Source organism: Brevundimonas sp. Soil_N_31 (genome assembly GCF_057655995.1).
In genome coordinates this window covers 264,946-487,439 of record NZ_JBDGLE010000001.1, presented here as the reverse complement: position 1 = coordinate 487,439, position 222,494 = coordinate 264,946, and the positions used below count along the sequence as shown (strand labels likewise).

217 protein-coding genes and 2 pseudogenes (1 of these 219 running past the window's edge) are annotated in these 222,494 nt (G+C 67.2%); 132 read left to right on the top strand and 87 right to left on the bottom strand.

Going from position 1 to position 222,494, the window contains the following annotated elements:
- From AC3A3G_RS02385 to AC3A3G_RS02360, 6 genes are all read left to right on the top strand, one after another.
- Positions 1-882 carry the 3' portion of an MBL fold metallo-hydrolase gene (locus tag AC3A3G_RS02385; RefSeq protein WP_487487445.1) on the top strand. 192 nt of this gene lie to the left of the window's left edge, so only the last 882 of its 1,074 coding nucleotides appear in the window; its start codon lies off the left edge, out of view; its stop codon occupies positions 880-882.
- Positions 879-1,652: an enoyl-CoA hydratase gene (locus AC3A3G_RS02380; protein WP_368923975.1), complete on the top strand. Its 774-nt coding sequence runs from the start codon at positions 879-881 to the stop codon at positions 1,650-1,652. Before AC3A3G_RS02385 ends, AC3A3G_RS02380 begins: the two co-directional genes overlap by 4 nt.
- A 63-nt stretch (positions 1,653-1,715) precedes the next feature.
- A complete protein-coding gene (locus tag AC3A3G_RS02375; protein WP_368923973.1) occupies positions 1,716-2,228 on the top strand; it encodes a GNAT family N-acetyltransferase in 513 nt (170 codons plus the stop codon).
- Between the two features lie 48 nt (positions 2,229-2,276).
- Complete coding sequence (locus tag AC3A3G_RS02370) at positions 2,277-2,837, top strand: DUF1285 domain-containing protein (protein ID WP_368923971.1); 561 nt, start codon at positions 2,277-2,279, stop codon at positions 2,835-2,837.
- Positions 2,834-3,508 carry an NUDIX hydrolase gene (locus AC3A3G_RS02365; RefSeq protein WP_200168828.1) on the top strand — a complete coding sequence of 225 codons (675 nt, stop codon included), beginning with the start codon at positions 2,834-2,836 and terminating at the stop codon, positions 3,506-3,508. Before AC3A3G_RS02370 ends, AC3A3G_RS02365 begins: the two co-directional genes overlap by 4 nt.
- A complete protein-coding gene (locus AC3A3G_RS02360) occupies positions 3,505-4,713 on the top strand; it encodes a CCA tRNA nucleotidyltransferase (protein ID WP_487487444.1) in 1,209 nt (402 codons plus the stop codon). Before AC3A3G_RS02365 ends, AC3A3G_RS02360 begins: the two co-directional genes overlap by 4 nt.
- On the opposite strand, the gene AC3A3G_RS02355 is transcribed toward AC3A3G_RS02360, so the two are convergent.
- Positions 4,694-5,641, bottom strand: a complete 948-nt coding sequence (locus tag AC3A3G_RS02355) for an endonuclease/exonuclease/phosphatase family protein (RefSeq protein WP_487487443.1) — start codon at positions 5,639-5,641, stop codon at positions 4,694-4,696. The two genes, AC3A3G_RS02360 and AC3A3G_RS02355, sit on opposite strands and share 20 nt — an antisense overlap.
- Positions 5,642-5,865: 224 nt before the next feature.
- Here AC3A3G_RS02355 and AC3A3G_RS02350 point away from each other — a divergent pair, with 224 nt between their 5' ends.
- The 13 genes from AC3A3G_RS02350 (at position 5,866) to ssb (ending at position 16,923) form a co-directional block, all read left to right on the top strand.
- A complete protein-coding gene (locus AC3A3G_RS02350; protein WP_487487442.1) occupies positions 5,866-7,353 on the top strand; it encodes a DUF2793 domain-containing protein in 1,488 nt (495 codons plus the stop codon).
- A 4-nt stretch (positions 7,354-7,357) separates the two neighbouring features.
- Complete coding sequence (locus AC3A3G_RS02345; protein ID WP_200168788.1) at positions 7,358-7,558, top strand: hypothetical protein; 201 nt, start codon at positions 7,358-7,360, stop codon at positions 7,556-7,558.
- Entirely contained in the window at positions 7,555-7,821 is a 267-nt protein-coding gene (locus AC3A3G_RS02340) for a hypothetical protein (protein ID WP_487487441.1), read from the top strand. Before AC3A3G_RS02345 ends, AC3A3G_RS02340 begins: the two co-directional genes overlap by 4 nt.
- On the top strand, positions 7,818-8,201 hold the full coding sequence (locus AC3A3G_RS02335; RefSeq protein WP_368923959.1) for a M15 family metallopeptidase: 384 nt from the start codon (positions 7,818-7,820) through the stop codon (positions 8,199-8,201). Before AC3A3G_RS02340 ends, AC3A3G_RS02335 begins: the two co-directional genes overlap by 4 nt.
- The gene (locus AC3A3G_RS02330) at positions 8,198-8,677 is read left to right on the top strand and encodes a hypothetical protein (RefSeq protein ID WP_487487440.1); all 480 of its coding nucleotides are present in this window, start codon (positions 8,198-8,200) and stop codon (positions 8,675-8,677) included. The genes AC3A3G_RS02335 and AC3A3G_RS02330 overlap by 4 nt, the downstream gene beginning before the upstream one ends.
- Before the next feature lie 348 nt (positions 8,678-9,025).
- Positions 9,026-9,832, top strand: a complete 807-nt coding sequence (locus tag AC3A3G_RS02325) for a flagellin (protein WP_125899723.1) — start codon at positions 9,026-9,028, stop codon at positions 9,830-9,832.
- Positions 9,833-9,943: 111 nt separating this feature from the next.
- Positions 9,944-10,747, top strand: a complete 804-nt coding sequence (locus AC3A3G_RS02320) for a flagellin (protein ID WP_200216580.1) — start codon at positions 9,944-9,946, stop codon at positions 10,745-10,747.
- Positions 10,748-10,837: 90 nt separating this feature from the next.
- Complete coding sequence (locus tag AC3A3G_RS02315) at positions 10,838-11,119, top strand: flagellar protein FlaG (protein ID WP_487487439.1); 282 nt, start codon at positions 10,838-10,840, stop codon at positions 11,117-11,119.
- Positions 11,120-11,256: 137 nt separating this feature from the next.
- Entirely contained in the window at positions 11,257-12,198 is a 942-nt protein-coding gene (locus AC3A3G_RS02310) for a flagellin N-terminal helical domain-containing protein (RefSeq protein ID WP_200168792.1), read from the top strand.
- A gap of 246 nt (positions 12,199-12,444) precedes the next feature.
- Positions 12,445-15,162, top strand: a complete 2,718-nt coding sequence (locus AC3A3G_RS02305) for an NHL repeat-containing protein (RefSeq protein WP_487487438.1) — start codon at positions 12,445-12,447, stop codon at positions 15,160-15,162.
- 82 nt (positions 15,163-15,244) lie between these two features.
- Positions 15,245-15,913, top strand: coding sequence for a hypothetical protein (locus tag AC3A3G_RS02300; protein ID WP_368923952.1), 669 nt, complete (start codon positions 15,245-15,247; stop codon positions 15,911-15,913).
- A gap of 26 nt (positions 15,914-15,939) precedes the next feature.
- Positions 15,940-16,335: a hypothetical protein gene (locus AC3A3G_RS02295; protein ID WP_234288064.1), complete on the top strand. Its 396-nt coding sequence runs from the start codon at positions 15,940-15,942 to the stop codon at positions 16,333-16,335.
- Positions 16,336-16,425: 90 nt separating this feature from the next.
- A complete protein-coding gene (gene ssb / locus AC3A3G_RS02290; protein WP_125899729.1) occupies positions 16,426-16,923 on the top strand; it encodes a single-stranded DNA-binding protein in 498 nt (165 codons plus the stop codon).
- A 64-nt stretch (positions 16,924-16,987) separates the two neighbouring features.
- On the opposite strand, the gene AC3A3G_RS02285 is transcribed toward ssb, so the two are convergent.
- Positions 16,988-17,554, bottom strand: a complete 567-nt coding sequence (locus tag AC3A3G_RS02285; protein ID WP_200216583.1) for a nucleoside 2-deoxyribosyltransferase domain-containing protein — start codon at positions 17,552-17,554, stop codon at positions 16,988-16,990.
- 52 nt (positions 17,555-17,606) lie between these two features.
- Between AC3A3G_RS02285 and AC3A3G_RS02280 the strand changes: the two genes are divergently transcribed.
- Entirely contained in the window at positions 17,607-18,563 is a 957-nt protein-coding gene (locus AC3A3G_RS02280; RefSeq protein ID WP_409516167.1) for a DMT family transporter, read from the top strand.
- Between the two features lie 5 nt (positions 18,564-18,568).
- Here AC3A3G_RS02280 and AC3A3G_RS02275 read toward each other — a convergent pair whose 3' ends face one another.
- On the bottom strand, positions 18,569-19,054 hold the full coding sequence (locus AC3A3G_RS02275; RefSeq protein WP_412878706.1) for a superoxide dismutase family protein: 486 nt from the start codon (positions 19,052-19,054) through the stop codon (positions 18,569-18,571).
- A 249-nt stretch (positions 19,055-19,303) separates the two neighbouring features.
- Here AC3A3G_RS02275 and gyrA point away from each other — a divergent pair, with 249 nt between their 5' ends.
- The 5 genes from gyrA to AC3A3G_RS02250 all read left to right on the top strand — a co-directional run bounded on the left by gyrA (position 19,304) and on the right by AC3A3G_RS02250 (position 25,328).
- Positions 19,304-22,078 carry a DNA gyrase subunit A gene (gene gyrA, locus AC3A3G_RS02270; RefSeq protein WP_200168799.1) on the top strand — a complete coding sequence of 925 codons (2,775 nt, stop codon included), beginning with the start codon at positions 19,304-19,306 and terminating at the stop codon, positions 22,076-22,078.
- Positions 22,079-22,225: 147 nt separating this feature from the next.
- Entirely contained in the window at positions 22,226-23,020 is a 795-nt protein-coding gene (locus AC3A3G_RS02265) for an aminotransferase class IV (protein WP_200168800.1), read from the top strand.
- 54 nt (positions 23,021-23,074) lie between these two features.
- Positions 23,075-23,560, top strand: a complete 486-nt coding sequence (gene coaD / locus AC3A3G_RS02260; protein ID WP_200168801.1) for a pantetheine-phosphate adenylyltransferase — start codon at positions 23,075-23,077, stop codon at positions 23,558-23,560.
- A gap of 26 nt (positions 23,561-23,586) precedes the next feature.
- Positions 23,587-24,408 (top strand): peptidylprolyl isomerase, encoded by an 822-nt coding sequence (locus tag AC3A3G_RS02255; RefSeq protein WP_200168806.1) that lies wholly within the window; start codon positions 23,587-23,589, stop codon positions 24,406-24,408.
- 35 nt (positions 24,409-24,443) lie between these two features.
- A complete protein-coding gene (locus AC3A3G_RS02250; protein WP_487487437.1) occupies positions 24,444-25,328 on the top strand; it encodes a peptidylprolyl isomerase in 885 nt (294 codons plus the stop codon).
- On the opposite strand, the gene AC3A3G_RS02245 is transcribed toward AC3A3G_RS02250, so the two are convergent.
- A complete protein-coding gene (locus tag AC3A3G_RS02245) occupies positions 25,325-26,434 on the bottom strand; it encodes a Ppx/GppA phosphatase family protein (protein WP_200216591.1) in 1,110 nt (369 codons plus the stop codon). The two genes, AC3A3G_RS02250 and AC3A3G_RS02245, sit on opposite strands and share 4 nt — an antisense overlap.
- Positions 26,435-26,634: 200 nt before the next feature.
- On the opposite strand from AC3A3G_RS02245, the gene phhA reads away from it, so the two are divergent.
- The gene (gene phhA / locus AC3A3G_RS02240) at positions 26,635-27,510 is read left to right on the top strand and encodes a phenylalanine 4-monooxygenase (RefSeq protein ID WP_200168804.1); all 876 of its coding nucleotides are present in this window, start codon (positions 26,635-26,637) and stop codon (positions 27,508-27,510) included.
- 463 nt (positions 27,511-27,973) lie between these two features.
- On the opposite strand, the gene AC3A3G_RS02235 is transcribed toward phhA, so the two are convergent.
- The 6 genes from AC3A3G_RS02235 to AC3A3G_RS02210 all read right to left on the bottom strand — a co-directional run bounded on the left by AC3A3G_RS02235 (position 27,974) and on the right by AC3A3G_RS02210 (position 35,429).
- Positions 27,974-29,404, bottom strand: coding sequence for an alkaline phosphatase PhoX (locus AC3A3G_RS02235; RefSeq protein ID WP_200216593.1), 1,431 nt, complete (start codon positions 29,402-29,404; stop codon positions 27,974-27,976).
- A 91-nt stretch (positions 29,405-29,495) separates the two neighbouring features.
- Positions 29,496-30,830 (bottom strand): N-succinylarginine dihydrolase, encoded by a 1,335-nt coding sequence (gene astB, locus AC3A3G_RS02230; RefSeq protein WP_487487491.1) that lies wholly within the window; start codon positions 30,828-30,830, stop codon positions 29,496-29,498.
- A 5-nt stretch (positions 30,831-30,835) separates the two neighbouring features.
- Positions 30,836-31,369, bottom strand: coding sequence for an endonuclease domain-containing protein (locus tag AC3A3G_RS02225; protein ID WP_487487436.1), 534 nt, complete (start codon positions 31,367-31,369; stop codon positions 30,836-30,838).
- Positions 31,366-32,784 (bottom strand): succinylglutamate-semialdehyde dehydrogenase, encoded by a 1,419-nt coding sequence (astD, locus tag AC3A3G_RS02220; protein ID WP_487487435.1) that lies wholly within the window; start codon positions 32,782-32,784, stop codon positions 31,366-31,368. Before astD ends, AC3A3G_RS02225 begins: the two co-directional genes overlap by 4 nt.
- Before the next feature lie 220 nt (positions 32,785-33,004).
- Complete coding sequence (locus tag AC3A3G_RS02215) at positions 33,005-34,012, bottom strand: arginine N-succinyltransferase (RefSeq protein ID WP_487487434.1); 1,008 nt, start codon at positions 34,010-34,012, stop codon at positions 33,005-33,007.
- Between the two features lie 160 nt (positions 34,013-34,172).
- Positions 34,173-35,429, bottom strand: coding sequence for a hydrolase (locus AC3A3G_RS02210; protein WP_200166776.1), 1,257 nt, complete (start codon positions 35,427-35,429; stop codon positions 34,173-34,175).
- A 117-nt stretch (positions 35,430-35,546) separates the two neighbouring features.
- Here AC3A3G_RS02210 and AC3A3G_RS02205 point away from each other — a divergent pair, with 117 nt between their 5' ends.
- Positions 35,547-36,005 (top strand): hypothetical protein, encoded by a 459-nt coding sequence (locus tag AC3A3G_RS02205; RefSeq protein WP_200166778.1) that lies wholly within the window; start codon positions 35,547-35,549, stop codon positions 36,003-36,005.
- A gap of 26 nt (positions 36,006-36,031) precedes the next feature.
- Positions 36,032-36,373 (top strand): arsenate reductase (glutaredoxin), encoded by a 342-nt coding sequence (gene arsC, locus AC3A3G_RS02200; protein ID WP_200166780.1) that lies wholly within the window; start codon positions 36,032-36,034, stop codon positions 36,371-36,373.
- On the opposite strand, the gene AC3A3G_RS02195 is transcribed toward arsC, so the two are convergent.
- On the bottom strand, positions 36,370-36,594 hold the full coding sequence (locus AC3A3G_RS02195) for a hypothetical protein (RefSeq protein WP_200166782.1): 225 nt from the start codon (positions 36,592-36,594) through the stop codon (positions 36,370-36,372). The genes arsC and AC3A3G_RS02195 overlap by 4 nt on opposite strands.
- Before the next feature lie 139 nt (positions 36,595-36,733).
- Between AC3A3G_RS02195 and AC3A3G_RS02190 the strand changes: the two genes are divergently transcribed.
- Entirely contained in the window at positions 36,734-37,087 is a 354-nt protein-coding gene (locus AC3A3G_RS02190) for an ArsC family reductase (protein ID WP_200215853.1), read from the top strand.
- Positions 37,088-37,090: 3 nt separating this feature from the next.
- On the opposite strand, the gene AC3A3G_RS02185 is transcribed toward AC3A3G_RS02190, so the two are convergent.
- On the bottom strand, positions 37,091-37,327 hold the full coding sequence (locus tag AC3A3G_RS02185) for a DUF2188 domain-containing protein (RefSeq protein ID WP_200166786.1): 237 nt from the start codon (positions 37,325-37,327) through the stop codon (positions 37,091-37,093).
- A gap of 176 nt (positions 37,328-37,503) precedes the next feature.
- On the opposite strand from AC3A3G_RS02185, the gene AC3A3G_RS02180 reads away from it, so the two are divergent.
- The 6 genes from AC3A3G_RS02180 (at position 37,504) to der (ending at position 42,911) form a co-directional block, all read left to right on the top strand.
- Positions 37,504-37,881 (top strand): DUF6249 domain-containing protein, encoded by a 378-nt coding sequence (locus AC3A3G_RS02180; protein WP_200166788.1) that lies wholly within the window; start codon positions 37,504-37,506, stop codon positions 37,879-37,881.
- Positions 37,882-37,906: 25 nt separating this feature from the next.
- Entirely contained in the window at positions 37,907-38,464 is a 558-nt protein-coding gene (locus tag AC3A3G_RS02175) for an RNA polymerase sigma factor (RefSeq protein ID WP_128720270.1), read from the top strand.
- On the top strand, positions 38,454-38,888 hold the full coding sequence (locus AC3A3G_RS02170) for a hypothetical protein (RefSeq protein ID WP_200215854.1): 435 nt from the start codon (positions 38,454-38,456) through the stop codon (positions 38,886-38,888). Before AC3A3G_RS02175 ends, AC3A3G_RS02170 begins: the two co-directional genes overlap by 11 nt.
- Before the next feature lie 118 nt (positions 38,889-39,006).
- Complete coding sequence (locus tag AC3A3G_RS02165) at positions 39,007-39,813, top strand: tetratricopeptide repeat protein (RefSeq protein WP_234287743.1); 807 nt, start codon at positions 39,007-39,009, stop codon at positions 39,811-39,813.
- A gap of 19 nt (positions 39,814-39,832) precedes the next feature.
- Positions 39,833-41,254 (top strand): PQQ-like beta-propeller repeat protein, encoded by a 1,422-nt coding sequence (locus AC3A3G_RS02160; RefSeq protein ID WP_125899753.1) that lies wholly within the window; start codon positions 39,833-39,835, stop codon positions 41,252-41,254.
- A 31-nt stretch (positions 41,255-41,285) separates the two neighbouring features.
- On the top strand, positions 41,286-42,911 hold the full coding sequence (gene der / locus AC3A3G_RS02155; RefSeq protein ID WP_125899754.1) for a ribosome biogenesis GTPase Der: 1,626 nt from the start codon (positions 41,286-41,288) through the stop codon (positions 42,909-42,911).
- A gap of 6 nt (positions 42,912-42,917) precedes the next feature.
- Here der and AC3A3G_RS02150 read toward each other — a convergent pair whose 3' ends face one another.
- From AC3A3G_RS02150 to radA, 6 genes are all read right to left on the bottom strand, one after another.
- Complete coding sequence (locus tag AC3A3G_RS02150; protein WP_487487433.1) at positions 42,918-44,249, bottom strand: O-antigen ligase family protein; 1,332 nt, start codon at positions 44,247-44,249, stop codon at positions 42,918-42,920.
- Between the two features lie 7 nt (positions 44,250-44,256).
- Entirely contained in the window at positions 44,257-45,018 is a 762-nt protein-coding gene (locus AC3A3G_RS02145) for an SDR family NAD(P)-dependent oxidoreductase (RefSeq protein WP_200166791.1), read from the bottom strand.
- A 39-nt stretch (positions 45,019-45,057) separates the two neighbouring features.
- Positions 45,058-45,399 (bottom strand): VOC family protein, encoded by a 342-nt coding sequence (locus tag AC3A3G_RS02140; protein WP_200166793.1) that lies wholly within the window; start codon positions 45,397-45,399, stop codon positions 45,058-45,060.
- A gap of 6 nt (positions 45,400-45,405) precedes the next feature.
- Positions 45,406-46,911: an amidophosphoribosyltransferase gene (gene purF, locus AC3A3G_RS02135; RefSeq protein WP_487487432.1), complete on the bottom strand. Its 1,506-nt coding sequence runs from the start codon at positions 46,909-46,911 to the stop codon at positions 45,406-45,408.
- Between the two features lie 81 nt (positions 46,912-46,992).
- Positions 46,993-47,529 carry a CvpA family protein gene (locus AC3A3G_RS02130; RefSeq protein WP_487487431.1) on the bottom strand — a complete coding sequence of 179 codons (537 nt, stop codon included), beginning with the start codon at positions 47,527-47,529 and terminating at the stop codon, positions 46,993-46,995.
- Positions 47,530-47,563: 34 nt separating this feature from the next.
- Positions 47,564-48,937: a DNA repair protein RadA gene (gene radA / locus AC3A3G_RS02125; protein WP_487487430.1), complete on the bottom strand. Its 1,374-nt coding sequence runs from the start codon at positions 48,935-48,937 to the stop codon at positions 47,564-47,566.
- 161 nt (positions 48,938-49,098) lie between these two features.
- On the opposite strand from radA, the gene AC3A3G_RS02120 reads away from it, so the two are divergent.
- Positions 49,099-49,716 carry a Yip1 family protein gene (locus AC3A3G_RS02120; RefSeq protein WP_200166797.1) on the top strand — a complete coding sequence of 206 codons (618 nt, stop codon included), beginning with the start codon at positions 49,099-49,101 and terminating at the stop codon, positions 49,714-49,716.
- A gap of 30 nt (positions 49,717-49,746) precedes the next feature.
- On the opposite strand, the gene alr is transcribed toward AC3A3G_RS02120, so the two are convergent.
- The 8 genes from alr to rpsF all read right to left on the bottom strand — a co-directional run bounded on the left by alr (position 49,747) and on the right by rpsF (position 57,694).
- Positions 49,747-50,811 carry an alanine racemase gene (gene alr, locus AC3A3G_RS02115; RefSeq protein ID WP_487487429.1) on the bottom strand — a complete coding sequence of 355 codons (1,065 nt, stop codon included), beginning with the start codon at positions 50,809-50,811 and terminating at the stop codon, positions 49,747-49,749.
- A gap of 178 nt (positions 50,812-50,989) precedes the next feature.
- A complete protein-coding gene (locus tag AC3A3G_RS02110) occupies positions 50,990-52,492 on the bottom strand; it encodes a replicative DNA helicase (protein WP_200215857.1) in 1,503 nt (500 codons plus the stop codon).
- 119 nt (positions 52,493-52,611) lie between these two features.
- Positions 52,612-53,013 (bottom strand): hypothetical protein, encoded by a 402-nt coding sequence (locus AC3A3G_RS02105; RefSeq protein WP_200166803.1) that lies wholly within the window; start codon positions 53,011-53,013, stop codon positions 52,612-52,614.
- Between the two features lie 50 nt (positions 53,014-53,063).
- The gene (locus AC3A3G_RS02100) at positions 53,064-53,441 is read right to left on the bottom strand and encodes a hypothetical protein (protein WP_200166805.1); all 378 of its coding nucleotides are present in this window, start codon (positions 53,439-53,441) and stop codon (positions 53,064-53,066) included.
- A gap of 183 nt (positions 53,442-53,624) precedes the next feature.
- Positions 53,625-56,033: a TonB-dependent receptor plug domain-containing protein gene (locus AC3A3G_RS02095; RefSeq protein WP_200215858.1), complete on the bottom strand. Its 2,409-nt coding sequence runs from the start codon at positions 56,031-56,033 to the stop codon at positions 53,625-53,627.
- Positions 56,034-56,443: 410 nt separating this feature from the next.
- On the bottom strand, positions 56,444-57,028 hold the full coding sequence (rplI, locus tag AC3A3G_RS02090; RefSeq protein WP_125899765.1) for a 50S ribosomal protein L9: 585 nt from the start codon (positions 57,026-57,028) through the stop codon (positions 56,444-56,446).
- A 1-nt stretch (position 57,029) separates the two neighbouring features.
- A complete protein-coding gene (gene rpsR / locus AC3A3G_RS02085) occupies positions 57,030-57,305 on the bottom strand; it encodes a 30S ribosomal protein S18 (protein ID WP_003167100.1) in 276 nt (91 codons plus the stop codon).
- A gap of 11 nt (positions 57,306-57,316) precedes the next feature.
- Complete coding sequence (gene rpsF, locus AC3A3G_RS02080) at positions 57,317-57,694, bottom strand: 30S ribosomal protein S6 (protein ID WP_087139219.1); 378 nt, start codon at positions 57,692-57,694, stop codon at positions 57,317-57,319.
- A gap of 245 nt (positions 57,695-57,939) precedes the next feature.
- Between rpsF and AC3A3G_RS02075 the strand changes: the two genes are divergently transcribed.
- The 11 genes from AC3A3G_RS02075 (at position 57,940) to AC3A3G_RS02025 (ending at position 68,225) form a co-directional block, all read left to right on the top strand.
- Positions 57,940-59,223, top strand: coding sequence for an Nramp family divalent metal transporter (locus AC3A3G_RS02075; protein ID WP_487487428.1), 1,284 nt, complete (start codon positions 57,940-57,942; stop codon positions 59,221-59,223).
- A 101-nt stretch (positions 59,224-59,324) separates the two neighbouring features.
- Positions 59,325-60,755, top strand: coding sequence for a purple acid phosphatase family protein (locus AC3A3G_RS02070; RefSeq protein ID WP_368923907.1), 1,431 nt, complete (start codon positions 59,325-59,327; stop codon positions 60,753-60,755).
- 77 nt (positions 60,756-60,832) lie between these two features.
- Positions 60,833-61,201, top strand: coding sequence for a hypothetical protein (locus AC3A3G_RS02065; RefSeq protein ID WP_200215860.1), 369 nt, complete (start codon positions 60,833-60,835; stop codon positions 61,199-61,201).
- Positions 61,202-61,379: 178 nt separating this feature from the next.
- Entirely contained in the window at positions 61,380-62,324 is a 945-nt protein-coding gene (fabD, locus tag AC3A3G_RS02060) for an ACP S-malonyltransferase (RefSeq protein ID WP_200215862.1), read from the top strand.
- Positions 62,325-62,486: 162 nt separating this feature from the next.
- Positions 62,487-63,227: a 3-oxoacyl-[acyl-carrier-protein] reductase gene (fabG, locus tag AC3A3G_RS02055; protein WP_200166814.1), complete on the top strand. Its 741-nt coding sequence runs from the start codon at positions 62,487-62,489 to the stop codon at positions 63,225-63,227.
- 186 nt (positions 63,228-63,413) lie between these two features.
- The gene (locus AC3A3G_RS02050) at positions 63,414-63,653 is read left to right on the top strand and encodes an acyl carrier protein (protein ID WP_003165440.1); all 240 of its coding nucleotides are present in this window, start codon (positions 63,414-63,416) and stop codon (positions 63,651-63,653) included.
- 120 nt (positions 63,654-63,773) lie between these two features.
- The gene (fabF, locus tag AC3A3G_RS02045) at positions 63,774-65,054 is read left to right on the top strand and encodes a beta-ketoacyl-ACP synthase II (protein WP_200215864.1); all 1,281 of its coding nucleotides are present in this window, start codon (positions 63,774-63,776) and stop codon (positions 65,052-65,054) included.
- 1 nt (position 65,055) lies between these two features.
- On the top strand, positions 65,056-66,252 hold the full coding sequence (gene mltG / locus AC3A3G_RS02040; RefSeq protein ID WP_487487427.1) for an endolytic transglycosylase MltG: 1,197 nt from the start codon (positions 65,056-65,058) through the stop codon (positions 66,250-66,252).
- Complete coding sequence (locus AC3A3G_RS02035) at positions 66,249-67,136, top strand: YicC/YloC family endoribonuclease (RefSeq protein WP_487487426.1); 888 nt, start codon at positions 66,249-66,251, stop codon at positions 67,134-67,136. Before mltG ends, AC3A3G_RS02035 begins: the two co-directional genes overlap by 4 nt.
- Positions 67,126-67,767, top strand: a complete 642-nt coding sequence (gene gmk, locus AC3A3G_RS02030; RefSeq protein ID WP_200166821.1) for a guanylate kinase — start codon at positions 67,126-67,128, stop codon at positions 67,765-67,767. The genes AC3A3G_RS02035 and gmk overlap by 11 nt, the downstream gene beginning before the upstream one ends.
- Positions 67,768-67,772: 5 nt before the next feature.
- Entirely contained in the window at positions 67,773-68,225 is a 453-nt protein-coding gene (locus AC3A3G_RS02025) for a nucleoside deaminase (RefSeq protein ID WP_200166823.1), read from the top strand.
- Here the strand turns inward: AC3A3G_RS02025 and AC3A3G_RS02020 are convergent.
- From AC3A3G_RS02020 to AC3A3G_RS01985, 8 genes are all read right to left on the bottom strand, one after another.
- Positions 68,222-69,262 (bottom strand): L,D-transpeptidase family protein, encoded by a 1,041-nt coding sequence (locus tag AC3A3G_RS02020; RefSeq protein ID WP_487487425.1) that lies wholly within the window; start codon positions 69,260-69,262, stop codon positions 68,222-68,224. The two genes, AC3A3G_RS02025 and AC3A3G_RS02020, sit on opposite strands and share 4 nt — an antisense overlap.
- 36 nt (positions 69,263-69,298) lie before the next feature.
- Complete coding sequence (locus AC3A3G_RS02015) at positions 69,299-70,456, bottom strand: pyridoxal phosphate-dependent aminotransferase (protein ID WP_487487424.1); 1,158 nt, start codon at positions 70,454-70,456, stop codon at positions 69,299-69,301.
- A complete protein-coding gene (gene rsmA, locus AC3A3G_RS02010) occupies positions 70,453-71,265 on the bottom strand; it encodes a 16S rRNA (adenine(1518)-N(6)/adenine(1519)-N(6))-dimethyltransferase RsmA (RefSeq protein WP_487487423.1) in 813 nt (270 codons plus the stop codon). The genes AC3A3G_RS02015 and rsmA overlap by 4 nt, the downstream gene beginning before the upstream one ends.
- A gap of 8 nt (positions 71,266-71,273) precedes the next feature.
- Positions 71,274-72,293 carry a 4-hydroxythreonine-4-phosphate dehydrogenase PdxA gene (pdxA, locus tag AC3A3G_RS02005; RefSeq protein WP_487487422.1) on the bottom strand — a complete coding sequence of 340 codons (1,020 nt, stop codon included), beginning with the start codon at positions 72,291-72,293 and terminating at the stop codon, positions 71,274-71,276.
- A complete protein-coding gene (locus tag AC3A3G_RS02000) occupies positions 72,290-73,666 on the bottom strand; it encodes a peptidylprolyl isomerase (RefSeq protein WP_487487421.1) in 1,377 nt (458 codons plus the stop codon). Before AC3A3G_RS02000 ends, pdxA begins: the two co-directional genes overlap by 4 nt.
- 102 nt (positions 73,667-73,768) lie before the next feature.
- Positions 73,769-76,243 carry an LPS-assembly protein LptD gene (locus AC3A3G_RS01995; protein ID WP_412877810.1) on the bottom strand — a complete coding sequence of 825 codons (2,475 nt, stop codon included), beginning with the start codon at positions 76,241-76,243 and terminating at the stop codon, positions 73,769-73,771.
- A gap of 56 nt (positions 76,244-76,299) precedes the next feature.
- Entirely contained in the window at positions 76,300-77,403 is a 1,104-nt protein-coding gene (gene lptG / locus AC3A3G_RS01990; RefSeq protein WP_200166834.1) for an LPS export ABC transporter permease LptG, read from the bottom strand.
- Positions 77,400-78,533 carry an LptF/LptG family permease gene (locus AC3A3G_RS01985; RefSeq protein ID WP_487487420.1) on the bottom strand — a complete coding sequence of 378 codons (1,134 nt, stop codon included), beginning with the start codon at positions 78,531-78,533 and terminating at the stop codon, positions 77,400-77,402. The genes lptG and AC3A3G_RS01985 overlap by 4 nt, the downstream gene beginning before the upstream one ends.
- Before the next feature lie 157 nt (positions 78,534-78,690).
- On the opposite strand from AC3A3G_RS01985, the gene AC3A3G_RS01980 reads away from it, so the two are divergent.
- Genes AC3A3G_RS01980 through AC3A3G_RS01965 form a run of 4 tightly spaced genes read left to right on the top strand, consistent with a single transcriptional unit; the run spans position 78,691 to position 81,313 of the window.
- Positions 78,691-80,166, top strand: a complete 1,476-nt coding sequence (locus AC3A3G_RS01980; protein ID WP_200166838.1) for a leucyl aminopeptidase — start codon at positions 78,691-78,693, stop codon at positions 80,164-80,166.
- 27 nt (positions 80,167-80,193) lie between these two features.
- Positions 80,194-80,655, top strand: coding sequence for a DNA polymerase III subunit chi (locus AC3A3G_RS01975; protein ID WP_125899776.1), 462 nt, complete (start codon positions 80,194-80,196; stop codon positions 80,653-80,655).
- A gap of 8 nt (positions 80,656-80,663) precedes the next feature.
- Positions 80,664-80,993: a hypothetical protein gene (locus AC3A3G_RS01970; RefSeq protein ID WP_289647657.1), complete on the top strand. Its 330-nt coding sequence runs from the start codon at positions 80,664-80,666 to the stop codon at positions 80,991-80,993.
- A gap of 17 nt (positions 80,994-81,010) precedes the next feature.
- On the top strand, positions 81,011-81,313 hold the full coding sequence (locus AC3A3G_RS01965) for a hemolysin (RefSeq protein WP_125899777.1): 303 nt from the start codon (positions 81,011-81,013) through the stop codon (positions 81,311-81,313).
- 125 nt (positions 81,314-81,438) lie between these two features.
- Here the strand turns inward: AC3A3G_RS01965 and AC3A3G_RS01960 are convergent, their stop codons facing one another.
- Both AC3A3G_RS01960 and AC3A3G_RS01955 read right to left on the bottom strand, forming a co-directional pair.
- Positions 81,439-81,681 carry a DUF2164 family protein gene (locus AC3A3G_RS01960; protein WP_003165418.1) on the bottom strand — a complete coding sequence of 81 codons (243 nt, stop codon included), beginning with the start codon at positions 81,679-81,681 and terminating at the stop codon, positions 81,439-81,441.
- Entirely contained in the window at positions 81,681-83,561 is a 1,881-nt protein-coding gene (locus AC3A3G_RS01955) for an ABC-F family ATP-binding cassette domain-containing protein (RefSeq protein WP_487487419.1), read from the bottom strand. The genes AC3A3G_RS01960 and AC3A3G_RS01955 overlap by 1 nt, the downstream gene beginning before the upstream one ends.
- A 103-nt stretch (positions 83,562-83,664) precedes the next feature.
- Here AC3A3G_RS01955 and ndk point away from each other — a divergent pair, with 103 nt between their 5' ends.
- Positions 83,665-84,084, top strand: coding sequence for a nucleoside-diphosphate kinase (gene ndk, locus AC3A3G_RS01950; RefSeq protein WP_087139197.1), 420 nt, complete (start codon positions 83,665-83,667; stop codon positions 84,082-84,084).
- Positions 84,085-84,209: 125 nt separating this feature from the next.
- Entirely contained in the window at positions 84,210-84,422 is a 213-nt protein-coding gene (locus AC3A3G_RS01945; RefSeq protein WP_487487418.1) for a YMGG-like glycine zipper-containing protein, read from the top strand.
- A gap of 83 nt (positions 84,423-84,505) precedes the next feature.
- On the opposite strand, the gene AC3A3G_RS01940 is transcribed toward AC3A3G_RS01945, so the two are convergent.
- Complete coding sequence (locus tag AC3A3G_RS01940) at positions 84,506-86,563, bottom strand: M13 family metallopeptidase (RefSeq protein ID WP_200215870.1); 2,058 nt, start codon at positions 86,561-86,563, stop codon at positions 84,506-84,508.
- A gap of 115 nt (positions 86,564-86,678) precedes the next feature.
- A complete protein-coding gene (purN, locus tag AC3A3G_RS01935; RefSeq protein ID WP_200166844.1) occupies positions 86,679-87,263 on the bottom strand; it encodes a phosphoribosylglycinamide formyltransferase in 585 nt (194 codons plus the stop codon).
- Between the two features lie 204 nt (positions 87,264-87,467).
- Here purN and AC3A3G_RS01930 point away from each other — a divergent pair, with 204 nt between their 5' ends.
- Positions 87,468-89,060, top strand: a complete 1,593-nt coding sequence (locus AC3A3G_RS01930) for a S10 family peptidase (RefSeq protein WP_200215872.1) — start codon at positions 87,468-87,470, stop codon at positions 89,058-89,060.
- Positions 89,061-89,244: 184 nt separating this feature from the next.
- On the opposite strand, the gene purM is transcribed toward AC3A3G_RS01930, so the two are convergent.
- Positions 89,245-90,282, bottom strand: coding sequence for a phosphoribosylformylglycinamidine cyclo-ligase (gene purM / locus AC3A3G_RS01925; RefSeq protein WP_200166848.1), 1,038 nt, complete (start codon positions 90,280-90,282; stop codon positions 89,245-89,247).
- A gap of 81 nt (positions 90,283-90,363) precedes the next feature.
- Here purM and rnd point away from each other — a divergent pair, with 81 nt between their 5' ends.
- On the top strand, positions 90,364-91,518 hold the full coding sequence (gene rnd, locus AC3A3G_RS01920) for a ribonuclease D (protein ID WP_125899783.1): 1,155 nt from the start codon (positions 90,364-90,366) through the stop codon (positions 91,516-91,518).
- Between the two features lie 6 nt (positions 91,519-91,524).
- On the opposite strand, the gene AC3A3G_RS01915 is transcribed toward rnd, so the two are convergent.
- The 4 genes from AC3A3G_RS01915 to AC3A3G_RS01900 all read right to left on the bottom strand — a co-directional run bounded on the left by AC3A3G_RS01915 (position 91,525) and on the right by AC3A3G_RS01900 (position 96,500).
- On the bottom strand, positions 91,525-91,890 hold the full coding sequence (locus AC3A3G_RS01915) for a VOC family protein (protein ID WP_487487417.1): 366 nt from the start codon (positions 91,888-91,890) through the stop codon (positions 91,525-91,527).
- A 12-nt stretch (positions 91,891-91,902) separates the two neighbouring features.
- Positions 91,903-93,393, bottom strand: coding sequence for a Ppx/GppA phosphatase family protein (locus AC3A3G_RS01910; RefSeq protein WP_487487416.1), 1,491 nt, complete (start codon positions 93,391-93,393; stop codon positions 91,903-91,905).
- A complete protein-coding gene (locus AC3A3G_RS01905) occupies positions 93,393-95,624 on the bottom strand; it encodes an RNA degradosome polyphosphate kinase (protein ID WP_487487415.1) in 2,232 nt (743 codons plus the stop codon). The genes AC3A3G_RS01910 and AC3A3G_RS01905 overlap by 1 nt, the downstream gene beginning before the upstream one ends.
- Before the next feature lie 213 nt (positions 95,625-95,837).
- Positions 95,838-96,500, bottom strand: coding sequence for a P-loop NTPase family protein (locus tag AC3A3G_RS01900; RefSeq protein WP_087140319.1), 663 nt, complete (start codon positions 96,498-96,500; stop codon positions 95,838-95,840).
- A gap of 196 nt (positions 96,501-96,696) precedes the next feature.
- Here AC3A3G_RS01900 and aspS point away from each other — a divergent pair, with 196 nt between their 5' ends.
- Positions 96,697-98,739 (top strand): aspartate--tRNA ligase, encoded by a 2,043-nt coding sequence (aspS, locus tag AC3A3G_RS01895; protein WP_487487414.1) that lies wholly within the window; start codon positions 96,697-96,699, stop codon positions 98,737-98,739.
- Positions 98,740-98,803: 64 nt separating this feature from the next.
- Here the strand turns inward: aspS and AC3A3G_RS01890 are convergent, their stop codons facing one another.
- The 3 genes from AC3A3G_RS01890 to AC3A3G_RS01880 form a co-directional block, all read right to left on the bottom strand.
- Positions 98,804-99,703, bottom strand: a complete 900-nt coding sequence (locus AC3A3G_RS01890) for a pentapeptide repeat-containing protein (protein ID WP_368923873.1) — start codon at positions 99,701-99,703, stop codon at positions 98,804-98,806.
- Positions 99,704-99,768: 65 nt separating this feature from the next.
- A complete protein-coding gene (locus AC3A3G_RS01885) occupies positions 99,769-100,263 on the bottom strand; it encodes a pentapeptide repeat-containing protein (RefSeq protein WP_087140316.1) in 495 nt (164 codons plus the stop codon).
- An 85-nt stretch (positions 100,264-100,348) separates the two neighbouring features.
- Positions 100,349-102,958, bottom strand: coding sequence for a TSCPD domain-containing protein (locus AC3A3G_RS01880; RefSeq protein WP_487487413.1), 2,610 nt, complete (start codon positions 102,956-102,958; stop codon positions 100,349-100,351).
- 207 nt (positions 102,959-103,165) lie between these two features.
- On the opposite strand from AC3A3G_RS01880, the gene AC3A3G_RS01875 reads away from it, so the two are divergent.
- From AC3A3G_RS01875 to AC3A3G_RS01865, 3 genes are read left to right on the top strand one after another with little or no spacing between them, the layout of a single operon-like run.
- Positions 103,166-103,558, top strand: coding sequence for an NADH:ubiquinone oxidoreductase subunit NDUFA12 (locus AC3A3G_RS01875; RefSeq protein WP_040346802.1), 393 nt, complete (start codon positions 103,166-103,168; stop codon positions 103,556-103,558).
- Positions 103,555-104,253 carry a DUF2155 domain-containing protein gene (locus AC3A3G_RS01870; RefSeq protein ID WP_200166863.1) on the top strand — a complete coding sequence of 233 codons (699 nt, stop codon included), beginning with the start codon at positions 103,555-103,557 and terminating at the stop codon, positions 104,251-104,253. Before AC3A3G_RS01875 ends, AC3A3G_RS01870 begins: the two co-directional genes overlap by 4 nt.
- A gap of 11 nt (positions 104,254-104,264) precedes the next feature.
- Positions 104,265-104,588, top strand: a complete 324-nt coding sequence (locus tag AC3A3G_RS01865; RefSeq protein ID WP_368923869.1) for an EF-hand domain-containing protein — start codon at positions 104,265-104,267, stop codon at positions 104,586-104,588.
- A gap of 121 nt (positions 104,589-104,709) precedes the next feature.
- On the opposite strand, the gene lepB (AC3A3G_RS01860) is transcribed toward AC3A3G_RS01865, so the two are convergent.
- The 6 genes from lepB (AC3A3G_RS01860) to AC3A3G_RS01835 form a co-directional block, all read right to left on the bottom strand.
- A complete protein-coding gene (lepB, locus tag AC3A3G_RS01860) occupies positions 104,710-105,483 on the bottom strand; it encodes a signal peptidase I (protein WP_487487412.1) in 774 nt (257 codons plus the stop codon).
- A gap of 55 nt (positions 105,484-105,538) precedes the next feature.
- Positions 105,539-106,228 carry a leucyl/phenylalanyl-tRNA--protein transferase gene (gene aat, locus AC3A3G_RS01855; protein WP_487487411.1) on the bottom strand — a complete coding sequence of 230 codons (690 nt, stop codon included), beginning with the start codon at positions 106,226-106,228 and terminating at the stop codon, positions 105,539-105,541.
- A 7-nt stretch (positions 106,229-106,235) separates the two neighbouring features.
- The gene (gene accC, locus AC3A3G_RS01850; protein WP_125899796.1) at positions 106,236-107,588 is read right to left on the bottom strand and encodes an acetyl-CoA carboxylase biotin carboxylase subunit; all 1,353 of its coding nucleotides are present in this window, start codon (positions 107,586-107,588) and stop codon (positions 106,236-106,238) included.
- Positions 107,589-107,593: 5 nt separating this feature from the next.
- Positions 107,594-108,082 carry an acetyl-CoA carboxylase biotin carboxyl carrier protein gene (accB, locus tag AC3A3G_RS01845; protein WP_487487410.1) on the bottom strand — a complete coding sequence of 163 codons (489 nt, stop codon included), beginning with the start codon at positions 108,080-108,082 and terminating at the stop codon, positions 107,594-107,596.
- A 40-nt stretch (positions 108,083-108,122) separates the two neighbouring features.
- A complete protein-coding gene (gene aroQ / locus AC3A3G_RS01840) occupies positions 108,123-108,578 on the bottom strand; it encodes a type II 3-dehydroquinate dehydratase (protein WP_487487409.1) in 456 nt (151 codons plus the stop codon).
- A gap of 146 nt (positions 108,579-108,724) precedes the next feature.
- Entirely contained in the window at positions 108,725-109,075 is a 351-nt protein-coding gene (locus tag AC3A3G_RS01835; RefSeq protein WP_368923860.1) for a DUF1493 family protein, read from the bottom strand.
- Between the two features lie 147 nt (positions 109,076-109,222).
- On the opposite strand from AC3A3G_RS01835, the gene thiS reads away from it, so the two are divergent.
- Together thiS and AC3A3G_RS01825 are read left to right on the top strand one after the other, a co-directional pair.
- Complete coding sequence (gene thiS / locus AC3A3G_RS01830; RefSeq protein ID WP_400544732.1) at positions 109,223-109,420, top strand: sulfur carrier protein ThiS; 198 nt, start codon at positions 109,223-109,225, stop codon at positions 109,418-109,420.
- Between the two features lie 120 nt (positions 109,421-109,540).
- Complete coding sequence (locus AC3A3G_RS01825; RefSeq protein WP_003168099.1) at positions 109,541-110,329, top strand: thiazole synthase; 789 nt, start codon at positions 109,541-109,543, stop codon at positions 110,327-110,329.
- 25 nt (positions 110,330-110,354) lie between these two features.
- Here the strand turns inward: AC3A3G_RS01825 and AC3A3G_RS01820 are convergent, their stop codons facing one another.
- Genes AC3A3G_RS01820 through AC3A3G_RS01810 form a run of 3 tightly spaced genes read right to left on the bottom strand, consistent with a single transcriptional unit; the run spans position 110,355 to position 115,347 of the window.
- Entirely contained in the window at positions 110,355-111,152 is a 798-nt protein-coding gene (locus tag AC3A3G_RS01820; protein ID WP_487487408.1) for a DsbA family protein, read from the bottom strand.
- Positions 111,153-111,195: 43 nt separating this feature from the next.
- Positions 111,196-112,620, bottom strand: coding sequence for a M48 family metalloprotease (locus tag AC3A3G_RS01815; RefSeq protein ID WP_200166879.1), 1,425 nt, complete (start codon positions 112,618-112,620; stop codon positions 111,196-111,198).
- A gap of 54 nt (positions 112,621-112,674) precedes the next feature.
- Positions 112,675-115,347, bottom strand: coding sequence for an Rne/Rng family ribonuclease (locus AC3A3G_RS01810; protein WP_200166881.1), 2,673 nt, complete (start codon positions 115,345-115,347; stop codon positions 112,675-112,677).
- Positions 115,348-115,796: 449 nt separating this feature from the next.
- On the opposite strand from AC3A3G_RS01810, the gene AC3A3G_RS01805 reads away from it, so the two are divergent.
- Positions 115,797-117,008 (top strand): N-acetylmuramoyl-L-alanine amidase, encoded by a 1,212-nt coding sequence (locus tag AC3A3G_RS01805; RefSeq protein ID WP_412877788.1) that lies wholly within the window; start codon positions 115,797-115,799, stop codon positions 117,006-117,008.
- A 136-nt stretch (positions 117,009-117,144) separates the two neighbouring features.
- On the opposite strand, the gene AC3A3G_RS01800 is transcribed toward AC3A3G_RS01805, so the two are convergent.
- Positions 117,145-117,789 (bottom strand): uracil-DNA glycosylase, encoded by a 645-nt coding sequence (locus tag AC3A3G_RS01800; RefSeq protein ID WP_368925403.1) that lies wholly within the window; start codon positions 117,787-117,789, stop codon positions 117,145-117,147.
- A complete protein-coding gene (locus AC3A3G_RS01795; RefSeq protein WP_368925401.1) occupies positions 117,786-118,367 on the bottom strand; it encodes a LabA-like NYN domain-containing protein in 582 nt (193 codons plus the stop codon). Before AC3A3G_RS01795 ends, AC3A3G_RS01800 begins: the two co-directional genes overlap by 4 nt.
- 35 nt (positions 118,368-118,402) lie before the next feature.
- Here AC3A3G_RS01795 and folK point away from each other — a divergent pair, with 35 nt between their 5' ends.
- From folK to AC3A3G_RS01740, 11 genes are all read left to right on the top strand, one after another.
- The gene (gene folK, locus AC3A3G_RS01790) at positions 118,403-118,945 is read left to right on the top strand and encodes a 2-amino-4-hydroxy-6-hydroxymethyldihydropteridine diphosphokinase (RefSeq protein WP_368925400.1); all 543 of its coding nucleotides are present in this window, start codon (positions 118,403-118,405) and stop codon (positions 118,943-118,945) included.
- Positions 118,946-119,073: 128 nt separating this feature from the next.
- Positions 119,074-119,433, top strand: coding sequence for a DNA-directed RNA polymerase subunit omega (rpoZ, locus tag AC3A3G_RS01785; RefSeq protein ID WP_003165386.1), 360 nt, complete (start codon positions 119,074-119,076; stop codon positions 119,431-119,433).
- 59 nt (positions 119,434-119,492) lie between these two features.
- Positions 119,493-121,754 carry a RelA/SpoT family protein gene (locus AC3A3G_RS01780; protein WP_487487407.1) on the top strand — a complete coding sequence of 754 codons (2,262 nt, stop codon included), beginning with the start codon at positions 119,493-119,495 and terminating at the stop codon, positions 121,752-121,754.
- Positions 121,755-121,791: 37 nt separating this feature from the next.
- On the top strand, positions 121,792-122,571 hold the full coding sequence (locus tag AC3A3G_RS01775) for an LOG family protein (protein ID WP_487487406.1): 780 nt from the start codon (positions 121,792-121,794) through the stop codon (positions 122,569-122,571).
- Between the two features lie 45 nt (positions 122,572-122,616).
- Positions 122,617-123,201 carry an orotate phosphoribosyltransferase gene (gene pyrE / locus AC3A3G_RS01770; protein ID WP_313575135.1) on the top strand — a complete coding sequence of 195 codons (585 nt, stop codon included), beginning with the start codon at positions 122,617-122,619 and terminating at the stop codon, positions 123,199-123,201.
- A gap of 15 nt (positions 123,202-123,216) precedes the next feature.
- Positions 123,217-123,975 carry a pyridoxine 5'-phosphate synthase gene (locus AC3A3G_RS01765; protein ID WP_487487405.1) on the top strand — a complete coding sequence of 253 codons (759 nt, stop codon included), beginning with the start codon at positions 123,217-123,219 and terminating at the stop codon, positions 123,973-123,975.
- Positions 123,972-124,373, top strand: a complete 402-nt coding sequence (gene acpS, locus AC3A3G_RS01760; RefSeq protein WP_128116208.1) for a holo-ACP synthase — start codon at positions 123,972-123,974, stop codon at positions 124,371-124,373. The genes AC3A3G_RS01765 and acpS overlap by 4 nt, the downstream gene beginning before the upstream one ends.
- A 112-nt stretch (positions 124,374-124,485) precedes the next feature.
- Positions 124,486-125,412 carry a signal peptidase I gene (gene lepB / locus AC3A3G_RS01755; RefSeq protein WP_200166895.1) on the top strand — a complete coding sequence of 309 codons (927 nt, stop codon included), beginning with the start codon at positions 124,486-124,488 and terminating at the stop codon, positions 125,410-125,412.
- On the top strand, positions 125,412-126,128 hold the full coding sequence (rnc, locus tag AC3A3G_RS01750) for a ribonuclease III (RefSeq protein WP_289647658.1): 717 nt from the start codon (positions 125,412-125,414) through the stop codon (positions 126,126-126,128). Before lepB (AC3A3G_RS01755) ends, rnc begins: the two co-directional genes overlap by 1 nt.
- Positions 126,125-127,090 carry a GTPase Era gene (era, locus tag AC3A3G_RS01745; protein ID WP_289647659.1) on the top strand — a complete coding sequence of 322 codons (966 nt, stop codon included), beginning with the start codon at positions 126,125-126,127 and terminating at the stop codon, positions 127,088-127,090. Before rnc ends, era begins: the two co-directional genes overlap by 4 nt.
- Before the next feature lie 4 nt (positions 127,091-127,094).
- On the top strand, positions 127,095-128,333 hold the full coding sequence (locus AC3A3G_RS01740) for a serine hydrolase domain-containing protein (protein WP_487487404.1): 1,239 nt from the start codon (positions 127,095-127,097) through the stop codon (positions 128,331-128,333).
- Positions 128,334-128,339: 6 nt separating this feature from the next.
- Here AC3A3G_RS01740 and scpC read toward each other — a convergent pair whose 3' ends face one another.
- Both scpC and AC3A3G_RS01730 read right to left on the bottom strand, forming a co-directional pair.
- Complete coding sequence (scpC, locus tag AC3A3G_RS01735; protein WP_487487403.1) at positions 128,340-129,848, bottom strand: succinyl-CoA:acetate CoA-transferase ScpC; 1,509 nt, start codon at positions 129,846-129,848, stop codon at positions 128,340-128,342.
- 114 nt (positions 129,849-129,962) lie between these two features.
- Entirely contained in the window at positions 129,963-130,403 is a 441-nt protein-coding gene (locus tag AC3A3G_RS01730) for a VOC family protein (RefSeq protein WP_487487402.1), read from the bottom strand.
- 91 nt (positions 130,404-130,494) lie between these two features.
- Here AC3A3G_RS01730 and AC3A3G_RS01725 point away from each other — a divergent pair, with 91 nt between their 5' ends.
- Together AC3A3G_RS01725 and recO are read left to right on the top strand one after the other, a co-directional pair.
- Positions 130,495-130,950 (top strand): nuclear transport factor 2 family protein, encoded by a 456-nt coding sequence (locus AC3A3G_RS01725; protein WP_487487401.1) that lies wholly within the window; start codon positions 130,495-130,497, stop codon positions 130,948-130,950.
- The gene (gene recO, locus AC3A3G_RS01720; protein WP_088491459.1) at positions 130,950-131,681 is read left to right on the top strand and encodes a DNA repair protein RecO; all 732 of its coding nucleotides are present in this window, start codon (positions 130,950-130,952) and stop codon (positions 131,679-131,681) included. Before AC3A3G_RS01725 ends, recO begins: the two co-directional genes overlap by 1 nt.
- Positions 131,682-131,756: 75 nt before the next feature.
- On the opposite strand, the gene AC3A3G_RS01715 is transcribed toward recO, so the two are convergent.
- Positions 131,757-132,830, bottom strand: a complete 1,074-nt coding sequence (locus tag AC3A3G_RS01715) for an NAD(P)H-dependent flavin oxidoreductase (RefSeq protein WP_487487400.1) — start codon at positions 132,828-132,830, stop codon at positions 131,757-131,759.
- A 103-nt stretch (positions 132,831-132,933) separates the two neighbouring features.
- On the opposite strand from AC3A3G_RS01715, the gene parC reads away from it, so the two are divergent.
- Complete coding sequence (gene parC / locus AC3A3G_RS01710) at positions 132,934-135,135, top strand: DNA topoisomerase IV subunit A (RefSeq protein ID WP_487487399.1); 2,202 nt, start codon at positions 132,934-132,936, stop codon at positions 135,133-135,135.
- Positions 135,136-135,562: 427 nt separating this feature from the next.
- A complete protein-coding gene (locus tag AC3A3G_RS01705; RefSeq protein WP_487487398.1) occupies positions 135,563-136,891 on the top strand; it encodes a tyrosine-type recombinase/integrase in 1,329 nt (442 codons plus the stop codon).
- Positions 136,892-137,136: 245 nt separating this feature from the next.
- Here the strand turns inward: AC3A3G_RS01705 and AC3A3G_RS01700 are convergent, their stop codons facing one another.
- Together AC3A3G_RS01700 and AC3A3G_RS01695 are read right to left on the bottom strand one after the other, a co-directional pair.
- Complete coding sequence (locus AC3A3G_RS01700; protein WP_487487397.1) at positions 137,137-137,532, bottom strand: helix-turn-helix domain-containing protein; 396 nt, start codon at positions 137,530-137,532, stop codon at positions 137,137-137,139.
- 164 nt (positions 137,533-137,696) lie between these two features.
- Positions 137,697-138,026, bottom strand: a complete 330-nt coding sequence (locus AC3A3G_RS01695) for a hypothetical protein (protein ID WP_487487396.1) — start codon at positions 138,024-138,026, stop codon at positions 137,697-137,699.
- A gap of 389 nt (positions 138,027-138,415) precedes the next feature.
- Here AC3A3G_RS01695 and AC3A3G_RS01690 point away from each other — a divergent pair, with 389 nt between their 5' ends.
- The 7 genes from AC3A3G_RS01690 (at position 138,416) to AC3A3G_RS01660 (ending at position 146,480) form a co-directional block, all read left to right on the top strand.
- Complete coding sequence (locus AC3A3G_RS01690; protein ID WP_232464046.1) at positions 138,416-138,643, top strand: hypothetical protein; 228 nt, start codon at positions 138,416-138,418, stop codon at positions 138,641-138,643.
- An 87-nt stretch (positions 138,644-138,730) separates the two neighbouring features.
- On the top strand, positions 138,731-139,144 hold the full coding sequence (locus AC3A3G_RS01685; RefSeq protein WP_487487395.1) for a hypothetical protein: 414 nt from the start codon (positions 138,731-138,733) through the stop codon (positions 139,142-139,144).
- A 61-nt stretch (positions 139,145-139,205) separates the two neighbouring features.
- A complete protein-coding gene (locus AC3A3G_RS01680) occupies positions 139,206-140,525 on the top strand; it encodes a TolC family protein (protein ID WP_487487394.1) in 1,320 nt (439 codons plus the stop codon).
- Positions 140,522-141,781, top strand: coding sequence for an efflux RND transporter periplasmic adaptor subunit (locus AC3A3G_RS01675; RefSeq protein WP_487487393.1), 1,260 nt, complete (start codon positions 140,522-140,524; stop codon positions 141,779-141,781). Before AC3A3G_RS01680 ends, AC3A3G_RS01675 begins: the two co-directional genes overlap by 4 nt.
- A 14-nt stretch (positions 141,782-141,795) precedes the next feature.
- Positions 141,796-144,981 (top strand): efflux RND transporter permease subunit, encoded by a 3,186-nt coding sequence (locus tag AC3A3G_RS01670; protein ID WP_487487392.1) that lies wholly within the window; start codon positions 141,796-141,798, stop codon positions 144,979-144,981.
- A gap of 111 nt (positions 144,982-145,092) precedes the next feature.
- Positions 145,093-145,824 carry a HupE/UreJ family protein gene (locus AC3A3G_RS01665; protein WP_487487391.1) on the top strand — a complete coding sequence of 244 codons (732 nt, stop codon included), beginning with the start codon at positions 145,093-145,095 and terminating at the stop codon, positions 145,822-145,824.
- 14 nt (positions 145,825-145,838) lie between these two features.
- Positions 145,839-146,480 carry a transmembrane anchor protein gene (locus AC3A3G_RS01660; RefSeq protein ID WP_487487390.1) on the top strand — a complete coding sequence of 214 codons (642 nt, stop codon included), beginning with the start codon at positions 145,839-145,841 and terminating at the stop codon, positions 146,478-146,480.
- A gap of 65 nt (positions 146,481-146,545) precedes the next feature.
- Here AC3A3G_RS01660 and AC3A3G_RS01655 read toward each other — a convergent pair whose 3' ends face one another.
- On the bottom strand, positions 146,546-147,877 hold the full coding sequence (locus AC3A3G_RS01655; protein WP_487487389.1) for an MFS transporter: 1,332 nt from the start codon (positions 147,875-147,877) through the stop codon (positions 146,546-146,548).
- Between the two features lie 66 nt (positions 147,878-147,943).
- Here AC3A3G_RS01655 and AC3A3G_RS01650 point away from each other — a divergent pair, with 66 nt between their 5' ends.
- The 6 genes from AC3A3G_RS01650 (at position 147,944) to AC3A3G_RS01625 (ending at position 153,443) form a co-directional block, all read left to right on the top strand.
- Entirely contained in the window at positions 147,944-148,219 is a 276-nt protein-coding gene (locus AC3A3G_RS01650) for a metal-sensing transcriptional repressor (RefSeq protein ID WP_046653321.1), read from the top strand.
- Positions 148,220-148,368: 149 nt separating this feature from the next.
- On the top strand, positions 148,369-149,559 hold the full coding sequence (gene chrA, locus AC3A3G_RS01645) for a chromate efflux transporter (RefSeq protein ID WP_487487388.1): 1,191 nt from the start codon (positions 148,369-148,371) through the stop codon (positions 149,557-149,559).
- 132 nt (positions 149,560-149,691) lie between these two features.
- The gene (locus AC3A3G_RS01640) at positions 149,692-150,264 is read left to right on the top strand and encodes a hypothetical protein (RefSeq protein ID WP_125901475.1); all 573 of its coding nucleotides are present in this window, start codon (positions 149,692-149,694) and stop codon (positions 150,262-150,264) included.
- Positions 150,261-151,643 carry a 7-cyano-7-deazaguanine synthase gene (locus AC3A3G_RS01635; protein ID WP_125901476.1) on the top strand — a complete coding sequence of 461 codons (1,383 nt, stop codon included), beginning with the start codon at positions 150,261-150,263 and terminating at the stop codon, positions 151,641-151,643. Before AC3A3G_RS01640 ends, AC3A3G_RS01635 begins: the two co-directional genes overlap by 4 nt.
- Positions 151,643-152,821 carry a helix-turn-helix domain-containing protein gene (locus AC3A3G_RS01630; RefSeq protein ID WP_125901477.1) on the top strand — a complete coding sequence of 393 codons (1,179 nt, stop codon included), beginning with the start codon at positions 151,643-151,645 and terminating at the stop codon, positions 152,819-152,821. Before AC3A3G_RS01635 ends, AC3A3G_RS01630 begins: the two co-directional genes overlap by 1 nt.
- Positions 152,796-153,443 carry a PIN domain-containing protein gene (locus AC3A3G_RS01625; RefSeq protein ID WP_487487387.1) on the top strand — a complete coding sequence of 216 codons (648 nt, stop codon included), beginning with the start codon at positions 152,796-152,798 and terminating at the stop codon, positions 153,441-153,443. Before AC3A3G_RS01630 ends, AC3A3G_RS01625 begins: the two co-directional genes overlap by 26 nt.
- On the opposite strand, the gene AC3A3G_RS01620 is transcribed toward AC3A3G_RS01625, so the two are convergent.
- Positions 153,440-153,649 (bottom strand): helix-turn-helix domain-containing protein, encoded by a 210-nt coding sequence (locus AC3A3G_RS01620; protein ID WP_125901479.1) that lies wholly within the window; start codon positions 153,647-153,649, stop codon positions 153,440-153,442. The genes AC3A3G_RS01625 and AC3A3G_RS01620 overlap by 4 nt on opposite strands.
- A gap of 44 nt (positions 153,650-153,693) precedes the next feature.
- On the opposite strand from AC3A3G_RS01620, the gene AC3A3G_RS01615 reads away from it, so the two are divergent.
- The 4 genes from AC3A3G_RS01615 to AC3A3G_RS01600 all read left to right on the top strand — a co-directional run bounded on the left by AC3A3G_RS01615 (position 153,694) and on the right by AC3A3G_RS01600 (position 156,553).
- Positions 153,694-153,840 (top strand): hypothetical protein, encoded by a 147-nt coding sequence (locus tag AC3A3G_RS01615; RefSeq protein ID WP_165906582.1) that lies wholly within the window; start codon positions 153,694-153,696, stop codon positions 153,838-153,840.
- Positions 153,837-154,664: a hypothetical protein gene (locus AC3A3G_RS01610; RefSeq protein ID WP_487487386.1), complete on the top strand. Its 828-nt coding sequence runs from the start codon at positions 153,837-153,839 to the stop codon at positions 154,662-154,664. Before AC3A3G_RS01615 ends, AC3A3G_RS01610 begins: the two co-directional genes overlap by 4 nt.
- 284 nt (positions 154,665-154,948) lie before the next feature.
- Positions 154,949-155,518: a LemA family protein gene (locus tag AC3A3G_RS01605; RefSeq protein ID WP_046654201.1), complete on the top strand. Its 570-nt coding sequence runs from the start codon at positions 154,949-154,951 to the stop codon at positions 155,516-155,518.
- A gap of 6 nt (positions 155,519-155,524) precedes the next feature.
- Positions 155,525-156,553, top strand: a complete 1,029-nt coding sequence (locus AC3A3G_RS01600) for a M48 family metallopeptidase (protein WP_487487385.1) — start codon at positions 155,525-155,527, stop codon at positions 156,551-156,553.
- Between the two features lie 164 nt (positions 156,554-156,717).
- Here the strand turns inward: AC3A3G_RS01600 and AC3A3G_RS01595 are convergent, their stop codons facing one another.
- On the bottom strand, positions 156,718-157,455 hold the full coding sequence (locus AC3A3G_RS01595; RefSeq protein WP_412878433.1) for an arginyltransferase: 738 nt from the start codon (positions 157,453-157,455) through the stop codon (positions 156,718-156,720).
- 133 nt (positions 157,456-157,588) lie between these two features.
- Entirely contained in the window at positions 157,589-158,491 is a 903-nt protein-coding gene (locus tag AC3A3G_RS01590; RefSeq protein ID WP_412878434.1) for a flagellar motor protein MotB, read from the bottom strand.
- 128 nt (positions 158,492-158,619) lie between these two features.
- Between AC3A3G_RS01590 and AC3A3G_RS01585 the strand changes: the two genes are divergently transcribed.
- Complete coding sequence (locus AC3A3G_RS01585; RefSeq protein WP_315026054.1) at positions 158,620-159,126, top strand: flavin reductase family protein; 507 nt, start codon at positions 158,620-158,622, stop codon at positions 159,124-159,126.
- A 160-nt stretch (positions 159,127-159,286) separates the two neighbouring features.
- Here AC3A3G_RS01585 and hemB read toward each other — a convergent pair whose 3' ends face one another.
- The gene (gene hemB, locus AC3A3G_RS01580; RefSeq protein WP_487487384.1) at positions 159,287-160,288 is read right to left on the bottom strand and encodes a porphobilinogen synthase; all 1,002 of its coding nucleotides are present in this window, start codon (positions 160,286-160,288) and stop codon (positions 159,287-159,289) included.
- A gap of 302 nt (positions 160,289-160,590) precedes the next feature.
- Here hemB and AC3A3G_RS01575 point away from each other — a divergent pair, with 302 nt between their 5' ends.
- The gene (locus AC3A3G_RS01575; RefSeq protein WP_200166944.1) at positions 160,591-161,727 is read left to right on the top strand and encodes an isobutyryl-CoA dehydrogenase; all 1,137 of its coding nucleotides are present in this window, start codon (positions 160,591-160,593) and stop codon (positions 161,725-161,727) included.
- Between the two features lie 3 nt (positions 161,728-161,730).
- Here AC3A3G_RS01575 and AC3A3G_RS01570 read toward each other — a convergent pair whose 3' ends face one another.
- Entirely contained in the window at positions 161,731-162,162 is a 432-nt protein-coding gene (locus AC3A3G_RS01570) for a hypothetical protein (RefSeq protein ID WP_200166946.1), read from the bottom strand.
- 110 nt (positions 162,163-162,272) lie between these two features.
- On the opposite strand from AC3A3G_RS01570, the gene AC3A3G_RS01565 reads away from it, so the two are divergent.
- The 7 genes from AC3A3G_RS01565 to AC3A3G_RS01535 all read left to right on the top strand — a co-directional run bounded on the left by AC3A3G_RS01565 (position 162,273) and on the right by AC3A3G_RS01535 (position 168,435).
- Positions 162,273-163,328: an enoyl-CoA hydratase/isomerase family protein gene (locus tag AC3A3G_RS01565; protein ID WP_487487383.1), complete on the top strand. Its 1,056-nt coding sequence runs from the start codon at positions 162,273-162,275 to the stop codon at positions 163,326-163,328.
- Positions 163,329-163,379: 51 nt separating this feature from the next.
- Positions 163,380-164,750: a class II 3-deoxy-7-phosphoheptulonate synthase gene (locus AC3A3G_RS01560; protein WP_087140277.1), complete on the top strand. Its 1,371-nt coding sequence runs from the start codon at positions 163,380-163,382 to the stop codon at positions 164,748-164,750.
- Entirely contained in the window at positions 164,747-165,313 is a 567-nt protein-coding gene (locus AC3A3G_RS01555; RefSeq protein WP_200166950.1) for a prephenate dehydratase domain-containing protein, read from the top strand. The genes AC3A3G_RS01560 and AC3A3G_RS01555 overlap by 4 nt, the downstream gene beginning before the upstream one ends.
- Positions 165,314-165,622: 309 nt before the next feature.
- Positions 165,623-166,384, top strand: coding sequence for a chorismate mutase (locus tag AC3A3G_RS01550; protein ID WP_487487382.1), 762 nt, complete (start codon positions 165,623-165,625; stop codon positions 166,382-166,384).
- A gap of 49 nt (positions 166,385-166,433) precedes the next feature.
- Complete coding sequence (locus AC3A3G_RS01545; RefSeq protein ID WP_200166954.1) at positions 166,434-167,045, top strand: SPOR domain-containing protein; 612 nt, start codon at positions 166,434-166,436, stop codon at positions 167,043-167,045.
- Positions 167,046-167,165: 120 nt separating this feature from the next.
- The gene (locus AC3A3G_RS01540) at positions 167,166-167,999 is read left to right on the top strand and encodes a division plane positioning ATPase MipZ (RefSeq protein ID WP_200166956.1); all 834 of its coding nucleotides are present in this window, start codon (positions 167,166-167,168) and stop codon (positions 167,997-167,999) included.
- 7 nt (positions 168,000-168,006) lie between these two features.
- A complete protein-coding gene (locus AC3A3G_RS01535; RefSeq protein ID WP_487487381.1) occupies positions 168,007-168,435 on the top strand; it encodes a J domain-containing protein in 429 nt (142 codons plus the stop codon).
- Positions 168,436-168,447: 12 nt separating this feature from the next.
- On the opposite strand, the gene AC3A3G_RS01530 is transcribed toward AC3A3G_RS01535, so the two are convergent.
- On the bottom strand, positions 168,448-169,218 hold the full coding sequence (locus AC3A3G_RS01530) for a tRNA1(Val) (adenine(37)-N6)-methyltransferase (protein WP_368922380.1): 771 nt from the start codon (positions 169,216-169,218) through the stop codon (positions 168,448-168,450).
- A 142-nt stretch (positions 169,219-169,360) separates the two neighbouring features.
- On the opposite strand from AC3A3G_RS01530, the gene AC3A3G_RS01525 reads away from it, so the two are divergent.
- Both AC3A3G_RS01525 and AC3A3G_RS01520 read left to right on the top strand, forming a co-directional pair.
- Positions 169,361-170,335 (top strand): polyprenyl synthetase family protein, encoded by a 975-nt coding sequence (locus AC3A3G_RS01525; protein ID WP_197733873.1) that lies wholly within the window; start codon positions 169,361-169,363, stop codon positions 170,333-170,335.
- Positions 170,335-170,748, top strand: a complete 414-nt coding sequence (locus AC3A3G_RS01520; RefSeq protein ID WP_487487380.1) for a hypothetical protein — start codon at positions 170,335-170,337, stop codon at positions 170,746-170,748. The genes AC3A3G_RS01525 and AC3A3G_RS01520 overlap by 1 nt, the downstream gene beginning before the upstream one ends.
- A 4-nt stretch (positions 170,749-170,752) precedes the next feature.
- Here AC3A3G_RS01520 and AC3A3G_RS01515 read toward each other — a convergent pair whose 3' ends face one another.
- Positions 170,753-171,958: a pyridoxal phosphate-dependent aminotransferase gene (locus tag AC3A3G_RS01515; RefSeq protein ID WP_289647662.1), complete on the bottom strand. Its 1,206-nt coding sequence runs from the start codon at positions 171,956-171,958 to the stop codon at positions 170,753-170,755.
- Positions 171,959-172,079: 121 nt separating this feature from the next.
- Between AC3A3G_RS01515 and AC3A3G_RS01510 the strand changes: the two genes are divergently transcribed.
- The 8 genes from AC3A3G_RS01510 to AC3A3G_RS01475 all read left to right on the top strand — a co-directional run bounded on the left by AC3A3G_RS01510 (position 172,080) and on the right by AC3A3G_RS01475 (position 180,167).
- Entirely contained in the window at positions 172,080-172,802 is a 723-nt protein-coding gene (locus AC3A3G_RS01510) for a TVP38/TMEM64 family protein (RefSeq protein ID WP_165906513.1), read from the top strand.
- A gap of 13 nt (positions 172,803-172,815) precedes the next feature.
- Positions 172,816-173,433 (top strand): glutathione S-transferase family protein, encoded by a 618-nt coding sequence (locus AC3A3G_RS01505; protein WP_289647663.1) that lies wholly within the window; start codon positions 172,816-172,818, stop codon positions 173,431-173,433.
- A gap of 252 nt (positions 173,434-173,685) precedes the next feature.
- Positions 173,686-174,726 carry a rod shape-determining protein gene (locus tag AC3A3G_RS01500; RefSeq protein ID WP_003164688.1) on the top strand — a complete coding sequence of 347 codons (1,041 nt, stop codon included), beginning with the start codon at positions 173,686-173,688 and terminating at the stop codon, positions 174,724-174,726.
- 118 nt (positions 174,727-174,844) lie between these two features.
- Entirely contained in the window at positions 174,845-175,996 is a 1,152-nt protein-coding gene (mreC, locus tag AC3A3G_RS01495) for a rod shape-determining protein MreC (protein WP_487487379.1), read from the top strand.
- Positions 175,997-176,016: 20 nt separating this feature from the next.
- On the top strand, positions 176,017-176,511 hold the full coding sequence (locus AC3A3G_RS01490) for a hypothetical protein (protein ID WP_003164690.1): 495 nt from the start codon (positions 176,017-176,019) through the stop codon (positions 176,509-176,511).
- Positions 176,508-178,508: a penicillin-binding protein 2 gene (gene mrdA / locus AC3A3G_RS01485; RefSeq protein ID WP_487487378.1), complete on the top strand. Its 2,001-nt coding sequence runs from the start codon at positions 176,508-176,510 to the stop codon at positions 178,506-178,508. Before AC3A3G_RS01490 ends, mrdA begins: the two co-directional genes overlap by 4 nt.
- The gene (rodA, locus tag AC3A3G_RS01480) at positions 178,505-179,662 is read left to right on the top strand and encodes a rod shape-determining protein RodA (RefSeq protein ID WP_046653517.1); all 1,158 of its coding nucleotides are present in this window, start codon (positions 178,505-178,507) and stop codon (positions 179,660-179,662) included. The genes mrdA and rodA overlap by 4 nt, the downstream gene beginning before the upstream one ends.
- A gap of 28 nt (positions 179,663-179,690) precedes the next feature.
- Positions 179,691-180,167: a DUF6173 family protein gene (locus tag AC3A3G_RS01475; RefSeq protein WP_487487377.1), complete on the top strand. Its 477-nt coding sequence runs from the start codon at positions 179,691-179,693 to the stop codon at positions 180,165-180,167.
- Positions 180,168-180,188: 21 nt separating this feature from the next.
- Here AC3A3G_RS01475 and pip read toward each other — a convergent pair whose 3' ends face one another.
- Positions 180,189-181,160 (bottom strand): prolyl aminopeptidase, encoded by a 972-nt coding sequence (gene pip, locus AC3A3G_RS01470; protein WP_487487376.1) that lies wholly within the window; start codon positions 181,158-181,160, stop codon positions 180,189-180,191.
- 24 nt (positions 181,161-181,184) lie between these two features.
- Positions 181,185-181,556 carry a DUF423 domain-containing protein gene (locus AC3A3G_RS01465; RefSeq protein ID WP_125899846.1) on the bottom strand — a complete coding sequence of 124 codons (372 nt, stop codon included), beginning with the start codon at positions 181,554-181,556 and terminating at the stop codon, positions 181,185-181,187.
- Positions 181,557-181,603: 47 nt separating this feature from the next.
- Between AC3A3G_RS01465 and AC3A3G_RS01460 the strand changes: the two genes are divergently transcribed.
- On the top strand, positions 181,604-182,773 hold the full coding sequence (locus AC3A3G_RS01460; protein ID WP_200166979.1) for an MFS transporter: 1,170 nt from the start codon (positions 181,604-181,606) through the stop codon (positions 182,771-182,773).
- Here AC3A3G_RS01460 and AC3A3G_RS01455 read toward each other — a convergent pair.
- The 3 genes from AC3A3G_RS01455 to AC3A3G_RS01445 form a co-directional block, all read right to left on the bottom strand.
- On the bottom strand, positions 182,759-183,358 hold the full coding sequence (locus AC3A3G_RS01455; protein WP_125899920.1) for a hypothetical protein: 600 nt from the start codon (positions 183,356-183,358) through the stop codon (positions 182,759-182,761). The two genes, AC3A3G_RS01460 and AC3A3G_RS01455, sit on opposite strands and share 15 nt — an antisense overlap.
- Positions 183,359-183,454: 96 nt before the next feature.
- Positions 183,455-186,040, bottom strand: coding sequence for a tipN (locus AC3A3G_RS01450; protein WP_487487375.1), 2,586 nt, complete (start codon positions 186,038-186,040; stop codon positions 183,455-183,457).
- 145 nt (positions 186,041-186,185) lie between these two features.
- A complete protein-coding gene (locus tag AC3A3G_RS01445; protein ID WP_125899849.1) occupies positions 186,186-186,368 on the bottom strand; it encodes a hypothetical protein in 183 nt (60 codons plus the stop codon).
- A 253-nt stretch (positions 186,369-186,621) separates the two neighbouring features.
- Between AC3A3G_RS01445 and AC3A3G_RS01440 the strand changes: the two genes are divergently transcribed.
- Positions 186,622-188,010, top strand: coding sequence for a phospholipase D-like domain-containing protein (locus AC3A3G_RS01440; RefSeq protein WP_234287752.1), 1,389 nt, complete (start codon positions 186,622-186,624; stop codon positions 188,008-188,010).
- Here the strand turns inward: AC3A3G_RS01440 and AC3A3G_RS01435 are convergent.
- The 5 genes from AC3A3G_RS01435 to AC3A3G_RS01415 form a co-directional block, all read right to left on the bottom strand.
- A complete protein-coding gene (locus tag AC3A3G_RS01435; protein ID WP_125899851.1) occupies positions 187,995-188,750 on the bottom strand; it encodes an endonuclease/exonuclease/phosphatase family protein in 756 nt (251 codons plus the stop codon). The two genes, AC3A3G_RS01440 and AC3A3G_RS01435, sit on opposite strands and share 16 nt — an antisense overlap.
- Positions 188,751-188,832: 82 nt before the next feature.
- Positions 188,833-189,516 (bottom strand): TPM domain-containing protein, encoded by a 684-nt coding sequence (locus AC3A3G_RS01430; protein WP_487487374.1) that lies wholly within the window; start codon positions 189,514-189,516, stop codon positions 188,833-188,835.
- On the bottom strand, positions 189,516-190,379 hold the full coding sequence (locus AC3A3G_RS01425) for a TPM domain-containing protein (RefSeq protein ID WP_487487373.1): 864 nt from the start codon (positions 190,377-190,379) through the stop codon (positions 189,516-189,518). The genes AC3A3G_RS01430 and AC3A3G_RS01425 overlap by 1 nt, the downstream gene beginning before the upstream one ends.
- A 6-nt stretch (positions 190,380-190,385) precedes the next feature.
- Complete coding sequence (locus AC3A3G_RS01420; RefSeq protein ID WP_487487372.1) at positions 190,386-191,078, bottom strand: LemA family protein; 693 nt, start codon at positions 191,076-191,078, stop codon at positions 190,386-190,388.
- Between the two features lie 247 nt (positions 191,079-191,325).
- Complete coding sequence (locus AC3A3G_RS01415) at positions 191,326-192,249, bottom strand: bifunctional methylenetetrahydrofolate dehydrogenase/methenyltetrahydrofolate cyclohydrolase (RefSeq protein WP_487487371.1); 924 nt, start codon at positions 192,247-192,249, stop codon at positions 191,326-191,328.
- Positions 192,250-192,342: 93 nt separating this feature from the next.
- Between AC3A3G_RS01415 and AC3A3G_RS01410 the strand changes: the two genes are divergently transcribed.
- The 3 genes from AC3A3G_RS01410 to AC3A3G_RS01400 are packed head-to-tail and all read left to right on the top strand — an operon-like array spanning position 192,343 to position 196,019.
- A complete protein-coding gene (locus AC3A3G_RS01410) occupies positions 192,343-194,157 on the top strand; it encodes a PPC domain-containing protein (protein WP_412878437.1) in 1,815 nt (604 codons plus the stop codon).
- Entirely contained in the window at positions 194,154-195,206 is a 1,053-nt protein-coding gene (gene fni, locus AC3A3G_RS01405) for a type 2 isopentenyl-diphosphate Delta-isomerase (protein WP_308446942.1), read from the top strand. Before AC3A3G_RS01410 ends, fni begins: the two co-directional genes overlap by 4 nt.
- A gap of 51 nt (positions 195,207-195,257) precedes the next feature.
- Complete coding sequence (locus AC3A3G_RS01400) at positions 195,258-196,019, top strand: peptidase (RefSeq protein WP_200167502.1); 762 nt, start codon at positions 195,258-195,260, stop codon at positions 196,017-196,019.
- Between the two features lie 34 nt (positions 196,020-196,053).
- Here AC3A3G_RS01400 and AC3A3G_RS01395 read toward each other — a convergent pair whose 3' ends face one another.
- Genes AC3A3G_RS01395 through hutU form a run of 3 tightly spaced genes read right to left on the bottom strand, consistent with a single transcriptional unit; the run spans position 196,054 to position 199,794 of the window.
- Positions 196,054-196,536, bottom strand: coding sequence for a hypothetical protein (locus AC3A3G_RS01395; RefSeq protein ID WP_200167504.1), 483 nt, complete (start codon positions 196,534-196,536; stop codon positions 196,054-196,056).
- A gap of 56 nt (positions 196,537-196,592) precedes the next feature.
- Positions 196,593-198,125 carry a histidine ammonia-lyase gene (gene hutH, locus AC3A3G_RS01390; RefSeq protein WP_487487370.1) on the bottom strand — a complete coding sequence of 511 codons (1,533 nt, stop codon included), beginning with the start codon at positions 198,123-198,125 and terminating at the stop codon, positions 196,593-196,595.
- Positions 198,126-198,129: 4 nt separating this feature from the next.
- Entirely contained in the window at positions 198,130-199,794 is a 1,665-nt protein-coding gene (gene hutU, locus AC3A3G_RS01385; RefSeq protein WP_487487369.1) for a urocanate hydratase, read from the bottom strand.
- Between the two features lie 89 nt (positions 199,795-199,883).
- On the opposite strand from hutU, the gene hutC reads away from it, so the two are divergent.
- The 7 genes from hutC to AC3A3G_RS01350 all read left to right on the top strand — a co-directional run bounded on the left by hutC (position 199,884) and on the right by AC3A3G_RS01350 (position 211,491).
- Positions 199,884-200,585: a histidine utilization transcriptional repressor HutC gene (gene hutC / locus AC3A3G_RS01380; RefSeq protein WP_487487368.1), complete on the top strand. Its 702-nt coding sequence runs from the start codon at positions 199,884-199,886 to the stop codon at positions 200,583-200,585.
- Between the two features lie 5 nt (positions 200,586-200,590).
- Positions 200,591-201,481, top strand: coding sequence for an agmatinase family protein (locus AC3A3G_RS01375; RefSeq protein ID WP_487487367.1), 891 nt, complete (start codon positions 200,591-200,593; stop codon positions 201,479-201,481).
- Complete coding sequence (gene hutI / locus AC3A3G_RS01370; RefSeq protein WP_487487490.1) at positions 201,481-202,692, top strand: imidazolonepropionase; 1,212 nt, start codon at positions 201,481-201,483, stop codon at positions 202,690-202,692. The genes AC3A3G_RS01375 and hutI overlap by 1 nt, the downstream gene beginning before the upstream one ends.
- Positions 202,693-202,728: 36 nt before the next feature.
- On the top strand, positions 202,729-204,315 hold the full coding sequence (locus AC3A3G_RS01365; RefSeq protein ID WP_487487366.1) for a phytoene desaturase family protein: 1,587 nt from the start codon (positions 202,729-202,731) through the stop codon (positions 204,313-204,315).
- Between the two features lie 96 nt (positions 204,316-204,411).
- Complete coding sequence (locus AC3A3G_RS01360; protein WP_487487365.1) at positions 204,412-207,879, top strand: class I SAM-dependent DNA methyltransferase; 3,468 nt, start codon at positions 204,412-204,414, stop codon at positions 207,877-207,879.
- 136 nt (positions 207,880-208,015) lie between these two features.
- Complete coding sequence (locus AC3A3G_RS01355) at positions 208,016-210,760, top strand: valine--tRNA ligase (protein ID WP_487487364.1); 2,745 nt, start codon at positions 208,016-208,018, stop codon at positions 210,758-210,760.
- Positions 210,757-211,491, top strand: a complete 735-nt coding sequence (locus AC3A3G_RS01350; protein WP_487487363.1) for a TlyA family RNA methyltransferase — start codon at positions 210,757-210,759, stop codon at positions 211,489-211,491. Before AC3A3G_RS01355 ends, AC3A3G_RS01350 begins: the two co-directional genes overlap by 4 nt.
- Positions 211,492-211,564: 73 nt before the next feature.
- Here AC3A3G_RS01350 and AC3A3G_RS01345 read toward each other — a convergent pair whose 3' ends face one another.
- Positions 211,565-212,218 (bottom strand): YMGG-like glycine zipper-containing protein, encoded by a 654-nt coding sequence (locus AC3A3G_RS01345; RefSeq protein ID WP_487487362.1) that lies wholly within the window; start codon positions 212,216-212,218, stop codon positions 211,565-211,567.
- Positions 212,219-212,371: 153 nt separating this feature from the next.
- Here AC3A3G_RS01345 and AC3A3G_RS01340 point away from each other — a divergent pair, with 153 nt between their 5' ends.
- The gene (locus tag AC3A3G_RS01340) at positions 212,372-213,616 is read left to right on the top strand and encodes a class I SAM-dependent RNA methyltransferase (RefSeq protein WP_487487361.1); all 1,245 of its coding nucleotides are present in this window, start codon (positions 212,372-212,374) and stop codon (positions 213,614-213,616) included.
- A 6-nt stretch (positions 213,617-213,622) separates the two neighbouring features.
- Here AC3A3G_RS01340 and AC3A3G_RS01335 read toward each other — a convergent pair whose 3' ends face one another.
- Positions 213,623-214,453: an alpha/beta hydrolase gene (locus tag AC3A3G_RS01335; protein ID WP_487487360.1), complete on the bottom strand. Its 831-nt coding sequence runs from the start codon at positions 214,451-214,453 to the stop codon at positions 213,623-213,625.
- A gap of 61 nt (positions 214,454-214,514) precedes the next feature.
- Positions 214,515-215,369 (bottom strand): annotated as a pseudogene (locus AC3A3G_RS01330) (PA0069 family radical SAM protein); the annotation flags it as partial.
- Between the two features lie 67 nt (positions 215,370-215,436).
- On the opposite strand from AC3A3G_RS01330, the gene AC3A3G_RS01325 reads away from it, so the two are divergent.
- Positions 215,437-217,206: a recombinase family protein gene (locus AC3A3G_RS01325; RefSeq protein ID WP_487487359.1), complete on the top strand. Its 1,770-nt coding sequence runs from the start codon at positions 215,437-215,439 to the stop codon at positions 217,204-217,206.
- Between the two features lie 9 nt (positions 217,207-217,215).
- Here AC3A3G_RS01325 and AC3A3G_RS01320 read toward each other — a convergent pair whose 3' ends face one another.
- Entirely contained in the window at positions 217,216-217,785 is a 570-nt protein-coding gene (locus AC3A3G_RS01320; RefSeq protein WP_487487358.1) for a MerR family transcriptional regulator, read from the bottom strand.
- 99 nt (positions 217,786-217,884) lie between these two features.
- On the opposite strand from AC3A3G_RS01320, the gene AC3A3G_RS01315 reads away from it, so the two are divergent.
- From AC3A3G_RS01315 to AC3A3G_RS01295, 5 genes and pseudogenes are all read left to right on the top strand, one after another.
- The gene (locus AC3A3G_RS01315; RefSeq protein ID WP_487487357.1) at positions 217,885-218,127 is read left to right on the top strand and encodes a hypothetical protein; all 243 of its coding nucleotides are present in this window, start codon (positions 217,885-217,887) and stop codon (positions 218,125-218,127) included.
- Positions 218,124-218,753 carry a recombinase family protein gene (locus AC3A3G_RS01310; protein WP_487487356.1) on the top strand — a complete coding sequence of 210 codons (630 nt, stop codon included), beginning with the start codon at positions 218,124-218,126 and terminating at the stop codon, positions 218,751-218,753. The genes AC3A3G_RS01315 and AC3A3G_RS01310 overlap by 4 nt, the downstream gene beginning before the upstream one ends.
- Positions 218,750-220,855, top strand: a complete 2,106-nt coding sequence (locus AC3A3G_RS01305) for a recombinase family protein (protein WP_487487355.1) — start codon at positions 218,750-218,752, stop codon at positions 220,853-220,855. The genes AC3A3G_RS01310 and AC3A3G_RS01305 overlap by 4 nt, the downstream gene beginning before the upstream one ends.
- Before the next feature lie 215 nt (positions 220,856-221,070).
- Positions 221,071-221,415 (top strand): annotated as a pseudogene (locus AC3A3G_RS01300) (integrase core domain-containing protein); the annotation flags it as partial.
- Between the two features lie 179 nt (positions 221,416-221,594).
- A partial coding sequence (locus tag AC3A3G_RS01295) for a BapA prefix-like domain-containing protein (RefSeq protein WP_487487354.1) occupies positions 221,595-222,494 on the top strand: 900 nt, incomplete at its 3' end.

The window sequence follows — 222,494 nt, the reverse complement described above, 5'->3', positions numbered from 1 at the left end:
GACGCCGGGCTGGCGACGAAGGTTTCGCGGACGGGGTGGGACCAGGCTCTGGCAGGGGCCTTTGGCGGCCGCCCGATCACGCGCGTCGTCTGCACCCATATGCACCCTGATCACATCGGTCTGGCGGGCTGGCTGTGCGAGCGGTTCGACGCGCCCTTGCTGATGTCGCGCACCGAATATGTGACGGCGCGGATGTTGATCGGCGACGAAGCCCTGGGGCCGCCGGCGGGGGCCGAGGCCTTCTATCGTGCGGCGGGCTGGTCGGACGCGCAGATCACGCACTGGCGCGCCGGTTATGGCGGCTTCAGCCGCATGGTTCAGGATTTCCCGCGCGATTATCGTCGGCTGCAGGAAGACGATGTCCTGAGCATCGGCGGAGACGACTGGCGCGTGGTCATCGGCGAGGGACACAGTCCAGAACACGTCTGTCTGTGGCGCGAGAAGGACGGCGTCTTCATTGCGGGCGATCAGATCCTGCCGCGAATTTCCTCCAACATCTCGATCTGGCCGACGGAGCCGCAGGCCGATCCGCTGGGCGATTGGTTGCGGTCGCTGGCGGCGCTGAAGGAACGCCTGCCGTGCGATTTGCTGGTACTGCCGTCGCACGGGGAGCCGTTCCACGGCGTAACACTGCGGCTGGAGGCGTTGATGCGCGGGCATGAGGTGGCGCTGAAGCGCCTGGAGAAGACGCTGCGGACGCCGTGCCGCGCCGTGGATGTGTTCGGCGCCCTGTTCGCCCGCCCGGTGGGCGACGCCGTGCTGGGCATGGCGACCGGCGAGGCGCTGGCGCATCTGAACTATCTTGAACGCCAGGGACGGGTCCGCCGCGCGCGGGACGAGGACGGCGTCGACTGGTGGAGCCTTTTGGAGACAGGCCAATGAGCGAACATATTCGGACCCAACTGGACGGCGGCGTCCTGACGGTCGTCTTCGACCGCGCGGACAAGAAAAACGCCATCACCCAGGCCATGTACACGGCCCTGGCCGACGCGACCGAGAAGGCGAAGGCGGACGACGCCGTGCGCGTCATCCTGTTTCGCAGCGAGGGGGATTCCTTCTCGGCGGGCAATGATATCGCCGACTTCATCGCCCTGGGTCAGACGCAGGGCGATCTGGTCGAGATGGGGGTGTTCCGTTTCCTGAAGGCCTTGGCCGACCTGGACAAGCCCGCCGTCGCGGCTGTGCGTGGCCGGGCGGTGGGTATCGGCCTGACGCTGCTGTTGCACTGCGACATGGTGGTGGTGGCCGAGGACGCCCTGCTGTCCGTGCCCTTCGTCAACCTGGCCCTGGCCCCGGAGGCTGCGTCTTCGCTGCTGCTGGGCGCCAATATCGGCCATCAGCGCGCCTTTGAACTGTTCGCCCTGGGAGAGGCGATCGACGGCAGGACGGCGCTGGCCTGGGGCCTGGCCAACCGCGCGGTTCCGGCCGAGCAGGTCGAGGCGACGGCGGCCGACCTGGCGGCCAAGCTGGCGGCGCGTGCGCCCAACTCCATCCGCAAGACCAAGGCGTTGATGCGCAACGCGGAGCTGTTGTGGACGGTGATGCAGCGCGAGGCCGAGGCCTTTGGTTCGCAGATGCGCAGCCCCGAGGCGATGGAGGCCTTCATGGCCTTCAGCCAGAAGCGGGCGCCGGACTTCTCCAAGCAGGGCTGATTTCCCGCCGTTTCGCCGAAAATCGCGATTGATTCGAGGGGCGCGGGGGACTAGGGGCCGCGCATGAACGCCGCGCCTGCTTCCGCCCCTGAAAACGACCCGCAGATCGCGGGGGCGATCACGCGTGAGACGACGGCGGATGCGACCGCCGTCGACGCCCTGGTCATCGCCGCCTTCGGTCCCGGCCGTTTCGCCAAGACGGCCGAGCGTCTGCGCGAGCGCGCGCCGCTGGCGGCCGGGTTCTGCCTGCATGAAGACGGCCGTCTGATCGGTTCGGTGCGGCTGTGGTCGATCCTGACGGGCGAGGCGCGTTCGGTCTTTCTGGGGCCGATCGCCGTGGACAAGGCCAGCCGCAGCACCGGGCTGGGCGGCGAACTGGTGCGGGCCTGCATCGCAGAGGCGAAGGCCCTGGGGCTGGACGGCGTCCTGCTGGTCGGTGATCCGCCTTATTTCTCGCGTTTCGGATTCGTGCCTGCGCCCGACGCCGTGCTGCCGGGGCCGGTGGATCAGCGGCGAGTGATGTGGCTGCCCTTCACCGCAGCGGCGCCGGTCGGAGCGGTTCGACCCGACGCCTGAGCCGGGCGCAGCCTTCCTTTGCGAGGCGACCCATCCCATAGTTCGGATATGACAAACCCACCGACATCCTCGGGTCTGACAGGCGTGGCCGAGGCTGCCCGTCAGGCGCCGGGGCGTGGCCTGCCGCCGGTGCATCTGTGGCATCCGGAACATTGCGGCGAGATCGACATCCTGATCCGCGCCGATGGCGTGTGGATGCATGAGGGCTCGCCCATCGGTCGGGCTGAACTGGTGCGGCTGTTCTCGACGGTGCTGAGGAAAGACCCGGACGGCTATCATCTGGTCACGCCAGTCGAGAAGCTGAAGATCGCGGTCGAAGACCTGCCGTTCCGCGCCGTGGCCGTGCGCAAAGAGGGTGAGGCGCTGGTATTCACCACGGATCAGGGCGACGAGGCCGCCGCAGGCCCCGACCACGCCATCGTCGTCGAGACGGACGCGAGGACCGGCGAGCCTGCGCCGCGTGTCCATGTGCGGGGCGACCTGTGGGCGCGGATCGCGCGGCCGGTCTTCTATGAACTGGTCGAACGGGCGCAGGAGGCGGACGGGCGCTTGGCCGTGCGGTCGGGCGGGATGACGTTTCCGCTGGGGCCGGAAGGGGCGGGCCTGTGACGTGCAACAGCTTGAAGGCGCGTCTTCAGGCGCGGCTGGACCCGGTGTCCGACTGGTCGCCCGAGCGTGTGGCGGTGCGGTCCGACTATGACCTGAACCCCGATTTCAGTCGCCCGAAGGTCAAGCTGAGGCCCGCGGCGGTGCTGATCCCCATCATCGCGCGTGACGATGGTCCCAGCGTGCTGCTGACCCGGCGATCCGACAGTCTGGCCAGCCATACGGGGCAGATCGCCTTTGCGGGCGGGCGGCTCGATCCCGGCGAGACGGCGCTGGACGCGGCCCTGCGCGAGGCGTGGGAGGAGATCGCGCTGGACCCTGCCGTGGTCGAGCCTGTGGGGCTGGGCGATCCCTATGAGACGGGCACCGGCTTTCTGGTGACGCCGGTGGTGGGCTGGCTGACGGCGCCACCGGTCGTCACCGCCTCGCCCGCCGAGGTGGCCGAGGTGTTCGAGGCGCCGTGGGACTTCCTGATGGACCCGGTGAACCATCGACGCGACTATTATGATCAGGAGAACGGGCCGCGCCGCTGGTTCTGGGCCATGCCCTATCGCGAGCGCTACATCTGGGGCGCGACGGCGGGCATTCTGAAGGGGCTGTTCAACCGCCTCTATGGCGAAGAGGCTGCGCCGCATCAGGCCGCCGAGGCCGATGCGACCGAGAGCGTCGAATGAGTCGTGTCCTTGGGGGCCAGGACTGGCTGACCGCGAGCGCTACCCGCGCGGTGATGGCGGCGCTGGCGGCGGCGGGCGGGGCGGATTGCGCCCGCTTCGTCGGCGGCTGCGTGCGCAACGCCGTGCTGGGCGCGCCGATCGACGACGTGGACATCGCCACCGTGCTGACGCCCGAGGCGGTGGTGAAGGCGTTGAAGGCGGCGGGCCTGAAGAGCGTGCCGACCGGCATGGAGCACGGCACGGTGACGGCCATATCGGAGCGCCAGCCGTTCGAGATCACCACCCTGCGCCGGGACGTCTCGACCGACGGGCGCCGCGCCACGGTGGCCTTCACCGACGACTGGGCGGAGGATGCGGCGCGGCGGGATTTCCGCCTGAACGCCCTCTATGCCGATGCGGACGGGCTGATCCTCGACCCGACCGGCGCGGGGTATGAGGACGCTCTGGCTGGACGGATCGTCTTCGTCGGTGAGCCGGAGCAGCGCATCCGCGAGGACTATCTGCGCATCCTGCGCTTCTATCGCTTTTTCGCCTGGTATGGGCGCGGCGCGCCGGATGCGGCGGCGGTGGAAGCCTGCGCGGCTCTGGCGGATGGCGTGGGGCAACTTTCGGCCGAGCGGGTGTCGAAGGAGCTTCTAAAGCTGCTGACCGCGCCCGATCCGCGCGCGGCGGTGCGGCTGATGGATCATGCGGGCGTGCTGTGTCGGGTGATGCCGCAACCGGAAAGCCTGAGGTTGTTCGAGGCGATGGTTGAGGTCAGCATGGACCCGGTGCTGCGTCTGTCGGCCCTGTTGCCGCATGATGCGGAAGCCGTGCGTGCGGCGGCGCTGAAGCTGCGACTGTCGAACGCCCAGAGGGACCGGCTGGTCGAGGCGGTCGCCGAACGGATCGACCCGGCGATGAGCGAGGCCGAGACGCGCGCCGTCATCTGGCGCGCCGGGCGTCAGGCGGTGGAGGATCAGCTTTATCGCGCCTGGGCTTCGGGCGCGGACGCCGGGGCGGTGCGGCGTCTGTTGGCGCTGGCGGCGGACTGGACGCCGCCGAAGCTGCCGGTGGGGGGCAAGGATCTGGCGCGGCTGGGCCTGTCTCCGGGGCCGGAGACGGGGCGGTTGCTCAAGGCTTTCGAGCAGAGCTGGATCGCCGACGACTTCCCCGACCACGGACATGAGGCGCGGCTGAAGGCCCTTATGGCTCGGCCCGACTGAGGCGCACGATCACCGGGCGGTGGTCCGAGCCTGTCTTCTGGCCCAGCCGTCGTTCGACCAAGGCCAGATCGGGCGAGCGCCAGACGTGGTCGATGGTGATGCCGAGGAAGGCGGGCAGGGCCGAAGGCCAGGTGCCCGGCCGGGCGGGAGCGGGGATCAGGCCGGTTTGGGCCTTGATCTGACGACCGATGCGGCCGCTGGAGACGGTATTGAAATCGCCCGCCACGACGACTGGGCCTTCCAGCCCGGCGCGCAGTCCGGCCAGCCGCTGCGCCTGACTGATCTGGCCGTAGGGATGCTGGAAGGGCCAGGGCCGCGTCATGTGGACGGCGATCAGGCTGATCGGTCCCAGTGGCGTCTCGGCCTGGGCGACCAGGGCGGCCAGGCCCTGACCGTCGACGTCGCGCACACGACGTAGGGGCAGACGCGAGGCGATCACTGAGCGCGCGGCGCCGCTGGGCCGCTCCTTGCGCGGCGTGCTGACCCGGTGGGGATAGGCGGCCAGGATGGCGTCCAGTTGCGCGGCGGGGGCGTCGCCCAGTTCGATCAGCATGACCACATCGGCGTCGGCCTGTTCGATGGAGCGGGCGATGGCCGCCACGTCCTCGTTCCGCGCCCACAGGTTGGCGGAATAGACACTCAGGGTGTCCGGCCTGGCCGGGCGGCCCCGATCCGGCGCCCACTGCGGCCAGACGGCCAGAAGCAGCAGCCCCGCCACGCCTGCGCCCAGCGCCGCCATGTCCCACAGCCGGAACAGCAGGAAGAGGCCGCACAGCACGACGGTCGCAACCAGGGCGGGCGCTGTGAACTGGGTCAGCAGATCGGGCAGGCGGTGGCCGATGCGGCTGAGCGCCGAGACGGCGACGAGGCCGGGCGGCGCCAGCAGGGCCAGGGCGGCCAGCCGCATCAGGGCCTGGGTCAGGGTCATGCAGCGACCTTTGAAGAGAGCGTGTGGGCCCCCCGGTTAGCGCGTCGGCGCAGCGCCTGTCGAGCGGGCGTCATGCGTGCAAATGCGCGGGCGGGGCGCGTGTCGATAGCGCGTCCGACGCGACCAATCCCAGAAAATTCCCGGCTTTGGCGCTGTGTGAAGCGGATCGGCGCGCCGGGGCTCGGCGCCTAACCAGACTGCGGTCTCAACCTTTGGAGACCGCCATGAGCGATGACGCCAGCGCGCGACTGGGCCTGCCTTATCTGGCGGCCGGACAGCTGCAGAAACACGTGACCCTGAACGAGGCCCTGACCCGTCTGGACGCTCTGATCCAGACGGCGGTGGTCAGCCGCACGGTCAGCGATCAGCCCGCCGATCCGGCCGAAGGCGCGCTCTACATCCTGCCGGAGGCGGCGACGGGCGCGGACTGGGCGACGCATCCGGCAGGCCGTCTGCTGCGGCATGAGCGGGGCGGCTGGCTGCCGGTTCCGGCGCCGGACGGTCTGCTGGCCGTGGTGCTGGACAGCGAGGAGATCCTGGTCCGCCGCGCAGGCGTCTGGACGCCCCTGTCCTTCGGCCTGCCGCAGGAGATCCAGCAGATCACCCGCCTGGGCGTGAACGCCACGGCGGACGCGACGAACGTGGTCGCCGTGCGGGCGAATAAGGCCCTGTGGACCGCGCTGGAAAGCGAGAGCGGCGGCGACGGCGATCTGCGCTTCACCTTCAACAAGCAGACGGCGGGCGACGTCCTTTCCCTGCTGTTCCAGAGCGGCTGGGGCGGGCGGGCCGAGCTGGGTCTGGTCGGGGACGACGACCTGCGGCTGAAGGTCAGCCCCGACGGCGGCGCCTGGCGCGAGGTGCTGATGGCCGACCGTCACACGGGCCGGGCCTGGTTCGCCAAAGGCGCGACGCGGCGCGAGACGACGACCCTGACGACGGGCGGCGCCTGGTCTCCGCCTGAATGGGCGCGGTGGGTCGAGGCGGTCTGCGTCGGCGGCGGCGGAGGCGGCGGCGCCGGTCTGGCCGGTACGGCGGGAACCGTCCGCCACGGCGGTGGAGGCGGGGGCGCGGGCGGGGTGATGAGCGCCCTTTGGCCTGCCGAGGCCCTCGGCGTCGGGCTGACGGTCGTCGTCGGCGCGGGCGGCGGCGGCGGTCCCGGCTCGGGCGCAGCGGGCGCGTCGGGGGCGGACAGCCGCATCGCCCTGGACGGCTTGACGCTGCTGACCGGCGAGGGCGGGCGCGGCGGGGCGGGGGGCTCTGCGGCGTCCGGGCTCGGCGGGGCGGGCGGCGGGGGCCTGCCTTCATCAAACGCGGGCGGCGCATCCGCCGCCACGCTTGCGGGCGGCGGCGGACAGTCGGGCGCCCGCCCAGACGGCGCGGGCGGCGGCGGGGCCGGGGGCGGGCTCAGCGCGGCTGACGTCGCCCAGTCCGGCGGAGCGGGCGGTGATGGCGGCATTCTGTCCGTGAAGGCGCTTGGCGGCGCGGCCGGTTCAGGCGTCGGCGCGACGGGGCAGGGCGCGCCTGTCGGCGGCCTGCACTGGGCGGGCGGCGGCGGCTCCGGCGGCGGCGCGCAGGCCTCTGGCGCGGGAAGCGCGGGCGGCGACGGCGGTCTCTATGGCGCAGGCGGCGGCGGCGGCGGGGCCGGCGTCACCGTGGCGGGCGTCGGCGGGGCGGGCGCGGCCGGCGTAGTCCTGCTGACGGCGATCGGGTGATCCGATGACACGACGCCTGCACCGCATCTTTGAGGCCGTGGAGCCTTGGGAAGACGCCGCGTCCGCTCTGTCGGCACTACCGGAACTGCCGGACCAGGAGATCTGGTCCGCGCCTGACCGCCTCAGCGCCGACGACTGTTTCGACCACCTGGGCTCCGACTGGCGAGGGCCGATCCGTCCACATGATCCAGAGGATGAGCAATGATGTCAGAACATCACGACAAGCCCGCCCCCGCTGAAATGGCCGAAGGCCGCTGGCTGTGGCGCCGCCTCTATGTCTATGGCGCCAGTCTGGCGCTGTGGCTGCTGTTGCGCCTGGCCGTGAACCGGGCCGAGGCTGCGGACCTGCCGCGCATCGCCGAGGGGCTGATGGGGCTGATCGCCCTGATGCTGCTGCTCTATCTGGTGGCGCCCAGCGCCCAGCAGATCGTCAACATGATGCGCCTGCGCGTGGGCGGTCGGCCATGAGCTTTCGTCTGTCGCAACGCTCGCACGAGCGGCTGAAGGGCGTTCATCCCGATCTGGTCGCCGTGGTCGAGGCGGCGATCCGCCTGACGCCGGTGGACTTCATGATCACGGAGGGATTGCGCACGCCCGCGCGCCAGGCGGAACTGGTCCGCGCGGGGGCCAGCCGGACGCTGAACTCGCGCCACCTAACGGGGCATGCGGTGGATGTCGCCGCCTGGGTCGATGGCGGCGTGCGCTGGGACTGGCCGCTGTATCCGCGCATCGCCGAGGCGTTCAAGGCGGCGGCGAAGGATCGGGATGTGGCTCTGATCTGGGGCGGCGACTGGCCGCGCCTGCGCGACGGACCGCATTTCGAACTGGATCGGAGGGCCTACCCATGAGCGCGCGATTTCTGCGCGCGCTGACGCCTCTGGGGTGGCTGGTTGTGGCGGCTCTGGCGCTGGGTCTGATGCTGCTGATCGGCAAGGGAGCGGGGCTGAGCTGGGATCCGCTCGGCCTGGAGGCCCGGCGTCATGCCGAGACTGAGCGCCGCGCCGACCGGGCCGAACAGGACGCGGCCGCCCGCACGATCGAAGCGGAAGGGCGGGGGCGTCAGGTCGATCGCCTCCGCGATTTTCACGAACAGAGCCGGGCTGTCGATCGCGCGACGATCACGGCCGAACAGAAGGCGAGGAGCGCCGATGACGCCGACACACCCCTGGATGACGCTGTCGCTCGGCGTCTTGATGATCATGACCGCGAGCTGTGCCGTCTTTCGCCCCGTCTCGGCGGTTGCACCGCCTCGGCTGATGCTGCCGCCGGAAGCCGAGGCGCGGTGCGGCCTGGCGCGGTTGCCGCCCCAGGCGACGGCGGCTGATTTGGAGGCCGCCTATGTCCGGCGCGGCGCTCAGATCGCGGCCTGCGACGCGGCGCGACAGCTGGCGGTGGACACGCTGAGGGACGAACGCGCCCTTATCGACGTCTGGATGGAGTGCGTAGGGCGGCAAAAAATGCCTGCCAACTCGGTAAAAAATGCCGCCCATCGGTGCTGAGGGGAAGGAAGTGCCGAGTGTCCCGCAGGTCGAGATGGTTTGTTTTCAATGAGATACATGAGGCGGGGCGTCGGTGCGGCCTGGCCCGCGGCTTGCTGCGTAGGCGTCCGAGCAGAATGCTCCCGGCAGCCAAAATGGCGTCGGACATCGTCTGAAGACAAAGGACAGCCAAAATGGCTAACAGCATCAACACCAATGCTGGCGCTCTCATCGCCCTGCAAAACCTGAACGCGACGAATCGTGACCTGAACGTCGCGCAAAACCGCGTGAACACGGGTCTGAAGGTCTCCACGGCCAAGGACAACGGCGCCATCTTCGCCATCGCCACCGCACAGCGCGCCGAAATGGGCGCTCTGGACTCGGTGAAGCAGTCGATTCAGCGCGGTCAGTCGATCGTCGACGTGGCCCTGGCCGCCGGCGAGACCATCACCAAGGCCTTGGAAGAACAGAAGAGCCTGGCGGTCGCCATCGCTTCGTCGACCGGCGCGGCTCAAACGGCTTACTTGGCTGACTACAACGCCCTGGGTGGTGAAATCACCAAGGCCCTGGCCGGCGCGACCTTCGACGGCGTGAACCTGTTCTCCAACACCACGCAGCAGTCGGTTCTGACCAGCACCTCGGGCGCGACCCAGAACATCGGCACGGGCGCGGCGATCACGGTCGCCACCACGGCTACCCTGTCGGCTCCGGCGGACGCCACGGCCGCTCAGGCTGCGATCACGGCCGTCGACACCGCCATCAGCGGCTTCACCGCCGAACTCGGCAAGCTGGGCACCCAGTCGAAGTCGATGGAGCGTCAACTGACCTTCGTCAGCAAGATGCAGGACTCGCTTGAAGTCGGCATCGGCAACCTGGTCGACGCCGACCTGGCCAAGGAAAGCGCCCGCCTGACGGCTCTGCAGACCAAGCAGCAACTGGGCGTGCAGGCGCTGTCGATCGCGAACCAGTCCAGCTCGATCCTGCTGGGCCTGTTCCGCTAACACTGAAGGCGGCGGTTGAGGCCGCCGCCTGACCACCTCTCGCTACCGAGCAGAATGCTCACCGACGCCAAAACGGCGTCGGCCATCGTCTGAAGACAAAGGACAGCCAAAATGGCTAACAGCATCAACACCAATGCGGGCGCTCTCATCGCCCTGCAAAACCTGAACGCGACGAACCGCGACCTCAACGTCACGCAGAACCGCGTCAACACCGGCCTGAAGGTCTCCACGGCCAAGGACAACGGCGCCATCTTCGCCATCGCCACGTCGCAGCGCGCCGAAATGGGCGCTCTGGACTCGGTGAAGCAGTCGATCCAGCGCGGTCAGTCGATCGTCGATGTGGCCCTGGCCGCCGGCGAGATCGTCACCAAGGCTCTGGAAGAACAGAAGGGCCTGGCGGTCGCCATCGCTTCGTCGACCGGCGCAGCTCAAACGGCCTACCTGGCTGACTTCAACGCCCTGGGCAATGAAATCACCAAGGCCCTGGGCGGCGCGAGCTTCGACGGCGTGAACCTGTTCAAGGCCAACGCTGCGGCTGTCGACGTCCGCACCGGCACCGGCGCGGCCGACACCTTTACTGTGAAGGCGATCGCCGCGACGGATACCGCCGTCGCCACCGCCGGCGGCGCGGCGACCGTGGCTACCGCCACGACCGCTGCGGTCGAGGGCGCCATCACTGCGTTCACCGCCGTGCTGGGCGACCTTGGCACCAAGTCCAAGTCCATGGATCGTCAGCTAACCTTCGTCAGCAAGATGCAGGACTCGCTTGAAGTCGGCATCGGCAACCTGGTGGACGCCGACCTGGCCAAGGAAAGCGCCCGCCTGACGGCTCTGCAGACCAAGCAGCAGCTGGGCGTGCAGGCGCTGTCGATCGCGAACCAGTCCAGCTCGATCCTGCTGGGCCTGTTCCGCTAATCCGACGCGGTTAAGGAAGGGGCGGGCCGCTGGCTCGCCCCTTTCTCGTATCGTTGAGACGGGAGGCGCGGCAGGTCCGCGCAGAGGGATATGGCTGACAATGTCGCAGGCGTTTCCAGCGTAACCTATCTGGACCGCGAGCCGCAGGGCGTCGTGGTCGAGCCGAAAGCCGCTGCTCAGGCGTCTCAGGGCGCAGCCGATGACGCGGGCCGTTACCGACTGACGATCGAGCGCGAGTCGACGGGCTATGTCTACAAGACCCTGGATCGAGTGACCGGCGAGGTGATCCGCCAGTTCCCGCGCGAGGAAGTGCTGAAACTGTGCCAAAGCCCGGCCTACGACGTCGGGAAGATCATCAAGACCGAGGCCTGACCAGCCGCGCGTCCGAACCATGAAACGCCTCTCGGCATGGCCGGGCGGCGTTAATAGGCGTTGCGATGGCGTTAACCATACGCTCAGGAATCAGCGTCACTAATGCTCGCCAGAATCGGACTGAGGCGAGAACAGCCATGAGCAACAGCGTAATCACCAATGCGTCGGCGCTTGTCGCGCTTCAGAACCTGAACGCCACCAACTCCAAGCTGGCGGCGACCCAGAGCCGGGTGAACACGGGCCTGAAGGTGCAGGGCGCGCGCGACAACGCCGCCACCTGGGCCGTCGCCCAGAACCAGCGCGCCGACATGAATGCGCTGGAATCGGTCAAAACCAGCCTGAACCGCGCCACCTCCATCGCCGATGTCGCCCTGGCCGCCGGTCAGCAGATCTCCGACATTCTGGTGGAGCTGCGCCAGAAGGCCACGGCGGCGGCTGATCCGTCCGCTTCCGACGCGACCCGCAAGGCCTACAACGACGAGTTCCAGTCGCTGCTGAAGTCGCTGCAGTCGTTCGCGGACAACGCCGCCTTCGACGGCGAGAATATTTTGAACGGCAAGGTGGGCGGCACGCGACCCGCCACGCCTGCGGGTCTGACGCCGCTGAACTTCCTGGCCAATGCTGATGCGTCCGAGACGATCACCATGAACCGCCAGGACATGACGCTGGAGGGGCTTGGCCTGAATAACGTTTTCGGCGGCACCCCCGGCAATAACGGCCCGGATGGGGTTCCTGGGGGCGGGGACGATGTGGCGGCGGTGCCCGGAACGGCTGCGCCCAGCCTGCTGACGGAAGCGAATGCGACTGAGGTGCTGGCCGCCGTCGAGACCGCGCTGGCGACGGCCAACTCCAGGCTGGCTGAACTGGGCGCACAGTCCAAGCAGATCGAGAAGCACACCCAGTTCGTCACCAAGCTGATGGACTCGCTGGAGGTCGGCGTCGGCAACCTGGTCGATGCGGACATGGCCCGTGAAAGCGCGCGACTGCAGGCCCTGCAGGTTCAGCAGCAACTGGGCGCTCAGGCGCTGTCGATCGCCAACCAGGCGCCGCAGATCATCCTGTCGCTGTTCAAGGGCTGATCGCGGCCTTAGCCCAGCCGCCGGTGCGCACCGTGTCCTAGCGACAGGGGAGGCGGCCGACGGCGGGTCGGTCGGGGGATCAGGCCATAGAGGCTCATCAGCCTCATCAATATCCAGCGCACGCGTGACATGGGTGGTCTCACCTCGGCTGTGGCGAGGCGAAAACGACGCCGTCGGGCGCCGGTTCCTGGCGACGGTTAAACAGTTCGTTACCGCAGTGAGCGATGCTGACGGGCGGAGGTTTGCGTGGCGGCGATCAACAACAGCTATCTGCTCGGTCTTTTCGGCGCGGGGACGGATCTCGGCGGCCTGCCTTCGGCTGCGCCTGCGCCAAAGCCCAAGACGCAGCCGACCGCGCCCTGGACCCTGACTCCCAAGGAAAAGCCGAGCCAATCGGACCTGCTGCGCTCGGCGCTGAGCGGGCGCAAACTCGTCAACGAAGAGAATGCGGTCCTTGACGTCAAAGGGGCCTCGTCCGGCGACTATCGCAAGATCTTCGCCATGTATCAGGGGCTGACCATGCTGGAAGCCCTGACGACGCGGGCGGGCGAGCGGGGCGTGGGCAGGCTGGAGGCGGACCAGTTGTCGCGCCGTTTCGCCTCGGGCGTGGCCGAGATGACGGACTTCCTGGCCTCGGCCCAGTTCGACGGCGTGCGTATCGTGCAGGGCGTTTCGGCCTCGCAGAGCCAGTCCACGGCGGCCGTCGCACGCGACAATTCCAAATATCTGACCGGCCCGATCCATGACGGCGCCCTGACCGACCCGGTCGCGGCCTTTCAGGGCGACGTGCGCTTCGGCGTCACGGTGAAGACCCTGACGGGAACCCAGACGGTCAACATCGACCTGGCCGAGATGGGGACGACGCCGCGCACCATGGATGCGGTGCTGGAGCACATCAACGGCAAGCTGGAAGCGGCGGGCGTGCAGACCCGCATCCACCGCCAGATGATCGAGGCCGAGCCGCGAACCGTGAAGGCGGGCGACAAGACCATCACCCTGCCGGCCGGGCCGACGCGCTGGGGGCTGACGGTCAGCGGAACCTCGGCGGAGACGATCAGCTTCGTTCCCGCAGAGGCGCGCGATTCGATCCAGGTGGTGCAGGGCGTCGGGACCAAGGGCGGTCACGAAGTGCTGAAGTTCGACCCGGACGGCAATCCGGTCGCCGGCGCGGGCGGCGAGAGTTTCTGGGTCGAGGGCCGCAGCGGCGTCTCCACCCTGCCGGACGGCGTCGAGACGGTGCGCGCCAGCGCCGCGGGGCCCGACGGCTCCATGTGGATCGTGGCCGATGTCAACGCCGGCTCCTCGACGCAGCCGATCAAGGGCCAGGCCGACGTCGTTCTGATGAAGCTGGATTCGGCGGGCAATGTGGTGGTCAGCCGGGCTCTGGGCGCGGCCTCTAAGGCCAGCGGCTACGCCATCGCCGTGGATGCGGACGGACGGGTGGCGGTGGCCGGCTCAGTGGTCGGCGCCTTGGTTCCTGGCGAGGCCGGAGCCTCGGCCACCACGGCGGACAGCTTCGTCACCGTCTTCGACGCCGAGGGCCGTGAGCAGTGGACCCAGAGGCGCGGCGCCAGGGCCGAGGATGAGGCGACGGCGGTCTCCTTCGGAGCGGACGGCCGGGTCTATGTGGCGGGGCGCGCCAAGTCGGCCATGCCGGGAACCTCGGCGGTGGGCGGCTGGGACGGCTACGTCCAGGCCTTCAGCGAAAGCCAGATCCACAGCCTGGCGCCGATCAAGGCGACGGCGACCGGCGCGGCCCAGTTCGGCACGGCGGGGGACGACAATGTCCAGGCCATGACCGTCGACGGCGACGATCTCTATACGGCGGGCGTCGAGAACGGCGCCTTCGTGCTGCGTCACTTCCGCGTCGGCCCGACGGGCGCGCCTGAACTCTTGAGCGTGCGCGACCTGGGCGCGTCCTCGGGCGGCGAGATCGCCGGTCTGGCGGTGGCGGATGGGCGGCTGATCGTGTCGGGCGCGACGGGCAACGGCGCCCTCAATGCGCGTCAGGCGGTCAACGCGCATGCGGGGGGGCAGGACGCCTTCGTCGCCACCCTGTCCACGGACCTGGCCGCCTCGGGCGCGGATCGGCTGACCTATTACGGCGGCGAGGGCGACGACACGGCCGCCGACGTCAAGGTGCATGACGGCAAGGTCTGGCTGACCGGCGTTTCGGACCGCCCTCTGGGCGCCAAGAAGGATGATCCCACGCGCGGTTATCTGGCGCGGCTGGACGCTCAGACCGGCCAGGTGGAATGGAGCCAGACCTGGACGGCGGCCGAGGGGCAGGCCAAGCCGCTGGCCCTGACGGTTTCCTCCGGCGGCGCCAGCGTTCTGGATCGCCTGGGGCTGCCGCAGGGCGAGATCGACCAGAGCGATTCCAAGGCCCTGGTGGACGCCACCGCCGTGCGCGCCGGCGATCGCTTCTATGTGCAGAACCCCGCGACCGGGCGGCAGACGGCTGTGACCATCGAGGCCAAGGACACGCTGCAGTCCCTGGCGCGCAAGATCGAACTGGCCTCGGGCCGCCATCTCAAGGTTACGATCAAGACGGACCGGGACTATCTGACGGGCATGGACGGCGACACGCGCGTGACCAGCGGCGGCGTCCAGCGTCTGTCGATCACCAGCGCTGACGGGCGGGCCGGGGCCGTGCTGATCCCTGGTGAAGGGGGACGCGACGCTCTGGCGGGGCTGGGCTTGACGCCCGGTTTCATCGGCAAGTCGGCGGACGACAAGAAGAAGACCTTCGGCGTCGACCTGTCGCCGCTGCTCAATCTGTCCAGCGCCGAGGCCATCGCCAAGTCAAAGGATCAGGTGCAACTGGCGATCAAGGCCATGCGCGACGCCTATCGCGCCCTGTCGCCCGAAGCGTCCAAGCCGCCGGTCACGGGACAGGCGCCGGCCTATCTGCAAGCTCAGCTGGCCAACTATCAGGCCGCCCTGGCGCGACTCACAGGCTAAGCCGGGATGAAAGGCGCTTTCGGTTGACGGCCGTAGGGCGGACGAGGTTAGTGGGGGCCTCCTTTGGCGCTTTGAGAGCTGCATGGCCCTTTCGAAAGATAATCGCATTGTCCTGATCGTCGGCGCCGGCCTGGCCGTCGTCGGCGCGGTGGCGGCCGCCCTGGTCTTCAGCGGCGGGCGCGACGGACCTGTCGAGGCGCCGCCGGCGTCCAAGGGGGGGCTGACCATCGACGTCGCCGAGGCCCCGACCTTGGAGCCGACGCGAGAGCTGCGTTGCTTCGTCAACGGACAGTTCGTCGGCCTGGCCACCCTGGCCGATTGCGCCCAGAAGAACGGCGTGGCCACCAGCGCCCTGGACGTCGGCCTGGACGCCTCCGGTTCCCTTGTCGCCGCTCCAACCGCGTCCTTTGCTCCGCCGCCTGAACTGCCTGCGGCCCCGATGGTCGAGCTCGCTCCCGCCGGTCAGCCTGGAACGGTTGAAGACACGCGCCCTGCGCCGGCGTTGTCAGGCTCGGCCTGTCTGCGCCACACCGGCTCGGAATGGCGTCAGATTTCGGGCAACATGAGCCTGGCCGCCTGCGTGCAGGCCCTCTATTCCGGTACCTGCGTTTCACCGGGTGAGGCGCGTTATGGCCGTTGGGGCGACTCCACCCTGCGCTTGGTGCCGCGTCGCGTCGAGCAGTCGACGGACAACAACCGCTTCCGCACGCTGGCCCAGCAGGATCGCCAATGTCAGTTCCCGGAGTTGTGAGCATGACGCGGTTTTCGATCGCGGCCATGGCCGTCGTGCTCGGCGGCGCGGGTCTCTCCGCTTGCGCCCAGAAGGTCGAGGCGCCGGCCGACAAGGGCGTCTGCTACCATGTGGGCGACGCCGACGACGGCGGCGCGCTTTTCAATGTCGTCGCTCGCGATCAGCCGCAGATTGAGTTCTGCGCGGCGAGGCTTGAGGAGATGCGTCTGCGCTTCCTGCGTATGGGCGGGAGCAAGACTGAATTGGTGGGCGCCTACCAGGGACAGTTCATCTTTATCGATCGCGCGGGCGTCAAGTTCGGAAAGAGCCTGGACGGCCCTCGCTTCTTCGCTCTGGCGCGCACTGGCGACGGCCGGCTGGCTATTCCGGGCGCTATTCAACGCCAGATGGACGGTCGCCCCATCGCCGTCGCACCGAACTAATTTCGCCGTCCTTCGCGGCGTGAACAAAACTGGAACATTTCGTCGATCTCCGCTAGGGATCGACGCAACGATATATAAAGGACATCGGTCATGGCGGGCAGCGTCAACAAGGTCATTCTGGTCGGCAACCTGGGTCGCGACCCGGAAATCCGCTCGCTGAACAACGGCGATCGCGTCGCCAACCTGCGTATCGCCACCTCGGAAACCTGGCGCGACAAGGCGACGGGCGAGCGCAAGGAAAAGACCGAGTGGCACTCGGTCGTCATCTTCAACGACAACATCGTCAAGGTGGCCGAGAACTATCTGAAGAAGGGCTCGACCGTTTACGTCGAAGGCGCGCTGCAGACCCGCAAATGGACCGATCAGCAGGGCGTCGAGAAATACTCGACCGAGATCGTCATCCAGCGTTTCAACGGCCAGCTGACCATGCTGGGCGGCCGCAGCGACAGCCAGGGCGGCGGCGGTGATCGCGGCGGCTACGGCGGCGGTCGCGACGACGACTATTCCTCGGGCTTCTCGACCGGCGGCGCCAACAAGCCCTCGGGTCCAAAGGAAAGCTACGACCTGAACGACGACATTCCGTTCTAAGGTTCGTTCAGCGGAACATGAAGGCCGCGCCTCTGCTGGGGGCGCGGCCTTTTTCAATGAAGGATCAGCGCGCGAAGCGGCTCTTCTCGGCGGCTTCGGTCAGGGCCTGGCGGACGGCGGCGGTCAGTTCGTCCATGGTCTGCACCTGACGCACGCCATAGGCGCGGGCGGTGATGTCGACGTTGCCCTTGCGCCAGAAGCCCTCGGGGGCCAGCACGATCAGCTTTCCGCCGCGCGCGTGCAGACCCATTTCCAGCAGGCTGATCGGGCTTTGCGTGCCGGGCGCGAAATACATGACGATGACGTCGGCGCTTTCCAGCGCGGCCAGCTCCCACTCGACCTGGCGGCGGAACTCCGGCTCGTCCGCCTCGGGTCGCCAGGCGGGGTTCCAGTCGGGGCGGCGCGGATTCAGCACCGTGACGTCCATGTCGCCCAGGGCTTGCGTCAGCGCCGCCTGCCAGTCGGGCGCGCCGCCCATGTCGATGCTGCCGCCTAGGAAGACGCGCGGACGGCTATTGTCGATCGGCAGGGGCTGGGGCGAGACGACGAGCGTCGGCTCGGCGGTTGCGGGCGCTGCGGCGATGCAGGCGGACACGACGGCGAGGGCGGACAGCAGGGCAGGGGTCTTCATGGCGGCCTCTATAGCCGACAGGGCGGGCGGTTGTGCAGGGTAACCTGCGGTCATGCTTCGTGAGAGGCCAATCGTCGCGCCCTGTGGCAAGCATGGGGGCGTGTCCAGTTCCTCCTCCTCCCCGCACGCGCTGACGCCGCTCGAGATCGCCGCCATCGTGGCCGTTCTGGTCATCTGGGGGGTGAACAACGCCGCCGCCAAGGTCGCCACCGAGGTGCTGCCGCCGCTGATGACGGGGGCGCTGCGTTTCGCCATCGCCGCCGCCTGCCTGGTCTGGTTCGTGCGGCCGCCGTTTCCGAACTGGAAGAGTCTGCTGATTATCGCCGTGGTGGGCGGGCCGATCCACTATGGCCTGATCTACCTGGCCTTCTGGCTGGCCAATGACGTCAGCCCGGTGACCGTAGCGACCCAGCTGTGGATTCCGCTGACGTCGCTGTTCGCCTTCCTGCTGCTGGGCGAGCGGATTTCGCGAATGGCGACGGTCGGCCTGGTGATCGCCTTCATGGGCGTGGCCTGGATGACGCTGGACCCTCATGCCTTGCAGGACTGGAAGGCCATTCTGGTGGGGGCGCTGGGCGCCTCGGCCTGGGCGCTGACGACGGTGATCGCGCGTCGCACGACCTCGATTCCGCCGCTGAAGATGCAGGGGCTGCTGGCGCTGATGGCGTTTCCGGCCCTGACCCTCGGCTCGGCCCTGTTCGAGACCGGACAGTGGGAGGCGGCCAAGGCGGCGACGCCGCTGGTGTGGGGCACGCTGGTCTGGGCGGGGGTGATCTCGTCCGTGTTCGCGACCAGTCTGATGTTCTGGCTGGTGCAGCGGCGCGAGGCCGGGCGGGTGACGCCCTATCTGCTGGGCTCGCCTCTGGTGTCGATCATGATCGGCGGCCTGTTCATGGGCGACGTGCTGACGCCGCAGATCCTGACGGGCGTGGCGATCGCCTTGGCGGGCGTGGTGACGGTGGCCCTGGGGGAGCGCGGCTTGCGCGCCGGCGCTCCCGCCAAGGTTTAAGCGGTTTACTGCGCCTTGATGACCGCGCAGGCCACGCGGTCGCCCGCGCCGCCGATCGGCTGGCTGGCGTGATCATCGGCGTTGGCGTGGATCACCAGGGCCGAGCCGTCGGCGTCCAGCAGCCACTGGCCGGGGCCGTTCTGCGACAGGCGGGCGTGGCTGGTGAAGACCTCGGCGTTCACGGCGCCGGCGGCGTCGGCGAAGACGTTGGGCAGGTCGCCGTCATCGGGGCCTTCAGCGTTCAGCAGGCCGTGGGGCTTTTTGGGATCGCCGTGATTGATGTGGGCGCCGGCCGAGGTGAAGGGCGCCTCGCACTGGCCCGTGGCGTGGATATGGATGCCGTGCCAGCCGGGCGTCAGGCCCGTGGCCTCGACCTTGATCAGCAGGCCGGTCGAGCCCTGCGTCAGGGTGGCCTTGCCGATGTCGGCGCCCTGGCCGTTGATGATGGCGACCTGCGAGGTCTGGCTCGGCGTGGCGCGCATCATGGCCATGTGCGAGGCGTGCTGATCCGGCGTATGGCCTGCATGGCCCGCGTGCTGCTGCGCCGAGGCGGCGCCGGCGGCGAGAGCGATCGCCAGAACGCTGGGAGCGATGAAAGCGGCTGGGGTCAAACGCATGAATTTCCTGTCCTTTTATGCGTGGGGATTTCAGCGGCGTTTCTTTGCCACCACGGCCCCCTGATGATAGAAACCTGAATAGCGGATCACGTTCCGATTCCGGCCATCTAAAGCCTGATTTCCTTGACCGACGACAGCTACCAAAACGCCGCCCCTTCGGCGCCGGGCGATATTTCGACCATCACCATCGAGGATGAGCTGAAACGCTCCTACCTCGACTACGCCATGAGCGTGATCGTCAGCCGCGCCCTGCCTGACGCGCGTGACGGTCTGAAGCCTGTTCACCGCCGCATCCTGTATTCGATGCACGACCTGAACATGACGCCCGAGCGGTCGTATTCGAAGTGCGCCCGCGTGGTCGGCGACGTGCTGGGCCGGTTCCACCCGCACGGCGACGCCTCGGTCTACATGGCCCTGGTCCGCATGGCCCAGGACTTCTCCATGGGGCTGATGCTGGTCGACGGCCAGGGCAACTTCGGCTCGGTCGACGGCGATATGCCGGCCTCCATGCGTTACACCGAGGCCAAGATGGCCCCGGCCGCCGTGGCCCTGCTGACCGATATTGAAAAAGACACGGTCGATTTTCAGCCGAACTACGACGAGAAGGAACTGGAGCCTGTCGTACTGCCGGCGCGGATTCCGAACCTGCTGGTCAACGGCGCGGGCGGCATCGCCGTCGGCATGGCGACCAACATCCCGCCGCACAACCTGCGCGAAGTGATCGACGCCGCGGTCGCCCTGCTGGACGACCCGGACGTGTCGGACGACGCCCTGCTGGACATCGTGCCGGGACCGGACTTCCCCACGGGCGGCGAGATCATGGGCCGCACGGCCCCGCGCAACGCCCTGCGTGACGGCCGCGGCTCGGTCATCGTGCGCGGCAAGGCGTCGATCGAAGAGATCCGCAAGGATCGCGACGCCATCATCATCACCGAACTGCCGTTCCAGGTGAACAAGCAGACCCTGATCGAGCGCATCGCCGAAATGGTGCGCGAGAAGCGTTTGGAAGGCATCGCCGACGTTCGCGACGAGTCCGACCGTCTGGGCATGCGCATCGTCATCGAGCTGAAGCGCGACGCTTCGGGCGATGTGATCCTGAACCAGCTGTATCGCTATACGGCGCTGCAATCCTCGTTCGGCGTCAACATGCTGGCGCTGAACCACGGCCGCCCCGAGCAGATGGGCCTGCGCAAGCTGCTGGAGCTCTTCCTCGACTTCCGTGAGGAAGTGGTGGTCCGCCGGGTCAAGTTCGAACTGGCCAAGGCCCGTGATCGCGGCCACGTCCTGGTCGGTCTGGCCGTCGCCGTCGCCAACATCGACGAGGTCATCCACATCATCCGCAGCTCGGCCGATCCGGCCGAGGCGCGCGAGCGGCTGCAGGCCAAGGCCTGGCCGGTCGGGGACATGATGGCCCTGGTCGAGCTGATCGCCGACCCGCGCACCGTCCTGGTCGAGGGCGACAAGATCCGCCTGACCGACGAGCAGGCCCGCGCCATCCTGGCCCTGACGCTGTCGCGTCTGACAGGCCTGGGCCGCGACGACATCTTCGGCGAGGCGCGCGCCCTGGCCGACACCATCCAGGGCCACCTGACCATCCTGTCGGATCGCAAGAACGTCCTGGCCATCATCCGCGAAGACCTGCTGCTGGTGAAGGATCAGTTCGGCGTCGATCGCCGCACCCTCATCGGCGAAGGCGACGCCGAGATGGAGGACGAAGACCTGATCCCGCGCGAGGACATGGTCGTGACCGTGACCCACTCGGGCTACGTCAAGCGCGTGGCGCTGAACGCCTATCGGACCCAGCATCGCGGCGGCAAGGGCCGCAGCGGCATGGCGATGAAGGACGAGGACGTCGTCACCAGCGTCTTCAGCGCCTCGACCCACACGCCGGTCCTGTTCTTCGCCACCAACGGCAAGGCCTATAAGCTGAAGACCTGGCGCCTGCCGCTGGGCAATCCGCAGTCGCGCGGCAAGGCCTTCGTCAACCTGCTGCCGATCGAGCCGGGCGACAGCATCATGAACGTGCTGCCCCTGCCGGAAGACGAAACGACCTGGGGCGACTACGACATCATGTTCGCCACCCAGTCGGGCGACGTGCGCCGCAACAAGCTCAGCGACTTCGCCACGGTGAACCGCGCGGGCAAGATCGCCATGAAGCTGGAAGACGGCGACGGCATGGTCGGCGTCGGCCTGTGCACGGCTGAGGACGACGTGCTGCTGACGACCGCTCTGGGCCGGGCCATCCGCTTCAAGGCCGACGACGTGCGCGTGTTCAAGGGCCGCGACTCCACCGGCGTGCGGGGTATCCGCCTGCAGGACGGCGACACGGTCATCTCCATGGCCATCCTGGGCCGCGTGGATGCGACCCCCGAAGAGCGCGCCGCCTATGTCAAACACGCCAACGCCATGCGTAAGGCGCTGGCTGGGGCCGATGCGGAAGAGGATGTCGTCACGGTCGAGGCGGATGACGAAGAGGCCGGCGACGCCGCCCTGTCCGTCGAGCGCATTGCGGAACTGGGTGCGGCCGAGCAGTTCATCCTGACTGTCACGGAAACCGGCTTCGGCAAGCGGTCCTCGGCCTATGAATATCGCCGCACGGGTCGCGGCGGACAGGGGCTGACGGCGCACGGTCTGGGCGGTCGCGCGGGCACGCGCCTGGCCGCCGCCTTCCCGGTCGAGGAGTCGGACGATCTGATGCTGGTCACGGACGGCGGCCAGATGATCCGCACCCCGGTCAGCCAGGTCCGCATCGTCGGCCGCTCCAGCCAGGGCGTGACCATCTTCCGCACCGGCAAGGACGAGAAGGTCGTTTCGGTCGAGCGTCTGGCCGATACGGGCGGCGACGATGAAGACGGCGACACAGGCGACGCCCCGGCGGTCGAGGGCGGCGAGGTCTAGGTTTCTCGCTGCTTTACGTCATCCCCGGGCTTGTCCCGGGGATCCATAACCGCCAGCGCACGCCATGTGAGCGCAGCGCCTGAACCTTAGCCGTTGTGTCTATGGATTCCCGGCACAAGGCCGGGAATGACGGGAAGGAAAGGCTGGATGGCGGCTGAACTCTGGATCGACGGCCGTCCCGCCGGACTTGAAGACCTGGGTCATCAGGCCCTGATCAACTACGGCGCCCTGACCTCCTTCGGCGTGGAGGAGGGGGGCGTGCGCGGGCTGGACCGGCATCTGGAACGCCTGAAAGTCTCAGCGCTCGAACTGTTCGGCGAGGCTGTGGTCGAGGATCGCTTGCGCGATCAGATGCGCACGGCGCTGGCCGGACGGGATGCGTGGCTACGCATCAGTCTATTTTCCAGCGAACTGTCGTTGCGTCAGCCGGACAGGATCGGCGCGCCGCAGGTGATGATCAGCGTCTCGGCCCCGCCGTCGCCCTTGCCGCACGGGGTCCGCCTGCAGAGCCAGGTCTATGCCCGCGAGGCGCCGCACCTGAAGCACGTCGCCACGATGGGCCTGTTGCGGGCGCGGCGCATGGCGCGGCTGGCGGGATTCGACGACGCCCTGTTCACCGACGCCGGCGGCCGGATTTCCGAAGGCTCGCTGTGGAATGTCGGCTTCATCGAGGGCGAGACGGTGGTCTGGCCTGAGGCGCCCATGCTGGACGGCGTGGCGCAGGCCCTGATCCGCGAGGCGCTGGACCGCGCCGGATCGCCGCAGCGGACCGAGGTCGTGCGCCTGTCGGACATCCCCCGGTTTGACAGGGCCTTCCTGTGCAACAGCGCCACCCCCGCGGCGGAAATCGCGGCCGTCGACGGCCATGTCTTCACCGGCGCGGCTGATGCGGTGCAGCAGATAGGCGCCCTTTGGCGATCACAGCCGCGTCAGAAAATCTAGGCCGTTCATTTCGCACCTGCTAAACGGACCCAAACGATGGGGAGGCCGCTGGCCATGCGTATCGGACTTTATCCGGGCACCTTCGATCCGGTCACCAACGGTCATCTCGATATCATCGGGCGGGCGGTCAAGCTGGTGGACCGGCTGGTCATCGGCGTCGCTCAGAACGACGACAAGGGCCCGCTGTTCTCGACCGCCGAGCGGGTCGAAATGCTCAAGGCCGAGGTGGCGCGTTTCAACGCCGACATCGAGGTGCGGCCTTTTTCCAGCCTGCTGATGCATTTCGCCGAGGAACTGAACGCCAATGTCATCGTGCGCGGGCTGCGCGCTGTGGCGGACTTCGAGTATGAGTTCCAGATGACGGCGATGAATCAGCGCCTGAACAGCGACATAGAGACGGTGTTCCTGATGGCCGATCCGCGCCACCAGGCCATCGCCTCGCGGCTGGTGAAGGAAATCGCCCGGCTGGACGGCCGGATCGACAGCTTCGTCAGCCCCGCCGTTGCGGTGCAGGTGATGGACAAGGTCAAGAAGGGTTGAGGTCGGGTTTGAAGATCAAGTCTGTGATGGCGCTGGCGGCGACCGCTGCCCTGTTGGCCGGCGGTGCGGCCGCTCAATCGAACGACTGGCGTACCGTGGCGCCTGAGAATTTGTGGGTGATCGACACGGCCAAGGGGCGTGTGCTGGTGGAGTTGGAGCCGCGCGCGGCGCCGAACCACATCGAGCGTATCCGCACCCTGACCAATCAGGGCTTCTATGACGGACTGAAATTCCACCGCGTCATTCCCGACTTCATGGCCCAGACCGGCGACCCCCAGGGCACCGGCGCGGGCGGCAGCGAACTGCCTGACTTGAAGGGCGAGTTCACCTTCCGTCGCGGACGCGACAGCGGCTTCGCGCCGGTCGAGAACAGCGGACCGGGCCTGCGCGGGATCATGGGCTCCATTCCGGTGGTGACGCAGCCCGACGCCCAGATGTTCGTCACGGCGGACTTCAAGACCTCGGCCCAAGGGCTGTTCTGCCCCGGCGTGGCGGGCATGGCGCGCGCCGGCTCGCCTGACAGCGCCAACAGCCAGTTCTTCCTGATGATGGGCCAGAACGACAATCTGAACGGCGGCTACACGGTCTTTGGCCGGGTGGTGCAGGGGATGGACGTGGTGCGCGCGCTCAAGGCTGGCAACGAAGCGCAGGACGGCGCCGTAGGGCCGGACGCCGATGTCATGACGCGCGCGCGGCTGGCCTCGGCCATGCCGGAAGCCGAGCGGCCGACGATCCGCGTGGCTGTGCCCGGATCTGCGCCGTTCAACGCCGCCGTCGAGGCGACGCGAGCCGAAAAGGGCGCATCCTTCAATATCTGCGACGTCCAGCCGCCCGTTCAGGGGGGGTGATCGACGTCTTTCGACACGCCGGGGAGGGCGGAGGAATGAGGCAAGGACTTCTGGCGACGCAGGCCGCCTTGATCGTGGCGTCGGCGCTGGCGGCATGGCCCGTCATGGCGCAGGAATCGGCTCCGGTCGCCCCGGCGGTCGCGGCTGCCGACTGGCGTGTTGTTCCAGCGGACAACCTTCTGGTGATCGATACCAGCAAGGGTCGTATCCTGGTCGAGATGGCGCCGGAGGTTGCTCCGGGACATGTCGCGCGCATCCGCATGCTGGCCAAGGCGGGTTTCTATGACGGCGTGCCGTGGCATCGTGTCATTGACGGCTTTATGGCTCAGACCGGCGACCCGCTGGGCACGGGCGAGGGTCAGAGCTGGCATCCCGACCTGAAGGCCGAGTTCACCTTCCGCCGCGACGCGCAGACGCCCTTCACCGCTGTCGCCGCGCCGGCGGGCGCCCAGGTCGGCTTCCTGCACTCCCTGCCGGTCCAGACTCAGCCTGACGCCGTCATGGCGACCATCGCGGATCGCAAGGTTCACGCCTGGGGTCTTTACTGCCCCGGTGTCGCAGGCATGGCGCGGGATGACGCTCCGGACAGCGCCAACAGTCAGTTCTTCCTGATGCGCCATCCCTACCCGGCGCTGGAAAAACGCTACACCGTCTGGGGTTCCGTGGTGTCAGGACTGGACGTCGTGCGCGCCCTGAAGTTCAGCCCCAATCCGGACGGCATTGTCAGCGAGCCTGACCGCATGACGCGCGTGCGCGTGGCGGGCGATCTGCCGGTCGCCGAACGGCCAACGGTGCGCGTCCTGAACACGACCTCGGCTGCTTTCCGCACCCTGGCGGACGGCGTGCGGGCGGCGCGTGGCGCGGACTTCTCGGCTTGCGATATCGCCTTGCCGGTCGAGGTGGACGCGCCAGGCGCCTAGGCCGTAACTGCGGCCCCGCCGTTGCGGCGGCGGCGGCGTTTCCGGCGGGGTTTCTGCTGGCGGTCCTCGCGCATTCTCTGCAGCAGAAGACCTTCGCGCAGGCCCCGGTCGGCGACGCGGACGCGTTCGCACGGCCAGGCGCGCTGGACGGCCTCGAGAATGGCTGCGCCGGCCAGGACCAGGTCGGCCCGATCCGGCCCGATGCAGCTTTCCGCCGCCCGACCTGCTGGACCCAGGGCGATCAGGCGGTCGGCCGCGCGCTCGCAATCGACCCGCGTCATCCACAGCCCGTCGACCAGATCGCGCTGATAGCGCCGCAAGCCCAGGTGGATGCCCGCCAGGCTGGTGATGGCGCCCGAGGTGCCGACCATGTGGCCGCGGCTGGTGCGGAACAGTTCGGCCAGGGCCGGGGCGTCCGGCGCCCCGGCGGCGATAGCGGCGCCGAAGTCGGCGACCATGGCTTCGTACCATGCCGGCGGGCTGCCCTCGGGTTCCGGGTGGCGTTCGGCCAGGGTGACGACGCCCAGCGGCGCCGACATCCAGGCTACGGTGTCGAAACCGGACGCGCCCTTGGTCAGCCAGGACAGTTCGGTCGAACCGCCGCCCACATCGATCACCAGCACGGCCTCGGCGCGCGGGTCGAACAGGTTGAGACAGCCGGAAACCGACAGGGCCGCTTCCTCGGACGGGTCGATGATCCGCAACCGCAGGCCCGTGCCGCGACGCACCCGCTCGATGAAGGCGGGGCCGTTCTCGGCCATGCGGCAGGCCTGGGTGGCGACGGCGGTCAGGCGCTGTGGATCCACGCCCTTGCGGGCCAGTCGTTCGGCGCACAGGGCCAGGGCGTCATAGGCCCGGTCCATCGCACGGTCGTCCAGACGGCCCGTGCGCGACAGGCTTTCGCCCAGACGCACGATGCGGCTGAAGGAATCCACCACGCGAAAGCCGTCACGCGCCGGACGCGCGATCAGCAGGCGGCAATTGTTGGTCCCCAGGTCGAGCGCGCCATAGAGAGGCGCATCTAGATCGACGCTCCCGCCGTTGCGGGAAGATCGAGGCAGGGACCGCGAGTCGCGCCGTCCGGGCGCGCCAGGGGTCTCCGGCATGGGCCGAGCTTTCATGTGGGCGGTCCGAAGCGGCGCCCGTCCCGCATAAGTTAGACCGCGACTCCCTGACGCGCCAGTCGTCATTGTCGGTGGTGACGAATGAGCGACCTCGCGTCAGCGTTGCAACAGTCATGCGTGACGACGATGAAAGAGCGCGCTAATCTGCCCTGAAAGGCCATCAGAGCCGTGAGGAGCGTTCCATGTCCGACTTCGAGCACGTTTTCGAGCAGCCGCCGGAAGGCGCCGCCGCCGACTGGACCATCCCCCAGAACTGGTCGGCCTATACCGAGGTCGAGCATCAGACCTGGAACACCCTGTACGAGCGGCAGATGAAGATCCTGCCCGGTCGCGCCAGCGAGGCCTTCCTGCGCGGGCTGGATGCGCTGGACCTGAACGCGGGCGGCATTCCCGACTTCGAGATCATCAACCCCAAGCTTCAGGCCCTGACCGGCTGGACCGTGGTCTGCGTGCCGGGGCTGGTGCCGGACGAGGTCTTCTTCGACCACCTGGCCAACCGCCGCTTCGTCTCGGGCCAGTTCATCCGCAAGCCGGATCAGTTGGACTACCTGCAGGAGCCGGACATCTTCCACGACGTGTTCGGCCATGTGCCGATGCTGACCGACCCCGACTTCGCCGCCTATATGGAGGCCTACGGCAAGGGCGGGCAGCGGGCGGCGTCGCTGGGGATGCTGCCGAATCTGGCGCGCCTGTACTGGTACACGGTCGAGTTCGGCCTGATGCAGGAAGCGGGCGAGCTTCGCATCTATGGCGCGGGCATCGTGTCGTCGGCGACCGAGAGCGTCTTCAGCCTGGAAGACCCTTCGCCGAACCGCCTGGGCTTCGACCTGGAGCGGGTGATGAAGACGCTGTACCGCATCGACGACTTCCAGCAGGTCTATTTCGTCATCGACAGCATCGAGGCGCTGAAGACGGTGACGTTGCAGGACTTCGGCCCCGTCTATGAGCGGCTGAAGGGCGCCGAGGCTTTGCCGATCGAGGCTGTCCTGCCGACGGATGATGTCTTCACGCGCGGCACCCAAGCCTATGCGGCCAAGGGTGGACGCTTCGCGGCATAGGCGGCGCATCGTCTCCCTCCCCTTTATGGGGAGGGTGGTCGCGCAGCGACCGGGTGGGGAGGCTGAGGTGATCCAAGAGCGGCGATCAGCTTGCTTCGACGCCCCCACCCGGCCTCGCCTGACGGCTCAGCCACCCTCCCCATGAAGGGGAGGGAGAAAAAACAGAGTCCAATTCGTCTGAATCTTCTGAATCTCTCCTCTGCGTTCTCGCGGGAGAGGGATGATGACATGCGTCTGGGCGAAGGTGTGAAAGCGCAGGTCTGCGCGCGCCGACGTCGGGAGTTTCCTGCGTTTGGACGGTGAGGATGCGCTGACGTTCCCTTCTTTCCGTCACCCTCGGGCTTGTCCCGAGGGCCCAGGCTTAGCTCACGCTCCCGAGCACGGAGTCTAATCGCCGCGCCTAACAGCTAACCGTAGCGGGTGAGGCCCCGTTGGGCCCTCGGGACAAGCCCGAGGGTGACGGTCAGACCCTGAACCGATCCCACGGGCCAGTGACGGCCAGGGTCATGCCGGGGGAATACAGGTTCACGAACATGGTCTGGCCGTCCGGCGCCCAGCAGACGCCGGCGAATTCGGTGTTCGACTCATCGGCGTCGTGGCGCATGGCGTTGCGGGCGATGGCGTAGACGCGGCCGTCGGGGGTGACGCCCTTCACATGCTGGGTGCCGACCTGCTTGTCCTCGCAGCCGATGACGTGGCCGTTCGGGGCGATGGCGATGTTGTCGACATAGTCCAGCACGGCGCGGTCGCCCGCCTCGACGAACAACTCCAGCATGCCGGGCTGGCTCGCCTCGTCCGACTGGCCCTCGCGCGGGCTGGGGACGTAGCGCATGATCTGGCCGTGGCGGCCGACGCCGCCCGAGGTGCAGGTGAAATAGAGGTGGTCGCCCGCCCAATGGACGCCTTCGCCGCGCGCGAACAGGGCCGCGCCCGAGGCGTGGCCGCGCAGGGACAGGTCGCCGTCGGGGCTTTCGACGTGATCCAGATCGACCCAGCGCACGGCCAGGCGCTGGCCCTGGCGCCACAAGACATCGTTCCAGTTGCGGGTGTCGCCGCGCGCCTGATCGACCAAGGCCAGGGCCTGAAGGCGGCCGCCGGCCTGCAGGCGGAGCGGGTCAGTCGGCAGGTAGCGGTAGAAGAGGCTCTCGGCCGTGTCCTCGGTCATGTAGGCGACGCCGGTGCGCGGATCGATGCAGGCGGCCTCGTGCTTGAAGCGGCCCATGGCGCGGATCGGCGTGGGGTCGACCAGGCCGGTGGCGCGCGACGGCACCTCGAACACCCAGCCGTGGTCCTGGGGCAGGCCGTCCTTGGTCCCGGCGACGATCTCCTCGCAGCTCAGCCACGAGCCCCAGGGGGTGACGCCGCCGGCGCAGTTGACCGCCGTGCCGCCCAGGCTGAGGTGCTGGCGTTCGGTGCGGCCGGTCCTGAGGTTGTAGACGACGGTGGTCGTGCCGCCGCCCAGCGGAGCGACCGCGCCGTCCTTGTCAGGATAGACGCCATAGACGCGGGCGCGGTCGAGGTCGCCGACCAGTCGGTGATTGGCGCCCCAGGCGCTGGCGTTGAACTCCAGCGGATTGACCTCATGGTTGCGGACCAGGATCACCCGATCCTCGTCCAGCCCGAAGCAGCCCATGCCGTCGAACTTGTCGGGGGTCAGCAGGCCGTCGGCCATGGTCTCGCCCGCCTGGGACACCACGCGGTAGGAGAAGCCCTCGGGCAGGTCCAGCAGGCCGTAGGGATCGGCCTTCATCGGGCCGTAGCCGAACACCTCGTTGCGCGAGGGCCCGTCGACGAAGCCGCCCGGCTCGGCGGCCATGGCCTGGGCGCGTTTGGCGTAGCCCGACAGGGCGAGGGCGGCGGCGGAGGCCATGAAGGCGCGGCGTGAAGCGATCATGCGCCGTGCTTACGAGCGGCGTATTACGGTCCGATGACGGCGGCTTGACCGCAGCGTGACGCGGGCTGCGGCCGATGGTCCTGTCTGACGGTCAGCCGCGCTGGAACGGATTGAAGCCGCCGCCGAGGTTCAGGATCTGCGTCAGCGCGTCAAGCGCGCCGCGCGTCTCGTCCAGCAGGGCGGGGTCGGCCAGGTCGTGCGCCGTCAGGCTGTCGCGATACCAGCGGCGGCCCCAGTCCGACAGACGGGCGTGAAGCGCGTCGGTCAGGCGCATGGCCGGATTAGTCGCCGCCAGCTCGGCCTCGGTCAGGACGACCCTGAGACGGAGACAGGCCGGGCCGCCGCCGTTGCGCATCGACTGACGCACGTCGACGTATTCGACATGGCCGATCGGGCCGTTGGAGGCGGCGAGCCCTTGCGCGACCGCATGGCTGCGCGGGTTGTCGCGCGTCTCGGTCGGGCAGATCAGGGTCAAGCGGTCCTGGCCCGGAACCCGGATCAGCATAGAGTTGAACAGATAGGAGCTGATGGCGTCGGCCAGCGGCAGGTCGGCGGCCGAAACCTCGACGAACTGCGGCTCGAAACCGTCGGCGGCGGCGCGGATGGCGGCCTTGGTCCCGTCCGTGTCTTCAAACGCCAGCTCATGGAAGAAGAGGGTGTCCAGGGCGCCGACGCAGACCACGTCGTTGTGGAAGGCGCCACCCGTGATGGCGGCCTTGCCCTGACGCGCCAGGACGGCGCCGGACGCTTCGTGGCGGCGCATGATCGCCTCGGACGCCTCGCGCGTCTGGCGGGCGGGGTAGGGACCATCCCAATGCTCCCAGGCCTCGCGGCCCCAGACCATCAGATTGACGCCCGTCTCGCCGTGATCGCGGCACAGGCGGACGTGGTTGGCCGCCCCCTCGTCCGCCAGGTGGGCGACCGAGGGCAGGGCGTCGTGGACGGCGAACCTGGCCGTGTCGGGGAAGAGAGCGTCCAGCGCGCGCTTGGTCTGATCGTGCTCCAGGCTGCGGTGCAGGTTGGTGATCAGATTGGCGGGGGTGAAGTGGACGCGGCCGTCACGTGCGTCGGCGCTGGGCGTCACCGTGGCGGCGTTGGCGGCCCACATGGGCGAGGCCGAACAGGCGGCGGCGGCGAAGGAGGGCGCGTCCTTCCATGCGCGCTCCAGCACCTGGGCGTCGGAGCCCGAGAAGCCGAGGTCGCGCAGGAAGGGGATATTCGGCCGCTCATGCGGAGGCAGGACGAACTGGGGCAGGCCCAGGTCGGCCAGGGTCTTCATCTTGTCGAGGCCCTGCAGCACGGCCGCGCGCGGGTTCGACGCCTCGCCCTTGTTCAGGCTGGACGCCAGATTGCCCGGCGACAGCCCGGCGTAGGAGTGGGTCGGCCCGATCAGGCCGTCGGCGTTGGCTTCAATGGCGCTCATAATCAAGCTCATGAGCCCTCCCCCTTGAGGGGGGAGGGTTGGGTGGGGGTGATGGCGGGCGGGTTGCTGGAGAGGCGCAGGAGGCGGGGCGGGGTCTCCTGCGTCACGTCGTCTTGCGGTGCGGCTTCACCCCATCCCCCGACCCCTTCCCCCTCGAGGGGAAGGGGGGCTTTGAGGCGGATGGCGCAGGTGATCTCCGCGATGACGGCGTTCAGGTCGTCGGGGATGCGGCGGCTGTTGATGCGAAGGACGCGGTAGCCCTCGCCAGCCAGCCATTCATCGCGCGCCAGATCGCGCAGGGCGACGTCGGTGCGATTGTGGACGCCGCCATCGACTTCGATCACCAGGCGAGCGCGCAGGCAGGCGAAGTCTACGACATAAGGCCCGATCGGCGCTTGACGCCGAATGCGGATGTCGAGTTGGCGTAGCCGCTCCCACAGCTTCGTTTCAGTCCAGGTCGGGAGTTTGCGAAGGCGCCGGGCGCGCGCATGGGCGCCCGGCTTGATCCGTTCTTTCTTGTTGAACGGACCCGTTTCGATCATCCTCGCAAGCCCTTGATCTCGCTTTCGATGTTCTTGACCGAACCGGCCTCGAAGCTGGCGACCGGATAGGCGCAGTAGTCGGCGGCGTAGTAGGCGCTGGGGCGGTGGTTGCCGCTGGCGCCCAGGCCGCCGAAGGGCATGTCGCCCGCCGCGCCCGTGGTCGGGCGGTTGAAGTTCACCACGCCCGCGCGGATGCGGTTGATGAAGCGGTCCCAGTTCTTCGCATCGTCGCTGACCAGGCCGGCCGACAGGCCGTATTTGGTGGCGTTGGCGGCGGCGATGGCGGCGTCGAAGGTCGGGACGCGCAGCACCTGCAGGAAGGGGGCGAACATCTCTTCGTCCTCGACCCCGACGCCGGTGATGTCGATGATCGCAGGCTTGACGAAGGCGCCCGGCAGATTGTCGACGGGGCCGGAGGCGCGGATCACCCTGGCGCCTGCGTCAATGCGCTGTTGCAGGGCGGCCAGCGCATTGCCGGCGGCCTTCTCCGAGATCAGCGGCCCGGCGTAGGGCTCGGGATCGCTGTCCCAGGGGGCGAAGTTCAGACGGTCCGACATGGCGGCCACGGCCTCGACGATGGCGTCGCCCTGGGCGCCTTCCGGCACGATCAGGCGGCGCGCGCACGAGCAGCGCTGACCCGTGGTGACGAAGGCGGACTGGACCACGATGCCCGCGACGGCCTCGGCGTCGGCGGCGTCCCAGACGACCAGGGGGTTGTTGCCGCCCAGCTCCAGCGCCAGGATGACGTGCGGGTCATCGGCGAACTTGCGACGGAAGTGCGCCCCGGCCGCACCCGAGCCGGTGAACATCAGGGCGTCGATGGGCTGATCCAGCAGGGCCGCGCCGGTGTCGCGTCCCCCTTGCACCATGTTGAACACGCCCTTGGGCAGGTCGGCGGCTTCCAGGCATTCGGCCATCAGCTGGCCGGTCAGGGGCGTTTCCTCGGACGGCTTGAACACGACCGTGTCGCCCGCCAGCAGGGCCGGGACGATGTGGCCGTTGGGCAGGTGACCGGGGAAGTTGAACGGGCCGAGCACCGCCGAGACGCCGTGCGGACGGTGACGCAGGGTCGCGCGGCCGAAGGCGGTCTCGCTGCTGCGCTCGCCGGTGCGCTCGTCATAGGCGCGGATCGAGATGTCGACCTTGCCCGCCATCGAGGCCAGTTCGGTCTTGGTCTCCCACAGGGCCTTGCCGGTTTCGCGGCTGATGGCCTCGGCCATTTCGGGGGCGCGCTCTTTGAGCACGGCCTGATAGCGTTTCACCGCGTCGATGCGGTCCTGACGCGGGCGGTCGGCCCAGCCGGGGAAGGCGGCGCGGGCGGCCTCGACGGCGGCGCCGACCTGTTCGGTCGTGGCGGCTTCGCCTTCCCAGACGGTTTCGCCGGTGGCGGGGTTGGTGGAGGTGAAACGGGTCATTTGAGTTCTCCCCTTCTCCCCTTGTGGGAGAAGGTGGTCGCGGCAGCGACCGGATGAGGGGTTGCGGCGACGTCTGACAGGGCGGCGCTGGGGTTAAGATAAGAGGCGGACGTCGCGACGACACCCCTCATCCGACCTGCTTCGCAGGCCACCTTCTCCCACAAGGGGAGAAGGGTGTTTTTGTGCGCTATCGCCTGCGGCTGCTTGAGCGCAGGGATCATTAGGACTTCACCCGCACCGTGGCGCCGTCCTTGATCTTCAGGGCGGCGGCGACGTCGGGCGTCATGTGAACGCTGTCGCCGTCCACCAGGACGCGGGCGCGGACGGCGCGGAAGGCGCTGACGCTGTCGGTCGAGACGAGGCTGGGCAGTTCGACCTCCACCTCCTTCATGATGCGGGCGGTCAGGACGCGGGCGTCGCGGACGGTGCGGATGTTGTCACGGCCGCAGGCCACGGTCGGACCGGCGTCGAAGATGTCGACTAGGCCGTTGGGGCGGAAGCCCTCGGATTCCAGCAGGGCCATGGCGGGCACGCCCTGGGGGTGGACCTTGCCGATCACGGCGCGGGCCGGTTCGGGCAGCAGGTCGATGTAGATGGGGTGGCGAGGGGCCAGGTCGAGGATGAACTGCTTGTCGGTCGAGCCGCTCATGCGGTCGGCGTCGTCGAAGTCCATCGGGAAGAATTTGTGCGCCACATGGTCCCAGAAGGGACAGTAGCCATCGGGCGTGAAGACGCCGCGCAGTTCGGCCAGGACGTTGTCGGCGAACAGGTCCGGCTGGGCCCCGATCAGCATGTAGCGCGACTGGCTGAGCAGGCGCCCGGCGCCGCCTTTGCGACGATCGGCCTTGAGGAACAGCGAGCCGACCTCGGTCCAGCCGGTGCACTCGTTCACTAGCACCAGGGTCTGATGGTTCAGCTTGATGCCCAGCGAAGGCGACTGGACCGTGTTGTTGACCACGCGGAAGCTGAAGAAGGGGCGCTTCAGCCCTACCGTCGCCTTGACCGAGCCGACGCCGTCGATGTCGCCCGTGTCGCCGTCTTCCAGCATCAGGGTGTACCAAGCTTCCTGCGGCGGGATGCGGCCTTCGAAGCTGGCCTGGCTCAGTTCCAGGCGCTCGCTGAGGACGTCGGCGTCCTCGGGCAGGCTGGTGAAGCCGGGGCCGGACAGGATGGCCAGTTCGAGCAGGTGATGAAGGTCGGCGGGGCCGGCGGGGCGAACAACGAGCACTAAATTCCTCCGTCACTCTCGGGCTTGTCCCGAGAGCCTATCGTTGGGCCGGACGCGAGGGTCGGCGTGAAGTTTCTTGAGCGGATCAGCAGTGATGGGCCAGTCCGTTCGACGATGGGCCCTCGGGACAAGCCCGAGGGTGACGATGAGGGCGTTATGCTCACATGGTCTCCAGTCGGAGCTGTTTCAGTTTGAGGGCGTCGATCTCGCCCGAGGCGATCTTGCACAGGATCAGGGCGGACAACTGCGCCCGTTCGACGAAGCTGGCGGGCCAGGCGAACTCCTGGTCCGAGTGAATCTCGCCGCCGACCACGCCCAGGGTGTCGACGTTGGGCAGGCCCGCGGCGTGCAGGTTGTTGCCCTCGCAGACGCCGCCCGAAGGCTTCCAGGCGATGGTCTGGCCCAGCAGGTCGCCGGCGTCGCGCACGGCGTGGAACAGGGCGGTCTGGCTGGCGTCCATCGGCTTGGGCGCGCGGGTCATGCCGCCGTGCAGGTCCAGCGTCAGGCCGGGGAAGGGCGGCTCGGCGGCGATGGCGCGCACTGTCTGGTCGATCCATGCGGCGCTTTGCGTGTCCGGCACGCGGACGTTGAAGCGGACCACGGCGTTGTCGGCCACGACGTTCAGGGGACCGCCGCCCGCGATCTTGGCCACGTTGACGGTGACGCCCTCGCGCTGGCCGTTCAGGCCGTGCAGGCGGGCGGCGATGATGGCGGCGCCCGCGACGGCGTTGGCCCCCTCATGGAAGGCGCGGCCCGCGTGGGCGGCCTTGCCGGTGACGATCAGGTGGAAGTTGCCGCTGCCCTTGCGCTCGCCCGCGAGCGTCCCATCGGACAGGGCGGGTTCATAGGTCAGGCCGACGTGGCCGCGCGCGCCCAGTTCCGCCAGCAGGGGCGCCGAGGCGGGCGAACCGATCTCTTCGTCGGGAGACAGCAGCACGGTCCAGCCGACGCGGGCCTTGTCCGGATGGGTCTCGAAGGCTTCCAGCGCGGCCAGCATGACGCTGATCCCGCCCTTCATGTCGGCGATGCCGGGGCCGTTCAGGGCGCCGTCGTCGCGCGTGACGACGGTCTGGAAGGCGCTGTCGGCGGGGAAGACGGTGTCGTAGTGGCCGGTCAGCACGACCTGAAGCGGGGCTTCGGGCCGGGCGACGATCTTCAGGCAGTCGGCGTAGCTCTCGGCGATCACCGCGCCGCTGTCGGCGACGGTGGTGGAGCCTTGGGTCGGCACGCGCACGATCGTCGCCTGGGTGAAGGCGGCGCGCGCCATGGCGTCCAGAACATCGAGAACCCGCGCCAGGCCTTCGGCGTGGCGGCTGCCTGAGTTGATGTTGGACCAGTTGACGGCGCGCTGAACAATGGCGTCGCCTTGGGCCGCGACGTGATCGAGCACGGCCTGATCTTGAGGTTCGATCCGCATGGCGGCGACCCTAGACGGGCGGAGGTCAAAGGTGAAGGCGGGGCGATATCTCTCTCACGCACTTGGGATTTCGGCCTTGAGCAGGATAGTTTCGCCGCCTCAGTCAGGGAGTCGCGCATGAACCATCGGATCGCACCGCCCCAACCCTTCGCCCCGGTCGATTCGACCGAGACGGCGACGGCGCTGGCGCGCGGCAGCGCCTGGGCCTTCTGGATCTGGGCGGCTGTGGGCCTGATGCAGGCCGGACTGGTCTGGTTCCTGAGCGCGCCCGAACAGGCGGAGTTCCGCGGGGCGACGACAGGCTTCGCCGTGGTCTTCTCGGGCGTGGCCGCCGTGCTGGGCCTGGTGCAGTGGCGCCGTCCCAACCGCATCCTGCCGGTCTTCGGCCTAGCCTGGGCGCTTTATGAACTGAGCGCGATGTCGGTCAGCCTGATGGTCGGGGCGTCGCCGGCCGCGCCGGGGCTGCCGGGCTGGAGCGTCGGCGTGGCGGGAGCCGGCATGGTGCTGTGCCTGCTGCTGCACATCGGCGGCCTGCGCGGGGCGGGGAAGCTGGCGCAAGACGGCCTCAAGGCCTAGGTGAGGGCGCAGACAGGAGCCTGACCATGACCGTCACCCTTTACCACAACCCGAAATGCTCGACGTCGCGCAAGGCGCTGGAGCTGCTGTGCGAACGCGGGGTCGAACCGACGGTGGTCGAGTATCTGAAGACCGGCTGGGACGCCGAGACCCTGAACCGCCTGGCGCGCGAGACGGGCGGCGGGCTGAAGGGACTGCTGCGCAAGAAGGAGGCCAAGGCCGCCGAACTTCTGGTCGCCGACGCGGATGACGCGACGGTCCTGGCCGCGATGATCGAGAGTCCGGTCCTGGTTGAACGCCCGATCGTCGAGACGCCCAAGGGCGCGGCGATCGGGCGGCCGGTCGAGGCGGTGCTGGAAGTTCTTTAGGGGCTCTTGGTTTTCTGAGCTTCAGGTTCCTGCGCTCGAATATGGGCTTCAACGGCCTCTGCCGCCTCTGCGGGGACTTCGACGCGGGCTTCAACAGATTGTTGGACGCCTGCGATCTTGCCCGTCTCAACAGGCGTCGTCACCTTTGCACTGACTTCATGACGGGGCTCGGAGCAGGCCGATATGAGCACCAGAGTCGTTAAGGCTGCTGCACGCTTCATGTTCGCCTCCGTTTGATAACGCGACTCTTTCAAGTGAAGGTTGGTTCGTCGAGTGAAGATTTCTTCATGCGACGAGAAAATTGACCCCTCCGCACTTCGATGCCAGATCCCGGCTGTCTGTCACGCTTGGAGTTCGCTCATGACCCGCGCCCTGTATGGCATCAAGGCCTGCGACACGATGAAGAAGGCGCGCGTCTGGCTGGATGAGAACGGCGTCGCCTATGACTTTCATGACTACAAGGCCGCAGGCGCGGATCGCGCCGAGGTGGAGCGTTGGGTCGCCGATCATGGCTGGGAGAAGGTGCTGAACCGGGCGGGCACGACCTTCCGCAAGCTGCCCGACGCCGACAAGGCCGATATCGACGCGGCCAAGGCGGTGGACCTGATGCTGGCCCAGCCGTCTATGATCAAGCGGCCGGTGCTGGACCTGGGCGACGGGCGGACGCTGCTGGGCTTCAAGCCCGAGATCTACGCCGCCGCCCTGAAGGGCTGAGGGTCAGTCCTCGACGGCGGTGGTCGGGCGGTCGTGGCCGTCGGCGCGTTCGGTGACCCACTGGCCCGAGGCGTCTTCATACTCGATCCAGGAGGTGCGGTCCGGCACGCGTTGCTCGCGCGCTGCGGCCGTGGCCGCCGCCAGCGCCGCCGCGTGGTTGGGGAAGGTCTCGGAAAAGCTGTCGCCGAGCTTGTAGGCCCAGCCGCCGTCATGCTGGACGATGCGATAGGTGATGTTCATGCGCGTCTCCGAAGGGGTCGGCGGCACCGTTGAACGCCGCTTCGGGCATGTCGAGTCACGCTGTGGTGACGCATTACGAAGAGTTCATGCGCGCAACTGCATCCATAGGCGATCATCGCCGCCTCTTGTGATCAGAAGGCCGCCGCATCAGGCTCGGCCGAACAGGGGTCAAACTCATGGATGAAGTTTTCATTCCGCTGGCGTTCTTTGCAATGATCGCGGCCATCGTCGTCGTGCCGTCATGGCTCAAGAGTCGTGAGCGCCGCGAGATGCAGGCCACGCTGAGGGCCTCCATCGAGAAAGGGCAGCCCCTTCCGCCGGAAGTGATTGAAGCCATCAGCAAGGAGAATACGAAGGAGCAGGCGACGGCTGCGCGCGATCTGCGGACAGGCGTAGTCCTGCTGGCAGTGGCGATCGGCATCGCCCTGTTCGGCTATGCGGTCAGCTTCGCCGAGATGGACGCCTTCTATCCCATAGCCGGCGGCGCCGCGATCCCAGGCATGATCGGCCTAGCCTTCATCGTCCTTAGCTTCTTCAACAAGAACAAGGACTAAGGCGAGGCGGAGCAGGGAAGCCGTTATGGCCCAAGCCTTACGTGATCTGCACGACGTCGAACTGGCCGGGCTTGCGGCCGGCGGCGGCCGCCGAGAGTTCGGCGAGTTGGTCCGTCGGCACGGCTCGGCGGTGCGGGGCCTGCTGCGCCGCATGGGCGCCCAGCCGGCCCTGGCCGACGACGTGGCCCAGGACGCCTTTCTTCTGGCGTTCGAGAAGTGCGCCGAGTTCCGGGGCGAGGGCACCTTCGCCGCCTGGATCAAGCGTATCGCCGCCCGCATGTATCTGAAGCGCATCTCGAAGGAGGCGCGCTATGTGGCGGAAAGCGAAACGGAAAACGTCGCGCCCGCCGTCGACAGCATCGGTCGCGTGGACCTGGACGAGGCCTTGAAGGGGCTCAGCGAGGTCGAACGCCTGTGCGTCTCCCTGTGTCATGGCGCCGGGCTGTCGCACCCGGAAATCGCCGCGGCCATGAATTTGCCGCTTGGAACGGTGAAATCTCATGTCAAGCGTGGTCTGGATAAACTTCGGGCCCGGCTCCAGCCGGGGCCGGTTGCAATCGGGAGCGCATCCCATGTCGGCTGACGAATTCGATCCCACGATTGAGCGCCTGTTCGCGCAGGCGCCGCACTTTCCCGATTCGGTCTTCTTTGAAGCGGACGTGGCCGCGAGGCTGCACAAGGCCTCGCGCGTGCGTTCCATCGCCCTGTCGGCGGCGGGGCTGATCGGCGGGCTGATCGCGGTGCGTGAACTGCTGGGCGTCAACTTTCATCTGGGGCCGGACGGCTTCACCGCCCAGGCGGGCGGGGGCGGGCTTGATTCGGCCGGCTCCCAGGCCGGGATGCAGGGCGGACTGGCGGTTCAGTCCCTGCTGGAGCGGAGCGGACTGGGCGATGCGGCCCTCAGCGCCATGGGCTCCATGGGCGGCATGCAGATGTTCTGGGCCACGGCCGGGGTGCTGGTCGCCCTGCTGGCGGCGGGCGTGGTGAAGCTGTCGCAACAGATCTAAGCGCCGTTTTCCCGCCCCAGTCCCGGCTTAGGGCTGGAAAAAGCCGTTTCGCGCCCAACGCCTGCGTTGCGGCCGTGACGCCGAACCTCTAGGGTCGCGGCGTTTTTAATGATCGGCCTTGGCTGCATTTTTGGGGCGACGCTTCGTGGTTGATGTCTTCGAACAGGTCGAGGAGGAGCTTCGCTCCGAACGCTATAAGCGTATGGCCCGTACCTGGCTGCCCATTCTGGGCGGCGTTCTGGCGGTGGCCCTGGTCGCCGCCCTGGCCTGGTGGGGCTGGCAGTCCTATGTGACGTCCCAGGCCGACAAGGCCTCGGCCGCCTATGAAAAGGGCGTCGAAGCCCTGCAGGGCGGAAAGACGGCGGAAGCTGACGCCGCCTTCGCCGAAGCCGTGAAGGCCGGCGGCGGATATAAGGTTTTGGCGCTGATGCAACAGGGGGGTCTGGCCTTAGCCGACAAGAAGACGACCGAAGCGGTCGCCCTGTTCGACGAAGCCTCCAAGGCGACGCGCGATCCGATTCTTTCAGACATGGCGGCGCTGAAGGCCGCCTTCCTGGTCATGGACACGGCGTCGCTGGAAGACGTGCAGAAGCGTCTGGAGCCGCTGACCGGCGACAAGCGTCCGCTGCAGGCTTTCGCCCAGGAAGCCCTGGCCATGGCTCAACTGCAACACGGCAAGACCGCCGAGGCGCGCCAGACTTTCGTTCAACTGCAACTGGGCCAGGACGTGCCTGATCCGGTGCGCCAACGCGCCCAGGCCGGCGTGCAGGCTATCGACAACGGTACGGCCGCCAACCTGGCCGCCATCGTCAAGGCCGCCGCCGCTCTGCCGACCCCGTCTCCGGCCGCTGCCCAGGCCGCCGCTGCGCCGGCCGCAACGGCCGAAGCTCCCGCCGCCCCCGCCGCTGCGCCGGCCGCGCTTTGACGCCTTCGGAACGACTCGCATGAACAAAACCCTGAAAGTCGCTCTGCTTTGCGGTTTGGCGATGACCGTCGCCTCCTGCGGCACCGTGCGCAACGCCCTGCCGTTCGGCCTAGGCGGCGACAAGGAGCCGGCGGCGACCGCCAGCGAAGGCGAGCGGATATCCATCCTCGAGTTCGAACAGCAGCTGGCGCCGTCGGCGGCTCTGTCGGGCCGTGATTTCTTCCTGCCGGGACCGCAAGCGGTCACCGCCTGGAGCCAGCCCGGCGGCAACGCCGAGAACGCTGTCGAACACGTCATCGCCGCGCCGGAGTTCACGGTCGCCTGGCGGCGTGACATCGGCGCCGGTTCCGGCGGCACCAATCAGGTGATGTCGCCGGTCGTCGCGGACGGCGGAAAGATCTTCGTGCTGGACGGCGAGGCGGGCGTGACCGCTGTCGATGCCGGCACCGGCCAGGTGGTCTGGAAGGCCAGCGTCAAGGTCGAGGAAGCGGATCGCGGTCGTCGCATCCTGGGCATCGGTCTCGGCGGCGGTTCGGGCGGCGGCGGTTTCGGCGGCGGCGTCACTGTCGGCGGCGGCAAGGTCTTCGTCGCGTCCGGTTATCGCGTCATGACGGCCTTTGACGCCAATACGGGCGCCGAGCTGTGGCGCTCGACCGTCGACCTGCCGATCCACGGCGCGCCGACGGTGGCGGGGCAACGCGTCTATGTCGTCGACGTGGACAACCAGTTGATCGCCTTCAACGTCAACACTGGCCAGCAGGACTGGTCCTATCGCGGCATCACCGAGCCGGCTCGTATCATGCGCGCCTCCAGCCCGGCGGTCAGCGGCGACACGGTGCTGGCGCCCTTCTCGTCGGGTCAGATCGTGGCTCTGCGCGCCTCGAACGGTCAACCGGTGTGGGAGCAGGTGCTGTCGCGCACCAGCCGCACCAGCGCTTTGTCGGAACTGCGCGACATCGCCGGTCGTCCGGTCGTCAGCCGCGGTCAAGTTTACGCCATCAGCCAGTCTGGCGTGATGCAGGCGATGGACCTTCGCAGCGGCCAGCCGAAATGGTCTCTGCCCGTTGCGGGCGTGAACGCGCCCCTGCCAGTCGGCGACGTGGTCTATGTGGTGTCTCAGTCTGGCGAACTGACGGTGGTCAACCGCGAGACGGGCCAGGTCTATTGGTCGCGCGATCTGAACGAGGGTCGCGTCCGCAAGGAAGGCGGCTTCCTGGGCTTCGGCAAGCGCACCGTGCGTCCGGTCTGGTCGGGGCCGATCCTGGCGTCCAACCGTCTGGTCCTGGTCAATTCGGACGGCGAGGCCGTGGCCTTCGATCCGAAGACCGGCGCGCAGACCGGCAGCCTGAAGCTGGGTTCGGCCGCCTATATCGCCCCGGCCGCCTATAACGGCGCCCTCTATGTCCTGACCGACAAGGGCCAACTGGTCAGCATCCGCTGACCTTTTCACCGATTTAAGCTAGAAGGCCGACATGGCTCTGAAGGTCGCCATCGTCGGCCGCCCCAATGTGGGCAAGTCGACACTGTTCAATCGCCTCGTCGGCAAGCGCCTTGCGCTGGTCGATGATCGCCCCGGCGTGACCCGTGACCGCCGCTACGCCGACGGCGTGATCGGCGACATGGATCTGACCCTGATCGACACCGCAGGGTATGAGGACGTCACCGACGAAAGCCTGGAAGCCCGGATGCGCGAGCAGACCGAGGCGGCGATCGAGGACGCGGACCTGATCATGTTCATGATGGACGCGCGCGAAGGCGTGACGTCGCTGGACCGCATCTTCGCCGATCGCCTGCGCAAGGTGCACAAGCCCATCGTCCTGCTGGCCAACAAGTCCGAGAGCCGCGAGAGCGGCGGCGGCGTGGGCGAGGCGCACGGCCTGGGCTTCGGCGAGCCGGTGCCGATCTCGGCCGAGCACGGCGAGGGCATGGCCGACCTGTATCAGGCCCTTCTGGCTGCGTCGGAAGACATCTTCATCGAAGAGATCGACGAGCCGGAAAAACCGATCCGCATCGCGGTCATTGGTCGCCCGAATGCGGGCAAGTCCACCCTGATCAACCGCCTGATCGGCGACGACCGCCTGTTGACCGGCCCGGAAGCCGGCATCACCCGCGACTCCATCTCGGTGGACTGGGTCTACGAAGACAAGAATATCCGTCTGGTCGACACCGCCGGGATGCGCCGCAAGGCGCGCGTCCAGGAAAAGCTGGAAAAGCTGTCGGTCGCCGACACCATCCGCGCCATCACCTTCGCCGAGGTGGTGATCATGGTGATGGACAAGGACGACGCCTTCGACACCCAAGACCTGCAGCTGGCCGATCTGGTCGAGCGGGAAGGGCGGGCGCTGGTCTATGTCGCGTCCAAATGGGATCTGGAGGAAGAGCCTCAGGCGCGTCTGGCCGAACTGAAGCGCCTGGCCGACGACAAGCTGCCGCAGCTGCGCGGCTCGCCCTTTGTGGCCCTGTCGTCGTTCAACGGGCGCGGCGTCGAGCGTCTGATGCCCGCCGTGCTTCAGGCCTATGACACCTGGTCGGTCAAGGTGAAGACCAAGGATCTGAACGACTGGCTGTCCCTGGCGACCCAGAGACACCCGCCGCCCGCCGTGGACGGCAAGCGCATCAAGCCGAAATACATGGCCCAGACCAAGGCGCGTCCTCCGACGTTCGTGCTGATGGCCAGCCGGGCTGAGGCCATGCCGGAGCACTACAAGCGCTATCTGGTCAACTCGCTGCGCGAGAGCTTCGACCTGCCGGGCACGCCGATCCGCCTGAACGTCAAGTCAGGCTCGGCCAACCCCTATGCGGATGGCGGGGCCAAGTCGGGGCCGGAACGCTTCAAGGGCGACGCCAAGACCGCGCCGCGCCGGGTGATCAAGGCCGAGAAGGCCGAGAAGCTGTCCAACCTGCCCGGCAAGGCGCTGGAGCAGAAGGCCAAGGCCGGCATCAAGCCCAAGGTGAAGCCCCTGGGCGGGCTGAAGGCCAGCGCCTCCAAGAAGGCGGGCTCCAACGCCTTCGTCGGCAAGGGCGCGCGCGGCGGCGCACGTCAGGTGTCCCGCTCGGGCCGCGTCCGTACGGGCCAGAAGGGCGGCGCCAAGCGCTGATTCACATCAGACCTGCCCGGTCGCGCTTCTCTTGAGACGCGGCCGGGATGGGGCTGTCGGTTCGTCCCCCAACGCCAGCTTCAGCGCCAGCGCCACCACGATCACCCAACGCAGTTCATGCCAGTTCATGGCGATGCTCTCGGTCAGCATCGTCACGGTGAAAGACGCGATGAGCGGCAGGGCCAGCCAGCCGCCGGGGCTGGTGTAGGCCGCCCACAGGGACTGCGCCCAGATCTGGGTCAGGAACAGGGCGAACAGGATGACGCCGCCCAGGCCCAGGGCGATGTACAGCTCCAGCCAGCCGCTGTGCGCATCGGCGGGCATGAAGTGCGCCTGATAGCCGATCCAGGCCTTGGGCCCGGTGAAGCTGGGATCGTCCCATACGGCGCCGTAGCCGAAGCCTTTCCAGGGGTGCTTGGCCATCTGCTGCATGATGCCTGACCAGATTTCGGTTCGCCCGGTCAGGGTCGCGTCCTTGCCGAGCAGGGCGAAGAAGGTGTCGGTTTCCATCGCGATCAGCAGACCCGCGCCGATGACGAAGACGACGGCCAGCCAGGTGGCGACGACCGCACGCAGCGGTCCAGACTTGACCACGGCGACGAAGCCCATGGACGCCAGAGACAGGACTAGGACGACCAGGGCGGTCTTCGACGTCGACAGCAGGATCAGCAAGACGGGGACGACGGCGAGGCCGAACCACAGCTTGCGCCGCTCCGGAGCCATCACGCCGGCCGCCAGCAGGAAGACGGTCGTCTTGACCATGACGTTGCCCATGGAGTTCTTCTCCAGCCACAGGCCGCGCCAGGCGCCGGGGAAGATTTCGTCCATCCGCCCCATCTGAGGCAGCAGCGCCCCGACAAGGAAGGACAGGATCGCCAGGACCGCCAGGGTTCCGGCGATGATTTCCGTCAGGCTGCGCCAGCTCCACCGCGAGGCCAGCGCGACGCCCGCCAGGGTGGTGAAGGCCAGGGCGGGTATGCGCCGTGCGGTCAGCTCCGGCATGATCGACCAGAAGTAGGTCGCCGCCGTCAGCAGCAGGAGCGCGATCAGAAGCGGCGATCGTATCAGGCCTTTGAGCGCGCGCTCAGGCCGCAGGCAGACCAGGATCAGCGCCAGCAGATAGGCCGGGTAGTAGAAGTTGCGCAGGAAGTCCGCGGACCTTGCGCCGTAGCCGGTCAGCGGCGCGCTCCAGAAACCGACGTAGGTGAGGATGAGCCCGACCGAAGCGACCACAGCGACGATGTCGGCCAGGGGAGCGGCGCGCACAAGTGGAAGCGAGGGGCGTTTCGCCGCCGGGTTCGCTAGCGACCGTGCGCCCGGATCCAGCCCCTCGATCACGCGCAGATCAGACCAGGGCGTCCGCCGACAGGCCTTGCTTCCATTCCTTGAAGCTGACCGTCAGCGGCGGGGTGAGATCGGGGCGGGCCAGTTCGACGATCAGGGGACCGATCTCCGAGGGATGCGGCAGAACGCTGGGATCTTCACCCGGAAACGCCTGGGCGCGCAACTGCGTCCGCATCCGGCCCGGATCGACGATGCAGGCGCGCACGGGCGTGCTCTCGATCTCGTCGGCCCAGCATTTGACCAGGGCCTCGGCGCCCGCCTTGGTCGCGGCGTACATGCCCCAGAAGGCGCGCGGCTGGCTGGCGACGCTGCTGGTCAGGTGGATGGCGCGTCCGGCGTCCGAGGCGCGCAGCAGCGGCTCCAGCGAGCGGATCAGGCGATAGACGCCGGTGAAGTTGATCTTCTCGACCTTGGCGAATTCGCGCGGTTCGGCGTGGGCGACCGGGGTCAGGCCCGACGGGCCCATGGTGGCCGCAGCCTGAACCCAGATGTCGAGCTTGCCGTAGCGTTGGAACAGGGCGCCGCCCAGGCGGTCGATGGCGCCGCCGTCCACCAGGTCGAACGGGACCAGGCTGGCGTGCTGGCCGGTGGCGGCGAAGATCTCGTCGTCCAGCTCCTCCAGGGCGCCCTGGGTGCGCGCGGCGGCGATGACGTGGGCGCCGGCCTTGGCCAGGGCCAGGGCGGATTCGCGGCCGATGCCGCGCGAGGCGCCGACGACCAGGGCGACGCGGTTGGCGAGGGGGAGGGAGGCGTGTTCGGACATGGGGCCGCTGATAGCGCGGCCGGACGCCGGGCGAAAGGCTCAGTAGCCCGGCGCAGCCTGCCATAGGCTGAAGCTGACGCCCTGGTCGTCGCTGACCACGACCGACAGGCCGGACGGGCTCTCGGCCGGCACGGCGGCGCGGCCGCCCAGCTCGGTCACGCGGGCGCAGGCGGCGTGGATGTCGTCCACGCGGAAATAGAGATTGGGGAAGGCCTTTTGCTCGCCCTTGGTGAGGCCGAAGGCGGGGTCGGACCCGGCCACATGGGCGTAGGTCGGGCTGGACGAGGCTTCGTCGAAGCGCCAGCCGAACAGGCCCGCGTAGAAGACGCGGGCCTTGTCGACGTCAGGAGTGTCGAGCGTGAAGTAGCCGAGCTGGATCATCCAGCCTTAAGCGGTCACCAGCAGAGAAAGTTGCTTCCCGCGCGGATCGCGGCCGCCTTCCTCGATCTCACGGTCCAGCAGGCGGGTCGGATAGTCGCCGGTGAAGTAGTGGTCGGTGTACTGCGGGCTGGCGGCGTTGCGCGGTCCGGCGCCCAGGGCGTCGTACAGGCCGTCGATGGACAGGAAGCCGAGGGAATCGACCTCCAGCACCGCGCGCATCTCTTCCATGCTGTGGGTGGCGGCCATCAGTTGCGACCGCTCGGGCATGTCGATGCCGTAGAAGTCGGGGAAGAGGATCTGCGGGCTGGCCGAGCGCAGGTGCACCTCCTTGGCGCCCGCCGCGCGCACGGCGCGGACCAGCTTCAGCGAGGTGGTGCCGCGCACGATGGAATCGTCGATCAGCACGACGCGCTTGCCTTCCAGGGCGGCGCGGTTGGGGCTGTGCTTCATCCGCACGCCCTTCTGACGGGCGCCCTGGCTGGGCTGGATGAAGGTGCGGCCGAGGTAGTGGCTGCGGATGATGCCCATTTCATAGGGCAGGCCGCTTTCCTGGGCGTAGCCGAGGGCGGCGGGGACGCCCGAGTCGGGCACCGGCACCACGATGTCGGCCTCGACCGTGTGCTCGCGCGCCAGGCGACGGCCCATCTCCTTGCGGACGTCATAGACCGACAGGCCGTTCACGACGGAATCGGGACGGGCGAAGTAGACGTATTCGAACAGGCAGGGGCGAGCGGCGCGTGCGGCGAAGGGCTTGATCGAGGTCAGGCCTTCCTCGTCGATGACTACGACCTCGCCGTGCTCGACGTCGCGCACGAAGGTGGCGCCGATGGTGTCCAGGGCGCAGGTTTCGGACGCCAGCACCCAGGCTTCGCCAACCTTGCCCAGCACCAGCGGGCGGATGCCCAGCGGGTCGCGCGCGCCGATCATCTTGAACCGGGTCTGGGCCACCAGGGCGTAGCCGCCTTCGATCCGGCTCAGGGCGTCGATGAAGCGGTCGACGATCTTGGCCTTACGGCTGCGGGCGATCAGGTGAAGGATGGCCTCGGAGTCCGAGGTGGACTGGAAAATCGCGCCTTCCGAGACAAGTTGCGCGTGCAGGTATTTGAAATTCGTCAGGTTGCCGTTGTGGGCGATGGCGATGCCGCCCTGGTCCAGATCGGCGAACATCGGCTGGATGTTGCGCAGGAAGCTGCCGCCGGCGGTGGAGTAGCGGGTGTGGCCGATGGAGGCCTGGCCCGGCAGGCGCTTCGTCAGTTCAGCGTTGCCGAAGGCGTCGCCGACAAGGCCCTGATGCCGTTCGGTGTAGAAGCGGTCGTCGTGGACGCTGGCGATGCCGCAGGCTTCCTGGCCGCGATGCTGCAGGGCGTGCAGGCCCAGCGCGACGATGGAGGACGCCTCGTTCTCGGGCGCGCCCCAGACGCCGCAGACGCCGCATTCCAGGCGCAGCTGATCGTCTTCCGGCTCACGCCAATGCTCACGGTGAACGACGGGTTCGGCGATATGGTGGCGCATCGTCAGGCTCCGATGACCGGGGAAGGATAACTCAAAGGGCGGCGCCGCGCACGTAAGCCGCCCAGGCGTCCGGGGCAAGCCTCATTGGTCGGAAAACCCTTCGCGAACGGAAGAACCGACGACGGGGGTCAGGGCGTCGGCGCCCTTTCCAAGCGTGGGCAGCACGATCTGGATGGCGCGCGCGGCGCCTTCGCTGACCGGGGCGGTGGCGGCTTCGGACAGCCAGGGCGGCGGGTTGTCCTGCATGGCGCCCATGATGATCAGGTGCACCGCCCCGATCAGGCCCAGGGCGCGGACGAGGCCCACCAACAGGCCCAGCATCTGGTCCAGCACGCCCAGCGCATGGCCGCGCGCGCCCTGCGAAATGGCCGAGCCGAGGAAACGCAGGCCGAAATAGAGGATGACGAAGACCAGCCCCACGGCCAGCACAGAGCCGGCCCAGTCGGGATCGACCAGATCGCGCCCGATCGGCGCCGTCCACGGCAGGGTGATCAACGCCAGCAGCGCCGCCAGCAGGAAGCTGAACAGGGCCGTGATCTCGCGCATGCCGCCCCGGAACCATCCGGCGGCGCCCGAGGCCAGCAGGGCCAGGATCACGAAGACGTCGTAGCCGGTCACGCGCTCTGCGGCCTCAAGGGATAGGGAACGCGCCTTAGTAGCGGTTCTGGGAGATTCGCTCGACCGCGTCGGTCAGGCGGGTGACGACGGTCAGGGCGACATCGCCCTTCTTCACCTTGCCATTGGCTTGTGGCGGCGCGAGGGCGCGCTCGAAGCCCAGCTTCTTGGCCTCGCGCAGACGGGCCTCGGCGCGGCCGACGGCGCGGACCTCGCCCGACAGGCCGATCTCGCCGAAGACGACGCATCCCTGCGGCAGGGGCATGTCCAGCGCCGAGGAGATCAGGGCGGCGGCGGCGGCCAGGTCGGCAGCGGGCTCGTTGATCCTCATGCCGCCCGCGACGTTCAGATAGACGTCCTTGTCGCCGAACCCCAGACCGCAGCGCGCCTCCAGCACCGCCAGCAGCATGGCCAGGCGGCCGGAGTCCCAGCCGACAACCGCGCGTCTTGGCGTTCCGTATGCGGAAGGCGCGACAAGCGCCTGAATTTCCACCAGAACGGGGCGCGATCCCTCGATCCCGGCGAAGACGGCGGCGCCGGGCGCCCGGTCCTTGCCTTCGCCCAGGAACAGGGCCGAAGGGTTGGGCACTTCGCGCAGGCCTGCGTCGCCCATCTCGAACACGCCGATCTCGTCGGTGGCGCCGAAACGGTTCTTGCCCGCGCGCAGGATGCGGAAGGGATAGCCGCGCTCGCCCTCGAAGCTGAGGACGGCGTCGACCATGTGTTCGACCACGCGCGGCCCGGCGATCTGGCCGTCCTTGGTGACGTGGCCGACCAGGACGATGGCCGGGCCGCCGTTCTTGGCCAGCCGCACCAGTTCGGCGGCGCAGGCGCGCACCTGGGTGATGGAGCCGGGACCGGCGTCGTGCGCGTCGCTCCATAGCGTCTGGATGGAATCGATGATGACGATGTCGAACGGGTCGCGCTTCAGCGTCGTCAGGATGTCGCGCAGGGCGGTGGCGGAGGCCAGCGACACGTCGGCGTCGGCCACGCCCATGCGTTTGGCGCGGGCGCGAATCTGCTCGATCGCCTCTTCGCCCGAGATATAGGCGGCCTTGGCGCCGTTGCGCGCCGCCTTGGCCGTGACCTCCAGCAGCAGGGTCGACTTGCCGACGCCGGGGTCGCCGCCCAGCAGGATGGCCGAACCCGGCACCACGCCGCCGCCGCAGACGCGATCGAACTCGGTCACGCCGGTAACGATGCGCGGCGGCTCGGGCGTGTCGGACTGAAGCGTCTCGAACCGCACCCCACGCCCGCGCGCGGTCGAGGCGGGCTTCATGGCGCCGGGCGGGGCCGCCTTGGATTCCTCAACCAGGGCGTTCCACTCGCCGCAGGCCGAGCATTGCCCGGCCCATTTGGAATGAACCGCCCCGCAGGATTTGCAGACGAAGAGAAGAGAGTCGCGCGCCATGCGTCAGACCTAGCAGATCAGACGGGCGAGGGCAGGCGGGTCGGAACGGCTTACGTCCGAAATTGTCATAGAGAGACTGCGGGGTTGCGTCGGCATCCACACAGCCGTCATTCTGACATGATAAGGCCGTGATCCGACTCAATCGCCCAGAAGGCTAACGAATGACCCTGGAAAATCCTCCCGCCGTCGATCCCTCGCTCGTCTCGCGGGTCAAATACATCCTGACACGGCCCAAGTTCGAATGGCCGGTGATCGACGCCGAGAGCGCCAGCATCAAGGGGCTGTTCACCAACTACGCCGTCATCCTGGCGGCCATTCCGGCGGTGGCGACCATCGTGGGACAGATCGCCTTCGGTCATCGCGGTCTGGTCGGACCGGTGCTGGCGGGCGCGCTCAGCTATGTGCTGAGCCTCCTGAGCGTCTACATTCTGGGCCTGATCATCGACGCCCTGGCGCCGACCTTCGGCGGGACCAAGAACCCGGTGAAGGCGATGCAGGTCGCCGTCTATTCCATGACCCCGATGTGGGTGGCGGGCGTGCTGAACGTCATCCCGACGCTGGGCTGGCTGGCTGGGCTGATCGGCCTTTACGGCTTCTATCTGATGTATCTGGGCCTGCCGGTGCTGATGAAGACGACGGCTGAAAAGGCGCTGGGCTACACCATCGTCGTGGTCGTGGCGGCCATCATCCTGTGGGCGATCGTCTGGTCGCTGGTCGCAGCGGTCATCGCCAGCTTCGTCATTGTCGGCGTGGGCGCCACGGCGTTCGCCCTGAGCTAAGTTGTAAGAGAAGGGCTGGGGCCCTGCGCCTCAGCTCTTTGCTGTTCGGCCCTGATAGACGCGCGGCACGCGCGGCGTGATCGAGGTCAGTAGCTCATAGCTGATGGTGCCCGCCGCCGCCGCCGCGTCGTCGATCAGGCGATTGGCGCCGAAGATCTCGACCGGATCGCCCGCCTTGACGTCGAGGCCGGTCACATCGACCGCCAGCACGTCCATCGACACCCGGCCGATGATGGGCCGCATCTCGCCCGCGATGAAAAGCTGCCCCTTGGGGCTGTAGGAGCGCAGCACGCCGTCGGCGTAGCCCGCGCCGCAGGTGGCCACGCGCATCGGCCGCTCCGCCTTATACCCTTGCGAATAGCCGACGGTTTCGCCTGCGGGCACGTCGCGCACCTGCACTGCCTGGGCGATCAGGCTGGCGACGGGCGCGATCTTATCATGTGGGCGGCCTTCCGGCCCGCCGCCGTAGAGGCAGATGCCCGGACGCACCACGTCGAAGGCGAAGTCCGGCCCCAGGAAGCAGCCCCCCGAGTTGGCGAAGGAGCGCGTCACGCCCGGATAGCGGGCCGCCGCCGCCGCATAGGCGTCGCGCTGGGCCCGGTTCAGCGGGTTCGACGGTTCGTCGGCGCAGGCCAGATGGGTCATCACCAGTTCGAGGCCCTCGAACGGTTCGGGCGCGTCCTCGACGCGGAAGCCCAGCCGGTTCATGCCGGTGTCGATCTGAAGCCCGCAAGCCCCGCCGCCCGCCGCCTGCCAGGTCTGAAGCTGGGTCGGGTGGTTGATGACGGGCCGCAGGTTCGAGGCCTTGAGCATGGCCGCCCCGTCGCCGTGGCAGCCGTCCAGAATATAGATGACCGGCTCGGGCCCGATCGCCTCGCGTAGGCGCACGCCCTCGGCCGCGCGGGCGACGAAGAAGGTGCGCGCGCCTTCGGCCATCAGGCGCCGGGTCACGGCGGCGGCGCCCAGGCCGTAGCCGTCGGCCTTCACGACCGGATTGACCGGCGCGCCGCTGACGGCGCCCAGGGTGCGATAGTTGCGGGCGAGCGCGTCCAGATCGACGTTGAGGACGGCGGGAGCGAGGACGGGGGAGGTCATGGCGACGGTTATAGGCCGCTGTTCAGGCGGCGCTAGCCTTTGCGCGACCATCCGCCCCTTCTATCGCCGTCATGCCCGGACTTGATCCGGGCATCCAGCAGACGCAGCCGGGGATGCGTCAGGCGTCGGCGCGGCTGGATCGTCGGGTCAAGCCCGACGATGACGGCAGGGGGCGTTCCTACTCCGGAATATCCGCATAGGCGCCGCCGTAGCGGCCGTCGTGGGCCAGGTTGCCGAAGCGGGTGGTGTTGGAATCGAACGCCAACTTGACGATGCCGATGGGACCGTGGCGCTGCTTGCCGATGACCACCTCGGCCTGATGCTGCAGGCGGTCCATGTCTTCCTGCCACTTCAGGTGTTCTTCGGTGCCTTCGCGCGGCTCGGCCCGGCCCAGGTAGTAGCTTTCGCGATAGACGAACATGACGCAGTCGGCGTCCTGCTCGATCGAGCCGGATTCACGCAGGTCGGACAACTGGGGCCGCTTGTCCTCGCGCTGCTCGACCTGACGCGACAGCTGCGACAGGGCGATGATGGGGACGTTCAGCTCCTTGGCCAGCGCCTTCAGGCCGCCGGTGATTTCGGACACTTCCTGCACCCGGTTCTTCTGGCTGTTGTCGCCGGTCGTCACGAGCTGGAGATAGTCGACCACGATCAGGTCCAGGCCGTTCTCCATCCGCTTCAGGCGTCGCGCGCGCGCCGCCAGCTTTGAGATGGACAGGCCGCCGGTGGCGTCGATGTAGAGCGGGCTTTCGCCGATCTCGATGGCGGCGTCGCGGATCTTGCCGAAATCCGAGGCGTCAATCTCGCCCTTTCTCAGCTTGTCCGAGGACACGCCCGACGCATCGGCCAGGATACGCATGGCCAGCTGTTCGGCGCTCATTTCCAGCGAGTAGAAGGCGACGACGCCGCCGTCGACGGTCTTGCGCCCGCCCTCCGGCGTCGGCTCCCAGCGATAGTTGCGCGCCACGTTGAAGGCGATGTTGGTGGCCAGCGCCGTCTTGCCCATCGACGGACGGCCCGCGAGGATCAGAAGGTCCGAGGGGTGCAGGCCGCCCAGCTTCTGGTCCAAATCGTCCAGGCGCGTGGCCAGACCGGCCAGCTTGCCCTCGCGCTGATAGGCCTCGCCCGCCATTTCGACGGCGCCCGACAGGGCGTGGGAGAAGCTGACGAAGCCCGACGACGGCTTGCCCGTCTCGGCCAGGGAGTAGAGGGTTTGCTCGGCCTGTTCGATCTGTTCGTCGGCGGGCGTTTCGGGGTTGGGCGCCTCCTTGATGATCTCGCCGCCGATGCGGATCAGGTCGCGGCGCAGGGCCAGGTCATAGACGACGCGGGCGTAGTCCGGGGCGTTGGCGGCGGGCGGCGCCCGGTCCACCAGATCAGCCAGATAGCGCAGGCCGCCGAACTCCTGAAACGCCGGATCCTGCTTGAATCGCTCCATCAGGATGGTCGGCTCGGCCAGCAGGCCCTGACGGATGTGGTCCTCGATCGCGTCGAACAGGCGCTGGTGGAAGGGCTCGTAGAAATGGCTGCCGCGCAGTCGGTCCGACAGGCGCTCGAACACGGCGTTGTCGAACATCAGCGAGCCCAGGAGGGCCTGCTCCGCCTCCAGGTTGTGGGGCATGGACGACACCTGCACGGCGTCGTTGGCGGAATCGTAGGGCATTGGGGCGAAGGCGTTCATCGACATCATCAATACGCATAGGCGCGCCCTACGTCAGACGCGGGCGGGGTCGTGGTCGTGGACAGTCGCCGACGCCTGTGGACGGGCCGGAAAACCGCTGTCGGATCAGTAGGAGGTCGTCAGGCGCGGCAGGGGTAGCGCTCGGCCATCCAGTCGCGCACGGCCTGGGTGACGGTGATGCGGCGACGCGATTCCGGCATGGTCTCGAAGCGCGCGACCAGAGCCTCGGGCGTGATGCCGGTGCCGGAGGCGGGGATGCAGTGCGCCGGCGTGCGGCCCGCCGAGACGGCCGAGGCCTGCTCGGCCTTCACCGTGCTGACGGCGCCGGTGACGACGCGGATCAGGCGGCGGGTGTCCGGGCGCATCATGGCCACGGCGCGGTTGCGCGGGATGTTCTGGCCGATCGTCAGAAACTGCTGGACGGTCATGTCGGACGACTGGGCCTGGGCCAGAGGCGCGGAGGCGAGCAGCGTCAGGGCGCCTAGCGACGAGGCGAATAGGATGTGAACGGAACGCGACATGGGGGCTAGATGCGCTCGCCTGCGCCGCTGTGCAAGGGTTCAGGAGCCGATCAGGCGGGGCAGGGGTATTCCTCGGCCATCCATTCGCGGACGGCCTGATTGACGCTGATGTTGCGTCGCTGGGCCGGGATGGCGTTGAAGCGATTCAGGATCATGTCGGGCGACAGGCTGATCTTGGCGCCTTCGGGGATGCAGGTCGCGGAGCGCCGTCCTGCGGCCTTGGCGGCGGCCTGATCGTCGCGCACCGCTTTGAAGGCCCCGTTCATCTCATTCATCAGCCGCCGCGTGTCCGACCGCAGCAGCGCCGTGGGATTGCGGGGGATGCGATTGGCGGAGGTCAGGAACTCCTGCACCGTCATGGCGGCGGCCGCGCTGGGCAGGGCGGACAGCGCCAGGGCGGCGACGGCGGCGAATGTGGCGGCTTTCATGGGCTTCCCTCCCGCGAGACGGTGAAGCCTAGCGCGCGGTTCGCGACCGAACCATGACCGGCGAACGTCGTATCACATTAAGTTTTCGTCAGACGCGGCGGCTCCCCGCGGGCCGCCGCGTCTGACGAGGGAGGCGCGCTCAAAGGACAGGGAGGAAGCCCCGATGCGCGCGCTCCAAGCCGATCACCACTTCACGTTCAGGCGGGCGTAACCGTAGCGGCCGTTGAACCCGAACGGCGAGTAGTAGGGGAAGCCCAGTACGCCGTTGTTGTTCAGGTTGGCGGGCACGAAGTCCGGGTACTCGTCGAAGACGTTGTCCACGCCGATGGCCAGGCCGACCCGGTCGGTGATCTGGAAGCGGCCTTCCAGGTCGATGGTGGTCTTGTCGCCGGTCGAATAGTCGTTGGCGGACGTCGAGCCGGGCTGCAGCACGCTGGCGTAATAGGTCGCCCGCGCGGTCGCGCCCCAACGGCCCTGGCTCCAGTCGGCCGAGGCCGCGACCTTGGTGTCCGGCGTGCCTTCCTCGATGGTCAGGATGCGCTGGCGCGCGAACAGGGTCGGGACCGGGTTCAGCACCGAGGAGGAGGTCGGGATCTTGGTCACGCTGACATCGTTGACGTTGGCGGCGACGGTGAAGTCCCAGTCGCCCGCCGCCTCGGTGCGCAGGCGATAGCGGCCGACGATGTCGACGCCTTCGGTCTCGGTCGACACCCCATTGAGGAAGAAGCGCGCAGCCTGGACGCCCAGCGGGTCCAGCAGGCCGGCGACCTGGGGCGAGAAGCTGCGGTTGATCAGTTCCGACAGGACGATCTGGTTCTCGATCTCAATGCGATAGGCGTCGATCGTCAGGTCGAAATTCCCCAGACGGATCACGGCGCCCAGGGTGTAGTTGGTCGAGGTCTCGGCCTTAAGCGGGCGGGCGCCCAGGACCGAGGCGACCTCGCTGGTGGCGGGGAAGGTGCCGGTTTCGACGAAGCCGCCGTTCTGGACGACCGAGGAGGTCGAGGTGAAGAAGCTCTGCTGCAGCGACGGGGCGCGGAAGCCGGTGGAAACCGAGCCGCGCAGGGCGAAGTTCGGATTGAAGTCGTAGCGGGCGGCGAACTTGCCCGTCTGGGCGTCGCCGAAGTCGGAATAGTCCTCGACGCGCAGCGCGCCCTCGACCGTCAGCTTCTCGGTCAGCGGGATTTCGACGTCGGCGTACAGGGCCACGGCGTCGCGGTCTTCATCGACCGCGTTCGAGGGCTGGAAGCCGGGGAAGCCCTGGGCACCGCCAGCCAGGGCGGTGTTCGATCCCAGCGGGCCGCGGTTCCACGATTCCGGCTGACCGGCGTCGATCTTGTAGTTCTCCTTGCGGGCCTCCAGACCCCAGGCGAAGTTCAACGGGCCGCCGTCCAGGCCGATCTCGAACTGACGGGTGAAGTCGGCGCCGAAGACCAGCTGGTCATAGGTCAGGCCGCCGGAATCGAAGCTGGTCAGGGAGTTGGCGCCATAGGTGGCGTTCAGCGAATCCTCAGCGCGGAATTCCAGGGCGTTGCGGCCATAGACCAGGCTGAAGTCCGCGTCCCATCCGGCCAGCGTCCCGCGCACGCCGCCGGCGGCGGAAACGTCCTGGGAGTTGATGGCGATCTTGGGCAGGAAGCCGTTAGGATAGATGGACGGCACGTTGTTGGGGTTGTCCGACAGGCGCGGGAAGGCGGCCGAGGCGCTGTCGCGCTCCTGATAGCCGGCCCAGCCGTAGGCCTCCCAATCGGCGTTCAGCGGCTTGCCCGCATTGGCGAAGACGCTCCACTGCTCGACCTTGGGATCGCCGAAGCGGGCGGTGATCGCGCCGTTGGCGGCGGCGCGCGGATCGTAGTCCGAACGGTTGGTCGGGTCGCGGTCGGAATATTCCGCCGACAGGGTCAGGAAGCCGTCCGAGCCCAGGCTGAAGCCCTGCCAGGCCGAGACGGTGACGGCGCGGCCGTCCTCTTCATCCCGCTCGCCGCGGGCAGTCTCTACGCTGGTGAAGTACTGGCCGTAGGTGACGCTGGCGCCGCCGCCCTCGCGGGCTTCCTTGAGGCGCAGGTTGACGACCCCGGCGATGGCGTCCGAGCCGTATTGCGCCGAGGCGCCGTCGCGCAGCACCTCGACCCGGTCCAGGGCGCCGCTGGGGATGGCGTTCAGATCGACGGCGGCCGAGCCGCGCCCGACCGTGCCGTTGACGTTGACCAGGGCCGAGGCGTGACGGCGCGTGCCGTTGACCAGCACCAGGGTCTGGTCCGGCGACAGGCCGCGAAGAGTGGCGGGACGGATCGAGTCCGTGCCGTCGTTGGCCGAGGGCCGCTGGAAGGTCAGGGACGGCACCGTCTGGGCCAAGGCGGCGGCGAACTCGGTCGTGCCGCGGTTCTGCAGGGCCTCGGCCGTCACCACGTCGACGGGGGCCAGGGTGTCCAGGCGCGAGCGGGCCGGGGCGCGGGTGCCCGTCACCACGATGTCGTCGACCGAGGTCGCGTCGTCAGGAACAGTTTGGGCCAAGGCGGCGCCGGCGATCAGCAGGGCGGCGCCGGATACGGCGGCCAGAAGGGCGGGGCGGCGGGGGAAGCGGGAGGTCATCTCGAGAGGTCGTCTTTTCTGATTGGACGCGCGTCAGGGCTCGCCGTCGCGGGAGGGCGAACGCCGGCTGCGTCTGGAAACGGAAGTCTGGAAGCGGATGGAAACCACGGACCGGCGGCGGACCGGTCGGAGGGGGTGGCTTCAGGGTCGCTGGCACGGACATCGCGCCGGTCGGATCACCGGGCGATGCAGTCGGGCGTAAAGGCCGGGGCGCATCATTATCTCCTGCCCGTCAACGGTGACGAGCCATGGCGATATTGCGGTGCGAAAGCGGCGACGCCTATCGAGATTATGTGTGGAGATGTTTAGGAAAGCTAAAGTGTGAGCGGAACAAGGGGGGTATTCAGCCCAAGAAAAAGGGGCGCTTCCTTGCGGAAACGCCCCTCGATCATCTCGCCGAAGCGACAGGATCAGGCTTCGTCGCCGAAGCCTTCCTGTTGGCCGGCGCCGCCTTCCAGCAGCTCCTGAGCGGCCTGGTCGGCGGCGTTACGCTCGTCGTCGAACTGAGCGCGGATCACGTCCTCGCCCTTCGCCTGACGCTCAGCTTCGTCGGCCGAACGGGCGATGTTGATCTTGACGGTGGCCGAGACCTCGGGGTGCAGGCGAACCAGCACTTCGTGGACGCCCAGCGTCTTGATCGCCGTGTTCAGCACGACCTGCGAGCGCTCGACCTTGCCGCCTTCGGCGCGAACGGCCTCAGCGACGTCGCGACCGGCGACCGAGCCGTACAGCTGGCCGGTTTCACCGGCCTGACGGATCATGACGTAGCTCTGACCGTCGATCTTGTCGGCGATCTTCTGAGCTTCAGCCTTGTTCTTGTCGTTGCGGGCCTCAATGGCGACGCGCTCGATTTCGAAGGCTTTCAGATTGGCTTCCGTGGCCCGACGCGCCTTGTCGCGCGGCAGGAGGAAGTTACGGGCGAAGCCGTCCTTGACGGTGACGACGTCGCCGATGGCGCCGAGGTTCTCGACGCGTTCCAGCAGAACGACCTTCATCTTACTTCACCACGTACGGCAGGAGGGCCAGGTAGCGGGCGCGCTTGATGGCCTTGGCCAGTTCGCGTTGCTTCTTGGCGGAAACGGCGGTGATGCGCGAAGGCACGATCTTGCCGCGTTCGGAGACGTAACGCTGCAGCAGCTTCACGTCCTTGTAGTCGATCTTCGGCGCGTTGGCGCCCGAGAACGGGCAGACCTTGCGGCGACGATAGAAGGGGCGACGGGCCGGGCCGGAGCCGGCCGGAGCGCCCGGGATGGGGGCAGTCGTATCGGTCATGATCCGGTTCCTTATTCCGAAGCCGCGGCGTCGTCGGTGCGCGGGCCGCTGCGGTCACGTTCGCGTTCGCGGCGAGCCAGCAGGGGCGACAGCTCCAGGTCGAGTTCCTCGACGCGGATGGTCAGCCAGCGCAGCACGTCTTCGTTGATCGACAGCTGACGCTCGACTTCGGCCATGGCGGCCGGCGGGCAATCAACGGCCATCAGCGAATAGTGAGCCTTGCGGTTCTTCTTGACCCGGTAGGTCAGGTTGCGCAGACCCCAGTACTCGATCTTGGCGACGGAGCCGCCGCCTTCTTCGATCAGAGCCTTGATGGTGTCGTTCAGCGCTTCGGCCTGTTGCGCCGAGATATCCTGGCGCGTCATGACCGTGTGCTCGTAAAGAGCCATGCGGCATTCTCCCTTGGCGGACATCGGCGCGGGCGAACCGGGTAGTTCGTCCACGATGGCTCCTGACGCGGCGGACGGGAGTTTCCCGACCCTTTGACATTCCGCAGCAGGACCGAAGCCCTGGAAAGGGCGCGCCTATACGGGAAAAACCCCGGCAGGGCAAGGCGCGGCGGCCTTTACGCCGGCGATTGGCAGGGGCGGCGAAGCGCGGCACGGTTGGGGATCACGCAACCGGAGCCTTCAGCATGACGCAAACGCCGACGCCGAGGAACCGCTGGTCGCTGATCGGGCCGGGAATCGTGGTGGCCGCGACCGGGGTGGGGGCGGGCGATCTGGTCGCCACCCTGATCGCCGGATCGCGCTTCGGCTACGCCCTGCTGTGGGCCGCCGTCGTCGGGACCGTGCTGAAGATCGCCCTGGCCGAGGCCGTGGGCCGGTGGACCCTGTCCAGCGAGCGGACGATGTTCGAAGGCTGGTCCAGCCTGGGGCGTTCTCGTTTGGGAGGCGGCTGGCTGGACGGGCGGCTGAACTGGGCCGGGCTCTATTTCGGCGTCTATGTGGTGGTGTGGGGCTTCGTCTATGGGGCGGCGGCCATGACCTCGACGGCGCTGCCGCTGGCGGCGCTGTTCCCCGTGCTGGATCTCAAGGCCTGGGGGATGTTGAGCGGGGTCGCCGGGCTGATCTTCGTCTGGTTCGGCGGCTACGGCCTGTTCGAGAAGGTGATGACGGCCTGCGTCGGGGTGATGTTCGTCACCGTCGTCGGCCTGGCCGTGATCGTCACGCCGAACCTGCCTGAACTGCTGACCGGCCTGTGGCCGAGCCTGCCGGAAGGATCCGTCTTCTACACCCTGGGCCTGATCGGCGGGGTGGGCGGCACCATCACCATGGCGGCCTACGGCTACTGGCTGAACGCCAAGGGCTGGAAGGGGCCGGGCTGGATGGCGGTCATGCGGCTGGACAATCGGGTGGCCTATATCGTCACCGGCGTCTTCGTGGTCGCCATGCTGATCGTCGGGGCCGAGCTGCTCTATAGCGCGGGCATCGCCTTGCAGGGCGGGGACCGGGGCCTGCTGGATCTGGACCAGGTGCTGCGCGAGCGGTTCGGGCGGACGATCTCCATCCTGTTCCTGGTCGGCTTCTGGGCCACCAGCTTCTCAAGCCTGCTGGGCGTGTGGCAGGGCGTCAGCCTCATGTTCGCCGACTTCACGGCCCATGTGCGCGGCCGCTCCAACGATCCCAAGGCGCGCGGCGACAAGAGCCGGGCGTTCCGCGCCTACGCCCTGTGGCTGACCTTCCCGCCGATGCTGCTGCTGTTCATGGATCGGCCGTTCGGGCTGATTGTCGCATATGGGGTGTTGGGCAGCCTGTTCATGCCCTTCCTGGCCGGGACGCTTCTGTGGCTGCTGAACAGCGCCCGGACGCCGCAGGAATGGCGCAGCGGCTGGATTTCCAACCTGTTGCTGGGGGCGGCGGCCCTGCTGTTCGCGGTGCTGGCGGGCAAGGAGCTGCTGGGCCTGATCCCGTCGTAGGCGGCCTATTCCTCGCAGGAGTTTCACAAAAGCCCCGGCGAACCGTCGCATTGGGCCGCTAGGCCTCGCCCTCGACCATATCGGTTCGGGGAAACATCGTCATGAAGCTGTCCGTCGCTTGTCTGGCCGCATCCGTCCTGCTGGCCGCCGCGCCTTCGATGGCTCAGGTCGTCGCGCCGCCGGACCCCGATCAGCCGCCGCCGCCGCTGCACGCGCCGAACGGCCGCTGGGCCGCCAAGGGCTGGGCCGACCGCATCGTGCTGAGCCCGGCCGCCGACGCCGCGCGCGGCGCCGCCGTCGCCTGGCGCACCGATGCGCGCCAGACCGCCGCCGAGGCCCAGATCGCCGAGGAGATCGACGGCCCCCTGCTGGGCTTCGCCGCCCGCACCGTGGCCGGGACCACGGCGCCGATCGAGAACGAGAACGGCCGCGCCCTCTATCATCAGGCGCGCTTCGACGGGCTGAAGCCGGACACGCGCTATGTCTATCGCGTGCGCGCCGCCGACGGCTGGAGCGAGTGGCTGCCGTTCCGCACGGCCAAGGCCGAGTTCGCGCCCTTCCGCTTCATCTATCTGGGGGACACCCAGAACGACATTCTGGAGATCGGTTCGCGCGTGATCCGCTCGGCCTTCAAGGAGGCGGGACCGGCGGCCCTGGTCGTCCACGCAGGCGATCTGGTGGCCCAACGCGAGGTCAAGGTTCACGACGACGAGTGGGGCGAATGGACCGAGGCCGGCGGGCGCGCCTTCGCCATGACGCCGCAGCTGCCCGCCAGCGGCAACCACGAGTACGTCGACCACATCCTGCCGAACGGCGAGGAATCGCGCGTCCTGGGCCCGCACTGGCCGCTGCAGTTCGCCCTGCCGAACAACGGCGCCGAGGGGGCCAAGGCGACCAGCTATTACGTCGACTATCAGGGCGTGCGCTTCATCGTGCTGGACGGCACGGCGGCGATCGACCTGGGCGCAGGGGAAAGCCAGACGCGTTGGCTGGACAAGGTGCTGGCCGAAAGCCCGGCGCGCTGGAACGTCGCCCTGTTCCACCAGCCGATCTACACCTGCGCCCGGCCTGAAGACACCGAAGCGCTGAAGGCCGCGTGGAAGCCGATCTTCGACGCCCGCAACATCGATCTGGTGCTGCAGGGGCATGACCATTGCTACGGCCGCGTCTCCAACCCCGCCGGGGCCGAGGCGTCGCGCGCCGACAGCGCGGCGGGCCGTCCGCAAGGGCCGGTCTATGTCGTCTCTGTCACGGGCTCCAAGATGTACGGGCTGAATGACAGGGCGGACACGCAGCCCGTGCGCGCGGCCGAAAACACCGAGCTGTATCAGCTGATCGACGTCGAGGCGGATCGCCTGTCGTTCCGCGCCTTCACGGCGACGGGCGGGCTGTATGACGCCTTCACGCTGGAGCGGCAGGCCGATGGGACCAAGCGGTTGATCGAGACGCAGGACACCCTGCTGGCCCTGCGTCGCTGCAACGGCGCGGCGGGGCCGGACGACCGCCCCTGCACGGCGGAAATCAAGGACTAACTGGGAACTTCGGCGCGAACAGCGGCATTGGCTTGATCAACGGCGACGCCAGTCGCCTCAATGTTCAAGGGGGATTTATGCGTATCACCATCCTGGCCAGCATGGCCGCCTTCGTCGCCCTGGCCGCCTGCGGCGACGCCGCCCAAAGTCAGTACGATCAAGGTCGCTCTCCTGGCGGAGCCTACAAGGTCACGATGATGGACGGGACTGTAGCCGACGTCGATCTGAAGGCCGACGGCTCCTTCACCATGTCGGAACCCGGCGGTCCGGTGGCGCGTGAAGGCACGTGGCGTCGCGCCGACGGGCAGTTCTGCCTGAATGATACGGCGCGCCCGCGCGAGGTCTGCATGGATGAAGCGCCTGTGGGCGACAATGGCGGCTTCGATCTCAGCGGGCGAGGCAAGGTGGTGATGCAGTTCCGTCCCATGGCGGCTGCAAGCCGCTGATTGAGATAGAGCGCCCGGCCTGAGCCGTGTCCTGTCGGCCTCAGCGCCTTGCAGCCAAGTACTGAATCCCGGCGCCCGCCGGGATGAGCGGGGGTGAAACGGCGGCGTTCTTCTTGCCGTAGGGGAGGGATTCGCCTACCCCTCGCGGCTTGATTCAACGGATGACGGACGATCCCGGATGAGCCTCGCGCTTCTCTTTCCCGGTCAGGGCAGCCAGTCGGTCGGCATGGGCTTCGCCCTGTCTGACGCCTTCGCCAGCGCGCGCGAGGTCTTCGCCGAGGTGGACGACGCCCTGAACCAGAAGCTGTTCGAGCTGATGCGCGAAGGGCCGGAAGATCAGCTGACCCTGACCGAGAACGCCCAGCCCGCCCTGATGGCCGTGTCGGTCGCCACGGCGCGGGTGCTGAAGGTCGAGTTCGGCGTCGACCTGGCGCGCGCCGCCTTCGTCGCTGGTCACTCGCTGGGCGAATATTCGGCCCTGGCGGCGGCGGGCGCGATCAGCCTGTCGGACACTGCGCGCCTGCTGAAGCTGCGCGGTCAGGCCATGCAGCGCGCCGTGCCGGTGGGCAAGGGCGCGATGGCCTCGCTGATCGGTCCCAAGACCGATCTGGCGCTGGCTGAAGAGGCCGCCAAGGCCGGTTCGGCGGCGGGCGTCTGTGTCGTCGCCAACGACAACAACAAGGGCAACGTCGTCATCTCGGGCGACAAGGCCGCCGTGGATCTGGCTATCGAGAAGGCCAAGGAACTGGGCGCGCGCGCCATTCCGCTGAACGTCTCGGCGCCTTTCCACTGTCCGCTGATGCAGCCCGCCGCCGATGAAATGGCCGCCGCTCTGGCGGACGCCAAGATCATCGCGCCCGTCGTGCCGGTGGTCGCCAACGTCACCGCCCGCCCGGAAACCGACGCCGAGGTCATCCGCCGCCTGCTGGTCGAGCAGGTCACGGGCCGTGTGCGCTGGCGCGAGAGCATGGAGTGGATGGCCTCTGAAGGCGGCGTGACCCGCTTCGTCGAAGTCGGCTCGGGCAAGGTGCTGACCGGCATGGCCAAGCGCATCGCCCCCGACGCCGAGGCTCTGGCGCTGAACACGGCCGAAGAGCTGGAAGCCTTCGCGAAAAGCCTTTGATCCTTCTCCCCTTGCGGGAGAAGGTGGCTGGCGCAGCCAGACGGATGAGGGGTCGCTGCGGCCTCTCAAGATTGAAGACACGGCAGGGGTCGGCAAGACCCCTCATCCGGCCCTGACGGGCCACCTTCTCCCGCAAGGGGAGAAGGAAGAGGAGAGACAGAGATGTTCAACCTTACCGGCAAGACCGCCCTCGTGACCGGCGCCACCGGCGGCATCGGCGGAGCCATCGCTCGCGCCCTGCACGCGCAAGGGGCGACCGTCGTCCTGTCCGGCACGCGCGAAGCCGTGCTGGCCGATCTGGCCAAGGAGCTGGGCGAGCGCGCCCACTTCGCCACGGCGAACCTTTCGGATCCGGAGTCGGTCGATAATCTGGTGAACGCGGCCGAGACGGCGGCGGGCGCTCCGCTGGACATCCTGGTCGCCAACGCGGGCATCACCAAGGACGGCCTGCTGATGCGGATGAAGGACGAGGACTTCCAGTCCGTCATCCAGATCAACCTCGAAAGCTATTTCCGCCTGACCCGCGCGGCGGTGAAGGGGATGATGAAGCGCCGTTCGGGCCGCATCATCGGCGTCACCTCGGTGGTCGGCGTCACCGGCAACCCCGGCCAGACCAACTATTCCGCCTCCAAGGCCGGGATGATCGGCTTCTCCAAGTCTCTGGCTCAGGAAGTCGGTTCGCGCGGGATCACGGTCAACTGCATCGCGCCGGGCTTCATCGCCTCGCCGATGACCGACGTGCTGAACGACCAGCAGCGCGAGGCCATCCTGTCTAAGATTCCGGCCGGGCGCCTGGGCGCGGGCGACGAGATCGCCTCGGCCGCCGTCTATCTGTCGTCGGATGAAGCGGCCTACGTCACGGGCCAGACGCTGCACGTCAACGGCGGCATGGCGATGATCTGAACCCGTTGCGCGGCGTCATCACGACGCGCAACAGACTATTTCCACGCCGTCACCCTGTGCTAAAGGGCACGAACGTCTTTCGGGGGTGAGTCTCATTGAGGCTTGATCCCGGCAGGCAGCCGTGACACGGCGAAACAACCCACGACCCGCCATCACGGCGATTTCAAACAGGCAAGAGAGACACTCATGTCCGACACCCTCGAACGCGTCCGCAAGATCGTGATCGACCACCTGGACGCCGATCCGGACAAGGTCACCGAGAAGGCTTCCTTCATCGACGACCTGGGCGCTGACTCGCTCGACAACGTCGAACTGGTCATGGCCTTCGAAGAAGAATTCGACGTCGAAATCCCGGATGACGCCGCTGAGCACATCCAGACCGTCGGCGACGCGGTGAAGTTCATCGACGAGAAGCTGGCCGCCTGATCCGGCTGCGATCCGTCGCACTTAACCAAGCTGATGGCCGCCGTGACGGGACCCTAGCGGGACCGTCCGGCGGCCATTAGTGTTTCTGGCTACGATTCTGACCAAGAAGGAGCGCGAACCATGCGCCGCGTCGTCATCACGGGCCTTGGCCTGGTCACTCCGCTCGGTTCGGGCGTCGAGCACGTCTGGCAGGGCATTCTGGACGGCCGGTCGGGCATTCGTCCGATCACCGCTTTTGACACCGAAGGCTATGGCTGCACCATCGCGGGCGAAGTCCCCAGCGTCGACGGACGCGGCGGCGGCGAGGCCGGGCAACCGGGCGTCTTCGATCCCGATCAGGTGATGTCGGCCAAGGACCGCAAGCGCGTCGACGATTTCATCCTGTACGCCATCGCGGCGGCGGACGAGGCGCTGGCTGACGCGAACTGGAAGCCGGAATCGGAAGACGACAAGGAAGCCACCGGCGTCATGGTCGGTTCCGGCATCGGCGGCCTGGGCCCCATCGCCGACACGGCCATCGTGCTGAAGGAACAGGGTGTTCGTCGCGTCAGCCCCTTCTTCATCCCCTCGGCCCTGATCAACCTGGCGTCGGGCCAGATCTCGATCCGCCACGGCCTGAAGGGCCCGAACCACTCGGTCGTCACCGCCTGCGCCACGGGCGCCCACGCCATCGGCGACGCGGCCCGGATGATCGCCCTGGGGGACGCCGACGTCATGGTGGCGGGCGGCGCCGAAAGCTCGGTCGTGCCGATCGGCATCGCGGGCTTCCTGGCCTGCAAGGCGCTTTGCACCGCCTATAACGACACGCCGGAGAAGGCCTCGCGTCCCTATGACCGCGGCCATGCGGGCTTCGTCATGGGCGAGGGCGCGGGCGTCATGGTTCTGGAAGAATACGAACACGCCAAGGCGCGCGGGGCCAAGATCTACGCCGAGGTCGTCGGCTACGGCATGAGCGGCGACGCCTATCACATCACCGCACCATCCGAAGACGGCGACGGCGGTCTGCGGGCCATGAAGGCGGCGCTGAAGCGCGCCGGGATGCAGCCGTCGGACCTCGACTACGTCAACACCCACGGCACCTCGACCATGGCCGACTGGATCGAGCTGAAGGCGGTCGAACGCCTGGTCGGCGATCACGCCAAGGATCTGGCCGTGTCGTCCACCAAGTCGATGACGGGCCACCTGCTGGGCGCCGCCGGGGCGATCGAGAGCATCTTCTCGGTCCTGGCCATCCGCGACCAGATGGCGCCGCCGACCATCAACCTGGACGACCCGGAGATGGAGACGCCGATCGACCTGATCCCGCACAAGGGCAAGGCCAAGAAGATCGACGTGGCGATGTCCAACAGCTTCGGCTTCGGCGGCACCAATGCGGCCGTGATCTTCAAGAAGGTCGACTGACTTGGCCAAGGCTCCGCCCCCCCGCACCCCCAAGGTTCGCATTCCCAAGTCGCGCGTTCCGAAAAAGGGCGGCGGGGGCGGGGCGGGGCGTTCCGGCCTCGGCGTCGGCCTGATCACAGCCGCCGGGACGCTGGGCCTGTTTCTGGTCGCGGCGCTGGTGGCGTTCTGGGCCATCTACTGGGGACCGGGGCCGAAGGCGGCGGAAGGGGAGGCGACCATCGTCACCCTGCCGTCCGGGGCGGGCGTTCCGGCTATCGCAGCCAATCTGAAATCGGCGGGGGTGATCCGCTCGACTGACCTGTTCCGGGCGGCGATCAGTCTGACGGGCGCCGACCGCAAGATCCGCGCGGGCGAATATGAGGTGCCGTCGGGCGCCTCTCTGGCGACGGTGGTGAGCCTGCTGGTCGACGGCAAGGCGGTGCGCCACTACGTGACCCTGCCCGAGGGCTGGTCCAGCGCCCAGGCGGTCGACATCCTGATGAAGCAGCCGGTCCTGACCGGCGAGGTCGAGGTTCCGCCCGAGGGCAGCCTGTGGCCCGAAACCTATGAGGTCACGCGCGGCGAGACCCGCGCCGCCGTCGTCGCCCGCATGCAGCGCGCCGCCAAAACCAAGCTGGAGACGCTGTGGGCCGCCCGCTCGCCCGCAACGGTGGTCACGACGCCGGAAGAGGCGGTCATCCTGGCCTCCATCGTCGAGAAGGAGACGGGCATCGCCTCCGAACGGCCCGAGGTGGCGGCCGTCTTCACCAACCGCCTGCGTCTGGGAATGCGGCTGGAGAGCGATCCGACCATCGTCTACGGCGTGACCAAGGGGCGGCCGCTGGGACGCGGCATCCTGTTGTCCGAGCTGCGCAATCCGACGCCGTGGAACACCTATCTGATCGACGGCCTGCCGCCGACGCCCATCGCCAATCCGGGCGAGGAGGCGCTGAAGGCCGTGCTGAACCCGCCGCGCTCGGAATACGTCTTCTTCGTCGCCGACGGTACGGGCGGCCACGTCTTCGCCCGCACCTATCAGGAGCACCTGCTGAACGTGGCCCGCTGGCGCGAGATCGAGCGCCGCAAGGCCGGTCTGGCGGCGGGCGAAACCGCGCCTGAAACCTCGCCTGCCCCGATGACGGATGAGGCCGTTGGCCCGGCCATCGCCATCCCGCCGGGCGCCAAGGTCATTCGCGTGCCGACGGAGGCCGGACGATGAACAAGTTGATTTCAGGCATGACCGGCTTCGGCCGGGCCGACGGGGCGCTGGACGGCTGGACCTGGACGGTCGAGGCGCGCTCGGTCAACGGGCGGACGCTGGAGATGCGCTATCGCGGCCCGCATGGCTTCGACAATCTGGAGCGGCTGGCCAAGGCGGCGGCTCAGGCGCGGCTGAACCGGGGGCAGGTGACGCTGGGCCTGCAGGCCAAGCGCGCCGAGGGAGCCGAGTCCGCGCCGCGCGTCAATGAGGCTGTGCTGGCGACCTATCTGCGGCTGGCGAACCAGTTGGCGGAGGAGGGGGCGACTCCGCCCTCGGCCGACGGCCTGCTGGCCCTGCGCGGCGTCATTGAAGTGGCGGAAGAGGATGAAGACGCCGAGGCCCGCGCCGCTCTGGAAACGGCCATGGCTGCCACGGTCGAACAGGCGCTGGATGCGCTGAAGGCCTCGCGTCAGCGCGAGGGCGAGCAACTGACGCCGGTGATCCACGACTTTGTCGGGACCATCGAGGCTCTGGTCGCCCGCGCCGAGCTTGAGGCGTCGGCGCAGGTCGAGGCCATCCGCGAACGCTTCACCCGCCGCATCAGCGAACTGGCGCCCGATGCGCCCGGCCTGGACGAGCGCGTCTTCCTTGAGGCCGCCGCCCTGGCGACCAAGGCCGATGTGCGCGAGGAGCTGGACCGGCTGACGGCCCACGTCGCCTCGGCCCGCGCACTGTTGCAGCAACCCCCCGCTGGTCGAAAACTCGACTTCCTGATGCAGGAATTCATGCGCGAGGCGAACACCCTCTGCTCGAAATCCGCTACGACCGCGCTCACCGGAATCGGCCTGGAGTTGAAGGCCGTCATCGAGCAGCTTCGAGAACAAGTTCAGAATGTCGAATAACCGCACCCCCCGCCGTGGCGTCCTGCTGATCGTGGCCAGTCCGTCGGGGGCCGGAAAGACCTCGCTGTGCCGCCGCCTGATGGCCGACCACAAGGGGCTGGAGCTGTCGGTCTCCATGACCACCCGCGACATCCGTCCGGGCGAGGTGGACGGCCGCGACTACAACTTCGTCAGCAAGGAGCAATTCCAGCGCCTGGTCGATGCCGACGCCTTTCTGGAATGGGCCGATGTGCACGGCAACCGCTACGGCAGCCCGGCCGCTCCGGTCGAACGCGCCCTGGCCGAAGGGCGTGACGTCCTGTTCGATATCGACTGGCAGGGCGCCCGCGACGTGGCCGCCAAATGCCCCGGCGACGCCGTGCGGGTCTTCATCCTGCCGCCCAGCCTTGAGGAGCTTCGCCGCCGTCTGGTGACGCGCTCTCAGGACGCCGAGGACGTGATCGAGCGCCGCGTCGCCAACGCCAAGGGCGAGATCGAGCACTGCGACGACTTCGACTATGTGCTGGTCAACGAGGACTTCGACCGGTCCTACGCCGAACTGGCCCACATCTATCACGCCGAGCGCAGCCGCCGTCACCGCAACCTGTGGGTCGACGGCTACAAGAGCGCGCTGCTGAAGGAAGTGGTCTGACGCCCGTGACCGAGGCCGAACACCGCCGCTGGCTGGGCCAGGCCGTCGATCTGGCGCTGGAGAATGTCAGGGCGGGCGGTCGGCCGTTCGGGGCGGTGCTGGTCAAGGATGGTGTCCTGATCGCCAGCGGCGTCAACCGGATGCTGGCGACCAACGATCCCAGCTCTCACGCTGAGATGGAGGCCCTGCGTCAGGCGGGGCCGGTGCTGGGCGGCGTCGATCTGTCGGGCGCGGTCCTCTACGCCAGCGGCCACCCTTGCCCCATGTGTCTGGCGGCGGCCGTGATGACGCGGGTCAGCGCCGTCTATTACGCCTTCAGCAATGCGGACGCCGAGCCCTACGGCTTCTCCAGCGCGGCGACCTATCAGGCGTTGGGCGTGACGCTGGACCCGCCGCCGTTGCCGCTGACGCAATTGGACGCGCCCCGTCGGACGGCGGCTGATCTTTACGGCGGCTAGCGGAAGGTCACGCGCACGCCCGGCTTGACCTTGGACGCCAACTGCTCGGCGTCCCAGTTGGTCAGGCGGACGCAGCCGCTGGAGAAGGTCTTGCCGACCTTGGACGGGTCCGGCGTGCCGTGGATGCCGTAGGTGTCGCGCGATAGGTCGATCCATACCGAGCCGACCGGATTGTTCGGTCCCGGCGGCACGATGACTTTGCGGTCGCCCCGATCATAGCTGACCCGATCGGGGTCGTAGGTGTAGTTGGGCTCGGGCGCGACGCCGACGACGGTCAGATCGCCCGAGGGCGCCGGACGCGCCGAACTGCCGATGGTGGCCGGATAGAAGGCCAGCAGCCTGTCCGCCGCGTCATAGACCCGCACCGACCGCTCGGCCTTGTCGACGACGATATGGGCCACGTCACCCGTCAGCTCGGTCTGGGCCACGGCGGCGACGACGATGCTCTGACCCGCCTTGCCGAAGTCGATGCCGGGGTTGAGCGCCTGCAGCAGGCCCTCGGTCATGTGGAATTTCTCGGCCAGCATCTCCAGCGGCGTGGCGTAGCCGACGGTCTGGAGCTTGGCCATGTCGGCCAGATCGGCCGGAACCTGGCCGATGAAGGGACCGGCCAGGTCAGCGGCGGTGATCGTATAGTCGGTCAGGACGCGGCCGTCGTCGCCGGCGGTCAGGCGGCGGAAGACCTCGGCGTCCAGCACCCCGTCCTGGGGCAGGCCGGCCGCCTTTTCGAAGGCGGCGATCGCCTGGCGGGTGTTGTCGCCGCCCAGGCCGTCGATCACGCCGGGCGAGAAATTGGCGCGGTCCAGCAAGATCTGGGCGCGCGCCGTCGCCGCGTCGGGCCGCGCGGGTTGACCCTCGACGGGGGTGACGACGGTCTCGAATACGGCCGCCTCGACCGCCTGTCGGGTCAGGGGCGCGGCGGCGCCTTGAGCGGCCGGGGGCTGTTCGGGCCTCGGCGTCTCGGCAGGCGATCCGCAGGCCGTGAGGACGGCCGCGACGAAGGGCAGGGCAGAGACGGCGAGGCGCGATTTCGACATGAAAGCTCCGAAGGTTCCGGGGCTTGTCGAACGCTTCTAGGCTGTCCGCTGTTCCTGCGCTTCCTCGGTGCGGGCGGCGAAGAAGGGCTTCATGCGGGCCAGGGCGTCCTCGATCTCGGGCGTCGAGACGGCGAAGCTGAAGCGGATGAAGCGGTGGCCGTTGACCGGATCGAAGTCGACGCCCGGCGCCGTGGCCACGCCCGTCTCGCGCACCAGCTTCTCGCAGAAGGCCATGCTGTCGTTGGTCAGGTGGCCGATGTCCGCATAGATGTAGAAGGCGCCGTCCGGCGGGGCGATCGAGCGCAGGCCCATGGCGGGCAGGGCCTTCAGCATCAGCTCGCGGTTGGCGCGATAGACGTCGATGTTGGCTTCCAGCTCTTCTTCGCAATCCATGGCGGCCAGGCCGGCGAACTGGCTGAGCGTCGGCGGCGTCAGGAACATGTTGCCCATACGCGCGCGGGCCTGCTGGACCTCTTCTTCCGGCAGGATCAGCCAGCCCAGGCGCCAGCCCGCCATGCTCCAGTATTTGGAGAAGCTGTTCACGATCATGGCCTTGTCGTCGAACTGCAGCATGCAGGGCGTGTCGTGGCCGTAGGTGATGCCGTGATAGATCTCGTCCGAGATGATGCTGATGTTGCGCTCGCGGCAGACCTCGACGATGGCCTTCAGTTCATCCTCGGCGATGACGGTGCCGGTCGGGTTGGCGGGGCTGGCGATGATGACGCCCTGAGGCGCGGGGTCCAGTTCGCGCAGGGCCTTGGCCGTCAACTGGAAGCGCACGTCGGGGCCGCAGTCGATCTCCTGCGGGACGATGTGCAGGGCCTTCATCGTGTTGCGATAGGCGACATAGCCGGGGCGGGCGATAGCTACGCGGTCGCCGGGGGCGAATCGCATGTTCAGCGCCACCACCAGGGCGGGCGAGGCGCCCGCTGTCATGATGACGCGCTCGGGATCGATGACGACGCCGTAGCGGTCCTTGTACAGCTTGGCCACGCGGGCGCGCAGGTTGGGGCTTTCCCAATAGCCGCCGGCCTCGGCGTCGACCACGCGGTGCGCCTCGGCGATGGCGCGGCTGGGGGCGCCGGTCGAGGGCTGGCCGAACTCCATATGGATGACTGACTGACCTTCAGCCTTCATCTCATGGGCGATGCGGCTGATGGCGATGGCGCGGAAGGGTTCGATTTCTACTGTCATGTCAAAGCGTCGGCCAATCTGAGGAAGCCCGCCACGTCGATGGTCTCGGCGCGGGCGTCGGGTTCGATTCCAGCGGCTTCGCACAGGGCGGCGCCGCCAAGTTGTTTCAGGCTGGAGCGCAGCATCTTGCGACGCTGGCCGAATGCGGCCGCCGTGACCCTTTCCAGCCGCTTCAGGCGGTCGGGGGCGGGGCGCTCGGTGAAGGGTATCAGATGCACCACGGCTGAGGCCACCTTGGGCGGCGGGGTGAAGGCGGCGGCGGGCAGGTGCATGACGATGCGCGCCTCGGCCACGGCCTGACTGATGACGGCCAGACGGCCATAGGCGTCCTCGCCCGGCTGGGCCACCACGCGCTCGGCGACTTCCTTCTGGAACATCAGGGTCAGGGCGCACGGCGTCCACGGCCCCGTCAGCCACTTGATCAGCAGCGGCGTGCCGACGTTGTAGGGCAGGTTGGAGACCAGATGCGCCGGTCCCTCGACCAGTTCGGCTTCCTTCACCTTCAGGGCGTCGGCCTCGACGATGGTCAGGCGGCCCGAACCGTCGTCCAGTTCGGACAGCAGGGGGATGAAGCGCGGATCCTTCTCGACCAGCACCACCTTGCCCGCATCGCTTTCCAGCAGGGCACGAGTCAGGCCGCCGGGGCCGGGACCGACCTCGATGACGGCGCGGCCGTCGAAGGGCCCGGCGTAGCGGACGATCTTCCGCGTGACGTTGAGGTCCAGCAGGAAGTGCTGGCCGAAGCTCTTTTTGGCCGACAGGCCGTGGGCGTCGAGCGTTTCACGCAGGGAGGGCAGATGATCGGTCACGAGGCCTGTTAGCGCGCCGCGCGGGCGGACGCCATCTCGGAAGCCAGGCGGACGGCGGCGATGAAGCTGTCGGCGCGGGCGACGCCCTTGCCGGCGATGTCAAAGCCGGTGCCGTGATCGGGAGAGGTGCGGACGATGGGCAGGCCCAGGGTGGCGTTGACTCCGCCCCAGAAGTCCAGCGTCTTCACCGGGATCAGCGCCTGATCGTGATAGAGGCAGACCACGGCGTCATACCGCGCGCGCGCCTCTTCGTGGAACAGGGTGTCGGCGGGCAGGGGATCGGTGATGTTCAGCCCTTCGGCGCGCAGGGCCTCGGCGGCGGGACGCAGCACCGTCACCTCCTGCAGGCCGATGGCGCCGCCTTCGCCCGCGTGCGGGTTCAGGGCGGCCAGGGCCAGGCGCGGGGCGCTGATGCCGAAATCGCGCTTCATCGATTCGTGGACGACGCGGGCGACGCGGGCGACGCGCTCGCCTGTCACCAGTTCGGGCAGCTGGTCGATCGGCACATGGATGGTGACGAGGCAGGCGCGCAGGTTCTGCGCCGTCAGCATCATCACCGGGCCGCGCGTGCCGCTGAACGGGACGTCGGCGGTCAGTTCGGCGATGAACTCGGTATGGCCCGGAAAACGGAAGCCGGATGCATACATCGGCGCTTTGGCGATCGGGGCGGTCACAAGGCCGCAGCCTTCACCCGACAACACCAGATCGACGCCACGCTCGATCCAATCCGCCACGGCGACGGCGTTGGCGGGCTCAGGCTGGCCCGCCGTCACGGGCGCGGGCGCCGGATGGTGCAGGACAGGGATGGCGCGGCCGAAGACACCGGCCGCATCGGCAGGGCTGATGACGGCTTCCACCGGCTGGCCCTGCGCCTTCAGAACATCGGCGTCGCCGACCACGACGAAGGGCACGACCGGCGGCAAGGGGCCGGGCGCGGAGCCCAGCACCGACCAGGCGCGGGCGATGATTTCCGGCCCCACCCCGGCGGGGTCGCCCATCGTGACGATGAGCGGCCGGATCATCGTCATTGCTTGATTTCGATCAGGGCGTCTTCGCGCAGATCACGCAGATAACGCCGGCCCAGCATGGCGTAGTTCTGATTCTGCAGACGCGCCTCGACCTGTTGCGACGAAGGGGCTTCCGGACCACCCAGGCGACGGTCGCAGACGGCCAGCAGGTGGACGCCCAGCGGGGTGCGGACGGGCGTGCTGATCGAGCCGAGTTCGGCAGAGCGGGCGACCTGTTGGAACTGCGGCGCCAGGTCATCGACGTCGCTTTCGCCCAGGTCCGCGCCCAGCAGGCCGGTTTCCGAACGGGCGCGCTCTAGAATGTTGTCGCAGGTCAGTTGGCCGCGCAGGGCTTCCAGGCGCTGGGTGGCGGCGGCTACCCGGGCGTCGTCAGCATTTTCCGGCACTTCGACCATGATCTGCTTCATCTTGACCATACTGGTCGAAGCGCCCGAACGCTTGTCGCGCATGTACAGGATGTAGACGCCGCCATCGACCGGGATGGGGTTCGACAGTTGGCCGACTTCCAGCGTGTCCATGACGGTTTGAAGCGCAGGCTGAACCGTGCCTTGAACCACCCAACCGGCGTCGCCGCCACGCGCGGCGGAAGGAGCCGCCGAGAATTGACGGGCAACGGCCATGAAGGGCGCGCCCTGGATCATCTGCTGCACCAGTTGGCGCGCGCCGTTCACGGCTTCCTGCATGCCGCCGACGCGAGCAGCCTCGATATAAATCTCACCAACCAGATATTGGGGCTTGGTGGCGGATTCCGTCAGCTGACGCATGGCCTGATCGACCTGGCTCTTGCTGACCCGCGCGCGGTCGCGGAAACGGCCGCCGACCAGATCGCGCCAGCCGACCTCGGTGCGAATCTGTTCGCGGAAGGCCGGAATGGCGATGCCGCCTTGCTGAAGGAAGGAGACGAAGGCGTCGGGGCTGGCGCCGGTCTGGCGCGCCATGTCCGCGATTTCGCGGTCGACTTCTTCGTCAGTGATCTTCAGTTGATCGAATTTGGCGATTTCCTGGGCCTGCAGATGCTGCTCGATCAGATCGTTGAGCGCCTGCTGCTGGATGGCGGCGATGTTCTCTTCGGTCGGCTGCATCTGCGACATGGCCATGACGACCAGCATCCGCTGACGCAGGTCGAAGCCGGTGATGATGCGGTCATTGACCGTGGCGATGATGCCATCGGCCATGCGGAACTGAGGCGCGGCGGTCGCGCGCTGGGGCGCTTCTTCCGCCGCTGGGTTCAGGGCGCCTGCGGCCGGTTGCGCCTGGGCGCCTTGCTGTTGAGGCGCGGGTGTCGAGGTCGCCTGAGCCCATGAAGGCTCCACGGCTGCAACGACCATCAGGGCGGCCAGTGCGGCTCCCGTAGAGTAACGCTTCAAACGCATCGTCAGTCCTGATTCCCTAAAGCGGTCCCAACCCGATGTGCGACGCCGTCAGCGCCGCCACGCCAGGGCGCACGTCCCCGTAAGCCGCAATGCACGCCATGCCTACCGCATATTGTTGCGATCATAGCCTGAACCTCCAAAAGTGGCGAGGTTAAGACGAATATAGACGCCCTCGGTGGGGCCGGTGGGGCGCACCCGAGTGTTGTCGCGACGCCAGCCCAGTTCGATTCGGAAGCAGTCGTCATCGAACAGAAGTCCGACTTCCGAACGAGTGATGATGTCTCGCTCCAGATCGGCGATGCCGGTCACCGCCACGCCCCAGTTGCCATAAACGAACTGGTGTCCCGAGAGCTGAACAAACTCGTAGTTGCGGTTCTCCGGACCGTTCAGCGGGTTGGAGTTGTCCACGATATAGCTCAGACTGGCCAGGTTGCGACGACCCCAGCGGCCATCGACCGTCGCCTCGGCGCGACGAATCTCTCCGTTGCCGTCGATCGTGGCGTGGAACCAGCCGCGCATGCGATCCGAGGGATTGAACGTGCCTTGCACCACCCAGTCCGACGTCCGTCCGGCCAGGCCAGAGGGGTCGTAGAGACGCGTCGGATCGTCAGGAATGGGCGTCAGATATTCGTCCTGGTCATCGGCGCGCATGCTGCGGCCGATGAAGAAGCTGGCTGAACGCACATCGTCCCAGCGCAAGGTCGCGCGGGCGCCCGCCGTAAAGCGCAGACCGCCTTCCAGCAGATCGTAACCAGGGAAGCGGTCCATGCGGAAAAGGGACAGGTGATCCAGTTCCGTGATCTGACTGTCCTCGTTCGGAATGCGCGGATCCAGGTCGGCCTTGTTGGAGATCGACATCTGGGCCATCGGCTCCAGAATCAGGTCCGACGAGGCGCTGAGACGACGGTACAGGGGATAGCTGATATCGACACCGGCGCTCGCCCGGGCGCGAGTGTAGGTCTCGGTTCCCACGCCCATGGCGGGCGGCAGGTCACTCACTGAGTAGAAGTCGGTACGCAGGTCGACGAAGGGCTCCCAACGCACGCCGATGGGGGAAATCATCGTCCGGCGCCATTCCGCCTGGCCGGTGACGCGACGGCTGTCGACGCCGGGCAGGCCGTCGGTGGGGCCGCCGGGAATCAACTCGGGCGCCAGGGTCGGGAAGCCGACATAGGCATCGCGAGTCAACGCCACGGCTGAGCCGCGCAGGCGCAGACGGCCGCCGAAGACGGGGCCGTCCGGTTCCCACCGGGCCTCGATCAGAGGCGCCACCAGCGGCAGAGTGTTGTCGTCCTCGAACACCAGATAGCCGTCGGCGTCACGGAAATCCGTGTCGGCATAGGACGGATCAAGCCGCAAGCTCTGCATGGAGAAGGCGGCGACCGACAGATAGGATCGTTCGGTCTGACGCTCTGCGTAGATCTGGCTGATCAGACGTCGGCTGTCGCCATAGTAAAGGCCGTTGTCCTGATAGGCGTTGCGCACGTCGTAACGGTCGAACAGCGTCTTGTCCGACACGCGCTCGGCCGTGAAGCCCCAGCGCCAGGGGCCTGCGGGATCGAACGCGCCGTGGGCCAGCAGATAGCTGCGGCTGGTCTTGTCGCCGAAGCGGACGTTGCTCTCGGCGTCGCCGTCGCCATCCAGATCAAAGTCGCCGAAGCTGCGGCCATAGGTATAGCCGCCGCGGGCCACGATCATGCCGTCGGCGAATCGCTTGCGCCATTGCAGGTTCAGCAGCGGCGCGACTTTGGTGTTGAATTGCGGGCTGAACAGCACGTCCTCGGATGGGGAAATGACGTGCAGATAGGGAATCTCCAGCGAGACCCCCCGACCTGCCTGGTAATCGCCCCAGGGGACCAGGAAGCCCGAGGCGCGATCAACGGTCGGGTCCGGGTGAGAGAAGGCCGGCAGGTAGAAGATCGGCACCCCGCCCACGCGGAACACCACGTCGCGATACAGGATCGCGCGCAGTTCTTCGTTCTGGACCGCCTTGGAGGCCTGGATGGAGACGCTGGGCGTCTTGCCGCCATCCGCCGCGCAGACGGGACAGGGCGTGAAGATAACCCGGTTTAACTCGCTGACGGTTTCAGAGCGCCGTACGGCGGTCGCCGCCATCAGGCTGGAGCCGTCGGCGAGGCGGGTCGCCAGATCGACGGCCACGCCGGCCTTGAGGTCGGAATCAAGCTCGATGCGCTCGGCGTGCACGACCGATCCGTCAGGCGCGGTCAGTTCGGCGTCGCCGGACGCCGTGGCGATACGGCTTTTCAGGTCGTAGGTGACGTCCTGGGCGCGCAGGCTGTGATCCTGAAAGCGCGCCAGCACGCGATCCTCGGCTGACCCCTGGGCGGAGACGACTTCGCCTTCACGCTGGGTTGCATCCGCGTCGACATAGACGGCTTCAGGCGTCAGGCCGTCGGCGTTGCGTGTCTGCGAAGGCGTCGCCGACGTCTGCGACGGGGCCTGAGCTTGCTGGGCTAAAACCGGGCTTGCGGCCAAGGGCGCGCCTATGACCAACGCCGCCCCGGTCAGCAACCGAAGGCGCAGGGCTCCCATGCGGGGGAGGCGGCGGTTGATCATGCACTATCCACTCTGTTGCCGGCTACTGTCATGCGAGGGCGGGCGAAACCGCTCGATTAGCCGTCTTCGGTATAGAACAGCAAGGTGAAGGCGGCGAGGGCCGTCAATACAGGCGGCAGCCAGGCGGCGATGATAGGCGGCACCACCTCAGCCGACCCCATGGCCGACGAGAACTGGTTCAGGAAGAAGAAGGCGAAGCCCAGCACCACGGCCGCGACCGTCATGCGCGCCAGATCGCCCAGGCGCATCAGTCGCAAGGAAAAAGCGGCGGCCAGGATCGACATGGCGCCGAACACCAGCGGCGTGGCCAGAAGTTGCTGCAGCCGCAGCCGATAGGCGGTGGAGGCGAACCCGGCGTCCTCGATCCGGCGAATCTGGTTGGGCAGGGACCAGAACGGCGTGGATTGCGGTCGGGCGAATCGCTGGAAGGCTTCCTTGTCGGCCAGGTTGGAGGGCAGATCCAGGGTGGCGTAGCGCACGGCCCGCTGTCCGGTCTGGGCGCCCCTGGCGTCGGTCAGGCGCCAGCGTCCGGCGTTCAGGGCGGCGGTGGCGGCGTCGATCCTTTCCGTGAAGACGCGCCGTCCCCCGGACGTCGTGGTGTAGATGAAGAAGGTCGGGTCCAGCAGACGGCCGGTGGCCTGTTCCTGGCGGCCGCCGCGAATGATCATCTGCCGGTTCTCGTCTCCTTCGCGAAGCCAGACCGACTCAGCGGTTTCTCCTCCGGGGACGGAACCGGAGATCCGACCGCGTTCGCGCTGCCAGATGCCGTCTCCGGCTGCGGCCATCGGGCCCAGAACCGTCACTGTGAGCGCGCCCATCAGCACGGCTGCGCCTGCCGCCGGAAGCACGAAGCGCCAGGCCGAGACGCCCGCCGCCCGCATGGCGATCAACTCGCTGCGCCGGTTCAGGCTGACGAAGGCGCCCAATGTCCCGAACAGGAAGACGAAGGGCAGAAGCTGGATGACGACGGATGGGGATTTGACCAGCACCAGGCCGAGGATCCGCGCGCTGGACAACTCGCCGGAAGAGTTCAGCCCGCGCGACACCTCGACGAAGTCGATCAACATGACCAGGGCGGCGATGACGGCCAGGGCCACGCCCAGCGACTTCATCTGCTGGATCAGCACATAGCGTTCGATGCGCCCGAGACGAAGCTTCATGCGGTCCTCGCCTTCACGCGGGCCAGCGGCGACAAGGCGCGGCGACGGCGCGGTTTGAGCGCGCGGAACAGGATGCGCAGGGCCAGGGCCGTGGCGGCCAAGGGCACGACGTATTGCAGGATGTTCAGCGCGCCGTTCCAGGCGCTGGCCGCGACCAGGCCGTAGCCGATAACGCGCAGGATCAAGAAGGCGCCCGCCGCCTTGGCGATTCGCCCTGTGTAGCCGGTCCGGCTGAAGGCGCCGCCCAGGATGGCCGCCAGCGCAAAGGCCATGGCCGCCAGGGCGTAGAGGGGCGAGGCCAGGCGCGAATGCCCCTCGGCCGCCAGTTCGCCGCGCGTTCCGGCGGTCTCAAGCAGGGCGGGGGTGGGGTCGAACAGGTCCGTCAGCCACAGGTCCGACGGCTTGAAGCGGATTCTTTCGTTTGTCTGGGCGTAGGGCGACAGGTCGAACACCTGCTGGTCGAACGACAGCTGGTTCAGCACCTCGCGCGAGGAATAGCGCTGCATCGACCCGTTCTGCATGGTCAGCACCGGCAGGCCGTCGACGCGGCCGAAGCGGGCGGTCTCGGCGTCCCAGGTCGTGACCGTCTTGCCGTTATCGAGATAGACGAAAAGATTCTTCATCAGGCCGTTCTGCTCGATCTGCTGGACGTAGACGGTCAGGCCGTCAGGGCCCTGGACGAAGCGGCCTTCCTCGACCAGCAGGGCGGCCAGGTCGGTGCGGATGGCGAAGGCCTGGCGGCGGCCCTCGCGTTGGGCCCAGGGCTGGACGAAGACGTTCACCAGCAGGGCGACGACCGTGACGATCAGGGCGATCTGCAGGGCGGGCCGGATCAGGGCCCAGCGGCTGACCCCGGCGGCGTAGGCGGCGGTCAGCTCCTGCTCACGCTGCAGCCGCGTCAGGGCGATCAGGGCGCCGACGAACAGGCCGATGGGCAGGATGACCGCGATCAGCTGCGGCAGGGCCAGCAGGGTCAATTTGACCATGACCCAGACGCTTTGGCCGCGCTCGACGATGACCTCCAATTGGTCAAGGCTCTGACTCAGCAGGCCTATCCCGGCCAGCGCCGCGACCGCCGCCACGATGGGCAGGCCGATCTGGCGGAAAAGATACCTCTGAATCAGGGTCATGCGGCGGGTAAGGTCGTATAATCGGCTGCGAACGTGTTGCAGCCCAGGGCGATGCGAGCCATGTAATACACATCCGGCCGCCCCGACGAAACCGTCGCCGCGACCATGGCAAATTCAAGCGTCACCGGGGCATGATTTCTCGGTCTGGAGTTAGTTTATGAAAATCGAATTCGTCGCTTCGTCGGGCGCAGCCGAAATTCTCGCCGTGCTGGCGCACGAAGGACGAGCCCTTGCGGGCGCCGGTTCGGCGCTGGATCAGGCCGCATCGGGCGCCCTGGCCAAGGCGATGAAGAACAGCCGCTTCACCGGCGCGGCGAACAGCACCCTGAACGTCGCGGCTCCGGCCGGGATCGACGCGAACGCCGTCCTGCTGGTCGGCGCGGGCGCGGCGGACAAGCTGGACGATCTGGCGGTCGAAACCGCCGCCGCCACCGCCTATCAGGCGACCAAGCTGTCGGGCGCCGAAGTCCTGACCATCGAGGCGTCGCACCTGTCGCCGGAACTGGCCGCCCGCGCCGGTTTCGCCGTGCGCCTGGCCGCCTATCGCTTCGCCAAATACCTGACCAAGCAGAAGGCCGACAAGATCCCGTCGGTGACGACCGTGCGCGTCGTGACCTCGGACGTGAAGGCCGCCGAGGCCGCCTTCCAACCGCTGTCGGCCGTGGCTGACGCCGTTCTGTTCTCGCGCGATCTGGTGTCGGAGCCCGCCAACATCCTGTACCCGGCCGAGTTCGCGCGCCGCGTGAAGGAGCTGGAGGCCCTCGGCGCCAAGGTCGAGATCCTGGGCGAGGCCGAGATGAAGAAGCTGGGCATGGGCTCGCTGCTCGGCGTCGGGCAGGGCTCGGTGCGTGAAAGCCAGCTGGCCGTCATCCAGTGGAACGGCGGCAAGGCGGGCGAGGCCCCCATCGCCTTCGTCGGCAAGGGCGTCTGCTTCGACACCGGCGGCATCAGCCTGAAGCCCGCCGACGGCATGGAAGAGATGAAGTGGGACATGGGCGGCGCCGCCGCCGTGGCCGGCCTCATGCACGCCCTGGTCGGCCGCAAGGCCAAGGTGAACGTCGTCGGCGTCCTGGGCCTGGTCGAGAACATGCCGGACGGAAACGCCCAGCGTCCGGGCGACGTCGTCACCTCCATGTCGGGTCAGACCATCGAGGTGCTGAACACCGACGCCGAGGGCCGCCTCGTGCTGGCCGACGCCCTCTGGTACACGCAGGACCGCTTCAAGCCGAAGTTCATGATCGACCTGGCCACCCTGACGGGCGCCATCATCATCTCGCTGGGCCTGGAATATGCGGGCGTCTTCACCAACAGCGACGAACTGGCCGCCAACATCGCCGACGCCGGCCCGAAGGTGGGCGAGAAGTCCTGGCGCCTGCCGATCCCGGCCGAATACGAGCGTCACATCGACAGCCCGATCGCCGATGTGAAGAACATGGGCAACGGCCGCGCCGGCGGCTCGATCACCGCCGCCCTGTTCCTGCAACGCTTCACCAACGGCACGCCGTGGGCGCACATCGACATCGCCTCGACCGCCTGGGTGAAGGACTCCAAGAACCCGACCGTACCGGACGGCGCCGTGGGCTATGGCGTGCGTCTGCTCGACCGCATGGTCGCCGACCACTACGAAGGCTGAAACACGTCCTTGAAAGGGTAGGGCCGGGTGTCTGACGCCAAGCCGGAAATCTGGTTCTACCACCTGGAGCGCTCGACGCTGGACCAGGTGCTGCCGACCCTGCTGGAGCGCACGCTTCAGCGGGGCTGGCGCGCCTTGATCCGGGGCGCGACCTCGCACCGGCTCGACGACATCGACGAGCTGTTGTGGACTTACCGCGACGACAGCTTCCTGCCTCACGGACGGGCCGATGGCGACCACGCCGCGCGCCAGCCTGTGCTTCTGTCCGAATCGGGCGAGAATCTGAATGGCGCTCAGGCGCTGTTCATCGTCGATGATTCAGAGCTTGGGGCCACGCAGGAGTTCGCACGTTGCTTCATCATCTTCGACGGTCGGGACGAGCAGGCGCTGCACCATGCGCGCGGGCGCTGGCGGACGCTGAAGGCGGACGGCGCCGACCTGGCCTACTGGAAACAATCGGACGAGGGCCGCTGGGAAAAGGCGGCCTGATCCTGGGCGTGGGCCTGGTCGCCCTGTCGGCCTGCGCTTCGCCGCCCGCCCGGCCCGCCGGCCAGCCGACCGCGCCCGTCCGGACGCCGGTCTCCTCGACCGAGCGGCCCTATCTTTCCGAACCGGGCGTTCGCACCATCGACGGCGATATGTGCAAGGCCGGCGAGCTTCAGTGGCTGGTCGGGAAACCGCGCAGCCAGATTCCCGTTCCGGTGGATGTGGTGAACCGTCGCGTCGCTTGCACGACCTGTCCCGTAACCGAAGACTATTCGCCTTACCGCTTGAATATTTTATATAATCAGCAGACGGGCCTGGTCGAGCAGGTTCGCTGCGGCTGATCGAAAAGGACGCCGCCATGAAGACGATTCTGACCCTGAGCGCCGCTGTGAGTTTCCTCGCCCTGGCCGCCTGCGCCCCGACCCAGGGCGGCGGCGCGACGCCGACGCCGGGCGGCGAGGCGACCCCCGTCGCCTGCAAGGCCAGCGACTATCAGGAGTATGTGGGCCGCAATCGCTCGACCATTCCGACCGCGCCGGAAGGCCGCATCTTCCGCGTTCTGTGCAGCAGCTGCGCGGCGACCATGGACTATCGCGAGAACCGCGTGACCTTCACCTACGACGACAAGACCAACGTCGTGACGCGCGTCAGCTGCGGCTGAGTTCAACCAATATCCGCTCATCCCGGCGGAGGCCGGGATCCAGTGCTTTGGCTGCAAACGCGGCGGATGAAGTTCTCACTGGGCCCCGGCGTCCGCCGGGGTGAGCGGAAAGCAGGGGCTGGGGCTTATCGCTCCAGGCCGTAGAGGGCGTCGGCGACGTCCTCTACCTTCTGGCGCACCACGGTCTCCGCGTCGCGCAGGCCGCGGTTGTAGAACAGGCGGCCGATGTCGCGGCCGATGAACTCCACCAGCATCTCGGCGGGCAACTGGCCGACCTCCACCTCCATCTCGTCGCGCAGGTAGGCGCGCAGACGGGCGGACGCCTCCTGCATCTCGTCCTTGGTCAGCAGGGGCGGGGTCTTGCTCATCAGGACACCTCGGCCAGGGCTTCTTCGGCGGCGATCCAGTCGATCTCGGCCTGATCCAGATCGGCCTGGGCCTTGGCGCGGGCGCGGGTCAGGCCTTCCAGCTTCTTCGGATCATTGACGGCGGCGTTGGCCAGATCGTCATCCAGACGCGCCAGATCGGCGGTAAGTTGGGCCATCTTCTCTTCCGCCTTCTTCACCGCATGGCGCAGGGTCGAGGGCGAGGGGCCCTTCTTCTTCTCAGCCTTGGGCGTGGGCGCGGGAGCCTCGGCCACAGCTTCCTCATGCTTGACCTGGCTGGGCTTCATCCCCGCCTGCTTGGCGCGGTCCAGGACGAACTTCTGATAGTCGTCCATGTCGCCGTCGAACGGCTTCACCGACCCGTCGGCGGCCAGCCACAGGCGGTCGGCCACCAGCTCCATCAGCGAGCGGTCGTGGGTGATCAGGATGACCGCGCCCGTATATTCGTTCAGCGCGTCCAGCAGGGCGCGGCGGCTGTCGATGTCCAGGTGGTTGGTCGGTTCGTCCAGGATCAGGATGTGCGGCGCATCCATCGCCACCAGATTCAGTAGCAGGCGCGCCCGCTCGCCGCCCGACAGGGACGCCACGGTGGTCTCCTGCTTCTCGAACGGCAGGCCGAACTGGGCCAGGCGGCTGCGACGGCTGCTTTCCGAGGCATCCGGCATGGCGCGGCGTATGATCTCCAGCGGCGTATCGGTCGGGTCCATCGCCTCGATCTGGTGCTGGTGGAACCAGCCCACGCGCATCTTGCCGTCGCGATGGAACTCGCCCGTCTCGACCGTCAGGGCCTTGGCGATCAGCTTGGCGAAGGTCGACTTGCCCGCCCCGTTGACGCCCAGCAGACCGATGCGGTCGTCCAGATCCATCCGCAGGTTCAGGTTCTTCAGGATCGGCTTGCCCGGTTCATAGCCGACGTTGGCCTTCTCCAGCCGGATCAGCGGCGGGGGCAGGGGGCGTTCGGGCGAAGGCAGGGTGAAGGGGGCGACGCGCTCTTCGGGCGGCAGTTCGATGCGCTGCATCTTCTCCAGCCGCTTGACGCGCGACTGGGCCTGCGTCGCCTTCGACGCCTTGGCCTTGAAGCGGTCGATGAACTTCTGCAGGTGGGCGCGCTCGGCGTCTTGCTTGGCCTGGGTCGACGCCATCAGGCGCAGTTTTTCGGCCCGCGTCTTTTCGAAGGTGTCGTAGTTGCCGGTGTAGAGGTCCAGCTTGCGGTTCGACAGTTGCAGGATGTGGGTGCAGACGCCGTTCAGCAGTTCGCGGTCGTGGCTGATGATCAGGGCCGTGTGCGGATAGCGTTTGAGCCGCTGCTCCAGCCACAGGGCGCCTTCCAGATCGAGGTAGTTGGTCGGTTCGTCCAGCAGCAGCATGTCCGGCTCGGCGAACAGGGCGGCGGCCAGGGCGACGCGCATCCGCCAGCCGCCCGAGAACTCGGCCATCGGGCGCAGGATGTCGTCGTGACTGAAACCCAGACCCGCCAGGACTTCGGACGCACGCGCAGGGGCGCTGTCGGCGTCGATCTCGATCAGGCGGCCCCAGATCTCGCCCATTTCCTCCGGCTCGGCGGTTTCCAGTCGGGTCAGCAGGTCGTGGCGCTCGACGTCGGCTTCCAGAATGGTGTCCAGAACGCTGACGGGCGTGGCCGGGTGTTCCTGATCGACCGAGCCGATGCGGGCTGTCTTGGGCAGGGAGATTTCGTCGCCGTTGGCGGCCAGTTCGCCCAGGATCAGCTTGAACAGGGTCGACTTGCCGATGCCGTTGCGGCCGACCAGGCCGACCTTGGCGCCCGGCGGCAGGCTGACGGAGGCGTCGTCCAGGAACTCGCGGCCCCAGGCGTTGTAGGTCAGGTTTTTGATCTGCAGCATGGGAACCGGAAAGAAAAAGGCTTACGCGCGGGGATATTGGAAAGATGTGCGGCGCTCGCTATAAGCCGCCGACCCTCAAACTCCCAAACAAGAAGTCACTCCCATGACCGAACGTACGTTCTCGATCATCAAGCCGGACGCCACCCGCCGTAACCTGACGGGCGCCATCAACGCCGTGATCGAAGGCGCTGGCCTGCGTATCGTGGCTCAACGCCGCGTCAAGCTGACCGAAGCCCAAGCCAAGAAATTCTACGAAGTGCACGCCGAGCGTCCCTTCTACGGCGAACTGGTCTCGCAGATGATCGCCGAGCCGGTCGTCGTCCAGGTGCTGGAAGCCGAAGGCGCCGTCGCCAAGTACCGCGAAGTCATGGGCGCCACCAACCCGAACGACGCCGCTGAAGGCACCATCCGCAAGCTGTTCGCCCTGTCGATCGGCGAGAACTCGGTCCACGGTTCGGACTCGCTGGAGAACGCCGGCATCGAGATCGCCCAGTTCTTCACGGACGCCGACATCGTCGGCTAAGGGTTGAGACAGGCCTCTCTGTGAGGTCTGACACAGCGATAAAGCGGCCCGCTCCCGGAACCGGGGGCGGGCCGTTTCGTTTTCATGGTCACGCTGTCTCTCGAAGAAGAACAAGGATGACCGCCATGAAGACGATGCTGAAGCTTGCCCCGATAATCGGCCTGACGGCCTTGCTGGCCGCCTGCGGCACCACGACGGAACAACGCGCCGCCACGGGCGCCCTGGGCGGCGCGGTCGCCGGTCAGGCGATCGGCGGCAACACCGGTGCGACGGTCGCCGGCGGCGTCATCGGCGCCGTCGCAGGCGCCGCCACCACGCCGAAGAAGCCGCACGAGTAAGGCTTTCTCCGCAAGGGGAAACAAAAAGGGCGTCGGCCGCGAAGCCGACGCCCTTTCCATTTGTCCGTCGCCGGACGCGCCGCTTACCAGATGCGGGCGCGCTTTTCGGGGGCGATGTACTCCGCCTGATCCGGGGTGACGCCGAAGGCGGCGTACCATGCGTCGATGTTGCGCGGCGGGGTGGCGGCGCGCGCCATGCCGGGCGAATGCGGGTCGGTGGTCAGCTGCTCTTTCAGAGCCTCTTCACGCGACTTCTCGCGCCACACCTGGGCCCAGCCCAGGAAGACGCGCTGTTCGCCGGTCAGACCGTCGATGACCGGGGCCGGCTGGCCGTTCAGGCTGCGCTTATAGGCGTCCAGCGCCATCAGCAGGCCGCCCAGATCGGCGATGTTTTCGCCCATCGTCAACTCGCCGTTGATGTGGGTGCCGGGGACTGGCTCTTCGGCGGCGTAGATGGCGCCCAGCGTCTTGGCGCGTTCCTCGAAACGGGCGGCGTCCTCGGGCGTCCACCAGTCGCGCAGCACGCCGTTGGCGTCGGTCTTGCGGCCCTGGTCGTCGAAGCCGTGGGTGATCTCGTGGCCGATCACGGCGCCGATGCCGCCGTAGTTGACCGCCGGATCGGCGTTCGGGTCGAAGAAGGGCGCCTGCAGGATGGCGGCCGGGAAGACGATCTCGTTGCGCGGCGGGTTGTAGTAGGCGTTCACCGTCTGGGGCGTCATGCCCCATTCCAGCGGATCGACCGGCTGGCCGATCTTGCTGCGGTTCCAGGCCCAGTCGAAGGCGGAGGCGCGCTCGACGTTGCCGTAGAGGTCGCCCGCCGTCAGCTCCAGCCCGTCATAGCTGCGCCATTTCTCGGGATAGCCGATCTTCACGCCGAACTTGGACATCTTCAGGATGGCCTGCTCGCGGGTGGCGTCGCTCATCCAGTCGAGAGCCTTCAGGCGCTCGGTCATGGCGGCGCTGAGATTGGCGACCAACTGCTCCATCTGCGTCTTGGACGAAGCCGGGAAGTGCAGGCGGACGTATTCCTGGCCCAGAACCTCGCCCAGCTGGCCGTCGACCAGGGCGACGCCGCGGTTCCAGCGCGGACGGTTCTCGGGCTGGCCGCGCAGGGTCTTGCCGCGGAACTCGAAGCGCGAGTCGACGAAGGCGTCGGACAGATAGGGGCTGGCCTGATCGACGGTCTGGAAGGCCTGCCAGGCCTTCAGCGTCTCGATCGGGGTGTCGGCGAACACCTGGGCGATGCCGGGGATGGCGGTGTTTTCCATCAGCACCAGGGTCGGCACGCTTTCGACCTTGGAGGCCTGCAGGAAGGCGGCCCAGTCGAAGCCCGGCGCGAAGGTCGACAGCTGCGCGGCCGGGGTCGGGTTGTAGATCTTGTCGATCTGGCGACGCTCGACCGTGGTCCAGTGCTTCTCGGCCACCCTGGTCTCGAAGGCCAGGATGTCGGCGGCGGCCTGGGCCGGGTTGCTCCAGCCGGCGGCGGTCAGGGCGCGCGTGACATAGACGACATAGGCTTCGCGCTGGGTGGCGAAGTCCGGCTTCAGATAATAGTCGCGGTCCGGCAGGCCCAGGCCGCCCTGGCCCAGATAGGCCGAGTTGACGTTGGGGTCTTGCAAGTCCTCGAACACGGCCACTCCGAACAGGGAGCCGCCGAAGCCTTCGTGGCTGGCGCCCATCAGGCGGGCCATGTCGCTGTGGTTCGACACGGCGCGGATGGCGGCCAGGTCTGCGGCCAGGGGCTGGGCGCCCAGCTGGTTCACGCGGGCCTCGTCCATGAAGCTGGCGTACAGGGCGCCGACCTTGCGGGCGTTGTCGTTGACCGGGTTGGCGGCGCTGGCCTCGATGATGGCGCGAAGCTGGGCCTGCGAGTTCTCATACAGGACGTCGAACGGGCCGAAGCGGGCCTTGTCGGCCGGAATCTCGGTATCGCGCAGATAGACGCCGTTGGCGTAGGCGTTGAAGTCGTCGCCCGGCTTCACCGTCAGGTCGCGGCCGTCCAGGTCGAAGCCCCAGGGCTTGATCTCGGGCGTGGTCGAGGCGGTCGCCGAGGCGTGGGCGTGTTGGGCCAAGGTCGGTTGAGCCGTGAAGGCGAGGGCGAGGGCCATGGCGGCGGCGCCCATCAGGCGAGTTTTCATCATCGGGTCTTTCCCAGTGGTGCAGACGTGCGCGATTGCGCCATCGGGACGGCGCATCCGTGCTTGCGGGCAACCTGCGCGGGCTGCGACCGGCTGTCGCATTAAAAATCGTTAAGGATCAGGCGCGGCGGATGAAATCGGCGAGCGCCTGGGGATAAAGGCCGTGCTCCGCCGCTTTGACCCGTTCGGCCAGGATGTCGGGCGTGTCGCCGGGCTGGATCGGCACGCGCGCCTGGCCCAGGATCGGGCCTTCATCGACGCCCTCGGTGACGATGTGGACGGTGCAGCCCGCCTCAAGGTCTCCGGCCTCGATGGCGCGGGCGTGGGTGTTCAGGCCGGGATAGAGCGGCAATAGCGACGGGTGGATGTTCAGCATCCGATCCGCCCATTTCCCGACCAGCCACGGGGTCAGCAGGCGCATGTATCCGGCCAGGGCCACCACCTGGACGCCGCGCTCGGTCAACAGGGCGTCGATGGCGCGTTCATGCGCCTCGCGGTCCTTGCCGAAGGGCTTGTGCTCGACGGTCAACGCCTCGACGCCCGCCGCCTCGGCCTTGGTCAGGCCGCCCGCGCCCGCGATGTTGGAGACGACGACCACGACTTCATAGGGCGCGTCCGCCGCCTGACCCGCTGCGATCAGGCTGGCCATGTTCGAGCCGGTTCCCGAGATCAGGACGGCGACGCGGGTTTTGGCGACGGACATGGGCGGCTCACGCATTGAAAAAGGCGCGACTGCCATGCGGCCCCGACGGCGACTTAGCAAGAGGGACTGCAAGGCGAAGGGGAGGGCGTGTCGCCGCCGAACCATCGTCGATGAACCGGCGCAAACTCCGTTGCTTCTTCGGAAACGGCGGCGCTAGCGTCGATCCGCCGGAGAGTCCGGCATCCTAAGGGGGGAGTATCTTATATGCGTCGTCTGTTGACCGCCGCCTGCGCTGCGGCCCTGTTGGCCGCGCCGGCCGTTTCCATGGCTCAGGAAGCCGCGTCCAGCGGCGGTTCGGGTCCGATCCGCTCGGCGGCCGAACGTTTGCGCAACGCCAACGCCGAACAGATCGAGAAGAACTGGGCCCGCGCCAGCGCCGATGAGCAGGCGGTGACGACCAGCCACTCGATCGCCGCCCACGGCCGCGCCATGCGCTACAAGGCCACGGCGGGGACGCTGACAGTCCGCAACGACGCGGGCATGCCGACAGCCAGCCTCTTCTATGTGGCCTATACGCTGGATGGCCAGCCGGTCGGTCGTCGCCCGATCACCTATATGTTCAACGGCGGGCCGGGTTCGCCGACGGTGTGGCTGCACATGGGCGCCTTCGGCCCGATGCGGGTCCAGACCGACGCTCCGGTGGTCGAGCGTCCGGGGCCGTTCAACCTGGCGCCCAACGACATGACCCTGCTGGACAAGACCGACCTGGTCTTCATCGACATGGTCGGCGCCGGCTATTCGCGCCCGCTGGGCGAGACGCCGGGTTCGGCCTTCTGGGGCGTGGATCAGGACGCGGACACCTTCGCCCGCGCCATCATGCGCTACACGACCAAGTTCGACCGCTGGTCCAGCCCGAAATACGTGCTGGGCGAAAGCTACGGCACCTTGCGCGCGGGCGCCCTGGTGCATCAGCTGGAAAGCCGCGGCATGTCGCTGAACGGCGTGGTGCTGCTGTCGTCGATCATGAACTACGGCGTGCGCCAGCCGGGCTATCCGCAGAACTTCGTGACCCTGCTGCCGACCTATGCGGCGACGGCCTGGTATCACAACAAGATCCCGAACAAGCCCAGCCTGGAGGAACACGTCCAGCGCGCCCGTGAATTCGCCATCGGCCCGTACTCGGCCGCCCTGTCGAAGGGGCATCTGATCTCGGACGCCGAGCGCGCCCAGATCGCCCAGCAGATGAGCGCCCTGATCGGCATTTCGCCGGAGGTTCTGGATCAGGCCAATCTGCGCCTTGAGCTGAGCCCCTTCCGCAAGGAGCTGCTGCGCGATCGTCGCCAGACGGTCGGCCGTCTGGACACCCGCTACCTGGGCATCGACGCCAATGCGGTCGGCGGCTCGCCCGAAGAAGACCCCTCCAGCAGCGCCATCACCGGCGCCTATTTCAGCATCTTCCGCGACTATGTGGCCACGACGCTGAACTACCGCACCGACATGGACTATCGCCAGTCGGCGCGCGGCCTGCCGGGCTTTGACTGGGACTGGAGCCACCGCCCGCCGGTCGGCGGCCCGCAGACGACGCCGAACACGGCGGTCGACCTGGCCACGACCATCCGCCGCAATCCGCACCTGAAGGTGTTGGCGTTGAACGGCTACTACGACGCCGCCACGCCCTTCTTCAGCACGGAGTACGACCTGGCCCAGATGATGCTGGAGCCGCACCTGCGCGGGAACCTGGAGTTCACCTACTATGAAGGCGGCCACATGATGTACACGGCCCGCCCGGCGCTGGAGCAGCTCTACACCGACATGGCCAAGTTCTACGACGAGACGCAGAACGGCGGCCTGCGCTAAGGACGCCTCTCTCCGCTCATCCCGGCGGACGCCGGGATCCAGTCCTTTGGCCTTAGGCTCGGCGCTTGAGGTTCTCACTGGGCCCCGGCGTCCGCCGGGGTGAGCGGTAGAGAAATGCGGGCGCAGAAAAAAAAAGGCCCCAGTCGCTGACCGGGGCCTTTGTCTTATCCGAAGCGGCGCCGCCTTACGCCGCCTGCAGTTGTCCGCAGACAAACGCCGTCTCGCCCGCGTTCAGCAGGGCGGCCAGCACCGGCTCGACGTTCTCCGGCGCGACGATCAGGATGAAGCCCACGCCGCAGTTGAAGGTGCGGCGCATCTCGTGGTCCGAAATGCCGCCCGTCTCGCCCAGCCACTGGAAGACCGCGGGCATCGGCCAGGAGTCCCAGTCGAAGCTGGCCTCAAGGCCTTCGGCGATGCAGCGCGGCGGGTTTTCGATCAGGCCGCCGCCCGTGATGTGGGCCGCGCCCTTGATCAGGTCCGCCTTCATCAGCGGCAAGACCGGCTTCACATAGATGCGGGTCGGCTCCATCAGGGCCTGGGCCAGGGTGCAGTCCTTGGCGAAGGGGGCGTCGTCGCCCCAGGCCAGGCCGGACTTCTCGACCACCTTGCGGATCAGGGAATAGCCGTTCGAGTGCGGACCCGAGGAGGCCAGGCCGATGATGACGTCGCCCGGCTTCTGCTGGTCCAGATAGGGCAGCACCTTGCCGCGCTCGACGGCGCCGACGGAGAAGCCGGCCAGGTCATAGTCGCCGCCCGAATACATGCCCGGCATTTCGGCCGTCTCGCCGCCGACCAGGGCGCTGCCCGACTGGCGGCAGCCCTCGGCGATGCCGGCCACGACGCGGCGCGCGGCGTCCACGTCCAGCTTGCCCGTGGCGTAGTAGTCCAGGAACATCAGCGGCTCGGCGCCCTGGGCCAGCAGGTCGTTGACGCACATGGCGACCAGATCGACGCCCACGCCGTCATGGCGGCCGGTCTCGATGGCGATCTTCAGCTTGGTGCCGACGCCGTCCGTGGTGGTGACGATCAGCGGGTCTTCAAAACCGGCGGCCTTCAGGTCGAACAGGGCGCCGAAACCGCCCAGCGAGGCCTCTGCGCCGGGGCGGCGCGTGGACTTGGCCAGGGGCTTGATCGCGTCGACCAGCTGCTCTCCGGCGTCGATGTCCACGCCTGCGTCGGCGTAGGTCAGACCGTTTTTCAGGGCCTCAGGGGTGTCGCTCATCGGTCACGGCTCGAAATCGGGGGCGAAAATATGTCGCGGCGCTCTTGCCACGACGGCGTCGCGCGGGGCTATAGCATCGGAATGACGCCAATCACCACCAATGACGCGCTGATCGCCTTCTGCGATCGTTTGGCCAAGGCCCCGTACATCACCGTTGATACGGAATTTATGCGGGAAACGACTTACTGGCCCAAGCTCTGCCTGATTCAGGCTGCGGCTTCGCCTACGGACGCCGCCATCATCGATCCGATGGCGGAGGGGCTGGATATGACGCCCTTCCTCGACATCCTGCGGGACGAATCGATTCTGAAGGTCTTCCACGCCGCCCGACAGGATGTGGAGATCTTCAACAAGCTGGGCGCCATGCCGCGCCCGCTGTTCGACACCCAGGTCGCCGCCATGGCCGCCGGCTTCGGCGATCAGGTCAGCTATGAGGCCCTGGTCCGCCAGATGTTGCGTCAGGAACTGGACAAGGGCAGCCGCTTCACCGACTGGGCGCGTCGCCCGCTGTCGGATGCGCAGCTGACCTATGCCCTGGGCGACGTAACGCATTTGTCGGCCCTCTATCCCAAGCTGCGCGATCGGCTGCAGAAGGAAGGCCGTCTCGACTGGGTCATGTCCGAAATGAGCGCGGTTACGGATCCGGCGCTCTACGACACCTCGCCCGAGAATGCCTGGAAGCGGCTGAAGCCGAAGAAGTTCAACGCCAAATATCTGGCCGCCTTCGTCGCTGTCGCCGTCTGGCGCGAGCGCGCGGCCCAGGAGCGCGACCAGCCGCGCGGCCGCATCCTGAAGGACGAGGCCATCGATGAGATCGCCGTCCAGGCGCCGACCGACCCGGACGCCTTCAACCGCCTGCGCTCGGTGCCCAAGGGCTTCGGCGGGTCGCGTCTGGGGCTGGAGCTGGCGGCGGAGCTGAAGCGCGTCCTAGCCGACCCGGAAGCCCATGCGCCCAAGCTGGAGCGTCCGGCCAACAACCAGCCCGCGCCGCCTTCGGTGGTGGAGCTGCTGAAGGTGCTGCTGAAGGCCAAGAGCGACAACGCGGGCGTGGCGGCCAAGCTGATCGCCACCGTCTCTGATCTGGAGAAGATCGCGCTGAACGACAACGCCGACGTCGAGGCCATGAAGGGCTGGCGCCGCCAGCTGTTCGGCGAGGACGCGCTGAAGCTCAAGAAGGGCGAGATCGCCTTGGTGCTGAACGGCGCCCGCGTCGAAGTGGTCGAGATCGAGGGCTGAGGGACGTCACGCCGGCGGCGACGCCGGCTCCCACAACTCGATGGGGTTGCCCTCGGGGTCGTGGATACGCACGAAGCGGCCGATCTCTGGCACGTTCCAGTCCGGGTCGGCGCGCACCTCAATGCCCGCCGTCTGGAAAGCCGCAACCATGTCGTCCAGATCGGTGACGCGCAGGTTCAGCATCCAGCGATGGTCGGAGGCGAAATAGTCGCTGTCCTCCTTGAACGGCGAGAAGACCGTCGGCCCCGCTTCCTGGTTCCAGATGTAAACGCCCTCCGGCGCCCCGACGCCCAGGTGGTCCAGATACCATTTGGCCAGACCCTCGGGGTCTTTCGAGCGGAAGAAGAAGCCGCCGATTCCGGTCACGGGCATGAGGGTCGCTCCTTAGATTTTCAACGCCAGATCCATCGCTTCGGCCAGGGCCTTGGCCCGGCGTTTCGTCTGTTCGCCCAGCAGCATGTCGGCGTAGCCGTTGGCGGCCGTGACGCGCAGGGCGCCTTTCTCGACCGTGGCCGTGGCGTTGGCGAGAAGCTGCGGCGAACGGCCCGACAGGTCGCAGGCCAGCCGCATGGCCAGCCCCAGGGCGCGGGCGCGCTTCTGGCCCTTTTCCGACAGCAGGCGGTTGACCGTGTCCGGCGCGGGCGTGCGCGCCTCGCCGCCATAGCGGGCGTTCATCGCCACAGCCATGAAGGCGCGCTCGGCGTGGGTCTGGCCCGGAATGGGCGACCACAGCACCTGATCGAACACCAGGTTGGTGCGGTGGTCCGGGTGCAGGCGCGCGCCCAGGTCGGCCAGACGGCACACCGAGGACGTCAGCAGGGCGTCGCGTTCCTCGCCGAACACTTCAGGCAGGGCCGAGGCGACCGACTGAAGCCAGCCGTCCAGGGCGCGGGGCAGGGCGGGGTCCACGCCCTGGCGGCCGCCCCAGGCCGAACATCCGGCCAGCAGGGGATCGACGGCCCGCATGGCGTGCTCCATGCCGTCATACAGCAGCCCCTCGCGCACGCCCCAGGCCGAGAAGATGATCGAACTCAGCCCCAGCCGGTCGATCAGCCCCTCCAGCACCAGGGCGGCGTAGGGCAGGGTCTCGGCGCGGCGCTTGGACAGGCCGGGCAGCTTCTCCAGCGAGGCGCGGGACTGACGCGCGACCAGCCGGGCCATGTCGCGGGCGTCGGCGGCGTTCAGGACATACTGGTGGACGATGCGGATCGGGTGCTCGACCATCGCCATATGCATCTGGGCCAGGCTCCGCCATGCGCCGCCGACGGCGTAGAGCGTCGAGGTCGCATAGTCGTCCTGGATCGGCTCCAGCCGTCTGGCGATGCGGCCGCGCAGGCGATCGGCGTCGAAGCCCTTGGCGTCCAGCAGGGCGAAGGGGCCCAGGGGCAGGGTCACGCCCTTGCCCCGCGGACCGTCGCCGATGCGCGTCAGCTCCAGACTGGCGCCGCCCATGTCGGCGGCCACGCCGCGTGCGCCGGGATCGCCCGCCAGCACGCCCAGCGCCGAATATTTCGCCTCTTCCTCGCCGCTCAGGACGCGGATGCGCAGCCCCGTCTCGGCGGCCACGCGCTCGCAGAACAGGGGGCCGTCCTCGGCCTCGCGCACGGCGGCGGTGGCGGCGACCAGCACCTGATCCGGCTGGACGCCTTCGATCACGGCGGCGAAGCGGCGCAGCGCCGTCATGGCCATGACCACGCCCGGCTCGGACAGGCGTCGGGTGGCGGCCAGGTCACGCCCCAGACCAGCCAGCACCTTTTCGTTGAACATGGTCCAGACCGCCCGGCCTTCCAGCCGGTACAGCACCAGGCGCACCGAGTTGGAGCCGATGTCGATGACGGCGATCTGTTTCGACTCGTGTTCGTTCTCGGGGCTCATCAGCGGCGCTTCCGCGGCTTGAGGCCTGGATAGGACAGGGCGCCGGGCAGGGTCTTCACCTTGCGGCCGCGCCCGGACAGGCTGGGGTTGGTCATGAAGTATTTGTGCGCCGAGAAGGGCCGCTCCGACCCGCTGGGGATCACCCGCCGATACGAGCCGTCCGAGGCCAGAACCCAGCTCTGGGCGTCGTCCTTCAGATTGGCGACCATGATCTGATCCAGCACCTGATCGTGGACGGTGGCGTTCAGGATCGGCGTCATCACCTCGACCCGGCGGTCCAGGTTGCGCGGCATCCAGTCGGCCGAGGAGATGTAGACCCGCGCCCGGTTGCTGGGCAGGTCGTGGCCGTTGGCGAAGGCGACGATACGGCTGTGCTCCAGGAAGCGGCCGACGATCGACTTGACCCGGATGTTCTCCGACAGGCCGGTCACGCCGGGGCGCAGGCAGCAGATGCCTCGGATGACCAGTTCGATGCGCACGCCCTGCTGGCTGGCGCGATACAGGGCGTCGATGATCTCCGGGTCTACCAGGGCGTTCATCTTGGCCCAGATGGCGGCGGGCTTGCCCTTGGCGGCGGCGGCCATCTCCTTGCCGATCATCTCGATCAGGCTGGTCTTCATGTTCAGCGGCGAGACGACCAGGGCTTCCAGCTCGTCCGGCTCGGCGTAGCCGGTGATGTAGTTGAACACCCGCGTCGCGTCGCGGCCCAGCGCCTGGTCGCAGGTGAACAGACTCAGGTCCGTGTAGATCTTGGCCGTGACCGGGTGATAGTTGCCGGTGCCAAAGTGGCAGTAGGTGCGAAGGCTGTCGCCCTCGCGCCGCACGACGACGCTCATCTTGGCGTGGGTCTTGTACTCGACGAAGCCGAAGACGACGTGGACGCCCGCCCGCTCCATCTGACGCGCCCAGCGCAGGTTGGCCTCTTCGTCGAAGCGGGCCTTCAGCTCGACCAGGGCGGTGACGTTCTTGCCGTTCTCGGCCGCCTCGATCAGGGCGGCGACGATGGGGCTGTCCTTGGAGGTGCGATAGAGCGTCTGCTTGATGGCGATGACGTGCGGGTCGCGCGCCGCCTGACGCAGGAACTGGACCACCACGTCGAAGCTCTCGAACGGGTGGTGGATCAGCATGTCCTTTTCGCGCACCGCCGCGAAGATGTCGCCGCCATTGTCGCGCACCCGCTCGGGGTAGCGGGGCTCATAGCCCTTGAACTTCAGGTCGGGGTGGCCGCCGGGGATCAGTTCGGACAACTGCGCCAGACCCAGCATGCCGTCGACCAGAACCACGTCCTGCGGCTGGGCGTGAAGCTGGGCGATGATGAAGTCGCGCAGGTCGTCCGGCATGTCCGCCTGGATCTTGATGCGGACGACCGAGCCCATGCGGCGCTGCTTCAGCGCTTCCTCGAACTCCATGACCAGGTCTTCGGCCTCTTCCTCGATCTCGATGTCGGAATCGCGGATCAGGCGGAACAGACCCTTTTCCAGGATCTCGCAGCCTGGAAACATGTGGTCGATGAACAGCAGCAGCAGGTTTTCCAGCGAGACATAGCGCGTGCGCCCCGGCGTCGAACGCCCGTCTGTCGCCAGCGCCCAGAAGCGCCGCACCTGCGTCGGCACCGGCACCAGAGCATAGAGGACGCGGTTGTCGCTGTTGCGCCGCAGCTTCAGCGCCAGCGAGAAGCCGAGGTTGGGCAGGAAGGGGAAGGGATGCGCCGGGTCGATGGCCATCGGCGTCAGGACGGCGAACAACTGGTTCAGGAACTCCGGCTCCAGCCGCTCGCGCTCGGTCTTGGTGATACGGCTGCGCTCGACGATCTCGATGCCCGCGGCGGCCATCTCCTTGCGCAGGACGCGCCACTGACGCTGCTGTTCGGCCATCAGGCCGCCTGCCGCCGCATTGACCTGCTCCACCTGTTCGGCGGGGGTCAGGCCGTCGGGCGAGACCACGCGGACGCGCTCGCGCACTTGTCCTTTCAGACCGGCGACGCGGGTCATGAAGAACTCGTCCAGGTTGTTGGCCGAGATGGACAGGAAGCGCACCCGCTCCAGCAGGGGGTGGCCCTCGTTCGCCGCCTCTTCCAGCACCCGGCCGTTGAAGGCCAGCCAGGACAGCTCGCGGTTGATGAACCGCTCGGGCGAGGCCATCAGCGCCTCGGACAGCTCCAGCTGCGGGGCGCGCGAGGAAGGGACTTCCTCGCCGGTGGTGTCGACGGCGATAGGCGCGAGATCAGTCATGATTCCGTTGTCGCTCGCGCCTGTGACGGCTGCAACCGCGATTGTGCCGCGGCGGGCGGGACTTTGGAGCGCCATGTATAATTCCGCTCATCCCGGCGGACGCCGGGATCCAGTAAGAGCCACAGGCTCCCGATTTTGAAGCAGCCTCATGATCCGGGCCTGCGCATGCCGCCAAAGCACTGGATCCCGGCGTCCGCCGGGATGAGCGGGTGGTCAGGGTTCCCCGTCCAGCACCTGACGGGCCAGCACGCGCGTCACCGGGCGGTGCAGGGCGTCCAGGCGGTCGACCACGGCCTCGGCGGCGTCGGCCGAGCGGTCGATGCGGCGGACCAGATAGTCGATCAGTTCATCGGCCGGGGTGATGTTCCGGCTGGCGAAGGCGCGGCGCAGCATGGCGGCGAAGACCACGTCGTCGGGCGCCTCTATCCCCACGGTGCGGATGGCGTTCAGGCGCGAGCGCAGGTCGGGCAGGTCCGTGGCCCACGATGCGGGCGGATCGCGCGACACCAGCAGCAGGGCGCCGCCGCCCGACTGGGTCAGGTTGATGAGGTGGAACAGGCTCTCGTCGTCGGCGTCCTGGGCGCGGTCCAGCAGGACGGGGCGGCCCTCAAGCTCCAGCGGGTCGACCAGGGCGGCCTCGGCGCCGTGCAGGGCGATGGCGCCGGTGCGTTCGACCCAGGCAGCGGCCAGATGGCTCTTGCCGCAACCGGCCGGGCCGAAGAGGGCCAGGATGGCGCCCGGCGCTTCCGGCCAGGTGGTCAGGGCGGCCACGCCCGCGGCGTTCGCTTCCGAGATCGCCAGGTCGGAGGCGCGCTGCGGCGTCTCCTGCTGCAGCGGCAGGCGCAGTTGACGGATTTCGGCGGCCGAGGCGTTCATGAGGACAGACCCTAGCCGGGCCGAGCCGTGGGCGTCTCTGTTGATAGGGCGGGATCACGGGGACAACCTGTCCGCCGCTGTGGATGGCGCGTCGTGGGCGATTCAGCCGCCAGCCTTGACTTTCGGGGGCGATGATGGGCCTTTCCCCGCTCCTAATTCACGCTGTTCGACAGCCGTTTTCAGACGAAAATCCGATATGCACGCCTATCGCTCCCATACCTGCGGCGCCCTCCGTTCGACGGATGCGGGCGCGAATGTTCGTCTGTCGGGCTGGATTCACCGCAAGCGCGACCACGGCGGCCTGCTGTTCATCGACCTGCGCGACCACTACGGCCTGACCCAGCTGGTTCTGCACCCCGAGACGCCGGGCTTTGACGTCGTCGAGCGCCTGCGCGCCGAAAGCGTCATCAAGATCGACGGCGAAGTGGTCCTGCGCGAAGGCTCGACCGTCAACGCCAACCTGCCGACCGGCGAGGTCGAGGTGCGCGTTCAGTCGGTGGAAGTGCTGTCGGAAGCCGCCGAACTGCCGCTGCCGGTCTTCGGCGAGCCGGAATACCCCGAAGAGATTCGCCTCAAGAACCGCTTCCTGGACCTGCGTCGCGAGACGCTGCACCGAAACATCGTCCTGCGTTCGCGCGTGATCCAGTCGATCCGCAACCGCATGTGCGCCCAGGGTTTCCTCGAGTACCAGACCCCGATCCTGACGGCCTCGTCGCCGGAAGGCGCGCGCGACTTCCTGGTGCCCAGCCGGATGCACCCCGGCAAGTTCTACGCCCTGCCGCAGGCCCCGCAGCAGTTCAAGCAACTGCTGATGGTGTCGGGCTTCGACCGCTATTTCCAGATCGCGCCCTGCTTCCGCGATGAAGACCTGCGCGCTGACCGCTCGCTGGAATTCTACCAGCTCGACGTGGAAATGAGCTTCGTCACGCAGGAAGACGTCTTCCAGGCGATCGAGCCGCTGATGCACGGCCTGTTCACTGAATTCGGCGAGGGCAAGCCGGTGTCGCCGATCGACGGGACGCATACCTTCACCAACGACTTCGGCCAGACGATGGAGCACAAGGGCTTCGAGCGTCTGACGTTCGAGCAGTCGATGAAGTGGTACGGCTCGGACAAGCCGGACCTGCGCAACCCGATCAAGATGCAGGATGTGTCGGACCACTTCCGCGACGGCGGTTTCGGCCTGTTCGCCAAGATTCTGGGTGCCGACGAGAAGAACGCAATTTGGGCCATTCCGGCACCTACCGGCGGCAACCGGGCGTTCTGTGATCGTATGAACAGCTGGGCGCAGAGTGAAGGTCAGCCCGGCCTAGGTTACATGTTCTGGCGTGGGAAACCCGATGTTCAGCCGCAAGCGGACCTGATGGAAAGACTAGCTGCCTTTGCTGAAACGGATGATGGCCGCGCTATTGTGGCTGAATCTGGTGGGGCGGTTATCTCCAGCGTCAAGTATGTTGCGGAGCTGGATGGAAAGATCATCACGAAGATGCTTGAGCACCTCATTTTGGAGGGCAACGGCGATATCGCGGAGATTCTGCGGAGCAAGTATTTCGAGGACGCTGGTCCAATTGCGAAGAACTTGGGCCCGGAGCGAACTGAGGCGCTAAGAAAGCAATTGGGTCTTGGCATTGGCGATGCGGCCTTCTTCGTCGCCGGTCAGCCGGGCGTCTTCGCCAAGTTCGCCGGTCTGGCCCGCACCCGCGTCGGCACGGAGCTGAAGCTGGTCGACGAGGACCAGTTCAAGTTCTGCTGGATCGTCGACTTCCCGATGTTCGAATGGTCGGAAGAAGAGAAGAAGGTCGACTTCAGCCACAACCCCTTCTCGATGCCTCAGGGCGGCATGGAGGCGCTGGAGACGCAGGATCCGCTGACCATCCGCGCCTACCAGTACGACATCGTCTGCAACGGCTATGAGCTGTGCTCGGGCGCGATCCGGAACCACAAGGCCGAGATCATGCTGAAGGCCTTCGAGATCGCGGGCTACGACGCCTCGGTGGTCGAGGAGCAGTTCGGCGGCATGCTGAACGCCTTCCGCTTCGGCGCGCCGCCGCACGGCGGCCTGGCGCCGGGCATCGACCGCATCGTCATGCTGCTGGCCGGCGAGCAGGCCATCCGCGAGGTCATCGCCTTCCCGCTGAACCAGCAGGGCCAGGATCTGCTGATGAGCGCCCCGGCCGAGGTCGAGGAGCGTCAGCTGAAGGAGCTGTCGATCCGCACCCAGCTGCCGATCAAGATCTGATCGCGGCGACAGCGCTGAATTGGAAAAGGGAGGGGGCGACCCCTCCCTTTTTTGTGTCCGGTCCTCAGTTGCCCGAGGTGATGACCAGGTTGCGCTGGCGCGGAGGAATAGGCGGAACAGGCGGCGCGGGCGGCGTGCGGATGACGCGGACGCCGCCGCGGCAGTTTCGGGCCGTCAGGCCGCCCGGAAGGCGGGTCGAGGCGTCGCCGCAGGCCTCTTCGACCTGATCGGCCGTCAAGCCGCGCGCGCGGGAGAGATCCAGGCCGCGAATGTCGGTGCGGCGCAGGGAGGCGTCGCGGAAATCGGTGCGATTGAAGCTGCCGCCGGACAGGCGTGCGCTGTCCAGGTCGGCGTCGCGGAAGGTGGCGTTGTCGAAGTTTCCGCCCGACAGGTTGGACGCCTTGATGTCGGCGCCGGTGAAGTCTGCGCCGCTGGCGTTCACATTGGCCAGGGTGGCGCCGAAGATCTCCGCATCGTTCAGGCGGGCGCGGACCAGGACGGCGCTGTTCATGTTGACGCCCTGAAGCTCGGCGCCGGTCAGATTGGCGCCGGTCAGATTGGCCCGGATCAGGACGGCGCCGGTCGCTTCTGCGCCCATCAGTTGGGCGCCGGTCATATTGGCGGTGGTGAAGGTCGAGCCGACCATTTCGATGCCGCGCATGTCGGCCCGGCTGAAGTCGGCGCCGACGAAGTTCGAACCGACCAGTTCGGCGCCGCGCAGATTGGCTCCGACCAGGGTGGCGTTGGCGAAGTTGGCGCCGGTCAGGGTGGCGCCGGACAGGTCGCGGCCCGACAGTTCGCAACGGACGCAGCTGCCGCCCAAGGACACCATGCGGGCGACGTCGCGATCCTGGGACGAGGTCATGTCCACAGCGCCGGCCAAGGCGGGGGCGGTCGTCGTCAATCCCACAAGGGCTGAGGCGGCGAGGGCCAGACGGCGCAGGGGTGAAATCGAGCGTTTCATCACCCCTCTTGAATGCGCCTTAGTCCGTAAAAACCCTACTTAAATCGCGGTAACGAAGGCGACGCTCAACAGGCGGGAATGCGTAGTCCCGAAGGCAGAACCGTGTTCTGGTCGCCGCAGGCCTGATTGAGCTGCGATTGGGTCAGGCCGCGCGCGCGCGACATCTCGGCGCCCGATAGATTGGTCCCGTTCAGCTTGGCCCCGGCGAAGGCGGCGCCTTCCAGATAGGTTCCGACGAAGCTGGCGTTGGTCAGGTCCGCCCCGGTGAAGTTCGAGCTGGACAGGACGGCGCCGTAGGCCTCGACGTCGCGCAGGTCGGCGCGGCTGAAGTTGGTGCGGTTCATCACCGACAGGCTGATGTCCGCCTGACGGACGCGGGCGCCCGCCAGGTTCAGACCCGTGCGCTCCAGGCCCGAGAAGTCGCCCTGGAACAGGTTGCAGCCGGGGCAGGAGGCGCCGCGGCGCACCTGGCTGATCTGAGAGGCGTTCTGCGCCGAGGCGGGCAGGGCCGTCAGCGTCAGGCCGACGGCGGCGAGAAGGGCGATTGCGGGACGGATCATGCGGATGGCTCCAGGCTTTGCCGCTTCGCAGCAAGAAGCGGGCCGCCGTTTCGGGACAGTGCGTCCCGTTTCAGCCCTGAACTTGTTAACCCTGAACCTTGGGCGCCGCGCCGCAGGCCCCGCATACGGGCGTCCCGTTCCGATCCGTCAGCATCAGGTCGCCGCACTCGGGACAGGGGCCGGCCTGCGCCTGCGGCGTGGTGCGTGGCGACGGCTCCTTCCGGCCGAAGGGAGCGACGATCAGATTGTCGGGCGCCGCGCCGCGGGCGAAACCCTTGGAGATGAAGCGGGCGGCGGGCACGGGCTGGGGCGCGTCGGTCGGGGCGCCGTCCATACCGTCCAGATTGGCGGCCTCGGGCGTGACCTGCGCCAGTTCGCGCCGATCCAGATAGGAGACGCCCAACTCGCGGAAAACATAGTCGAGGATGGAGGTCGCCGAGCGGATGGAGTCGTTGCCCGTGACCCGTCCCGACGGCTCGAACCGGGTGAAGACGAAGGCGTCCACGAACTCGTCCAGCGGCACGCCGTATTGCAGGCCGATGGAGATGGCGATGGCGAAGTTGTTCATCATCGAGCGGAAGGCGGCGCCTTCCTTGTGCATGTCGATGAAGATCTCGCCCAGTTCGCCGTCTTCGTATTCGCCGGTGTGGATATAGACCTTGTGGCCGCCGACCGAGGCCTTCTGGATATAGCCCTTGCGGCGGTCGGGCAGGCGGCGGCGGGTGCGGTCGCGCTCGACCACCTTCTCGATCACGCGCTCGACGGTCTGGTGCGCGGCTTGCGGCGGGGCCTCGGCGCGGCGGGGGGCTTCAACTTCGGGCAGGGTCAGGCGGAAGCTGAGCGGGGCTTCCGCGCGGCGCAGGGCCACGGCGCGGCGATCGTCGCGCGCGCCGTCGGCGATGGCGCGGCTTATCTGCATGGCGTCGGAGCGCCAGTCCAGCAGGCGGGGGCGGGCGTCGGGGGCGTCGCTGAACGGCTCGATCGTCTGGCGCAGGGCCGCCTCCAGATCGGCGCCCGGCGTCGCCAACAGGGCTGTCAGCGACGGCGGCGCCTGATCCCAGTCCGACAGGTCCGGTCGGCCGAAGACATAGGCGGTCGCGGCTTCGATCTCTTCGGCCGTAAAGCCCAGGCGAGGCAGCAGGGCGCCTTCGTCCGGCGTCAGCCCCAACACGTCGCCGATGAAGCCCGCGTCCAGCACCGGCGGAGCGAAGGCGGGGCCGAAGTCCTCGACCAGAGCCAGGGCGCGCTCGATGGCCTCGAGCTCCAGATCGGTGAAGCCCAGTTCGCGCAGGCGTCCGTGGCTTACGCCGGGCGCCTCGGCCAGGGTGCGGCGGCCGAACAGATGGCGCTCCGCCGCCTCGATCTCGCCGCCCGCCGCAAGGATGGCGGCGGCCAGGGCGGGTCTCAGGCGCCGAGCGATTTCGTCGTCGGCGGTCTGGAACACATCCGTCGCGCCGAACGGCGACAGGCCCAGCCGCAGGTCCAGCTCGGCCTCGTCGACGAACAGGCTGATCACGGCGTTGCGTCGCCCGTTCGGCTCCAACGCGGCGGCGTCGCGTCCTTGCGCGTGAAGCGCGGCGATGACGTCGTCCTTGGCGGTCGCCCATTCGGGGCAGGGCGCCAGTCGGGCCGCCAGCTCGCAGGAGGCTTGGGACGCCATGTCAGCGACGCGCCGTCCTAGCGCGGACGCCTGCGCGACAGGGTCGGCCCCGTCCTGGCTGACCGCCCAATCCGCCAGACCGCAGAGGCCCAGGGCGATGGGCCGCGCGGCCTGCGCCTCGGCCCGGCTCATCCGGTCCAGTTCGATATCCAGCGCCGTGGTCCACAGGGCGACCAGGGCATCCAGGGATGCGTCGAAGTCCGCCCCCGCCAGCGCCGCCAGCGCAGGCAGGTTCAGGATCGCGCGCCCGCCCGTCTGGGCGGCGGTCATGGCCTCGGCGTCGGCGGGCGAGAAGACGACCACGACCGGGCCTTCCTGCACGGCCTCGGCCACGGAGGTGGTCTGGGGATCGCCTGAGGCGGTCGTGTCGCGCGCCGCCAGCACGGGCAGGGCGGCGGGCTGTTCGGAGGCTTCGATCGTGAGATCGGCGGGCTCGCCCTGAATGGCGCGCAGAATGTCGGCGTCGCCGGCGCCGCAGCGGCGCGCCGCCACGGCCGCGCGGGCCAGGGCCGGGTTGGCGGCGGGATCGGCGCAGGCCTCGCGCGGGCCTTCGCAACGGGAGACGGCGTCGGCGACCTCGCCCAGCGCCTTGGCCAGGGCCTCGGTCGCGCGCGAGGACAGGCGACGCCCGCGCCAGGCGGCGGCCTGGGCCGACAGGGCCTGCGTCGCATCCGGCTCGGACAGGTCGATCAGCGGCCGGAAACCGTTCGTCGTCGGCAGGGCGGGCGCGGCGAGGCCCAGCAGCACGGACGCTGCGAGTTCAGCGGCGAATCGCTCGGCCTCGGCGGCGGTGGCCAGGGCGCCGCTTTCACGCCCATCAGATGCGAGTCGCGCGGCCCAGCCGTGGATGGCGTCGTCGAGGGCATGGGAGGACGACGGCGCCTGGCTTTCAGCCCAGTCCAGCCAGGCTTCGACGCGGACGTCTGTCCACCCGGCGGGCGCTGTGACCGGCGTCAGGGCGCGGCCGCGCTCGATCTCGCGGGGCTCGAAAGCGAGCGTCGCGGCGAGAGGAGCAAAGCGAGCCTTGAAGCGCATTCCACGTCTCCACGCATGTCGTCTAAGCCAGCTTACCGACAGACCTGACGGGCGTTCAACGTATGTTGTGGTTTGCGCGGGGGTTGCCCACAAGATGTTGAGGCGTTTCCCTTGCGCTCCATGCTGGACGTAGGGCGTCGCGGTTTCTATGATCGGCCTGCGCCGCCGGACCTTCCCTGGGCGGTGGATTCGAGTGAGTTCGACGACGTGCTGAGCAAGATCTTCACCTGGTGGAACGGCGCCACGATCGGCACCCTGTTCACCGTCGGCAAACGCGGCCAACTGGTCGGCACGGACGAGTTCGGTAACCGCTATTACGAATCCCGCGACGCCGTCAGCTATGACGGCCGCAAGCGCCGCTGGGTCATCTATGACGGCTACGCCGAGGCGACCAAGGTGCCGCCGGAATGGCAGGGCTGGCTGCGCTACACCTATGACGAGACCCCGGCCGAGCGCCCGCTGCCGCGCCAGGCGTGGGAAAAGGATCACCTGCCGAACCTGACAGGCACGCCGATGGCGCGCCGTCCGCAAGGCTCGCTGGCGGCCCTGGGCCAACGCCCGGCCGCCACCGGCGACTATCAGGCCTGGAGCCCGGAATGACCCTTCGCCATGTCCTGCTGGCCGGGGTGGTCGTCGCGGGACTGGCGATCTCGGGCGTCGGCGTGGCCAGCGCCCTGATGGACCTGCCGCAGGACGCGACGCCGGCCCCGGCCGATCCGATCGGCGACCTGCTGCGCGACACCGGCCGCACGCCGCTGCAACCGACGCAGCCGCAGACTCCGCCCGCCAACGGCGGCCAGACTCCGGCGACGAACCCGACCACGCCTCCCGCCCCCGTACAACCGGGCGTCCCGACCGTCGCGGTCCAGGGACAGGAAGTCGCCGTTCAGGAAGAAGTGCCGGAAGACCTGACCGCCGAAGAGGAAGAGGCCGCGCCCGCGCCCGCCGCTCCGACCACGCCGCCGGGCGTGCGCCAGCGCCGCCGCGTCGCCGTCATTCAGGCGGTCGACAAGACGACGGCCGAGACCATGCGGTTCGAAGTCGAGGTGGGCGGTCGCCCGGTGCGTTTTGGCAAGACCCTAATCTTCAAGGCCCGCGCGTGCGAGGTCTCCGCTTCGGATGAAATGACCGAGGACGCCATCGCCTATATGGAGGTCGGGGTTCAGCCGCGCGGTCTGGCGGCGCCGACCGAGGCCCGTCAAGTCTTCAAGGGCTGGATGTTCGCCTCGTCGCCCAGCGTCAGCGGGCTGCAACACCCGGTCTACGACGCCTGGGTTGTCGGCTGTAAGGGCTAAGGGGCGCGCGAATGACGCATCGGAAATCCCCCAAGAAGACCGAAACCGTCGAAATTCGGCTTTCGCACGCCGCCAAGACCGCCTTCATGGCGCGATGCCGGGCCCAGGGCATGACGGCCAGCGAGGCGATCCGACGTTTCATTGATGCTGATCGGGCGGATGTTCGCGTTGCGTCGTGGCGCCAGATATGGATCGCAGCGGTCGCCGGGCTGGCGTTGGGTGCGATTGCGGCGCCGTCGCTGGCTCAGAGCCTCTCGCCGTCGCGCGCCGCATTCGATCGCCTGGACCGCGACCGGAACGGCGTCGTCACCTTTGAAGAGTTTCGCGCTCGCTAGAGCGAAATCGGTTCAGATGCGATTGCATCTGAACTCAGATATTCGCTCCAGCATCAATGCTGGAGCCTGATTCACGGCATCAGCGGAATCGCGAAGCGATTCCACCTCAACCGATCAGACTCTAGCGGATGGGTTTCAAAAACCGGTCGGTCTGAAGGTTCAGCCACGTCCCGGGTCTGGTCAGGCCGGCGCCCGGTTCCCATGACGCAAGCACGATCTCCGCTCGGCCGATGATGTTCTCGGCCGGCAGCAGGCCGACGCCGACCTCGGCGGGCCATCGGCTGTCCAGTGAGTTGTCGCGATTATCGCCCATCACGAAATACCGGCCCGCCGGCACGCGATAGACGTCGGTGTCGTCGCCGGGCTGAGAAGGGCCGCCATCGTAGGTGACATAATCTCGACCGTCGCCGAGCGTTTCGCGCACGGCCAGCACCTGTCGCTCGGGCGCGTCGTGATCCTGGGTCAGACCCAGGGGCGTGCGTTTGACGGCGTGTCCGTTGATGAAAACCTGGCCGCTTCGAACCTGAACCGTATCGCCTGGCAGGCCCACGACGCGCTTAACCCAGGCGGTTGACGGGTCGTTGGGCCGACGAAAGACGACCACATCGCCCCTGGCCGGGGAACGCGCCAGAAGCCGCCTCGGCTTTACGGGCGGGTTGAACGGCAGCGACGCCGTGCTCCAGCCGTAGCTGTACTTCGACACGACGATGTAGTCGCCGGTGACAAGGCCCGGCTCCATCGACGAGGAGGGGATGGTGAACGGCTGGAACAGCACGGTCCTGACGACGAAGACGAGCAGCAGGGCGTAGGCCAGGGTTCGAGCGATATCGACGACTTCACGGCGCCAGGCGGGCGGTGCGTCTACAGGGGCGGGGGCGTTGGCGACATGGGTCATGACGCCATGGCGCGCCGGGTCAGTCGGTAAGGCCAGCCTTACCGTGTCCCGACAGTTACAAAACCTGTCCGGACACGGCCGCCGCCACGGCTTCGACGCCTGTCAGCGGGACGAACAGCGCGGTGGAGTCCGGTACGACCTTCAGGGCCGGAGCCAGCATTCGCAGATAGGCCGTCTGCGGCGTCTCGACGGCGCCGAACTGGCTGAGGTGGTCGGTCAGGAACTGCGCGTCCAACAGGCGCCAGCCGCCCTTTCTCAGTCGTGCGACCAGATGGACCAGGGCGACCTTGGAGGCGTCCGTGGCCCGGCTGAACATGCTCTCGCCGAAGAAGGCGCCGCCCAGCGTCACGCCGTACAGGCCGCCGACCAGCGTCTCGTCGCGCCAGCACTCGATGCTGTGGGCGAAGCCGCGCTGATGCAGTTCGACGTAGAGGCGGCGGATCGGAGCGTTGATCCAGGTGTCTTCGCGCCCCGGCGCGGGCGCGGCGCAGGCGTCCAGCACGGCGGCGAATGCCGCGTTCACCCGCACTTGAAACGGCTCGCCCCGCACGGTGCGGCGCAGGCGTGCCGGAATGTGGAAGCGATCCAGCGGTATGACGCCCCGCTGGTCCGGCTCGACCAGGAAGACGCGCGGATCGTCGTGCGCCTCGGCCATGGGGAAGACCCCCCGCGCGTAGCAGGCGAGCAGCGCTTCCGGTCCGAAGACGTCGGAAGGGCCGCTCGCGCTGAAGCCCGGCTCGTCCAAAGGGCGCTTAGGCCTTGGCCTTGCGCGCCGCCGCCCACTTCTCCAGCCAGTGGATGTCGTAGTCGCCCGACAGGATGTCCGGCTCCTGCAACAACTTCTGGAACAGGGGGATGGTGGTGTCGACGCCGCTGATGACCGTCTCGCCCAGCGAACGCTTCAGGCGCGCCAGCGCCTCTTCGCGATCGCGGCCGTGGACGATCAGCTTGCCGATCAGGCTGTCGTAATAGGGCGGGATCGAATAGCCGGCGTAGATGGCGCTATCCAGACGCACGCCCAGGCCGCCGGGTGCATGGAACTCGGTGATCGTGCCCGGCGAAGGGGTGAAGGTCTCCGAGTTCTCGGCGTTGATCCGCACCTCGATGGCGTGGCCCTTGAACTCGATGTCGTCCTGCGTGAACGACAGCGGCAGGCCCGCGGCGATGCGGATCTGTTCGCGCACCAGATCGACGCCCGTGATCATCTCCGTGACCGGGTGCTCGACCTGCAGGCGGGTGTTCATCTCGATGAAGAAGAACTCGCCGTCTTCCCACAGGAATTCGATGGTCCCGGCGCCCAGGTAGCCGATGGCGGCGATGGCCTTGTTGACCGTCTCGCCGATCTTGGCGCGGCCCTCGGCCGACAGGGCGGGCGAGGGGGCCTCTTCCAGCACCTTCTGGTGGCGGCGTTGCAGCGAGCAGTCGCGTTCGCCCAGGTGGACGACGTTGCCGTGGCTGTCGGCGATGACCTGAATCTCGATGTGGCGCGGCTTCTGGAGGTAGCGCTCCATGTAGACGGCGCCGTTACCGAAGGCGGCCAGGGCCTCGGTCTGGGCCGTCTGGACGGCCTCGACCAGGTCGTCGGCCGTCATCGCCACCTTCATGCCGCGCCCACCGCCGCCGGCGGCCGCCTTGACGATCAGGGGGAAGCCGATGGTCTTGGACGCCTCGATGGCCTGTTCGACCGTCTCGACTTCGCCGTCAGAGCCGGGGACGACGGGGATGCCTGCGTCCTTGACGGTCTGCTTGGCGGTGATCTTGTCGCCCATGACCCGGATATGCTCGGGCTTGGGACCGATGAAGGCCAGGCCGTGGGCCTCGACGATCTCGGCGAAGCGGGCGTTTTCCGACAGGAAGCCGTAGCCGGGGTGGATCGCCTGGGCGCCGGTGATCTCCGCCGCCGCGATGATCGAGGGGATGTTCAGATAGGACTTGGCCGCCGGCGCGGGGCCGATGCAGACGCTCTCGTCGGCCAGGCGCACCCACATGGCGCCGCGGTCGGCTTCCGAGTGCACGGCGACGGTGGAGATGCCCATCTCCTTGCACGCGCGGTGGATGCGAAGCGCGATCTCGCCGCGGTTGGCGATCAAAACCTTGGTGAACATGGGGCTCAGGCTTCCAGCACGACCAGGGCTTCGCCGAACTCGACCGGCTGGGCGTCGCCCACCAGGATTTCAGCCACCACGCCGTCGCGCGGCGACTGGATCGGGTTCATGGTCTTCATGGCTTCGACGATGACCAGGGTCTGACCCTTCTTCACCTTGTCGCCGACCTTGATGAAGGGATCGGCGCCCGGCGCGGGCTGCAGATAGGCGGTGCCGACCATCGGCGACTTCACCTCTTCGCCGGCGCGGGCGACGATGGTGGCCGGGTCCGACGGCATGGAGAGCGGCGCGGCGGCGGCCGGTGCGGCGTGGGCGACCGGGGCCGGGGCGGCGGCGTGCTGGATCGGCGCGGCGGCGACGGTGACTTCGCGCTTGACCTTGATCTTCAGGTCGCCGCGCTCGACTTCGATCTCGGTCAGATCGGTGTCGTTCAGGATGTCGGCCAGGCTGCGGACCAGGTCGGCGTCGATGTTCTTGTTCTTGTCGTCGGACATGGGGGTCTCTTCTACTTGATCTTCAGACGGCGCGCGGCGGTCAGCCCTCGGCCCCGGCGCGGCGCGCCAGATCCAGAGCGGCCCGGACGGCCAATTCATAGCTGCGGGGGCCGAAGCCGGCGATCACGCCGGTCGCGGCCAAGGACACATAGGAGTGATGCCGAAACGCCTCGCGCGCGGCGGGGTTCGACAGATGGCACTCGACCACGGGGATGCTCAGCGTCTTCAGCGCATCCAGCAGGGCCAGAGAGGTATGGGTGAAGGCGGCCGGATTGATGACCAGGGCGTCGGCCTTGATGCGGGCCTCCTGGATCCAGTCGACCAGCTGGCCCTCATGATTCGACTGATGGAAGACGACGCGGGCGCCCTCGGCCGCCGCCTCGCACATGGCCTGAACGTCGGCCAGCGTCTCGCGACCATAGATATCCGGCTCCCGAACCCCCAGCAGGTTCAGGTTCGGCCCGTTCAGGACATACAGGGTGAGAGTTTCGGGCATTCGCTCGCAAAACAGGCGCGCCGCCGCGCGGAATCGAGCGCGCGTTGTAGCCCAGCTGACGCGCGGCGCAAAGCGGGCGAGGAAAAAGGGTGACGTAGGGGGAGGTTGGCGACGGCGGCCTAGCCTGAGAAGTCGATTAATACCGCTCAGCCATCGTTCCACGATCCGGCTTGAACGGCGTGGATGATGCTTGCCACTGTCAGGCTGCGATAAGTGCGCTCACCTCGCCATTCGCGAAATTCACGCAGAAAGTTTAGCCCGAAGTTATGGCCCACCTCATTGGGAGCGTAGCGTCGCAAATCCATCAAACTGAAGTCAGTCCCGAACGGCTTCCTGATCGCGTCAATGGCATCAGCCAAATCATCGCCCGCGAGGTGGAGATCATAGTAAAGTTCAGCCTCATCGTTGATCGGCTCTTCGATGTAGAATTCCCGTCTCAAGGTGCCCACGATGTGGTCACGGATGGAATTTGCTGATCGAGCGATTTCGTCGGCCATATCGGGAGTGAACGACAGATTGCCCATGCCCGCAATGGCGGCGACAGTTCACTGAAGTCGTGGATTTGATGTCCCGCGCCGGAACCCTCATTATCTGACGTTCCTAAAGAGGCCTTGCCTCTCCACCCTGTGCTTGGAGCGAACAGTTTGCGTATCGAAGTCAACGGCGAGGTGCGGGACACCGCCGCCACGACCATTCTGGGTCTGGTTCAGGAGCTGTCGCTGGACCCCAAGAAGGTGGCGGTCGAGCGCAATCTGGAGATCGTGCCGCGTTCGCTGCACGGCGAGACGGCGCTGGCCGAAGGCGACAAGATCGAACTGGTGCAGTTCGTGGGCGGGGGCTGACCCTAACCCTAACCTCCGCTCATCCCGGCGGACGCCGGGATGAGCGGGAGGGGGTGACAGCTCATCAAATCCCGCAACGCCGCTTCCCCCCGGCGGCGGGCGGCGCTAGGTCACTAAACCATGACTGACACCGCTCCCCGCACCGACAGCTGGACCGTCGCCGGCCGCACCTTCAACTCGCGCCTGATCGTGGGCACCGGCAAGTATCGCGACTACGCCCAGAACGCGGCGGCGGCCGAGGCTTCGGGCGCCGAAATGGTCACCGTGGCCGTGCGCCGGGTGAACCTGACCGATCCGAACCAGCCGGTGCTGACGGACTTCATCGACCCGAAGAAATACACCTATCTGCCCAATACGGCGGGCTGCTTCACCGGCGAGGACGCCGTGCGGACCCTGCGTCTGGCGCGCGAGGCGGGCGGCTGGACCCTGGTCAAGCTGGAGGTTCTGGCGGACCCCAAGACCCTGTTCCCCGACATGGAGGAGACGCTGCGGTCGCTGAAGCTGCTGACCGCCGAGGGCTTTGAGGTCATGGTCTATTGCACCGACGACCCCGTCTATGCGCGCAAGCTGGAGGACGCGGGCGCCGTGGCCATCATGCCGCTGGGCGCGCCGATCGGCTCGGGGCTGGGGGTGCAGAACCCGATCAACATTCGCCTGATCGTCGAGCAGTCCAAGGTGCCGGTGCTGGTCGACGCAGGCGTCGGCACGGCCTCCGACGCCGCCATCGCCATGGAGCTGGGCTGCGACGGCGTCTTGATGAACACGGCCATCGCCGAGGCGCGCGATCCCCTGCTGATGGCCAGCGCCATGAAGCACGCGGTCATCGCCGGGCGTGAATCCTACCTCGCAGGACGGATGAAGAAGCGGTTCTACGCCGACCCGTCCTCGCCGTTGGCGGGGCTGATCTGAGAAGGCTCAGGGGCTGACCGGAAGGTCAGCCCTTTTTCTTGGCCGCTTCGATCAGGGCGCCGACCTCGCGCGGGTCGATGCCGGGGCTGGCGACGCCGTTGATGAAGAAGGTCGGCGTGCCCTGCAGGCCGAGCGCAGCGGCGGCGGCATGAATGTCGGTGACGTGGCGCGTCATCTCGGGGGCCGAGATGGCGGCGTTGGCCTTGGCCATGTCGACGCCGTTGTCGGCCAGGATGCGGTCGATCGAGGCGCGGTCTAGCGCGCGTTCGGCCATCAGGGCGTCATAGACGGCCAGGTATTTGCCCTGCTGATGCGCGGCCAGGGCGGCGCGGGCGGCGTACTGTGAGGAGACGTCCTCGCCCCGGTCCAGAATCGGCCAGTCCTTGAAGACGAAGCGCACGTCCGGGTGGGCGGCCATCAGGGCGCGGTAATCGTGTGCCACGGCCTTGCAGCCGGGGCAGCGGAAGTCGAAGAACTCGATCACCGTCACCTTGGCGTTCGCCGGGCCGAAGGCCGGATCGCGCGCATCGGCGGCCAGCAGGGCCGGGTTGGCGGCGGCGGCGGCGTTGATGGTCTGGACGCGCGACTGGGATTCCGCCGTCTCGCGCGCCGCCAGGACTTCATCCAGCACTTGCGGGTTCTGGATCAGATAGGCCCGCACCCGTTCGCCGAATCCGCCGGTCAGGTAAGGTGCGGCCGACAGGACCAGGGCGACGGCTGACATCCCTGCGGCGGCCCAGCCCGGCATCGCGCCCGACAGGCCTAGGCGCGCCTTTCTCGGCGTAGCGGTCGGGGTGGGATCGCGGCGTGCGTCGTCGGTCATCAGTCTCTCGTCTTACTCAGTAAAACCGTGGGGCGGGGCGGAATCAGCCGCCTCCTGGCGGGATAACGCCGGATCGGCTGCGCTGCTCATTGCGACGCTCGGCGTCCTGGATATCTTTCTCAGTCGCACCGGTCGCCAGTACGATGTCCGTCGCGCGGCGCCATTCGATCGAGCTGCGGTCCAGCATGTCGCGGGCGCGCATGGCGAACTGGGCGGCCTGGTCCGGACGGCGCAGAGCGAACCAGTATTCGGCCGAGGCCAGGCGCGCCTCGCCCTCCTTTCCCTGGCTGGAATAGGCCTGAGACAGCAGGCGCCAGGCCAGGTTGTTGTCGCCTTCCAGAGCCACGGCGCGCTTCAGCTGGTTTTCCGCTTCGGCCAGCTTGGTCGTATCGTTCGTCTCGATAAGGGCATGGGCCAGGTTGATGCGCAGAAGCGGAGCGTCGGGCTTGAGCTGCACAGAGCGTTCATGGGCGCCGATGGCTTCGGTCGGGCGGCCTTCTTCGAACAAAATCTGGCCCTTGAGTTCCCAGAAATAGGGGTTCTCGGGCTGTTCGGTCAGGAGCAGATCGACGGCGTCCAGCGCCTTCTGCGTCTGGCCGTCGCGGTACCAGGCGATGGCGCGAGCATAGCGGGCGGGCAGGGTGACGTTGCTGGACGGATAGTCGCGCAAGGTCGAATTGGGCGCGTCCATGAAGGCGCGGATCTTGGCCACGACCAGGGCGTGTTGAGCCATACGCTCGGCGCTATCGCGCTTGTTGTAGTTGGAGGCGGCTTCGACCGGCGGTCGCAGGGCCTCGATGCGTTGCGACGATAGGGGGTGGCTGCGGAAATAGGGGTAGCGGCGCTGGTCCGAGAAGATTTCCTGCGAGCGGAAGTTCTCGAAGAACTCGACCATGCCGCGTCCGGATTCCCCGGCGCGCTCCAGGGCGCGGGCGCCGGTGATGTCGGCCTCGCCCTCCTGGCTCTGCATGTAGCGCAGGGCGCCCAGAGTGCCGAAGTACTGGCTGGAGGCCAGCAGGGCCGCGCCCGCGTCGGGCGCGCCTGCGATCGCGGCCAGGGCGCCCAGCGCCATGGTCATGATCATCGGCTGCATCCCGGCGTTCTGGGCGCCGTCGCGCAGGGTATGCCGGTTCTTGATGTGCCCGGCCTCGTGGGCGATCACGCCCAGGAGCTGATTGGGGCTTTTGGTCCGCAGGATCAGGCCGGTGTTCAACCCCATGATCCGCCCGCGCGTGGCGAAGGCATTCAGGTCGTTGTCGTTGACCAGCAGGATCTCGACCTCGTTCGGGTCCAGCCCCATGGCGTCGAGCACGGGCTCGGACCACTCGTGGATGATGCCCTCAATCTCGGTGTCCCGGATCAGGCTCTGGGCCTGGGCCGCGGCGGATGAAGCCAGCACCGCGAGGGCGCCGACGCTGGCGGCCAGATAGCGCCGAAAGCGGGTTGCGGCGGGGGGCGTCCTGGTCATGACGAACTCCAGAGCGATAGTCTCCCCCGCAGCTTCCAGCTTAATCGTGTCCGATCAACGGCGCCACCAGCCCCGCTTGGGCTTGGCGGGCGCTTCGCCGATCTGGTTCGGATCGTCGGCGATGATGGCCGCGATGTCGACCTCTGCGGCAGGCGTCGGCGCCGGTTCGGTCAGGACCACGGCTTGGGCCTGATCTTTGACCATGACGTCTTCGATCACGACGTCTTCGGCCAGGGCCTCTTCGATCGCCTGCTCGATGCGGGCGGCGACGGCCGGGGGTACGTCCAGGTCGGCCGGAACCGGTTGAGGTTCCGGCTCGACCGGCGCTGCATCCTCGCTGGTCGTTTCCACGACAGGCTCAGCGGCGGTTTCAGACGCGACCTTGCGGCGAACGCGACGACGCTTGGGGGCCTCGATGGTTTCCACGACGTGGGGGACGTCGGCGGAGGTTTCCCCCACGGAGTCACCATCGATCATCACGGCGATGGGCGTGTCCGGCGAACCGACGGGCGGCAGGCCCTCATTAAGGGCGCGATCCTCGACCTTGGCGTCGTGCGTCACTTCGCCACGACCGCGGCCGCGACCGCGACGACGACGCGAACGGCCGTTGCGGCCTTCGCCATCGTTCGCCTGTTCGACGGAGACTTCACGGATGTCCCCGTTCTCAGCCTCATCCCTTGCAGGGCGTTCGGCGATGATAGGCGCGGGATTGATCGGATCGAACCAGACGTAAGGATCCTGCAGCGAGGGCGTGCGGCCCCGCACCCAGGTGAAGACGTCGCGTTCGCCTTCCTCGCGCACGCGGCGACCGCCGCGACGGCCCCGACGGCGACGACCGCCGCGCCCGTCGTCATCGTCCTCGACAACAACGGCTTCGGCTTCTTCTTCACGACGACCGCCGCGACGGCGACGACGGCGACGACCGCCGCGACCGTCGTCGTCCTGTTCCAGGCGAGCGCGGGCTTCGTCGTCGTCTTCGTCTTCACGGTCCAGGTCAGCGTCGTCTTCATCGTCGCCGCCGAGGTCTTCGTCCTCATCGACGTCCTCGTCCTCATCAGCGAAGGCGCTGTCGTCGAAGCCGTCGTCGAGGTCAGCCAGGTCGATGTGGCTTTCCGGCGCGACGAAGTCTTCGTTGGTTTCGGTGCGCTCGATCGAGTGTTCGCCCTGGGCCAGGCTGTCGTCGATCTGGATGACGACGTTCACGCCGCGCTGTTCCAGCAGGGACTGCAGATAGTCGCGCTTGTGGTTCAGGATGTAGAGAGCCACGACCGTCGAGACGCGCAGGTTCACCGAACCCGCGCCGTTCTTGCCGGCCTCGATGTCGACGGCGCGCAGGGTGGTCAGAGCCGCCGATTCGGCCGAGCGGACGCGCCCGGCCCCCTGGCAGCATTCGCAGACCTCGGTCGCGCCTTCGATCACGCCCAGGCGGCGGCGCTGACGGCTGATCTCCATCAGGCCGAAGCCGGAGATGCGGCCCATCTGGATGCGCGCACGGTCCTTGGCCAGGGCGTCCTTGAGAATCTTCTCAACCGCGCGGTTGTTCTTGCCCTCGTCCATGTCGATGAAGTCGATGACGATCAGACCGGCAAGGTCGCGCAGGCGCAGCTGGCGGGCGGCCTCGACGGCGGCTTCCAGGTTGGTCTTGGTGGCCGTGGCCTCGACGTTGCGTTCCTTGGTGGCGCGTCCCGAGTTCACGTCGATGGCGACCAGGGCTTCGGTCTGGTTGATGACCAGATAGCCGCCCGACTTCAGCGGCACGACCGGCTGGTGAATCTGGGTCAGCACCTCTTCGATGCCGTTCGCCGCGAACAGCGGGCGCGAGCCCTGGTAGAGGTGGATCTTCTTGGCCTGTGACGGCATCAGCACGCGCATGAAGTCGCGGGCCTGCTTGAAGCCCTCGACGCCCTCGACCTGAATGCCGTCGAAGTCCTTGTCGTACATGTCGCGCACGGCGCGACGGACCAGGTTCTCTTCCTCGTGGATCATCGCCGGCGCATTGGAGCGCAGGGTCAGTTCGCGGATCGTCTCCCACAGACGCAGCAGATATTCATAGTCGCGCTTGATCTCGGCCCGCGTGCGCTTGGCGCCCGCCGTGCGGATGATCAGGCCCATGCCCTGCGGCACCTTCAGCGCGGCGGCGGCGGCCTTGAGGCGGCGGCGGTCCGAGGTGTTGGTGATCTTGCGCGAGATGCCGCCGCCCTTGCCGGTGTTCGGCATCAGCACGCAGTAGCGGCCGGCCAGCGACAGCCAGGTGGTCAGGGCCGCGCCCTTGGCGCCGCGCTCGTCCTTGACGACCTGCACCAGTAGGATCTGGCGGCGCTTGATGACGTCCTGGATCTTGTAGCGGCGCATCAGGCGACGCTTCAGGCGTTCCTCGTCGGCCAGCTTGCCGTCGGAATCGGCGTCGTCGGATTCACGGCCCAGGTCGTCTTCATCCGCGTCGTCGTGCGCCTCGGCCATGATGGCTTCGCGGTCGGCGACGGGGATCTGATAGTAATCCGGGTGGATTTCGTTGAAGGCCAGGAAGCCGTGGCGGTTGCCGCCGTACTCGACGAAGGCCGCCTGCAGGCTGGGCTCTACGCGAGTGACCTTGGCGAGATAGATGTTCCCGCGAAGCTGACGGCGGGCGCGGGATTCGAAATCGAATTCCTCAACCTGGCGGCCGTCCACGATCGCGACGCGCGTTTCTTCCGCGTGCGCCGCGTCTATCAACATGGTTTTTGACATTGAAGGTCTCTCTCAGGCGCGCCAGGCCGTGCGCCGCGAACGCAGTCGCGGGAATAGGGGCGGCTCGCCGAATGGAAATGGGGGCCAGGGCGCGCGTCATCCCCTCGCTAAAAGCGAGAGCGGCATGGTCTTGCCGTTCGGGAGCGCAGGCGGGTCGGCCCATAAGGTTGTCGGTCCTGGGCCCGGACGCGCCGATCAAGGCCGCGTCCTGAACCCGTTCTTCGGATCGTCGGCCAGGCCGGGCAATCCTCGGAATAGGTGAAAAGTCAGCGCCGCGAGGAGGGCGCGGCCGATCCCGCAGGACTGCGGGCGGCGCGATCAGTCGCGTACGAAGTTCATAATAGGCATATGCGACGGAAAATAAAAGAACCGCGACGGTAAGAGGTCTTAACGAAATCCTTAATCCGCCGGGGCATCCTAGCGATGAAACTACAGGGTAACTTCGGTTCATGGCCGGTCGGTGGCGTGACAATCTGGCCCGTTGGGGCGTACGCGAATGGGCGATGACGGCCTTGGCCTTCATCGTCGTTTGCGGCGTCGTGCTGGCGGCTGGGCGCGGTCTCGCCTTTGGATCGGATGGCGAGGTCATGCGCATCCGTTTCGGCGGGGACGCTCAGCGGACCCGCATCGTGGTCGACTTGGGCCGGGCTACGCGGGGTCAGGTGGTCGAGGATGGAACGTCCGGGCGCGTCATTGTCGCCCTGTCGGGCGTTCAGCCGGCGCGGGGGCTGGACGGTGCGGGATCGGGACTGGTGCGCGGCTATGACGTGTCCGCTTCCGGTTCTTCGTCTCGGGTGCGGTTGGATCTGGCGCGAGGCGCGGAGATTGAGCGTCGTTTCCTGCTGCCGCCCGGCGATGGGGTTCAACACTATCGCTATGTGATCGACCTGAAGGCGACGGGCGCCGCCGCGGTGACGCCGGTCGCCGCCGCGCGCCGCGCGCCGGCGCGCGCTGAAAAGCCACTGATCGTCATCGATGCCGGTCATGGCGGTCGCGATCCGGGCGCTCAGGGCCAGCATGTTCAGGAAAAGGCCGTCACCCTGGCGGCCGCCCGCGAGTTGAAGACGGCGCTGGAACGGACCGGCCGCTATCGCGTGCGTCTGACCCGGGACGGCGACGTCTATGTGGTGCACGGCCGCCGAGTGCAGATCGCCCGCGACGCCGGGGCGGATCTGTTCATCTCGCTGCATGCCGACGCCGGTTCGGACCCGGCCCTGCGCGGCGCCAGCGTCTATACCTTGTCCGAACAGGGCGCCGGACGCGCCGTGCGTGAGTTCACCAAGGGCGACGACTGGCAGCGCGACCTGCGCCTGCCGGGGCGCGACCCTTCGGTCGACCGCATCCTCCTGGACATGACCCAGCGCGCCACCCAGAACCGCTCGGCCCAGTTCGCGCGCGTCCTGCTGACCCACATCGAGGGCGACAATCATCCCCTGCTGCGGCGCAGCCACCGCGACGCGGGTCTGGCCGTACTGCTGGCGCCCGACGTGCCGGCGGTTCTGCTGGAGATGGGCTTCATCACCAATCCGGAAGATGAGCGCGTTTTGACCGATGAGCGCGCTCGCCGTCGTCTGATGCGCTCGGTCGCCGATGGCATTGACCGCTACTTCCGCGAACCGGCGGCTCCCGTCATGGTCGCGGGCGAAGTCGCCGGGGGCTGATTTCCTCCCTATGCAACGGGGAGGTGGATCGACGGCGAAGGCGACGAGACGGAGGAAGCCGCTTGGTTTGGCTGTCGGCAGCCCTCCACTACTGCGTGGTTCCTCTCCCATCGGAATGGGGAGAGGGTGTTCTTTACTAGTCTTCTAGGGCCGCCCTGGCGCGAATGAAGATGTCTTCGAACATCTCTGCCGTCAGGCGCCCCGTATTCGTGTTCAGTCGCGAGCAGTGATAGCTGTTGATCAGGATGTAGCGGCCGGCCTTGCCTTCAACCCCATGTCCGGCGGGAATGGCCGAACCAGGATAGCCGAGCGTGCGCAGTATGCTGCGGCGTGACACGTCGCCCAACGTCACGATCACCTTCAGTCGGGGAAGGGCGGTCAGCCGGTCGACGAGGAAGGGACGGCACGTGTTCTCTTCCGCCGCCGTCGGCTTGTTCTGAGGCGGAGCGCAACGCACGGCGTTCGTGATCATGCAGTCGATCAGCGTCAGATCATCCTTGCCGTCAGGATCGTAGCGGCCTGTCGCGAAGCCGGTCTTCTTCAGCGTGTCGTAAAGCAGCCAGCCTGCATGATCGCCGGTGAAGGGGCGTCCGGTCCTGTTGGCTCCGGTGCGGCCGGGCGCCAGGCCTGCGACCAGCAGACGCGCGTTCGGATCGCCGAACGACGGCGCAGGACCGTTCCACCAGTCCGGGTTCTGACGTGCGTTCTCCGCGCGGTACTCGACCAGACGGGGGCACAGGGGGCAGTCGCGGGCAGGTTCAGGGTTCAGCCCGACCTTCACGCGCGGTCGCTCCGATCCAGGGTGCGGGTCACGCCCTGATTCATCGGCGCTTTGGGCTTGCCTATCTCGTTGATGATGTCGGCCAGATCGATGAAGGCGTCAGCCTGGCGGCGCAGGTCGTCGGCGATTTGCGGCGGCTGGCTCTTCACCGTCGAGACAACGGTGACGCGCACGCCTTTGGCCTGCATCGCTTGCGCCAGGCGGCGGAAATCGCCGTCACCCGAGAACAGCACCACGTGATCCAAGCGCGGCGCGAGTTCCAACATGTCCACTGCGATCTCGATGTCCATATTGCCCTTGGTGCGGCTATGGCCCTGAGCGTCGACGTAGCGTTTGACGGGTTTCGTCACTACGGTGAAGCCGTTGTAGTCGAGCCAGTCGACCAGCGGCCGGATCGGTGAGAATTCCTCGCCCTCGACCACGGCCGTATAATAGTATGCGCGGACCAGCCGGCTTTCGCCGGTGAAACGTTCCGTCAGCTTCTTGAAATCCAGATCGCAGTTCAGGGCGCGGGCCGCCGAGTACAGATTGGCGCCGTCGATGAACAGGGCGATGCGGTCGTCGGGATGGTTGGTCATGAGCGAAAAATGAGTCCGTCGGTATGGTCGAGAAAATGAAGACCCAAAGCGAAACGGCCGATAGCGCGCTCGATCTGGATGGCGCAGTCATCGTCGCACTTGGCTGTAATGACAAGGGCGATTGGTCATCGTGCGCCGAGGCGCTGGAGGCGGCGCTGGCGCGTTTTCGCGCGGAGGGCGTGGATGTGCTGGCCCGGTCATCCTGGTGGGCGTCGCAGGCCTGGCCTGATCCGGGCGACCCGCCCTTCCTGAACGGGGTGGCGATCGTCAGCACGACACAGGACGCGCCGACCTTGATGCGGACCCTGGGGCGAATCGAGGATTTGTTCGGGCGTGTACGGACGGCGCGCAACGCACCGCGTACGCTGGACCTGGATCTGATCGCCTACGGACGACTCAGCGGCGATCTGGACGGGTTGATTCTGCCTCATCCGCGCGCGGCGGATCGGTTGTTCGTCATGGGCCCCCTGGCCGAGATCGCGCCGAACTGGCCACATCCGGTCTGTGGCGCACGAGCAGGTGATCTGGCCTTGCGCGCCGAGGTCGGCGACGATGCGAGGCCTGTTCCCAAGGCTTGACGTGGAGCGGGTCTCGGGCGAGGGAGGCGCAACTCACGCCGATCCGCCCCAATGCCGCCTTCGCGGCGTTGCACAATCGGCTTTCAACCTATATTTTGTGCGGTTCTCCCTGCCGCCAGAGGAATTTCATGGCCCGCGTCACTGTCGAAGACTGCATCGAGAAGGTGCCGAACCGCTTTGGTCTGGTTCTGCTGGCCGGTCACCGCGCCCGCAACATCGCCAACGGCGCGCCGCTGACGTTGGACCGCGACAACGACAAGAACCCGGTCGTCGCCCTGCGCGAACTGGCCGAGGACACCGTTACCCCGGACGAACTGCGCGAGAACATCATCACCACCCTGCAACGGGTCGATGAGCGGACCGAGGCCGAGGATGAAGCCGAAGTCGTGGCCCTGCTGGCCGAGCCGCAGCACATGAACATGGCCGAAGCCGAACTGATCCGCGCGCTGCAAAGCGATCGCGACGGGGGCCAGGAGGAACGCTACTGACGGCGCAGCCGGTCACTGGCGTCACTCCCTCAACGGCGCGGCCCCTGGCGGACACGCCGATGGACCAACCCGCGAATCTGCAAGACAAGTCGGCGTCGCCCCCTGCTGGGGCGGCGCCGAAGTCGTCTGAAGGCCCTGTATTGTCTGAACCCAAACGCGCACCGATCATGCGCCAGTTCGAATTGATCGAGGCGGTCAAGGCCTATGACCCGACCGCCGATGAGGCGCTGCTCAACCGCGCCTATGTCTATGCGATGAAGATGCATGGCTCGCAGTTGCGGGCCTCGGGCGATCCCTATTTCGCACACCCGATCCAGGTCGCAGGCATCCTGACCCACTATCGGCTGGATACGGCGACCATCGTCACCGCCCTGCTGCACGACGTGGTCGAGGACACCTCGGCCACCCGTGAGGACATCGCCGACATGTTCGGCGAAGAGGTCGCGGTCCTGGTCGAGGGCGTGACCAAGCTGTCGCGGCTTGAACTTCAGGCCGAGCACACGCGTCAGGCCGAGAACCTGCGGAAGTTCATTCTGGCCATTTCGCGCGATGTGCGGGTGCTGCTGGTCAAGCTGGCCGACCGCCTGCACAACATGCGCACCCTTCACTTCGTGAAGCCTGAGAAGCGCGAGCGCATCAGCCGCGAGACGCTGGAAGTCTACGCCCCCCTGGGCCGGTCGATCGGCATCCACTCCATCGCCGCCGAGCTGGAGGAGCTGGCGTTCGAGCATCTGAACGCCACGGCGCGCGTCGCCATCCAGCGCCGCCTGGAGGCGCTGAAGCTGGAGAACGGCAGCGCCATCGAGGCCGTCTCGCCCGAGATCGAGCGGGTGCTGTCCGAGGCGGGGCTGACCGCGCGGGTCAAGGGCCGAGAGAAGACGCCCTATTCCATCTGGCGCAAGCTGCAGCGCAAGACAGTCGGCTTTTCGTCCCTGTCGGACATCTACGGCTTCCGCGTCATCGTCGAGAGCGAGGACGACTGTTATCGCGCCCTGGGCGTCATCCACCGCGCCTGGCCGATGGTGCCGGAGCGGTTCAAGGATTTCATCTCGACGCCCAAGTCGAACAACTACCGCTCGCTGCACACCACGGTCGTCGGGCCGGGCGGCCTGCGCATCGAGATGCAGATCCGCACCGAGATCATGGATCGTGTGGCCGAGGACGGGGTGGCGGCGCACTGGGCCTACAAGAACCAGTCCTACGGCTTCGACCGCGAGGCCATGGAGGCTGACGGCGGCCGCGACCCCCTGCTGAACCTGCGCCATCTGGTTCAGGTGATCGAGCACGGGGAAGGGGGCGAGGACTGGGTCGAGCACGCCAAGCTTGAAATGTACCTGGATCAGGTCTTCGTCTTCACGCCGAAGGGGACGCTGATCACTCTGCCGCGCGGCGGGATGCCGCTGGACTTCGCCTACGCCGTCCACACCGAGGTCGGCGATACGGCCGTCGGGGTGAAGATCAACGGCGAGCTGAAGCCCATGCGCACGGCGCTTCAGAACGGCGACGTGGTCGAGATCATTCGCGGGACCAAGCGCGAGGTGCCGACCGACTGGCGCAGCCTGACCGTCACGGGCCGCGCCCGCTCGGCCATCCGCCGCCACATCCGCACCTCGGAGCGCGAAGAGTTCGTGCGCCTGGGCAAGACGACGCTGGAGCAGACGCTGGAGCGGGCGAGCAAGTCGCTGGCCGACGTCAAGCTGACGGAGGTGCTGAAGACCTTCGCCATGCCGTCCGAAGACGACATGTTCGACGCCATCGGCCGGGGCCGTTTGACCGCCACGCGCGTGGCCGAGACCCTGTTCCCGGCGCTGAAGGGCCAGCTGAAGGCCGGGCCGGAGCGCAAGCGCATCGGCGCGGAATCGCCGCGCCTGTTCGTGCGCGGCAGCGGCCTGACGCCGGGCGTCAGCATTCACTTCGGCCAGTGTTGTTCTCCTGTACCCGGCGACCGCATCGTCGGCATCCTTGAGCCGGACAAGGGGTTGACGGTCCACACCATCGACTGCCAGAGCCTGGCCGACTTCGCCGACGACGATTCCGTCTGGCAGGATCTGCAATGGACGCCGCAGGCCGAGCGCAGCGCCGTCGGCGCGGTCAAGCTGCACGCCACCATGAAGAACGCCCCCGGCGTTCTGGGCCAAGTCGCCACCATCATCGGCGAGGCGGGCGGCAACATCCTCAACCTCAGCATGGCGCACCGGCAGCAGGACTTCTTCGACGTCGATATCGACGTGGAGGTTGAAGACGCCCGCCATGCGACCATGATCATCGCGGCCCTTCGGGCCAATCCGTCCGTCGACACCGTCGACCGCGCGCGCGGCTGATCGCCGCCGCCTCTTTGTATTTTACGACAAGGCCGTCATGTCCCCCGAACAACAGAAGCTCGCCAACGAGGCCCAGATGGCCTCGCCCTCCTATCGTCTGGCCGCCCTGGATCAGGACTTCCTGCTGGGCGAGTCGATGCGCGGCGTGCGCTTCCTGATGGAGTACGAGAAGGCCGAACAGGCGCTGAAGGCCTGGGGCGTGCGTTCGACCATCGTCGTCTTCGGCAGCGCCCGCGTCGGCGTGAACGGCGACGGTCGTCACGCCTATTGGTACGAGCAGGCGCGCGAGTTCGGCCGCATCGCCTCTGAACGCGGCGGCGCCTTCCGCGGCGAGCCGGGCGAGGTGCGCGACAACGTCATCGCCACGGGCGGCGGGCCGGGCATCATGCAGGCCGCTAACCAGGGCGCGTATGAGGCGGGGGCGCCGTCGATCGGCTTCAACGTCACCCTGCCGCACGAGCAGTTCCCGAACCCCTGGTCGACGCCCGAGCTGACGTTCCAGTTCCACTACTTCGCCATGCGTAAGATGCACCTGGCCATGCGGGCCAACGCCCTGGTGGTCTTCCCCGGCGGCTTCGGCACCCTGGACGAACTGTTCGAGATCCTGACGCTGCGCCAGACGGACAAGGCGCCGCCGATTCCCATCGTCCTGTTCGACGAGGCCTATTGGCGCTCGGTCATCAACTTCGACGTTCTGATCGAGCACGGCATGGTCAAGGCGTCGGACATGAACCTGTTCGCCTTCGCCGACGACGCCGAGACGGTGTGGGCCAGGCTGCTGGAAGGCGGACTGAAGCCGAACTGCGACATCAAATAGCGCGCGGGTTGAGGGCGGCTGCTGCAGGGTCTAAGGACGGCCTTCATGAACACTGAAGACGTCCTCAACGAATTCCGCGACGCCGGCGCCCTGCGCGAAGGCCATTTCGTCCTCTCGTCCGGCCTGCACAGCCCGGTCTTCCTGCAGAAGAACCTGGTCTTCATGGACGGCGCCCGCTGTGCGCGCCTGTGCAAGGCGTTGGCGGAAAAGATCGTCGCGACGGTCGGCCCGGTCGACGCGGCGATCTCGCCCGCCGTCGGCGGCATCATCCCCGGTTATGAGACGGCCAAGCACCTGAACGTCCGCTCCATGTACGTCGAGCGCGAGGGCGGCGAATTCAAACTGCGTCGCGGCTTCTCGGTCGAGCCGGGTGAAAAGATCGTCATGGTCGAGGACATCGTCACCACGGGGCTTTCTTCGCGCGAATGCATCGCCGCGATCCAGAAGGCGGGAGGCGAAGTCGTCGCCGCCGCCTGCATCGTTGATCGGTCGGGCGGCAAGGTCGATGTGGGCGTGCCCCTGATCGCGTTGGCTTCGATGGAGGTGCCTGCCTATCCGGCCGACGCCCTGCCGCCGGAACTGGCCGCTCTGCCGGTCGAGGATCCGGGCAGCCGTCGCCTGTCGAAGTAGAGAAGAGAGAACGGGATGAAGCGTCAGCGGGTTCGTCTGGGCGTCAATATCGACCACGTCGCCACGGTTCGTAACGCGCGCGGCGGCGCTCATCCCGATCCGGCCCGCGCGGCCGAGGCGGCGCTGGCGGCGGGCGCCGACGGCATCACCGCTCACCTGCGCGAGGATCGCCGTCACATCACCGACGCCGACATCGACGTGCTGACGGCCCTGTGCCGCCGCGCGGACAAGCCGCTGAACTTCGAGATGGCGGTGACGGAGGAGATGCTGGCCATCGCCCTGCGCCACCGGCCGCACGCCGCCTGTCTGGTGCCTGAACGGCGCGAGGAGGTGACGACCGAGGGCGGACTGGCCGTCGCCGGTCATGAGGTCCGCATCGCCCCGGTGGTGAAGGCGCTGTCGGACGCCGGAATCCGCGTCAGCCTGTTCATCGAACCGTCCGAGGATCAGGTCGAGGCCGCCGCCGCCGTCGGCGCCCAGGTGGTCGAGTTCCACACCGGCCGCTATTGCCACCTGACCGACCCGGCCGTGCGCGCGGCCGAATTCGACCGTCTGGCCGCCGCCGCCGCACAGGCCGATATTCTGGGGCTGGAGGTTCATGCGGGTCACGGCCTCGACTACGCCTCGGCGAGCGAGGTTCTGGCCATCCGTGAGATCGTCGAGCTGAACATCGGCCATTTCCTGATCGGCGAGGCGGTCTTCGTCGGTCTGGACGCCGCCATCCGCCGGATGCGCGCGGCGATGGACGAGGCGATTTCAGGATCGGGGTCATGATCATCGGCGTCGGCGCTGACCTATCTGACATCCGGCGCATCCAGGCGTCGCTGGATCGTTTCGGCGACCGTTTCAAACAGCGCGTCTTCACCGAGTTGGAGCGCAGCCGTTCCGACCGCAAGGCCGACCCCGCGTGGAGCTACGCCAAGCGGTTCGCCGCCAAGGAAGCTTGCGCCAAGGCCCTGGGCACGGGGATGCGCTCCGACGTTTACTGGCGCGACATGGGGGTGGTGAACCTGCCGTCCGGCCAGCCGACGCTGGCCCTGACCGGCCACGCGGCCGAGCACTTGGCCCGCCTGACCCCGCCGGGGCATGAGGCGCGCATCCACCTGACCCTCAGCGACGAACACCCCTATGCCCTGGCCTTTGTGGTGATCGAAGCCCTGCCCAAGGCCTGACGCCGCCGCGAAGGTTGCGGTTCCTTCATCATCCAGAGTCTTGCTCGCGGCGGGTTCAGCGACTACGCCTCGACCTTCAAACCCCGCGTTCGGCGGAGGATTCGAGCAGACGATGAGCGACGACCCCAAGGCGAACGGCGGAGCAGCCGACCCAGCCCTCGATCCGGCTGACCAACGGCCGATCTGGAGCGACGACGGCGACGCGCCCTTCGACATGGGGGACGACCCCGAAGCCCTCGACAGCGAGACCCCGATCTATGCGCCCCGGCGCGCCAGGAAGGCCAAGCGAGTGAAGAAAGAAAAGTCCGCGAGCAACGAAACGGTCGAGATCATCAAGACCGTCGTTTTCGCCCTGCTGATCGCGCTGGTGCTGCGTGTGCTGCTGTTCCAGCCCTTCACCATCCCGTCGGCCTCGATGGAGCCGAATCTGTACGAGGGCGACTACATCGTCGTGTCGAAGTGGTCGTACGGCTATTCCAAGCACTCGATCCCGTTCAGCCCGCCGGTATTCAACGGCCGCATCCTGGGCAAGGGCCCCGAGCGCGGCGACATCGCCGTGTTCAAGCTGCCGCGCGACAACAAGACGGACTACATCAAGCGCGTGATCGGCCTGCCGGGCGACAAGGTGCAGATGATCGCCAACAAGCTCTACATCAACGGCGCGCCGGTGCAGGACGTGGTGGTCAGCCGCGCCCAGATGGCCGACATGTTCGGCCCGCGCGCCGTGACCCAGGTGCGCGAGACCCTGCCGGGCGGCCGCACCTTCATGACGCAGGACTTCGGCCCCGGCGGCGATCTGGACGACACGCCGCTGTATGAGGTTCCAGCCGGCCACTACTTCATGATGGGCGACAACCGCGACAACTCGATCGACAGCCGCGTCGAGATGTCGGCCGGCGTGGGCATGGTCCCGGCCGAGAACCTGGTCGGCAAGGCCGAGATCATCATGTTCTCGTGGACGCCGGGCGCTTCGCTGTTCAACCCGGTCAGCTGGTTCGCCAATGTGCGCTTCAGCCGGTTCTTCAAGATCCTCGACTGATGGCCGGCGGACGCACGAACGTGCGCGCCGAGGCCGTGGCGGCCCTGCGCCAGCGCCTGGGGCATGACTTTGAGGACGCCTCCCTGCTGGAGCGCGCCCTGACGCACTCCAGCGTGGGCGAGGGGGCGGGGCCGCAGACGCCCGCTGACAATGAGCGGCTGGAGTTCCTGGGCGACCGGGTGCTGGGCCTGCTGGTCGCGGATCGACTGGTGCGCGACTACCCGTCGGCGGACGAGGGGCAGCTGTCCGCCCGCCTGCACGCCCTGGTGGACAAGAGCGCCTGCGCCCGCGTGGGCGAGCGGCTGGGCGTCGGCGACGCGCTTCGCCTGTCGCCCGGTGAGACCAAGACCGGCGGCCGCAGAAAGGCCGGAGTCATCGCCGATGCTGTGGAAGCGATCCTGGCGGCCGTCTATCGCGACGGCGGTCTGATCGCTGCTCAGGCCGTGTTCGAACGCGCCTGGGCCGAAGAATTGGCCGCACCTCCGAGTGCGGCGGTGACCAACCCCAAGTCCGCCCTGCAGGAATGGGCGCAAGGCCAGGGCCGACCGCTGCCGACCTATGAAGTGGTCCAGCGCACCGGCTCGGATCACGCGCCGACCTTCACGGTCGAGGCGACGGTGACGGGCTATGAACCGGCCCGCGCCCAGGGACGTTCGCGACAGGAGGCGGAAAAGGCCGCCGCCATCGCCCTATTGAAACGAGAAGACGTAATTTGACCGAGACCACCGAAACCACCGAGATCACCGGCCAGCGCGCGGGCTTCGCCGCCATCATCGGCGCGCCCAATGCGGGCAAGTCGACGCTGGTGAACCGGTTGACCGGCTCCAAGGTCTCCATCGTCACCCAGAAGGTCCAGACCACGCGCTTCCCCGTGCGCGGCATCGCCATCAAGGGCGACGCCCAGATCGTGCTGGTGGACACGCCCGGCATCTTCACGCCGCGCCGTCGCCTGGATCGCGCCATGGTCACTTCGGCCTGGGGCGGGGCGCAGGACGCGGACGTGGTCGTCCATCTGATCGACGCCCAGTCGCACATCGACGCTGAAGGTCGCGAAGGCACCGCCGCCGACCGCCGCTCGGCCGAGGACACAGAGACCATCATCGCCAATCTGAAGGCGACCGACACCAAGGTCATCCTGGCGCTGAACAAGATCGACGGGATGCGCCGCGACACCCTGCTGGCCCTGTCGCAGCGCCTGTTCGAGACGGGCGTCTATTCCGAGGTCTTCATGATCTCGGCGCTCAGCGGCGACGGCGTGGAGGATCTGAAGACGCGCCTGGCTCTGGCCATGCCCGAGGGGCCGTGGCTGTACCCGGAAGATCAGTCGGCGGACGTGCCCCTGCGCGTCCTGGCGGCCGAGATCACCCGCGAGAAGGTCTATCTGCGCGTTCACGAGGAACTGCCCTATTCGGCGGCGGTCGAGACGACCTCGTTCGAGGACAAGGCGGACGGTTCGGCCCGCATCGAACAGACCATCTATGTCGAGCGCGAAAGCCAGCGCCCGATCGTCCTGGGCAAGGGCGGCCAGACTCTGAAATGGATCGGCCAGAAGGCGCGCGAGGAGCTGATCGAGATCCTGGATCGGCCCGTTCACCTGTTTTTGACCGTCAAAGTCGATCCCAAATGGCAAGACTCAAAGGCATTGTACGCCCAGTTCGGCCTGGAGTTTGACGTCTAGTCTCGTGTTCATCGTTCCCAAGACCGCGGGCGGAAGGCCCTGGTTCCTCGGTTCCCTCGTCGTCGCCGGCCTGATTTCGGCTGGCGCGGGCGCGTGGTTCGTCAAGGCCGTCGCGCCGGAAACCCAGGCGGCCGCCGTCTATCGGACAGACCTGCCCAAGCGCCCGCCGGTCGAGGTGGTCGAGGCCCTGCCGCAGTTGAAGGAACGTCTGGACCACCTGGCGGCCAGCAAGCAGTTCACCGGCGCCGTCCTGGTGGCCCGGGGCGATCAGGTTCTGTTCCGCCAGGTTTATGGCAAGGCGAACTATGAGCAGGACACGCCCTTCGCCCTGGACACCCGTTTCCGCCTGGCCTCGGTGTCCAAACAGTTCACCGCCGTCGCCGTTCTGAAGCTTCAGGACGAGGGCAAGCTGTCGGTCGACGATCCCGTCTGCAAATGGATCGAGCCGTGCCCCGACGCCTGGCGGCCGCTGCGTATCCATCACCTGATGTCGCATACCTCGGGCATTCCTGACGTGATGGCTCAGGCTGAGTGGGGCCGCATCCGCGTCACCCACCGCACGCCGCAGGAACTGACCGAGACCTCGGCCCGCTATGGCCTGCAGTTCGAGCCGGGGACGAAGGTCCGCTACAACAACGCCGCCTTCAACCTGGCGGCCGAGATCGTGTCAAAGGCCAGCGGCCAGCCGTTCGAGACCTATATGGAGCAGGCGATCCTCAAGCCCCTGGGCATGAAGGACACCGGCTCGGACGTGAATAACGACGCTCAGGGCCTGGCCATGGGCTACGGCCTGTTTCCGGCGGGCCTGACGCCGCAGCCCATCGCCAATGTCAGCGTCGTGGCGGGCGCCGGGGCGCTGTATTCGACGCTGGACGACGTGCTGGCCTGGAACCGCTCCCTGCATCAGGGCCACATCCTGAGCGACAAGGCCTATGCCGACCTGATCGCCGATCACGCCCCGGACGACATGCCCGAGCGGCGCGGCCCTCATCGAGCCTATGGCTACGGCATCTACGTCAGCGCCCTGGGCGAGCGGACCTCATCGCCGTTCAGCGATCGCCAGATTTACCACACCGGCAGCTGGGCGGGGTTCCGCAACCTTGTGTCCTACCAGCCCGATCAGGAGGTGACGGTGGTGGTGTTGTCCAACAACTACCACCTGCGCGACCTGGTGCTGTTGATCAATCAGCAGGCCATGGCCGAAGCTCTGGGGCGTCCGTTCCCCGCCGCGCTGGCGCGCTGAGGCCGATCAGGGTTTCATCGAGCCCGTCTCGATGAAGCGCTGGTGCCACGACAGCGCCTCGGTCAGCAGGTGGGGCGATTGCAGACCGTACGACCCCTTCAGCGCGCGGGCGTAATAGTCGCTGAGCGCGTCGCGATAGTCGGGGTGGGCGCAGTTGGCGATGATGACCTGGGCGCGCTGTTTGGGCGACAGGCCGCGCAGGTCGGCCAGGCCCTGTTCCGTGACGATGACCTGCACGTCCTGGGTGATGTGGTCGACGTGGCTGGCCATGGGGACGATGGCCGAGATCTTGCCGCCCTTGGCCGTCGAGGGCGTGACGAAGCAGGAAATATAGGCGTTGCGCGCAAAGTCGCCCGAGCCGCCGATGCCATTCTGAATGCGCGAGCCCATGACGTGGGTCGAGTTGACGTTGCCGTAGATGTCGGCCTCGATCAGGCCGTTCATGGCGATGCAGCCCAGACGGCGGATGATCTCCGGGTGGTTCGAGATCTCCTGCGGGCGCAGGATGATCTTGCCGCGGAACTGCTCCATCCTGCTGTTCAGATCGGCGGCGGCCTCGGGGCTGAGCGAGAAGGCGGTGGCCGAGGCGACGGTCAGCTTCCCTGAGTCCAGCAGGTCCAGCATCCCGTCCTGCAGCACCTCGGTATAGGCGGTCAGGTTCTCGAACGGGCTGTTTTGCAGTCCCGCCAGCACGGCGTTGGCGACATTGCCCACGCCCGATTGCAGCGGCAGCAGATGGGCGGGCAGGCGGCCCAGTTTCACCTCATGCTGCAGGAATTCGATCAGGTGCCCGGCGATGGCCGTGGCGCTGGCGTCCGGCGCGGCGAAGGGCAGGTTGCGGTCGGGGCTGTCCGTCTCGACGATGGCGGCGATCTTGGACGGATCGACGCGGAAGACCGTTTCGCCGATCAGGTCGGTCGGCTTGGTCAGCGGGATCGGCACGCGCGCGGGCGGTAGGGCGGTGCCGTAGTAGATGTCGTGCATCCCCTCCAGCGCCGCGTTCTGCCAGCTGTTGACCTCAAGGATGATCTGATCGGCGCGGTCCAGCCAGGTCTTGTTGTTGCCGATGGAGGAGGAAGGGATCAGCGCCCCGTCCTCGCGGATGCCCGACACCTCGACCACCGCCGTCTCCAGCGGGCCGAGGAAGCCCTGCCAGGCCACCGGCGCCACCTGCGACAGGTGCATGTCCAGGTATTCCATCTCGCCCTTGTTGATCTTCTCGCGGGCGATGGGGTCGGAGTTGTAGGGCAGGCGGAACTCGATGCCGTCAGCTTTTGCGAGCGCGCCGTCCAGTTCCGGCCCGGTCGAGGCGCCGGTCCAGACCTTCAGCTTGAACGGGTTTCCCGCCGCGTGCTCGGCCTCGATCCGCTCGGCCAGGGCCATCGGCACGACCTTGGGGTAGCCCGAGCCGGTGAAGCCGCTCATGCCCACCGTCGAGTTGGCCGGGATCAGGCTGGCGGCGTCCTGTGCGGACATGATCTTCGACTTGAGGGCGGCGTTACGGACGCGGGACATCGCAAACCTGACGACTGGAGCCGGGGAGGGCTCAAGGAACGACGCGGACATAGGCGCCGCATCACCCTGATTCCAATACGGCTTTGGTCGTAACAGTCCGTGATCACAAAGGCGTCAGCCGCCGGGATTCCAGTCCTCGGTCGGGTTGGTGTTGACCATCCAGGGGATGCCGAACCTGTCGGTGAAGGTGCCGAAACCGGGTGACCAGAAGGTCTCGGCGAAGGGCATGCCGACCTTGCCGCCTTCGGACAGGGCGTCGAAGACCTGTCGCGCCTTGGGGAGGTCGTCGGTGTGATAGGACACGTCGAAGCCGTTCTTGGGCTTGTCGATATTGGGCGCGAACTCGGGCGGCATGTCGGCCCCCATGATCGCCTGGTCCCCGATCTCCAGCCAGCCGTGCATCAGCCATTCCTTGTATTTGGGATCGACCGGCATGTCGGGCGGGCCGTCGCCGTACGGAAAGGCGGCCGTGACCTTGCCGCCCAGCACGCGGGCGTAGAACTCCAGCGCCTCGCGGCACTGGCCCTGAAAGCTGAGGCTGGTGACGATCTTCATGGGATCCTCCTTCGGATGGAGCCGGAACGCGCCAGGCGGGCGTCGTTTCCCGGCGCTTCCCCCATTGACGGAACAGGACTAGAACAAAGCCATGATCACCGCCGCCCTGATGATGCTTCAACTGTCCGCCGCGCCTGCAGAGACCGCGCCGATCGAGCGCACGCTGGACGCCATGCACGCCGCCGCTTCGGTGGCGGACGGCGAGGCCTATTTCGCGACGTTCACGCCGGACGCCCGCTTCATCGGCACCGACGCGGCTGAGCGGTGGAGCCTGTCGGAATTCCGCGCCTACGCCACGCCCTACTTCTCGCAGGGCAAGGGCTGGACCTATCGCCCGACGGCGCGGGCCGTGACGATCGCCCCGATCGACTGCCGCTGCGTCGCCTGGTTCGACGAGGTGCTGGACAGTGACGCCTATGGAACGACGCGCGGCTCGGGCGTACTGCGCCTGACCGAGGACGGCTGGAAGATCGAGCAATACGTCCTCAGCTTCGCCGTACCGAACGACCGGGCGCGCGCCGTCGTCGACGCCATCAAGGCCGACTGATGGAGGTTCAGGACGACGCCTTCGTGCTGTCGGCGCGGGCGCATGGCGATACGGGGGCGGTGGTCGATCTGCTGACTGAACGGCACGGTCGCCGCGCCGCCTATGTCGCGGGCGGGGCGTCGCGGCGGATGCGGCCCTTCCTTCAGCCGGGCGCGCGGGTCGTGGCCGATCTGCGGTCGCGGACGTCGGATCAGCTAGGCTCGGCGCGACTGGAGCCGGTGGGCGAAGGCCCGGCCGCACTGTTCGACGACCCGCTGGCCCTGACCGGGCTGAGCGCCGCCGCTGCGGTGGCGCAGGGCGCCCTGCCGGAGCGGGAGCCGCATCCGGGCGCCTTTTACGCCTTCGAGGCGCTGATGGGCGCGTTCGCCGTGCCCGAGGTCTGGCCCGCCATTTTCGTGCGGTTCGAGGCTGGGTTGCTGGAGGACTTGGGCTTCGGTCTCGACCTGTCGCGCTGCGCGTCAACGGGGTCGATGGACGACCTGGTCTGGGTCAGCCCCCGCACCGGCCGCGCCGTCAGCCGCGAGGCGGGCGCGCCCTATGCCGACAAGCTGCTGGCCCTGCCGCCCTTCATGCTGGGCGCGCAGGCGGGGCTGGGCGAGGGCGACGTGAAGGCGGGGCTGGAGCTGACGGGGCATTTCCTTGAGCAGTTCGTCTTCCACGCCCTGAACCGGCCGCTGCCGCCCGCGCGCGTTTGGATGATCGACAAGCTGGGCGAGGCGGGGCGGCTTTAACTCCGGTAAGGCGGTTGAAACCTCACCGTCACCCTCGGGCTTGTCCCGAGGGTGACGGGAATTGATTGTGCGCGCTTACCGATTCAGCGCCGACAGCCCCGCAATCGCCTCGCGCGTTTCCCTTTCCAACATCGCGACCAGTTCAGGGGCAGGCAGGGCGCGGCCTAGCGACGCGCCTTGTCCCGCCCAGTGCGGCGCATAGCCGTTGTCGCCCTTGGCCTTTGCCGCCGCGTTCAGCGCCTTGCCGAGGTCGTAGGCGTAAGGATAGGCGGCGATCTTCGTCTCATCGGCCCGGCGCATGAAGGCGTTCTCCACCCCGCGCGCCGGGCGGCCGGAGATGGCCGCGCTGACCCGCGTGCGCCCGGCGTCCGCTCCTGCCAAGGCCGCCCGATAGGCCGCATCCGCCGCCGATTCCGGGCAGGCGGCGAAGGCCGTGCCCATCTGCGCCCCGGCCGCGCCCAGCGCCAGCGCTGCTGTGATCCCTGCGCCGTCCATGATCCCGCCCGCCGCGATGACCGGAACCGACAGGTCGCGCGCCAGCAGGCGCGTCAGCGGCAGGGTGGCGAAGCGCGGATCGTCGGCCGGGTCGAAGACGCCGCGATGGCCGCCCGCCTCGACCCCCTGGGCGATCACCATGTCGAACCCGGCGGCGACGGCGGCGCGGCCTTCCTCGGGCGTGGTGGCGCTGGCGATCAGGACGCAGCCCGCCGCCTTCAGCGCCGCGATCTGATCGACGCGCGGCAGGCCGAAATGGACGCTGACCACGGCGGGCTTTTCCTCGACCAGCACGGCCAGCTTGGCGTCGTCGGTCAGGAAGCTTTGATAGATGTCATTGAGCCGTTCGGGCGGGACGGCGCTGAACTCAGTGAAGATCGGGCGCAGGCTGTCGATCCATGCCGCGTCGCGCGCTGGATCGGCCGCGATCGGCGCGTGGCAGAACAGATTGACGTTGAACGGCCGGTCGGTCAGCGTCTTCACCGAGCGGATGGCCTTGCGGCTCGCCTCGGCGTCGATGGCCCCCAGGGCGATGGAGCCAAGCGCTCCCGCGTTCGACACGGCGGCGGCCAGTTCGGCGGTCGAGGTTCCGGCCATCGGCGCCTGGATCAGCGGAACGGAAAGGCCGAGGCGGTCGGTCAGGGCGGTCTTCATCGGGGCTCCTTCGCGCGTTTCTGCACAGATAGGCGCTGACAATCCCGGCGTCAGGCCCCGGCTGCGCTAGACTTTCCTCGTCCGATCATTGATTCGAAGCCGTATGACCATCCACACCCCGACGCCCGAAGGCGGCCGCATCGTCGAAGAACCGATGGGCGATGCGCTGTCGCGCCGCTATCTGGCCTACGCCCTGTCGACCATCACCAACCGGGCGCTGCCCGACGTGCGTGACGGCTTCAAGCCCGTGCACCGGCGCATCATGTACGCCATGCATCAGATGCGGCTGAACCCGCAGGCGGCCGCGCGCAAATGCGCCAAGGTCGTCGGCGAGGTCATGGGCGGCTATCACCCGCACGGCGACGCCTCTATCTATGAGGCCCTGGTCCGTCTGGCCCAGGATTTCGCCCAGCGCTATCCGCTGGTCGACGGGCAGGGGAACTTCGGCAACATCGACGGCGATAGCGCGGCGGCCATGCGCTATACGGAGTGCAAGCTGACGCCCGCCGCCGTCTTGCTGCTGGACGGCATCGACCAGGACGCGGTCGACTTCCGTCCCACCTATGACGATCAGGACGAAGAGCCGGTGGTCCTGCCGGCGGGCTTCCCTAATCTTCTGGCCAACGGGTCGTCGGGCATCGCCGTGGGCATGGCGACCTCGATCCCGCCGCACAACGTCGGTGAATTGATCGACGCCTGCCACCTGCTGCTGGAGCAGCCGGACGCCACGACCGAAGACCTGGTCAAGATCGTGCCGGGGCCGGATTTCCCCACGGGCGGCGTCTCGGTCGAGGGCCATGCGTCCATGCTGGATGCCTATGAGACGGGCCGGGGCGGGGTGCGCCTGCGCGCCGCCTGGGACACCGAGGATCTGGGCCGAGGCGTCTGGCGCATCGTCGTCACCGAGATTCCCTATCAGGTGCAGAAGTCCAAGCTGATCGAACAGCTGGCCGACCTGATCGAGAACAAGAAGGCGCCGCTGCTGGCCGACGTCCGCGACGAGTCGGCCGAGGACATCCGCCTGATCCTGGAGCCGAAGTCCCGGACGGTAGAACCTGAAGTCCTTATGGAAAGCCTGTTCAAGCTGTCCGATCTGGAGACGCGCTTCCCCATCAACATGAACGTGCTGGACGCCACCGGCACGCCGCGCGTCATGGGACTGAAGGACTGCCTGCGGGCCTTCTTGGATCACCGCCGCGTGGTGCTGAACCGCCGCAGCCAGTGGCGCATCGCCCGCGTCGAAAAGCGCCTGCACCTGTTGGAAGGCTTGCGCATCGTCTTCCTGAACCTGGACGAGGTCATCCGCATCGTCCGCGAGGAAGAGCAACCCAAGGCCGAACTGATCGCCCGATTCAGCCTGAGCGAGCTTCAGGCCGACTTCATCCTCGACACCCGCCTGCGTCAACTGGCCCGTCTCGAAGAGATGACGATCGAGAAGGAATTCAATGAACTGTCGGAAGAACTTGCGGCGTTGCAGGCGCTGACGTCCTCCGAGGCCAAGCAGTGGAAGGCCATCGGCAAGGAGCTGGAGGCCGTGCGCAAGGCGCTGGTCTCGCCGCGCCGGACCGTGATCGGCGAGGCGGTCGACGCCTCAGCCTTCGTGGCGCCAGAGGCCTTTATCCCGCGTGAGGCGATCACCGTCATCCTGTCGGATCGCGGCTGGATCCGCGCCGCCAAGGGCAAGGTCGACGACCCCTCCGAACTGAAGTTCAAGGAAGGCGACAAGCTGGGCTTCCTGGTCCCCGCCTATACGACCGACAAGCTGCTGGTCGGGGCGTCGGACGGGCGCATCTTCACCATCGGCGCCGACAAGCTGGCGTCGGGGCGCGGGCATGGCGAACCGTTGCGCCTGATGATCGACCTGGACGAGAAGGCCGACATCATCAACGTCGTGGCGCACGAACCGAACGCCAAACTGCTGGTCGCGTCGAAGGCGGGCTATGGCTTCGTGGCGCCCGAGAACGACCTGCTGGCCCAGAAGCGCGGCGGCAAGCAGGTGCTGAACGGCGAGATGCTGGCCATGCTGCGGGTCAACGGCGACCACGTCGCGACCATCGGCGAGAACATCAAGGCGCTGATCTTCCCCCTGGCCGAACTGCCCGAAATGGGCCGGGGTAAGGGCGTGAAGCTGCAGAACTACAAGCAGGGCGGCCTGGCCGATGTGACGGTGTTCAACGCCGAACAGGGGCCGGAATGGGCCGACGGCGGCGGCCGCCGCCGCAACTGGCCGGACTGGAAGGACTGGCTGGGCAAGCGCGCCGGGGCGGGCCGCCAGGGACCGCGCGGCCTGCGCAAGTTCCGCTAGAATCATCCCTCTCCCGGCGGGAGAGGGCTTGAGCCTCCAAGAGCGAAGCGATTGGTTCAGGCGAAAGGGTGAGGGGCTTGTCTCGTCCGTCGGCGTAAGCCGTCGCGTCACGGCCTGCGGCCGACTGCAGCCGAGAACCCTCACCCTTTCGCGCAAGGGCGACGGCTGCGCCGCCGCGCGCTCAATCCCTCTCCCAGCGGGAGCAGGAAGGCCTGAAGAAACATGAATTGCCCGGTGTCCCGAAAATGGACAGCAATTCAGAATCTTATCCCATTTCTGAACGCCGCCTTTGGTCGCTGTCAGAGAGGCTCTCGGGGGCCATTTGGGATCACTTAGGACGACTTACGACCACTGTTAGTGGCACGGTGGGTGGTCTGTCTGGCGTGGGAAGTGCTGCTCGAACCTCGAACTTTGAACGAGGTAAAGAATGACAAACCACAAGAACAGAAAGGGCAATCGCGCCCGCTTAACGCGCAAGCTGATCGACAAAGCGCAAGCCGATCATGTGCAGGGAAAGCGGGTGCGCCTATGGGACACAGACGTGCCCCAACTGTACGTCCAGATTACGCCCGGAGGGTCCGCCAGCTACTACATCCGCTATCCGAGGACTGACGGCAGCAAGAATGACTTTCGGCTGTGCGCAGCTTCCATTCCGCCCGAAGACGCACGCCGTGGAGCGCTTCAGCGGTTGGCTGCGCTGCAACTGGAAGGAATTGATCCCGCCGTTGAACGTCGTGACGACATTGCAGCCGCGAAACGCGGAAAGGTGGAAACGGTCAGCGCCCTGGCGGAGTTGTTCGACGAGGCCCACCCGCATTTTTCGGAGGGGGATAAGAAGGCGAGAAGCTACCTGCTGGGGCGCTTCGTGTTGCCACGCATAGGCGATCGTCCCTTCAGGGAAATTTCGAAACCTGAGATGAAGGATTTGGTTCGCAGCATCCAAAGCCAGATTGCGATAGATGCCCGCCATCCCCGATTCAATGGGCATTCCACGGCCAACCAAATCCAGTCCATTGTCCGCAGAATGTACAACTGGGCGATCTCTGATCGGGAGTGGTTGTCCGAAAACCCCGCGTCGTTCCCGGCCCTCTTTGAAGACAATCTGGAACAACGTCCCGAGTACTTTGATCCGGATTCATTTGCCAAAATCTGGCATGCGAACGTCGCACGCGCCACCGGTAAGGACACGCGGATCAGTGTCGCGCTTGCGACGCTGATCTATCTGGTGACACTCCAGCGACCCGTTGATGTTGCTCGCGCGCAGCGGGAGCATATCAATTTGTCGGAGGCCACCTGGATTGTTCCGAAACATCTGACCAAGAAAAAGCGGAAGCCCTACTATGTGCCTCTGACTCCGCTGGCTATGCGGTTGATCCAGACGCAGATGGAGCGCAGTTCCAGCACGTATCTCTTCCCGACATGTGGGCGCGGCGACCACCTCTTGAGGGGGGCGATGGGAGGTGCCTTTATGGCCATGCGCAACCAGATGGTTGAGGCTGGCGAACTTCCGTCGAAAGAACTGCAATTGTACGACGGTCGACGATACGGACGCACTGTCATTGAAGAAGACTTGGGCTTTCCGGAGCGTGTCGCAGAGCACGTCATCAACCACTACGATGAAAACCAGCCTTCGCGCCGCTACAACGTTCGTACAATGCGCGAGAAGGTGCGGGCCGCTCAGAATGCCTGGAGCGATGAAATCGCTCGAATGGTGGGGCCGCACGCGTTTAGCCCTGCGCCTTCGGATAAGCAGTAACGTCCCGGAAGCACGTTTCTCCTGCCGCAAATTCCGACAATAACTGTCAATGCATTTGAGGCAGCCCCAAGCGCCGCGTGTCAGAGATTCTGACATGCGGCGTCCTACAATTGGTGAGGCCTCATCCCTTCAATTTGGCAACGTTCATATGGGCCCAAAGCCCCACATCCACGAGCGCCGATCGCGCTGCCAGCGCCTGACGGCGCGCTGATGTTTAGGCCGGCGGGGTACGAGGACGCCGCCTCTCAGGTATGCGAGGCGGCGTGAAATTGATGGAGCCGTCGAGTGAAGGGTTCGCGCGTCGGGGAGACTAACCACGATCCGTGGATTGCACCGATCGCAACGGGCGCATCGGTCGCCGTAAGCGTCATCGGGGAATGGTCAGCGGCATAGGAGATGCGAACGGTGCGCGCTTCGCGGGTGTTGGACACCATTTGAGCGGCCATGTGTTCCATGAGGTCGGACAGGCGATAGCGCGGATCGCGCCGCAAGGCGGCCGAGTAGCGAGGGCCGTGGCCGCGAAGGCGCCATTTCGAAAGCGTCTCGACCTTCACGCCGATGTAGGCGGCGGCTTCTTCGGCTGTCAGCCAGCGGTTCTCCAGCGGGCTCAGGCTGGGCGCATCACGTTCGTCGTTCTTCATGGTTTCTCCTTGCTTCGTTGCACATCTCCTGTGGGTCAGTGCGAGTTAATAGTGAGATTTACGAAAACTTAACTGAAAACATTAGTCAAGAAAAAATAGCAAAAACTAGACGATTTGTTGGTTAATTCAGTATTATCGTAAACAAAATCTACATTGAATCGTGATTATCGTGGAATGTATTCGCGAAAGCGGTTCTCCAAGAAATCAGCAATCACCTGCCAAGGCTTGCTCGGCGACGGGTCAATAGCCGCCTTTCGCTTCACCTCAGCCAAGAGCGCTTCCCGCTCCATGTAGGCCGCAACGGCAGCATATTGCGCGCGTCGTTCAGGCGCCCCTCGCTGGCTCAGTCGGACGACCTCTTCAAGACTGCGGTTACTTTTCAGGCGATTAGCCTGGTCGCTGATGACCCTGACATTGCCAGGCTGATAGCCTTTGGCGGGATTGATCCGATCAAGAGAGGGGGAACTGGCGGACCTCGCCGTACCCACGGTCAAGGGCAGACCAAGAACGGGGCAACGGCGCGGCATGGAGATGTCCTGACGCCGAAGCGTATAGGGTACGCCCTGACGGACAGCGCGCTGACGTGCTCGCGTCAAAAGCGCGGAAGTGGGACGAGTTTTACGCGCAACGCTAAGGTAGCCGCGCATGTAGGCAGCATTGCAGCTTCGGCAGGTTCGGCGTTGGCTCGGCTTTCCATGGAGCGGACAAGTCGGTTGATCCGGTTTAACGTCATTCATAGAGGCACCTCCCTTCATGTATTGGTGCTATTTATCAAATATGGTGCTATTGGTCAATCATGAATTCTGAGCGCGACACAAGCCCCTCCGGCGCCGTCGTTACTGGGGCGCAGTTGCGCGCAGCGCGCGGGCTTTTGAATATGTCCGTGTCCGATCTGGCTGAGCGTACGGGGCTGGCGCTGAACACCGTTCGAAAGGCCGAAAGCACCAACGCCGCTGCGCCCGTCACAACGGCAAATGCACGGTTGCTTGTTGCAACTTTGGAAGACGCTGGTGTCGTATTCATCCCTGCAGGAATGCTCGGAGCCGGAGTGCAGCTACGCTTTCCGGACCAGGAGCCACTGAAGCGACGGCGCGATTATAAAGGCGAGTAGGGCCAAACTGCTGCGACCTTCACGCAGTTGCATCGTCGACGGTTTCCCCGTAACGAAATTCGATCGGGGAATTTCGATTTGCCACGCTTGTTCCGTTTCCTTTGCGTCTGCTTGGGCGTGACCGTCATGGTCGCGGTGCAGATGCATGGCGTGCAGAATAATCAGCACAGGATCGAACACGGCCTTCAGTTCCCTGGCGTTTCCTATGAAGACGCGGCCGATCTGGCTCACGACCATGACCACGGTCACAGCCATGACGCGGCGACGAACGACGATGGCTCGGCTAACGCTCAGACGATGGATGTCGCCGATGAAAGCGGCAAATCCCCTCTCAGCCATCACCATCACAGCGGGGGCGACATTCATGTGGCCCTGGCGACGCCTGTCCATCCGACCGGCGCGGGCGTGGTGACCTCGCTCGACCTTGGCCCGGCGCCCGACGCCGTGCCGCCCGGCGCCGTTCTCGACGCGCCGCTCCAACCGCCCAGACAGAACGCCTGATCGCCTGAAAAGCTGATCCTGCGCGGCCTCATGGCCGTGCGCGTCCTGTTGGAGACATCCCTTGAAACCTTCCCAATCCGGCGTCGCCGGATGGCGAGGGCGAGGCGCGGCCGTATCCGCCCTCGCGCTCGCCCTGGCTGCGGCATGGTCGCCGCCCGCCATTGCGCTCGCCCAGTCGCCGGCTTCTGCTGAAGCCGCCTCTGGACCGGACCTCACCCTTGAAGGCGCGCTGCGGCGCGCCGCCGCCGCCGATCCGGCTCGACCGGGTCTCGACGCGCGCCTGCGCGGCGTCGAGGCCGGCGTTCGCCAGGCCGGCCTTCGTCCCAATCCGACCCTGGGTCTGATGGTCGAAAACCTGCCCACCCTGGGCGGGGGCGACATTCTGGGGCGAACAGAAACCACCCTGACCTATGAGCAGAAGCTGGAACGCGGCGGCGATCGATCCGCCCGCACCGGCCTGGCGCAAAGCGAAGGCCTGCTGATCACAGCTCAGGCCCAGATCGCTCAACTGGATCGTCTTGAACTGGTGCAACGCGCCTGGGTCGACGCCATGGCGGCTGAAGCCCAGCTCGAGATCGCACGGGAGCGGCTTTCGCTCGCGGAACGCTTCCAGACGGAAGTTCAGCGTCGCGTGAACGCGGCCCGCGATCCCCTGTTCGCGGGGGCGCGCGCCGAGGCCGAACTGGCCCAGGCCCAGATCGATTTCGATCAGGCCGAGATCGCCGTTCGCGTCGCGCGCATCGTCCTGGCCAAGTTCTGGGACGGCGCCGCCGACTTCCGCATGGGGGCCTCCGACTTCGAGGACACCAGCGCCGCTCGCGTCGCCGCCGGCGCTGTGGCCCAGGCGGACCTAGAAGCCTTCCGCGCCCGCCAGGCTATCTCCGACGCCCAGGTTCGCCTGGAGCAGGCGCGCGCCGTGCCCGATCCCACGGTCAGCGTCGGCGTCCGGCATATATGGGACAATGAGGTGGCTCTGGTCTTCGGCGGGTCCGTGCCGCTGCAGCGCTACGACCGGAACCAGGGCGCCATCGACCGCGCCCGCGCTGACGGCGTCGCCGCCCAGGCCGATCAGAACGCCCTGCGCCTTGAGCGCGAGCGGGAAATCGCCCGCCTCCAGGTGCAGCTTCTGGCCCGCGCCAATGAAGCCCGGCGGATCGCCGAGGAAACCCAGCCCCAGGCTGAACGCGCCGTCGTCCTCGTCCGCGACGGCTACGCACGCGGCGGCTTCACCTACAACGACGTGATGAGCGCCCATGCGGCCCTGCTGCAGACCAAGGCCCGTCGCGTCGCTGTGCTGCAGACCTTCCACAACGACCGCGCGCGGCTCGACCGCCTGACCGGCGCGCACGCCGACCTGCTCGGCCTGGAGACCCAACCATGAAGACGTCCCGCACTTCCGCGACCCCGCTCGGCTGCGTCCTTGCCGCCGTCGCCCTGACGCTGGCCGCCTGCGGCGGCGGCGACAAGGCCGCCAAGCCGGAAGGCGAAGCGGCAGGCGCCGCCGATTACGAACGCGGACCGCACAACGGCCGCCTACTTCGTGACGGCGACTTCGCCATCGAGGTGACCATCTACGAGGAGGGGCCGGAACCGCTGTTCCGCCTCTATCCCTACCTGAACGACAAGCCGCTCGACCCCAAGCAGGTGCAGGCGAACATCGCCCTGAGCCGCCTGGGGCCGAAGGTGGATCGCTTCACCTTCACGCCTGAGAACGACTACCTGGCCAGTCCGGGCGTCGTGTCCGAGCCCCACTCGTTCGACGTCGCGGTCAGCGCCGTTCGCGCGGGCAAGCGCTCGGCCTGGACCTATCAGTCCTATGAGGGTCGGACGGTCATCAGCGCCGATGCGGCCCAAGCCGGCGGCGTCACCACCCAGCAGGCCGGCCCCGCCGTTCTCGGCGAGAGCCTGCCGCTCAGCGGCCGCGTCGAGATCACGCCGGAAGGCCAGGCCGAGGTTCACGCCCGCTATCCGGGCCGGGTCATGTCGATGACCGTTGAACTGGGTCAACGCGTCTCGCGCGGACAGGTCGTCGCCCGCGTGGAGTCGAGCGAAAGCCTCCAGACCTATTCGGTCACCGCGCCCATCTCGGGCGTGATCACCGCCAAGAACGTCAATCCCGGCTCCATCACCGGCGGCGGCGCCCCCATGCTGACGATCGGCGACCCGACCCGGCTTCACGCCGAGTTCTTCCTCTATCCTCGCGATGCCGAACGCGTTCGGGTCGGTCAAAGGATCGAGATCAAGAGCCAGGCGGGCGAGCACACGGCCAGCGGCGTCATCGAGGCGATCCTGCCGGCCGACGACGTGCTCAGCCAGACCCTCGTCGCCCATGTCGAACTGCCCTACCAGGGCGGCGTCTGGCGGCCGGGTCTCGGGGTTTCGGGTCTGGTCCAGGTCGGCCAGGGCGAGGTCCCGCTGGCGGTGCGCACCAAGGCGCTGCAACCGTTCCGCGACTTCACCGTGGTCTACGCCAAGGTCGGCGACACCTATGAGGTGCGCATGCTCGACCTGGGCCGTCGCACCGAAGAGTGGACCGAGGTCCTGGGCGGCATCGAGCCCGGCACGACCTATGTCGTCGACGGCGCCTTCCTCATTCGCGCGGACATCGAGAAGTCCGGCGCGAGCCACGACCACTAGGGGGATGCGTCACCATGCTTGAACGCATCATCAGCCTGTCGATCCGGCATCGCTGGGTCGTGCTGGCGCTCGTCCTCGTGGCGGTCATCATCGGCGTCTGGAGTTTCCAGAAGCTGCCGATCGACGCCACGCCCGACATCACCAACGTCCAGATTCAGATCAATACGGAGGCGCCCGGCTATTCGCCGCTTGAGGCCGAACAGCGCATCACCTTCCCGGTCGAGACCGCCGTCGCCGGCGTACCGGGCCTGTCCTACACCCGATCCGTCTCGCGCTACGGCCTGAGCCAGGTCACGGTTGTGTTCGAGGACGGAACCGACATCTACCGGGCGCGACAACTGGTCAATGAGCGGCTTCAGACCGCGCGCGGCCAGCTTCCGTCCGGCCTGTCGCCCGAACTGGGGCCGATCGCCACGGGCCTGGGCGAAATCTTCATGTACACGATCGAGGCCAAGCCCGGCGCCCGCAAGGCCGACGGCACGCCTTATTCGCCCGAGGACCTTCGCACCCTGCAGGACTGGGTCATCCGTCCGCAGATGCGCAATACGCCCGGCGTCACCGAGGTCAACACCATCGGCGGCTTCGAGCGTCAGTACCACGTCACGCCCCGTCCCGAACGGCTCGCCGCCTTCGGCGTCACCATGGACGAGGTCGTTTCGGCGCTGGAGCGCAACAACGCCAACGTCGGCGCCGGCTATGTCGAGCGCTACGGCGAGCAGTGGCTGATCCGCGTGCCGGGTCAGGCCTCGACGACGCAGGACCTGTCCAACATCGTCATCACCACGCGCGGCGGCGTTCCCATCCGGATCGCCGAAGTCGCCGAAGTCGGCCTGGGCGAACAGCTTCGCACCGGCGCGGCGACGGAGAACGGCAAGGAGACGGTCCTGGCGACCGTCCTGATGCTGGCCGGTGAAAACAGCCGCGTCGTCGCTCAGGCGGCGGCGGCGCGACTGGAGGAAGCCGCCAAGGCTCTGCCGGACGGCGTGATCGCCTCGCCCGTCTATGACCGCACAGACCTGGTCGAGCGGGCCATCAAGACGGTCGAGAAGAACCTGCTTGAGGGCGCCCTGCTCGTGATCGTGGTGCTGTTCCTGCTGCTGGGGAACTTCCGCGCCGCCCTGATCACGGCAGCGGTCATTCCAATCACCATGATGATGACCATCACCGGCATGGTGCGCACCGGCGTGTCGGGCAATCTGATGAGCCTGGGCGCGCTGGATTTCGGCCTGATCATCGACGGCGCGGTCATCATCGTCGAGAACTGCCTGCGGCGTTTCGCCGAGGCCCAGCATCAGCAGGGCCGCCTGCTGACCCGTGACGAGCGCTTCTCCCTGGCGGCCCGCGCCTCCAGCGAAGTGATCCGGCCGTCGCTGTTCGGCGTCCTGATCATCACCCTGGTCTATGTGCCGATCTTCGCCCTGGACGGGGTCGAGGGCAAAACCTTCCACCCCATGGCCATCACCGTGGTCATCGCCCTGACCGCCGCCCTGGTGCTGTCCCTGACCTTCGTGCCGGCGGCGGTGGCGATGTTCGTCACCGGCAAGGTGCAGGAGAAGGACAGCTTCCTGATGCGCTGGGCGCGCACCGGCTATCAGCCGGCGCTCGACTTCGCCCTGAGGACGCGCGTCGCCATGGTCGCCGTGGCCGTCGCCCTCGTCGTGGGCGCGGCCCTGGTCGCCTCACGCATGGGTTCGGAGTTCGTGCCGAACCTGGACGAAGGCGACATCGCCATGCACGCCCTGCGTATTCCGGGCACCAGCCTGACCCAGGCCGTCGAGATGCAGACCGCCCTCGAAGCCCGTCTGGCGAAGTTCCCGGAGGTCGAACGCGTCGTCGCCAAGATCGGCACGGCGGCGGTCGCCACCGACCCTGTGCCGCCCTCGGTCGCGGACACCTTCATCCTGCTGAAGGACCGCAAGGACTGGCCTGATCCCCGCAAGCCGAAACTCCAGCTCGTTCGCGAGATGGAAGAGGCGGTGAACGCGGTGCCAGGCAGCAAATACGAGTTCACCCAGCCCATCCAGATGCGGTTCAATGAACTGCTGTCCGGCGTCCGGGCCGATGTCGCCATCAAGGTCCATGGCGACGACCTGGATCAACTCGTGGCGCTCGGGTCCCAGATCGAAGAGATCGTCGGCGCCGTACCCGGCGCCGCCGATCCGCAGTCCGAGCAGGTCACCGGCCTGCCCATGCTGCAGATCACGCCGAACCGGGACGCCATCGCGCGCCTGGGCCTGAGCATCGACGATGTTCAGTCGGTGATCTCGACCTCCATGGGCGGGGCCACGGCCGGGCAAATCTTCGAGGGCGACCGACGCTTCGACATCGTCGTGCGTCTGCCGGAAGACCTGCGTCGCAACACCGACGCCATCGGCCGCATCCAGGTGCCGCTGCCGGGCGCGAACGGTCAGCCGCGCGGCTTCGTGCCGCTCAGCGAGATCGCCACAATCGCGCTGGAGACCGGCCCGAACCAGATCAGTCGCGAAGACGGCAAGCGCCGCATCGTCGTGACCGCCAACGTTCGGAACCGCGACCTCGGCTCCTTCATCGGCGAGGTGCGCGAGCGCGTCGAACAGGAAGTCGATCTGCCAGCCGGCTACTGGATTTCCTATGGCGGCACCTTCGAGCAGCTGATCTCGGCGGCCAAGCGGTTGCAGTTGGTCGTTCCGGCGGTCCTGTTGCTGATCTTCGGCCTGCTGTTTGCGCTGTTCCGCTCCTGGCGGGACAGCGCCATCGTCTTCTCCGGCGTGCCCCTGGCGCTGACCGGCGGGGTGGCGGCGCTGGCGCTGCGGGGCCTGCCCCTGTCGATCTCGGCCGGCGTCGGCTTCATCGCCCTGTCGGGCGTGGCCGTGCTGAACGGCGTCGTCATGGTCAGCTTCATCCGGGGCCTGATCGAAGAGGGCAAGCCCGTGGGTCAGGCCATCCGGGAGGGGGCGCTGACGCGCCTGCGCCCGGTGCTGATGACCGCCCTGGTCGCCAGCCTCGGCTTCGTCCCCATGGCGGTCAATGTCGGCGCCGGCGCGGAGGTTCAGCGTCCGCTGGCCACAGTCGTCATCGGCGGCATCGTCTCCTCGACGATCCTGACCCTGCTCGTGCTCCCGGCGCTCTACAGCCTGGTGCACGGCCGGGACGCCCCGACGGATCGGCCCAGGCCCGCCTGGCTGGACCATCTCCCCTTCCGCCGCCGTCGAGCGCTCTGAAGCGGTCGGCCGCCCCGTTTCGAGGCGGCCGGTCGTCAGCGCCTCAACCCATTACCGACGCCCGCCGACCACGGCGGATGTCGCGCTTTCCCTCCAATCGCAAGGATGCACATGACTTCCGCACCCTGCCGCGACCGACTGTCGTGGCTTCGATCACCCTGGACCCTGGCGGTCCTTGTGGTCGGCTTCCTTTTCCCTGAAGGCCTGCTCAGCCAGGTCCTCGCCCACGGCGTCGCCGCAGGCGACAAGGGCTACATCCAGGAGACCTCAGGCTTCCTCTTCTGGCCCTTCGTCTATCTGGGGGCCAAGCACATGGTCACCGGCTACGACCACCTGCTGTTCCTGTTTGGCGTGATCTTCTTCCTCTACCGGATGAAGGACATCGGCATCTATGTGACGTTGTTCGCCATCGGCCACTCGTCGACCCTGCTGCTCGGGGTGCTGATGAACATCAACGTCTCCAGCTATCTGGTCGACGCCATCATCGGCCTGTCCGTCGTCTACAAGGCCCTGGACAACATGGGCGCCTATCAGAGGTGGTTCGGCTTCCAGCCTTCCACCAAGGCGGCCACAATGATCTTCGGCCTGTTCCACGGCTTCGGTCTCGCCACCAAGCTGCAGGACTTCCAACTCTCGCCCGACGGCCTGCTGTGGAACCTCGTGGCCTTCAACATCGGCGTCGAGATCGGCCAACTGCTCGCCCTGGGCGGCATCCTCATCCTGATGGGCTTCTGGCGCCGCACGGACGGCTTCTGGAAACACGCCTACCTCACCAACGTCGTGCTGATGACGCTCGGCTTCATTCTGACGGGCTATCAGCTCGTCGGCTTCTTCGTCATGTGATCGGAGACACCCTCATGTACAACGCAAACCGCCCCTCCAAAGCCGATCTCCCGACCACGGGCCAACTGCTGAAGTCGACCGGCATCGCCGCCGCTGTGGCCTCCGTACTCCTGGTCACCGTCGTCCTGCCCGCCGAATACGGCGTCGACCCCACGCGCATCGGTTCGGTCTTTGGTCTGACCGAAATGGGCCGCATCAAGCAGCAACTCGCCAAGGAGGCCGAAGCTGACGCCGCAGCTGACGCGGCCGCCGTAGATGCTGTCCCTGTGGCGGCGTCGCCCAGCCCCGTTGCGCCAGCCGGCACCGTTCCAGCCTCCGCCCCGGCGGCCACGCCCAACGTCGGCCGCACGGACGAAACCGTCCTGACGCTGCAGCCTGATCAAGGCGCCGAGATCAAGCTGGTCATGGAAGAAGGCGCGACAGCGCGCTTCACCTGGACCAGCAGCGGCGGCAAGATCAACTTCGACACCCACGCTGACCGACCAGGCGTCTCCTACCACGGCTATGGCAAGGGCTCCTCCCAAAGGGAGGAGGGCGTCCTGACGGCGGCCTTCACTGGCAGCCACGGCTGGTTCTGGCGCAACCGCACCGGCCAGCCCGTAACCATCACCCTTAAAACCAGTGGCGCCTATACCGAGATCAAGCGCGTCGTCTGACGTAAATCCCGACACCTATAGACAGGGCGCGCCGTTGCACGGCGCGCCCTGATTTCTTTACGGCGTCACACGCGATTCTTGGGCCACCGGCGGTGATTGTCATCAATCACGACAGGGTGGGCGTGTGCTACGCCTTCCGCATCGGGGCGCATTCCCTCGCCCAGGTGCGCGTGATCCGGCTCCATGTCGTGGTGGTCGTGCAGCAGGTTCAGCGGATCGTGCGCAGGCCAGACGAAGAGCGCCAGAAGGGCGCCGAGGCCGCACAGTCCCGCCAGAACGACGAAGGCCATCTGAGGATCAGCTTCGGCCGACACCAGCCCCGCGACCGGATAGGCGATCAACCAACAGGCGTGCGACAGGGCGAACTGGGCCGCAAACAGGGCCGGCCGTTCCGCCGCCGACGAGGACCGCCGCAGGGCGCGGCCCGCAGGCGTGATGGTCAGCGAGTAGCCAAAGCCCATGACGATCCACAGACCGATCAGCACCGGATAGCTGCGGGCGAACAGCGCACCGGCGATGAGCACGGCGGTCATCAGGACGGCGCCCGACACCATGGCGCTGCGATCCGTCACCCGCTCCAGCGTCTTGGGAAGCAGGAAGGCGGCCGTCATCGACCCGCCTCCGAATGCCGCCAAGGCCCAGGCGGTCGCCTGCTGCGACAGGCCGAAGTTCGACTGCACCAGGACGACAGTGTTGACGAAGACCATGGCGCCGCCCGCCGCCGTCGCCAGGCTAACCGCCAGCAGGCCGCGCAGGCGTGGCGTCAGGGCGAACAGCTTCACGCCTCCGGTCAGACGACGCAGGAACGGCAGGCTCTGCGACGCCGACAGCTTGGGCAGGACCGCCGTCACGACGAAGCCCGCCGACAGGATGAAGCCCAGCGCCGTCCCAACGAAGAGGTTGTGATAGCTGATGAAGGCCAACAGCACCGCCGCGAGCACGGGGCTGGCGACGCTTTCCAGATCGGCCGTCAGTCGGGATAGGGACAGGGCCTTGGTGTACTCGCCCTCGTCCTCCAGCAGGTCGGGGATCATGGCCTGGAAAGCCGGGGTGAAGGCGGCCGAGGCGACGTAGAGCACGGTCATCAGTCCGTAGACCTGCCAAGCCTCGTTGACGAAGGGCAGCGAAGCCGCAACACCGGCGCGCACCACGTCCAGCGAAACCAGCAGGGTCTTGCGCGGCAGTCGAGACGCCAGGGCGCTGGCGAAAGGCGCCACCCCGACATAGGCGATCATCTTGATCGCCAGGGCCACGCCGAGGATTTCACCCGCCCTGGCGCCCGCGAGATCATGCGCCAGCAGGCCCAGGGCCACGGTCGCCATGCCGGTTCCCAGCAGGGCCGCCACTTGGGCGATGAACAGGTGGCGATAGGCGGCGTTCCTGAGAGGCGAGAACATCACAAGCCTTTCGATGCGGCGTTTTCGCGTTTGACGTATCCCTACCAGGGGGATAGGTCAAATTGCATGGCACACATCTCTCATGCGTCGCATCCCGAAGTCATCAAACGCCTGAAGCGCGCCGAGGGGCATATGCGGACCGTCATCCAGATGATGGAGGATAAGAGGGCCTGCGTTGATCTCGCCCAACAGCTTCACGCCATCGAGAAGGCGGTCGCGGCGGCGAAGAAGACCCTGATCCACGACCACATCGACCACTGCCTGGCCCATGCCGCAGACGGTGACCCTGTCGAGGCAAAGCAGGCGATGGCCGAGTTCCGGGAGATCACCAAATACCTGTGACGCCAGCTTCCAACCACCAGAACGTCGCCCTGCCAATCCGCCTCCGGTAGCGCTATGATGGACGGGCAGGCAGTCGCGGCTGCCCTGCTGGGGCGATGCGCGAAACGCACGTTGTCCTCGACGTCCGCGCGACCCCGTGAGGCAAGGCCATGACGACGTCGTCTGACACCCTTGGTCCGCCCCGCCTTTCGCTGGCGGCGCTGTTTCTCAAATTCCTGCGGTTCGGCTTCCTGGCCTTCGGCGGCCCCGTCGCCCAGATCGCCATGATCCGCCGCGCCCTCGTCGATGAGGAGCGATGGATTTCCAGTCCGCGCTTCAATCGCCTTCTGGCGGTGATGCAGGCGCTCCCTGGACCGGAGGCCCACGAGTTGTGCGTCCATATGGGCATGATGGCGCGGGGACGGATCGGCGGTCTGCTTGCAGGCCTTGGCTTCATGCTGCCTGGCTTCGTTCTGATGCTGGCGGCGGCCTGGCTCTATGAACGCTTCATCGCCGGACAATCAGGCCTGACCGGGCTGCTTTTGGGCGTTCAGATCGTCGTGGTCGCCATCATCATCCGCGCCGTGCATCGGATCGGCTCCCACGTCCTAGAGGACCGTCTGCTGTGGGCGCTAGCGATCGGGGCCTTCGTCGCCTCTCTCCTCCATGCGCCCTTCTGGATACCGCTTGTGGCTTGCGGCCTGATCTACGCCCTGGAGCAACGTCCCTGGGCAGGCGTCGCCATTGCCGTCGCCGCCGTCTTCATCGCCATCCTGTTCGGCGTCTATCTGGAGGTCGCCCCGCCTGCGATCGCGATCTCGGCTGAGCCGTCGCCTCAACTCGCCGCTCTATTCATCGCCGGGTTGAAGGGCGGGCTGCTGACGTTCGGCGGCGCCTATACCGCCATCCCCTACGTGCGCGCCGACACTGTCGGACGCGGCTGGTTGCCGGACGGCGTCTTCCTAGATGGCGTGGCGCTGGCCGGCGTCCTGCCGGCGCCTCTGGTGATTTTCGGCACCTTCACGGGCTATGTGGTCGGCGGCTGGGCCGGCGCGCTGGCGCTGACTGCCGGAATTTTCCTGCCCGCCTTCGCCTTCTCGATGGTGCTGTTCAATCACCTGGAGGCCGTGGTCGAGAACCCGGCCTTGCACCGCCTCCTGGCAGGCGTGGCGGCCGCCGTCGTCGGCGTCATCGCCGCCACTTCGCTTCAACTGGCTTGGACCACAGCCCAGTCGGCGCCGACGTGGTGGATCGCAGGTTTGATCTTCATCGCCGCACTGATCGCCGCCGTGCGGATCAAACCGCGCTGGACACCGATTCTCATTCTGAGCGGGGCGGTTGCAGGACAGCTCGTGCTCTAAAGATTCATTGTCCAATCGTGCCATGCGTGAACACGCAGCGACGGCCTAAATTTCGTTATGTCAGAAATCGTCGGTATTTTTATTGACAATGTCATAATCGTGCGACAACCTTCCTGGCATGGAGGTAAGACCATGAGCGACGGTCCTCATCGTAGCCTGCCGTTGAGGCGGGCCTGGAAGAAAGTCTGCGAGATCGCAGACGGACGTGCCCATGCACTGGAGGAAGTGGTTGAGAGAATTCCGGCCGCACTAGCTGCGGACGCAAAAGGCGAGATCAGCGAAGGCCTGCTCAGAAGCCTGCGTCGGATTCTCACGTCCGAACAGCCGCAACTGATCGACGACACGCCCCAACAGGTGGCGGCGCTGCGTTCGCAGGCGGCCTCGGTTATGGAGATCGACTTGGTAGAAGCGGTCGGCGACGCCCTACGTAACGGCCAACGCGGAGCTGAAGCTTTCCAAAGCGGAGCCGAGGCTGTCTTTGAGGAGCGTGGGGAAGCAGTGACCCGATCTCTTGTGGAGCACTACCTGCGCCGATCGCCGCTAGAACGAGCCGCTCATGTCGAGCAACGAGTCACCGCTGCGCTCAAGCAGGCGAGTGACCGGGTGCGTGATGTCGCAACCGGCCTAGTTACCGGGGTTATGAAGCGTGCCTTGCCGAAGGCCGTGGATCGGTCCGGCCTCGAAGATGGACCCGCCCTCGCATGACGGGTTTCGCCTCCTATCGCGCAAACGAAGCACCGCTTTTAATCGATGCGGTCGAAGCAGATGCGCCGCTCCGTGACGGCGCGACGCCCGCTCTGCTAGGGCAAAGTCTTTGCCTTGATACCCGCGGGCTCACCTCATTCTTCTTCGCGCGGTTTGATCGCCGCCTCTACGATCTCCTAGTTGTCGCGGCGGCGGTCGAATTCTGTGACCGCTTTAAACGACGTCCAGGTTGGGGGTGGTCGCGCGCGTTTGACGTCCGGGTCGCAGTGCACGAACCCGAAGTCTGGTCCGCACCGGAGGCGAAGGCACTTCTGGAAGAGACCGTGTCATTCCTGACAGGTGATGTCTGGCGGTTCTGCTTCGAAGCTAGACTAAGGGACGAACCCGCGCCTGTGACGCTTCCACTGCCGCTTCCGCCTTATTGCGCGCTCATTATGCCCTACAGCGAAGGCCTAGATTCTCTTGCGGTCCATGCCCTCACGGCACACGCGACCAACAGCGAACTTGTCCGGGTGCGCCTAGGGTCAGGCGGCGTCGACAAGGCAGTGCTGGACAAGGACCGCAAACCCTTTGCACGAGTGCCCTACAAAGTCTCCGTGCCAAACAACGCGGAATCGTCCGCTCGATCTAGGGGCTTCAAATTCGCGGTCGTGACCGCGATCGCCGCAGCGATGTCGGGAGTTCAACGGATCATCGTCACCGAAAGCGGGCAAGGGGTCTTGGGACCGGTGCTTGTTCGATCCGGTCATGCGTACCCCGACTATCGCGTCCATCCCGCCTTTAGCCGGAAAATGGAAAGCCTGTTCTTGGCGCTCACTGGGCATGAAATTCGGTATGAGTATCCGCGTCTCTGGTACACCAAGGGTGAGACCATGGCCGCCGCGAAGGCATTACCGACGCCCCCGGATTTCGTCACGCGGACGCGCAGTTGCTGGCAGAGTTCGCAGCAAGCTTCCGTAGACGGCTCACGCCGCCAATGCGGAATTTGCGCGGCGTGCATGCTGCGACGTGTGAGCATGTTCGCTGCGGAGATTGATGAGCCTGCGGACAGGTACGTGTGGGAAAATCTGACTGTCACTGAATTTGACACTGGCGCTGCCGCCGCATTCCAAGGACATACGCGCGCTCTGAGAGAGTATGGTATCGCAGGCGTGCTACATATGGACCATCTAGCGTCACTGGCTGCACCTTCAGCGCAGACCAGTGCATTCCATCGCGTCGTACGCCTCACTGCAGACGCGCTTGGTGAAGATGAAGGCTCTGTGCTGGCCCAGACCCGAGCTCTGCTGGATCGCCACGCTGAGGAATGGCGTCGCTTCGTGATCGCTCAAGGCAATCAATCTTTTGTTGCGCGGTATGCCGCCAGCGTGGTCGCGTGATGGAGACTCCTGCCGCCATTGATCCAATCGCCCTGGGGGAGCGCCTGCGTCTGGCGAGAGACGCGGCGAAGATCACCCAGGCCCAAGCGGCCGAAGCCATCTCTGCGGCTCGCACGACCCTAGTGGCGATCGAACAGGGCGGCCGCCGGCCGCGTCTAGAAGAATTGCAGACTCTCGCTGGCCTTTACGGCACGACAGTGAACGCGTTGTTGCGCCGGGAGTCAGCCAAGGTAGACCTGCGTCCCCGCTTTCGTCGAACCCAAGACGGCGGCTCAGCTGTTGAGATGGCTTCCGCCTTGTTGACCGACTTGGTCAAGGCCGAGGTGGAACTTGAAGATTTGCTTGGAGTGGTTCGGGGTCGATCCGAGCCTCCGGAGCGCCCCATTCTGCCCGGTAACGTCCTCGCCCAAGCCGAAGAAGATGCATTCGAACTACGCCAGTGGCTGGGCATAGGAGATGCGCCCGTCCATGACATGGTTTCAATTCTCGAACTTCAGCTTGGAGCTCGTGTGTTCGTCCGCAGGCTTGAGGCCAAGATTTCTGGTCTCTATGCCTACGACAACGACGCTGGTCCATGCGTCCTGCTAAACGCCCTACATCCGAAAGAACGGCGAGCGCAAACCGCCGCCCATGAACTCGGTCACTACATCTCTACCCGAAACGCGCCGGACAGCCTTTATGAGGGCTCGCCTGAACAGACTCGCGAAGAGCGCTACGCCAATGCCTTCGCGCGGGCGTTCCTAACGCCTGCGCGAACGGTCAAGTCGATGTTCCGGGACACGACAGCGGGGGCGACAAATCTGACGCGCCGCCACGTGATCGTGCTTGCCCATGGCTTCGGTGTATCACGTGAAGCTTTGGTGCGGCGGCTCGAAGAATTGGACCTCGTGCCGAACGGAACTTGGGATTGGTTCGAACGGACCGGCGGCATTACTAACGACCAGGCGCGGCAGGTCCTGGGCGAAAACCCAGCATTCGATCCGCGCGGCGAAGATGGGGAGCGGTCGGTGTCGCTCCGCCTTCAACTCCTAGCGGCCGAGGCGTGGAAGCGTGGCCTGCTCTCCGAGGGTCAAGTGGTCAGTCTGCTCAAGATCGACCGGGTACAAGCGCGTGAGTTGATAGACGCCTATGAGGCAGATGAGGAGGCGGCCGATGGGCTTCCCCGCATCCGGCGCTGAGCCCCCAATACATGTCGCTGATGCGAGCGTTTGGATCAACCTCGCCGCTACGGGCCGATGCCCGGAAATCCTCGCTGCGCTCGGTGCGTCAATCGCTATCGTTGATGTGGTGCTCAGGGAACTTCAGCGCGGCAGCGCCAATGGGCATGGGGTGCTGGAGCATATCCAGCCGCTGATCCAGTCCGGGCTAATTCGAGTTGTGGAGATGGAAACCGCAGACGAAGAGCCGTATCTTAGCCTAGTTGCAGGCGGCACGGCCGAAACCTTGGACGATGGCGAGGCTGCGACCTTGGTCGTAGCCGTGCGCCTTGGGGCAATCGCCCTGATTGACGAACGCAAAGCGACTGCGATCGCAAAGCGTCGCTTTTCTGCACTCGAACTTCGGTCCAGCACTGAGCTGCTATTCGCTACGCTACCAGACGAAGGCGGGAATGTCGGCCCCTTGGCCGATGCCCTGTTTTTGGCGCTCCAGAGGGCCAGAATGCGGGTGCCAACTCATTGGCAGGCTAGGGTGATCGAAGTTCTGGGTCCCGAGCGAGCGAGCGCCTGCAACAGTTTGCCGGCGCATCTACGGGCACCGCTGATAGACACGGTAAACGCTCGTCCCGTTCGCTCCGATTAGCGGACTGCGTAAAATTCTGTGGGATGGACGCCAAGCACTTCAGCCAACTTGCCTAGAATTGCCACTGTCGGGTTGCCCTCGCCTCGCTCTATGCGCCCGAGATGACGCATCGCCAGACCCGCTTCACCCGCTAACGCCTCCTGGCTCAAGCCGCGCTCCTTGCGGAGACGCCTGATATTTGCGCCGACGATCTTCTCCCATTCCATCAGCGCGATGGTGTTAGCGGAGCGGTAACCTCTCTAGGACATCTATGTCCTATTATTCCAGAGGGGCGATTATGGGGTGTCTGGCGGGTGTGATGTTCGGCGCGGTCGGCTTTTTCGTCGCCGGACCGATAGGCGCGATCATCGGTCTGCTCATCGGCATCCTGGGTGCCGTAGGAGCGAAACGCCGATGAGAAGGTTGCTTATCCTGACAAGCGCTAGCGCTCTGCTGACCGGCTGCGCCTCTACTCCGCCGCCGGAGGTGCGGATGATCCCTACGGCCGATCACGGCGTGGGCGTCCGCTTCTCGCGCGGCAACGCCCTGATGGTGTCGAACGGGCCGTCCGGTGCGATCATGCTGCTGCCGGTCCGCTACAACGACACGCAGAAGTTCTACTTCTCGATCGCCGCCTTCAACACCTCAGGTTACCCGATCAACATCGGTTCAGAGGACGTGCGCCTCTATCTGGATGGGCAGCCCTACAGCGTTCAGGACTTCGACTACCTGCGCCACACCGCGCGCACGACCGCCCAGCGCGAGATGAACCTGGCCTGGGCCGACGCGGCGGTGGAGTATTTCCTCACCGTTCAGGAGATGGAGGACCACCCACGCCGCCACGACATCGCCTACCGCAGCGCCTCGGGGCAGTTGCAGGCGTCGCACGATCACATCCAGCGGCGTCTTCGCCAGACCATCTCCACCCTGGGGCGGACCATGCTGGAGACGACGACCATCGACCCCGGCACGGCCCACGGCGGCGCCATCCTGGCGGAACAGATCGTCATCCCCGACGGCATGGTCCGCGATATGGTCATAGAGGTGCGCTTCGGCGGCTTCCCCCATCGTTTCCGACTGAACCTGGCGCCGTCGGGGACTTACGCCCCGACGCCGGTCGACATTCCGGCTGTCCCGGCCCAGGTCACGCAGGAGCTGATGCGCACCCGCGAGACCTGGCACTGGACAGACGGCCCACCGCCGTCGCCAGCGATCTTCAAGGGCATGCCGGTGATCGAATAGCGCGCAATGCCCAGTCTGCAGTTCGCGCTGCAGTACGTCTTATGCTACAATTAGAACGTTGTCGTTCAAGGATTTTCCCGAACTTGTCGCAAAGTGGCACCTTGGGTGGCACGACATTTAGAGCGGGTGCTCCTTGTCGACCAGCGACCTGAAAACCAAGAGGTTCTTGCTCACCTACCCGCCCTACATTCCCTATTCTGGGAGAGGGAAGAGTGACGACGAATTCATTGTGTGCGGAGAGGAAGTCTCCCCATATTCACGACTGATCTTTCGGAGGAGGCTCAATGATCACCTGGATCATCATCGGCGTCATCGTCGTCATTCTGCTGTTCGTCGTGGTCGGCGCGTACAACAGGCTGGTGAAGCTGGATCAGACGGCGAACCAGTCGTTCGCGGACATCGACGTGCAGCTGAAGCAGCGCCAGGATCTGATCCCCAATCTGGTCGAGACGGTGAAGGGCTACGCCACGCATGAGCGCGGCACCCTGGACGCCGTGACCCAGGCGCGCGCCGCTGCTGCGGGGGCCCGAACGGTCGATGAGAAGGTGCAGGCCGAGAACATGCTGACGGCGACCCTGGGCCGCCTGTTCGCCGTGTCCGAGGCCTATCCGGACCTGAAGGCCAACGCCAACTTCCAGCAACTTCAGATGGACCTGTCGGACATCGAGAACAAGCTGGCCGCCGCGCGCCGCTTCTTCAACAACGCGGTCAGCGAGTTCAACGCCGTGCGCCGCCAGTTCCCGACCGTCCTGTTCGCCGGGATGTTCGGATTCGGCGCCGACAAACCCTTCTTCGACGTGGGCGAGGGCGAGCGCGCCGCCCTGAACGCCGCCCCGCCGACGGTGAAGTTCTAAGCCCCAATGGCGGTTTTCGGTCAGGCCGTCGGCCTCAAGACCCACATCTGGCAGAACAACGCCCGGTCAGCGATTCTGCTGGCCGGGTTCCCGGTGCTGCTGGTCGGCATATTGTTCGGCGTTCAGGTGCTGATGATGGGGTTCGGCCTGCTGCCCAACTCGGGCGGCGACCTGGGGCAGGATCTGGCGCTGGCGGCGTCCATGCTGGGCTGGACCGTGCCTTTCGCCGCCGTCGCGGCGGCGATCTGGTTCGTCATCGCCTATTTCGGCAATCAGATGATGATCGACGTCATGACCGGGGCGCGAAAGCTCGAGCGCCGGGTCGAGCCGGAACTCTACAACCTACTCGAAAACCTGGCGATCTCGCGCGGGATGAAGACGCCCGCCCTGCGCATCATCGAAAGCCCGTCGCTGAACGCCTATGCGTCCGGCCTGCACGAGGGCAACTACAGCGTCACCGTCACGCGCGGCCTGATGCAGACCTTGAACCGGGACGAGATGGAGTGCGTCCTGGCGCATGAGCTGACCCACGTCATCAATAAGGACGTGCGGACCATGGTGATCGCCTCGATCTTCGCGGGGATCATCAGCGTGGTGGCCGAACTGGTGTTCCGCAGCCTGTTCTACATGCGCGGCGGGCGAGGGCGGGACAACAAGAACGCCATGCCCCTGATCCTGATCGGGCTGGCCATCGGGGTGATCGGCTTCGGCCTGGCCGCCGTCATCCGCATGACCCTGTCGCGGACGCGGGAATATGTGGCCGACGCCGGGGCGGTGGAACTGACCAAGAACCCGGACGCGATGATCTCGGCCCTGCGCAAGGTGTCGGGCCAGTCGAAGCTGGAGGCGCCGGACGAACTGCGCGGCATGTTTCTGGACAATACGGCGGAGAAGACGGGATTCTCAGGCCTGTTCGCCACCCATCCGCCGATCGAGAAGCGGATCGCCGCGCTGGTGCAGTTCGCCGGCGGCCGCGACGACGGCCCGTGGGGCGGAGCGCCGCAAGCGGCGGGCACGGCGGTGCCGATGACGTAATTCCTTCTCCCTCCCCTTTATGGGGAGGGTGGCTGAGGCCGAAGGCCGAAGTCGGGTGGGGGCGGCGAGGCTATTCTAACGCAGCGCCCAGGATCGCCTGGCCCTCCCCACCCGGTCGCTTCGCGACCACCCTCCCCATGAAGGGGAGGGAGAGGCGCGTTGTGTTATTCTTCTAGCCGCTCCCAGCCCCAGGGCCGCAACGCCTCCAGCGGGCGGAACTCAGCCTTGTAGTCCATCTTGGGCGAACCCTGGACCCAGTAGCCGAGATAGACATAGGGCAGTCCCACCGTCTCGGCCTGATGCAGGTGGTCCAGGATAGCGAAGCGGCCCAGGCTGCGACGCTCCAGATCGGGGTCGAAGAAGCTGTAGACCATCGACAGGCCGTCATGCAGCAGGTCGGTCAGGCAGACGCCGACCAGACGGCCGGGGCCGTCATCCTGGCTGGGCAGGCGGTACTCGATCAGATGGGTGCGGACGGCCGTGTCCTCGACCATCGACACATAGTCCAGCCAGCTCATGTCGCTCATGCCGCCGCCGGGGTGGCGGGCGTTCAGATAGCGGCGCAGCAGGTCGAACTGCTCCATCGTCGCCTCGGCTTCGACCAGGCCGCGCGACAGATCGGCATTGCGCGCCAGGATGCGGCGGCGTGAGCGCGAGAGTTCGAAGTCCGCCACCGGAATCCGCACCGAGACGCAGGCCGCGCAAGCCTCGCAGGCCGGGCGGTAGGCGATGTTCTGGCTGCGGCGGAACCCGGCCTGGGTCAGGGCGTCGTTGACGTCGGCCCCGTCGCTGAACGGCAGGTTGGCGAAGACCTTGCGCTCAAATTGGCCCGGCAGATAGGGGCAGGGCGCGCTGGCGGTCATGAAGAAGCGGAGTTGGCGCGAGAAGAAGTGCTGGGTCACGGCTGTCGCTCCGTGACGGCGTCAGCGCCCGCACAGGGGCCGGATGGATAGGCGCGGCTCATATTCTGATTTGGCGCGCAACCGGCCGTTTTCGCAAGCCTTCTTCGCGCGGCGAGCGTATCGTCGCGCGCGGTCACAGGCTGGTGTCCGTGGGCAGGACAGGCGCCTCGCGCAGCAGGACGATGGCGATGCGGCGGTTGCCCGCCAGCGACGGGTCGTCGGGATAGAGCGGGTCGGATCCCGCCTTGCCTGCGACGGAATAGACCCGGTCGCTGTTCACGCCTGCTCTTTGCAACGTCAGGCGCGAAGCGTCGGCGCGCGCCGAGGACAGGGGCCAGTCGCCGGGGCTGCTGGCGCGGCTGGAGCCGGCGACGGCGCTGGTGTGGCCGGTGATGGAGATGCGGTTGGGCAGTTGGTTGATGACCTTGGCCACGGCGCGCAGCAGCAGCTGGGCGCGCGGATTGGGACGCGAGGAGCCGTTCTCGAACATCGAGCGGCCTTCCTGATCGACCAACTGGATGCGCAGGCCCTCGGGCGTCTGGTCGATGATCAGCTGTTTCGACAGTTCGGCCAGTTCCGGCATGGACTGCATGGCCTGACGCAGGGATTCGGCGGCGCTGGCGAAATCGGCGGCCTCGCGCCGGGCGATCTCGGCGCGCAGGGCGGCTTCGCTGGCCGAGGCCAGGTTGGAGTTCTGACCCGCTTCCTGCGGCGCGTCGGGGGCCTCGGGCGCCAGTTGTTCGATCACGGCGTTGGAGCCGGCGCCCTTGGCCCCTTCGGAATCGCCCAGCGAGGTGCCGCCCAGGATGCCGCCGGAGCCCGAGGTCGAGGCCGAGACGTTGGCCGGGGCGAAATATTCGGCGATGCCGCGCTTCTGCTCCGGATCGGTCGTGTTGATCAGCCACATCAGCAGGAAGAAGGCCATCATGGCGGTGACGAAGTCGGCGTAGGCCACCTTCCACGCGCCGCCGTGGTGGCCGTGTCCGGCAACCTTCTTCACCTTCTTGATCAGGATCGGGCGATCGTTCAGCGCCATGGGGCGGGTCCGTCTTAATCGTGTTCGTTCGCCCTAAATCCCATGCGGGGCTTAAGAAGCGGTTGCGGTGAGATGCGACGGCGCGCCGCGCCCTTGCCCATGCGGGCTTCACGGCCTAGCTGAGGGCCATGTCCGACGCGTCCGCTTCCCCTGCCGCCGATTTCGACCCTCGCGCCTATCGCCGGGCGCTGGGCGGGTTTGCGACCGGGGTGTGCGTGGTTACGGCCCATACCGTCGACGGGCCTCTGGGGATAACGGTGAACAGCTTCACCTCCGTCTCGCTGGATCCGCCGCTGGTGCTGTGGTGCATGGACATCAAGTCCGACCGTCATGACGCCTTCGCCGGGGCGGACCGGTTCGCCGTCCATATGCTGCCGGTCGAGGATCAGGCCATGTCCGACCGCTTCGCCTGGGGCGTGTGCCGCCTGTCGGACGACGAGTTCGCGGTGGACGACCCTGAGCCGCCGCGTCTGCTGAACGCGGTGACGCGCCTGACCTGCCGGACACACGACCGCATCGTCATGGGCGACCATCTGGTCATCGTCGGCCGGGTCGAGGCGTTCGACACGCGGCCGGGCGATGCGCTGACCTATTTCCGCGGGAAGTACGGCAAGGCCGCCGATCCGACGGCCTGAATCCTTCTCCCCTTGTGGGAGAAGGTGGGCCCGAAGGGCTCGGATGAGGGGTCTCTCCGAAATCTGAAATGAAAGGGGGCTGGCGTCGGCCGATGTCCAGCAACCCCTCATCCGTCTCGCTACGCGAGCCACCTTCTCCCACAAGGGGAGAAGGAAGAGATCAGCCCATCATCCGGGCGGCTTGCGGCGCGAAATAGCTGATGACGCCGGACGCCCCCGCACGCTTGAAGGCGTGCAGGCTTTCCAGGATGGCGCGGTCCGGGTCCAGCCAGCCGTTGGCGAAGGCGGCCTGCATCATCGCGTACTCGCCGGACACCTGATAGGCGAAGGTCGGCACCTTGAACGTCTGCGACACCAGTCGGACGATATCCAGATAAGGCAGGCCCGGCTTGACGATCAGGGCGTCGGCGCCTTCCGACAGGTCCATAGCCACCTCGCGCAGGGCCTCCTCGGCGTTGGCGAAGTCCATCTGATAGGTCTTCTTGTCGCCGGTCAGCGACTTGGACGAGCCGACCGCGTCGCGATAGGGGCCGTAGAAGGCCGAGGCGTATTTGGCCGCATAGCTGATGATCAGGGTGTCGCTGAGGGCGTTGGCCTCCAGCGCCTCGCGGATGGCCTGGACGCGGCCGTCCATCATGTCGGACGGCGCCACGGCGTCGGCGCCCGCGTGGGCGTGGATGAAGGCCTGCTCGGCCAGCCGTTCCAGCGTCGGGTCGTTGACGATGCGGCCATTCTCCAGAACGCCGTCGTGGCCGTGGTCGGTGTAGCAGTCCAGCGCCACGTCGGTCATGACGCCGATCTCGGGCGCGGCGTCCTTGATGGCGCGGATGCAGTCGGGGATCAGGCCGTCCGGGTCGGTGGCGGCGGTGGCGATATTGTCCTTCAGCCCGTCGTTCACGTTCGGGAACAGGGCGACCATCGGAATGCCCAGATCGCGCGCCTCGACGGCGGCCTTGGCGGCCTCCTTGGGCGACAGGCGGAAGACGCCGGGCATGGAGGTGACCGGCTGGCGGTCTTCCGGGCCGTCATGGACGATCAGCGGCCAGATCAGATCGGCCGGCGTCAGGGTCGTCTCGGCGACCAGACGGCGCACCCAGGGCTGTGAACGCAGACGACGCGGGCGGGCGTAGGGGAAGGCGGGGGGCTGGAAGGGCATGGTCATGCGCGCGGCTTAAAACAAAGCGCGGGGAGAGGCAAAAGGCGAACTGTCCAAGCGGGCGCGCCCCCTTTCTTCCCGCTCATCCCGGCGGACGCCGGGATCCAGAGCTTTGGCCACAGGCCCAGCGTGTGAAGCCCACGCTCTTTTATCAATGCTGCGCGCGTTGCTCTTGCTGGATCCCGGCGTCCGCCGGGATGAGCGGAAATCTGATAGGGGGCCGACAGCAAGGTGACGCGCGCCCCGCCAGCCGTTAGAAGCGCCTCGAACGCCCCGTCAGAGGGCAGGTTGTAACCGCGGGAGCTTTCATGGACTTCGCCCTCACCGACGATCAACGCGCCATTCGGGACGCGGCCCGCGCCTTCGCCGAGGCTGAGCTGGCTCCGCACTCGGCCCGCTGGGACGAGGACAAGCACTTTCCCGTCGACGTGCTGAAAGCCGCCGCCGAAATGGGCTTCGCCGGCATCTATACGGGCGAGGAACACGGCGGCATGGGGCTGGGCCGGGTCGAGGCGGCGGTGATCTTTGAAGAGCTGTCGCGCGGCGACGTGGCGACGGCGGCCTTCATCTCGATCCACAACATGGCGACGTGGATGATCGACAGCTTCGGCTCGGACGAGCTGCGGGCGCGCTTCGTGCCGTCGCTGGTCGGGATGGAGAAGATCGCCAGCTACTGCCTGACCGAGCCGGGCTCGGGCTCTGACGCGGCGGCGCTGCGGACGACGGCGGTGCGCGACGGTGACCACTATGTGCTGAACGGCGCCAAGGCCTTTATTTCCGGCGCCGGGACGTCGGACGTCTATGTCGTCATGGTCCGCACGGGCGGCGAGGGCCCCAAGGGCATCTCGACCATCGTGGTCGAGGCGGGGACGCCCGGCCTGTCGTTCGGAGCCAATGAGAAGAAGATGGGCTGGAACGCCCAGCCGACCGCCGTGGTCAGCTTCGACGATTGCCGCGTGCCGGTCGCCAATCTGGTGGGCGAGGAAGGCGCGGGCTTCAAATACGCCATGGCCGGTCTGGACGGCGGGCGCCTGAACATCGCCGCCTGCTCGCTGGGCGGGGCGCGTCTGGCGCTGGAGACGGCGCAGGAATACGTCGCCGGCCGCAAGCAGTTCGGCCAGGCCATCGGCCAGTTCCAGAACACCCAGTTCGAGCTGGCGGACATGGCCACGGATCTGGAGGCCGCCCGCCTGATGGTGCTGCGCGGCGCCTGGGCCATCGACACCGGCCACGCCGAAAAGACCAAATGGTGCGCCATGGCCAAGCGCCTGACGACCGACGCCTGCTTCCAGATCGCCGATCAGGCGCTGCAACTGCACGGCGGCTACGGCTATCTGAAGGACTACCCGCTGGAGCGGATCGTGCGCGACCTGCGCGTTCACCGCATCCTGGAAGGCACCAATGAGATCATGCGTGTGATCGTGGCGCGCGAGCTGGCGCGCTAGGCGTCAGCCGCAGCGCCTCGCCAGGTTCACCAGCGCGGCGGACTGGCCCAGATACCACGGCTCGTCCGCCTCGTTCGGAGCGTCCAGGTCCACGTTGCGCGCCTGTTTCAGCGCAGCCTTGCCTTCGGACGACAGGGTGTAGACCTGCCGGTCCATGTCATCGACTGAGGGCGTCAGCCGGTAGTCGGCGCCGTCGACGGTCAGGGCCAGGGCGCGCTGACCGGGGGCGGGCGATCCCGGAAAGTCATAGAAATACTGGAACGTGACCTGGCCGCCTGCGCAGTGCGCGCGAGTGATGACGCTGGTGAAGTTCCAGTTCAGGAAGCTGGCGACCGTGCCTTCGCCGGATATGTCGTGCGTCACCCACTGGGCGCTGCGTTCATCGCCGGGCGCGGCGGTCAGGGTCAGGGCGGCGGTCATCGCGGCGATGAGCATGGGGGAGGTCTTTCGTGAGCGATACGGGCGACATACCAACGCTGCATCGCGTCGAATGCAAGACGGCTCTTCGGCTTTACCCGCGACGGCGCGGGCTCTAGACCCAAGACATGAGCACTGAATCCGAAGTCATCACCCGCATCGAAAATGGTGTCGGCCGCATCACCCTGAACCGGCCCAAGGCGATCCACGCCCTGAACCGGGCCATGTGCGAGGCGATGATCGAGGCCCTGCTGGCCTGGCGCGGGGACGACGCGGTTCAGTCGGTGCTGATCGACCATGCGGGCGAGCGTGGTTTCTGCGCGGGCGGCGACATCCGCATGATCGCCGAGAGCGGGGCGGGGGATGCGTCAGAGGCCAGGGCCTTCTTCAAAGCCGAGTATCAGCTGAACCATCTGATGTTCGTCTATCCCAAGCCGATCACGGCCATCGTCGATGGCATCGTCATGGGCGGCGGCGTGGGCATCAGCGAGCCCGCCGACGTCCGCATCGCCACCGAGCGCACCACCTACGCCATGCCCGAGACCGGCATCGGCCTGTTCCCCGACGTGGGCGGCGGCTGGTTCCTGCCGCGCCTGCCGGGCCAGACGGGCGTGTGGCTGGCCCTGACCGGCGCGCGGCTGAAGGCGGCGGATACGGTGGCGCTGGGCATCCACACCCACTTCGTGCCGAGCGAGGCCGTTGAGGGCCTGAAGAGCGAACTGCTGGCCGCGCCCGCCGATCCCAAGGCGGTCGCCGATCGCGTCGCCGGAGACGCCGGAGCGTCGCCTTTGGCCCCGCACCGCGAGGCCATCGATCGCCTGTTCGCCTTCGACACGGTGGAGGAGATCGTCGCCGCCCTTCAGGCCGAGGGTTCGGACTGGGCGCTGAAGCAACTCGACATCCTGAAGACCAAGTCGCCGCAGTCGTTGAAGGTGTCGCTGCGCCAGATCCGCACCGGGGCGACGCTGACCGACTTCGCCGACAACATGGCGATGGAATACGCCCTGGGCGGGCGCGTGGTTCAGACGCATGACTTCCAGGAAGGCGTGCGCGCCGTCATCATCGACAAGGACAACGCCCCCCAATGGTCGCCGGCCGAGCTTTCTTCGGTTTCGGACGCCCAGATCGAGGCTCTGTTCGCGCCCTTGCCCGCCGATGAGGCATGGAAACCGCTGATCGGCTGATTTCGCGCAAGCTTCATTGTTCAGGGCGGGGGAAAAGCCTATCTTGCCGGCATGAGTAAGCGCTGGACCCCAGAATCCTGGAGAAACAAGCCCGTCCTGCATATGCCGACGGACTATCCGGACGCCGCCGAACTGGCGCGCGTCGAAGACGAGCTGCGCGCGATGCCGCCCCTCGTCTTTGCGGGCGAGGCGCGCAAGCTTACGGACCATCTGGCCCAGGTCGAGGCGGGCAACGCCTTCCTGCTGCAGGGCGGCGACTGCGCCGAGAGCTTCAAGGAGTTCTCGACCGACAACATCCGCGACACCTTCCGCCTGATCCTGCAGATGGCGGTGGTGCTGACCTTCGCCGGCCGCAAGCCGGTGGTGAAGGTCGGCCGCATCGCCGGTCAGTTCGCCAAGCCGCGCTCGTCCCCGGTCGAGGAGATCGGCGGGGTCGAACTGCCGTCCTATCGCGGCGACATCATCAACGGCATGGGCTTCACGCCGGAAGAGCGTATGCCCGATCCGCAGCGCCTGATCCGCGCCTATAACCAGTCGGCCTCGACGCTGAACCTGCTGCGCGCCTTCGCGGGCGGGGGGTATGCCGACCTGTACAACATCCACCGCTGGACGCTGGGCTTCGCTGATGACGGCGCGGGCGCGGCCTACCGTGAACTGGCCGACAAGATCACCGAGGCCCTGGCCTTCATGGAGGCGGTCGGCGTCACGCCCGAGACGCATCCCGACCTGTCGCGCGTCGAGGTCTTCACCAGCCACGAAGCCCTGCTGCTGAACGTCGAGAGCGCCCTGACGCGTCTGGACGGCTCGACCGGCGAATGGTTCGACACCTCGGCCCACATGCTGTGGATCGGCGAGCGCACGCGCCAGCTGGACGGCGCCCACATCGAGTTCATGCGCGGCATCTCCAACCCCATCGGGGTCAAGTGCGGGCCGACCATGACGGCGGACGACCTGCTGCCGCTGATCGACGCCCTGAACCCGAACAACATCCCGGGCCGACTGACGCTGATCGGCCGCTTCGGCCACGACAAGGTGGGCGACCGCCTGCCGGGTCTGATGCGGGCGGTGAAGGCGGCGGGCAAGCGCGTCATCTGGTCGATCGACCCGATGCACGGTAATACGCTGAAGGCCGGCAACGGTTACAAGACGCGGCCCTTCGACCGCGTCATGGGCGAGGTCCGCAGCTTCATCGACGTGGCCGAGGCCGAGGGCGTCCACCCCGGCGGCGTCCATCTGGAGATGACCGGCCAGAACGTCACCGAATGCATCGGCGGCGCCCAGGCGGTCACGGAAGACGACCTGTCGAGCCGTTACCACACCCACTGCGACCCGCGTCTGAACGCGGATCAGGCGCTGGAGATGGCCTTCCTGGTCGCTGAGCGCCTCAAGGCCGGGCGGCAGGCCCGGTCCGAGGCCGCATGACGGCAGAAGACGAAACGCCCGGCCGCGTCGCCTATCAGGGCGCGCCGGGCGCCTTCAGCCATGAGGCCTGCCTGGACCTGCGCCCGTGGGACGAGGCCGTCGGCTATGAGACCTTCCAGGGCGCGATCGACGCCGTCCTGAGCGGGGATTGCCACTGCGCCCTGATCCCCGTCGAGAACTCGACCGTGGGCGTGGTCGAGCCTGCGGCCACCCTGGTGCGGCAAGCGGGACTGGTCGAGGTCAGCGAGGCCTGGCGGCCGATCCGCCTGGCCCTGCTGGGCGCGCCTGACGCGCGCCTCTCGGACGTGAAGACGGCCGAGAGCCACCCTGTCGCCCTGCAGCAGTGCTCCAAGGCGCTGAACGAGATGAAGATTACGGCCGTCGAGGTGTTCGACACAGGGGGCGCCGCCGCCGCCGTGGCCGAGGCGGACGACGCGACGCGCGCCGCCGTGGCGCCCGCCCGCGCGGCCGAGGTCTATGGGTTGGTGGTTCTGCGCAACGATTTGCAGGATTTCAGCGACAACCGGACCCGTTTTGTCCTGTTCACGGCCCCTCAGGGTTGACCACGCATAAAGTTTGCGGCTTTAAGGTCCGGTCGGATCGACCTTGATCCAGAAACCGGACCGGATTCATGTCCTCGCTGCGCGCACAAATGACCGTTGAAACCACCACGCGCGCGGTGGCCGGCTTTTATTTTGGCTACGGCTATTACGGCTTTCGATACGCCGGCTGAGGCGTCGGGCTTCTAACCAACCCTGACTGTCTCACTGGCGACCGCTTCTCCCCAAGCGGCCATACCGCGCGTCCCTGCCTGATCTTCATCGGCGGACGCGGCTTCCCTATCGAAAATCCCATGCTGAAAGCCATTTCCCATGTCGCAATCCGCCATCCAGCAAGTCTGGCCCGCTGAAACCGTTGAATTGAGCGCCGAACAGAAGGCGCTGGCCGCCCTGCGCGCCGAAATCGACAATCTGGACGATCAGATCCTCGAACTGTTCGAGCGCCGCCTGTCCGTCGCCGCCCAGGTGGGCAAGGCCAAGGACGCCCCGACCGGCCCCCACACCAAGCTGCGCCCCGATCGCGAACAGGCCGTCCAGGCGCGCCTGCTGAAGCAGTGCGACCCTGAGAACCGCGAGGCGGTCGCGCATCTGTGGCGCGAGATCGTCGGCTGGGGCCTGGCGCGCCAGGGCCGTCTGCAGGTCCAGGTCTGGGCGCCCATCGACCCGGCCAAGGCCGTGGACGGCGCCCGCCTGCGTTTCGGCGCCGCCGCTGACATCAAGCTGGTCCTCGACCCGCAGGCGGCCCTGGCCCATGCGGCCGAGGGCAAGGGCGTGGCCGTCCTGTCGATCAGCGGCGACGATCCCTGGTGGATCGGCCTGCGCCGCGAATGGTCGATGCTCAGCGTGTTCGACGGCTATGGCGGCGAGACGCCGACGTCTCTGGCCGTGGGCAAGATCGATCCGCCGGCTCTGCCGAAGGGCCGCCGCGTCGTGGTTACGGCGGGCGGCGACGCGGGCGACGGCTCGGGCGCGCGGCGCTGGGGCCTGAACACCCACCACGGCTGGACCCTGGCCCTGACCGACGCCGATGTGGCGCCGGGCGATGTCGAGGGCGGCGTTGGCGCCATCGGCTGACCGCAGGCCGTTAACTCCGTCTCAAAGCCGGGCGGGCGAGGGTGGCTGCATGGCCCAGCCCGTCCTGCATCGACCACGCCTTGTCGTCGCCCTCTCGGCGGCGGCGCTGGCGCTTGCGGGCTGCGGCGTGAACGAAGCCGATCCGCACCGCTTCGAGAGTTTGGCGCAGTCGGTGGCCTCCATTCCGGTATCGGCGGAAGGCGAGGGCGAGGCGCGGCCGACCGCTACGCCGGATCAGTCTCGCGAGCGAGCCGCGCCGTTGAAGGTCGAACTGATGACCCCGCACGAGTTGTGGGACGCGCGCGAAGGCCTGAGCGCCAAGGTCCGCCTCGCCTCGGCACCAACGCCGACGGTTTATCCTGATCCCGAAGCGCCGCCTGCGGCTGTTGTGGCGCCGAAGCCTGCGGCCGCCGCCCGCCATGTGCAATTGGGCGCCTATTCCAGCGAGGACGGCGCCCACGCGGCCTGGACGCGACTGAACCGCGGGCCGGGCGGGGCGGCGTTGTCGGGGCTTCAGCCCGTCTATGAGGCGGTCGAGGTCGGCGGCCGTCGCGTGGTCCGGCTGAAGGTCGCCGCCTCCGTCGAACAGGCTCAGGCCCTGTGCCGCGACCTGGCGGCGTCGGACCCCTGGTGCGCGCGGTCCGGTGGCGCCGCAGCCTGATCGTCCACAGGCTCAGCTTAAGGTTTCGTTGACGATTGGCCCTCGGAGGCTGATCTTGCGGCCCATGGGCGGGCGGCGGACGAAGATGAGTCGCGCCTGCTGATCACAGTAGGATTTCACATGGCGCAGCCTCAGGTCATCGTCATCGGCAATGAAAAGGGCGGGGCGGGCAAGTCCACCCTGGCCATTCACATCGTCACCGGCCTTCTGCACGCCGGACGCAAGGTCGCGGTCATCGACCTAGACCTGCGCCAGCGCTCGCTGGAGCGGTTCTTCGCCAACCGCGCCGCCTGGACCAAGGCCAACGGTCATGAGCTGCCGCAGCCGATCGTGCCGGACATGGGCGACGGCAAGGCCCTGCATAAGGCCGACGAGACCGAGCAGATGGCCCGCTTCGAGGCCGCCTTCGCCGAGGCCAAGGCTGTGGCCGACGTCATCTTGATTGACACGCCAGGCGGCGATACGGCCCTGTCCCGCGCCGCGCACGGGCGGGCGGACCAGATCGTCACGCCGATGAACGACAGCTTCGTTGACTTCGACCTGCTGGGCGAGGTGGATCCGGTGACGCTGGATCTGGTCAAGCCGTCCATCTATTCCGAGAGTGTCTGGGAGGCGCGCAAGCACCGCGCCATCACCGAGGGCCGTCAGGTGACGATCGACTGGATCGTGGTCACCAACCGTCTGGCCGTGGCCGAGGCCCGCAACCGTCGCCGTCTGGAAGCCCGCATGAACAAGCTGGCCAAGCGTGTCGGCTTCCGTGTCGGACCGGGCCTGCGTGACCGGGTCATCTATCGCGAACTCTTCCCCTTCGGCCTGACCGTGGCGGACCTGTCGAACGACATCCGTCCGGTGTCGGTGTCGCTGGCCCATGTCGCCGCGCGTCAGGAGATGCGCAATCTGATGCAGGCCCTGGGTCTGGACGACGCCATCGCCGCCATGGACGCGGCGGCCTGATCGCTTCATGGGGCTGATCTGGCTGGGTCTGGCCGCCGTGGCCCTGTGGGCCATGGTGCGTCTGGGCCGTCAGACCGAGCGCGCCAGGCGCGGTCACTGGCGCATCTCCGCGACCATATTGAGCGCCGCCCTGCTGGCCGGGGCGGTGTTCGCCGTCGCGCGCGGAGCGTGGCTGATTGCGGGCGGCATGGCGCTGGCGGGCGTCTGGCTGGCGGTGCAGTCGCGCATCCGCCCAGTGACGGTGAAGGCCCGTCCTGTCGAACCCATGAGCAAGGCTGAAGCCCGCGCTATTCTGGGCGTTGGGGCAGATGCGGACGCCCAGACGATCCACGCCGCCTGGCGCCGTCTGATGGCGCGCGCCCACCCAGACCAGGGCGGTACAGAAGGGCTGGCCGCCCGCGTCAACGCTGCGCGCGACCGTCTGTTGAAGGGGTAGGGGCGTTGTCCTCTAGAAACGGAGATCGGCCTCGCCGCGCAGGATCGCTTCGGCTTGCGGGCTGTGTTTGGCGCCGTCCCGGTCGTGCAGGATCAGAGGCGGCAGCAATCGCAAGGGCGCCTTGCCGGTCTTGATGGCCTGGACCAGCACGCGCTTGGCGGGTTGATCTGCGTAGGGGTGGATCGGGCGGACGGCGAAGGAGCCCGCCTTGGGCGCCAGCAGGCTCAGGATGTCGGCGAGGCGGTCGGCGCGGTGGATGATGACGATGCGTCCGCCCTCGCGCACCGCCTTCAGCAGGAAGCCCGCCCAGGCGGTCAGGCCGTCGTCGGCCATCCAGGCGCCGAGCTTGCCCTCGGCCGGGGCGCGCAGGGCGCCGGGGTCGTCGAAGAAGGGCGGGTTGCTGACCGCCCAGTCGAACGGCGGCAGGTCCAGAGCGCGAAAACCGCGCGCCACGTCGCCGTCCACGATGGCGGTGCGCGCCTCGGCGTTGTTCAGTTCTGCATTCTGACGCGCGAGGGCGGCGGCGGCTGCGTCGCGCTCCAGTCCGGTCAGCAGGACGCCGGGGCGTCGGGCGGCGATCTGCATCAGGACGGCGCCCGCGCCGCAGCCCGCCTCGATCAGTCGTTCGCCGGGGCGCGCTTCGACGGCGGCGGCCAGCAGGGCGGCGTCCATGCCCGCGCGATAACCCTTCGTCGGTTGGCGCAAGCGGATGCGACCGCCCAAAAAGGCGGATTCGGCCACATCTGCGGCGACAGTAAGGGATGACTCGGCTTGACCCGTCATGGCGCCGCCACCATTGTGCGCCGCATCGCGTCCGGGCAAGCGGATGCGTGTGAATTTCGGGCGAATCTCCCCCTTCGCCCCTGTGCTGAAAGAGATTTCCGTGGACGCAGCTCTCGCCGTCGCTCCCCGTCCCAAGGGCGATGTGGACGCCCTGGTTCATCTGGCCAAGGACGACATGGCGGCGGTCGACGCCCTGATCATCGCGCGGATGCAGTCCGACGTGCCGGTGATCCCCCTACTGGCCGAGCATCTGGTGTCGGCGGGCGGCAAACGTCTGCGCCCGCTGCTGACCGTGGCGGCGGCGCGCGCGATCGGTCAGACAGGCGCCATCGAAGGCCCCAAGAAGCTGGCCGCCTCGGTCGAGTTCATCCACACCGCCACCCTGCTGCACGACGACATCGTCGACGGCTCGGAAATGCGCCGGGGCAAGGTCGCGGCGCACCTCATCTGGGGTTCGGCCTCGTCGGTGCTGGTCGGCGACTTCCTGTTCGCCCGCGCGTTCGAGTTGATGGTCGAGACCGATTCCCTGCGCGCGCTTGGTATCCTGGCGCGAGCCTCGGCCGTGATCGCCGAGGGCGAGGTGCTGCAGCTGACGCGCGCCCACGACCTGAACCTGGACCTGGACACCTATCTGCAGATCATCCGCGCCAAGACGGCCGAACTGTTTGCCGCCGCCGCCGAATCCGGCGCGGTCGGGGCGGGGGCGACGGACGAGCAGGTCGCGGCCCTGCGCGACTACGGCATGGCGCTGGGCATCGCCTTCCAACTGGCGGACGACGCCCTGGATTACGGCGGCGCGACCGAGACCCTGGGCAAGAACGCGGGCGACGACTTCAACGAGGGCAAGGCCACACTGCCGCTGCTGCTGGCCGTTCAGCGCACCAAGGGGACCGAAGATCTGTTCTGGGACCGCGTCATCACCAAGGGCGACCGCAAGCCCGAGGACTTCGACCGCGCGCGGCAGTTGATCGTCGCCAGCGGCGCCGTTGAAGCCACGCTCGATACGGCGTCGGAATACGCCGACCGGGCCAAGACGGCCTTGCAGGTTCTGCCCGCCGGGCCGTGGCGCTCGGCGCTGGAAGCCCTGGCCGACTTCGCCGTCAGCCGGGCGATGTGATGCTGGCGGCGCTGCTCGTCGCCGGGCAACTGGCCGCGCAGGAGCCGCCGCGCTTCCTCATGCCGCAAAGGCCGGGGGACGGTTTGAGGGGTGAGCTGTTCCGTCTGGAGCCGGGCGATCCCGGCGGTCAGGCGCGCGCCCTGCTGGGCGAGGCGATGATGCGGGACGACGCCGAACTGGTGGTGCGCCCTGTGCCGCCGATCATCATGCTGTATCGCGAGGGCAGCCTGCCGGACGGCCCGATCGTGCTTTACGCCGGACCTGAGGTGGAGGGCGAGCCGGACGCCGCCTGCCGTCTGTCACGCCTTCCCGGCGGAGAGATCGACAACTCAGAGCGTGCGCTGGCGTGGTGCGCGGGCTTCATCCTGAAAACGGCGCCGACGTTGAACATTCCGCCGGCGCCGGTTCACTGAAGGCTTATTTCAGGCTGGCGCAGAAGCGCTGGATGCGGGTGCAGCCTTCTTCCAGCACGGCTTCCGAGGTGGCGTAGCTGATGCGGAAATAGGGGCTGAGGCCGAAGGCGGCGCCCTGGACCACGGCCACGCCCTCGGCGTTCAGCAGTTCGGCGGTGAAGGTCTCGTCGTCGGTGATGACCACGCCCGACGGCGCCGTCTTGCCGATCAGGCCTTCGATCGACGGATAGACGTAGAAGGCGCCTTCCGGCTTCGGACAACGGATGCCCGCCGCCTGTTTCAGCATGGAGACGACCAGGTCGCGGCGCTTCTCGAAGGCGGCGGCGCGCGGGGCCAGGAAGTCCTGCGGGCCGTTCAGGGCCTCGACGGCCGCCCACTGGCTGATGGACGAGGGGTTGGAGGTCGTCTGGCTGGCCACCTTGCGCATCAGATCGATCAGCGGCTTGGGCCCGCCCGCATAGCCGATGCGCCAGCCGGTCATGGCGTAGGCCTTGGACACGCCGTTGCAGGTCAGGGTGCGGTCGTACAGGTCCGGCGCGACCTGGGCCATGGTGACATAGTCGAAGTCGCCATAGACGAGGTGCTCATACATGTCGTCGGTCAGGATCCAGACCTGCGGGTGCTTGCGCAGCACCACGGCCAGGGCTTCCAGCTCGGCGCGGGTATAGGCGGCGCCGGTCGGGTTCGACGGCGAGTTGAGGATGATCCACTTGGTCTTGGGCGTGATGGCGGCGTCCAGCACCTCGGGACGCAGTTTGAAGCCGTCGGCTTCCTGACCGACCACGGTGACGGGCTCGCCGCCGGCCAGCAGCACCATGTCGGGATAGGACACCCAGTAGGGCGCCGGCACGATCACTTCGTCGCCGGGGTTCAGCGTGGCGACCAGGGCATTGTAGATCACCGGCTTGCCGCCCGAGGCGACGTGGATCTGATTGGTTTCGTAGGTCAGGCCGTTTTCACGAGCGAACTTGGCGACGATGGCCGCCTTCAGTTCGGGCATGCCGTCGGCGTCGGTGTATTTGGTCTCGCCGCGCTTGATGGCCTCGATGGCCGCCGCCTTGATGTTTTCAGGGGTGTCGAAGTCCGGCTCGCCGGCGCCCAGACCGATGACGTCGCGGCCCTGGCGTTTCAGTTCGCGCGCCTGGGCGGTCACGGCCAGGGTGGCCGACGGCTTGACGCGAGCGAGGGAGGCGGACTGAAGGCTGGACATGTCTATCCCGTCTGGTGGAAGTGATGGGGCCGGGGAGGCTGAGGCTTGATACGCAACCCCGCAGGGGCGCACAACGTTTGTGCGCGGCCTGGACGATCAAAAGGCGATTTGGGCGAAATTTATGCGGCGGGTCGTCGATTTTCTGCTGAATATGGAGGCCAAGCGGTGGCGCACCCTGGCCGTGACCCTGCTGCTGCTGGCGGGAATCATCGCCCTGTTCGCCCTGGGTAAGACGCAGCTGGCGTTGGGCGCTGAGGACCGGCTGGAGCATTGGCTGGCCGGCTATCGCATCGGCCCGTGGGGGCTGGCGGCGGCGGTGCTGGTGTTCACCCTGTCGGCCTTCATCGGCGTGCCGCAGTTCCTGTTGATCGCCGCCTGCGTCGTGGCCTTCGGGCCGTGGTTCGGTTTTCTCTATAGCTGGATCGCCACCATCGCCTCGGCGGCCGTCACCTATTGGCTGGGGCGCGGGCCGACCGCGCGCACGCTGGAACGCTACGGCGGCGGGACGGTCGAGCGCATCCGCAAATTCGTCGGCCGCAACGCCTTTTCGGCCAGCTTCATCATCCGCAACGTGCCCTCGGCGCCCTTCATCGTCGTGAACATGGCGTTCGGCGCGGTGCGGGCGTCGTTTCCGGCCTATCTGGCGGGGTGCGCTTTAGGAGTGCTGCCCAAGACGGCGTTGGTCGCCTTTTTCGGCGGGTCGTTCATGGCGGCGGTCAGCGGCGACGGAATCTGGACTTCGGTGATCCTGGCGGCGGTCGCGGGCGTTTGGCTTGTATTGATGCTGGCGGTGCGCGAGTGGGTGAAGCGCCGCGAGGCTGCACGCAACCTGCAAGTGGATTGATCGGAGAACGACGATGCTGAAGCTCTATTATTCGCCCGGCGCCTGCGCCATCGCTTCGCACATCGGCCTGGAAGAGGCGGGAGCGGAGTATGTGATCGAGAAGATCGACCTGCGCGCCGGCCAGCAGCGCACGCCGGAATATCTGGCCATCAACCCGGCGGGCGTGACCCCGGCCCTGCAGACCCCCAAGGGGGTGCTGACCCAGAACGGCGCCATCCTGGCCTATGTCGCCCAGACTCATCCGCACGCTCAACTGGCCGATCTGGACGATCCGTTCGAGTTTGCGAGGATGCAGGCCTTCAACGGCTGGCTGGCGTCGTCGCTGCACCCGGCGATCGGCAAGGCGCTGTTCTCCAAGCCGCCGCTGGAAGGCGAGGTCAGGGACGAGGCCGTGCGGATCGCATTGGAGAAATACGACCTGGCCGAGAATCATCTGCTGTCCGGCCCGTGGGTCATGGGCGAAGATCATTCGATGGCGGACGGTTATCTGTTGGTCTTCACGCGCTGGGCGCGTCAGGCGGGTCTGCTGGACAAGGCGCGTTTTCCGAAGCTGAACGCCCATCTGGACCTCGTGCAATCGCGCCCGGCCGTGCAGCGCGTGCTTCATGCCGAGGGCATCACGGCGGTCTGAGCCGCGAACCCGCAAGCGGGGCTGGAAAGCTTGAGCGGCAAGGCTTTCAAGCCTTGCCGTGACAAGCCTGTGATCGAGGAGTCATAGGCGCTTGCAATCCCCGCGGCATGAGGGCAAACGGGCCTGTAGTCGGCTCGGCGAAGACGGTCAGGACAGCTTTGCGATCAACGTGAAGCGGGGGTAGGGCGTCGCCACAGCGGACGAATGAAATTCACGCCCTTGCAGGCCCGAACTAAAGCGGTACCGACGCCCATGCTTTCACCCCTCTTCGGCATGATTTCCAATGACATCGCAATGGACCTGGGGACGGCCAACACCCTGATCTACATGCGCGGCAAGGGGATCGTCCTGAACGAGCCGTCGGTCGTCGCCCTGCGTAACGTCGGCGGCCGCAAGATCGTCCACGCCGTCGGTCTGGAAGCCAAGCAGATGCTGGGCCGCACCCCCGGTCACATGGAAGCCATCCGCCCGATGCGCGACGGGGTCATCGCCGACTTCGAAGTCGCCGAGGAGATGATCAAGCACTTCATCCGCAAGGTTCACAACCGGAAGGGCTTCGTGAACCCCAAGATGATCGTCTGCGTCCCGTCGGGCGCCACGGCCGTCGAGCGCCGCGCCATCAATGATTCCTGCCTGAACGCTTCGGCTCGCCGCGTCGGCCTGATCGACGAGCCGATGGCCGCCGCGATCGGCGCCGGCCTGCCGATCCACGAGCCGACCGGCTCGATGGTCGTCGACATCGGCGGCGGCACGACCGAAGTGGCCGTTCTGTCGCTGTCGGGCATCGTCTATTCGCGCTCGGTCCGCGTCGGCGGCGACATGATGGACGACGCCCTGATCGCCTATATGCGCCGCAACCATAACCTGCTGATCGGCGAAACGACCGCCGAACGCATCAAGAAGGACATCGGCACCGCCCGCATCCCGGCCGACGGCGAAGGCCTGTCGATCGAGGTCAAGGGCCGCGACCTGATGCAGGGCGTGCCGCGCGAAGTGAAGATGAGCGAGCGTCAGGCGGCTGAAGCCCTGGCCGAGCCGGTCTCGCAGATCGTGGAGGCCGTGAAGGTCGCCCTGGAGGCGACGCCGCCGGAACTGGCCGCCGACATCGCCGACAAGGGCATCATGCTGACGGGCGGCGGCGCCTTGCTGCGCGGCCTGGACGCCGAGATCCGCGACCACACGGGCCTGCCGGTGCAGGTGGCGGACGATCCGCTGTCGTGCGTCGCCATCGGCTGCGGCAAGGTGCTGGAGCACCCGTCGTGGATGAAGGGCGTCCTCGAGTCGTCGCTCTGAGACTGATCGGCCTGCCGCAGGCGCCGCATTCCTGAAAAGGAGCGGATTTCTGGGGCAGGCTAACGCTTTCGGCGGGCTTCGCCCCGCCGATTCCTAAGCTCTAACAGGAAGGCTGGCCGTGGCGTTTCGCGACGGACCGTTCGAGAATCTGAAGGTGCCGCTGGCCTGGACGGCGGCGGTCATGGTCGTCGGCGGAATTGTCGCCGCGGTCATGCTTCTGCTCGCCGATCGGCCGCAACCGGCGGCTAATGACCTGGAGCCCGCGCGCGCAGCCTTCGACAGCGCCGCCGGGACCACGGGCGGCGTTCTGGCCGCGCCCGTCCGCTGGGGCGGCGACGCCGTGGATTACGTCAAAGGCTATTTCTTCGCCGTGTCGGAGAACCGCCGCCTGCGCCGCGAACTGGCGGAGATGAGCGCCTGGCGCGACGACGCCCTGGCGCTGAAGAACCTCAACGCCCGTTACGAACAACTGCTGGGCCTGCAGACCGAGCCGCCCATCGCCATGACGGCCGGACGCGCCATCACCGACGCGCGCGGACCGTTCGCTCGGTCGCGCCTGCTGAACGTCGGCGCCGGCAAGGGCGTGCGCGTGGGCAATCCGGTGCTGAGCGAGCACGGACTGGTCGGCCGCATCTCGGGCGTCTCGGGCGCACACAGCCGCATGGTGCTGCTGACCGACGTGGCCTCGCGCATTCCGGTGATGGTGGAGCGCACCGACGCCCGCGCCATGCTGACCGGCGACGGCAGCCGTAGCCCGCGCCTCGACTATGTGCGGGGGCAGGGCTCTGTGCAGGAAGGCGACCGCATCCTGACCTCGGGCGACGGCGGCGGTTTCCCGCGCGGCCTGCCGGTCGGCGTCGTGGCCAAGGGCGTGGACGGCTCGTGGCGGGTCAAGCTGTACAGCGACCGCACGGCCATCGACTATGTGCGCGTCCTGCTGTTCCAGGACTTCAGCCAGCTGGCGGATCAGAACGCCCTGAACGCAGCCCCGTTGGCCAGCCTGAACACGGCGCCGCCGCCGAACGCCGCCCAGGCCGCCGCTATTCAGGACGTGGCCACGCGCCGCGCCGCCGCCGCACAGGCCGCCGCAGAGCGCGTCCGCGCCGCCAACGCCGCTCCGCCTCCGACGCCGGTTGCGCCCGCGACTGCGACGCCGCCTCAGGCCCAGCCGACGCCGCGTCCCGCCGCGCCCCGGCCGGCCGCCGCCACGCCGCCGCAACCTTCGGCGCAGGCTCCGGCGCCGACCGCGCCTGACGGAGGTCGCGAGTGAGACGGACGATCACCGTGCGGATGGTCGGTCCGATGCAGTGGATCGGCTACCCGGCGCTGATCGCCGCGGCCGCCACCATCCTGTTCGCCATTCCGCTGCGCCTGTTCGGCCTGACCCTGCCCGAGCCGGTCTGGCCCATGGTTCTGGCCTTCGCCTGGCCGCTGATCCGTCCGTCCATGCTGGCGCCGGCGGTGCTGTTCGGTCTGGGCGTGTTCCTCGACTTCTTCTGGGGCGGCCAGACCGGCATGTGGGCGCTGAGCCTGCTGCTGATCTATGGAGCGATGCTGTTGGCGTCGAAGTATCTGGCGGGGCAGGCGACGATCGTCCTGTTCGCCCTCTATGTCGCTTCGACGGGCCTGGCCTTCGCGGTCGCCTATTTCGTGACGCGCGGCAGCCTTGGGAATGCTCCCAATCTGTTGGCTGTTATGGGGCAGATGATCCCGACGCTTCTGCTCTTCCCCCTGGCTGACTGGCTGATCGAGCGCTTCGACGACGCGGACGTGCGATTCCGATGAGCAGCGAACCGCATATCTTCTTTTCCGATGTGAACGAGCGGCAGGGCTCCTTCCTGCGGCGCACCATGCTGCTGGGCGGGGCGACGGTCGTGGGCGGGCTGGCCCTGGTCGGGCGTCTGGCGCATCTGCAGCTCTTCAAGTCGGAAGAGTTCGCCACCCTGGCGACGCGCAATCAGTTCAACTTCCGTCAGGTGCCGCCGCCGCGCGGCCTGATCAAGGACCGCAACGGCGTGGTCATCGCCGGGAACCGGCCCAGCTTCCGCGTCCTGGTGGTTCGCGACGAAACCAAGGATCTGGACCAGACGCTGGACCTGCTGGGCCAGCTGTTGCCGGACACTCTGGAGCGCCGCCGCACCATCATTCGCGAGGTCAACGCCGCGCCGCGTTTCTCGCCGGTTCCGGTCAAGAGCGACCTGACCTGGGAGGAGTTCTCCAAGGTCAATCTGCATGCGGCGGAACTGCCCGGCGTCATGGCCGACATGAACGAGGCCCGCTACTATCCGCACGGCGGCGCCTACGCCCACGTGGTCGGTTATGTAGCCAAGGTGTCCGACCGCGACGTGAAGGCGATCCGAGACAAGGGCGAACAGCCGCCGGCCATCCTGTTCAACCCCGGTTTCCGCATCGGGCGTCAGGGCATTGAACGATCGCTGGATCTGGACCTTCGCGGCGTCGAAGGCGGCAAGCGGGTCGAGGTCAATGCGCGCGGCCGCGTCGTGGCCGAGGATATCGCCGGATCGCGTCCGGCGGTTCAGGGTTCCGAGGTGGTGCTGACGCTGGACAACGACGTCCAGCAGCGCGCGCTTGAGGTGTTCGGCGAAGAGGCGGGCAGCATCGTCGTCATGGATGTGCGCAACGGCGACATTCTGGCCATGGTGTCGTCGCCGTCTTTCGATCCCAATCTGTTCGTGTCGGGCGTTCCGTCCAAGATCTATCGCACCCTGGCGGACTATGAGCGCCGCCCGCTGCTGGACAAGGCGCTGAGCGGCACCTTCGCGCCGGGCTCGACGTTCAAGCCGATCGTGGGCCTGGCGGCGATGAAGCGGGGGCTGGACCCCAGCCGCCGCATCTTCTGCAACGGCAGCTTCTACCTGGGACGCCGGTTCGCCTGTCTGGGACGGCACGGGGCGTTGGACCTGCGCGGGGCCATCAAGGCCTCCTGCAACGTCTACTTCATGACCCTGGCGACCGAGATGGGGCCGGACGCCATCGCTGAGACGGCGCGGGACATGGGCTTTGGCCAGACCTTCGACATCGGCATTCCCGGCCAGAAGGCCGGGTTGGTGCCTGACCGCGAATGGCGGCGGAAGAATCCTGTGCGTGGGGACGGCAAATGGTATCCGGGCGAGAACCCCAGCTATGGCATCGGTCAGGGCGCTCTGACGGTGAACGCCCTGCAACTGGCGGTCTATACGGCGCGCGTCGCCAACGGCTCCAAGGCGGTGTCGCCGCGTCTGATCAAGTCGATCGGCGGGGTGGAGCAGGGCGGCAGCGCCTTCGCCGATCTGCCCTATGATCCTCAGATGCTGCAGGTTCTGCGCGACGGGATGGAGGCGGTGACGGCCGCCGGGGGCACGGGCTTCCGCAACAGCCAGCTGGGTCTGGGCACGGTCAAGATGGCCGGCAAGACCGGCACGGCCCAGGCGCGCAACTACGGCTCAGGCTCGCGCAAGGGCGCCGGACGTCCCTGGGACCAGAAGGACCACAACCTGTTCGTGGCCTATGCGCCGACGGATAATCCGCGTTACGCCGTCTCGGTCATCGTTCAGCACGGCGGTCTGGGCGGCGGCACGGCCGGCGCGCCGCGCGCGCGCGAGGTGATGAAGGTCGCCCTGCTGAAGGATCCGGAAATCCGCGCCCGCATCGAATCGGCAGGCTTTGAGGCCCAGGAGGACGCCGGCGCGCGCGAAGCCGAGGCGCGAGGCGAGCCGATCGACGGCGCTGGCGTCGGCGTCGACGTCGTCGCGCCGCCGCCCCTGACGGAGCCCGGACAATGACCGCATCCGCCCTGACCCGTCCCGGCGAACGCGATCGCCTGTCCAGCAAGTTCGCCGAGCTGGATTGGCGCGTCATCGGCTTGCTGTGCATCCTGGCCGGGATCGGCACGGCCATGCTGTATTCCATCGCGGGCGGCCACTGGCAGCCCTGGGCGGCCAAGCATCTGATCCGTTTCGGCGTCCTGCTGGTCGCCATGATCGGCATGGCCATGGTTCACCCCAAGTGGTGGTTCCATGCGGCCTATCCGCTGTACGGCGTGCTGCTTGTACTGGTGCTGATGATCGAGTTCACGCCGCTGGGCTATACGGCGGGCGGGGCCAAGAACTGGCTGAACCTGGGCTTTACCCGCATCCAGCCGGCCGAGTTCGTCAAGATCGGCCTCGTGCTGGCTCTGGCGCGTTGGTACCACGGCCATTCGGCGCAGGAGGCGCGCTGGTCATGGAAGCTGCTGATCCCCGTGGGGATGATCGGCGTGCCCTTCCTGTTGGTCGCCAAGCAGCCGGACTTGGGTTCGGCCATGATCATCGGCCTGACCGGCGCCGCCGTCATGTTCATGGCGGGACTGAGCTGGCGCGTCATCGCCGCCGCCGTGGCCGCCGCCGTGGCCGTCATTCCGCCCTTCGTCATGTTCGTGATGCACGACTATCAGCGCAACCGCGTGCTGACCTTCCTGAACCCGGAGGCCGACCCCTCCGGCACCGGCTACAACATCATCCAGTCGAAGATCGCCCTGGGTTCCGGCGGCCTGATGGGCAAGGGCTACGGCCTGGGCAGTCAGAGCCAGCTGGAGTTCCTGCCGGAACGCCATACGGACTTCATCTTCTCGACCGTGTCCGAAGAGTTCGGCTTCCTGGGCTCTTTCACCGTTCTGGCCTGCTATGTCGCGCTGATCCTGATCTCGCTGCGGATCGCGGCCCTGTCGCACAGCCATTTCGGCCGGATCAGCGCGGCCGGCATGACGGCCTTCCTGGCGCTGTTCGTGCTGATCAACGGGGCGATGGTGATGGGGTTGGCGCCGGTCGTGGGCGTGCCCATGCCGCTGCTGTCCTATGGCGGATCGACCATGATGACGGTGATGATCGGCTTCGGCCTGATCCTGTCGATGCGGGTGCACCGCTATGTCGAACTGCCGAAGGGCCAGGGGCTGTTCTAATCGGCTGTACGGGCGTTAGGCTGTCGTCATGACTGTTCAGACGCCCGAAAACGAAGCCGCCGACATCCCAAAGGCCGATCCGGCCATGTTCTCCGACTGCGGCGACACGCCCTGTCCGCAACCTGTGTTGGCGGATCCGAAGAATGAGGCGGCGGTTCAGGCCGAGGGGTTGCGGATGCGCGACAACCCGGCCGAGTGGGCCTTCGTCCGCTTGTCCAAGCTGATCGAGGAGTTCGAGGCCAACCTCGACAAGGACGAGGAGATCGGCGCGCGCGTCGTCGGCCTGCCGGGCGATGGGGCCATGCAGATCATGGACGTGGGCTTCTGGGGCCCGGACCTGATCATGTTCTTCGGCCGCAACGCTGACGGCAAGCCGGCGCGCCTGATCCAGCACTACAGCCAGATCAATGTGGTGCTCAGCGCCATGAAGAAGCCGGAGGAGCGCGAGGCGCGCCGTATCGGCTTCCAGCTCAGCGAGATGGTCGAGAAGACCAACCCGAAATAGCGCCTGAACGCGCTGTGACGCCTAGAGCGTCGCCGCCCAGTCGGTGGCGCGGATCAGGCTGTCGATGATGCCGGGCTCGCTGGAAGCGTGGCCGGCGTCGCCGATGATGTCCAGCTTGGCCTCGGGCCAGGCGCGATGCAGGGACCAGGCGCCCGAGATCGGCGTCACCACGTCAAAGCGGCCTTGCGCGATCCAGCAGGGGATGTGGCGGATGGTCTCGATGTTCTCGAGGATCCAGTGCTCGCTGTCGAAGAAGCCGCCGTTGGTGAAGTACCAGTTCTCGATCCGGGCGAAGGCCACGGCGAAGTCGGGATCGGCGAACTTGTCCGGCTTGCCTGACGGGCCCTGGATGCTGACGGTCTCGCCCTCCCAGGTCGCCCAGGCCACGGCGCAGCGGTTGCGTTCCTCCACGTCGTGGCCGGTCAGGCGCTTGTAGTAGGCGGCCATCAGGTCGCCACGCTCGGCCTCGGGGATGGGCGCCAGGAAGCGCTCCCAAGCGTCAGGGAAGATCATCGAGGCGCCGTCCTGATAGAACCAGTGCAACTCCTTCTTCGTCAGCAGGAAGATGCCGCGCAGCAGCAGGGCCAGGCATCGATCCGGATGCTTGATGGCGTAGGTCATCGACAGGGTCGAACCCCACGACCCCCCGAACACCACCCATTTGTCGATGCCCAGCATTTCGCGCAAGCGCTCGATATCGGCGACCAGATCCCAGGTGGTGTTGTTCTCAAGCGAGGCGTTCGGCCGCGACAGACCGCAGCCGCGCTGGTCGAACATGACGACGCGGTACTTGGCCGGGTCGAAATAGCGCCGCATCCCCGGATTGACCGCCCCGCCGGGGCCGCCGTGCAGGACGATGACCGGCACGCCGTGCGGATTGCCGCTTTCCTCGTAGTAGATCTCATGGACGCTGTCGGTCTGCATCCAGCCCGAGGCGTAGGCTTCGATTTCCGGGTAGAGGTCGCGGCGGAGCGTGTCGTTCACGGAAAACATGCGTGGACCCTGTTCAGCTGAAGATCAAACGTTCGTCGGGGAGGGCTTGAGAGCGGCGGCGACGATCAGGCACCAGGCCGCGATCATCATGACTCCGCCGATTGGGGCGATGGCTCCCATTGCGGGAAGGCTCAACAGGCCGATCATGGCCAGGGCCAGGCAGAAGACCAAGCCGCCGCCGCTGGCCAGCCATCCCGCCAGTCGGGCCAAGCGTCCGCCGTTGTTCCATAGCGCCAGCGCCACAGCCAAGGCCGCATGGACCATCTGATACTGGCCGCCTGTGGTCAGCAGGGTTTTGACGGCGGGTGCAGCGCCGTGAGCCGCAAAGGCGCCCAGCGCTACGGCCATGGCGCCGTTGAACCCGGCGAAGACGAGAAGGTTGCGGTCGGGACTCATGGTTTATGTCTAGACCACAAATCAAGGGAAGTCTGCTATGGCGCGCCATGACGTCCGCCCCGCGCATGGCCCTGCAATACGTTCTGCTGTTCGGCGCCAGCGGGGTGACGCTTCCGTTCGCGGGCCTGTGGTTCCGAAGTCAGGGGCTGAGCGGGACGCAGATCGGCGTGCTGCTGGCGATTCCCATGCTGGCGCGGGCGCTGACTGGGCCGCTGATCGCCGTCTGGGCCGACGGCTTCACGCATCGGCGCTCGCCGATCGCCCTGCTGGGGCTGGCCATGGCTGCCGGCTATGGCGGGGCGGGGCTGGTTCAGGGGATCGTCCCCTGGGCTGTCTTCTGGCTGATCGGAGCGTCGGCGGCGGCGGCTCTGATCCCGCTCAGCGACGTGCTGACGCTGAAAGTCGCGCGACGCGAAGGCTTTCCCTTCTCCCTCCCGCGCGGGTGCGGCTCGGCGGCCTTCGTTATCGCCAACGTCGTCATGGGGGTGCTGCTGACGCGGACATCGACGGATGTGGTGATCGTCTGGGCGGTCTCGGCCTCGCTTCTGATCGCGGTGACGGCGTGGCGGTTTTTGCCGGCGGAGCGGGTAGGCGAGGACGGGCCATTATCCGGTTTCGAGCGCTTTAGAGGGTTGGGGCGGCTGGCGGCGGATCCCGTGTTCATGACGGCCATCTTCGCCGTGGGAGCAGTACAGGCGGCCCACGCCTTCTATTATGGTTTCTCCGCCATTCTCTGGCGGGCGCAGGGCGTGGCCGAAAGCATGACGGGCCTGTTGTGGGCCTTTTCCGTCATGGTCGAGATCGGCTTCATGTGGGTGGTCGAGCCATGGCGCCGAAAGAGAGGAATCGGCCCGTGGTTCATCCTGGCCTTGGGCGCAGGCGCTGCCGTGTTGCGCTGGACGGCAATGGCCTTCGCCCCGCCGCTGTGGCTGTTGTGGCCGTTGCAGGCTTTGCACGCCCTGACGTTCGCAGCCACCTATCTGGCGGGTGTGCAGATTGTGGAGCGCCTGTGCCCGCCCGACAATCATACGGCGGCTCAGACGTTAAGTTCGGCGCTGTCTGCGGGGGTGCTGATCGGGCTGGCGACCTTGGCTGGCGGACCGTTGTACGATGCTTTCGGCCCGCGCGCCTACCTGGCCATGGCGGGGCTGGCGCTGGTCGGCGGAGTGACGGGGGTGGTGTTGGCGCGGCGGCTGGAGATCTCAGGCCGCGCTTGAACGGGGCAAGGGGGTGAGGTGGCGCGCCATTGCCGAGGCGGTGGTCTTGATCGCGGTCCGCACGGCGTCTTCCGTCGCTTCGTCGGGGATACGCAGGAGGCCGATAGAGGGCGAGTTCAGGCTGTCTGGCAGATCGGCCAGGACGCGATACAGAATATAGCTGCCCTGGTCGTCTTCTGCGTCGGACGCGGCGAGAACGGACAGGCCTGCCGCGGTCAATTCTCGTGACATTTCGGCGATCGGCGCGGTGACGCGCGCCACGCCGGGCCCGGTTTCATCCAGCCGGCCGGAACCGTCTAGACGGCGGTTTTCCGCGCGCATCTGAAGACGGAAGTCTCCGGAATGGATCGTGCGGCCGATCAGCAGCAGGGCGCCGCAGTTTCGGGCCTTCAGCGCGGCGATGAGGCGCTCGGCCAGGGCCTCGCCGTCGGCGTCGCCTGAAATCGGCTGAGTGCGGGCGCCGGGAGGGCTCCACGGCTCGCCTGACAAGTCCTCGACTAAATCCCAGGTCGGATAGGAGGGATTCCAGACGCAGATGGCGATGACAGGGCGTCGATCAGGACGGTTGCTGGAATCCGTGTCCACCAAGGGGCGTGGCTCCTATACGTCGGGATGGCGCGGGGCCCCTCGACCGTGCGGGTAAAAACGTCGTGAGGTCAAGTCTCAAGCCGCAGCGGGGACTCAGCTGAGATCGCCGATAGCGGCGTCCAGCAACATGAAGGCCCGGCCTTCGTCGGTCGCTAGGCGCGCCTGGATATCGTGGGCGTCGCCGCGATCGGCCTGAAGACTCAGCCCACGGGCGAAGGCGCGGACGTAGGCCTCGGCGTCGGCGCGCAAGGCGTCGTCGCCTAGGACGCGCCGCGAAACGCTGCGCACGGCGGCGGGGGCGACGCGGCGCACGATCTGGCGTGCGCGAGACGGGTCACGCGCGGCGAAGGCATGAGCCGTTTCCTCGATACGCGGACGCGGCAATAAGGCGTTAGGATCCACGCCCATGCGGCGGATAGCATCGGTGATCCGAGCCGCCAGAGCGTCGATCTGTTCGGGCGACGCGATGGGAGCGGACAGGTTCAGCGGGTCTTCCGGCATAGATGCGCCGTCTTGGCCGGCCGGGACGTTCCAGTCCAGATCGGCGGGAGCGTCATGGCGCGTCGCCGGGGCCGCAGGCGCATGGGGGGGCGACGGACGCGCGGTCGGCGCGACGGGAATCGCTTCGATCTCGCCCGCGGGCGCGTTCTGCGGACGCAGTCGGCCGCGCAGGCCGTCTTGCGTGCGTTCGGCGGGCGGGCGAGTGGCGCTGTCGGCGGCTTGAGAGGCAGCCTGGGGGCGGCGGCGCGAAAGGCCGCCTTCGCCGGACACGGAGCCCATCAGTCGCACGGCCTCGGTCAGCATGTCGTAGTTGCGTCGCACGCGCTCCTGGAAGCCGGACTCCAAGGCTTCGGTGTCCTCAGCCGCCTTGCGTGAGGCGGCGTTGAGCGCAGTCAGGCCGTTCTCGACGGCGGCGCGGACAGAATCCACGCGCGCCTGGGCTTCCTGGGGCAGGCGGCTGGCGCGTTCGTCCATGTCGGATACCGCCTGCTCGACCTGAGACAGGGCTTCGGTCACGCGGGCCAGCGTGTTCTGCAGACTGTCGATCAGTCGTTCGCCGGTCAGATCGACCATTTCGGCGGTCTGGCTGACGATGCGGCGAGCGCCGTCGATGCGCGCTTCAGCGGCGGCGTCCGCCTGTTGAGCGGCGTCGAACAGGGATTGGCCGAGGCGGTCGGCGCGGATCTGGGCCTGTTCGATGGCGGCGTCGGCGGCGATGCGTTGATCGTCGGCGGTGGCCTGAAGAGCGGCCAGCGCACGGCGCGTCTCTTCGACCAGCAGATCGCGGGATTCGGCGGACAGGGTCTCAAACCGATCCAATGCCAGTTTGGTGGCGTGGTCGAAGCCGTCGGCTTCGCGCTGCGACATCTGGACCAGGGCCTGGAACTGATCGACCACGGCCTCGACCTGGGCCTTGATCGCCTGGGCCGCATCGCCGCCCCGTTGGGTCAGGTCGTCAGCGGCGGAGCGGGTTTGAGACAGGTGATCCAGCAACTGGGCGCGCTGGCTCTCGATCTGGGCCGAGAAGTCTTCCTGATCGGTGCGCAGGGCGTAGGCGGCGGTGACCAGGGCGGCGCGTTGCTGGCCCAGGCCTTCCTCAACGGATTGAATCTGTTCGGCTACACCAGAGCCGGCCGTCTCCAGCCGCAGGGTTTGGCGAGCCAGGTCGTCGGCGGCGGCGCGCGCGGCGTCCTGGGCTTCATTGGCGGCGGCGGCCAGGTCTGCGGCGCGGGCGGCCAGGGCGGCCTCAGCCTCGCGTAACTGGGTCTGGGCCAGGTCCGAGGCGTCGGCGACCATGCGCGACTGGCGCTCGACTGTTTCGACCACGGTCGAAGTCTGGGATTCCAGACGTCCGCTGAGGCCGTGCATCTGTTCGCGTTCGACGGACATCTGCTCGGTCAGCTTGCGCGCCGTACCGCCAGCGCGTTCGGCCGCTTCATTCAGCAGGGTCGTTTCCTTGGCCAGGGCCTCGCGCAGCAGGGCCATGTCGTTGCGCGCGCGTTCGGCCGCCTGGGCCGCCTGGTTGATGTCGTCGCGCAGGGTGGTCAACACCTGGCCGGCTTCGTTGGCGGCCAGGGCGGCCGGACCGACCAGGGCGTCGGCCATGTCTCGCGCACGACGGGTTTCCTGGGCCAGACCGGCGCCTTGGCGCACGGCGTGGGCCAACAGGATCGACAACCCGACCGGAGCCAGCAGGATCAGGGCGTAAACGGCCAGACGAAGCGGGTCGATCTCCATCATGCCTGAGCCCAGCTCATAGGCGAACCAGGACGCGAGGCCGCCGACCCACAGGGCGGAAGCCAGGCCGGCGATCAGATAGGCGTGATTGCCGCCGCCCTTTGCAGGTTTGCTGCGCGAATCGGCGGGGACCGGCAGGGGCGCCTGTTCGATCGTGGCGGGCGGGGCGTCGGCCGACTCGCCGAGGATGGCCAAGGTGCGCGCAGCCTTCTCTGCTTCGGCGGCGCGCTGTTCGGCGATAGCCTGCTGCTCGGCTAGGCGACGACGCTGGCGTTCGGACATGGGGCGTGCCGGGGCGCGCTCCGATTCCGGCGAGGTCGAGGTCTCCAACTCTGCCGGATGGGGCAAGTCGTCTGCTTCGGGCGCGAGGACGGGCGCCTCATTTGACGAAGCGGGCTCGGGATCGGTCAGATTGAGCGGCGGCCGATGGCTGGATTTCATGGGCGTCGATCTCGATTACTGGTCGCCTGGAGACGCGGGCGAGGTCGCATGCGGACCGACCCTAACGACTGGATCGAAAGGCGAAAAGGCTGGAGAGCGCATTATCCGGGCCGAAGGCGCAGCTTCACCGGACGGAAGTTGTGGATCAGCAGGAGGCGGGGGCGTTGACGTGGATGTGCGTCGAAGGCGCGTCAGCGCACTTTTTTTCGACCCGCTGAATCTCGCGTTCCGACTTCTTGGGCGAGCTCAGATCGACCCCGAACTGCGACAGCGCAACCGCAGCGAGCAGGGCGATAAGGCCGATCACCATTTCGATCAGAGCTTGCATGGGGCGCAATATGACAGATCACGGTTCCGGCGACAATGCGGCGAAGTAATGAAGCGTCGCCATTGACCCTGGTGATGCGGAAATGGAACGATCCTGTGCTGATCGACATCTGCATCAAGGGGCCGAGTATCAGGCCGTCACGCGAATCGGTCATTGGAGGCTCATGCGGCCAGATCGTTCCTATGAAGGCAGTCTGATCGGACCTGGTCCCGGGGTGTGGCGCGCCGCGCCCGCGCATCGGCTCGCGCCTCTGATGGAGAACAAGGCTTATTTCGACGCCCTGTCGTCGGCCCTGCACAAGGCGAAGCGGTCGGTCCTGATCCTGGGCTGGCAGTTTGATCCACGCACGCGTCTGAATCCTGAGGGGCCGCTGACCGACCGCCGGGCTGAGATCGGCCATCAGTTGAAGGCTCTGGTGCGTCACAAGCCCGACTTGGACGTGCGCCTGTTGATCTGGCGCTCGCCGCTGCTGATCGCGGCGTCGCAAGGCTTCTATCCGCACAAGGCTCAGCGTTGGTTCCGCCGGCGCATTGTCGAGTTCCGGCTGGATGGGCCGGGCATCCTGGGCGCCTGCCACCATCAGAAGGTGGTGGTGATCGACAATCAGATCGCCTTCTGCGGCGGCGGCGACATCTCGACCGACCGCTGGGACACCGAAGAGCATTTCTCGGGCGATCCGCGTCGGTGCGAGCCGACGGGCGTCATCCCTGCGCCCCGGCACGAAGTCATGTGCGTGATGGACGGCCCGGCGGCGCAGGCTCTGGGCGAACTGGCGCGCGAGCGGTGGAGGCGGGCCACCGGCGAGGTGCTGGAAGTCTCCATGCCGCGCGGCGGCGACGCCTGGCCCGACGGCGTGGAGCCGGCTTTGCAGAACGTCCCTGTCGCCATCTCCCGCACGGAACCGCAGGTGCGGGGCCGACCGGAGGTGCGCGAGAACGAGGCCTTGCACCTGGAGGCCATCCGGCGGGCGCGCTCGCTGATCTATATGGAGAACCAGTATTTCACCTCGCCCCTGCTAGCGGCGGCGCTTGCTGCGCGGCTGGACGAGCCGGACGGGCCTGAAGTGGTGCTGGTCTCGACCGGCCGCAGCCCCAGCTGGTTTGACGGCCTGACCATGGATACGGCGCGGGCCGAGGTTCTATACCGGCTGGAGCAGGCGGACCGGCATGATCGTTTCACCGCCTTTTATCCGGTGACGGACGAGGGCGAGCGGATCATCGTCCACGCCAAGATGACCATCGTCGACGACAAGCTGCTGAGGATCGGGTCCAGCAACCTGAACAATCGCTCGATGGGGCTGGATACGGAGTGCGACGTTTCGGTCGAGGCTGAGACGGAAGCGCAGCGCGAGGTGATCCAGCGTTTCCGCCGTCACTCGCTCGGCCATTTCATCGGCGTATCGGGTGAAGCTTTCGCCGAAGCTGAGACCCTGCTGGGTTCAGTCGGGCAGGCGATTCAGACCTTCGGCCATGAACGCATGAAACCGCTGGGCGCGACCGAGCCGACGCGGGTCGAGCGGATGTTCGCCGAGTGGCAGTTCGGCGATCCGGTGTCGTCCACCGACGCCTGGCGGCCATGGAAGCGGCTGAACCGTTCGCATCGCACCCGACCCAGGTCAGAGGGCGGTCAGGCGCCGGGTTGACCCTTGGGCTGATCGATTTCGAAGTCGATGATCAGCGGCAGGTGGTCCGAAGCGGCTCGCGCCAGGGGCGATGACGGCGTGCGGGCGCCGGTCACGCGGATTTCGCGGCTGACGAAGCAGTGGTCGATGCGAATGGCCGGGAAGGTGGACGGAAAGGTCTTGATCGAGGGCTTCAGCCCCAGCCGCCGCTGGGCGTCGTCCAGCCGCCGGGTCAGGGCTTGGTAGGGGCGGGTGATGGAGGTGGCGTTGAAGTCGCCGGTCAGGATGGTCGGCCCGTCGCACATCGGATCACCCAGCCAGTCCCGGCCGATCAGGGCCGCGACCTGAAGCCGCTGCTCGCGCGGAACCAGACCCAGGTGGGTGTTCATGATGTTGACGACCACGCCGTCGAAATCGACCGCTGACCACAGGGCGCCGCGCGGCTCCAGCCCCTTGAGGCCGGGCAAGGTGGGCAGGGCGGCGGCGCGCACCAGACGCTCGGGCCGGTGGGTCAGGATGGCGTCGCCGTAAAGCTCGGCCTCGACCTTCATGGCGGGATGGAACTGCACGCTCATGGCCAGGCGCTGGGCGATGGAGTCAGCCTGATCGACCCAGCCGGTGCGGGCGCGGCCGACGTCCAACTCCTGCAAGCAGACGACGTCCGGCTCATGCTCGGCGATGACGTCGGCGATGCGGTTCACGTCCAGCTTGCGGTCGACGCCGACGCAGCGATGGACGTTGTAGGTCAGAAGTCTCGGCATGAATTCCTTGCCCGCGATCGCCGCGACTGTCGCGCCTCAATGCGGCGGTCGCGAGGCCCCGATAGCGATCCTGATAACCGGACTAGATGACAACCAGCTTGTCGGGGATCTCGTTTTCATCAGCGGGCTTGGGCGGAAAGCGTTCCGTCAGAACCTGACCGCACAGGGCGATGGCCTTTTCGAAGCCCTCGACCGGCTGGTCACGCCGCAGGGCGCCGGTCAGGGCGGCCACGGCGTCGGCCCAGACTTCGGGACTAACGCAGGAGTGGATGCCCTCATCGGCCACGACCTCGACCTGATGATCGGCCAGGGCCGCGAAGATCAGGACGCCGGTGCGCGCCTCGGTGACGTGCAGGCCGTGCGCTAGGAACTGCTGCATGGCGGCGCGGCGAACGCGCGTGCGGCGCAGGGCGGCGGGCGTCAGAAGTCGCCGCACGACGGGGATCAAGGACAGCAGGAAGACGGCCACGAAGACGCCCGCCTGCACCAGGCCATAGGCCGCCAGGGCGCGCCCGATCTCGGCCGAGGCGGCAGGGGCGTGGGCGATCTCCCATCCGCCGCCGAAGGTCAGCCAGTCGCCGTTGAAGCCGAATGGAATCAAGCCCAGCGGCAGCAACAGGGCCGCAGCGGCCGCCCAGCCCAGACTGACGTCGCGATAGGACGACACCTGCCGGGCCACGACGCAGAAGATCTCGCCGGAGGTGTTCGCCTCGGCCTGGGCGATGGCCTGAGCGACCCTTGCGTGGTCGTCGTTCGTGAACTGCATCACCATCCCCCCGAGGCGCCGCCGCCGCCGAAGCCGCCGCCGCCTCCGCCGAACCCACCGCCGCCGAATCCGCCGCCACCGCCCCAGCCTCCGCCCCAGCCGCCGCGATCATCGTCGTCGCGGTTGCGCAGAGCCTCGCTGGCGGCCCAGATCAGGATGGGCGACAGGCCGTCGCCGCGGCCGCGCCGCTTGCGGCCGCCCGCCGCGGCGCCGACCATGCTGAAGAAGATGAAGGCGAACACCAGCAGGATGACGATGGCGGGCAGGACCGGCTTGGTCGTCGCGGTCGCCGCGCTCTTGGCCTCTTCGGCGCGCGCCTGGGCTTCGGCCGGGTCGGCGGTCAGCTGGGTGATGATGGAATCGGTCCCGGCGATGATGCCGGCGGCGTAGTCGCCCTGGCGGAAGGCCGGCAGGATGTCGTTGCGGATGATGAGCGAGGAATAGGCGTCGGTCAGCACGCCCTCCAGCCCATAGCCGACCTCGATCCGCACCTTGCGCTCGTTCGGCGCGACGATCAGCAGGGCGCCGCCGTCGTTTTCCTTCTGCCCGATGCCCCAGTGACGGCCCAGCTGATAGCCGAAGTCCTCGATCTCCTGATCCTGCAGCGAGGGCAGGGTGACGACGACCAACTGATCGCCGGTCTGCTGCTCCAGCGTCGCCAGCTTGCCGGTCAGGGCCTGTTCCTGTTCGGGCGTCAACAGCTGAGCGTCATCGACCACGCGGCCGGTCAGGGTCGGAAACTTGATCTCGGCGGCCAGGCCTGCGTCGGGCAGGGCGGCCAGCCACAGGACGAGGCCCAGCACCAGTGCGGGGAGCAGGCCCCGCGCCGCGCCTTCTCTCAGAGCGAGGGCGGAAGGGGTCATTTCAGGTTACTGCGCCGCCGGGGCGGGCGCGGCCGCGGGCGGCGTGGATCCCGGCGCGGCGCTGGGGGCGGGCGCGCCGCCGCCGGGCTGGGCTCCCAGGTCGAAGTTTACCGTTGGCGCGGATTGAGCCTCGGCTGTGGCGGTGAACAGCTGCATGGGCTTGGAGCCGCCGTGCAGGGTCTTGGCCCAGATCACGCTGGGGAAGGTGCGCAGCGTCGTGTTGTAGTCGCGCACGGCCTCATTGTAGTCGCGGCGCGCCACGGAAATGCGGTTTTCGGTGCCTTCCAGCTGCGACTGCAGGGTCAGGAAGTTCTGGTTGGCCTGAAGCTGGGGGTAGGCTTCGACCGTCACCAGCAGCCGCGACAGGGCGCTGGAAAGCTCGCCCTGAGCCTGCTGATACTGCTGGAAGGCGGCGGCGTTATCGAGGTTGGAGGCGTCGATGTTGACGCTGGTGGCCTTGGCGCGGGCCTCGATCACCTGGGTCAGGGTGGTGCGTTCCTGAATGGCCGCGCCCTGAACGGTGGCGACCAAGTTCGGCACCAGGTCGGCGCGGCGCTGATACTGGCTCTGGACGTCGGCCCAGGCGGCCTCGGCGCGCTCCTGCTTGGTCGGAATGGTGTTGTAGCCGCAGGCGCCCACGGCGGGGGCCAGGACGATGACAGCGGCGACGGCCGCGATGCGAGGCGAGAAACCAGCCATGAAGAAGCTCCTGCGGGCGGTCCTCATGACCGCTGATCGCTAAAGACTATCGGGCGCGAAAGGCTCCGCTTCAAGGCTGGATTTGATGCGGTCAATCATGGAATTCGTCATCCTCGGGCTTGTCCCGGGAATCCATAAACACGAAGGCTGACGTTCGCGCGCAGCAGGGCGGCCTGATACGTCGGCGTGTCTGGATCCCCGGGACAAGCCCGAGGATGACGGATGAAGGTGCGGGGAACGGCCGCCGTCAGCCGTTCAGGTCTTCCGGCTCCACGCCCGCCGCGCGGCAGGCGGCGGTGTAGGTGTTGGCCAGCAGGCAGGCGATGGTCATGGGGCCGACGCCGCCGGGAACGGGGGTGATGCGACCGGCGGCCTCGACCGCCTCGTTGAAGTCCACGTCGCCGACCACGCGGGTCTTGCCTTCGGCGGCCTTGGCCGGATCGCGCGAGGGAACGCGGTTGATGCCCACGTCGATGACGGTCGCGCCCGGCTTGATCCAGTCGCCCTTGATCATCTCCGGGCGACCGACGGCGGCCACCAGGATGTCGGCCGTGCGGCACAGGGCGGGCAGGTCGCGGGTGCGCGAGTGGGCGATGGTGACGGTGCAGCTCTCGCCCAGCAGCAGTTGCGCCATCGGCTTGCCGACGATGTTGGAGCGGCCGACGATCACGGCGTTCAGGCCCGACAGCTCGCCCAGTTGATCCTTCAGCAGCATCAGGCTGCCCAGCGGGGTGCAGGGGATCATGCCAGGCAGGCCGACGGCCAGGCGTCCGGCGTTGACGACGTGGAAGCCGTCCACGTCCTTGTCCGGCGAGATGGCGTCCAGAACGGCAGCCGAATCGATGTGCTTGGGTAGCGGCAGTTGCACCAGAACGCCGTGGATGCCCGCATCGGCGTTCAGCGACGCGATCAGGGCCAGCAACTCGGCTTGAGGCGTTTCGGCGGGCAGGCGGTGGGTGTCGGACCGCATCCCGGCCTTCAGCGTCGTCTCGCCCTTGTTGCGGACATAGAGCTGGCTGGCGGGGTCTTCGCCGACGATGACGACGGCCAGGCCGGGCTTGACGCCATGGGCGGATTCCAGCCGTGCGGCGGCCGCTGCGACGCGCTCCACCAGGGTCTGGGAGAAGGCCTTGCCGTCGATCAGCGAGGCGCGGGCGGGTTCGACAGCCATAATTGGCTCCATCTGCCGGGAACTGGAAAGCGTTGCCGCGATTTACAGGCGCTGCGGTTCGGCGTCTATGATGACGCCAGCAAAGAGGTTTTTATGCGTTATTCCCTGCTCGCGGCGGTCAGTGCTGTCGCTCTTCTGTCCACCGGCGCCGCCTGGGCCCAATCTGCGACCGACGTCAGGTTGGGGGATGACATCCGCGGGCGGCTGGAAGACGGCGATGCTCGCACGCGCGGCAGCGACGGCTATCGCTATGACGACTACCGCGTGAACCTGCGCGCCGGTCAGCGGCTGGAAGCCGAGATGACGTCGGACGATTTCGACACCTATCTGGAAGTTTACGCTGAAGGCTCCCTGCGGGAGTCGCTGGCCAGCGACGACGACAGTGCGGGCGACCTGAACGCGCGCCTTCGGTTCACCGCGCCCGAGGCCGGGGTCTACATCGTGCGCGCCCGCACCTTCTCCGGCATCGAGACCGGCGACTATCAGCTGTCGCTGAAGGAGCGCGCCGCGCCGCGGATGCCGCGGCCGGGCCGCATCGCCATCGGCCGCGATGAGACGGGCAGCCTGGGATCCAGCAGCGCCGAGGATGACGACGGCAAGCGTTACGACGCCTACGCCTTCCGCGCCTCTGCGGGCGAGCGGGTGAAGATCGATCTGCAGTCCGAGGACTTTGACAGCTTCCTGCGTGTCGGCCGCATCGTGAACGGCGCCTTCTTGCAGATGGCCGAGAACGACGACGGCGGCTCCAGCCTGAACGCGCGCCTCGTGTTCACGGCGCCGCAGGCGGGGGAATATCTGATCCGCGCCACCTCCTATAACGGCTCGGCCGAAGGCGACTACCGCCTGTCGATGGAGCAGGGGCCGCCTGCGCCGACGGCGACGTCGGTGACGGTCGGCGAGGAGACGCGGGGCCGTCTGACCTCGGACAGCGCGACCAGCGATTCCGGCGCTCCGACCGACCTGTATCGTTTCAGCGGCCGCGCTGGGCAGCGTGTGGCGATCACCATGAAGGCGGACGGCTTCGACACCTATCTTGAGTTGTTCGACGCCAACCACAACAGCCTGGCGACGGACGACGACAGCGCCGGCGACCTGAACGCTCGCCTGACCCACACCCTGACCGAGGACGGCGACTACCTGATCGAGGCGCGCGCCTTCTCCAGCGGCGAGGGCCCCTACACGCTGAACATCGAAGAGATCGCGCCGCCGCCGCCGCCTTCGGCCATCGCCTTCGGCCAGACGGTCGAGGGCGAACTGGCCAACAGCGACGCCACCGATGATGACGGACGCCTGTATGACGCCTTCGTCTTCAGCGGAACCGAGGGGCAGCGCATCCAGGCCGTGATGCGGTCCGGCGATTTCGACGCCTATCTGCAGCTGAGCGAAAACGACGAGGAGTTCAGCGAGATCGCCAGCGACGACGACGGTCTGGGTCAGGGAACGGACGCGCGCCTGATCTTCACCCTGCCGGAAACCGGCGAGTATGTGCTGCGTGCACGGTCATGGTCGCGCGACGCCAAGGGTCTTTATGCGCTAGAGCTTCAGGATCTGGGCGACGAACCTTCGCCGGGCAGCCTGCTGATCGGCTCGACGGTGCGCGGACGGTTGAGCGAGCGGGCCAGCCTCACCGACGACGGCGTCTACTACGACGCCTATCATTTCAAGGCCAAGGCGGATGAGAAGCTGCGCTTCACCCTGATCGCCAGCAGCTTCGACGCTGTGGTCGAGGTCGGCGAGGAGAAGGACGGCGACTACTTCAAGCTGGAGGAGGACGACGACAGCCTGTCGGACACCCACGCCCGCCTGAACTGGACGGCTCCGCGCGACGGTTCCTATGTGCTGCGCGCCCGTAGCTTCGGCTCCAACTCGACCGGCGACTATGTGCTGATCACGGAGCGGCAGCCCTGAGCGAACCTGACGACGCCGCCGCCTCGGCCCTGATCCTGGGCCGGAAAGACCAGCACTTGGACGTGGTGCTGGCCGGCGGCGGGCGTCACGCCCTGTCGGCGGGGTTCGACGACTGGCGGTTCGTGCACGAGGCGCTGCCGGACCTGGACCATGCGCGCATCGATCTGGGCGTCGACTTCCTGGGGCGGCGGCTGAAGGCGCCGTTTCTGATCAGCGCCATGACCGGAGGCCCGGCGCGCGCCGAGGCGATCAACGCCCGCCTGGCCGAAGCGGCTCAGCACCTGGGCATCGCCCTGGCGGTCGGCTCGCAGCGCGCGGCGCTGGAAGGCGGCGCGGCGGGCGGGCTGGACTTCTCGCTGCGGCTGAAGGCCCCGGATACGCCGATCCTGGCCAATATCGGCGCAGCCCAGCTGACACGCGGCTTCGGCCGGGACGAGGCGCGCCGGGCGCTGGACATGATCGGCGCGGACGCCTTGGTCGTTCACCTGAACCCGCTTCAAGAGGCCTGCCAGCCTGAGGGAGATCGCGACTGGTGGGGCGTGGGCGCGGCGCTGCAGGCGCTGATCCGCGATCTGGACGCGCCGGTCATCGTCAAGGAGACGGGGGCCGGGATTTCCGCCGTCACCGCCCAGCGCCTGATCGCCATGGGCGCGGCGGGGGTCGATGTGGCCGGAGCGGGCGGCGCCAACTGGGGCCTGATCGAGGGCGAGCGCGCGACTGATCCGGCGGACAAGGCGCATGCCCTGGCCTTCGCCGACTGGGGCATACCCACTGCGCGCGCCCTGGCCGAAACGCGCAACGCCTTGCCGGACGCCTTGCTGATCGGATCGGGCGGCGTGCGCGACGGGGTGGATGCGGCCAAGGCGATCCGTCTGGGCGCCGACGTCGTCGGCCTGGCTTCGGGCGTCATCCAGGCGGCGACCGTCTCGACCGAAGCGGTCATCGAACAGTTCCAGCTCGCCATTCGGCAACTGCGAACTGTCTGTTTTTGCGTAAACGCTTCAAATTTAGCGGCGTTGAAACGAGTTCCATTGCTTCCTGTCAAATAAGCTGGGCATTTTCGCCCCCTGCGTTTTTGCGTCGCACCCAAGGAGATTCCCATGCGCGCCCTGTTGATGACGTCGGTCCTGACGTCCTCCCTGATTCTGGCCGGCGCCGCCGCGGCCCAGAGCTCCATCCGGCCTGGGCAGACCGTGACCGGCAATTTCAGCAGCAAGGACGCCCGTATGGACGACGGGTCGCACTACCGCTGCTATGTGGTGCAGACCCAGGCGGGTCAGGCCTATACGGTGACGATGCAGTCTGAGGATTTTGACACCTTCCTGATGGCGGGCGCCGGCACGGATTGCGACGAGACCTCGGTGACGAACGACGACGGCCCTGACATGGGCACGGACTCGCAACTGCGCTTTGTCTCCAACGGCGGAAACTGGATCATCCGCGCCAACACCCTGAGCGAGGGGCAGACCGGCGCCTTCCGTCTCACCGTCTCGGAAGGCCAGCGCCTGCGCCCGACCACTCAAATCGTGCCGATCTCGGTTGGTGAAAGCCGCCAGGGCCGACTGGAGTTCAGCGACCGTCAGGCCGACGACGGCTCCTTCTACGACTGCTACGTGCTGAACGTCAGCCGCGGTGGCAATGTCTCGGTTCGCATGGATTCGGCGCAGTTCGACGCCTATCTCTCGCTGCACGAAGGGCCGCAGTGCGACGGCGACAGCCTGGCCTCCGACGACGATAGCGGCGGCGGCACCAGCGCCATGGTCACTCAGGATCTGCGCCCCGGCTCCTATTCCTTCCGCGCCAACAGCCTCAGCTCGGCGCAGGAAGGCGACTACACCGTCTCTGTCACGACGATGCGCTGACAAGGAAAAGGCCCCGGTTTCGCCGGGGCCTTTTTCAATAGAAGACGCTGTCTGATGCGGAAGGCTGGTCGAGCGCCGACTGACGCGCCTCGCGTTCGGCGGCGTAGTCGGGCTGAGGCGCATCGAACCCGAATCCGTAGTCGTCTCGTTCCAGCTGTTGCGCGGGCGGAGGCGGCGAGGGGCGGACGATGGTCGGCGGCGCTTCCTGTTCGGGCAACGGCGGCAGGTCCGGCGTCAGCTCCAGCCAGGCGCTTTCGACATAGGGTTCGTCCTCGCCGGGCAGGACGGCGAGCCGTTCGGGATCGTGCTCGTATCCGTCCCGCAACTCCCCAACAGCCATGATGGAGCCGACCGGCAGGTCCGGTTCGACGGGCGGCACGACGTCGATGGCGACGGCCGGGCCGGACGCTCGCCCGCCATGCGCCGCCGAAGTCGAATTCCAGGCAGCCCAGCCCGCCGCCCCCAGTCCGGTCAGGACCAGGGCGGCGGAGGCCAGAATCACGGCGCTTTTGTTCATGGTCGGCGGCGTCCTGCGTTCGCTCTAGATACGAAAGCGCTCAACCGCCGTCCGGTTCAAGCCGAAGGCAGAAGATCGCCGGCGAAGGCGCGGTAGCGACCCGCGCGCACGCCTTCCGTCGCACGGGCGATGTCCGGCGCGAAATAGCGGTCTTCCGTATAGGCGCTGCAGGCCTCGCGTACGATGGCGTAGGTCTGCTCCAGTTCCGGCGACGAGGTCAGCGGACGACGGAACTCGATGCCCTGGGCGGCGGCCAGCAGTTCAATGCCGACCACGGTCGCCGTGTTGGCGGCCATGTCCAGCAGGCGGCGGGCGCCGTGGGTAGCCATGGAGACGTGGTCTTCCTGGTTGGCGCTGGTCGGCACGGTGTCGATGACGCAAGGGTGGGCGACCATGCGGTTCTCGGCCACCAGGGCCGCCGCCGTCACCTGGGCGATCATGAAGCCCGAATTCACGCCGCTGTCCTTGACCAGGAAGGCGGGCAGGTCGGTCATCTTGGGATCGACCAGGATGGAGGTGCGACGCTCGCTGATATTGCCGATCTCGCACAGGACCATGGCGATCTGATCGGCTGCATAGGCAACGGGTTCTGCGTGGAAGTTGCCGCCCGAGATGACGTCGCCATCGTCGATGAAGACCAGCGGATTGTCGGTCACGGCGTTGGCTTCGCGCTCCAGCATGGCGGCGGCGTTGCGCAGCACGTCCAGCGTCGCGCCCATGACCTGCGGCTGGCAGCGCAGGGAGTAGGGATCCTGCACCTTGGCGCAGTCGTGGCGATGGCTCTCGCGGATGGCGCTGCCGCTCAGCAGTTCGCGCAGGCGGCGGGCCACGTCGATCTGACCTGGTTGGCCGCGCAGGGCGTGGATACGCGGGTCGAACGGCGCGTCCGAGCCCAGCAGCGCATCGACCGACAGGCCGCCCGCGGCGATGGCGGCGGCGAAGACGTCTTCGGCCGCGAATAGGCCGGTCAGGGCCAGGGCCGTCGAACACTGGGTGCCGTTCAGCAGGGCCAGGCCTTCCTTGGGGCCCAGGACGACCGGCTTCAGCCCGGCCTTGGCCAGGGCCGACACGGCGTCCAGCACTTGACCCTGATAGCGCGCTTCGCTGACGCCGATCAGAACGCACGACATATGGGCCAGCGGCGCCAGATCGCCCGAGGCGCCGACCGAACCCTTGGACGGGATCAGCGGCAGGATCTCGGCGTTGACCATGCCGATCAGCGTCTCCAGCGTGTGACGACGCACGCCCGAAGCGCCCTTCGACAGGCTGGCGATCTTCAGCACCATCAGCAGGCGGGTGGTGTCCGCGCTCAGCGGTTCGCCGACGCCGCAGGCGTGGCTGAGCACCAGGTTCTTCTGAAGGGTTTCTAGATCTTCCGCCGCGATGCTGGTGTTGGCCAGCAGGCCGAAGCCGGTGTTGATGCCATAGACCGTGCGGCCTTCGTCCAGGATGGCGGCGACGGTCGCCGCGCCCTTTTCGACATTGGCCCAGGCGGCGTCGGTCAGGCTGACCGTGACCGGGCCGTTCAGGGCCGAGCGAAGCTGAGCGAGGGTGAGCGGCGCGGCGCCGATTTCAATGGTGGTGGTCATAAGCTTACAGGTCCAGCGAGGGCAGGTTCAGGCCGTGTTCGCGCGCGGCGTCCTTGGCGATGTCGTATCCGGCGTCGGCGTGGCGCATGACGCCGGTGGCCGGGTCGTTCCACAGGACGCGCTCCAGACGCTTGGCGGCTTCGTCGGTGCCGTCGGCGACGATGACGACGCCCGAGTGCTGGCTATAGCCCATGCCGACCCCGCCGCCGTGGTGCAGCGACACCCACGACGCGCCCGACGCGGTGTTCAGCAGGGCGTTCAACAGGGGCCAGTCGCTGACGGCGTCCGAGCCGTCCATCATGGCCTCGGTCTCGCGGTTCGGGCTGGCGACGGAGCCGCTGTCCAGATGGTCGCGGCCGATGACGATGGGGGCGCTCAGTTCGCCCGAGGCCACCATCTCGTTGAACATCAGGCCCGCACGGTGACGGTCGCCCAGACCGATCCAGCAGATGCGCGCCGGCAGGCCCTGGAAGGCGATGCGTTCGCCCGCCATGTCCAGCCAGCGGTGCAGGCCGGCGTTGTCGGGGAACAGCTTCTTCATCGCCTCATCCGTCTTGCGGATGTCCTCGGGATCGCCCGACAGGGCGGCCCAGCGGAACGGACCGATGCCGCGGCAGAACAGCGGGCGGATATAGGCGGGCACGAAGCCGGGGAAGTCGAAGGCGTTCTCGACGCCCTCGTCAAAGGCGACCTGGCGGATGTTGTTGCCGTAGTCGGTGGTGGGGACGCCCATCTTCTGGAAGTCCAGCATGGCCTTGACGTGGGTCGCCATCGACGCGCGGGCGGCGGTCTCGACGGCGGCGGGGTCGCTGACGCGCTTCTCTTCCCACTCGGCGACGGTCCAGCCTGAGGGCAGGTAGCCGTTGACCGGGTCGTGGGCGCTGGTCTGATCCGTCACCAGATCGGGGCGGACGCCGCGCTTGACCATTTCAGGGAGAAGATCAGCCGCATTGCCCAACAGGCCGATCGACAAGGGCTTCTTGTCCTTGAACGACTGCTCCAGCAGGGCCAGCGCCTCGTCCAGCGTCTCGGCCATGACGTCGACGTAACGGGTGCGCAGGCGGAACTCGATGCGGCTGCGCTGGCACTCGATGGTGATGCACGAGGCCCCGGCCATGGTCGCGGCCAGCGGCTGGGCGCCGCCCATGCCGCCGAGGCCCGCGGTCAGGATCCACTTGCCCGCCCAGTCGCCGCCGTAGTGCTGGCGACCCGCCTCCATGAAGGTCTCATAGGTGCCCTGAACGATGCCTTGGGTGCCGATGTAGATCCACGAGCCGGCGGTCATCTGGCCGTACATGGCCAGGCCCTTCTTATCGAGCTCGTTGAAGTGGTCCCAGGTCGCCCATTTGGGCACCAGGTTGGAGTTGGCGATCAGCACGCGCGGAGCGTCGACATGGGTGCGGAACACGCCGACCGGCTTGCCCGACTGGACCATCAGGGTCTCGTCGGCTTCCAGCTTTTGAAGCTGGTCGACGATGGTGTCGAAGGCCTGCCAGTTGCGCGCGGCTTTGCCGATGCCGCCATAGACGACCAGGTCTTCAGGACGCTCGGCCACCTCGGGGTCGAGGTTGTTCATCAGCATCCGCATGGCGGCTTCGGCCGCCCAGGTTTTTGCGGTCTTTTCCGGCCCACGCGGGCTACGAATGATACGGGTATTGGGCGTGGCCATCGAATCCTCCATGCGGCGTCAGCCGCCGTCGTGTGTTGGTCGTACTGTTATGTCTAGACAATATCGCGTGCAAGAGGCATTTTCGTTTCATGGATCAGGAGCCGCTTCATCGTCGCATCGCTGGCGACATCGAGCGTCGCATCGCCTCGGGCGAGTGGCGGCCGGGGTTCCGCATCCCGACCGAGGCCGAACTGACGGCGGAATACGGCTGCGCGCGCATGACGGTGTCGCGCGCCATGTCCGACCTGGCGGCGCGCGGGCTGGTGGTGAGGCGGCGTCGCGCGGGGACAGTGGTGGCCCATCCGCCGCTGCATTCCTCGGCCCTGGTGTCCATCCCTGACATTCAAGGCGAGATCGAGAGCCGGGGCCTGGCCTATTCTCATCGCCTGCTGGGCCGAATCGTCCGCCCGACGAGCGGGGAGGAGGATGGGCTGGGGGAGCGGGTGATCGAACTGCAGACCCTGCACCTGGCCGATGGTCTGCCGTTCGTCTTTGAGCGCCGCCTGATCTCCTTGTCCGCCGCGCCTGAGGCGGAAGCCGCCGACTTTACGACGCAGCCGCCGGGCGGCTGGCTGCTGGCCCACATGCCCTGGACAGAGGCCGAGCATCGCATCTCGGCCGTCGGCGCTGACCGCGAGACGGCGGCGGGGCTGGGGTTGGCCGACGGCGCGCCCTGCCTGCGGCTGGAGCGCCGCACCTGGCGCGACGGTCAGGGCGTGACCTGGGCCTCACAGATTTTCCCCGGCGCGGCCTATGATCTGGTCGCGCGCTTCTCTCCGACCAAAGGATGACACCCATGAGCCAACCGTCTGAAGCCCTGGGGTGGCGTTCTGTCGGCGATCTGGTGGGGCGTCATCCCGACGCCCGCGTCGCCCTGATCGGCGCGCCGTTGAACGAGCGGTCGTTGACCCCGGGCCGTTGTGACCTGGGGCCGAAGGTGCTGCGTGGGGTTCTGCCGCGTCTGTCGACCTATGATGTCGAGACGGGGCTGGAGCTTGAGATCAAGGTTCATGACGCCGGCGATGTGGCGCTGAAGGCCGTTTCGCCGTTCGACGCCTTCGAGCCCGTGCGCGACGCGGTGGCGGCGCAGGCCCATCGCGACCTGACCATTCTGGTCGGCGGCAACAACGCCATCACCCGGCCGGGCGTTCATGCTCTGGGGCTGGACCGCGTCGGCGTACTGACGCTGGACGCCCATTTCGACCTGCGCGACACGGACCAGGGCCTGACCAACGGCAACCCGATCCAGGCGCTGCTGGATGACGGCATGGACGGGCGCCGCATCAGCCAGGTCGGCCTCGCGCCCTTCGCCAATACCCGCCGCGCGCATGAAAAGGCCGAGGCGGCCGGCATCAGCGTCCGCACCGCCCGCGAGTGCCGCCAGCGCGGCCTAGCCAATGTGGTGGTCGAGGAGCTGGAGCGTCTGTCGTCCCTGTGCGAGGTCATCTATGTCGACTTCGACATCGACGTGATCGACCGCAGCCAGTGGCCCGCCAGTCCCGGCGCGCGGCCGGGCGGGGTGTCGGTGCACGACTTCTTCGATGCCGCCCGCGCCATCGGCGCCCATGCCAAGGTGCGCGCCGTCGACCTGACCGAATACGACCCGTCGCTGGAAGTCGGCGATCTCGGCTCCCTGACAGCGGGCCGCTGGTTCTGTGAAATCCTGGCTGGAGTAGCCGCGCGATGATCGACGCCGATCTGTTGATCACCGACTGCCACGTCGCGACAATGACCGAGGGCGGCGAGCCTTATGGCGCGATCGAGGACGCCGCCATCCTGGTCAAGGATGGGCGCATCGCCTGGGTCGGGCCGCGCGCCGACCTGCCTGTGCACAAGGCTGTGGAAACCGACAGCATGGGCGGGCGCTGGGTCACGCCGGGGCTGGTGGACTGCCACACCCATCTGGTCTTCGGCGGCGATCGCTCGGGCGAGTTCGAGCGGCGGCTGGAAGGCGCGACCTATGAAGAGATCGCCCGCGCCGGAGGCGGCATCGTCTCGTCCGTGCGCGCCACGCGCGAGGAGAGCGAGGATCAGCTCTACGCCTCGGCTCTGGCGCGGCTGGAGGGGCTGAAGGCGACCGGCGTCACTACCGTCGAGATCAAGTCCGGCTATGGTCTGGATCACGACAGCGAGCTGAAGATGCTGCGCGTCGCCCGCCGCATCGGGCGTGAGGCCGGGGTGCGGGTGCGCACCTCCTATCTGGGCCTGCACGCCGTCCCGCCCGAGCATAAGGCCGACCGCGCCGTCTATGTGGACAAGGCTGTGGACGACATCCTGCCCGCCGCCCACGCCGAGGGTCTGGTCGACGCCGTGGACGCCTATTGCGAGCCCATCGCCTTCTCGGTCGAGGAGGTCAGCCGCCTGTTCGACAAGGCCGAGGAACTGGGCCTGCCGGTCAAGCTGCACGCCGACCAACTGTCGGACGGCGGCGGGGCGGCGCTGGCCGCGCGCTATCAGGCCCTGTCGGCCGACCATATCGAGCACACGACCGAGGCGGGCGTGAAGGCGATGGCCGAGGCGGGCGTGGTCGCGGTGCTGCTGCCCGGCGCCTTCCTGATGCTGCGCGAGACGCAGGCGCCGCCGATCGCCCTGTTGCGCCAGCACGGCGCGCGCATGGCGGTGGCCACGGACTGCAATCCAGGCACCTCGCCTGTCGCCTCGATGACGGCGGCGATCAACCTGGCCTGCGTCCAGTTCCGCCTGACGCCGGAAGAGGCGCTGGCGGGCGCCACGCGCAACGCGGCCCGCGCGCTGGGCCTGCAGGACGAGATCGGCACGCTTGAGGCGGGCAAAGCCGCCGACCTGGCCGTCTGGGATATCAGCCGCCCGGCGGAACTGGCCTATTGGCTGGGCAAGCCGCTGCTGCATCGCCGCTATCTGGCGGGACGCGCGGCCTAGGACTAGCGTCGCTCTCTCAAGCGGGAGGGAGCGCGTATGGCGCAGGCGGAAACGGACGTCGTCATCCTGGGCGGCGGGCACAACGGATTGGTTTGCGCCTTCTATCTGGCGCGGGCCGGTCTGAAGGTCACGGTGCTGGAACGACGCGGCGTCGCCGGCGGGGCGGCGGTGACCGAGGAATTCCATCCGGGTTTCCGCAACTCGACCGCCAGCTACACCGTCAGCCTGCTGAACCCGCGCGTCATCGCCGACATGGAGTTGCCCCGCCACGGCCTGCGGGTGGTAGAGCGACGGGCGGCCAACTTCCTGCCTTTTGACGATGGGCGCTACCTACTGACCGGCGAGGGGCGGACCCAGGCTGAGGTGGCCAAATTCTCGACCCGCGACGCCGAGCGCCTGCCGGATTATGAGGCCCGGCTGGAAACGGTCGCCGCCATCCTGCGCGACCTGATCCTGACCACGCCGCCGAACGTGGTCGAGAGCGGCTGGCTGGCTGCACTGCCGGAGTTGCTGAAGGCGGCGTCGTTGGGGCGGCGGGTTTCAGGGCTGGGGCTGGCGGCGCAGCGCGACCTGCTGGACCTGTTCGCCAAGTCGGCAGGCGACTGGCTGGACGGCTGGTTCGAGAGCGACCCGATCAAGGCCCTGTTCGGTTTCGACAGCGTCGTCGGCAACTACGCCAGCCCCTATACGCCCGGTTCGGCCTATGTCCTGCTGCACCACGTCTTTGGCGAGGTGAACGGCAAGAAGGGCGCCTGGGGCCATGCCATCGGCGGCATGGGCGCCATCACGCAGGCCATGGCCGCCGCCTGCGCCGAGCAGGGCGTCGACATTCGGCTGGATACGCCTGTCGCCGAGGTTCTGACGGAAAAGGGCAGGGCGGTCGGCGCCGTGACCGAAGCGGGCGACGCAGTCTGCGCCCGCGCTGTGGTCTCCAACCTGCACCCGCGTCTGCTGTTCGACCGGTTGGTCGATCCGGCCGCGGTCCCGGCGGACTTCACCGAGCGTATGAGCCGCTACGCCTCGGGCTCAGGCACGTTCCGCATGAATGTGGCCCTGTCCGAACTGCCGCGCTTCACCGCTTTGCCGGGCGCGGGTGATCACCTGACGGCGGGCATCATCATCGCCCCGACCCTGGCCTATATGGACCGGGCCCACGCCGAAGCGCGGCTGAACGGCTGGTCGTCAAAGCCGATCGTCGAGATGCTGATCCCCTCGACCCTCGACGACAGCCTGGCCCCGGTGGGCCAGCACGTCGCCAGCCTGTTCTGCCAACACGTTTCACCGGATCTGGCGGACGCGCATCGCGACACGGTGGCCGATCTGATGATCGAGACGGTCGAGGCCCATGCGCCGGGGTTCAAGGCGTCGGTGGTCGGGCGGTTGGCGCTGGGACCGCGTGATCTGGAGCGGCGCTTCGGCCTGATCGGCGGTGACATCTTCCACGGACGGCTGACGCTGGATCAGCTGTTCAGCGCCCGGCCGGTGCTGGGCCACGCCGATCATCGGATGCCCGTGCCTGGGCTCTATCTGTGCGGATCGGGCGCTCATCCGGGCGGCGGGGTGACGGGAGCGCCAGGACACAATGCGGCGCAAGCGGTGATGAAGGATTTCGGCAGGCGCTGAGGCCTGTCGCGCCCAGGTTGTCCTGCAGTAATGTAAGGTTGTGTTTTTGCCAATATGCAACCTAATATTGTTCTCTCAGGGGTGGGAGAACAATCTATGGATGTCGAAGCGTTCATCACGCGCTGGAGCAGCGCGACGATCAGCGAGCGTTCGCACTATCAGACCTTCATCAGCCAACTATGCGCCCTGATCGGCGTGACGGCGCCGGATCAGGAGACGGTGGGAGATCGCGGCTACTGTTTCGAACGGCGGGTGGAGTTCCGCTTTCACGACGGCGGCGCGCACCGGGGATTCATCGACTGTTATCGGCGCGGCTCTTTCGTGCTGGAGGCCAAACAGTCGCAGAAGCGGGCGCCGGGCGGCGAACTGGACCCGCAGCGGCATCTGGCCCTGTTCAACGGGCGCGGGCGCAAACCGCCGAAGGGCGATGCGGGTGCAATCGAACGGCTGATGCTGGACGCCAAGCGGCAGGCCGAGACCTACGCCAAGGCGCTGGACGAATGGCCGCCCTTCATCGTGGTCGTGGACGTCGGGCGCTCCATCCACCTGTGGGCCGACTTCGATCGGCAGGGGAAGGGCTATGTGCCGTTTCCTGACCTGGCGCGCTGCCGCATCTCCATGGACGACTTGCGCGACCCGGCGGTGCGGGAGCGTCTGCGCCGGGTGTGGGACGAGCCGATGAGTCTGGACCCGGCGGGCCATGTGGCGGCCGTGACCAGCGACATCGCCGAGCGGTTGGCCTGGCTGGTGCGCTCGATCCGCAAGCGGGCGCCGACCGATTCCAACGGTTGCGTCGATGTCGTGACGCGGGCGGCGTGGGACAAGCGCACATCGCTGTTCGTCATGCAGTGCATCTTCGCCATGTTCGCTGACAGCGTGGGACTGATCGACGACCGGGGATTTCTACGTCTGCTGGAAAGCTATCGCGGGATGGCGGATCGCTTTCACGTCAGCGCGGCGGATTTCTTTCGCCGCATGAACAGCGGCGGGCATTGCTCGGCGGTTCGCCAGGATCTGCGGCGTTTCAACGGCGGCCTGTTCAAGGAAGAGGCGGCCGTGCCGGTGACGGAGGCGGAGCTGGAGGCTCTGATCGCCGCCGCCCAGCGCGACTGGGCTTCGGTCGAGCCGGCGATCTTCGGCGCCTTGCTGGAACAGGCGCTGGACCCGATGGAACGCGGTGAACTCGGCGCCCACTATACGCCCAAGGCCTATGTGCGGCGGCTGGTCGAGGCGACGATCATGGAGCCGCTGCGCGCCGAGTGGGAGGCGGTCGCGGGGCTGGCGGTCGGCCATTACGCCAGCGGCGACGTGGTGCGGGCGCGCCGCGCCATGCGCGAATTCCACCATGCGCTGTGCACGACGCGGGTGCTGGACCCCGCCTGCGGCACCGGCAACTTCCTCTATGTGGCCATGGACATGATGAAGGATCTCGAGAGCGAGGTTCTGACCGCCCTGACCGACCTGGGAGACGCCCAGACGGCGCTCGGCCTGGAGGGGCATACCGTCAGTCCCGAGCAGTTCTGGGGGCTGGAGAAGAACGTCCACGCTGCCTGGATCGCCGAGATGGTGATGTGGATCGGCTATCTGCAATGGCATTTCAGGAACGCCGGCGACGCCAAGCCGACCGAGCCGATCCTGCGCAATTTCAACCGTATCCGGCATACGGACGCGCTGCTGACCTGGAAGGACGAAGAACTGGTGCGGGACGCGCGCGGGCGGCCGCTGACCCACGCGCGGGTGTTGAGCCGAGGCGGCGGCCTTTCCGCGGTTGTGGCGCACGAGGAGAGAGAGGTTACGCGGTATATTGATCCGCGCCCGACGGCCTGGCCGACGGCGCACTTCATCATCGGCAATCCGCCCTTCATCGGGGGCAAGGACGTGCGCGGCGAACTGGGCGACGGCTATGTCGACGCCCTGTGGCGGGTGCGGCAGGGGCGGTTCCGCTCGGCGGATCTGGTCACGGCCTGGTGGGACCGCGCGGCCGAAATCCTGACGGCTAAGGGCAGCGTGCTGAGACGGTTCGGCTTCATCACCACCAACTCGATCACCCAGACCTTTTCCCGGCGCGTGCTGGAGCATCATCTGAACGGCGCGCCGCCCATGCGCCTGACCTTCGCCATCCCAGACCATCCGTGGATCAAGGGCGCCGACCGCGCCGACGTACGCATCGCCATGACCGTGGCCGAGCGCGGCGAGCCGAATGGGCAGGGCCGCCTGCTGACGGTGGTCGAAGAGAGAATGAGCGACGGCGAAACGCCGGACATCGTCCTTCGCGAACAGCGCGGCGACATCGGGCCGGATCTGACCATCGGGGCGTCGGTCAGCGAGGCGCAGCCGCTGAAGGCCAATGCGCTGTTGTGCTCGCCGGGCGTGAAGCTGCACGGCGGTGGGTTCATGGTATCGCCGGACCGGGCGAAGCAGTTGCTGGAGGCGTCCAGCGATGAGGCGGAAAATCCGATCCGCGCCTATCGCAACGGGCGCGATCTGGCCTCACGATCGCGCGGCGTGAAGGTGATCGATCTGTTCGGCTGGACTGAGGAAGAGGCGCGCCGTAGTCACCCCGCCGTCTTCCAGCATCTGTTGGAGGCGGTGAAGCCCGAGCGCGACCGCAACAATCGCGCCGCCTACCGCGACAACTGGTGGATGTTCGGCGAGCCGCGCAGCGAGTTCCGCCCGGCGTTGGAGGGGCTGTCCCGCTACATCGCCACGGTGGAGACGGCCAAGCACCGATGGTTCCGTTTTCTGGATGCGGACATCCTGCCGGACAATACCCTGATCGCCGTCGCCTCGGACGATCCGCGCATCCTGGGCGTGCTGTCGTCGCATGTGCACGGGGTTTGGGCCTTGGCGCGCGGCGGGCGGCTGGAGGATCGGCCAGTTTATAACAAGAAGGTCTGCTTCGACGCCTTTCCCTTTCCGGATCTGAACAGCGCCGCAGGCGAGGAGATCGGCGTCTTGGCTGAAGAGATCGACGAACGCCGTCGTCAGGTTCTGGCCCAGCACGAGGATTTGACGATGACCGGGCTCTACAACGTCCGGCGTCGCCTTCAGGAGGGGGGCGAACTGACAGGTAGCGAGCGCGATCTCTACGATCGCGGTCAGGTCGGCTTGCTGCATCATCTGCATCAGCGGCTGGATCAGCAGGTGGCGATGGCCTACGGTTGGCGCGACGGCATGACGGATCCGGCGACGCTCGGCGCCTTGCTGGAACTGAACCGCACGCGACGGGTGCAGGAGGAGAGGGGCGAGATCCAATTCCTGCGGCCGAGCTACCAGGCGGGACGGATCAAGTCGTCCGTACGCGCCGTGCAGATTGAGGCGCCGCTAGACAGGGCGAGCGCCCGAGCGCCGTTGCCCGATGCGCCTGCGGTTCTGGCGGGCGTGTTGCTGGAAGAGCTGCGTCGCGAAGGGCGGCCGCTGCAACCGCTGGAGCTGGCGCGTCGCTTCGATGGCCGGATCGGTCGCCGTAAGACGGACCGGATCGAACAGACCCTGGCGATCCTGGCGGTGGCCGGATCGGTCCAACACACGGATGAAGGCTGGTTCTCGCCGCGACGGCACTGATTTGGCCTAGCCGTGGGACGCGGCGATCATTAAGTCATTTAAGGGCGGTTCCGGCGGGACCGCCCTTTGCTTTACCGAAGAATTCCAGCCCCGATCGACGGCGCGCCACGTTGGTCGCCGGGGAAACGAGATGACCATGCTTGAGAAGACGTTCGAACCCAAGGCCGCCGAGCCGCGTATCTACGCCCAGTGGGAGGACAGCGGCCTGTTCGCCCCGCGCGCAGCCCAGCCGACGGACGGCGCCGCAGACGCCTATTCGATCGTCATTCCGCCGCCGAACGTAACGGGCAGCCTGCACATCGGCCACGCCCTGAACAACACGCTTCAGGACATCCTGGCCCGCTATCACCGCATGAAGGGCAAGGCGGTGCTGTGGCTGCCGGGCACCGACCACGCGGGCATCGCCACTCAGATGGTGGTCGAGCGCAAGCTGGCCGCCGAGGGCAATATCGGTCGTCGCGACCTGGGCCGCGACGCCTTCATCGAGAAGGTCTGGGAGTGGAAAGCCGAATCCGGCGGGACCATCGTGCGCCAGCTTCGTCGCCTGGGCTCGTCGTGCGACTGGTCGCGCGAACGCTTTACGCTAGACGAGGGACTGAACGCCGCCGTCCGCAAGGTCTTCGTCCAACTGCACAAGGACGGCCTGATCTATCGCGACAAGCGGCTGGTGAACTGGGATCCGCATTTCCAGACCGCCATCAGCGACCTTGAGGTCGAGCAGAAGGAGGTCGACGGCGCCTATTGGCACTTCGCCTATCGTCTGTCGGACGGCGTGACCTATCAGCATCCGGTCGCCTTCGACGAGGACGGCAAGGCGACTGAGTTCGAAACGCGCGACTTCATCGTCGTCGCCACGACCCGGCCGGAAACCATGCTGGGCGACACCGGCGTGGCTGTTCACCCGGACGATGAGCGATACAAGGGTCTGGTCGGCAAGTTCGTCACCCTGCCGATCACCGGCCGCCGCATTCCGATTGTCGCCGACGACTACGCCGATCCGACCAAGGGTTCGGGCGCGGTGAAGATCACGCCTGCTCACGATTTCAATGACTTCGGCGTCGGAAAGCGTGCAGGACTTGAGGCCCTGAACATCATGAACGCCTTCGGCCGCATCACCGCCGCCGACACGCCCGACGTGCCTGCGGAATACGAGGGCATGGACCGCTTCGCCGCGCGCAAGGCCATCGTCGCCCGCGCCGAGGAAGAGGGCTGGCTGCGCGAGATAGAGAAGACCAAGCACGTCGTTCCGCACGGCGACCGCTCGGGCGTCGTCATCGAGCCGTGGTTGACGGACCAGTGGTACGTTGACGCCAAGGTCATGGCCCAACCCGCCTTGAAGGCGGTCGAGGACGGTGCCACCGTCTTCGAGCCGAAGTCCTATGAGAAGATCTACTTCGAATGGCTGCGCAACATCGAGCCGTGGTGCATTTCGCGCCAGCTGTGGTGGGGCCACCGCATCCCCGCCTGGTACGGTCCGAACGGCGAGATCTACGTCGCCGAGACGGAAGAGGACGCCCGCGAACAGGCGATGTCGGACTATGATTCCGAGGTCGTTCTGACTCAGGATGAGGACGTTCTGGACACCTGGTTCAGCTCGGCCCTGTGGCCCTTCTCGACCATGGGCTGGCCCGAAAAGACCGAGGATTTGGAGCGCTTTTATCCGACCAGCGACCTGGTCACGGCGGCGGACATCATCTTCTTCTGGGTCGCTCGGATGATGATGATGGGTCTGCACTTCATGGACGGCGAAGTCCCCTTCAAGCGCGTCATCATCAACGGTCTGGTCCGTGACGAGAAGGGCCAGAAGATGTCGAAGTCCAAGGGCAACGTCATCGACCCCCTGGGCATCATCGACGAGCTGGGCGCCGACCCCTTGCGCTTCACCATGGCGATCCTGTCGGGTACGCGCGACATCAAGTTGTCGAAACAGCGCATTGAAGGTTATCGCAATTTCGGCACCAAACTGTGGAACGCCGCGCGCTTCAGCCAGATGAACGAGGCGCGCCGCGTCGAGGGCTTTGATCCCGCGACGGTGCAGCAGACGATCAACCGCTGGATCCGCGGCGAACTGACCAAGGCCGAGCGTCAGGTGTCGGACGCCATCGAGGGCGGCCGCTTCGACGATGCGGCGGGCGCCCTGTACCGCTTCATCTGGAACGTCTTCTGCGACTGGTATCTGGAACTGGCCAAGCCGGTGTTCAACGGCGCCGATGAAGCCGCCAAGGCCGAAACACGCGCCATGACCGCCTGGACCATCGACCAGACGCTGAAGCTGCTGCACCCGGTCATGCCCTACATCACCGAGGAGCTGTGGGCTGAACTGGGCAAGGAAGGTCCGGCTCGCGACGGTCTGCTGATGGGCGAGACCTGGCCCATGCTACCGGACGCCTTTGTCGATGCTTCGGCCGAGGCCGAGATCGGCTGGCTGGTCGATCTGATCGGTGAAATCCGCGCCCTGCGGGCCGAGATGAACGTGCCGCCGTCGGCCAAGCCGCCGCTGGCCTTTGTCGCCCCGGACGCGGCGACGGCTGAACGCATCGCGCGTCACCGCGACCTGATCCTGACGCTGGGCCGCGTGTCCGAGGTCGCCGTGGCAGAAGCCGCGCCGACCGGGGCCGTGACCTTCGTTTCCGGCGGGGCGACGGTCGCCCTGTCGCTGGCCGGGATCATCGACCTGGCCGCCGAGCGCGCGCGTCTGGAGAAGGAGATCGCCGCCTTCGATAGCGATATCGGCCATGTGAACAAGAAGCTGGGCAACCCCAACTTCGTCGCTCGCGCCGCCGCTGAGGTGGTCGATGAACAGCGCGCCAAGCTGGTCGAGGCCGAAGAGGGCAAGGCCAAGCTGCAGGCTGCTCTCGCCCGTCTGGACGCCATGGTTTGAGCCGGCTCCGGCTGGATCAGCTTCTGGTCGCGCGCGGCCTGGCCGAAAGCCGGGCCAAGGCCAAGGCGGCGATCGAGGCGGGCGGCGTCACCGTGGACGGCGCGCCCGCGAGGGCGGCGTCCCAGACCGTCAATGAAGACGCGGTCGTCACCTATGTCGACGCCTTCCGCTGGGTGGGGCGCGGCGCCTTGAAGCTGGAGCGGGCGCTGGACCTGTGGCCGGTCGCGGTTGACGGCCGGGTCGTGCTGGATGTCGGCGCCTCGACGGGCGGCTTCACCGAGGTCTGCCTGGATCGCGGCGCGGCGCAGGTGTTCGCTGTGGACGTGGGCACGGGGCAGCTGCATCCGAAGGTCGCCGCCGATCCGCGCGTGCTGAACCTGGAGAAGACCGATGCACGCGATCTGACGCCTGACGTCATCACCGAGGCGCCGTCCCTGATTGTTTGCGACGTCAGCTTCATCAGCCTGTCGAAGGTGCTGCCGACGGCGCTCGATCTGGCGGCGCCGGGGGCGGACCTGATCACTCTGGTCAAGCCGCAGTTCGAGGCGGACGGCCCCAAGGCGGTCGGCAAGAAGGGCGTGGTCAAGGATCCGGAGGCGCACGCCGCCGCTGTGGCCAAGGTACGCGCCTGGCTGGATCAGAGCGGCTGGACCGTGCGCGAGGTCGCCGACAGCCCGATCACCGGCGGCGACGGCAACGTCGAGTTTCTGCTCTGGGCGCAGAAAGCCTGACCCCAAACGATTTGAGGGCCGCCGGATATCCGGCGGCCCTCTTCACATCGTCGATTGACAGGGGGGCTGAAACTTAATCGACGACGCGATAGCGGCCCGATTGGTCGCGGCAGGAGCGGACGTAGCGCGTCTCCATACGACCGTCGGGAAGACGGATGTTGCTCTCGGCCAGGCGGCATTCGTCGCCATAGCCCTGATAGCTGTTGGTCTGGGGGCTGAAACCCGGATCGATGGTTTGCGGATAATCGCGGTAGTAGTCGTAGCCGTCGCGACGATCGTCGTAACGGCGGCCATCGTCATAGCCGCGGTTGTCATAGCCATAGGCCGGCGGGACGTAGGTTCCCTGATAGCCATAGTTGACGTCGCGGCGCGCGCGGCTGTCGCAGGCGGCCGAGCTGTTGCCCACGCCTGCGCCGATCGCGGCGCCCAGAACGCCGCCCAGGGCGCTGCCCTCGGTGCGGCGGCCGCGCGCGGCCATTTGCGAGCCGGCGACGGCACCGATGGCGGCGCCCAGCAGACCGCCGGTCGTGGCGCGCTGACGCTGATCCCGCACGCAGGGGTCGTAGTAGGTTCCCTGGCTGTAGCCGTTGTTGCCGTAGCCATAGGCGGGCGGATAGTCGTAGCCGTAGCTTTGGGCTGAGGCGACGCCGGGCAGGGCGACGGCCGAGGCGCAGGCCAGGGCGGCGATGGCGGCGGCCGAGGCTTTTTTCGAGATGAGAGCGATCATCGTTTTTTCCTTCGACGGATGCCGCACCTGAACGGATCAGGTCGCCGTCTGTTGCAGCCATTGATAGGGCCGTGAAGCTGAACGGCTTTTGATCGCCTCGTTCATCTTCGTTCATGTTTCGATTTTCGCGCGGAAGCCGTTAGAAGCCGCTGCATGACGCAGACGCTGACCATCGCCCGCATGGGCCATCAGGGCGACGGGATCGCCGACACCGCTAACGGCCCGGTCTTCGTGCCGGGCGCCCTGCCGGGCGAGGTGATCGCCGCTGAGGTCAAGGACGGACGGGCCGAGCGGTTCGATCTGATCGAGGCCAGCCCCGACCGTCGCCCGATTCACTCGCAGATCTATGCCGAGTGCGGGGTCGCGCCGCTGCAGCATTGGGCAGACGAACCCTATCTGGCCTGGAAGCGCGAGGTGGTGCTCCAGACCCTGGCTCGCGAGGGGCTGGAATCCGAAGTCGAGGCGACGGTGGCGACGCCGCTGGCCAGTCGTCGCCGCCTGGCGCTGCATGCGCGGCAGGGCGCGGCAGGGCGCGTCATCCTGGGTTTCAAGGCGCGCAAGTCGTGGCGGGTGGTCGAACTGACGGACTGTCCGTTGTCGGACCCGCACCTGACGGCGGCTCTGCCCGCCCTGGCCAAGGTGGCGGCCCCCTTCCTGGGGCATCCGAAATCGGCGCCGACCCTGCACGTGACCCTGACCGACACCGGTCTGGACGTCGATGTGACCGGGGTCGAGAAGCGTTCGGGCGGCCTGAATGGAGACCAGTTGGCGCTGGCCATCGCAGCGGCGGCCGAGGCCGATCTGGCGCGGCTCAGCCTGGATGGCGATACGCTGGTCATGGCGCGCCAGCCCCGCGTGCGGTTCGGGCGCGCGTCCGTGCCCTTGCCGGCGGGGGGGTTCCTGCAGGCCTCTCCGGCTGCGGAGGCGGCCATGGTCGAGCGCGCGGTCGAGGCGGTGAGGGGGGCCAAGAAGGTGGCGGACCTGTTCTGCGGGGCGGGCACGTTCACCTTCCCTCTGGCCGAGGTCGCCAGCGTGACGGCCGCCGATTCCGCCGCCGCCTCCATCGCCGCGTTGAAGGCGGGCCTGAGCACGGCTCAGGGCCTGAAGGGGATCGAGGCCCAGGCGCGCGATCTGTTCCGTCGCCCGTTGTCGCCCTATGACCTGAAGGGCTGCGAGGCCATCGTGCTCGACCCGCCGCGCGCGGGCGCTCTGGAACAGACGCAACAGCTGCCGGGGACCAAGGCGTCGGTCGTCGTCGGGGTGTCTTGCAACCCCCAGACCTTCGCCCGCGACGCGCGCGTTCTGGTCGACGCCGGCTTCCGACTGGAGAAGGTAACGCCCATCGACCAGTTCATCTGGTCGACGCATATCGAACTGGTCGGCGTGTTCCGGCGCTAGGCGAGACTAGGGACGGGCGAGGGCTTCGGTCATTCGGGGCGTGAAGTCGGGCTGACTATGCACGTCATTGTGGCCAGCTTCGGCGAAGATCAGATGATCGACCGATCGTCCGTTCTCCGCCAGGGCCTGGGCCAGACGACGGCTCAGGATCGGCGGCAGGACCGTATCGCGTCCAGCTTCCAGAACGATGACCCGGCCTTGATAGCCGGCGAGCGTCGAGGGGATATCGATTTCCGCCAACGTCGAGGCCAGGCGAACGCGAACCAGCAGCCGTTTCCACCCCAGGGTCTCTTCAACGACAGCGCCGGCCGAGGGGGTGGTCGTTTCCAGCACCAGGATGTCAGCATTGGCGGTTGTCGCGGCCTGGGCACAGACCGTTCCTCCGAGAGAATGTCCCCATAGGATGAGCGTGCGCCGTTCCTTGTCGGCCGTTGCACGGGCATGCGCGGCCATGGCCTCGGCGGCCGCCTTCATGGAGGCGATGTCGGACGCGCCGGTCGAGGCGCCGTAGCCGGGGTAATCGAACAGCAGGACATCGCCGAAAGCCGAGAGCTGTTCGCCCACCAGTCCGCCATAGGCCGATTGTCGGAACATGTTGCCGCCGCAGAACAGGATCAGCGGCGCCTGATCGCCTTTTGCGGAAGACAGTCGGGTCGTGGCCAACTGGCCGCCGGCATAGGGCAGGGTCAGGGTCTGCGCCGATGGCGGCATGGCGGGACCGGGGGTGAGCTCGATCTTCTCGGCGGCGATACGCGCATCGGGGTAGAGGAAGGCGTTCTCCGGCACGTTGACGGAACAGCCGCCAGCGCTGATAGCCGCGGCTGCGGCGATGATCATCCGGGTTCCGCGCATGGAGATGGCCCTCACCTTGCCTGCTGAAAGGTCATCCTAGGCGGCGTCAGGCGGGAATGTCGAATAGATCAAGCTGCGGTCGGGCGTCGGCGGGAACGCGGAACTGGGTGAGGTCCAGCGCCTGACGCGGCGCGTCCAGACCGTAGCGCCTGGCCGCCGCTTTGAAGCGCGTGGCGATCAGTTCGGCGACGGGGCCGCTTCCCTTCATCCGCTGGGACCAGTCGGGGTCGTAATCCTTGCCGCCGCGTGTCTGGCGGATCAGGGACATGACGCGTGCGGCGCGGTCGGGACGGGCGTCGGCCAGCCATTCGCGGAACAAGTCCTTGATCTCCAGCGGCAGGCGCAGGGTCACATACATGGCCGAGGTCGCGCCGGCCTTCTGCGCCGCCTCCAGCACGGCCTCCAGTTCATGGTCGTTCAGGCCGGGTATGACGGGGGCGAAGCCGACGCCGACCGGGCATCCCGCGTCAGCCAGGCGGCTGATCGCCTCCAGCCGCTTGGCGGGCGTGGAAGCGCGTGGCTCCATGGCCCGCGCCAGCTTGCGGTCCAGGGTGGTGATGGAGACGAAGGCCGAGGCCAGACCCCGTTCCCCCATGTCGCCCAGGATGTCGGCGTCACGCGCGATCAGCACCGACTTGGTGATGATGCTGAACGGGTGGTTGAAGCGTTGCATCACCTTCAGGAGCGAACGGGTCGAATGCGTTTCGCGCTCGACCGGCTGATAGGGATCGGTGTTGCCGCCTATGTGGATGCGCCGGCAGACGTATCGGGGTTTTGAGAGCTCCTGTTCCAGCAGACGCGCGGCGTCCGGCTTGAAGAATATCCGGCTCTCGAAATCCAGGCCCGGGGATAGGCCCATCCAGGCATGGGACGGACGGGCGTAGCAGTAGATGCAGATATGCCGCTCTGTTGCACTTAATGCCACACGGGGCTATGATTAATCTCGACCCTCGCGCACTTGGTTCTGGATGGAAGCCCTAATCTATATACGCTTCTCCACCCCCAAGCAGGAGAGGGGAGCTAGCCGCGAACGCCAGTTGGAGCTGTGCCATGAGTTCTGCGCTAGGAACGGATGGCCTGTCCGTGAGGTGATCGAGGACTTGGGGAAGTCCGCCTGGAGCGGTGCCCATCTTTCCGCTGGCGAGTTGGGCCGACTGGCCGAGCGGGTGCGGAGTGGTGAGATCGGGCGAGATACCGTCCTGGTCGTCGAAAAGCTGGATCGCCTATCTCGCCAGGAGACGCGCCTGACCCTGCGTTGGATGGAGGACCTCTGCGCGGCGGGTCTGACCATCGCCACCATCGATGGGGCCAGAATCTATGATGACGCCAGCCTCAAGGCTGACTTGATGAGCGTCTTCGAGATCCTCATGCGGGCCAAGCTGGCCCATGACGAGAGCCAGCAAAAGTCCGAGCGCGTGCTGGATCGGATCGGCCGCAACATGGAGCGGGCGCGGAACACGGGCCAGATCATTACGGCGAAGGCTCCGGGGTGGCTGATCGCCAAACCGGATCGCAGCGGCTTCGACATCGTCGCGGAGAGGGCCACGCTCGTCCGGCAGATCTACGAGATGGCGGCCCAGGGGAAGGGGGCTGGCTGGATCGCCAAGGAATTGAATGAACGCGGTGTGCCGGCATGGGGGAAGTGGCGCAAAGCCACATCAACGCCGACGTGGGAAATCGGCGCGGTGAAGATGATCCTGAGCCAGCCTTCGGTCGAGGGCGACTATGTGCCGGGCTTCTCCAACACCAGCGCGAGGCGGACGAAATTCAAAGAGCCCGTCCGCGGCTATTATCCTCGGATCGTTGACGCGGATTTGGTGGCGCGGGCGCGCGCCCAGATCGAGGCGCGAAAAACAGGTCCGAGGAAGGGCGGTCGTCACACGCGGGGCGTGGCCAACCTGTTCGCTGGCGTCGTCCTGTGCGAGCGGTGCGGAAATCGCATGCACTTGCGCACGAGCGGCCAGCCGAATCCGAACCGATACTGGAAATGCAACTTCGCCGCCCGCGCTCGCGGGTGCAGCCAGAAAGCCATGTTCCGATACGAGCCGTTCGAGCGAGCCGCCTTGGACGAGATCCTGCACCTTGTCCTGGACGACCGCTACTTCTCCTCGCCCGACCAAACCGCCGATCTTGCGCTGACCTTGGCCGAACTCGAGAAGGCCATCATCGATCAGAACGAGCAGATCGAACGCTGGGTCGATGTCCTCGGCCGCCTCGGGGCTTCGCCGGCTATTGAAGCAAAGCTGGTCGACGCCGAGAGGGTGGTGACGGAACTGGCCTCCAAGCGCGAGGACACCACAAAGGCGCTGGAGGTCGCCCGAGGCGCCGTCAGTCCGATCGAGCATCTGAAACGAGTTCGGGAAGTCCGGGGAGCCTTGGATGACTCCGACCCTGATGTCCGTCAGGAAGCCCGGCTGCGAGTCCACAACGCCATCGTCGGCCTGGGCTGCACCGTTGTCTGTAGTGATGATCCCGAAGAGGGCCGGCAGATCGGTCTGTTCCTGCCGAACGGCCTGCTGGGCTGCATCTTCGACAACGATGGCCGAGTGGTCGCTCGCTTCGACAGGATCGGGTTTATCGAGCAGACGCACCCCGATGTGGACGACGCCAAACTGGTGGCGCTGGCGATCGCGAAGCTTCCCCAGTTCGGTGATGAAGACGTGCCTTGGGTACGCACCAATCCCACGACCAAGGGGTGGCTGGCGGCCTACATCGAACGCTATCGAAAGAGGCGGTGAGGCGTCGACCTACCGATTGGGCGTGCTGATAGTGAAGAGGGGCTGGGTCGCCTCGCGCGCGATCCGCGCGGCGATCGCCCGCAGCTTGATCACGCTCTCCACCTCGTCATCCTCGTTGAACGTCTCGCTGTCGATCTCGCTGAAGAACTGCACCGTCTTGCCCTGCGCCACCCCATAGGCGAAGGCCCGGCCCATCAGGCCTGCCATGTCGCGCAGATTCCGGTCCCCCAGCGTCTCTAGTCGCTGGCGATAGGCATCGGCTGCCTCGGGAGGTCCGGCGACCGTCCAGGTCTCGGGATGATCCGTCAGGGCCAACCACACCACGCTCGGGGCCGCCTCCTCGGCGACCGGTCGGCTCAGCGCCGGACCCAGCCCCACCTCGCGCAGCACCACCATCAGCCGGATCGCCGCCAGGTCGCGAGGACCGAACAGCGCCACCCCCGTCGTGCGCGCCGGCAGATGGCCCGCCTGGCGCCAGTTCCTCTGCATCGCCGGCGACAGGCCGGTGCAGGCCGCAGCCTCCGCCGGCGTGAACAGGCCTTCGCGATAAACGACCGAATCGGACGCGCCTGTGGACATTCTTTCACCGTAGTGCTACTACGCTATCGCGTTACCAATGTGCAACCGACGTTATCGTGCGGTCTCGTATCCCTACAGCATGGAAGGTTCTCGATCAAGATGACTCATACACCCAAAGCCGGTGCTCGGCCGCCCTTCTTCCCCCAGCCCGTCCACGGCGACGCCTCCTTCGGCCGCCTGCTCGGCCGCCAGCGTCAGTTGCGCGACGAACACCGCCAGGGCCTCTCCCTGGGCGCCGGTGACGCCCAGCTCCTGCCCCTGATGCTGTCGCTGGCCCGGATCAGCGCCCGCGCTCAGGTCCTGGGCCAAGTGGAGGCCCAGGTTTTGGGCGGCGCCCGATGATCGGCCCCGATCGCGCTGCGCTCTATGCGACCCAGGCCTCCGCCGAGACCCTGGCTGCCTGCGCCCGCCACGCCGACCAGATCGGCCTGCGCGTGGTCACCATCGTCGACGAGGACGCGCCCGGCGCCACCCCGCTCGCCGGGCAGGGCCTGAACCGCTTGATCGGCCGTCTCGCCGCCGGGGAGTTCGAACTGATCGTCGCCCACACCGGCGAGGGCCGGCTGGTCACCCTCCAGGCCGGCAACGTGGGCGCCCAGCCCGATCTCGTCCGCTGCGCCGTCTATGTCCGCTGCGCCAGCCCCTCCCAGGCGACGCCCTATCCCCTGGCCGACCAGTGGGACGCCTGCGAGGCCTACGCCGCCCGCCAGGGCTGGACGACGATCGCCGTCCACAAGGACCACGCCGTCAGCGGCCGCAAGACCTCCCGCCTCAGCCTGAACAGCCTGATGGCCCAGGCCCGCCAGGGCGCCTTCGAGGTGCTGCTTGTCGAGAGCCTGGACCGTCTCAGCCGCGACGCCCTCCACCTCCACGCCCTGCTGACCGAGCTGAAGGGGCTCGGCGTCGCCGTCCACACCGTCGCCGGCCCGGTCGATCCGGGTTTCATCATTCCGGAGGCCCGCTCATGAACGCCTTTCCCCCGCCGGGCTCGCTCTACGCCGTCTACGCCCGCTATTCGACCGATCACCAGACCTTCAAGTCCATCGAGGACCAGCTCACCCTGTGCCGCGCCTACGCCGAGCGGCACGGCTGGATCGAGGCCGGCGCCTATCACGACGCCGCGCGCAGCGGCGCCACCGTCATCGGCCGCGCCGGCCTCTACGAGATGTTCGCCGCCGCCGACCGGGGAGAGTTCTCCATCATCCTGGTCGAGGACCTGGACCGCCTCAGCCGCAGCGCCTCCGGCGCTCACGGCATGGTCGAGGAGATGGAGGCCCTGGACATCACCGTGTGCACCGTCTCCTCCGGCCCCGTCACCGACATGGAGGTCGCCTTCAAGGCCGCCCACAACGCCCGCCAGCTCAAGGCCCAGGCCGAGAAGACGCGCCGGGGCCAGGAGGGCACCGTCAAGGACGGCCGCATCTCCGGACAGGTCGCCTACGGTTACCGCAAGGTCGCCTCTCTGGACGGCAAGAACGGCCGCCGCGAGGTCGATCCCGATCAGGCCGAGGTCGTGCGCCGCATCTTCCGGGAGTATCTGGAAGGCCGCACCCCCCTGGACATCGCCAAGGGCCTCAACGCCGACGGCGTTCCCGGCCCGCGCGGCAAGCCCTGGAAGCCCGGCGCCCTCTACGGCAACCGCGACGTAGGAACGGGCATCCTGCGCAACCGCCTCTACGTCGGGATCAACGAGTGGGGCCGCACCGTCACCAAGCACAACCGCCACAAGGGCACCTCCACGGCCAAGGTCACCGCCAAGGCTGACCGGCTGGTGGTCGAGGTGCCCCACCTGCGCATCCTCGACGACGAGGTCTTCCAGGCGGTCCAGGACCGCATCGAGTCGCGCCGCTCCACCCCCTCGACCTTCCGCGACCAGCGCCGTCCCGACTACCTGCTCTCCGGCCGGGTCCGCTGCGGCGCCTGCGGCCGCCCCTACGCCGTGGTCTCCGACAAGCTCAGCTGCATCGGCTCGGCCCGCGAGGGTACCTGCGACAATCGCCGTCGCGTCGCCCGCGAGGACCTGGAGGCCGTCGTCCTGAACGGCCTCAAGGGCCGCCTGCTGCGCCCCGAGCTGGTCGCGCCCTATTTGGAGGCGCACCGCGCCGAGGTCGAGCGCCTCAACGCCGCCCAGGCCGTCCAGGCCGAGGCCGCCCAGGCCCGTCTCAAGGACCTGACCCGCCAGATCGACAACATCATGGCCCAAGTCCGCAACGGCCTGGGGACCGGCGACGACGTGGCGGGGCGTCTGTTCCGCCAGGAGCTGGAGCGGCTGGAGACCGAGCGCCAGGGGCTCGAACGCCAGGGCCGCGCCCAGCTTCGCCCCGTCCCCCCGCCGATGGACGCCGAGACCCTGGTCGGGCGCCTCGACACGATGCTGAACGACCTGCGCTTGGCGCTGGACGGCAGGGACCGCGACGCCCAGGCCGCCCGCGACCAGCTCCGCGCCCTGATCGACCAGGTCACCCTTACCCCGATCCACACCGCTCGCCCCGACAAGCGCGGCTGCGGCCCCGTCCGCGTCACCGTCCAAGGCCCGCTCACCGCCCTGGTGGAGCTGGCGGACCAAGATCGCGTCATCCTGCACCCTTCCCGTCCGGGAACGCTACAGGACCCCGCGACTTTGCAGTTCCGCTACTACGTTGATTATTTTCCGGAAGATAACCGCTTCGAGCCGCAGACCTACCTGGACCGCGCCGTGTTCGCCCGGCTGCTCGACGATGCGGACGCCCCCGTCACCCGTCGCAGCCTGATCGACGCCCTGGCCCTGGCCGACGGCTGCGATCCGGGCTGGACGCCCGACTACGCCTCCAACGCGCCCCTGACCCTACGCGCCATCAACGCCATCCGCCTCCTCACCAAGGACGACGACATCCGCGCCATCCAGCTCGACCCCGCCCGCTCCGGCTTCGTCTGGAACCACATCCAACGCGCCGACAAGGACTGGAAGGCGCAGGCGATGGCCAAGCCTGTCCCCGCCATGCACCTGCCGCTGCCGGTGATCCGCCTGTCCGCCCCCGAGGCTTTCGTTGTTGTAATCGGATCGAAGGGCAGGGAAATGGAGGCGGGCTAGTGTTGGTCGGATCACTTCAAAGGGCGCGGACCATCACCGATTACACCCGCCTTCTCACCCCAAGCTGCAAGCCAGGGCGATGTGCCCGTCCAACCGTACCGGGCGAGAGCGCCAGGCTCAATTAGTCCTCAGGGTTGTGAGCGTCACGCTCGTTTCATTCCGTCCGTCCTTTCAAGGGCCGGACTCTAGCTCCGCGTGGAGGAAATTCTCAGGGCACGTCACTATTCATCTTGCGTGGCGTTCCCGCCTTCATTCGTTCCGACAATGGCCCAGAGTTCATAGCCCTGGCCGTTCGGGACTGGATCAGCGCGGTCGGGGCAAAGACGGCTTATATCGAGCCGGGATCACCTTGGGAGAACGGCTATTGCGAGAGCTTCAACGCCCGCTTCCGCGATGAAATGCTAAACGGGGAGGTCTTCTACAGCCTCCGCGAGGCACAGATCCTGATCGAGCAATGGAGGAGGCATTACAACACCAAACGACCACACAGCGCATTGGGCTATCGTCCACCAGCCCCGGAAACCATCGTCCCGATGGACCAGAGGCCGGTCATGCACTAACTTTTAAATCTGACCACTCAGGTGGGGCTGATCATTGCAAGATTTTACATTATTTCATGAAAGTATTTGATTTTACTTTTTAAAAGTTAAGCTTCTTGTGAGATGAATTTGACGCTAGGGTAGCGAGCGTCTTGTGAGTTGCTCACTATTTTGATGAAATTTGGACGGGGATTATGGCCATGCGCGTTGACATCATTGACAAGAAAAACGGCTCGCGTCGTGAGGTCGAAGACGGGCAGTTGATTTCCTTAGATCGGCCATCGGTCATTCGTCTGAAGTTGGCACCAGAGAGTGTTGCTCGTTATGTGCGGCGTGGTGATGATCTCGTTTTGGTTCTTAAGGATGGCCAGGAAATCGTCATCCTGTCTTTCTTTGTCAAATATCCGGACGGTGATGGTTTTGAAGACGCTGCGACAAGTGGCGAAACTGTCATCAACGAAGATGAAGCACGCAACGACCTAATTTTGGAGGACGACTACGGTGTCGTCTGGTGGGGACAGTATCCTGAAGAGTGGAGCGAGTTCCACTTTACGGAAATCGAACTCGATCATGTTGCCGGGCTGGTTTGGTGGCCCTGGGTTCTTGGTCTTGTTGCTGGCGGCGCGACGATTGCGGCAGTGACAAGCGGCGGAGGGAGTAAAGGCAAACCTCCTGTCGCAGTTGATGATTCATCTCGTGGAACGGAGGACGGCGGGCCCGTCACCGGCAATGTGCTGACTAACGACAGCGATCCTGACAACGACAGTCTTACCGTCACGGGTTTTGTTATCAACGGCACTAATTACACCACCGGCACGGAGGTAACGATCTCCGGTGTCGGCGTTTTTAAGCTCGCGGCGGATGGCGCTTACAGCTTTACGCCAGCGGCGAACTGGAACGGCGTGGTGCCGACCATCACCTATACGGTAAGCGACGGTAAAGGTGGCAGCGACACAGCCAATCTCGTTATCACAATCGACCCGGTGAACGACGCACCCGAGGCGGTGGGCGTAATCGGACCTCAGAACGATGCTGATGCTGAGACGATCGCGTCTTTGGATTTGAGCAGCTTCTTTACCGATATTGACGGAGATACGCTG

What these genes read in the sequence shown, in the direction of transcription:
- AC3A3G_RS01670 (WP_487487392.1), top strand. Translation starts at nt 141,796, where the DNA reads ATGCTTGAACGCATCATCAGCCTGTCGATCCGGCATCGCTGGGTCGTG.
- accB (WP_487487410.1), bottom strand. Translation starts at nt 108,082, where the DNA reads ATGTCCGACGACAAGAACAAGAACATCGACGCCGACCTGGTCCGCAGC.
- AC3A3G_RS02050 (WP_003165440.1), top strand. Translation starts at nt 63,414, where the DNA reads ATGTCCGACACCCTCGAACGCGTCCGCAAGATCGTGATCGACCACCTG.
- AC3A3G_RS01535 (WP_487487381.1), top strand. Translation starts at nt 168,007, where the DNA reads ATGGGGCTGATCTGGCTGGGTCTGGCCGCCGTGGCCCTGTGGGCCATG.
- AC3A3G_RS02275 (WP_412878706.1), bottom strand. Translation starts at nt 19,054, where the DNA reads ATGGCCATGATGCGCGCCACGCCGAGCCAGACCTCGCAGGTCGCCATC.
- AC3A3G_RS01995 (WP_412877810.1), bottom strand. Translation starts at nt 76,243, where the DNA reads ATGATCAACCGCCGCCTCCCCCGCATGGGAGCCCTGCGCCTTCGGTTG.
- AC3A3G_RS02000 (WP_487487421.1), bottom strand. Translation starts at nt 73,666, where the DNA reads ATGCGTTTGAAGCGTTACTCTACGGGAGCCGCACTGGCCGCCCTGATG.
- AC3A3G_RS01435 (WP_125899851.1), bottom strand. Translation starts at nt 188,750, where the DNA reads ATGCCGAGACTTCTGACCTACAACGTCCATCGCTGCGTCGGCGTCGAC.
- AC3A3G_RS01865 (WP_368923869.1), top strand. Translation starts at nt 104,265, where the DNA reads ATGACGCATCGGAAATCCCCCAAGAAGACCGAAACCGTCGAAATTCGG.
- der (WP_125899754.1), top strand. Translation starts at nt 41,286, where the DNA reads ATGGCTCTGAAGGTCGCCATCGTCGGCCGCCCCAATGTGGGCAAGTCG.
- AC3A3G_RS01650 (WP_046653321.1), top strand. Translation starts at nt 147,944, where the DNA reads ATGGCACACATCTCTCATGCGTCGCATCCCGAAGTCATCAAACGCCTG.
- AC3A3G_RS02285 (WP_200216583.1), bottom strand. Translation starts at nt 17,554, where the DNA reads ATGAAGACCCCTGCCCTGCTGTCCGCCCTCGCCGTCGTGTCCGCCTGC.
- hemB (WP_487487384.1), bottom strand. Translation starts at nt 160,288, where the DNA reads ATGACCATGCCCTTCCAGCCCCCCGCCTTCCCCTACGCCCGCCCGCGT.
- AC3A3G_RS01305 (WP_487487355.1), top strand. Translation starts at nt 218,750, where the DNA reads ATGAACGCCTTTCCCCCGCCGGGCTCGCTCTACGCCGTCTACGCCCGC.
- AC3A3G_RS02330 (WP_487487440.1), top strand. Translation starts at nt 8,198, where the DNA reads ATGAGCGCGCGATTTCTGCGCGCGCTGACGCCTCTGGGGTGGCTGGTT.
- AC3A3G_RS02110 (WP_200215857.1), bottom strand. Translation starts at nt 52,492, where the DNA reads ATGAACGCCTTCGCCCCAATGCCCTACGATTCCGCCAACGACGCCGTG.
- AC3A3G_RS01520 (WP_487487380.1), top strand. Translation starts at nt 170,335, where the DNA reads ATGCTGGCGGCGCTGCTCGTCGCCGGGCAACTGGCCGCGCAGGAGCCG.
- AC3A3G_RS02360 (WP_487487444.1), top strand. Translation starts at nt 3,505, where the DNA reads ATGAGTCGTGTCCTTGGGGGCCAGGACTGGCTGACCGCGAGCGCTACC.
- AC3A3G_RS02185 (WP_200166786.1), bottom strand. Translation starts at nt 37,327, where the DNA reads ATGAACATCACCTATCGCATCGTCCAGCATGACGGCGGCTGGGCCTAC.
- hutH (WP_487487370.1), bottom strand. Translation starts at nt 198,125, where the DNA reads ATGACCACCACCATTGAAATCGGCGCCGCGCCGCTCACCCTCGCTCAG.
- AC3A3G_RS02015 (WP_487487424.1), bottom strand. Translation starts at nt 70,456, where the DNA reads ATGACAGTAGAAATCGAACCCTTCCGCGCCATCGCCATCAGCCGCATC.
- AC3A3G_RS02350 (WP_487487442.1), top strand. Translation starts at nt 5,866, where the DNA reads ATGAGCGATGACGCCAGCGCGCGACTGGGCCTGCCTTATCTGGCGGCC.
- AC3A3G_RS01955 (WP_487487419.1), bottom strand. Translation starts at nt 83,561, where the DNA reads ATGCTGCAGATCAAAAACCTGACCTACAACGCCTGGGGCCGCGAGTTC.
- radA (WP_487487430.1), bottom strand. Translation starts at nt 48,937, where the DNA reads ATGGCGCGCGACTCTCTTCTCTTCGTCTGCAAATCCTGCGGGGCGGTT.
- AC3A3G_RS01715 (WP_487487400.1), bottom strand. Translation starts at nt 132,830, where the DNA reads ATGAAGACCGCCCTGACCGACCGCCTCGGCCTTTCCGTTCCGCTGATC.
- ndk (WP_087139197.1), top strand. Translation starts at nt 83,665, where the DNA reads ATGACCGAACGTACGTTCTCGATCATCAAGCCGGACGCCACCCGCCGT.
- AC3A3G_RS01985 (WP_487487420.1), bottom strand. Translation starts at nt 78,533, where the DNA reads ATGACCCTGATTCAGAGGTATCTTTTCCGCCAGATCGGCCTGCCCATC.
- AC3A3G_RS01765 (WP_487487405.1), top strand. Translation starts at nt 123,217, where the DNA reads ATGAAGCGTCAGCGGGTTCGTCTGGGCGTCAATATCGACCACGTCGCC.
- pip (WP_487487376.1), bottom strand. Translation starts at nt 181,160, where the DNA reads ATGTTTTCCGTGAACGACACGCTCCGCCGCGACCTCTACCCGGAAATC.
- AC3A3G_RS01475 (WP_487487377.1), top strand. Translation starts at nt 179,691, where the DNA reads ATGACTGTTCAGACGCCCGAAAACGAAGCCGCCGACATCCCAAAGGCC.
- AC3A3G_RS01400 (WP_200167502.1), top strand. Translation starts at nt 195,258, where the DNA reads ATGCGCGCCCTGTTGATGACGTCGGTCCTGACGTCCTCCCTGATTCTG.
- AC3A3G_RS01880 (WP_487487413.1), bottom strand. Translation starts at nt 102,958, where the DNA reads ATGCGCTTCAAGGCTCGCTTTGCTCCTCTCGCCGCGACGCTCGCTTTC.
- AC3A3G_RS01440 (WP_234287752.1), top strand. Translation starts at nt 186,622, where the DNA reads ATGGAGAACAAGGCTTATTTCGACGCCCTGTCGTCGGCCCTGCACAAG.
- AC3A3G_RS01450 (WP_487487375.1), bottom strand. Translation starts at nt 186,040, where the DNA reads ATGAAATCCAGCCATCGGCCGCCGCTCAATCTGACCGATCCCGAGCCC.
- AC3A3G_RS01530 (WP_368922380.1), bottom strand. Translation starts at nt 169,218, where the DNA reads ATGACGGGTCAAGCCGAGTCATCCCTTACTGTCGCCGCAGATGTGGCC.
- AC3A3G_RS02250 (WP_487487437.1), top strand. Translation starts at nt 24,444, where the DNA reads ATGAGGCAAGGACTTCTGGCGACGCAGGCCGCCTTGATCGTGGCGTCG.
- AC3A3G_RS01885 (WP_087140316.1), bottom strand. Translation starts at nt 100,263, where the DNA reads ATGATCCGTCCCGCAATCGCCCTTCTCGCCGCCGTCGGCCTGACGCTG.
- AC3A3G_RS01590 (WP_412878434.1), bottom strand. Translation starts at nt 158,491, where the DNA reads ATGGCGCTGAACGATCGCCCGATCCTGATCAAGAAGGTGAAGAAGGTT.
- AC3A3G_RS01805 (WP_412877788.1), top strand. Translation starts at nt 115,797, where the DNA reads ATGGCCGGTCGGTGGCGTGACAATCTGGCCCGTTGGGGCGTACGCGAA.
- purM (WP_200166848.1), bottom strand. Translation starts at nt 90,282, where the DNA reads ATGAGCGACACCCCTGAGGCCCTGAAAAACGGTCTGACCTACGCCGAC.
- AC3A3G_RS01410 (WP_412878437.1), top strand. Translation starts at nt 192,343, where the DNA reads ATGCGTTATTCCCTGCTCGCGGCGGTCAGTGCTGTCGCTCTTCTGTCC.
- AC3A3G_RS01570 (WP_200166946.1), bottom strand. Translation starts at nt 162,162, where the DNA reads ATGCTCATCGCCGCGATGACCGCCGCCCTGACCCTGACCGCCGCGCCC.
- AC3A3G_RS02120 (WP_200166797.1), top strand. Translation starts at nt 49,099, where the DNA reads ATGACCCTGGAAAATCCTCCCGCCGTCGATCCCTCGCTCGTCTCGCGG.
- AC3A3G_RS01905 (WP_487487415.1), bottom strand. Translation starts at nt 95,624, where the DNA reads ATGACTGATCTCGCGCCTATCGCCGTCGACACCACCGGCGAGGAAGTC.
- AC3A3G_RS01560 (WP_087140277.1), top strand. Translation starts at nt 163,380, where the DNA reads ATGAGTAAGCGCTGGACCCCAGAATCCTGGAGAAACAAGCCCGTCCTG.
- AC3A3G_RS01335 (WP_487487360.1), bottom strand. Translation starts at nt 214,453, where the DNA reads ATGATCATCGCCGCAGCCGCGGCTATCAGCGCTGGCGGCTGTTCCGTC.
- AC3A3G_RS02145 (WP_200166791.1), bottom strand. Translation starts at nt 45,018, where the DNA reads ATGTCCGAACACGCCTCCCTCCCCCTCGCCAACCGCGTCGCCCTGGTC.
- AC3A3G_RS01365 (WP_487487366.1), top strand. Translation starts at nt 202,729, where the DNA reads ATGGCGCAGGCGGAAACGGACGTCGTCATCCTGGGCGGCGGGCACAAC.
- AC3A3G_RS01505 (WP_289647663.1), top strand. Translation starts at nt 172,816, where the DNA reads ATGCTGAAGCTCTATTATTCGCCCGGCGCCTGCGCCATCGCTTCGCAC.
- AC3A3G_RS01320 (WP_487487358.1), bottom strand. Translation starts at nt 217,785, where the DNA reads ATGTCCACAGGCGCGTCCGATTCGGTCGTTTATCGCGAAGGCCTGTTC.
- AC3A3G_RS02295 (WP_234288064.1), top strand. Translation starts at nt 15,940, where the DNA reads ATGGCCGTCGTGCTCGGCGGCGCGGGTCTCTCCGCTTGCGCCCAGAAG.
- AC3A3G_RS02320 (WP_200216580.1), top strand. Translation starts at nt 9,944, where the DNA reads ATGGCTAACAGCATCAACACCAATGCGGGCGCTCTCATCGCCCTGCAA.
- AC3A3G_RS01415 (WP_487487371.1), bottom strand. Translation starts at nt 192,249, where the DNA reads ATGGCTGTCGAACCCGCCCGCGCCTCGCTGATCGACGGCAAGGCCTTC.
- rpsR (WP_003167100.1), bottom strand. Translation starts at nt 57,305, where the DNA reads ATGACCGATACGACTGCCCCCATCCCGGGCGCTCCGGCCGGCTCCGGC.
- AC3A3G_RS01510 (WP_165906513.1), top strand. Translation starts at nt 172,080, where the DNA reads ATGCGGCGGGTCGTCGATTTTCTGCTGAATATGGAGGCCAAGCGGTGG.
- AC3A3G_RS01775 (WP_487487406.1), top strand. Translation starts at nt 121,792, where the DNA reads ATGTCCCCCGAACAACAGAAGCTCGCCAACGAGGCCCAGATGGCCTCG.
- coaD (WP_200168801.1), top strand. Translation starts at nt 23,075, where the DNA reads ATGCGTATCGGACTTTATCCGGGCACCTTCGATCCGGTCACCAACGGT.
- AC3A3G_RS01910 (WP_487487416.1), bottom strand. Translation starts at nt 93,393, where the DNA reads ATGAGCCCCGAGAACGAACACGAGTCGAAACAGATCGCCGTCATCGAC.
- AC3A3G_RS01915 (WP_487487417.1), bottom strand. Translation starts at nt 91,890, where the DNA reads ATGCCCGTGACCGGAATCGGCGGCTTCTTCTTCCGCTCGAAAGACCCC.
- purF (WP_487487432.1), bottom strand. Translation starts at nt 46,911, where the DNA reads ATGCGCCACCATATCGCCGAACCCGTCGTTCACCGTGAGCATTGGCGT.
- AC3A3G_RS01565 (WP_487487383.1), top strand. Translation starts at nt 162,273, where the DNA reads ATGAGCACTGAATCCGAAGTCATCACCCGCATCGAAAATGGTGTCGGC.
- rplI (WP_125899765.1), bottom strand. Translation starts at nt 57,028, where the DNA reads ATGAAGGTCGTTCTGCTGGAACGCGTCGAGAACCTCGGCGCCATCGGC.
- astD (WP_487487435.1), bottom strand. Translation starts at nt 32,784, where the DNA reads ATGACCCGTTTCACCTCCACCAACCCCGCCACCGGCGAAACCGTCTGG.
- AC3A3G_RS01465 (WP_125899846.1), bottom strand. Translation starts at nt 181,556, where the DNA reads ATGAGTCCCGACCGCAACCTTCTCGTCTTCGCCGGGTTCAACGGCGCC.
- AC3A3G_RS01500 (WP_003164688.1), top strand. Translation starts at nt 173,686, where the DNA reads ATGCTTTCACCCCTCTTCGGCATGATTTCCAATGACATCGCAATGGAC.
- AC3A3G_RS01445 (WP_125899849.1), bottom strand. Translation starts at nt 186,368, where the DNA reads ATGCAAGCTCTGATCGAAATGGTGATCGGCCTTATCGCCCTGCTCGCT.
- AC3A3G_RS01355 (WP_487487364.1), top strand. Translation starts at nt 208,016, where the DNA reads ATGCTTGAGAAGACGTTCGAACCCAAGGCCGCCGAGCCGCGTATCTAC.
- AC3A3G_RS01965 (WP_125899777.1), top strand. Translation starts at nt 81,011, where the DNA reads ATGAAGACGATTCTGACCCTGAGCGCCGCTGTGAGTTTCCTCGCCCTG.
- fabD (WP_200215862.1), top strand. Translation starts at nt 61,380, where the DNA reads ATGAGCCTCGCGCTTCTCTTTCCCGGTCAGGGCAGCCAGTCGGTCGGC.
- AC3A3G_RS01425 (WP_487487373.1), bottom strand. Translation starts at nt 190,379, where the DNA reads ATGACCCCTTCCGCCCTCGCTCTGAGAGAAGGCGCGGCGCGGGGCCTG.
- AC3A3G_RS01640 (WP_125901475.1), top strand. Translation starts at nt 149,692, where the DNA reads ATGAGCGACGGTCCTCATCGTAGCCTGCCGTTGAGGCGGGCCTGGAAG.
- hutC (WP_487487368.1), top strand. Translation starts at nt 199,884, where the DNA reads ATGGATCAGGAGCCGCTTCATCGTCGCATCGCTGGCGACATCGAGCGT.
- AC3A3G_RS01980 (WP_200166838.1), top strand. Translation starts at nt 78,691, where the DNA reads ATGAAAATCGAATTCGTCGCTTCGTCGGGCGCAGCCGAAATTCTCGCC.
- AC3A3G_RS01835 (WP_368923860.1), bottom strand. Translation starts at nt 109,075, where the DNA reads ATGGCCGACGAAATCGCTCGATCAGCAAATTCCATCCGTGACCACATC.
- AC3A3G_RS01870 (WP_200166863.1), top strand. Translation starts at nt 103,555, where the DNA reads ATGACCCTTCGCCATGTCCTGCTGGCCGGGGTGGTCGTCGCGGGACTG.
- accC (WP_125899796.1), bottom strand. Translation starts at nt 107,588, where the DNA reads ATGTTCACCAAGGTTTTGATCGCCAACCGCGGCGAGATCGCGCTTCGC.
- AC3A3G_RS01940 (WP_200215870.1), bottom strand. Translation starts at nt 86,563, where the DNA reads ATGATGAAAACTCGCCTGATGGGCGCCGCCGCCATGGCCCTCGCCCTC.
- AC3A3G_RS01515 (WP_289647662.1), bottom strand. Translation starts at nt 171,958, where the DNA reads ATGTCCAGCCTTCAGTCCGCCTCCCTCGCTCGCGTCAAGCCGTCGGCC.
- AC3A3G_RS01630 (WP_125901477.1), top strand. Translation starts at nt 151,643, where the DNA reads ATGGAGACTCCTGCCGCCATTGATCCAATCGCCCTGGGGGAGCGCCTG.
- parC (WP_487487399.1), top strand. Translation starts at nt 132,934, where the DNA reads ATGACCATCCACACCCCGACGCCCGAAGGCGGCCGCATCGTCGAAGAA.
- AC3A3G_RS01310 (WP_487487356.1), top strand. Translation starts at nt 218,124, where the DNA reads ATGATCGGCCCCGATCGCGCTGCGCTCTATGCGACCCAGGCCTCCGCC.
- recO (WP_088491459.1), top strand. Translation starts at nt 130,950, where the DNA reads ATGGAGGTTCAGGACGACGCCTTCGTGCTGTCGGCGCGGGCGCATGGC.
- AC3A3G_RS02355 (WP_487487443.1), bottom strand. Translation starts at nt 5,641, where the DNA reads ATGACCCTGACCCAGGCCCTGATGCGGCTGGCCGCCCTGGCCCTGCTG.
- AC3A3G_RS01705 (WP_487487398.1), top strand. Translation starts at nt 135,563, where the DNA reads ATGACAAACCACAAGAACAGAAAGGGCAATCGCGCCCGCTTAACGCGC.
- AC3A3G_RS02340 (WP_487487441.1), top strand. Translation starts at nt 7,555, where the DNA reads ATGATGTCAGAACATCACGACAAGCCCGCCCCCGCTGAAATGGCCGAA.
- AC3A3G_RS01360 (WP_487487365.1), top strand. Translation starts at nt 204,412, where the DNA reads ATGGATGTCGAAGCGTTCATCACGCGCTGGAGCAGCGCGACGATCAGC.
- AC3A3G_RS02175 (WP_128720270.1), top strand. Translation starts at nt 37,907, where the DNA reads ATGGCCCAAGCCTTACGTGATCTGCACGACGTCGAACTGGCCGGGCTT.
- AC3A3G_RS02245 (WP_200216591.1), bottom strand. Translation starts at nt 26,434, where the DNA reads ATGCCGGAGACCCCTGGCGCGCCCGGACGGCGCGACTCGCGGTCCCTG.
- rnc (WP_289647658.1), top strand. Translation starts at nt 125,412, where the DNA reads ATGGCCGGCGGACGCACGAACGTGCGCGCCGAGGCCGTGGCGGCCCTG.
- AC3A3G_RS01660 (WP_487487390.1), top strand. Translation starts at nt 145,839, where the DNA reads ATGTACAACGCAAACCGCCCCTCCAAAGCCGATCTCCCGACCACGGGC.
- AC3A3G_RS01725 (WP_487487401.1), top strand. Translation starts at nt 130,495, where the DNA reads ATGATCACCGCCGCCCTGATGATGCTTCAACTGTCCGCCGCGCCTGCA.
- AC3A3G_RS02140 (WP_200166793.1), bottom strand. Translation starts at nt 45,399, where the DNA reads ATGATCCAGCTCGGCTACTTCACGCTCGACACTCCTGACGTCGACAAG.
- AC3A3G_RS02180 (WP_200166788.1), top strand. Translation starts at nt 37,504, where the DNA reads ATGGATGAAGTTTTCATTCCGCTGGCGTTCTTTGCAATGATCGCGGCC.
- pyrE (WP_313575135.1), top strand. Translation starts at nt 122,617, where the DNA reads ATGAACACTGAAGACGTCCTCAACGAATTCCGCGACGCCGGCGCCCTG.
- purN (WP_200166844.1), bottom strand. Translation starts at nt 87,263, where the DNA reads ATGTCCGTCGCCAAAACCCGCGTCGCCGTCCTGATCTCGGGAACCGGC.
- rnd (WP_125899783.1), top strand. Translation starts at nt 90,364, where the DNA reads ATGACGCCAATCACCACCAATGACGCGCTGATCGCCTTCTGCGATCGT.
- AC3A3G_RS02100 (WP_200166805.1), bottom strand. Translation starts at nt 53,441, where the DNA reads ATGAAAGCCGCCACATTCGCCGCCGTCGCCGCCCTGGCGCTGTCCGCC.
- AC3A3G_RS01555 (WP_200166950.1), top strand. Translation starts at nt 164,747, where the DNA reads ATGACGGCAGAAGACGAAACGCCCGGCCGCGTCGCCTATCAGGGCGCG.
- AC3A3G_RS02190 (WP_200215853.1), top strand. Translation starts at nt 36,734, where the DNA reads ATGACCCGCGCCCTGTATGGCATCAAGGCCTGCGACACGATGAAGAAG.
- AC3A3G_RS01825 (WP_003168099.1), top strand. Translation starts at nt 109,541, where the DNA reads ATGACTGACACCGCTCCCCGCACCGACAGCTGGACCGTCGCCGGCCGC.
- AC3A3G_RS01665 (WP_487487391.1), top strand. Translation starts at nt 145,093, where the DNA reads ATGACTTCCGCACCCTGCCGCGACCGACTGTCGTGGCTTCGATCACCC.
- AC3A3G_RS01620 (WP_125901479.1), bottom strand. Translation starts at nt 153,649, where the DNA reads ATGGAATGGGAGAAGATCGTCGGCGCAAATATCAGGCGTCTCCGCAAG.
- fabG (WP_200166814.1), top strand. Translation starts at nt 62,487, where the DNA reads ATGTTCAACCTTACCGGCAAGACCGCCCTCGTGACCGGCGCCACCGGC.
- AC3A3G_RS01605 (WP_046654201.1), top strand. Translation starts at nt 154,949, where the DNA reads ATGATCACCTGGATCATCATCGGCGTCATCGTCGTCATTCTGCTGTTC.
- AC3A3G_RS01890 (WP_368923873.1), bottom strand. Translation starts at nt 99,703, where the DNA reads ATGAAACGCTCGATTTCACCCCTGCGCCGTCTGGCCCTCGCCGCCTCA.
- AC3A3G_RS01610 (WP_487487386.1), top strand. Translation starts at nt 153,837, where the DNA reads ATGAGAAGGTTGCTTATCCTGACAAGCGCTAGCGCTCTGCTGACCGGC.
- AC3A3G_RS01655 (WP_487487389.1), bottom strand. Translation starts at nt 147,877, where the DNA reads ATGTTCTCGCCTCTCAGGAACGCCGCCTATCGCCACCTGTTCATCGCC.
- AC3A3G_RS01430 (WP_487487374.1), bottom strand. Translation starts at nt 189,516, where the DNA reads ATGCAGTTCACGAACGACGACCACGCAAGGGTCGCTCAGGCCATCGCC.
- acpS (WP_128116208.1), top strand. Translation starts at nt 123,972, where the DNA reads ATGATCATCGGCGTCGGCGCTGACCTATCTGACATCCGGCGCATCCAG.
- arsC (WP_200166780.1), top strand. Translation starts at nt 36,032, where the DNA reads ATGACCGTCACCCTTTACCACAACCCGAAATGCTCGACGTCGCGCAAG.
- AC3A3G_RS02225 (WP_487487436.1), bottom strand. Translation starts at nt 31,369, where the DNA reads ATGATCGAAACGGGTCCGTTCAACAAGAAAGAACGGATCAAGCCGGGC.
- phhA (WP_200168804.1), top strand. Translation starts at nt 26,635, where the DNA reads ATGTCCGACTTCGAGCACGTTTTCGAGCAGCCGCCGGAAGGCGCCGCC.
- chrA (WP_487487388.1), top strand. Translation starts at nt 148,369, where the DNA reads ATGACGACGTCGTCTGACACCCTTGGTCCGCCCCGCCTTTCGCTGGCG.
- AC3A3G_RS02375 (WP_368923973.1), top strand. Translation starts at nt 1,716, where the DNA reads ATGAACGCCGCGCCTGCTTCCGCCCCTGAAAACGACCCGCAGATCGCG.
- AC3A3G_RS02235 (WP_200216593.1), bottom strand. Translation starts at nt 29,404, where the DNA reads ATGATCGCTTCACGCCGCGCCTTCATGGCCTCCGCCGCCGCCCTCGCC.
- AC3A3G_RS01420 (WP_487487372.1), bottom strand. Translation starts at nt 191,078, where the DNA reads ATGGCTGGTTTCTCGCCTCGCATCGCGGCCGTCGCCGCTGTCATCGTC.
- AC3A3G_RS02035 (WP_487487426.1), top strand. Translation starts at nt 66,249, where the DNA reads ATGAACAAGTTGATTTCAGGCATGACCGGCTTCGGCCGGGCCGACGGG.
- AC3A3G_RS01820 (WP_487487408.1), bottom strand. Translation starts at nt 111,152, where the DNA reads ATGACCGACGACGCACGCCGCGATCCCACCCCGACCGCTACGCCGAGA.
- aspS (WP_487487414.1), top strand. Translation starts at nt 96,697, where the DNA reads ATGCACGCCTATCGCTCCCATACCTGCGGCGCCCTCCGTTCGACGGAT.
- AC3A3G_RS01615 (WP_165906582.1), top strand. Translation starts at nt 153,694, where the DNA reads ATGTCCTATTATTCCAGAGGGGCGATTATGGGGTGTCTGGCGGGTGTG.
- AC3A3G_RS02315 (WP_487487439.1), top strand. Translation starts at nt 10,838, where the DNA reads ATGGCTGACAATGTCGCAGGCGTTTCCAGCGTAACCTATCTGGACCGC.
- AC3A3G_RS02280 (WP_409516167.1), top strand. Translation starts at nt 17,607, where the DNA reads ATGCTTCGTGAGAGGCCAATCGTCGCGCCCTGTGGCAAGCATGGGGGC.
- AC3A3G_RS02070 (WP_368923907.1), top strand. Translation starts at nt 59,325, where the DNA reads ATGAAGCTGTCCGTCGCTTGTCTGGCCGCATCCGTCCTGCTGGCCGCC.
- AC3A3G_RS02210 (WP_200166776.1), bottom strand. Translation starts at nt 35,429, where the DNA reads ATGCGGATCGAACCTCAAGATCAGGCCGTGCTCGATCACGTCGCGGCC.
- AC3A3G_RS02265 (WP_200168800.1), top strand. Translation starts at nt 22,226, where the DNA reads ATGGCGGCTGAACTCTGGATCGACGGCCGTCCCGCCGGACTTGAAGAC.
- gmk (WP_200166821.1), top strand. Translation starts at nt 67,126, where the DNA reads ATGTCGAATAACCGCACCCCCCGCCGTGGCGTCCTGCTGATCGTGGCC.
- AC3A3G_RS01600 (WP_487487385.1), top strand. Translation starts at nt 155,525, where the DNA reads ATGGCGGTTTTCGGTCAGGCCGTCGGCCTCAAGACCCACATCTGGCAG.
- folK (WP_368925400.1), top strand. Translation starts at nt 118,403, where the DNA reads ATGAAGACCCAAAGCGAAACGGCCGATAGCGCGCTCGATCTGGATGGC.
- fabF (WP_200215864.1), top strand. Translation starts at nt 63,774, where the DNA reads ATGCGCCGCGTCGTCATCACGGGCCTTGGCCTGGTCACTCCGCTCGGT.
- AC3A3G_RS02370 (WP_368923971.1), top strand. Translation starts at nt 2,277, where the DNA reads ATGACAAACCCACCGACATCCTCGGGTCTGACAGGCGTGGCCGAGGCT.
- AC3A3G_RS01730 (WP_487487402.1), bottom strand. Translation starts at nt 130,403, where the DNA reads ATGAAGATCGTCACCAGCCTCAGCTTTCAGGGCCAGTGCCGCGAGGCG.
- AC3A3G_RS02105 (WP_200166803.1), bottom strand. Translation starts at nt 53,013, where the DNA reads ATGTCGCGTTCCGTTCACATCCTATTCGCCTCGTCGCTAGGCGCCCTG.
- AC3A3G_RS01490 (WP_003164690.1), top strand. Translation starts at nt 176,017, where the DNA reads ATGGTCGGTCCGATGCAGTGGATCGGCTACCCGGCGCTGATCGCCGCG.
- AC3A3G_RS01900 (WP_087140319.1), bottom strand. Translation starts at nt 96,500, where the DNA reads ATGAACGCCTCGGCCGCCGAAATCCGTCAACTGCGCCTGCCGCTGCAG.
- alr (WP_487487429.1), bottom strand. Translation starts at nt 50,811, where the DNA reads ATGACCTCCCCCGTCCTCGCTCCCGCCGTCCTCAACGTCGATCTGGAC.
- AC3A3G_RS01340 (WP_487487361.1), top strand. Translation starts at nt 212,372, where the DNA reads ATGACGCAGACGCTGACCATCGCCCGCATGGGCCATCAGGGCGACGGG.
- AC3A3G_RS01540 (WP_200166956.1), top strand. Translation starts at nt 167,166, where the DNA reads ATGGCGCAGCCTCAGGTCATCGTCATCGGCAATGAAAAGGGCGGGGCG.
- AC3A3G_RS01325 (WP_487487359.1), top strand. Translation starts at nt 215,437, where the DNA reads ATGGAAGCCCTAATCTATATACGCTTCTCCACCCCCAAGCAGGAGAGG.
- AC3A3G_RS01780 (WP_487487407.1), top strand. Translation starts at nt 119,493, where the DNA reads ATGGACCAACCCGCGAATCTGCAAGACAAGTCGGCGTCGCCCCCTGCT.
- mrdA (WP_487487378.1), top strand. Translation starts at nt 176,508, where the DNA reads ATGAGCAGCGAACCGCATATCTTCTTTTCCGATGTGAACGAGCGGCAG.
- AC3A3G_RS02335 (WP_368923959.1), top strand. Translation starts at nt 7,818, where the DNA reads ATGAGCTTTCGTCTGTCGCAACGCTCGCACGAGCGGCTGAAGGGCGTT.
- AC3A3G_RS01575 (WP_200166944.1), top strand. Translation starts at nt 160,591, where the DNA reads ATGGACTTCGCCCTCACCGACGATCAACGCGCCATTCGGGACGCGGCC.
- AC3A3G_RS02300 (WP_368923952.1), top strand. Translation starts at nt 15,245, where the DNA reads ATGGCCCTTTCGAAAGATAATCGCATTGTCCTGATCGTCGGCGCCGGC.
- AC3A3G_RS01625 (WP_487487387.1), top strand. Translation starts at nt 152,796, where the DNA reads ATGGGCTTCCCCGCATCCGGCGCTGAGCCCCCAATACATGTCGCTGAT.
- scpC (WP_487487403.1), bottom strand. Translation starts at nt 129,848, where the DNA reads ATGTCCCGCGTCCGTAACGCCGCCCTCAAGTCGAAGATCATGTCCGCA.
- lepB (WP_200166895.1), top strand. Translation starts at nt 124,486, where the DNA reads ATGAGCGACGACCCCAAGGCGAACGGCGGAGCAGCCGACCCAGCCCTC.
- AC3A3G_RS01945 (WP_487487418.1), top strand. Translation starts at nt 84,210, where the DNA reads ATGAAGACGATGCTGAAGCTTGCCCCGATAATCGGCCTGACGGCCTTG.
- AC3A3G_RS01815 (WP_200166879.1), bottom strand. Translation starts at nt 112,620, where the DNA reads ATGACCAGGACGCCCCCCGCCGCAACCCGCTTTCGGCGCTATCTGGCC.
- aroQ (WP_487487409.1), bottom strand. Translation starts at nt 108,578, where the DNA reads ATGCCCGAAACTCTCACCCTGTATGTCCTGAACGGGCCGAACCTGAAC.
- AC3A3G_RS01585 (WP_315026054.1), top strand. Translation starts at nt 158,620, where the DNA reads ATGTCCGACGCGTCCGCTTCCCCTGCCGCCGATTTCGACCCTCGCGCC.
- AC3A3G_RS01550 (WP_487487382.1), top strand. Translation starts at nt 165,623, where the DNA reads ATGTCGCAATCCGCCATCCAGCAAGTCTGGCCCGCTGAAACCGTTGAA.
- ssb (WP_125899729.1), top strand. Translation starts at nt 16,426, where the DNA reads ATGGCGGGCAGCGTCAACAAGGTCATTCTGGTCGGCAACCTGGGTCGC.
- AC3A3G_RS01545 (WP_200166954.1), top strand. Translation starts at nt 166,434, where the DNA reads ATGGCCCAGCCCGTCCTGCATCGACCACGCCTTGTCGTCGCCCTCTCG.
- AC3A3G_RS02325 (WP_125899723.1), top strand. Translation starts at nt 9,026, where the DNA reads ATGGCTAACAGCATCAACACCAATGCTGGCGCTCTCATCGCCCTGCAA.
- AC3A3G_RS02160 (WP_125899753.1), top strand. Translation starts at nt 39,833, where the DNA reads ATGAACAAAACCCTGAAAGTCGCTCTGCTTTGCGGTTTGGCGATGACC.
- AC3A3G_RS02310 (WP_200168792.1), top strand. Translation starts at nt 11,257, where the DNA reads ATGAGCAACAGCGTAATCACCAATGCGTCGGCGCTTGTCGCGCTTCAG.
- AC3A3G_RS01700 (WP_487487397.1), bottom strand. Translation starts at nt 137,532, where the DNA reads ATGAAGAACGACGAACGTGATGCGCCCAGCCTGAGCCCGCTGGAGAAC.
- AC3A3G_RS02205 (WP_200166778.1), top strand. Translation starts at nt 35,547, where the DNA reads ATGAACCATCGGATCGCACCGCCCCAACCCTTCGCCCCGGTCGATTCG.
- rodA (WP_046653517.1), top strand. Translation starts at nt 178,505, where the DNA reads ATGACCGCATCCGCCCTGACCCGTCCCGGCGAACGCGATCGCCTGTCC.
- AC3A3G_RS02195 (WP_200166782.1), bottom strand. Translation starts at nt 36,594, where the DNA reads ATGAAGCGTGCAGCAGCCTTAACGACTCTGGTGCTCATATCGGCCTGC.
- AC3A3G_RS01395 (WP_200167504.1), bottom strand. Translation starts at nt 196,536, where the DNA reads ATGAACAAAAGCGCCGTGATTCTGGCCTCCGCCGCCCTGGTCCTGACC.
- AC3A3G_RS01810 (WP_200166881.1), bottom strand. Translation starts at nt 115,347, where the DNA reads ATGTCAAAAACCATGTTGATAGACGCGGCGCACGCGGAAGAAACGCGC.
- AC3A3G_RS02065 (WP_200215860.1), top strand. Translation starts at nt 60,833, where the DNA reads ATGCGTATCACCATCCTGGCCAGCATGGCCGCCTTCGTCGCCCTGGCC.
- AC3A3G_RS02345 (WP_200168788.1), top strand. Translation starts at nt 7,358, where the DNA reads ATGACACGACGCCTGCACCGCATCTTTGAGGCCGTGGAGCCTTGGGAA.
- AC3A3G_RS01460 (WP_200166979.1), top strand. Translation starts at nt 181,604, where the DNA reads ATGACGTCCGCCCCGCGCATGGCCCTGCAATACGTTCTGCTGTTCGGC.
- pdxA (WP_487487422.1), bottom strand. Translation starts at nt 72,293, where the DNA reads ATGACGATGATCCGGCCGCTCATCGTCACGATGGGCGACCCCGCCGGG.
- AC3A3G_RS02020 (WP_487487425.1), bottom strand. Translation starts at nt 69,262, where the DNA reads ATGTCGAAATCGCGCCTCGCCGTCTCTGCCCTGCCCTTCGTCGCGGCC.
- AC3A3G_RS02095 (WP_200215858.1), bottom strand. Translation starts at nt 56,033, where the DNA reads ATGACCTCCCGCTTCCCCCGCCGCCCCGCCCTTCTGGCCGCCGTATCC.
- rpoZ (WP_003165386.1), top strand. Translation starts at nt 119,074, where the DNA reads ATGGCCCGCGTCACTGTCGAAGACTGCATCGAGAAGGTGCCGAACCGC.
- AC3A3G_RS01960 (WP_003165418.1), bottom strand. Translation starts at nt 81,681, where the DNA reads ATGAGCAAGACCCCGCCCCTGCTGACCAAGGACGAGATGCAGGAGGCG.
- AC3A3G_RS01375 (WP_487487367.1), top strand. Translation starts at nt 200,591, where the DNA reads ATGAGCCAACCGTCTGAAGCCCTGGGGTGGCGTTCTGTCGGCGATCTG.
- rpsF (WP_087139219.1), bottom strand. Translation starts at nt 57,694, where the DNA reads ATGGCTCTTTACGAGCACACGGTCATGACGCGCCAGGATATCTCGGCG.
- hutU (WP_487487369.1), bottom strand. Translation starts at nt 199,794, where the DNA reads ATGGCCACGCCCAATACCCGTATCATTCGTAGCCCGCGTGGGCCGGAA.
- AC3A3G_RS01795 (WP_368925401.1), bottom strand. Translation starts at nt 118,367, where the DNA reads ATGACCAACCATCCCGACGACCGCATCGCCCTGTTCATCGACGGCGCC.
- lptG (WP_200166834.1), bottom strand. Translation starts at nt 77,403, where the DNA reads ATGAAGCTTCGTCTCGGGCGCATCGAACGCTATGTGCTGATCCAGCAG.
- AC3A3G_RS02255 (WP_200168806.1), top strand. Translation starts at nt 23,587, where the DNA reads ATGGCGCTGGCGGCGACCGCTGCCCTGTTGGCCGGCGGTGCGGCCGCT.
- lepB (WP_487487412.1), bottom strand. Translation starts at nt 105,483, where the DNA reads ATGACCCATGTCGCCAACGCCCCCGCCCCTGTAGACGCACCGCCCGCC.
- AC3A3G_RS01635 (WP_125901476.1), top strand. Translation starts at nt 150,261, where the DNA reads ATGACGGGTTTCGCCTCCTATCGCGCAAACGAAGCACCGCTTTTAATC.
- AC3A3G_RS02075 (WP_487487428.1), top strand. Translation starts at nt 57,940, where the DNA reads ATGACGCAAACGCCGACGCCGAGGAACCGCTGGTCGCTGATCGGGCCG.
- AC3A3G_RS01345 (WP_487487362.1), bottom strand. Translation starts at nt 212,218, where the DNA reads ATGATCGCTCTCATCTCGAAAAAAGCCTCGGCCGCCGCCATCGCCGCC.
- AC3A3G_RS02380 (WP_368923975.1), top strand. Translation starts at nt 879, where the DNA reads ATGAGCGAACATATTCGGACCCAACTGGACGGCGGCGTCCTGACGGTC.
- AC3A3G_RS02170 (WP_200215854.1), top strand. Translation starts at nt 38,454, where the DNA reads ATGTCGGCTGACGAATTCGATCCCACGATTGAGCGCCTGTTCGCGCAG.
- AC3A3G_RS01675 (WP_487487393.1), top strand. Translation starts at nt 140,522, where the DNA reads ATGAAGACGTCCCGCACTTCCGCGACCCCGCTCGGCTGCGTCCTTGCC.
- AC3A3G_RS01315 (WP_487487357.1), top strand. Translation starts at nt 217,885, where the DNA reads ATGACTCATACACCCAAAGCCGGTGCTCGGCCGCCCTTCTTCCCCCAG.
- AC3A3G_RS01930 (WP_200215872.1), top strand. Translation starts at nt 87,468, where the DNA reads ATGCGTCGTCTGTTGACCGCCGCCTGCGCTGCGGCCCTGTTGGCCGCG.